Annotated in this window: 118 protein-coding genes, 1 tRNA gene and 1 pseudogene (2 of these 120 cut by a window edge); 56 read left to right on the top strand and 64 right to left on the bottom strand. The window is 43.4% G+C overall.

The window, feature by feature from the left end; translation table 11 throughout:
- Together AAFF35_RS11975 and AAFF35_RS11970 are read right to left on the bottom strand one after the other, a co-directional pair.
- Positions 1-909, bottom strand: the beginning of a protein-coding gene (locus tag AAFF35_RS11975; protein WP_342332741.1) for a RagB/SusD family nutrient uptake outer membrane protein. Its footprint begins 1068 nt before the window's first position; the window shows 909 of its 1977 coding nt (coding positions 1-909); its start codon is at positions 907-909; its stop codon lies beyond the left edge, outside the window.
- Positions 910-914: 5 nt separating this feature from the next.
- Entirely contained in the window at positions 915-4118 is a 3204-nt protein-coding gene (locus AAFF35_RS11970) for a TonB-dependent receptor (RefSeq protein ID WP_342332740.1), read from the bottom strand.
- A 516-nt stretch (positions 4119-4634) separates the two neighbouring features.
- Here AAFF35_RS11970 and AAFF35_RS11965 point away from each other — a divergent pair.
- A complete protein-coding gene (locus AAFF35_RS11965; RefSeq protein ID WP_342332739.1) occupies positions 4635-8681 on the top strand; it encodes a two-component regulator propeller domain-containing protein in 4047 nt (1348 codons plus the stop codon).
- A 21-nt stretch (positions 8682-8702) separates the two neighbouring features.
- Here AAFF35_RS11965 and AAFF35_RS11960 read toward each other — a convergent pair whose 3' ends face one another.
- The 4 genes from AAFF35_RS11960 to AAFF35_RS11945 are packed head-to-tail and all read right to left on the bottom strand — an operon-like array spanning position 8703 to position 16229.
- The gene (locus tag AAFF35_RS11960; protein WP_342332738.1) at positions 8703-11072 is read right to left on the bottom strand and encodes a BNR-4 repeat-containing protein; all 2370 of its coding nucleotides are present in this window, start codon (positions 11070-11072) and stop codon (positions 8703-8705) included.
- The gene (locus tag AAFF35_RS11955) at positions 11072-13228 is read right to left on the bottom strand and encodes a family 43 glycosylhydrolase (protein WP_342332737.1); all 2157 of its coding nucleotides are present in this window, start codon (positions 13226-13228) and stop codon (positions 11072-11074) included. The genes AAFF35_RS11960 and AAFF35_RS11955 overlap by 1 nt, the downstream gene beginning before the upstream one ends.
- A gap of 57 nt (positions 13229-13285) precedes the next feature.
- Positions 13286-15268 (bottom strand): alpha-L-arabinofuranosidase C-terminal domain-containing protein, encoded by a 1983-nt coding sequence (locus tag AAFF35_RS11950; RefSeq protein WP_342332736.1) that lies wholly within the window; start codon positions 15266-15268, stop codon positions 13286-13288.
- 1 nt (position 15269) lies between these two features.
- On the bottom strand, positions 15270-16229 hold the full coding sequence (locus tag AAFF35_RS11945; protein ID WP_342332735.1) for a glycoside hydrolase family 43 protein: 960 nt from the start codon (positions 16227-16229) through the stop codon (positions 15270-15272).
- A 189-nt stretch (positions 16230-16418) separates the two neighbouring features.
- On the opposite strand from AAFF35_RS11945, the gene AAFF35_RS11940 reads away from it, so the two are divergent.
- The 6 genes from AAFF35_RS11940 (at position 16419) to AAFF35_RS11915 (ending at position 24199) form a co-directional block, all read left to right on the top strand.
- Positions 16419-17129: an NUDIX domain-containing protein gene (locus AAFF35_RS11940; RefSeq protein WP_342332734.1), complete on the top strand. Its 711-nt coding sequence runs from the start codon at positions 16419-16421 to the stop codon at positions 17127-17129.
- Positions 17130-17211: 82 nt separating this feature from the next.
- Positions 17212-18921 carry a ribulokinase gene (locus tag AAFF35_RS11935; protein ID WP_342332733.1) on the top strand — a complete coding sequence of 570 codons (1710 nt, stop codon included), beginning with the start codon at positions 17212-17214 and terminating at the stop codon, positions 18919-18921.
- A complete protein-coding gene (locus AAFF35_RS11930) occupies positions 18908-19606 on the top strand; it encodes an L-ribulose-5-phosphate 4-epimerase (RefSeq protein WP_342332732.1) in 699 nt (232 codons plus the stop codon). Before AAFF35_RS11935 ends, AAFF35_RS11930 begins: the two co-directional genes overlap by 14 nt.
- Positions 19566-20951 (top strand): glycoside hydrolase family 27 protein, encoded by a 1386-nt coding sequence (locus tag AAFF35_RS11925; protein ID WP_342332731.1) that lies wholly within the window; start codon positions 19566-19568, stop codon positions 20949-20951. Before AAFF35_RS11930 ends, AAFF35_RS11925 begins: the two co-directional genes overlap by 41 nt.
- 36 nt (positions 20952-20987) lie before the next feature.
- Entirely contained in the window at positions 20988-22478 is a 1491-nt protein-coding gene (gene araA / locus AAFF35_RS11920) for an L-arabinose isomerase (protein ID WP_342332730.1), read from the top strand.
- A 35-nt stretch (positions 22479-22513) separates the two neighbouring features.
- Positions 22514-24199 (top strand): sodium/sugar symporter, encoded by a 1686-nt coding sequence (locus AAFF35_RS11915; protein WP_342332729.1) that lies wholly within the window; start codon positions 22514-22516, stop codon positions 24197-24199.
- 84 nt (positions 24200-24283) lie between these two features.
- On the opposite strand, the gene AAFF35_RS11910 is transcribed toward AAFF35_RS11915, so the two are convergent.
- Positions 24284-25459, bottom strand: coding sequence for an aldose epimerase family protein (locus tag AAFF35_RS11910; protein WP_342332728.1), 1176 nt, complete (start codon positions 25457-25459; stop codon positions 24284-24286).
- A 279-nt stretch (positions 25460-25738) separates the two neighbouring features.
- On the opposite strand from AAFF35_RS11910, the gene AAFF35_RS11905 reads away from it, so the two are divergent.
- Complete coding sequence (locus AAFF35_RS11905; RefSeq protein WP_342332727.1) at positions 25739-26854, top strand: hypothetical protein; 1116 nt, start codon at positions 25739-25741, stop codon at positions 26852-26854.
- Between the two features lie 98 nt (positions 26855-26952).
- Here the strand turns inward: AAFF35_RS11905 and AAFF35_RS11900 are convergent, their stop codons facing one another.
- The gene (locus tag AAFF35_RS11900; protein WP_342332726.1) at positions 26953-28431 is read right to left on the bottom strand and encodes a PLP-dependent aminotransferase family protein; all 1479 of its coding nucleotides are present in this window, start codon (positions 28429-28431) and stop codon (positions 26953-26955) included.
- A 77-nt stretch (positions 28432-28508) separates the two neighbouring features.
- Here AAFF35_RS11900 and AAFF35_RS11895 point away from each other — a divergent pair, with 77 nt between their 5' ends.
- Positions 28509-29114 (top strand): FMN-binding negative transcriptional regulator, encoded by a 606-nt coding sequence (locus AAFF35_RS11895; RefSeq protein ID WP_342332725.1) that lies wholly within the window; start codon positions 28509-28511, stop codon positions 29112-29114.
- A 21-nt stretch (positions 29115-29135) separates the two neighbouring features.
- Positions 29136-29654 carry a GNAT family N-acetyltransferase gene (locus AAFF35_RS11890; RefSeq protein ID WP_342332724.1) on the top strand — a complete coding sequence of 173 codons (519 nt, stop codon included), beginning with the start codon at positions 29136-29138 and terminating at the stop codon, positions 29652-29654.
- Here the strand turns inward: AAFF35_RS11890 and AAFF35_RS11885 are convergent.
- The 13 genes and pseudogenes from AAFF35_RS11885 to AAFF35_RS11825 form a co-directional block, all read right to left on the bottom strand.
- Positions 29649-31319, bottom strand: a complete 1671-nt coding sequence (locus AAFF35_RS11885) for an altronate dehydratase family protein (protein WP_342333361.1) — start codon at positions 31317-31319, stop codon at positions 29649-29651. The genes AAFF35_RS11890 and AAFF35_RS11885 overlap by 6 nt on opposite strands.
- 48 nt (positions 31320-31367) lie before the next feature.
- Positions 31368-32738: pseudogene (locus tag AAFF35_RS11880) on the bottom strand (tagaturonate reductase); the annotation flags it as partial.
- Between the two features lie 61 nt (positions 32739-32799).
- Positions 32800-33831 carry a pectate lyase gene (gene pelA / locus AAFF35_RS11875; RefSeq protein ID WP_342332723.1) on the bottom strand — a complete coding sequence of 344 codons (1032 nt, stop codon included), beginning with the start codon at positions 33829-33831 and terminating at the stop codon, positions 32800-32802.
- 10 nt (positions 33832-33841) lie between these two features.
- Positions 33842-35758 (bottom strand): DUF4350 domain-containing protein, encoded by a 1917-nt coding sequence (locus AAFF35_RS11870; RefSeq protein WP_342332722.1) that lies wholly within the window; start codon positions 35756-35758, stop codon positions 33842-33844.
- A gap of 36 nt (positions 35759-35794) precedes the next feature.
- On the bottom strand, positions 35795-37465 hold the full coding sequence (locus AAFF35_RS11865) for a glycoside hydrolase family 28 protein (RefSeq protein WP_342332721.1): 1671 nt from the start codon (positions 37463-37465) through the stop codon (positions 35795-35797).
- 158 nt (positions 37466-37623) lie between these two features.
- Positions 37624-39231 (bottom strand): glycoside hydrolase 43 family protein, encoded by a 1608-nt coding sequence (locus tag AAFF35_RS11860; RefSeq protein WP_342332720.1) that lies wholly within the window; start codon positions 39229-39231, stop codon positions 37624-37626.
- Between the two features lie 5 nt (positions 39232-39236).
- A complete protein-coding gene (locus tag AAFF35_RS11855) occupies positions 39237-40181 on the bottom strand; it encodes a pectinesterase family protein (protein ID WP_342332719.1) in 945 nt (314 codons plus the stop codon).
- On the bottom strand, positions 40178-41167 hold the full coding sequence (locus AAFF35_RS11850; RefSeq protein WP_342332718.1) for a pectinesterase family protein: 990 nt from the start codon (positions 41165-41167) through the stop codon (positions 40178-40180). Before AAFF35_RS11850 ends, AAFF35_RS11855 begins: the two co-directional genes overlap by 4 nt.
- Complete coding sequence (locus tag AAFF35_RS11845; RefSeq protein ID WP_342332717.1) at positions 41167-41703, bottom strand: rhamnogalacturonan acetylesterase; 537 nt, start codon at positions 41701-41703, stop codon at positions 41167-41169. Before AAFF35_RS11845 ends, AAFF35_RS11850 begins: the two co-directional genes overlap by 1 nt.
- 69 nt (positions 41704-41772) lie before the next feature.
- On the bottom strand, positions 41773-41961 hold the full coding sequence (locus tag AAFF35_RS11840; RefSeq protein WP_342332716.1) for a hypothetical protein: 189 nt from the start codon (positions 41959-41961) through the stop codon (positions 41773-41775).
- The gene (locus AAFF35_RS11835; protein ID WP_342332715.1) at positions 41958-42701 is read right to left on the bottom strand and encodes a rhamnogalacturonan acetylesterase; all 744 of its coding nucleotides are present in this window, start codon (positions 42699-42701) and stop codon (positions 41958-41960) included. Before AAFF35_RS11835 ends, AAFF35_RS11840 begins: the two co-directional genes overlap by 4 nt.
- A 10-nt stretch (positions 42702-42711) precedes the next feature.
- Positions 42712-44508 (bottom strand): RagB/SusD family nutrient uptake outer membrane protein, encoded by a 1797-nt coding sequence (locus tag AAFF35_RS11830; protein ID WP_342332714.1) that lies wholly within the window; start codon positions 44506-44508, stop codon positions 42712-42714.
- A 21-nt stretch (positions 44509-44529) separates the two neighbouring features.
- Positions 44530-47721, bottom strand: a complete 3192-nt coding sequence (locus tag AAFF35_RS11825) for a TonB-dependent receptor (RefSeq protein ID WP_342332713.1) — start codon at positions 47719-47721, stop codon at positions 44530-44532.
- A 198-nt stretch (positions 47722-47919) separates the two neighbouring features.
- Here AAFF35_RS11825 and AAFF35_RS11820 point away from each other — a divergent pair, with 198 nt between their 5' ends.
- Positions 47920-48936, top strand: a complete 1017-nt coding sequence (locus AAFF35_RS11820; protein WP_342332712.1) for a LacI family DNA-binding transcriptional regulator — start codon at positions 47920-47922, stop codon at positions 48934-48936.
- Between the two features lie 8 nt (positions 48937-48944).
- Here AAFF35_RS11820 and AAFF35_RS11815 read toward each other — a convergent pair whose 3' ends face one another.
- From AAFF35_RS11815 to AAFF35_RS11780, 8 genes are all read right to left on the bottom strand, one after another.
- The gene (locus AAFF35_RS11815; RefSeq protein WP_342332711.1) at positions 48945-49820 is read right to left on the bottom strand and encodes an alpha/beta hydrolase-fold protein; all 876 of its coding nucleotides are present in this window, start codon (positions 49818-49820) and stop codon (positions 48945-48947) included.
- Between the two features lie 94 nt (positions 49821-49914).
- Entirely contained in the window at positions 49915-50976 is a 1062-nt protein-coding gene (locus AAFF35_RS11810) for a helix-turn-helix domain-containing protein (protein ID WP_342332710.1), read from the bottom strand.
- Between the two features lie 118 nt (positions 50977-51094).
- The gene (locus AAFF35_RS11805; RefSeq protein WP_342332709.1) at positions 51095-52507 is read right to left on the bottom strand and encodes a hypothetical protein; all 1413 of its coding nucleotides are present in this window, start codon (positions 52505-52507) and stop codon (positions 51095-51097) included.
- A 26-nt stretch (positions 52508-52533) separates the two neighbouring features.
- Complete coding sequence (locus AAFF35_RS11800; RefSeq protein WP_342332708.1) at positions 52534-54132, bottom strand: RagB/SusD family nutrient uptake outer membrane protein; 1599 nt, start codon at positions 54130-54132, stop codon at positions 52534-52536.
- Positions 54133-54152: 20 nt separating this feature from the next.
- Entirely contained in the window at positions 54153-57257 is a 3105-nt protein-coding gene (locus tag AAFF35_RS11795) for a TonB-dependent receptor (protein ID WP_342332707.1), read from the bottom strand.
- A 108-nt stretch (positions 57258-57365) separates the two neighbouring features.
- Positions 57366-60221, bottom strand: coding sequence for a TIM-barrel domain-containing protein (locus AAFF35_RS11790; RefSeq protein ID WP_342332706.1), 2856 nt, complete (start codon positions 60219-60221; stop codon positions 57366-57368).
- A gap of 123 nt (positions 60222-60344) precedes the next feature.
- Positions 60345-64469, bottom strand: a complete 4125-nt coding sequence (locus AAFF35_RS11785) for a two-component regulator propeller domain-containing protein (RefSeq protein ID WP_342332705.1) — start codon at positions 64467-64469, stop codon at positions 60345-60347.
- A gap of 23 nt (positions 64470-64492) precedes the next feature.
- Positions 64493-65527 (bottom strand): LacI family DNA-binding transcriptional regulator, encoded by a 1035-nt coding sequence (locus AAFF35_RS11780; RefSeq protein WP_342332704.1) that lies wholly within the window; start codon positions 65525-65527, stop codon positions 64493-64495.
- A gap of 119 nt (positions 65528-65646) precedes the next feature.
- Here AAFF35_RS11780 and AAFF35_RS11775 point away from each other — a divergent pair, with 119 nt between their 5' ends.
- The 3 genes from AAFF35_RS11775 (at position 65647) to AAFF35_RS11765 (ending at position 70305) form a co-directional block, all read left to right on the top strand.
- Entirely contained in the window at positions 65647-67125 is a 1479-nt protein-coding gene (locus tag AAFF35_RS11775) for an FGGY family carbohydrate kinase (RefSeq protein ID WP_342332703.1), read from the top strand.
- A gap of 139 nt (positions 67126-67264) precedes the next feature.
- Positions 67265-68596, top strand: coding sequence for a xylose isomerase (xylA, locus tag AAFF35_RS11770; RefSeq protein WP_342332702.1), 1332 nt, complete (start codon positions 67265-67267; stop codon positions 68594-68596).
- Between the two features lie 20 nt (positions 68597-68616).
- Positions 68617-70305, top strand: a complete 1689-nt coding sequence (locus AAFF35_RS11765; RefSeq protein WP_342332700.1) for a sodium/sugar symporter — start codon at positions 68617-68619, stop codon at positions 70303-70305.
- 43 nt (positions 70306-70348) lie between these two features.
- On the opposite strand, the gene cobA is transcribed toward AAFF35_RS11765, so the two are convergent.
- Positions 70349-71083, bottom strand: a complete 735-nt coding sequence (cobA, locus tag AAFF35_RS11760) for a uroporphyrinogen-III C-methyltransferase (RefSeq protein WP_342332699.1) — start codon at positions 71081-71083, stop codon at positions 70349-70351.
- Positions 71084-71360: 277 nt separating this feature from the next.
- Between cobA and nirB the strand changes: the two genes are divergently transcribed.
- From nirB to AAFF35_RS11690, 14 genes are read left to right on the top strand one after another with little or no spacing between them, the layout of a single operon-like run.
- Positions 71361-73874, top strand: coding sequence for a nitrite reductase large subunit NirB (nirB, locus tag AAFF35_RS11755; protein WP_342332698.1), 2514 nt, complete (start codon positions 71361-71363; stop codon positions 73872-73874).
- Between the two features lie 16 nt (positions 73875-73890).
- On the top strand, positions 73891-74235 hold the full coding sequence (gene nirD, locus AAFF35_RS11750) for a nitrite reductase small subunit NirD (protein ID WP_342332697.1): 345 nt from the start codon (positions 73891-73893) through the stop codon (positions 74233-74235).
- A gap of 31 nt (positions 74236-74266) precedes the next feature.
- Positions 74267-75319 carry a HesA/MoeB/ThiF family protein gene (locus AAFF35_RS11745; protein ID WP_342332696.1) on the top strand — a complete coding sequence of 351 codons (1053 nt, stop codon included), beginning with the start codon at positions 74267-74269 and terminating at the stop codon, positions 75317-75319.
- Positions 75320-75330: 11 nt separating this feature from the next.
- On the top strand, positions 75331-76245 hold the full coding sequence (moaCB, locus tag AAFF35_RS11740; protein ID WP_342332695.1) for a bifunctional molybdenum cofactor biosynthesis protein MoaC/MoaB: 915 nt from the start codon (positions 75331-75333) through the stop codon (positions 76243-76245).
- Entirely contained in the window at positions 76242-77441 is a 1200-nt protein-coding gene (locus tag AAFF35_RS11735) for a molybdopterin molybdotransferase MoeA (protein ID WP_342332693.1), read from the top strand. Before moaCB ends, AAFF35_RS11735 begins: the two co-directional genes overlap by 4 nt.
- A gap of 51 nt (positions 77442-77492) precedes the next feature.
- Positions 77493-78803 (top strand): NarK family nitrate/nitrite MFS transporter, encoded by a 1311-nt coding sequence (locus AAFF35_RS11730; RefSeq protein ID WP_342332692.1) that lies wholly within the window; start codon positions 77493-77495, stop codon positions 78801-78803.
- Positions 78804-78812: 9 nt separating this feature from the next.
- Complete coding sequence (locus AAFF35_RS11725; RefSeq protein ID WP_342332690.1) at positions 78813-82328, top strand: molybdopterin-dependent oxidoreductase; 3516 nt, start codon at positions 78813-78815, stop codon at positions 82326-82328.
- 1 nt (position 82329) lies between these two features.
- Entirely contained in the window at positions 82330-83814 is a 1485-nt protein-coding gene (locus AAFF35_RS11720) for a rubredoxin (protein ID WP_342332689.1), read from the top strand.
- Between the two features lie 3 nt (positions 83815-83817).
- Complete coding sequence (locus tag AAFF35_RS11715) at positions 83818-84549, top strand: sulfite exporter TauE/SafE family protein (RefSeq protein WP_342332688.1); 732 nt, start codon at positions 83818-83820, stop codon at positions 84547-84549.
- Complete coding sequence (locus AAFF35_RS11710) at positions 84549-85511, top strand: radical SAM protein (RefSeq protein WP_342332687.1); 963 nt, start codon at positions 84549-84551, stop codon at positions 85509-85511. Before AAFF35_RS11715 ends, AAFF35_RS11710 begins: the two co-directional genes overlap by 1 nt.
- Before the next feature lie 4 nt (positions 85512-85515).
- A complete protein-coding gene (locus AAFF35_RS11705; RefSeq protein WP_342332685.1) occupies positions 85516-85749 on the top strand; it encodes a MoaD/ThiS family protein in 234 nt (77 codons plus the stop codon).
- Position 85750: 1 nt separating this feature from the next.
- On the top strand, positions 85751-86218 hold the full coding sequence (locus AAFF35_RS11700; protein ID WP_342332683.1) for a molybdenum cofactor biosynthesis protein MoaE: 468 nt from the start codon (positions 85751-85753) through the stop codon (positions 86216-86218).
- Positions 86215-86778, top strand: a complete 564-nt coding sequence (locus AAFF35_RS11695; protein WP_342332681.1) for a molybdenum cofactor guanylyltransferase — start codon at positions 86215-86217, stop codon at positions 86776-86778. The genes AAFF35_RS11700 and AAFF35_RS11695 overlap by 4 nt, the downstream gene beginning before the upstream one ends.
- Positions 86779-86787: 9 nt before the next feature.
- Positions 86788-87204, top strand: a complete 417-nt coding sequence (locus AAFF35_RS11690; RefSeq protein ID WP_342332679.1) for a hypothetical protein — start codon at positions 86788-86790, stop codon at positions 87202-87204.
- 5 nt (positions 87205-87209) lie between these two features.
- On the opposite strand, the gene AAFF35_RS11685 is transcribed toward AAFF35_RS11690, so the two are convergent.
- The 6 genes from AAFF35_RS11685 to AAFF35_RS11660 form a co-directional block, all read right to left on the bottom strand.
- A complete protein-coding gene (locus AAFF35_RS11685; RefSeq protein ID WP_342332678.1) occupies positions 87210-87896 on the bottom strand; it encodes a Crp/Fnr family transcriptional regulator in 687 nt (228 codons plus the stop codon).
- 98 nt (positions 87897-87994) lie between these two features.
- The gene (locus AAFF35_RS11680) at positions 87995-89254 is read right to left on the bottom strand and encodes a YdcF family protein (RefSeq protein ID WP_342332677.1); all 1260 of its coding nucleotides are present in this window, start codon (positions 89252-89254) and stop codon (positions 87995-87997) included.
- 81 nt (positions 89255-89335) lie between these two features.
- Positions 89336-90706: a RagB/SusD family nutrient uptake outer membrane protein gene (locus AAFF35_RS11675; protein ID WP_342332675.1), complete on the bottom strand. Its 1371-nt coding sequence runs from the start codon at positions 90704-90706 to the stop codon at positions 89336-89338.
- A gap of 100 nt (positions 90707-90806) precedes the next feature.
- Positions 90807-94100, bottom strand: a complete 3294-nt coding sequence (locus AAFF35_RS11670) for a TonB-dependent receptor (protein ID WP_342332674.1) — start codon at positions 94098-94100, stop codon at positions 90807-90809.
- 89 nt (positions 94101-94189) lie between these two features.
- Positions 94190-95212 (bottom strand): FecR family protein, encoded by a 1023-nt coding sequence (locus tag AAFF35_RS11665; protein ID WP_342332672.1) that lies wholly within the window; start codon positions 95210-95212, stop codon positions 94190-94192.
- 59 nt (positions 95213-95271) lie between these two features.
- Complete coding sequence (locus AAFF35_RS11660; protein ID WP_342332671.1) at positions 95272-95820, bottom strand: sigma-70 family RNA polymerase sigma factor; 549 nt, start codon at positions 95818-95820, stop codon at positions 95272-95274.
- Between the two features lie 199 nt (positions 95821-96019).
- On the opposite strand from AAFF35_RS11660, the gene AAFF35_RS11655 reads away from it, so the two are divergent.
- Positions 96020-96673, top strand: a complete 654-nt coding sequence (locus AAFF35_RS11655; protein ID WP_342332669.1) for a DUF1349 domain-containing protein — start codon at positions 96020-96022, stop codon at positions 96671-96673.
- Positions 96674-96853: 180 nt separating this feature from the next.
- Here the strand turns inward: AAFF35_RS11655 and AAFF35_RS11650 are convergent, their stop codons facing one another.
- Both AAFF35_RS11650 and AAFF35_RS11645 read right to left on the bottom strand, forming a co-directional pair.
- The gene (locus AAFF35_RS11650) at positions 96854-97693 is read right to left on the bottom strand and encodes a DUF6266 family protein (RefSeq protein WP_342332668.1); all 840 of its coding nucleotides are present in this window, start codon (positions 97691-97693) and stop codon (positions 96854-96856) included.
- 336 nt (positions 97694-98029) lie between these two features.
- Positions 98030-102688 carry a DUF3320 domain-containing protein gene (locus tag AAFF35_RS11645; RefSeq protein ID WP_342332666.1) on the bottom strand — a complete coding sequence of 1553 codons (4659 nt, stop codon included), beginning with the start codon at positions 102686-102688 and terminating at the stop codon, positions 98030-98032.
- A gap of 137 nt (positions 102689-102825) precedes the next feature.
- On the opposite strand from AAFF35_RS11645, the gene AAFF35_RS11640 reads away from it, so the two are divergent.
- The gene (locus AAFF35_RS11640; RefSeq protein WP_342332665.1) at positions 102826-103218 is read left to right on the top strand and encodes a DUF1801 domain-containing protein; all 393 of its coding nucleotides are present in this window, start codon (positions 102826-102828) and stop codon (positions 103216-103218) included.
- A gap of 172 nt (positions 103219-103390) precedes the next feature.
- Here the strand turns inward: AAFF35_RS11640 and AAFF35_RS11635 are convergent, their stop codons facing one another.
- The 10 genes from AAFF35_RS11635 to AAFF35_RS11590 form a co-directional block, all read right to left on the bottom strand.
- Positions 103391-103678 (bottom strand): hypothetical protein, encoded by a 288-nt coding sequence (locus AAFF35_RS11635; protein ID WP_342332664.1) that lies wholly within the window; start codon positions 103676-103678, stop codon positions 103391-103393.
- Positions 103679-103680: 2 nt separating this feature from the next.
- Positions 103681-107229: a DUF6443 domain-containing protein gene (locus AAFF35_RS11630; protein WP_342332663.1), complete on the bottom strand. Its 3549-nt coding sequence runs from the start codon at positions 107227-107229 to the stop codon at positions 103681-103683.
- 25 nt (positions 107230-107254) lie between these two features.
- The gene (locus AAFF35_RS11625; protein WP_342332662.1) at positions 107255-110614 is read right to left on the bottom strand and encodes a DUF5977 domain-containing protein; all 3360 of its coding nucleotides are present in this window, start codon (positions 110612-110614) and stop codon (positions 107255-107257) included.
- Positions 110615-111161: 547 nt separating this feature from the next.
- Positions 111162-111608 (bottom strand): hypothetical protein, encoded by a 447-nt coding sequence (locus AAFF35_RS11620; RefSeq protein ID WP_342332661.1) that lies wholly within the window; start codon positions 111606-111608, stop codon positions 111162-111164.
- A gap of 224 nt (positions 111609-111832) precedes the next feature.
- On the bottom strand, positions 111833-113431 hold the full coding sequence (locus AAFF35_RS11615; RefSeq protein WP_342332659.1) for a hypothetical protein: 1599 nt from the start codon (positions 113429-113431) through the stop codon (positions 111833-111835).
- A gap of 231 nt (positions 113432-113662) precedes the next feature.
- Positions 113663-114832, bottom strand: a complete 1170-nt coding sequence (locus tag AAFF35_RS11610; RefSeq protein WP_342332657.1) for a DUF1735 domain-containing protein — start codon at positions 114830-114832, stop codon at positions 113663-113665.
- A 35-nt stretch (positions 114833-114867) separates the two neighbouring features.
- Entirely contained in the window at positions 114868-116850 is a 1983-nt protein-coding gene (locus tag AAFF35_RS11605; protein ID WP_342332656.1) for a RagB/SusD family nutrient uptake outer membrane protein, read from the bottom strand.
- A gap of 30 nt (positions 116851-116880) precedes the next feature.
- Complete coding sequence (locus tag AAFF35_RS11600; RefSeq protein WP_342332655.1) at positions 116881-120300, bottom strand: TonB-dependent receptor; 3420 nt, start codon at positions 120298-120300, stop codon at positions 116881-116883.
- Positions 120301-120493: 193 nt separating this feature from the next.
- Positions 120494-121627, bottom strand: coding sequence for a FecR domain-containing protein (locus AAFF35_RS11595; protein WP_342332654.1), 1134 nt, complete (start codon positions 121625-121627; stop codon positions 120494-120496).
- An 82-nt stretch (positions 121628-121709) separates the two neighbouring features.
- Entirely contained in the window at positions 121710-122354 is a 645-nt protein-coding gene (locus AAFF35_RS11590) for an RNA polymerase sigma-70 factor (protein WP_342332653.1), read from the bottom strand.
- A 185-nt stretch (positions 122355-122539) separates the two neighbouring features.
- Here AAFF35_RS11590 and AAFF35_RS11585 point away from each other — a divergent pair, with 185 nt between their 5' ends.
- The 6 genes from AAFF35_RS11585 (at position 122540) to AAFF35_RS11560 (ending at position 130661) form a co-directional block, all read left to right on the top strand.
- Positions 122540-122959 carry a cupin domain-containing protein gene (locus AAFF35_RS11585; RefSeq protein ID WP_342332652.1) on the top strand — a complete coding sequence of 140 codons (420 nt, stop codon included), beginning with the start codon at positions 122540-122542 and terminating at the stop codon, positions 122957-122959.
- Between the two features lie 230 nt (positions 122960-123189).
- Positions 123190-124161 (top strand): hypothetical protein, encoded by a 972-nt coding sequence (locus tag AAFF35_RS11580; RefSeq protein WP_342332650.1) that lies wholly within the window; start codon positions 123190-123192, stop codon positions 124159-124161.
- A gap of 152 nt (positions 124162-124313) precedes the next feature.
- Positions 124314-127457 carry a SusC/RagA family TonB-linked outer membrane protein gene (locus AAFF35_RS11575; protein ID WP_342332649.1) on the top strand — a complete coding sequence of 1048 codons (3144 nt, stop codon included), beginning with the start codon at positions 124314-124316 and terminating at the stop codon, positions 127455-127457.
- 88 nt (positions 127458-127545) lie between these two features.
- The gene (locus AAFF35_RS11570) at positions 127546-129012 is read left to right on the top strand and encodes a RagB/SusD family nutrient uptake outer membrane protein (protein WP_342332648.1); all 1467 of its coding nucleotides are present in this window, start codon (positions 127546-127548) and stop codon (positions 129010-129012) included.
- A gap of 4 nt (positions 129013-129016) precedes the next feature.
- Positions 129017-129685 (top strand): hypothetical protein, encoded by a 669-nt coding sequence (locus AAFF35_RS11565; RefSeq protein WP_342332646.1) that lies wholly within the window; start codon positions 129017-129019, stop codon positions 129683-129685.
- 22 nt (positions 129686-129707) lie between these two features.
- The gene (locus tag AAFF35_RS11560) at positions 129708-130661 is read left to right on the top strand and encodes a hypothetical protein (RefSeq protein ID WP_342332645.1); all 954 of its coding nucleotides are present in this window, start codon (positions 129708-129710) and stop codon (positions 130659-130661) included.
- A 62-nt stretch (positions 130662-130723) separates the two neighbouring features.
- On the opposite strand, the gene AAFF35_RS11555 is transcribed toward AAFF35_RS11560, so the two are convergent.
- Together AAFF35_RS11555 and AAFF35_RS11550 are read right to left on the bottom strand one after the other, a co-directional pair.
- Positions 130724-132262 carry a peptidase M61 gene (locus tag AAFF35_RS11555; protein WP_342332643.1) on the bottom strand — a complete coding sequence of 513 codons (1539 nt, stop codon included), beginning with the start codon at positions 132260-132262 and terminating at the stop codon, positions 130724-130726.
- A 7-nt stretch (positions 132263-132269) separates the two neighbouring features.
- Positions 132270-134573 carry a prolyl oligopeptidase family serine peptidase gene (locus tag AAFF35_RS11550; RefSeq protein WP_342332641.1) on the bottom strand — a complete coding sequence of 768 codons (2304 nt, stop codon included), beginning with the start codon at positions 134571-134573 and terminating at the stop codon, positions 132270-132272.
- Positions 134574-134951: 378 nt separating this feature from the next.
- On the opposite strand from AAFF35_RS11550, the gene AAFF35_RS11545 reads away from it, so the two are divergent.
- From AAFF35_RS11545 to AAFF35_RS11530, 4 genes are all read left to right on the top strand, one after another.
- Complete coding sequence (locus AAFF35_RS11545; protein WP_342332640.1) at positions 134952-138011, top strand: beta-L-arabinofuranosidase domain-containing protein; 3060 nt, start codon at positions 134952-134954, stop codon at positions 138009-138011.
- A gap of 257 nt (positions 138012-138268) precedes the next feature.
- Positions 138269-138715, top strand: a complete 447-nt coding sequence (locus AAFF35_RS11540) for a hypothetical protein (RefSeq protein WP_342332639.1) — start codon at positions 138269-138271, stop codon at positions 138713-138715.
- Between the two features lie 13 nt (positions 138716-138728).
- Positions 138729-139247, top strand: a complete 519-nt coding sequence (locus AAFF35_RS11535) for an RNA polymerase sigma factor (protein ID WP_342332638.1) — start codon at positions 138729-138731, stop codon at positions 139245-139247.
- Entirely contained in the window at positions 139240-139842 is a 603-nt protein-coding gene (locus AAFF35_RS11530; RefSeq protein WP_342332637.1) for a hypothetical protein, read from the top strand. Before AAFF35_RS11535 ends, AAFF35_RS11530 begins: the two co-directional genes overlap by 8 nt.
- Before the next feature lie 69 nt (positions 139843-139911).
- Here AAFF35_RS11530 and AAFF35_RS11525 read toward each other — a convergent pair whose 3' ends face one another.
- The 7 genes from AAFF35_RS11525 to AAFF35_RS11495 form a co-directional block, all read right to left on the bottom strand.
- Positions 139912-140523 (bottom strand): 4'-phosphopantetheinyl transferase superfamily protein, encoded by a 612-nt coding sequence (locus tag AAFF35_RS11525; RefSeq protein ID WP_342332635.1) that lies wholly within the window; start codon positions 140521-140523, stop codon positions 139912-139914.
- Between the two features lie 182 nt (positions 140524-140705).
- The gene (locus AAFF35_RS11520; RefSeq protein ID WP_342332634.1) at positions 140706-141707 is read right to left on the bottom strand and encodes an acyltransferase domain-containing protein; all 1002 of its coding nucleotides are present in this window, start codon (positions 141705-141707) and stop codon (positions 140706-140708) included.
- Complete coding sequence (locus tag AAFF35_RS11515; protein ID WP_342332633.1) at positions 141671-142480, bottom strand: cupin-like domain-containing protein; 810 nt, start codon at positions 142478-142480, stop codon at positions 141671-141673. The genes AAFF35_RS11520 and AAFF35_RS11515 overlap by 37 nt, the downstream gene beginning before the upstream one ends.
- Positions 142481-142513: 33 nt before the next feature.
- Positions 142514-144811 carry an ACP S-malonyltransferase gene (fabD, locus tag AAFF35_RS11510; protein ID WP_342332632.1) on the bottom strand — a complete coding sequence of 766 codons (2298 nt, stop codon included), beginning with the start codon at positions 144809-144811 and terminating at the stop codon, positions 142514-142516.
- The gene (ectB, locus tag AAFF35_RS11505; protein ID WP_342332631.1) at positions 144808-146079 is read right to left on the bottom strand and encodes a diaminobutyrate--2-oxoglutarate transaminase; all 1272 of its coding nucleotides are present in this window, start codon (positions 146077-146079) and stop codon (positions 144808-144810) included. Before ectB ends, fabD begins: the two co-directional genes overlap by 4 nt.
- Before the next feature lie 4 nt (positions 146080-146083).
- Complete coding sequence (locus AAFF35_RS11500; protein ID WP_342332630.1) at positions 146084-156073, bottom strand: amino acid adenylation domain-containing protein; 9990 nt, start codon at positions 156071-156073, stop codon at positions 146084-146086.
- 16 nt (positions 156074-156089) lie between these two features.
- On the bottom strand, positions 156090-198032 hold the full coding sequence (locus AAFF35_RS11495) for an SDR family NAD(P)-dependent oxidoreductase (protein ID WP_342332629.1): 41943 nt from the start codon (positions 198030-198032) through the stop codon (positions 156090-156092).
- 292 nt (positions 198033-198324) lie between these two features.
- On the opposite strand from AAFF35_RS11495, the gene AAFF35_RS11490 reads away from it, so the two are divergent.
- From AAFF35_RS11490 to AAFF35_RS11480, 3 genes are all read left to right on the top strand, one after another.
- Positions 198325-199113: a hypothetical protein gene (locus AAFF35_RS11490; RefSeq protein WP_342332628.1), complete on the top strand. Its 789-nt coding sequence runs from the start codon at positions 198325-198327 to the stop codon at positions 199111-199113.
- Positions 199114-199130: 17 nt separating this feature from the next.
- A complete protein-coding gene (locus tag AAFF35_RS11485; RefSeq protein ID WP_342332627.1) occupies positions 199131-200033 on the top strand; it encodes a class I SAM-dependent methyltransferase in 903 nt (300 codons plus the stop codon).
- 74 nt (positions 200034-200107) lie between these two features.
- Positions 200108-201988: a patatin-like phospholipase family protein gene (locus AAFF35_RS11480; RefSeq protein WP_342332626.1), complete on the top strand. Its 1881-nt coding sequence runs from the start codon at positions 200108-200110 to the stop codon at positions 201986-201988.
- Between the two features lie 16 nt (positions 201989-202004).
- Here AAFF35_RS11480 and AAFF35_RS11475 read toward each other — a convergent pair whose 3' ends face one another.
- The 4 genes from AAFF35_RS11475 to AAFF35_RS11460 all read right to left on the bottom strand — a co-directional run bounded on the left by AAFF35_RS11475 (position 202005) and on the right by AAFF35_RS11460 (position 209010).
- On the bottom strand, positions 202005-205406 hold the full coding sequence (locus AAFF35_RS11475; protein ID WP_342332625.1) for an SbcC/MukB-like Walker B domain-containing protein: 3402 nt from the start codon (positions 205404-205406) through the stop codon (positions 202005-202007).
- The gene (locus AAFF35_RS11470; protein WP_342332624.1) at positions 205399-205971 is read right to left on the bottom strand and encodes a DUF4194 domain-containing protein; all 573 of its coding nucleotides are present in this window, start codon (positions 205969-205971) and stop codon (positions 205399-205401) included. Before AAFF35_RS11470 ends, AAFF35_RS11475 begins: the two co-directional genes overlap by 8 nt.
- Entirely contained in the window at positions 205968-207428 is a 1461-nt protein-coding gene (locus AAFF35_RS11465) for a DUF3375 domain-containing protein (protein ID WP_342332623.1), read from the bottom strand. Before AAFF35_RS11465 ends, AAFF35_RS11470 begins: the two co-directional genes overlap by 4 nt.
- A 736-nt stretch (positions 207429-208164) precedes the next feature.
- The gene (locus tag AAFF35_RS11460; RefSeq protein WP_342332622.1) at positions 208165-209010 is read right to left on the bottom strand and encodes a class I SAM-dependent methyltransferase; all 846 of its coding nucleotides are present in this window, start codon (positions 209008-209010) and stop codon (positions 208165-208167) included.
- A gap of 204 nt (positions 209011-209214) precedes the next feature.
- Here AAFF35_RS11460 and AAFF35_RS11455 point away from each other — a divergent pair, with 204 nt between their 5' ends.
- Complete coding sequence (locus tag AAFF35_RS11455) at positions 209215-209436, top strand: hypothetical protein (RefSeq protein ID WP_342332621.1); 222 nt, start codon at positions 209215-209217, stop codon at positions 209434-209436.
- Positions 209437-209538: 102 nt separating this feature from the next.
- On the opposite strand, the gene AAFF35_RS11450 is transcribed toward AAFF35_RS11455, so the two are convergent.
- Positions 209539-211272: a glycoside hydrolase domain-containing protein gene (locus AAFF35_RS11450; RefSeq protein ID WP_342332620.1), complete on the bottom strand. Its 1734-nt coding sequence runs from the start codon at positions 211270-211272 to the stop codon at positions 209539-209541.
- Positions 211273-211505: 233 nt separating this feature from the next.
- Here AAFF35_RS11450 and AAFF35_RS11445 point away from each other — a divergent pair, with 233 nt between their 5' ends.
- From AAFF35_RS11445 to AAFF35_RS11435, 3 genes are all read left to right on the top strand, one after another.
- The gene (locus tag AAFF35_RS11445; RefSeq protein WP_342332619.1) at positions 211506-212204 is read left to right on the top strand and encodes a DUF1826 domain-containing protein; all 699 of its coding nucleotides are present in this window, start codon (positions 211506-211508) and stop codon (positions 212202-212204) included.
- A 127-nt stretch (positions 212205-212331) separates the two neighbouring features.
- Positions 212332-212931, top strand: a complete 600-nt coding sequence (locus AAFF35_RS11440) for a hypothetical protein (RefSeq protein WP_342332618.1) — start codon at positions 212332-212334, stop codon at positions 212929-212931.
- Between the two features lie 114 nt (positions 212932-213045).
- Positions 213046-215817 (top strand): AAA domain-containing protein, encoded by a 2772-nt coding sequence (locus AAFF35_RS11435; protein ID WP_342332617.1) that lies wholly within the window; start codon positions 213046-213048, stop codon positions 215815-215817.
- A 31-nt stretch (positions 215818-215848) separates the two neighbouring features.
- Here the strand turns inward: AAFF35_RS11435 and AAFF35_RS11430 are convergent.
- Positions 215849-215921 (bottom strand) — tRNA-Ile (locus AAFF35_RS11430).
- A gap of 639 nt (positions 215922-216560) precedes the next feature.
- Here AAFF35_RS11430 and AAFF35_RS11425 point away from each other — a divergent pair.
- The 7 genes from AAFF35_RS11425 (at position 216561) to AAFF35_RS11395 (ending at position 226842) form a co-directional block, all read left to right on the top strand.
- Positions 216561-217160 (top strand): sigma-70 family RNA polymerase sigma factor, encoded by a 600-nt coding sequence (locus AAFF35_RS11425; RefSeq protein ID WP_342332616.1) that lies wholly within the window; start codon positions 216561-216563, stop codon positions 217158-217160.
- 95 nt (positions 217161-217255) lie between these two features.
- Complete coding sequence (locus tag AAFF35_RS11420; protein WP_342332614.1) at positions 217256-218446, top strand: FecR domain-containing protein; 1191 nt, start codon at positions 217256-217258, stop codon at positions 218444-218446.
- Between the two features lie 438 nt (positions 218447-218884).
- Positions 218885-221986 carry a SusC/RagA family TonB-linked outer membrane protein gene (locus AAFF35_RS11415; protein WP_342332612.1) on the top strand — a complete coding sequence of 1034 codons (3102 nt, stop codon included), beginning with the start codon at positions 218885-218887 and terminating at the stop codon, positions 221984-221986.
- Between the two features lie 24 nt (positions 221987-222010).
- Positions 222011-223444, top strand: coding sequence for a RagB/SusD family nutrient uptake outer membrane protein (locus AAFF35_RS11410; protein WP_342332610.1), 1434 nt, complete (start codon positions 222011-222013; stop codon positions 223442-223444).
- A gap of 13 nt (positions 223445-223457) precedes the next feature.
- Positions 223458-224195 carry a DUF4843 domain-containing protein gene (locus tag AAFF35_RS11405; protein WP_342332608.1) on the top strand — a complete coding sequence of 246 codons (738 nt, stop codon included), beginning with the start codon at positions 223458-223460 and terminating at the stop codon, positions 224193-224195.
- A 10-nt stretch (positions 224196-224205) separates the two neighbouring features.
- Positions 224206-225624 carry a PKD-like family lipoprotein gene (locus AAFF35_RS11400; RefSeq protein ID WP_342332606.1) on the top strand — a complete coding sequence of 473 codons (1419 nt, stop codon included), beginning with the start codon at positions 224206-224208 and terminating at the stop codon, positions 225622-225624.
- A gap of 42 nt (positions 225625-225666) precedes the next feature.
- A complete protein-coding gene (locus AAFF35_RS11395; protein WP_342332605.1) occupies positions 225667-226842 on the top strand; it encodes a TlpA disulfide reductase family protein in 1176 nt (391 codons plus the stop codon).
- A gap of 153 nt (positions 226843-226995) precedes the next feature.
- Here AAFF35_RS11395 and AAFF35_RS11390 read toward each other — a convergent pair whose 3' ends face one another.
- Complete coding sequence (locus AAFF35_RS11390) at positions 226996-228855, bottom strand: tetratricopeptide repeat-containing sensor histidine kinase (protein WP_342332604.1); 1860 nt, start codon at positions 228853-228855, stop codon at positions 226996-226998.
- 188 nt (positions 228856-229043) lie between these two features.
- Between AAFF35_RS11390 and AAFF35_RS11385 the strand changes: the two genes are divergently transcribed.
- Both AAFF35_RS11385 and AAFF35_RS11380 read left to right on the top strand, forming a co-directional pair.
- Complete coding sequence (locus AAFF35_RS11385; protein WP_342332603.1) at positions 229044-230015, top strand: aldo/keto reductase; 972 nt, start codon at positions 229044-229046, stop codon at positions 230013-230015.
- Positions 230016-230686 carry the 5' portion of an AraC family transcriptional regulator gene (locus tag AAFF35_RS11380; RefSeq protein WP_342332602.1) on the top strand. Its footprint extends 136 nt past the window's final position, so the window shows 671 of its 807 coding nt (coding positions 1-671); the start codon lies at positions 230016-230018; its stop codon lies off the right edge, out of view.

Genomic DNA, 230686 nt, shown 5'->3' with positions numbered 1-230686 from the left:
CGCTGCTTCAATCGCTGCTTTCGCTGCATCGGAGGCCAGCTTCCATTTATTGGCATCGTAACTGGTATTAAAAAGATTGATCCCATCCTGATCTTTGAAACCGGCATAATCGCTATTTCCGTTAAACAACGGGCTTGCCGCCATTAATAACACCTTAGCTTTAACCGCTAAAGCGATTGGTTTTGTGATGCGCCCCAGTTCCGAGCCACGGTCGCCGATGATCAGGGGTAAAGTTGTGGCAGCCGAATCTAAAAGACTGGTGATGTAAGTCACACCTTCATCAAAAGGCGCTCTTTTAACCCTGACATCATTTTCCGCCGCACTAATGTCAATGTTACTTTTTACCAATGGAATAGGACCATACATCCGCAACAGGTAAAAATGATAATAGGCTTTTAAAAACTGTACTTCTGCAATCCAGCGTTCCCGTTCATCTTGCCTGAGGTCCAACACCTTAGTCGGGTCCTTCACATTTGCTAAAAAGATATTGCAGTTGCGGATACCCGTAAATAGTCCGTAGAATCCGACTCCACTATTGTCTTGCGGACCTCCACCTCCCCTTCTGGAACTCCAGGCGTTGGAATAAGGATCAGCAGCATTCTGTGAACCTCTCGCAATCTGCCAGGCATTCGGACCAAATTCCCTCTGGTCATAGGGAATCCAGACCTCATCACCGGCCATATATCCAATATTATAGGTGGGATCTCCATCTTTTGGAAGGAAAGAATAACAGGTGTACAGGTATTTTTCGGCCTCATTGCGTAAAGTAAAGGCATTATCAATCGTCGGGATATTGTCCGGTATGATGTCCAGATATTTCTTGCAGGAGGAGAAAGCCGTCAGCAATAAAACGCTTATCATTAAATAGGAGCGTATTTTACTGGCTTTATTTAGGTTTAAATTATTCATGATTCTTAAAGTTCTACGTTGATACCAATGTTATATACCACCTGGATCGGATAGCCCAGGCCCTTTCCTCCCATTTCAGGATCCCATAATTTGAAACTACTGAGGGCGGCAAGATTGGAAGAGTTCACATACATCCGGAGACTGGATAATCCGAGTCTTTTTGCGGTCTTATCTTTCAAAGAATAGCCCAGTTCGACGGTCTTCAATCTTAAAAATGACCCATTGCGCATCCACCATGTAGAGGTTTTGTTGTTATTGGAAACCAGAGTCTGACTCAATCTTGGCCATAGGGAATAGATATCACGGTTTTCTTCCGACCAGTAACTTTCCTTGATCACATCTAACAAGCCATTCTGGTTTCCATTTCTGAAAACAAAAGGAGCGATTTTTTCGGAGTCGATAAAAAAGGAGGAACGGGCAGATCCCTGAAAAAATGCACTCAGATCGAAACCTTTAAACCCAACTGTTCCACCGAAACCATAAATGATTTCCGGCGATTCAGGAAGCCCCAGAGGAACCATATCTGCATCACTGATGACACCATCCTGATTTACATCACGGTATTTAATGTCTCCCCCACGGTAATCTATTCCTGCTACGGCACCAAACTGTTGCGGGGAATTCATTGCCTCCTGATCATCGGTGAAGAGGCGCTCTGCAATGTAACCGAAGCGTTGTGTAGAAGGGCGTCCTACGTGATATCTGTAGGCTTCCTTATCCGAAAATGCCGGTTCGTCATAGACTAATATTTTGTTTTTTGCATAAGTGAAGTTACCCCTGCCCTGAATGTACATGCCATCGCCAAAACTCTTATTATAATTTAAAGAGATGTCGGCACCCTCGCTCTGCATTTTGTTCGTATTGGCCCTTACCGGTGCCTGCAGGCCCATACTTGAAGGTAAAAAGGTACGCTCGGTCAGGATATTCGACCTGGTATTCCTGTAGATTTCAAGGGTGACGTCCAATGCATTTTTGATGTTAAAATCAAGTGCAAAATTGACCTGCTTGGACCGTTCCCAGGTGATCAGGTTATTGGCATATCTGGAGAGAGAAATTCCATTTCTATAGCCTTCCAAAAGCTCACCAAAGCGCGCGCCATAGGTGCCATCGTTCATGTTGACTTCAGACAGGTAAAAAAAACGGTCTTCCGTCTTTCCGATCTGGTCGTTACCCACCAATCCGTAGGTTGCCCTTAGCTTCATACTCGGTATAAATGATTTAAGCGGCTCAAAAAACTTTTCATTGGAAACCACGTACCCCAGACCGAATGAAGGGAAAAAGCCATATCTGTTGTTATCAGCAAAGCGTTCAGAACCGTTATAACCGAAGCTAAACTCGGCCAGGTAGCGGTTATCGTAACCATAAGTGGCCCTGCCCGAAACCCCAAGGTTCCTGGAAGGCAATGAGCGTTGTAAGGAACCTGCATTTCCCGAAAGGTAATTCCTCATGGTAGAGATCACCATCCCCGTAACCGCATGTTTTTCATTGAATGTCCGGTTGTAATTCAATGCTGTTTCTACATAAAAAGTAGAGTTGAGCTCTTTATCACCCTCGCCATAGCTTAAATATTCTGTACCTACCGGTACTAATGATCCAATCCCTCCATCGTTAAGCGGAGATAAAGTGAGCTGTCCGTCGGGCTGAACGTTCGGGGAATAATAGAAAGGACTATATTGTCTGCTGACATTAAAAAAAGAATACCTGCGTGCATAGGCCATCATTCTGGCACTCAAACCATTGGTAAAGAAGTTCAAATCCTGTTTCAGTTCCAGTTGCGTCTGGAGTGTGGATGCATTTCTGTCTTCATAACCCTTTACCATTTCTGCGTAAGGGTTAATGTAGGTTCCATCCCCAATGGTTCTGGCATTCCCAAACAAAGGGTGTTTGGTAAAAGGAGAATAGCTGGCAGGATATACTGCAGGAAACATCACGGGATTTGAGCCGATTGCCTGAGTGAAAATCTTCTCTCCCCCGTTGATGCGGTTGTTGTTCTCATCTCTTCCACCGACTGGTCCCCTATAATCATCAAACTGACCATATACTCTGATGATCGCCTCTGTAGTTGCAGTGATGTTTAAGTTGACATTGGACCTGATCGAGTAATTTTTCATTTTGATGTTGCTGTTGAAATTGTTCAGTTTATCAACTTTCAACACGCCATTGTCTACATTATAAGTACCGGCCACATAATAGCGTGCCTTTGCACTTCCTCCTGTTGCGCTGATGTTGTATCTGTTGTTTATCGTCCTGTCTTTAATCAACAGGTCAATCCAGTTATTATTTGGATACAGCAATTCATTTTCGCCGGCTGCAGTAGCATCAATTTTAGTCTGCAGATAGGGAAGTATGGCCAATGGGTTCCTGGTTAAGGAGGCTTCATTCGCCATTTTCATATAAGAAATATTGTCTGCAAACCGGAAGTTCCGGGCATTACCCGATAAAGAGGTTTCAGTTCTGAAGCTGAATTTCGTTCTTCCATCAACTCCTGATTTGGTGATGATGATAATCACCCCATTGGCACCACGGGCACCATAAACCGCAGAAGCAGTGGCATCCTTTAAAACATTGAATGAAGCAATGTCGTCGGGTTGTAAACGTGCCATGTCGTTGTTACTGGATTCAATACCATCAATCAGGATTAAGGGATCCTGTTTTCCTGCACCGAAACTTCCCAATCCGCGGATAAAGAAATTGGCGTTATCGCCCCCCGGCTCACCACTACGCTGGTAGGCCACCATACCTGCTACCCTACCGGCAAGCATGGTGGTCAGGTTACTGGTTGGCCCCTTTAGTTCTTTCGGATTAATGGAGATGATGGAACTGATGACACTCGCTTTCTTTTGAGTTCCAAATCCGACCACCGTGACTTCTTCTAAGGCACTGGCATCCGGTGACAAGGTGACTGAAATCGTGTAAATACCTTCCGAATTGGGTTTATAATCGGAAACGGCGACTGTTTTTGGTTTATAGCCTACAAAAGAAAATATTAATTTTGAGGTTTTAGGAACCTTTATGGAATATTGGCCGTCCTGATTCGTAGATACTCCGTTTTTTGAATCTGTATGCCTTACTGTTGCTGAAGGAATACCGCCGATACTGTCTCTTACAAAGCCCTTTACGGTTACTTCCGTTTGTGCAGATGCGGCAAAGGTAAAGGCCATAAGGAAACAGCAAAGACACCAGCTGTATTTGAGTAGCGTTTTATTCATGTTTGCTTTGTTTGATTTGGTGAGTTAATTTTCTGTTTGCATCCCGCAAGATTCTGAGCCTGGAACAGGGCTTTTCTAATTTGGAAGCATTTGGACTTCCATCGGTTCGTTTCATACTGGTTTGGTTGGTTTGTTAATTATTTATTTTGATTTAGGTATTGCCTATCCGAAGCAGCCATTTCCCAGAAAAAGGAGATCAGGCAAGCCTACATTAAACGTCAATATAACAGTTATTAAATCCGGCAAAAAAATATCGCCGGATGACCTGCGATGTCTTGGTTTATTTTATTTAAAAAAAGGGTATGTCGTCAACAGGAAAACCTGCGTAGTTGTGGTGTGGGTATTCATGGTTTTAATATTTGGTTGTATACAAATCTAACTACGGCAGCAGCATAAATATGGGGGGCATAATGGTAAAATGTAAGGGGTGAAATCGTTTTTAAGGCATATTTCAGGCAAAATTGATTAACTTGTGTCAGTTAATTCTAACCAAATCAGGGGGTACTAAACATTTTCATGAAGGGATATTTCTGTCTTGTTCTCATTCTTTTGAGCAATCTCTATTCGAGCGCCGTTAATCATCCGTATTTATATTATCTGGGAATTGAAAATGGGCTGTCAAACAACGCCGTCACCAGCATTTATCAGGACAAATATGGCTTTATGTGGTTCGGAACTTATGAGGGATTAAACCGGTATGATGGCTATCGGTTTCAAATATTCAGGAACAAGCTGAATGATCAAACCTCTTTAGTTGATAACCGTATTGTATGCATCCAGGAAGATGCCCATCACAACCTGATCATAGGCACAAAAAAGGGAGCTAACTTATATCATGTGGCGACCGGCAAGTTCAGCATGATCCGCTTTTCCCATCAAAAAGGATTCAGGGACATCTCTTATGCCATTAATGGATTGGTCAGAGACGAACAGGATCAGGTTTACATCGCAACCGATGGACAAGGGCTCCTGGAATATGGAAAGGACAAAGATATCGCGGTACAAATTCCCTATAAAAACGGGAAGGATCAAAGTAATTCCTATCATGTCAAATCTATAAAAATAGACCAACGTAAAAACATATGGCTCTACATTCAGGAATATGGTCTGTGTTTGTATCATCCGAAGACAAGAAAAATTACGCCCGTACAGAATCTTGCAATGGATGTACAATGTATGGCACCTGATGGTTTGGGGAATATCTGGATCGGCAATGAGTCCGGTCTTTATAAATATGAGCTTAGGACGAAAAAAATATATCCCTACAACCGGCAGAACGGTATTCAATTGAACAACGCTGTATTTGACTTATCTGTAGACAGGGCGCATAAACTATGGATCAGCACTGATGGTGGGGGAATCATTAGCTATGACATTCAGAAAGAAAAATCAACTCATTTTAAATCAGGTAAGGAACCTGGAATGTTAACCAGTAGTGCGGTAACTACCGTTTTTGAGGATAAAGACCAAAGGATCTGGATCGGCACACTGAGGGGCGGGATCAATATTATAGATAAACATAAAACCAGGTTTAACACCGTCAATTCCACACCATTTAAAGCCAACGGACTCATCAGCAACTTTATCCTGTCCTTTTGTGAAGATCCGCAAGGTAATGTATGGGTTGGTACAGACGGCGAAGGCTTAAGTTACTGGAACCGAAAGAACAATCAATTTACCAGCTATGCCCACAAGCCTTCTGACCCGAATTCGCTCAGCAATAACAATGTAGCCGGTATCGTGAGAGATGAAAAAAGCAATCTCTGGCTGGCTACTTATGGTGGAGGGGTGAACCGGTTCAATCCTGCCACAGGTAATTTCCAATACTATCCCTGCTTCAATACTGAAACCAGGATCATGGATAAAAATGCCTGGAGCATTTATCAGGATAAATCTAAGCGCATCTGGGTCGGGACCTGCACTGATGGAGGAACCTATCAGCTCAATACGGCAAACAATAAATTTGAGCTATTTGATGCCAGGCTTAAAAATGTGATTACCATTAATGAAGACAGACAAGGGGTATTGTGGATGGGTACTTTCTCCTCCCTGATCCGGGTAGACCTCAAAAACAAAAAGCATACTTTCTTTAACCTGAATACAGCAGTAAGAGCCATTTATGAAGACAAAAAAGGCCATTTCTGGATAGGCACTGAAGGTGGCGGTTTGTTGTTGTTTAACCGTAAGACAGGAGCCTATAAAACCTGGTCTCAAAAAGATGGCTTAAGCGGTAATGCAGTACTGAATATCCTGGAAGATGATGCCGGGAGCCTCTGGATCTCGACCTTTAGTGGATTGAGCCGGTTTACCCCCTTAAACGGACAGTTTAAAAATTTCCACGAAGTCGATGGACTCCAAAGCAATCAGTTTAATTACAATGCTGCGCTGAAACTCAGGTCAGGAGAGTTTTTATTTGGTGGCATTAAAGGATTTAACCTGTTTCACCCTGAGCAAATCAAACCACATTCGATTGAACCCAGGTTACTCATCACTGATCTGGGGACAAACAATATACCCTATGAGCAGGACGATAGCTTTGAGGACAAAAAAAGCATATTTGAGGTAGAGAAAATCACCTTGCCCTACGACAAATCCGTACTTTCTGTGGGTTTCGCTGCTTTGGAATACTCCTCCCCTAACAAAATTTCCTATGCCTATTACCTGGAAGGCTGGGACGATAACTGGAATGATCCCGGCATCAACAGAACCATCAATTACTCTAAATTACCGGAAGGCAGTTACCGGTTGAGAATCAAGTCGACCAATGCAGAAGGTAAATGGCTCCAAAATGAAAGGATATTGCTGATCGAAGTGATGCCTCCCTGGTGGAGGTCGTATTGGGCTTATATCTTTTACGCGATTGGCTTTGCCGGCTCTATCTATATTTACTTGAATTATCAAAAAAGACAAACTGCTTTGCAGTATCAGGTAGAACTGGCTCACCTGAAGGTAGAACAGGAGAAAGAGCTCAACGAGAAAAAGCTGGGATTTTTTACCAACGTATCGCATGAATTCCGGACTCCCCTCACCTTGATCATCAACCCGCTCAAAGATATTTTGAATCACCAAAGCCATGTAGATTCCAAAGACCTGACGGTAGTCTATAGAAATGCGAGAAGATTGCTGAGTTTAGTTGATCAGCTGCTGCTTTTCAGGAAATCTGATGCAGAAAACCTGAAGATCACAAAAACAGATCTCGTGGTATTTTGTAAAGAGGTTTATTTTTGCTTCAGTCAGCAGGCTAAATCAAGGAATATCCAGTTTAGTTTCTCCAGTACGGCAGCACATATTGACCTCTACATTGACCGGGAGAAAATTGAGATCTCCTTGTTCAACCTGATTTCCAATGCCTTTAAGTTCAGCCCTGATGGTAGTACCATCGGGATGTCCATAAAAGAAACGAAAGATGAGGTAGAGATCCACATCACAGATACAGGGAGCGGAATTTCGGATGAAGTTGGAAACAAGTTATTTAACCGATTCTATCAGGTGACGGAGAAAAACCAGGTTTCCAAACCAGGATTTGGGATCGGTCTTTACCTGGTCAACAAGTTTATCAATCAGCATTTTGGAAAAGTAAGCTATTCCAGTATACCGGGTAAAGGAACGGATTTCTTCCTTAAACTTCTAAAAGGAAAAGCTCATTTTCCGGGGCAGCAGATCCATGAACATACCGATGAAACCCCTGTATTTTTAGCCGAGTTAATAGCCGAGCATCATGATTTTCCGGCAAAGCCTCATTTGGCGGAAGTATCAAATGAGTTCAGTACCGACAAGCCGGGAATTCTCATTGTGGACGACAATGAAGAAATCCGTGCTTACATCAAACAGCTGTTTATTTCTGAGTACATCGTTTATGAAGCAGCAAGCGGGGAAGAAGGATTGGAAATGGTACGGGCGAACATGCCGGATATTGTGATTACCGATGTGGTGATGAAGGAACTGAGTGGCGTGGAACTCTGTACAAAGATTAAAGAAGACCCTCATTTAAGCCATATTCCTGTAATTTTGCTGACCTCCAGTTCCTCAGCAGAAATCAAACTGAAAGGGATTGAAGGGGGCGCGGATGACCACATTACCAAACCTTTTGACAAAGACATGCTCCTGGCGAGAGTGGCTAATCTTTTGAAAAGCAGAAGCACGTTACAAAACTATTTTTACAATGAGATCACCTTGCAATCCAATAATTCCAGGGTATCAAAAGAGAACAAAGAATTTTTAGAAAGATGTATTGCGATTACAGAAAAGCATTTGAATAATCCTGACTTCAGTATTAAAATATTGGCTGAGGAGGTGGGTATGAGTCATTCTGCCTTGTATAAAAAGGTCAAGACCATTTCCGGAAAGACCATTAATGAGTTCATCCGGTATATCAAATTAAGAAGGGCTGCTCAGCTGTTCATCAATTCTGAGCATAATGTAAATCAGGTTGCCTTTGAATCCGGCTTTAGTGACATTAAATACTTCAGGGAGCAGTTTCAAAAACTGTTTGGATTGCGGCCTTCTGAGTACCTGAAGAAATACCGCAAACCATTTACGAAAGGCTATAAGCTGAATACCTGATGTTCCATACACTGATCAGCCTCATTCCGGTTTCCATTCCAATACCTGAACCGGGCTGGGTTTGTTCCCGGCTTTTCCCTCTCCGTCTATTTGCTCCACGCGTTGCAGAAAGAGGTCCAGCCTGCCTTTGGCTCTCCATAATTCGGTATCATAGCTTGGCTCCCAGTCGCCGACCGGACTTTGGCTCAGGTCAGTAACGACCCAGTTGTACTGCTTCAGGTCACGGCAAATGGCAATAGAAACTTTATTTCCACGCTCCAGATCTCTGAAAATCAGTGCTACATTTAACAGCCCCTCACTTTTCCAGGCTACGACCTGTGGCCTGGATATGGGAATGCGCTTTGTTCCCACTCCACTAAGCGTGAAATCAGTTGTCCGAAAGTCCAGTGCATTTACCTGCCAGCTTTCCCCATCGTGATAGACCAGGTGGTATTGTGGCGCCGCTGAACTTTTATCTTTCCAATATCCGGCGATGTAGGGATTTCCGGCTTCGTCGGCAAACATGGAAGTCTGATTGATCAGCTCCGTTTTTTGAGGAATCATTGCTGCATATTCTGCATTTTTATGATGGATTGGGAGTTGATACGCCAGTCCGGCAGCATTTTCCCAGCTTAGTCCTCCATCTTTAGACCGCGCATAACAAAGGTCATGGTTACTGCTTACATCCGGACTTTCACGCCATACCCAAGACAGGTGTATGGTGCCCTTATCGTCAATTGCTGTTTGCCAATAGGCATTTCGTTTCCCTTCCCCATCAATCAGATTATCTTGTATCCGCTGCCATTTTTTTGTTCCGGGGTTGTAGCTGTTGATCATCAGGTTCCCGTTTCCAGATCCTCCATCCCGGTACATAAACAAGAGCGTTCCATTGGCCAGTTTATAAAATTCCGGATAACTGACCTTGTTTTCTTTTGTACCCAGCATGGCTTCCGGTGTTCCTAAAGTTAAAGAACCGGCGGTAATGCTTCTGACGTAATTGAGCCCGTTATTGTGCTGGCCCCATGCCACATGAAGGTAACCTTTGTCGTCCACCATAATGCTGATGGATTTATGTGCGTCTCCTGCATCGGCTTTATAGGCACTCCGCAAAACCTCCCATTCCTTTTTATTGATGTTTCGTTTGGCAACGACCAAGTATTGATCCGCATCATAATAGGCCGCGAATTGTGTGTCTTTAAAGGTAACCAGTGAGTTTTTCCGGAACACGACGGTGTTTACGGAATTGTTGGCCCATCCATTTTCTGCGATGGTACTGATCACCGGCTTTTTATTGAGGTACCTATAACATTCGGCACCTGCCAGTAAAAAGGCACCGACACCGAAATTGGCGGTAGAATTTGCATTTACAACCTGTCCTGGGATCGCTTTTTCTCCAATGGGCTGAATGTAGCCAATGCGTCCATCCTGCTGAAGTGCCACTTCAGACAAATATTTCCAGCCTTTCAATGCGGCATTCAGATAGGTTTTTTCTTTGAGGAAACCATTGTTGATGCCCCAGAATAAGCCATAAGTAAAAAAAGCCGTACCACTCGTTTCCGGTCCCGGCGCATGGTCTTTGTCCAACATGCTCCTGGTCCAGTATCCTTCCTGCTGCTGACTTTTTAAAATGGCTTTCGCCAGGATTTTATATTTCGAGAGGTATAAGTTATAATGCGGATCACTCGCAGGCAGGTCTTTCAGGACCTTTGCCAGGCCGGCAAAGACCCAGCCATTACCTCTTGCCCAGAAATCCTTTTTTTGATTTACGCTTTTGTGTTTGGGATATACATATTTGGCATCCCGGTAATACAATCCTGTTTTCTGATCGTACATGATGCCATTTGCATATTCAAAATATTCGTATAATTTTTCCAGGTAACGCTTATCTCCAGTTGTTTTGTACAATTTCGTCATGACCGGCATCACCATATATAAGCCATCGGCCCACCACCAATAATCATTTGCAGCGGTGCTCATCTGATATTCCATCACTTCTTTAGCTCTGGCTATTTTATAATTTTCGGGCTTTAAATGATACAGATCGATGTAAGTCTGAAAACAGATTTGCCAATCACCAAAAAGCACATAATCATCTTTTTCACCATATTGATATTTCCAGCTGGATTTATCAGCAGACCTGGCCCCCATCCATTGGTTATGACTCGCCCAGCGTTCTGAATACTTCCTGTAATTTTCCTCGCCGGTAATGGCAAACAGCTCCATGTTGCCCGTATGATACGCAGCCTCATCCCAGAATGCCCGGACTTCGGGTGTATGGCTGGATTGCCAATGGTTATTCACCTTTTTTAGCATTTCCAGCAGGGTTGCTTTGCTGTCTTTTTGTTGCGGTTGTTGTGCAGCGGCCTGCAAACCGAACAGGACCAGCAATAAAGCGGCGATGAGCATTCTCATTACTTGTTTATATAAACACCTTTCAATGTAGGTTGCACCACTTTAATATTTCCGTTTGCATCGAATTCCAGCTTATCAATACACACTTCCCTGTGATAGCCTGCAGATTGTCCCATCGCCAGTCCGGCAGGACGGGTGAAACGATGGTAAATGATATACCATTCGTCTTTCCCAGGTACCTGAATCACTGAATTATGTCCCGTTGCATAAATTCCCTGCTTTACATCTTTGGAAAGGATCAGGTTGTTTTCAGGCAAGCTAATTTTGCCCGTTGGTGTATCTGAATTTCCGTACCTGACGCCATAATCTGCATCTCTGGTATCGTTCTGAGACCATAAAAAATAGTATTTACCCTTCCGGTAAAATACTTCCGTTCCCTCTCTGTACGTTTCATCAGGAGTGATCACTTTAACAGAGGAGGAATCTATGGAGATCATGTCGTCATTTAATAATGCCACAGCCATATAGCCATTTCCCCAATATAGATAACTTTTACCGCTCTGCGGGTCTGTAAAAACATCAGGGTCTATTTCTTGCCCGTCTTTAATGCCTTGAGGTTTTCCGGCAATAAGGGCTTTTCCACTATCTTTAAAGGGTCCCGAAGGATCGTCCGCAACGGCAACGCCTATTTTCTGTGCAGCGGTAAAATAATAATAGTATTTATAACTGTCATTCCGTTTCTTCTCCGCGATGGTGGGCGCCCATGCGTTTCTCTTCGCCCAGCTCAGGTCCTTATTCAGGTCTAAGATTACACCTTCATCTTTCCAGTCGGCCAGATCTGAGGAAGAGAATGTTTTAAAATAGGTTCCGGACCAATCTGTAAAGCCATCGCTGGTAGGATACAAATGGTATTTTCCGGTTTTATGCGAATACAGGATTTCCGGATCAGCATAATAGCCATTTAAGACCGGATTCAAGTCTACAGACGCAGCAACCTCGTATACCTTTGGCTTTCTTCCAGGTACACTGATCTTTAGCTTTACCGGCCCTTTCGTAAAATCATAGGGAGCTTTGGGACTGATTTCCATGCCTGGAAAAATCACAAAACCGGGATCAAAAGATTTAAGGGAAGTCCCTTGTTTTACCGGCAGATAAAGTGTGGAAGAAGTGGTATCTGTAACCACATTATTCTTTTTGATCGCCGCCGACTGGAAAGAGCTGAGCACACTTTCAGCACTGTACCATTTTTTTAACAATGCCGTTGCTTCTGGTGTTGTAATCGGAAGCACTGTTCCATGACGGGGATGAAAGTTCATCTTCACCTCGTGGTCAACCACCGTAAATTTTTTCAGGTCTTTGGTTTTGGTAAACTGGTAGCGGCCCCTGGTGTACACATCATACATCAGAATATAACCTTCCCCGTTATTGAGTTTAAACACTCCCGCACCTTCTACCGGGTCTTTTGTCTGTTGTACATTGCCCTCACGCAATACATATCCTTCTTTTAAGTGATCCGAAACGGCTACACGAATTCCCAATCCCTCCCCTTCGGTCTTAAAGAACAAATGGTATTTTCCCTTGTCAAAAATGATGTCCCCATCAATGCAGGCACCATTTGTCGGGCTGAAGAAAAGTTGTTTAGGTTCAGTTTCCAGGTCCGTAAAGTCTTTATTCGCGTAGGCCCAATAAATCTTATCCGGCTCTGCACCGTGTTTCATCGACCAATAAACCATGTACTTGCCTGCTTTCTGATCGTATATCGTTTGAGGTGCCCATACCCTCAGCAAGTTTTCCTGACGGGGAAAACGTTTCTGAATATTAATGATACTTGAAGTCCAGTTGACCAGGTCGGTAGATTTTAACAGGACCATTGCCCGGTTCGAGTCCCAGCCTTTGGCCGATACCATATCGGTAACCACCATGTAGAAGCTTTTACCATCAGCTCCACGTAAGATATGAGGGTCACGTACCCCGCCGGTTGAACTGATTCCGGCAGAACTGATCACCGGCTGATCGTTATTCAAGGCCCTGTAAGTATAGCCGTCATTACTGATTGCGAAACGGATCGACTCCTCTAAACCGCTGTTGCCGGTGAAGTAGGTAAAAAGATAAGCCGTATTTTTTTGCTTTTGGGCCAGCACAGCGCCACTTGTCAGCAAAAGAACCATACAGCTCAGTAATAGTTTAGGGTTATATAAGTTGAACTTTATATTCATTCTGATTCATTTATGTCAGTCTTTATCCGTCTGTGTCAATTTATCCTTCGTCTACCTTTATTTGTAGCTAAGCTTTAGCATCATAAAAGAATTTGCCGGCATTTTCAGGATTGCATTTTTCCCCTTCAACTTCAGTATCGACTCTGCAGGAACAATATTGGAAGGTTTTTGTATAGAATTCTGGTCCAGAAGAGCTCCTTTAATTGTGGTTAACTTTCCTGCTCCGGCCATTTTCTTTATTCCTTCGAAAGTAAGTTGTTTCGTTCTTTCGGTTTCATTCGTATTGACCAGTTTAACAATGACTTCTTTCTTAATACTGTCGACCACCGCAGAAACATATAAACCATCCTGACCGGAAAGTGATTTACCATTTGCTAAGGCAGGTGAAACCTGTGTACCTCTGTTGGTAGAAAAAAGTTTTTGCACATAATAATTTGGCGTTCCATATATATTCATGTTATCTACCCAGATCAAATCCGGGGCCCATTGCCAACCCTCGGTATTCGCAAATAAAGGGGCGTAAGAGGCCATATTGACAACCGCTGCGTTGCGCTCCAGGCCGGTCATAAATGCCGCCTCTGCCAATGCTGCCTGCCAGATGTTTCTGTTGCTCCCTGTCGCGTCTCCTTTAATGTGAGCGGCATATTCTCCTGCAAAAATCTTTGCGCCCTGACGATCGTAATTGTCATAGCGTGCAGCATTTTTGAGGAACCATTCCGGAGCGCGATAATAGTGTTCATCTATAATGTCTGCTTTCATGTCGCGCAGTTCTTTATCCAGATAGCGGAATTCATCATTATCAGGGCCTGTTCCCGAACTGTAGATCAGGTTCATTGCCGGATATTTTGCTTTAATGGCCTGTTGAAAGGCTTTCGCCCTTTCAATATACTGAGGACCCCAGTTCTCATTACCTACACCCAGGTATTTCATATTAAATGGTTCCGCATGTCCCATCGATGCGCGAACTTTTCCCCATTCAGAAGAAACATCGCCATTAGCAAACTCGATCAGGTCCAGGGCATCCTGTATATAGGGATCCAGCTGATCTAAAGCAACTACCTCGGCGGTATTGAACTGACAGGCCATGCCACAGTTCAGGATCGGCAAAGCTTCTGCACCGATATCTTCGGCCAATTGAAAATACTCAAAAAATCCAAGTCCAAAAGTCTGAAAATAATCAGGGGACGGACGATGGTTAAACTCCACATTCCAGCGGTTCATGATCAATTGACGTTCTTCTATAGGTCCAATTGTTTTTTTCCATTGGTACCTGTTGGCCAGGTCAATTCCTTCGACAATACAACCGCCCGGAAAACGGATAAACCCTGGTTTCATATCTGCCAGCATCTGGATCATATCTCTGCGCATGCCCTTTTTGCGGCCCTTCCAGGTATCCGCAGGAAATAAAGAGATCATGTCCATATCCAGTACGCCATTTCCTTCAAACCAGATGTTCATTTTGGCTTTCGCTGCAGTGGCATCCGCTGTAAAGCTCAGTTCCTGGCTTTTCCATTCTCCTGAAGCATCGGCTGGTTTCATTGATCCTGCGGCCAATACCTTGTCTCCCTCGTCGAGCAGCTCCACATGCAGGGTGATGCCAGGGGTTATTTGTCTGTATAATAGCGAAAAGTCGTACTTCAGGCCTTTTTTTATACCCATTCCACCTTTGAAACCTTCATTGCTGATCCCTGCTTCTCCTTTTGCAGCTCCTTTGATGGTCGCCCTCAGGTACCTTGGATTTGCCAGGTTTGCGCCCTGCCTGTTCTGTACGAGCAGGTCGCCCTCTCCGATCTTTTTTCCTTTTACAGACCAGCCCATCAATGGTTTAAGAAATTCAAACGAGCGGTTCTTTACCATTTCGGCATAGATACCGCCGTCTGCCCCCATATTGATGTCTTCAAAAAACACCCCCCACATTGTAGGTGAGACTTTCCCTTCGGATTTAGCGGCATTGACTACAATAACTTCCGGTTGTTGTGCCCCAGCACTAAAAAATGTCCCGGCCAGCAGCAGGGCGATTAAGTTGCTTTTATATTTCATATTATTTTATGCCTTCAGTAGTCATGATGATTTTTTTCATACTTCCATCCTTATTATAGTATAGTCTGTCTATACAAACAGAACGCCTGTAACTGCCCCCATTGGGATTAATGGCGCCATTGTGGTAAATGAAATAATCTTTTCCTTTAAACTGGATGATGGATTGGTGGTTCGTATTGGAATTGCCAGCGATTTCATTTAAAATGCCTTTATAAACCCATGGTCCATTGATGTTTTTACTCATCGAATAGGCAATCTTTTCCGGAAATTCTACCGCGTAAGAAAGATAGTACCAGTCTTTGCGTTTATGGATCCATGGTGCTTCCGTGAATTTTGGCAGGCCAGGGATGGTATTTATAGGGCCATCAAATTCCAGCATGTTCTCTTTTAGTTTTGCATAATAGCAGGCCGTATTTCCCCAGAAAAGATAGGCTTGTCCGTCGTCGTCAATGAAGACAGAAGGATCAATGTCATCCCAGGTAATTTTGGTGGAAGTCGTCATTTCATTAGTGACCAAAGCTTTACCAATCGCATCTTTAAACGGGCCAAGGGGGCTATCTGCCACCGCAACCCCTATCGCCTTCCCTCCTTTCTGATGTTCTACAGCAACATACCAGTAAAATTTACCTTTACGTTCTATGACCTGTGAGGCCCAGGCATCCCCTTTTGACCATTCAAAAGCTTTTACATTCAGTGGAGAAGGGTGTGCTTTCCAGCTGAGCATATCTGCAGAGGAATAGACCAGCCATTCTTTCATTTCATAATAATTTTTCGAATCCGGTGCTTCATCATGTCCGGTGTACAGGTAAACACTGTCTTTATAGACCATTGCCGCAGGATCTACGGTAAACTTATCGGTGACAATCGGGTTGCCATCTTTTTTAATCGCCTGAGCATTGGAGAAATCAGGAGCAAGAATTGCTAAAATCAGCAGAGCTGGCTGGTACTTTAAAAAATTCATACTTGGTTCTGGTTCGTTGGTTATCGGGTTGCCTGATGACCTGATGGTGTCCAATCAGGAACCTGCCAGGCGATCATCCCTACCCCGGCTAATGTATGAATTATATATTAAACGTCAAATCAACGATTATTATTTTTGTAGCTTTGCCTTAAATTTTTATAAATTGCTTTTGCTAAATATAACTACTCTATGATTACCTATACTGAACAGACGCGCGTTCTGGTTGCAGTCGACTGCATCATCTTTGGCTTTGACGGCGAACAATTGAAAATATTACTTATCAAAAGAGGTTTCCAACCGGCAAAGGACCAATGGAGTCTGATGGGTGGTTTTGTGGAAGCCGATGAAAACTTATACGGTGCCGCGGAACGCATTCTCTTTCAACTGACCGGACTTAAAGATTTATATCTGGAACAGCTAAAGGCTTACGGAAATCCGGATAGAGATCCGATAGAGCGTACCATATCCGTTGCTTATTTTGCATTGATAGACATCAATAAATACAAAACACAGATCAGTGATCGCTATCATGCGGAATGGTTCCTGATCAACGATGCACCTTCACTCATCTTTGATCATGACATCATGGTTGAAGAAGCGAAAAAAAGAATTCGCTACAAAGCGGCCCTTCACCCTATTCTGTTTGAATTGTTACCGAAAAAATTCACCATTCCTCAATTACAGAATCTTTACGAACAGGTATACAATACCAAAATCGACAACCGGAATTTTATCCGGAAAGTGAATTCTACAGACCTGCTCATCAAACTCACTGAGAAAGATAAATCCAGTTCCAAACGGGGCGCTTTTTATTATACGCTTGATAAAAATAAATACAAAGCCAAGTTTCAGTCCTTCTTAAATTTCATCCCTAATCCCGAGCATCTGATCAGTATGTAATCCGGCCGATCTGAAAGAAATTTCATAATAATTTTCATTTGTCAAAAAAATAAACGTTAATTAGACGTTTATTGTAATGACCATGAAACTAACCAAATATGTCATCGGTATTGATTACGGTTCTGACTCTGTTCGCTCCGTAATTGTAAATGCCGAAAATGGAGCCGAGCTCTCCTCTTCCGTCTATTATTATAAAAGATGGCAAAAAAATCTGTATTGTGAACCTTCCTCAAATCAGTTCAGACAACACCCGCTGGACTATATCGAGGGACTCGAGCATACTGTCAAAGATTGTATTGCGAAAGCCGGTGGTGTTGCTATTGCAAACGCGATCAAAGGAATTTCTATAGATACGACAGGCTCCAGCCCTGTGGCCGTCGACAAATCCGGAACACCTCTGGCCCTTACTCCCGGCTTTGAAGAAAATCCAAATGCCATGTTTGTCCTTTGGAAAGACCATACCGGAATCAGAGAAGCCGCAGAAATCAACGAGCATGCCACTAAATTTGAGATCAATTACCTTCAATATGTAGGCGGCATTTATTCTTCCGAGTGGTTTTGGGCAAAGCTCCTTCATGTATTGAGGGCCGATGCTGCTGTTCGCGATGCGGCCTTTTCATGGGTAGAGCATTGCGACTGGATTCCATTCCTGCTGACCGGGGGAAATGATGTTTTGAAGATGAAAAGAAGTCGTTGCGCGGCAGGCCATAAAGCACTTTGGGCGGAGCAGTTTGAAGGCCTTCCACCGGAAGAGTTTTTCAGTCAGCTGGATCCCCTGTTATCAGGATTCAGGGAAAGGCTTTTCCAAGACACTTATACTTCAGATGAACCGGCAGGAACATTAAGCGAAGAATGGGCAGCCCGTCTGGGACTCTCCACAGAAGTGGTGGTTGGTGTAGGTGCATTTGATGCACATATGGGTGCTGTAGGTGGCCAAATCGCCCCTTATCACCTTTGTAAAATCATGGGTACCAGCACCTGTGACATTCTGATTGCTCCTTCGGCTGACCTGGATGGCAAGCTGGTACAGGGCATCTGCGGGCAAGTAAACGGCTCTGTTATTCCTGGAATGATGGGACTTGAAGCTGGCCAATCGGCCTTTGGAGATGTATATGCCTGGTTTAAAAACCTAATCAGCTGGCCATTAAATCAACTGCTTTTAGAATCCTCTCTGATTCACAAGGAAACTGCTATTGCGTTAAAAGAAGAACTCGAAGCGAAAATCATTTCCCGCTTAAGCGAACAAGCTCAGCTATTGACTGATAGCGATGATGCCGAATTGGCCATTGACTGGTTAAATGGCCGAAGAACTCCCGATGCCAATCAGGAACTCAAAGGCGCCATTACCGGTTTAAGTCTGGGAACTGATGCTCCCCGCATTTTCCGGGCCCTGGTTGCGGCAACCTGTTTTGGGGCAAAATGCATTGTTGAACGTTTCAGGGATCAGGGCGTACCCGTAGAAGGCATTATCGGCATAGGTGGAGTCGCTAAAAAATCACCTTACATCATGCAGATGATGGCTGATGTATTGGAAATGCCGATCAGAATTCACCGGTTTGAACATACCTGCGCATTAGGTGCAGCCATGTTTGCTGCAGTAGCGGCCGGGATTCACCCAAATATTGAAGCTGCAATGGAAGCCATGGGGACAGGATTTGAAGCAGAATATCAGCCAAATCAGGAAAACATAGCACGATACCGCAAGCAATACCAGGAATACCTGGCTCTTGGCAATTACCTGGAGCACGATCATCAAAAACAGATTAAACCGATGTATCATGAGCATTTATAAAATCATACGTGAAATGGCCTATGAGGCTAATATGGAACTACCAAAGTTAAACCTGGTGCTTTTTACTTTCGGAAATGTAAGTGCCGCCGACAGGGATGAGGGTGTTTTTGCCATTAAGCCAAGCGGCGTGCCCTACAAAGATCTTTCGCCAGATAAAATGGTGATCGTAGATTTTGACGGCAATACCGTGGAAGGATCACTCAGGCCATCTTCAGATACCAAAACCCATGCTGTTCTTTACAAACATTGGGATGGAATCAATGGCATTGTACATACCCATTCCACCTATGCGACCTCCTGGGCTCAGGCACAAATGGATGTACCTATTTTTGGGACCACTCATGCCGATCACCTGACGGTGGATATTCCCTGCGCACCGCCAATGGATGACGAGATGATCAAAGGAAATTACGAATATGAAACCGGTTTCCAGATCATCAACCACTTTAAGAAACTTGGCTATAGTCACCATGAAGTGGAAATGATCCTCGTTGGAAATCATGCTCCTTTTACCTGGGGGAAGACGGCAGAAAAAGCAGTTTATAATAGCGCCGTGCTGGAATCTGTAGCACAAATGGCGTTGCTGACCAATCAAATTAACCCGCAATCACCAAAACTGAAGGAAGCATTAATCAAGAAACATTTTGAACGTAAACATGGTCCGGACAGTTATTATGGGCAGTAAAAAAATAGTATGGGCAGCAGCGTTCCTGCTTGGAACGCTAACCACCGTAAAAGCACAGCAAAAAGATTTTCACGACTGGGCCAGGACGCCTCCAATGGGCTGGAACAGCTGGGATTGCTTTGGTCCTACTGTAGTAGAATCTGAAGTAAAAGCCAATGCAGATTATATGTCTAAAAATCTGAAAGCATTCGGATGGGAATATGTGGTCGTAGACATCCGCTGGTATGTAGGTAATGACAAAGCACATGGATACAATGAAAGCAACCCTGATTATGTTCTCGATGACTATGGCAGATTTCAACCCGCTGTAAACCGTTTTCCATCTGCTGCAGGTGGCAAAGGATTTAAGCCGCTGGCAGACTATATCCATAAAAAAGGACTGAAATTTGGCATCCACATCATGCGGGGCATTCCGGTCGAAGCGGTAAAACGCAACTTGCCCATCATGGGCAGTAAAGCTACCGCCAAAGACATTTACAGCACAGAGCTGCAATGCCTGTGGTTGCGGGATATGTATACCGTAGTGGCGGGCCGTGATGGCGCACAGGAATATTACAACTCTTTGTTTAAACTCTATGCTTCATGGGGCGTGGATTTTATTAAGGTGGATGACCTTTCCAGACCTTACCATACCGGAGAGGTGGAAATGATCCGTAAAGCAATCGCGTTGACGGGTAGAAAAATTGTATTGAGTACCTCACCCGGAGAAACACCAATCGCAAGCGCTCCTCATGTTCAGGAGCATGCCAATATGTGGCGTACTGTAGACGATTTCTGGGACAACTGGCCGATGCTAAAAGATCATTTTGATGTTTTTGAGCGCTGGAATAAATACCGCGCAGCAGGTGCCTGGCCGGATGGCGATATGCTTCCATTGGGGAAAATAGGGATTCGTGCAGAGCGTGGAAACCCAAGGATGACTGCCTTTACCAAAGATGAGCAATATACCTTGATGACGCTATGGACGATATTTCGCTCCCCATTGATGTTTGGTGGCGACCTGCCTGGAAATGACGCTTTTACCCTTTCCCTGCTGACGAACAGGGAGGTCCTCAATGTCCTGAACCACAGCACAAACAACCGGCAATTGTTTCGTAATGAACAGGGAATCTGTTGGGTGGCAGAGGACCGAAAAACCGGAGATCAATACCTCGCCCTTTTTAACCCGGGCGATGATGACCAGCCTGTTAAGATTTCTGTAAACCTGAAAGATCTTGGTTTTAGCAAGGCCTGTAAGGTCAGAGATCTTTGGAGCAAAACTGACAAAGGCACCGTTAAGGGGACCTTTACCGCCAACATCAATAAACACGGAGCTGGACTTTTCCGTCTCTCTGCAATTAAATAAATCAAGAAACCTATATAATAAGATAAGCTAAGAAATATGATCAATTTAAAAGAATTAGAAGTCTGGTTCATTACCGGTAGCCAGCACCTGTACGGAGAAGAAACATTGAAATTAGTAGCCGAGCACGCACAGCAGGTAGCGGGATCGCTGGATACCGCTCCACAGATCCCCGTTAAAGTCATTTATAAACCCATCGTAAAAACACCAGAGGAGATCTTTGAAACCTTACAACAGGCCAATGTTGCTGCAAATTGTATTGGCGTCATCACCTGGATGCATACCTTCTCCCCTGCTAAAATGTGGATCAGGGGATTGAATATTCTTCAGAAACCATTACTTCACCTGCATACCCAGTTTAACCGTGACATTCCATGGGATACCATCGATATGGATTTCATGAACCTGAACCAGAGTGCACATGGCGACCGGGAGTTTGGATTTATGGTGACCCGGATGCGCAAAGACCGAAAAGTAGTGGTAGGCCACTGGCAGGATCCCGAAGTATTGAAGGAAATTGATACCTGGACACGGGCAGCGGCCGGCTGGCACGATTGGCAAGGCGCTAAATTTGCGAGATTTGGCGACAACATGCGTTATGTAGCCGTTACTGATGGCGACAAAGTAGAGGCTGAACTGAAGTTTGGTTTTCAAGTCAACACTTACGGTATTGGCGACCTCGTTGCGGTGATCAACAGCATTCCTGAGGAATCCATTCAGGAGCTCCTGAAGGTATACGAATCCAGTTACATTATGACCGCCGACCTGCTCCCTGGTGGCGACAGACATCCTTCTGTCTATGAGGCGGCAAAAATAGAGCTTGGTCTGAAGAAATTCCTGGAAGATGGTAATTTTAAAGGCTTTAGCGATACATTTGAAGATTTACATGGTATGATTCAACTCCCTGGCATCGCCGCTCAGCGATTGATGGCTGAGGGATATGGATTTGCCGGAGAGGGCGACTGGAAAACCGCAGCATTGGTACGTGCCTGTAAGGTAATGGGTGCCGGATTACCTGGTGCCAATGCTTTTATGGAAGATTATACCTATCATTTTGATCCGGCCAATTCTATGGTACTGGGTTCCCATATGCTGGAAGTTGATGCTTCTCTGGCCAATGAAAAAGCGCGATTGGAAGTACATCCATTAGGCATTGGCGGCAAAGCGGATCCAGCCAGACTGATCTTCAGTGTTGCTGCAGGAAATGCACTCAATGCTTCTATTATCGATATGGGCAATCGATTCCGCTTACTTGTAAACGAAGTGGAAGCGGTAGCACCTGAACACCAATTGCCAAAGCTACCTGTCGCACAGGTGTTATGGAAACCACTCCCTGATATGAAAACCGGCTGTGCTGCCTGGATCTATGCCGGAGGTGCACACCATACCGCTTATAGTCAGAATCTGACCAGCGCGCATTTACTCGATTTTGCCAACATTGCTGGTATAGAATATATCAACATCGGTGCCGATACCAAGATCAACCAGTTTAGAAATGAACTGCAATGGAACGAAATCTTTTATAAATAAGCGGACACTTGTTCAACCTAACCAAATAGAGCCATATGAACAATAATTTAGTAGCTACAGATTATGTAGTTTTCATCATCTACTTTTTAGTCGTTTCCGGCTATGGGTATTATATTTACCGACAACGTAAAAAGAATGAGCATGATGCCAAAGCATTCTTTCTTGCGGAAGGAACACTGACCTGGTGGGCCATAGGTGCCTCTCTAATCGCCTCCAACATTTCTGCCGAGCAATTTATTGGCATGAGTGGCGAAGGTTTCTTTCTGGGCATTGCTGTGGCAGCTTACGAATGGATTGCCGCCATTGCACTGATTATCGTTGCGGTTTGGTTCATTCCTGTCTACCTCAAGAACAAGATCTATACCATGCCTCAGTTTCTGAAGACCAGGTACAACGAGTCTGTTGCCCTGATCATGGCGGTTTTCTGGTTGTTCTTATATGTATTTGTGAACCTGACTTCTATCCTTTACCTGGGTGCTGTGGCCATTAACGGACTTACGGGTGGAGATTACCTGCATGTGATCATGATCGGACTTGCTGTATTTGCACTGATCATTTCCTTAGGAGGTATGAAAGTAGTGGCTTATACTGACGTGATTCAGGTGGCTGTTCTGATCTTTGGAGGATTGGTAACCACCTATATCGCCTTAACGGTAGTAGGTGAGAAATTCGGTGTTGGCGCCAATGCCATTGCCGGATTCCAGGTTTTGATGGATCATGCTCCTGAGCACTTCAAGATGATCATTCCAAAACCGACAGCAGAATCGACACAAAATGAGATCAGTAAATACCTGACTTTCCCTGGACTCGCTTCTTATGTTGCGGGCATCTGGATCATCAACCTCAACTACTGGGGATGTAATCAATACATCACCCAGCGTGCATTGGGAGCGGATCTTAAAACCGCACGAACAGGGATTCTTTTTGCTGGTCTTTTAAAGCTGATGATGCCGTTAATCGTGATGTTGCCAGGTATTGCGGCTTATGTATTGTACAAAGGCGGACATTTACCTCAATTGATCGGTGGCAAAGACGGCGCCTATTCTGCGATACTTACCTTTTTACCGACCGGTCTTAAAGGGCTGTCTGTAGCGGCATTAACCGCAGCCATCGTGGCTTCACTTGCCGGAAAGGTAAACAGCATTTCGACCATCTTCACCCTGGACATCTACGCCAAGTATTTTAAGAAAGGTACAGAAGAAAAAAACCTCGTTCTTGTGGGTAGGTCAACCGTATTTGTGGGGATGATCCTGGCGGTACTCTTCACCTGGAATGACCTCCTTGGTATTGGTGGTGAAGGTGGCTTTACCTTTATCCAGAAATACACCGGTTTTATTAGTCCGGGTGTATTTGCCATGTTTATCCTGGGGATGTTCTGGAAAAGAACCACCGGTAGCGCAGCCATTGCGGGTGTACTGGCCGGATTTCTGTTCTCCGTTTTCTTCAATGAAATGGCACCAGGCCTGTTGGGCAATGATACCTTGCTGTATACCGCTTATCCGAATGGTAAAGGTGGTTTCGAGATTCCATTCCATATCTGTATGGGGCTCTCCTTCTTCTTTACGATGGCCATCATGATTTTGATGAGTCTGGCCGGACCTAAAGTAAATCCTAAAGCTTTCGAACTTGATAAATCCATGTTCAAAGTTGCCCCATCTACGATGGCGCTGATCGTGGTCACGCTGTTGCTCATTGCAGCGTTGTATGTGAAGTTCTGGTAGTTGAATTACTCCTGCGGGGAGCTACAAACAAAAAAAGGGAGATCCGGCTATTCGGATCTCCCTTTTTTTGTTTCTTTTAGTTCACTATTTCTTTACAGAGAACCGATAAATGGTTACTGTTTTGTATTCCTGTCCTGGCTTCAATGTTGTTGTCGGAAAAGCAGGTTGATTTGGTGCATCAGGAAAATGCTGTGTTTCCAGGCAAAATGCAGAACGGTGCGGGTAGCTGCTTTTTCCTTTTCCATCATGATCTGCTCCGGTTAGAAAATTACCACTGTAAAACTGAAGTCCGGGTTCCTCTGTTAGAATTTCCATTACAATACCTGTTTTCGGACTACTCACTGTAGCTACTTTCTGCAGACCTGCAGCTTTTCTTAACACGAAATTATGATCGTAACCTTTTCCATATTTCAATTGCTGATTGCTGTCGTTAATCCTGGCACCAATTAAAGTAGGTTTATTGAAATCAAATGGCGTACCTGCAAGTTTTTCTATTTTTCCAGTCGGAATTAAAGTTTCATCAACCGGCGTGTAAGTATCCGCATCAATACTCAACAAATGGTCGGTGATCGTCGAATCTCCTGCTCCATTGAGGTTAAAATAGGCATGATTGGTCAGGTTAACCACGGTATTTTTATCTGTAGTTGCAGTATAACTGATTTTAACCTCATTGTTATCCGTCAGCTCATAGCTTACCTTAACCTGCAGGTTTCCCGGATATCCTCCCTCTCCATCCTTAGAAACATAACTCAGCTCCAAGGTCTGATCATTGATTTTTTTAGCATCCCATACCTGCCCGTAAAAACCACTGGAACCACCATGCAAGGTATTTACACCATCATTCAATTCCAGCTGATAAGCTTTTCCATCTAAACTGAATTTCCCTTTTGCAATCCGGTTTCCATAGCGGCCGATTAAGGCACCGAAAAAAGGTTCTCCTTTTTTCTGATATGATTTCAGGCTGTCGTACCCCAACACCACGTCTTTGAAGCCGTTTTTACCATCAGGAACCCATAAAGACACGAGACGTCCTCCGTAATTGGTGATTACTGCTTTTGCATTATTCTTATTCACCAAAGTATAGAGGTTCACTGCTTTCCCTTTTACTTCCCCCTTAAAGGCTCCGGAATCGGGAACGGACAGGACTGATACAGCCGAGGTGTCGTTGACTGCGGCATTTTTATTTAAGGAACTGGTGCATCCGCTTAAAGCGCCAATAAAAATGAGGGCTAAGCAGGTTGGATAGAGTCTGTTGTTCATACGTTTATATCTATATTTGATCGTATCCCTAATGTAGAAAAAGAATATTAAATGTCAAAATAACATTTAATATCAGCACCTTAACATTGACCGGTTTTATACGATCTGGAATGCAATCGATCCCGGTTACGATTGCGTTAATATTTCCGGCTGACTCCTCTTTTTTTCGATTCCTGACTTTTAATTTAACCGGAACAGTTTCCATAAACCGCCGAACGAGCTGAAATTCGGTTTACTTAATTAACTAACCAAATCATTTAATCATCCTAAAAAATCAACATGAAAACAAACTATTTTCGTTCCTTGGCCATCGCGCTTGCCATGGCTTGTACCTTCCTGAGCTGCGAGAAGGGCCGCGGGCTAATTGCTGATGCGGAGCCTCAGGAAACGATATCCACCGCATCGGGAGTAATCACCGAAGCTACCTGTACCGCGCCGGGATGGGCCTCTCAAAATGGAGGAACTACAGGCGGCGGAGCCGCTACTCCTACCATTGTGAGTACTTACGCCGCTTTAAAGGCGGCTATAGAAAATACCAGTGTAAAAGTGGTGCAGGTTAATGGTACGATCACCATTCCTTCAGGAGGCCGAATTTCCTTACAGGACCAGACAGGGAAAACCATTTTTGGTTCCCCCGGAGCTAAATTGGTGTCGGCAGATCAAAGCAAGAACAACTCTGGTATCATCTACGTTAAGCGTTGCACTAATATCATCATCCGGAATCTTATTTTTGAAGGACCGGGTGCCTATGACGTTGACGGTTGGGACAACTGCACTTTAGATTCCTGCAGTAATGTATGGGTCGACCATTGCGAGTTCAGGGATGGTGTTGACGGTAATTTCGACATCAAAGCCGGCTCTAATTACATTACTGCTTCTTATTGTAAATTCAGCTATTTAAAGGCACCAAAACCGGATGGTCCCGGAGGCTCGGATGACCACCGTTTCTCAGACCTGATCGGATCGGGAGATAATGTGACCAGCGACAGAGGCCGTTTCCGCATTACCTTCGTCCGTTGCTGGTGGGCACAGGGCTGTGTGGCCAGAATGCCAAGGGTGAGATTTGGACAAGTACATATCCTAAACAGTTACTTTAACAGTACAGTAAGTAAATCCTGCATCCAGGCAGGATTTGAGGCAAACCTGCTGGTGCAGTCGAACGTTTTCGAAAATGTTAAGATTCCAATAGACCTGATGGCCAATAATTCCACCGCTGTTCAGGTGATCAATAATACGTTTACAAGTGTCACAGGAAACATTTCAGGTAATGGTGTTACTGCCTTTACACCGCCCTACTCCATCCCGGTGCTGAGCACTTCAAGCGCTAAAACTACGGTAATTGCCTCAAATGGTGCCGGAGCCACCTTATCCGGTAATATTTGTAATTCTTTATAAAACAGAAAAATAAGTATAACAGGAATGGCTCTGGTGGAATGGCTACAGGCTGGATCGTTTTTCGATCCGGCCTGTTTCCTGAACTTACAGAAAGATCATCAGATCAACCCTTTGAGAATTTCCACGCTCCTGATCAATTCTTCCTTTGAAGAAGAGGCAAAGCCCAAACGAATCGCATTGGTTTTATAGTCAGAATATTGGTGTGCTTTGCCATCGGATATGTGCAGTCCTTTGACATACGCTTTTTTTGCCAGGATTTCCAGGTTTACTGATGGATCAAATTCCGTCCAAACGGTCATCCCGCCTTCAGGAACGGTAAAATTTACGCCATTTTTCAGTTCAGTACTTAGCAATTCACAGAAAAGATCACGTCTTTCTTCATATACAGTCAACGCCTTCCTGAGGTAACGTTGTGTGGTGTTATCATTCAACAGTTCGGCCATTGCATGGTCTAAAATGTGGTCTCCCTGCCTATCCAACAGAATCCGAACCCTGGCAAGGTGCTGGATCACATTTTCTGAAGCCACCAGATATCCCATGCGAAAAGCCGGGGAAAAGCTTTTGCCGAATGATCCGCAGTAAATGACCATACCGTTTTCATCGGCACTGGCCAGTGGCAATAGCGGACGGTGTTTATAGTGAAAATCAAAATCGTAGTCATCTTCAAAAATGATGAATCCATATTCATTAGCGAGCCGCAATAATTCTAATCTACGGTCAATCCGGAGCGACACTGTAGTCGGATAATGGTGATGCGGTGTGACGTAAACCATCCTCACCTTTTGTTTCCTGCAGATTTCTTTCAGTTCATCTACAACGATCCCGTATTCATCTACTTTTATCCCGATATGTCTGGCTCTGGCGTGAATAAAATTATGTTCGGCTCTTTTCCAGCCCGGTATCCCCGAAACAATGACATCACCTGGATTAATCAGTGCAGTACAGACCAGGTTAATCCCCATTAAAGTTCCCCTCACAGAAAGAATGTTACCTGCCTTTGCTTTTAAACCCCGCGTTTCATTAAGATAGTCGGCTATCGCTTCTCTGTAATAACCAGGACCAGCAGAATTGCTGTAACTGCCAAATTTATCATATAATCCGCTTCGCGTTAACTGGGTACGGTAAGCCCGATAAAATTCCTTTAATGGCGCCAGTCTGGGATCCGGATAACCATCGTCTAAATGAAGTTCCGTAACAGGATTGTCGAAAGCCTTATCCAGGTAGTTCATCGATGGCATGCTAAAGCCAGCCTTTTTTAATGAAGCAGGTACAAGGCTCCCACCCAGGTTTTCGGGTTCGTGATCTACAATGTGTGAGGAGACGAACGTGCCATTGCCAACGAAGCTTTCCAGCCAGCCTTGTGTCTGCAATTCTTCATAGGCCTTAGCAACGGTAATCCTGTTAATTTTCAATAAGGCGGCAACGTCTCTTGAACCAGGCAATTTTTGTCCAGAGCGTAATTTTCCATTTTTGATGAAGGACAAAATTGCATCCGAAAGCTGCAAATAAAGAGACCTGCCGGAAGAGGAGATGAATGAGATTTCAGTGAAAAGCTGCAGAGAAATTGGACTATTCATTTTATTAATATTGGTCTACAAAGGTAATCCAATTATGGGGTATTTTTGAGGAAACAAAAGGAAGGAGCATTAGTTTTATGTACATACCGAATCAATTTCAGTTTAAGGACGAAGCGGAAAAAATTGCTTTCATGAAGCAATACAGTTTTGCAACGATCATTACCAATAAGGAGCATATTCCCATTGCCACCCAGTTACCATTTTATATAGATAACAATTCAGGTAAATTAGTTCTAAGTTCTCATTTTGCCATTGCCAATGAGCAGGCAAAATACATCGAAGCAAATACTTCTTTAGTCCTGTTCACAGCACCACATGCCTATATATCACCCAGTCATTATGATAAAAAAGAGAGCGTTCCAACCTGGGATTACATTTCAGTGCATGCCTATGGTAAAGCAAAAGTTCTTGAGGAGGAAAGTTCCAAAATCAAGGTTTTGGAAGAGATGATTAGCTTTTATGACCGGGATTACCTGGCACAATGGAACAGCCTTTCCGACAAATTTAAAAAAGGGATGATGAGGGGCATCGTAGCGTTTGAACTGGAAGTAACCGATTTGCAGGGACAGAAAAAATTAAGCCAGAATAAAACCGAAGCAGAGCGACAGCGGATTGTTGAACATCTGGAAAAAACGAACAATAGCGTTGAAAATGACCTGGCAACTTACATCCGAAAACTATAACTTAAGAAATCAAAGCCCATTATGGAATACATTAAAATCAGTAAAGCCTCGATCAGGGAGATCGAAACGATACAGCAAATCGGGAAAGAAACATTTTTTGAGACCTTTGCAGCAAGCAACACTGCGGCCGATATGAAAAAATACCTGGATGAAAATTTCAATCAGGAGAAACTGAGCGCAGAAATTGAGCAGCCGGATTCGCAGTTCTACATTGCATGGGAAGATCAGCGTGCCATCGGCTATCTTAAAGTAAATACAGGGCAGGCGCAGACCGAATTACAGGAGGAAAGCTCGCTCGAAATAGAGCGGATTTACGTCTTAAGTGCCTACCACGGTAAAAAAGTCGGACAACTCCTGTATGAAAAAGCGCAGGAAGTAGCCGGACTATTAAAAAAATCCTCCATCTGGCTGGGTGTTTGGGAAGAGAATCCAAGAGCCATAAAATTCTATACCAGGAATGGATTTGTTCCCTTCGGTCAACACCTCTTTAAAATGGGCGAGGATGAGCAGACCGACATCATGATGAGAAAGAGGCTATAAAGAAACGCCTCTTTTCCATGGGATAAAATCATCCTGATTGAGCAGTACCGATTTTGGAATCACTTCACCACTTGCGGCCCTGATGCAATATTCCAAAATATCAGCCCCCATTTCTTCAATGGTTTTCTCCCCTTCTATCACCGGACCGGTATTGATGTCGATGATATCCCCCATTCGTTTGGTCAGGGCATTATTGGTGGCTACCTTGATCACCGGGCATACCGGATTTCCTGTAGGCGTGCCTAATCCGGTCGTAAATAGGATTAAGGTTGCCCCACTGGCAGCCTTACCTGTTGTTGCCTCCACATCATTTCCTGGCGTACAGACCAGATTTAATCCGACTTTGGTGGCGGGTTCGGTATAATCCAGTACGTCTTCAACTGGCGAGGTCCCTCCTTTCTTTGCGGCACCATTGCTCTTAATAGCATCGGTAATCAATCCGTCTTTGATGTTTCCGGGAGATGGATTCATGTGGAAACCAGATCCTGCATGCTCCGCTGCCTCACTGTAAGCCCTCATCAAATGAATGAACTTCTTTGCGGCTCCTTCCTCTTTTGTGCGGTCGATCAGGTTTTGTTCGGCGCCGCATAACTCCGGAAATTCCGCCAATAAAACTGTTGCACCCAGGGTAACCAGCAAATCAGAAGTATAACCCACAGCCGGATTGGCAGAAATGCCACTAAACCCATCACTACCACCGCATTTCACACCAATATTCAGTTTGCTTAATGGTGCCGGCGAACGTTCTATCTTGTTCGCCTCTACCAAACCTTCAAAAGTCTTTCTGATGGCTTCAGCAATCATGTGCTCTTCGCTCTGCGACTGTTGTTGTTCAAAAATATACAAGGGCTTATCAAAGTCCGGATTTCTTTCCTGCAGGTCATTTCTGAAATCCTGTACCTGCAGGTTCTGACAGCCCAGACTTAAAACGGTCACACCAGCTACGTTGGGATGGTCCGCATAAGCAGCCAGTAATTTGCTCAATACCGCTGCATCCTGCCTGATTCCTCCGCATCCACCCTGATGATTCAAAAATTTAATCCCATCAATGTTTTTAAATGGTCTTTCGTTTCTATGCTCCTCAAAAGATGCCGGTGCGGTTAAGCTGGAAATGTCTGTACCATTTTTAAATGCCGCAATGAGCTCCTGCGCATAGGCTTTGTATTTCGCGGTAACCGCATATCCCAATTCGTTGTGTAATGTCTCCCGAATCACGTCCAGGTTGCGGTTTTCACAAAATACAGTGGGAATGAACAACCAGTAATTTGCCGTTCCTACCCTGCCATCAGCACGATGGTAACCATTAAAAGTACGGCCTTCAAATTTACTCACATCCGGAGCTGTCCAGCTGTAATTATAGGGACGGTATTGATACGGCGCTGCTGCATGTTTCAAATTATCGGTAGTCATCAACGCACCCGCCTGAAGCGAATACTGTACTTTACCTACTAAGGTCCCATACATCAGTACCTCGTCTCCGGCATTCATATCCGTCATGTAAAATTTATGCTTTGCCTGCACATCCTCCAGCAATAAATAAGAGGTACCCTGATATTCCACCTTTTCCCCTGCTTTCAAATCACAGAGTGCCACAAGGACATTATCCTTGGGATGTATTTTTAAAACCTGTGGTTTGTTCCGCTTTCCCAATCCTGCCAATGCCATGGCCATACCCTTTATTTCAATGTCCTCAAATTTGTTTTTAACTGCCGGAATAAATCCGGTTAATGCCATTAAGTCCATGCCCCAGAAACCGGTATCACTCAGTATATTCTGAACATAGTTTTCAGGATCCTGTATTATTTTATCAGCGAAATAAGCCGCCTGGTCATCATTAATGAGGTAACTGGCATTTTGATAAGTACCGTAGTATTTTCCTTCCTTTTGTAAATCTGCCTTCATGAACATCAGGTAAGCAGCAAAGCCAAAGGCAATATTTCCGGGAACATGATTGAACAATTGGTAATGATTTAAAAGCAATGGCAAAATGCGGATCTTCATTTTCATGGTATACTGAAAAGTAATGTTCAGCCACAAATGTGCTATTGAGGGATTTGCGAAACGGTCTTTCACCGTATCGGCAAAAGCGGTAGTTTGTGCTTCAGTTACCGGATAAGGTATTGCCGGAGCAATTTCTGTTGCCATTAAAACGTCGATGTACGTCTTAAGCTGTTCATTTTTCATGGCATTTGTAACGGTATCTATACCAGATAAAAATGCAATTCCGGAACTTAAAATATGTGTACCGTTTAACAGCCTTACTTTTAATTCCCTATATATTTCGATGTCTTCTGCAATGACCACTCCCGGATCAGCCTTCGCGAATGATAAAATTTCCGCCACTTTTTCATCCCCTTCAATCGCCCATAAACGATAAGGTTCTGTCATGGATAACAAATGATCTGTATAGCCCAGTTCTTCTTTCAGTGCCATCAGCATCGCTTCATCCGGCTTACCCGGCACAATTCTATCTACCAGTGAATTACAAAAACGATTATGCTCCTGCAACCAGGAAATAAATTCTTCCTCCAGCTCATTAAAACGGGCCAATTCCAATACAATTTGTCCCAGCTTTCTGCCATTATCAGGAATCAACTCTGTTGCAATGATTACCAGACCTGAATTTTCAGCTGCATTAAAAACCTGATATCTCCTGTACAATACTGCCAATACCTTTGCAGGAAAAGAAAGTGGCGGAGCCTGACCAATTCGCTCTTTTACCAATTGTATACCTGCTTCGGTTGTATTGGAAACGATCAGCTGCAGTGCTTCGGATCCGGCGATGTCCAGGACCTCCTCCCAGTTCCGATTAGCGGCGATGACTCTGCTGATGGCCGATGAAATGATGTTTTCCGATACCGGAACTCCCCCTTCAATACCACGAACGCAGAGTGTATATAGTGAATCCTGCTGATCAAATTCTTCGGTATTATTGCCTGTTGATTTTACGACCACCACACGTCCATTGAAAATCCCCTCGCGGTTGGCTTTATCAATAAAATAATCGGGAAGCCCCCGAAGTAAAACACCGGTTCCAAATTGTAATACCTTTTCAGGAAGTTCAAAGCTGGTTGCAGCAGGCATCTTTATCACCCCATTCGACAGGAGTTTTAAATTTTCTTGAGATAAGATCATTTTCAGTAAATTAAGGGTTGGCTTTTTGCCACTTAGGGAAATCTTTAAGGAGAAGGTTATTTGGCCAAATGCCATACCAGGCATAATTATTTCTTCGTTCGAAGCTGATATCGGCAACATTTGATTTTATAGAATGGTCTCTGTCACCAAAAATGGGTTGGTTGGTTTTGAAATCGTAAAACCTCGCCCAGATGACTGCAGTTGGATCTTCAATGAGCGCCCGGTCCTTTTTATCAGGTAATTCTGCAAATCTATAACCCGTAATTTTTGCTTGCTTAAACCAGTCGACTGCATTGGAAATTGATTTCTTTATCGCAGGTTCCGGGTTTTGGATCCGCATTAAAAACCTGACTACCCCAACCGATTCCGAAGTGCTCAAAGAGGCGGGTTCAAAATTCCTTGCCTTTGCAGGTTTAAATGTATTTTGATCGTATTGGGCAGCCCAAATGCCTGGTTTTCCATTTTGTATGACCTGCGTTTTTAAGATACAATCTATTCCCCTTTTAACCGCATCCTCCGCTTTGCCTGCGAAGGATTTATAGAGTACATCAAAATCATTGCTTTGTGTCGCAATATTTAACATGATGTTCAGCACATTTACCATGGCATCATCATTATAAGTGATTTCTGCTCTGTAAATACTTTGATCAGGATAATACTGGGGCCAGCCGCCATTGGCATACTGAGCTTTCAGGAGGTAAGTTACTCCTTTTTCTGCTGCCGCTAAATACGCTTTGTTAGCCGTTGTTTTATAGGCTTTCACCAGTGCATTGATCTCCCGGCTTGTGGCGCGATTGTCTATGGTTGCATGTTTTTCAGAAGTAGCTTTTATCCTGGCCATTAAAGCTTCATCAATCTGTGTTTCGTATTTGACGACACTGCCATCCCGAAGTTGTTTTGGCCACCCCCCATTGTCAAGTTGATAAACCAGCATTCTTTCTGCGATCAGGTCTTTCCTGACTTCGCTTTGAGCTGCATCCTGTGCGGCCGCACAGGAGCAGAAGCCGATACAGCTTAACGTATAAAATATAATTTTTTTCATTCCTCTCCTATTATAAACTCCCCAACCAGTTCAGCAGGTCTTGCGCTGCTTTGAAATTATCATATACTGCAGGTAATTTCCTCCCATCCAGATATTCATTGTACAACCATGGATCGCCGATCACATACACTGTTCCTTTGCCAAATCGGCTGACCGCCATGACATCCGCTCCGTCCTTGTCTTTCAAGATGGATGTTGCAGGCTCCGAAAGTTTTAAGCTGCTATATTCCTTGATGAACAGATTTTTTGCATTTTTAAACAGTTCATGACCTTCCGGAACCTCCAACTTAGCGGTTTCAAAGTTCCCTGGTACAGGCACTCTGCCTTTGCTGTCTCCGTTAAAAAATACCCCAAATTTCGAAGCGAGACCATTGAAATGTTTAAGCTCTGTATTGCCTGCATCATTGGCCATTAAAACCAGAGTTCCACCAGATTTTACCCAGTCGGCAATTGCTTTAATGTGCACCGTAGTTATAAAATTGGGACTTGGATTTTCTTTCTCGAAATCAGGATCAACAATGATATAAACCGAAGTTTCTTTTAAATTGGCAGTAGCTGGCGCGTCATACAGCGTTTTTGTCTGGAAACCTGCGTTATTAAACAGTCCTGCCCAGAACGAAAATCCGGTATTTCCCTGTTCTTCCCATTTGTAATGCCATGAAAGATCATTTCCAGTCTGGTCTTTTTTAACTTCATTGTTAAAATAGGAATCCAGCATCACGGTTTTACCAAGACCAGGTTTCGGCAGGACTGCAATTTCCATTTCATTAGCGGCCAGCAAAAATGCACCTACTCCTTTTGCATCATTGGTTACCACCTTTTCGCTTAAATAATAAGCGTAGCTTCCATCACGATAAGGTTTGCCACCTAAGCCGGAAACACTTACGGTTCTGGTCAGGTTTACCCGATTTTCATCTACCTTTTCAATAAAGGTATTTTGCATCCCTTCATATCCTTTTTTCGCTATAGAGAAATAAGTACCTGGCAGATAGCCCTTTCTTACTGCCTTGGCGAAAGTATAGACGAACATACCGGAGGCTGAGGATTCAAAATAATTCCCCTTCCCCTGAGGCAGGTCCAGAATGTCGTACCATAATCCCGTTTTCGGGCTTTGTACTTTTTGCACTGCAACGGCAAAACGATGAAGGATGGCCAACAATTCTTTACGTTTTGGATGGTTCTGCGGGAAATTATCCAGAACATCCACCAACGCCATTCCATACCAGCCCATTGCCCTTGCCCAGAAATGTGGCGAACGTCCCGTCGTTTTATCTGCCCATTGTTCTTTTTTCGATTCATCCCACCCGTGGTACATTAATCCTGTTTTGCGGTCTCTGGAATTCTTTTCCATCCAGATAAACTGATTCGCGATGTCGTCAAATGCCTTTTCATTTTTGATCATTGCGGCGTATTCTGCATAAAAGGGCTCCCCCATGTATAACCCATCCAGCCACATCTGATTCGGATAGATTTTTTTATGCCAAAACCCTCCTTCTTTGGTCCGTGGTTGCTGCTGTAACTGATCCCAGAGTGCAGTAGCTGCTTTAAAATATTTTTGCTGGCCAGTTACCCTGTATAAGGTCAATAGTGTGCGTCCGTTTTTAACATGGTCGATGTTAAAATCCGTAGGTTTATAATTAATGATGCTGCCATCTTTGGAAAGATAACGGTCCATATTGTTTTGCATCGCCTTGAAATAGCCCGCATCACCAGTTCTTTTCCAAATGCCTTCCAAACCTTCATACACTACGCCTAAATCATAAGACCATTTTTTGGGAGTTAAGCTTGGTGTCGTACCGGCTGTATCATTCCAAACCGATATGACAGTTGCCGCCATTTTTTCAGCCAGCTGATCCTGAGCCTTTACAGAAAAGGATAAGCCTAAAGTTAAGGCTGCTGCAAAATATTTAACGCTTGATTTTTTCATCAGTATATAATTTGATTTTTATCGGTCATCAGCATATTATTTATTGATCTGCAGTGATTTTTCGGTAGCACCAGCCAGAAATTCATTTTTAGATTTTGCTTTCGAAAGGTCTGTACCTGTTAAAGTGATTCCACTATTTCTATCTCCGCTGATACGGAACAGTAAATCAGCAGAGTTGTAACTGATATTCTTAAAATTGAGTTGATTTCCGTTTTGGATATTGATCAATGGATGGGCATCTGAGATGTACAGATTCACATTGCTTAAACTTATATTTTTTGCTTCCTGAATGTCTATTCCCTCTTTTGCCTTAATCGTCAGGTTTTCGAATTTGATATTGCTGATGCTCAATTCCGGAAGCCCTCTTACAAAAATCGCTTTCGCTGCGCCGTCACAAACTACATTTTTGATGTCAAAATTCCTGAAAACAGGTGTTTCTTCGGTTACCGGCAAAAGGACTACTTTGGGTGCTTCTCTTTTTTCGCCTTTCAAGGGTACCGGATCTACCGCGGCATAATACATGTCAAATAAAATCGCTTCCCCGATGATGTCCTTCATGTTGATGTTCTTGATGAAAATATTTTCCACTACTCCTCCTCTGCCTCTGGTTGTTTTAAAACGAAGGCCAATGTCTGTACCGATGAAGGAACAATCCGATACGAAGATGTTTTTTGCCCCACCGCTCATTTCGCTTCCAATTACAAATCCGCCATGTGCATGATAAACGGTACTGTTTCGGATAATAACATTTTCCGTAGGCATTCCACGCTTTCTCCCCGCGGCATCACGACCGGATTTTATGCAAATTCCATCGTCACCAACATCAAAAGTACTGCCCTCGATCAATACATTCTTACAAGACTCAATGTCTATACCGTCACCATTTTGGGCATACCATGGGTTTTTAGCATAAACATTTCTCACCGTCAGGTCTTCGCACATCAAGGGATGAATGTTCCAGGCGGGTGAATTCTGGAACGTTACTCCTTCCAGTAGAATCCGTTTACAGGAAGTAAAAACCAATAGATTTGGTCTTAGAAAATCTTTGATGGACTGATAAAACTCCGGTGTTTTATCCGGTGTGATCTCTCCAGGATTTTTCAATTTTGATCCCTTGAAATTCTTTTCAGATGGATGCCATATCTTTTTATCCTCCGATACGATTCCACCTGAAGAAATAAGCTTGTTCCATTGACTTTCCGTCAGCTTTTCTTTCTTAACCATTCTCCAGGCATCTCCGGCTCCATCTATAATTCCTAAACCTGTAATGGCAATATTTTGCTGATTTGTTGCCCACAAGGGCGACTGATTACGCATTTGAGGTAGACCTTCCCAATTGCTTGCCACCAAAGGGTACTGGTCGAAATCACTACTAAACTGCAAAATCGCATTGGCCTGAAGGTGTAAATTGACATTGCTTTTTAATTCGACCGGACCTGTCAGCCACATTCCTTTTGGTACCAGAACCACACCACCACCTTTTTGATGACAGGCGATGATTGCATCATTAATGGTTTTTGTATTTAAAGTTAAGCCGTCATTTTTTGCACCATATTTAACAATATTAAAAGTGTCTTTCTTAAAAGAAGTTTTGGCAATGACCGGAAGGTTATTAAAAGAATAAGGTGTTCCATTTTTAGATTGGGCATTTGCACAAAATGAGGTGCTTAGTAGAAATACAAAAATTGAAAATATAATCTTTTTCATGCTCGTCGATACTTTATATTGGTTTGTTTTAGCTGATGTATAATGGCAAGTCTACATAGTTTTAGTATAGGATAAAACCTTTTGACTGAAAATAACTACGCAATCGTTGCCATTCTATTTGCGGTTGAAATTGTCTGAATTTTTCATGGAGATCCCGGTTAATAAACCCTGAAATAATCGAAATCTGAATAGCCGGAATCATTGGTTTGCTCTGTCCTGACACAGAACAAACCGACTTTTGCGCCAATCCATTTCCCCTGTTCCGCTTCGAAAACATCATTTACCTTAATAAAGTCAGCGCCGTCTGTACTATAGCTAAACTGACATTTTGCGCCTTCGGTCACGATTACGCGAAAAAAGACCTCCTTTCCGTTCAGCTTAGTCAGAATTTGCTCCTTTTCTGTCGCCCCTTTCTGTGCGTTCTTACAAGTGGTATAGACAATATAAACCCCATCTTTTTTACTTTTCAGAGCAATATTTGCATAGCTCATTCCCATAATGATCAATCCTGTTTTTTCATCCTCAAGTTTTACGTTAGGGTTAAAGCTCAACTTTGTGCTCACCGTAAAGGTGCTGGCAGGAAACTTTTGCAGGAGTAAGTTTGGAACATCCCAATAATTTTTGGCGCTATCCGGCATTTTAACAGAAAACAGACGTAATGTTCCCTTTTCAACATTTCTGAACGACCAGGTTGCTCTTGGGTTGGCCTGCCACTGCCATTGTAAACTTAAATCTAATCCGTTAAACTCATCACTTTCCTGTGGTGTTATCCTGGTGGATTTTGGCGTATTCACTGGCTTACGATAAGTTAAAACAGGTTCACCAATGCCATCCCCATCCAGGTCTGTTCCCATCACCGGCCAGTTGTTCAGCCATTTCATCGGTTGCAGGTGAACAACACGGCCATAAGCTCCTTTGTCCTGGAAGTGCAAAAACCAGTCTTCCCCTGCAGGCGTATTTACCCAGGCTCCCTGATGTGGCCCATTAATTGTCGTTTTTCCCTGATCCATTACCACTTTCCTTTCGTATGGACCATAAATGTTTTTCGACCTCAAAACCAATTGCCATCCCGTAGATACGCCGCCTGCAGGTGCAAAAATGTAGTAGAATCCGTTTCTCTTATAAAATTTGGGGCCTTCAATCGTAGGATCCAGTTCATGTCCATCATAGACCAATTGCCCTTCATCAATTGTTTGATCTCCGGCAGCATTCATTCTTTTGACCACGATAATTGTCTTTATTCCCGCCCTGCTTCCTGCATAGGCATGAACCAGGTAAACTTTACCATCTTCATCCCAAAGCGGACAAGGGTCGATCAAACCTTTACCTGCTTCTACTAAGACCGGTTCAGACCAGGGTCCTTTAGGATCTGTAGCCTTGATCATATAGATTCCGAAATCCGGATCCGGGTAATAGATGTAAAATTCCTTTTGATGAAAACGGATTGCCGGTGCCCAAACGCCATTTCCATGCTGTGTTTTTGAGAAATGTTCAAATGGAGTTTGTCTTTTCAGGGCATGTCCGATGATTGTCCAGTTCACAAGGTCCTTAGAGTGTAAAACAGGCAGTCCCGGAACCGCATCAAAGCTGGAAGAGACCAGGTAATAGTTATCGCCGACGCGAATGGCATCGGGATCTGAATAATCCGCATCGATTACCGGGTTTTTATAACTTCCGTTCCCTAAATCAGGTAACCAGGTCTTAGAAATCTGGGCCTTCACCGAAACAGACCAGCAAATGATCAAAGTAAAGAGTAGTAGTTTCATAGGTGTTATTTCGGAATCCAGGCAGTGGTTCCTTTAAAAATGTTTGACCATGTATATTTTTCGGCTTCCCTTTTACTGAGCTGTTCAGACCAATCCACGCGGCGTTCTTTTACGAAACCCGGACCGTAAGAACCATACTCTGCGTAGAACGCGGTTTTATGGTTCTCATTTTGATTCCAGACCTGCCATCCTTCGGGCAAAATATGTGCGCCCATTTCGGTATTGATCCAAACTGTTTTTGCATAAGACCGCCATGGCCTGCCGAGGTATACTTTTTTAATCGCCGGTGCTGCAGTTAATCTGCAATTGAGAAACACAAATCCGAAAGGCTGTGCTTGCGTTGTGGAAGCTGCTGTGATGTAAGAATTCTTCTTGCTATGAATGACACAATTTTCAAAAATTGCCGTTGCAGCCCCGAAGATGAAGTCGGTGGTCCCCTCGATATAACAGTTGAGATAATATTGCCGGCTGGTATCTGCCGAAGGGAACAATGTATCCTGGTTACCTATAATTCTGCAATTTTTAATCTGTGCCCGATCCCCGCTGACCTGGAGGGCCACAGCCTGACCAACTGGTCCGGAGGCATTCTCGAACGTTAAGTTCTCGGCTGTAAAATCATTTCCTGCTACCCAAACCGTATGCGAATTATAGGTATTGATGCCATTCTTTCCGGAAAAATCATCATAAGTTATGATACACTGAGTTTGATCTTCACCGATTAAAGAAATCTTCGGTTTCTGTGCAGGGATGACTAATTTTTCTTTATACACTCCCTTCTTAATGTAAATGGTCACTGGAACTTCCGACCAATCTCTTACCGCATTGACCGCTTCCTGAATGGTTTTAAAATCACCTGTCCCATCCTGTGCCACCTTAAATGATTTTGGAAAAGGCTGTGCTATTGCCGCAAAGGCCACAAAAATCCACAATAAGATCAGGCTCATCTTCATGGTCTTTCAGTTTTAGTATGCTGAGGATTCCAACCTCTCAGCACTTTGATTAAACTATACTCCAGAACTTCAGCCTCATTTAACTGATGCGACCAGATTACCCTCTTCTTAGCATTAGCCCCTTTCCCCCTGCTTTTATATTCCGCATAAAAAGCGGTTTTCTCATTGCTTTCTTTGCCCCAATTGTTCCATCCTTCCGGCCGGATCATGCTCCCCAGATCGCAATTGATAAAAACTACTTTAGCGTAAGGGCGCCAGGGTCTTCCTAAATAAAACGAATTTTCGGGTGCCGTTCCGGTGATTTTACTGTTGTAAAAAACGTAGCCATACCGGGAAGTATCAGGCGATGAAGAGGCGGTAATGTAGCCTCCCTGTTTACAGAAGATCTCGCATTCGTTAAACACCGCAGTGGAGGCGCCAAAAATGAAATCTACCGTTCCTTCAATATAACATTTATCATAGTACTGCCGACTGCCATAACCATAGGTATACAACGTATCCTGAAAGCCCAACATCCTGCAATTGGTAAACTTAGCCTGATCTCCTGCAACAAATAATGCTACGGCCTGACCTACCGGACCCGCCGTATTTTGAAAAGTGATGTTCTCGGCGGAAAACCCATTGCCATAAATATAAGTGCCCGAAGATCCTGAAGTGCCCTTTTCTTCGCCGAATATGTTCTTCTTTTGTGCCCAGTCGTCGTAAGTCAAAATGGTTTTATCAACACTTTCGCCAATGATCTTAACCATATTTTTAGTAGCGCTGAGGTTTAATTTTTCTTTATAAATTCCATTTTTGATAAAGATCGTGGTGCTTACTTTTCTAAAATCGGGAACAGCATTGAAGGCTTCCTGAACGGTCCTGAAATTACCGGTACCATCTGCGGAAACCACAAAATCGTATCGGTTCAGGGGATGTTCTTCAGCACTGAGCCTAAGCGCGAAGCAAACAAAAACTAAGAGCAGAATGAGCTTAAGTCTATTCATTATAATTTGGTCATTTCGTTAAATACCAGCGTTGCAACGGTGATCGCCCCTTCTTTCTGAAAATGGGTATTGTCCTTTTGTCCCCCGGGATAAGCCGGATATTTTCCTTTTTCAAGATTCATAAAATATCGGCTGCTGACTTCCGCTTCGCCCTTAGCGGTAAATGCAGCGATAGAAAGCTGTGTCAGGTCGATCAATTTTACCTTTAATTCCATGGCTACTGCCCTAACCGCAGCCGGATATTCACCATGAGCATTACTCAGGCGGCCATCTTTCCAGGGATAATTTCTATTTACAGGAGTGATTAAAATTGGAATTGCTCCTTTTTCCCTGGTTTGATTGACATACAGTCTTAGGAATTCCTTATACCCTGTGATATTGACGTAGCGTTCCGGCTTGTTCAGTGCTGCATCATTATGCCCAAACTGAATCATGACGATGTCGTTTTTACGTAAAGCTTTATGAACTTCCGCCCATCGGCCTTCTTCAAAAAAGGTACGTGTACTTCTCCCACCTTTTGCCTTGTCCAGAATCAATACCGAGTCACTCTTGATCAGACGCTGAACTTTGACCAGGCTATCTCTTACAAAAAAGGGTTGAAAAACCTATCCCCAGCCATTTAAGGGGAATTTCTTTTCCAGGTAACCTGAATCCAAAGTATAGTCGGCAACGGTTGAATCGCCGATCAAAAAAATATGAACCGGTGCCCTTACCGTTTTAAAAGCCAGGAACCCAAAGAGGCATAGCACTGCAAAAAGATAAAAACGCAGGGGAATTTCTGTTGTCCTTTTCATTCTTTAAAATCCTGTTTTTTTTTCAGATAGCCAGCCAGCCCAGTCTTTGTTTCGAGGATTCCCTCCGCAACTAAAGCCGCCACTGCTTTTGCACCATCCGGACTTAAATGTGTATTGTCTTTTTTACCTTCCGGGTAATTCACATGACCGGCACTCACATGGTTAAATAATTTAACGGAAGCCTGTTCTCCCAATCCGGTCAGCAGTTTTTCCGTTTTTGCCTGCATATCGATTAAAGGGATGTGCAACGAATCGGCCAGTTTCCTGACTACATCAGGATATCCCGAATGTGTATCCATCAAAATACCATCTTTAAAATTACGACGGACAATAGGGGTCAGTAAAATTGGATATGCCTTTTTTGCCTGAGTATCCTGAACATATCTGATCAGGTTTAGTTTGTATTCGGCAAGGGAAGTTCCAATCCCTGGTTTATCAATTTTCTCATCATTATGTCCAAATTGAATCAATACATAGTCTTTTGCCTTTAATGCTGTTAAAACAGATGCCCATCTTTTTTCATTGATAAAAGACCTGGTACTTCTGCCATTCATCGCCCGGTTGTCTACTTTCAGGTTCGGTGTAAAAAAACGTCCCAACTCCATTCCCCAGCCTGTTTCAGGGAACACTTTCTTCTCTTTATCAGCAGCTGTCGAATCGCCAATAATATAAACCGTCCGATGTGTTGAAGGCATCATCGCAAAAAAAAGTGGCAGGATAACCCCAAGTACAATCTTCATGAGCAATGCCTTAAAGTCCCAGATTACTGTTGTTCAACAATCCATTTGAGGAATCCAGGAATACCTGCCAGATCGGCCAGCATTGTTGTCTGTTTGGATCTTTCTGAAAAAGGGCATCCCAATAGGCTACAACATCGTTGGAAGCAGACATGGTCCATACCTTATTAGAGGTATAACCCAAAGTAGCGCCTTTCGCATCTGTATCACCGAATTTCAAACCATAAATTTCGACTGTTTCTCCGTTGGCCAGTGTTTTATAATAGATCTTGGCTGGAAGATTAGCATATTTCCCTTCTCTGCGTTCCAGTTGTCTTAGTTTCTCCTTTGCCTCAGCCAATTTGGTACCCAATAAGTTCCAGCGGATCAAATCCCCTTTTCTGAGCATTTCTCCGGTAAATTCCAAAGCTCTTTCATTCACAATTGCCTCAAAGAAGGCTTGTTTTGAAGCCGTTGCCGTAGCCATAAAAGCAGCCACCTTTGTCCCCTGATTAGGAAAAGCGCGATCGCGGATCATTTTCAGATAAGGTGCTGCGGCAGCTGCACCATCCAATTCATTAATCGCTTCTGCAGCCATTAAAACGACATCTGCATAACGCATATACATCCAGTTTAAGCCGTCATCATTCGTTGAAGTTACCCTTCTCTTCATCCATTCATAACGATATTTACCAAAGTATAAACGGCCAAGTGCAGAGGGCACCTGGATCCCGCCTTTATCTCCGCTTCCGCCGTCCCATTCGTAAGGGACTACCGTTACATCTCTTCTGACATCGTCCACATCATATTCGTATAACATGATTGGATTGGGGCCATCCGCTCCTCCTTTATTCTGACCGGTATATTTATCCGTTTTCAGGTGTTTCACCCCCAGATCAAAAATTACCCTTCCCCTTCCTTCGCTAAAAGGAATTTCCCACATCGACTCTAAACCAGCCGCACCAACTTCTTCATTCAATTTCCTGAATACTTCTTCAAAGCCCAGGAGTTTAAGCCGATTACTGTTTATAATTTCCAGGCATTCATTTTTTGCAATGGCATACATCTTTTCCCTTGATAGCTCCGGATCTGCACTCAGGTTTATCGTTCCACTCAAACGTTGCGCATATCCTCCGGCAGCTAGAGCCAGACGGGCTCTTAACCCTTTTGCAAATGCTTTATTGATCCGCTCTACATTACTCGTCACTGAACTTTCATTTGGCCAGGGTAGATATTTCGTCGCCTCATCCAAATCCCCCAGCAACTGTTTGTAGATCACATCCCTGTCACTTCGTTCCAGATAAGTCGTTGCCGTAGTAATCGGTTCAAAACGTGCCGGCACATCTCCCCATCCTTTGATCAGATCGTTATACAATACGGCTCGTAGCGTTAAGATTTCTCCTAAAATCTGTGCCATTTGCGCATTGCTTTCTATTTTCCCATAGGTCCTGATGCCTTTGATTGCCAGATTTGCCCTTTCGATGCCTTCATAAAATTTAGCCCAGGCATTATTTTCCGTATTCATCTGGCCGTTGTTTACATTGGTATTGTAATTCGACAACTTCGATTTATCATCGTCCACTGCTTTCAGCGAATTGTTAACTTCTGTATCGTTATTAATTCCGTAAAAAACCAGGAAACGGCCCCGGTAAGAGTTGGTTTCGCCAAACGACTGGATGATGCCTGCAATCGCACCTTCTGCCAATCCGGGATTAGAGAAAATAACAGATTCATCGAGTGAAGATTTTGTAGGCGCATCCAGTGCTTTTTTGCAACTACTGATCACCGTAAGTCCGCCAAGCAGGAATAATGTATATATAATCTTTTTCATGTTCTTTAAATTAATGAGGTCCTAGAAATTAACATTCAAACCAAAAACAAAGGATTTGCTTTTCGGATAGGCAGAATAATCCACTCCCGGAGTCAGGCTTGTCTTTCTCCTGGTAGACACTTCCGGATCAAATCCGCTGTAATTGGTCCACAGCCACAAATTATAGCCAGAAGCATACAGCCTCAGTTTTTTCATTTTCAATTTATCAGCAATATTTTGTGGTAAAGTATAACCCAGTGTTAAAGTCGACAACCTTAAAAATGAGCCATCTTCTACCGCCCAGTCGCTCAATACAAACGTTTTCATATAAGGCGACCATAATGTTGTGTTTGCATTCATAGCAGTCAGTTCAGCAGGATCATTACTGATCGTGCCATCGGAACGAAGGTTGTTCCAGCGATTTCCAGTAGCCATTTCAGCAATCATATTTCTGGAATTGTATTTACTTGTAGAAGTATATTCTATTTTATTGGCATTATAGATGTCATTTCCGTAGCTCCAGTTAAAATAGGCACCGATATCAAAATTGTAGATTCTGGAGTTCACAGAAAACCCACCGGTATTTAAAGGGTTGGCATTCCCGATCACACTTCTGTCTGACAAGTCAATTTTTCCATCACCGGAAATGTCTTTTATTTTCATCGTACCAGGTCGAACCGTTCCGATAAATGAAGTCGCATCCACTACACCCGGTTTCAGCACCCAGTTGCCGGTTGTCGCATTGTAACTTTGAAAATCGGAAACTTCATATCTTCCATTGTTCTGGTAACCATAAATTCTACCAACGGAAGCTCCTTCTTCTACTAAGTAATCGACACCGATTTCTGTTGATGCCCAACCGGATGAACCGTTTAAGTTTTTAACAGATCCAAGGGAGACTACTTTATTTCTGTTAAAACTAATGTTTGCACTTACCGACAGGTCGAAATTGGTTTTTCTTATTGCATTCCAGTTCAAAGAGAACTCCAGTCCTTTATTTTGTGTTTCCCCAATGTTCCGGTATTGAAAATCATAACCCGTTCCGGCTACAGGAAACTGAATCAGCAAGTCTTTGGTATGGTTCAGATAGGCATCAATAGTACCCGTCAGTTTTGAGTTTAACAAAGAGAAATCAAGCCCTAAATTTCTGGTCACTGTGGTTTCCCATTTTAAATCCGGATTGGCCATTGTTTTTGACGCTGCCCAGTAATTGTCAAAGCCATTAACCCATGTCGTCACCGAGTTCTGAAAGGTCTGTGTCATTTGCCCCGAAGGGATATTGTTGTTTCCGGCAGTACCGTAACTCGCTCTCAGTTTTAAGTCAGACAACCAGGATTTGGTATCGCCCATAAAATTTTCCTGAGATATTCTCCATGCTGCTGAAACGGAGGGGAAATATCCCCAACGGTTTCCTTCAGAGAATTTCGACGAACCATCTGCCCTGAATGTTGCACTCAACAGGTATTTCCCTTCGTAATCATAATTTGCCCTGCCAAAGAACGACAGCAGTTTATCATCGGGAGAGAAGTTATTGTCGATCGAATTTGCATTTCCCTGGGTAGACAATACCCTGGCGTCCTGAAAAGTAAATGATTTTGGAAATCCATGAACTACATTCGTTAATACACCTTGCTCAGTTTTGATGAATTCCTGTCCTAATAAAGCATTTAAATTATGTCCTTTACCCAGGATTTTACTAAAATTATAATTTAAGGTATTGGTATTTCTAAAGCTGTTTCTATTGGTATTCGCGAAAATAATGGCCGGAAGATTCTGATTGGTTGCGGAAGGAACATTCCTTACATAATACGTAGTTGTACCATAAAAACGATCTTGGTCATTTCTATAAGCATCATAACCAACTTCTGAGCGCAGTCTTAAATTGTCAATGATTTCATAAGAAACTGCTCCGTTTATATTATACGTTTTACGGTGTATATACTGGTCATTATCAGAAATGGAAACCAGGGGATTATATAAATTGAACTCATCATCTGTTTCGGTAGTGGTTGTTAAACCAGGAACCGCAAAAGGAGGATAAAGCATGGCCGATTTCAGGCGGGAATCTGCAGAAGAAATTTCGTTCTGTTCATTCGCACCGCTTCCTTTGATTTTATTGTCTGCATAGCGAAATCCAAAATCCAGGGTCAGTTTCTGATACAATTTGTGATTCAGCTTAAAATTGACGTTTTGTCTCTCAAAATCTGAAAGCTGCATGATGGCCTTATCTTTAACAAAAGAATGACTGATGCTGTATTTCGTTTTTTCACCTCCTCCGCTGATGTTTAAATTCTGATTAAAAGTATTTCCGGTACGGCCGAAAACACGGTCCTGCCAATCGTCTGCAGGAGTACTTGCATATTGATTGATGTCTGCATAGGTACCAAAGTACTGGGTATAGTCAATTGGAGATTTGTCTAAAAGTGACCTTTCATATTGCCAGGTTGCATAGTCTAATGGAGACAATACATCCAGTTTATTGGCGATTTTTCTGATTCCTGTAAAGGCATTATAGCTGACGGTAGTTTTACCGTCTTTGCTGTTTTTAGTGGTCACCAATATAACTCCGTTTGCACCCCTTGAGCCGTATATAGCTGTAGAAGACGCATCTTTTAAGATGTCAATGGTTTCTATATCCTGCGGAGCAATATCTGCAATGGAGGATACCGGAAATCCATCAACAATATATAACGGAGAGTTGTCGCCGGTAATAGAACCACCTCCACGTACCCTCACCGTGAGCTCTGCATCCGGAGAACCTTCTGTTGAGGAGATATTGATTCCGGCAACCCTACCCTGGATGGCCTCCAAAGCGGAAGATACCGGTGCTGCTGCAATTACATCCGCAGCTACGGAAGAAACCGCACCCGTTAAATCCTTTTTCTTTACGGTTCCATAACCGATATTGATGACGACTTCATTCAAAGCAGAAACTTCTTCTTCTAAAAAGAAGTCCAGCCTGGTTTCCGTTCCAACTGTTTTCTCCAGGACCTTATAGCCGATATATCTGGCTTGCAGAACTACCGTTCCGTTTAGGGGAACATTGATTTTAAACTGCCCTTTTTCATCGGTACTGACTGTGGTTGTCGTACCTTTAAGGGTAACAGATACGCCAGGAATGGGACCTTTAGTCGTTTTATCTGTTACTTTTCCAGAAATCTGTCTTGTTTGTTGTGCTCGAGCTAACCCCATCATAAGGATCAGCATACTACAGAATAGTAAAACTCTTTTCATACATTAAGTAATATTTGGTTTTTTCGGTTAACTATTGCAGTCTTCCTTTAACAATTCTACATTGTTTTTTTTATAAACATTAAAGTATGGAGCACTAAATCTGTGCAATCGTTCCCGACAACGTTGCCAAAAGCCAGATCAAAAATTTATCTTTAGGTTTAAAAAAAAATAGTATCATTACGAAACTGATCTTTTTGTATGTTTGAGTCCACCACTTTAAAAGATATTGCCAAAGCCCTGGGGCTTTCTACCTCGACCGTTTCAAGGGCGTTGAGAGATACGCATGAAATCAGCGCTGCCACCAAAAAGATTGTTCTCGCTTATGCCAAAGAAATCAATTACCAGCCCAATCCTATTGCTTTAAGCTTAAAAGAACGCCGCAGTAAGTCTATTGGCGTAATCGTAAGCGAGGTGGCCAACAGCTATTTTTCGCAGGCAATCAATGGCATCGAATCTATTGCCTATGACCGTGGCTATCATGTTATTCTTTCACAAACACATGAATCTTTTGAACGGGAAGTCATTAACGTTCAACACCTGGCTTCCAGATCCGTGGATGGATTATTGGTTTCCCTTTCCTCACAAACTAAAAACCTGGATCACCTGACCTCATTGCATGCCCGGGGTTTGCCGATTGTATTCTTTGACCGCGTGGCGGATGAGATCAACACCCATAAAGTGATTGCCAATAATGAGAAAGGCGCGTTTGAAGCTACGGAACATTTAATTAAATCGGGATATAAGCGCATCGCTCATTTGACCAGTTCAGCTTATCTATCCATCACCATTGAACGCTTAGCGGGTTATAAAGCTGCATTGGAAGCCAATCATTTGACACTAAACCCGGATTATATCAAACATTGTCCCTTCGGTGGCATGGATTATGAAGAATTGGAGAATGCCATTAAGGAGCTCCTTGCACTCCCTGAGAAACCGGATGCGATTTTTGTCGCCGGCGATCGTCTGAGTACAGGCTGTCTGACGGTGTTTAAAAAGTTAAAGATCAAAGTTCCTGAAGAAATAGGCATTGCAGGATTTAGCAACTCAGATGTATTGGATTTATTTAACCCGTCGCTCACGTCGGTTCGACAGCCTGCTTTTGAAATCGGACAGGTGGCTACACAAATGCTGATCAAACTTATTGAAGCCAAATATCCGGTTGAAGAATTCGAGAAAAAGATTTTAAATACAGAATTGATCGTGAGGGAAAGTTAGCCCCGGTATCAGGGCTTCCTATTTCGGCTAAAAAAATCCCACATGAGCGCATTGATATTGATCTCAGTGGTTGTTTTTCCAAGCGGAAAGCCAATATTAAAAGGATCGCTTCCCGGCCAGGTATGTCCGCCGTTCTGAATGCTAACGAGCATTACCCCGGCCTCCGGATCAGTAACTTCAGTAATCAGTACCGAGGTGCCATCTTTTTTGTCCCGGTCAACTAATTTTTCTTTTTTCAGCTTTGAAGAAAGGCGGTTATGCGAAACCCAATAGTCGAAAGTCGACAATGCAGAACTGTAAGCACCTGCTTTTCCATGGTAGTTAACCACCTGGTCTGCTGTTCCTGACACCTGCATCACCGCAATTTTTTGGTCTGAACGTTTATAGTATTTTACGGAGTCCGGCAAGGGCCCTCCTATTGAAGCGATTGCAGCGAAGGTTTCCGGCATTTCGGTCGCGAGACGGTGGCAAAAGAATCCTCCTCTTGACAAGCCCGTAGCAAATACCGCTTTAGGATTAATGTGATGACGCCTCCTTAAAGTATCATTCAGGGCCTTAATGAAGCCAACATCGTCGGTCCCATTTAAATACGACATTTCAAATCCTACATTCCAATCCGCATGGATACCAGCGGGGTAAACCACAATAAAATTAAACTTATCGGCAGACTTATTCATTCCTGAATAGAACATTTGTTCTGTTGCCGTCATTCCTCCCCCATGAAAATTATAAAGGAGCGGGTATGTTTTTTTTGCATCGTAAGCCTTCGGAAGGTATACGATATATTTCCTTTTGTTCTGCTTAAATTTAAACGACTGCATTTGGGCAGTGGCTGTGCTTAAGGTCATAAGGGCAATGAATGCCATAAGAATCATCTTTTTCATTTTATGTTTTTGATGTAAAACAAGGTTAAAATGAAGGACAAATCTTCTTATATGATCATTTCGTCAGTCAAAATGGTCATTAAGCTGATATTTTTTACACAGCTGTTGTTTTATTTTTCTCCAGTTCTTTGCGAAAGGACGAGGGGGTACTTCCTGTTGCCTTCTTAAATGCACTATTAAAACTACTCAGACTGGAAAAGCCGGATTCGTAAGCAATAAAGGAAATGTTGTAATGCTGAAAACTTTGATCTGCAAACAAGGTGCAGGCATGAGAGATGCGGTATTGATTGATAAAATTGTTAAAATTTGATTGGTAACAAAAGTTAATCGCCATGGAAACCTTTTGGGTGCTGACTTTTAAACGTTTACTCAATATGGCCAGGCTAAGATCAGCATCTTTGTACAACTCTTCCTCTGTCACAAGCTTCTTTATATTTTCAAAAATCTCCTCTGTTTCTGTCTGACTCAGTGGTGTCGTCTGATATTTAGCGGTAGACTGAGCCTCGATGTATCCTCTTTTGATAAAGATCCAGGTCACCCCATAGGCAATTACAGCATACAATACCGGTCCAATAATGTAAGGGATCTTGTCTTCCATAATATTTAGCACATAAACGACCCAAATTGCGGTTAATGCATAACATAAAAGGGTTAGCCATTGTATTTCTGAAGTCTTCCCTGTTTCTTTTTTAATCCGATGTATGTAGCGGAAACCCATCAACAGATAAAAAAAATAATGACCATAATACAGACCAAACATCAGGACAAACACCCAGGTTGGTGTCGTTTTGATCCATTCCTTATCGATCATTAAAGCACCGGAAAATGCAGCCAAAAATGGCAGAAAATGTACCCCCATACCTTTCTTCAACTGAAATGATTTATTCAAAACGGAGCAGGTATATCCATAATAGAGCGGGCCAATGAGGAGCAAAGCTGCAAGTCCGGTAAATATCAGTTGTAAGTCAATATGGTTTGCAAATTCCAGAATAACGGATTTACCAATACGAAAAGTAAGTACAAACAACATCAGGCTGAGTATCCTGTTGGAAATGAGCTTGCCCTTTGAAGAGTTCCACAGGTAAATGCCCAGGAAAAATCCATGGAGCAGTCCGAATCCGCTAATTAAAACCAGGAATAGATTTGTAACTGACATATTAAAAGATATTCTCCCTAAATCTATAAATTTAGGAAGACACAAAAAACAAAAAAATCAGGAGCCGTCGATTAAAACAAGCTCCTGAAGGGTTTAAATTAATATATCGAGCGCATATTTATAGTATATAGTGGAAAGCGAACCATTCATCCTTTTCGACATTATAATCGGTACCGAACCAAATGCCTTTACTTTCTACCTTACCTGGAAAAGCTTTCACTACCTTAAAAGTGTTCTTAACCGGTGTAATAAAGCTTCCGGGAAACTGGATTAATAATTCACCGTTTAAAGTCACTTCGTTCGTCTGTTCATTAATCGTAAAAGTTCCTGAACTGACTACACCATGTTGATTTCTGGTATACTTCAATCCCCCTATACGACTAAACAATATCCAGGAATCTTTAGCAACTACATCCAGGGCATTGTTCCATCCCCAGTCCCGGCTATCGTTATGAGATTTGGTCCAGCCTTTACCTTTAGCGATCCAGTCGATGGGATTACCTTCTGCATCGATCTTCCAAAGTCTTCCGGCAGTACCAGTCCCGCTCAGCATGCTCAATAACTCTCCGGCCTTAAACGTCGGATCAAAACCTTCGTCAGGTCCGGTCACCGGTGGAACATAATTTTCCGAGAACGTCTTAGTCAGGAAGTTATAAACGATCATCGCAGGCCCTTCCCCATCTACATCTTTATCCCTCAACACCCCCAATTGCATTGTATTTTCGTCCAGCGACAAGATCTTGTAATTTGTCCAGTTGCTGATCCCTGTGATGCCATTTTTTGCAGGTTTATATCCTCTTAAGATCGTAGCATTGTTAATGGTCAGAATTTTTCCGGCAACATTTAAAAAATAAGTTCCGGTCTGACTGCCGATGTTTTCCATCGGCTTAACCGCTTTAAAAACTGCTGCTCCTTTTAAACTGAAAGTCATGGACCCATAATTACCCTGAGTCATATTATTTGGATAAGTATCCCCCAAACCCGCTTCCCAGACCCAGCAATCGCTGCCATAACAGCCGGTCTGCACTGCACCATCCTTCCATGGCCCTCCTGCTTTCAGCCAGCCAATATTGGTTCCATAAAAGTACATAGGTCCATTGAAGAATTTCGCTTCTGTATCCAATACCCATTCCATTTCCTTGCCAACGCCTCCCGTAAGTGCTGTCCATAGCGGATCATTCACATAGTTCAGGTTATCCTGCGTTACTTTCACAACCACTGAATCAAGTTTAACCACACGTCCACCTGTAGCAACGGAAAAGCGAACTACATAATCACCGGCAAAAGCAAACCTCACCGTATCGGTCATTTTTGTAGAGGTTCCGGTGCCGTAATCCCACATAGGCAAAGTACCGGGTGTCATATTTTTCAAGATCACGGTATTGCCACCTGCATCGGCTTTCAAATCCTGCAGGACTGAAAATTTGATTTCAGATTTATCGAGAACCTCTCCCATGCTGTGTTTATCCTTTTTACAGGAGAAAAGAAAAGGCAATAAGGAAATCATCAAAAGTTTTATATATCGTTTCATTGCTATTCGATTAAATGATAAAGCGGCTACCAACCCGCATTTTGTTTTAAGGTTCCGTTAGACAAAGTAATCTCGCTGTAAGGAATCTGTTGCAGTCCTTTGGTGAGGACGATGTTGCTTGCAGAGATCGTTTTAGTGACCGGCTGACCACCATTTAACAGCGTCGTGCTTTCTGCAATCTCTTGCGCTGCTTTATTAACACCCTGGCGAAGCAGGTCATAATAACGAATTCCTTCAAAAGCAAATTCCAGTCTGCGTTCTTTCATGATGTTCTCCTGGCTCACCATCAACGGCGTAAATGCCCCCTGATAAGCACGTTGCCGTACCTCGTTGAAATAGGTTTGTGCATTTGGGCTGCCCAGTTCTGCTGCCATCAACAGTACGTCAGCATAGCGGATAGACACATAATCCTGATATTGCCCAATGGAGAAATTTGGATTGCCATTGGCATTCGGTAAGGGTTTACCATCCAGACCAATCATCGGACTGTATTTCTTGATGTAATATCCCGTATATTCCCTTTGCTTATTCTGACTGACAAATGGAATCTTTTCATCGGCAATAGAAATGATGGAACCTGATTTTCGGGTATCACCGGCTGCATAGGCACTCCATAGCTTAGGATTCACGGTTTCTGCACCCCAGCCGCTGCCATAAGGGTAAAACGATTGATCCCTCAATCCCCCAAACACCATCCAATGGTTACCATCAGTATTTCCGTTGTAATCGCTGGTAAAGGTATATTTAATGGCAAAAACGGTTTCCTTATTGTCTTCACCGACATAGGCATCCAGCGAAGCTGCCGGCCATAGCTTTGCAAAATCAGGGACCAGGCCATAACCACCTGTGCTGATGACATGCTCTAAATAGCTCAGTGCTTTTGTTTTATCCACTACTCCAACCAGATCAGCCTTTGAATAATAGCCCGTATAGTACAGAAAAACCCGCCCCAATAACGCTTCAGCAGCATATTTAGTGACCCTGCCGTGATTACCAACTGCCTGCGCAGGATAGGCAACGGCAGCCATATTATCTGCTGCAAAGACCAAATCACTTGCAATTACTTTATAAACTTCATCAGGATTTGCCTGGGGAACATTTTCTGCTGAAGGTGCGGTTAATAAGGGAATATTCCCCCATAAACGAACCATATCAAATAACAGGTACGCACGCAAAAAGCGCGCTTCCGACTCATAGGTCTTTCTCAGTTGGGCATCAGTCCCCCATTGAATCTGATCCATTTTACTAATGAGCACATTGCAACGATACAATGCCTGATAGTATAAAATCCAGTTACGGCCGAAAAGATTCTGATCTGAAGGGGAACGTGATTTATCAAATTCATCCAGCATCTGATAACTGAAACCATCTGAATTCCCGGTGCCACCAAAGGTATTATCAGACATCACTTCTGCTGCGACAGGCAAAGCCACGCCATCAGACCAGATGATCTGCAGTCCGTCATAACACCCTACCAATGCATAAAGTGCGTCTTTCGGTGTTTTATAATAGTTGATATCTGTTGCAGTCGTCATGGGTTCCGCATCGAGAAAACCCTTTTTACAAGCGCCCATTGTCAAGAGAAACACTGCGCAGATGCTTAATTTTATAGTTATAGCTTTCATAATTTTCTATTCTTAGGAGGTTAAAATCTAAGGTTGGCACCAAACAGGAATGTCCTTGGTCTTGGATAGTAGCCGATGTCGATTCCGGAAGCAAATCCTTCTGTACCATAGCCGATCTCCGGATCCATACCATCATATTTAGTGAAAGTATAAACGTTTAATGCAGAGGCATATAACCGCAACTGCTTCAGGTAGCTCTTTTTCAGCACCTTTCCAAAATCATAACCGATGGTGACGTTACTGATCCTTAAATAATCACCTTTTTGCAGGTACAAATCAGAGAAAGAAGTCCAGTTCCTATTGTCATCGGTAACGCGGGGAATCGTATTTGAAGTCCCTTCTCCATGCCAGCGATCGAGAATTCTGCTGGTATAATTACCATATTGTCCGGATTGGTTACGATAAGATTGTACAATGTCATTTCCCGTAACGCCGGAAGCAACCATAGAGAAATCAAAGCCTTTGTAATCTGCAGTCAGGTTAATTCCAAAAGTATAATCCGGATTAGGTTTACCAATCATTCCACGATCCAGGTTATCGATTACCCCATCACCATTTTGATCTATATACTTCACATCACCAGGAGCTGCAGCAGGTTGGATCACTTTGCCATTAGGTGCTTTATAATTGACGACCTCGTCTACATTCTGGAAAATACCGGCTGTTTTTAAACCCCAGAAATACCCGATAGGAAATCCATTTTCAGCACGATAGAACTCCAGTGAATTGTCGTAAAGCTGGTTTGTTGCGCCATGAATGATGCCATCGGCTGTTGGGATCTTTCCAACCTCATTTTTATTATAGGCACCATTTATACCAATCGAATAATTGAATTCATTAATCCGGCCCTTATAAGAGACCGCCAGCTCTACTCCCGAATTCTTCACGTTCCCTCCGTTGATAAAAGGAGGCAATGCTCCTGCAGTAGCGAGGATCGGAGCTGAAATCAACCAGTCTTTGGTTGTTTTTTTATACCAGTCGAAATTCACATTCAGTTTTCCTTTGAGCAGGGTCGCATCAAAACCAAGGTCTGTCTGTTCGGAAGTTTCCCATTTCACGTTAGGGTTACCAAGTCTGCTCGGATAAGCCCCAGGGGTAAGCACACCTTCTTTATCTCCAAAAACATAGTTGACTTTATCAAAGGTAATGGGTGATAAATATTGGAAGGCCGAGATATTCTGATTGCCTACCTGCCCCCAGCTGGCGCGGAGTTTCAGGAAGTCGAGCCATCCTTTCTGCCCTTCAAGGAAGCTTTCGTTGGTTACGATCCATCCTGCGGAAACAGAGGGAAAATAGCCCCAGCGGTTTTGAGCAGCGAATCTGGAAGAACCATCCGCCCTGAAAGTCGCATTGATCAGGTATTTTTCTTTGTAATTGTAATTTAAACGGCCAAAATACGAAAGCCTCCGGTCTGCATCATAAGGTCCTCCCCCAATGGTGATCCCGGCGCTGTTCTTATTGAGTGCATTGCTCAGCCAGGCATGATCCAGGTCTTCAAATATCAAATTGGTATTGGTACCAAAGATATTGGAACCATCAGCACGATAAGCCGAACTTCCTGCCATGACTTCAAAAACATGATCCTTTTTAAGGTCAAACTTATAACTCAACAGGTTGTCCCACATCAAAGACTTGCCCTTATTCATCGACTGACTTGCGCTGGTTACGGTATTGTAGGCGTAAATGGAAAGGTTATAAATCGGTTTAAAGGAATTGCTTTCCCCGGCGCTATAGTCCATGCCCAGGCTCGTCCTGAACTTCAGGTTTTTGATGGGCTCTACTACCAGATAAATATCGCCCAGCAGTCTTTGGGTGTTGCGTCTGTTCTGGTTATTGAGTACCATTAAAGCATATGGGTTTGCCTCTCCATTATTCCAGGTCGACTTACTATTGTCAAAGAAATTGCCCTGATCATCGTAAACCGGAACAAATGGACTGGTATTGAATGCACCGCGTAAGGAGTTGTTGTACTGATTACCTACCCCAATCCCATTATTTTTTATGTCGGAATAAGTCAGATGCTGACCGATTTTAAGAATGTCCTTATAAAAATTATGCTCAGAATTGATTCTGAAACCATAGCGCTCATAGTTGGATAGTTTTTTTCCACCCACCACGCCTGCCTGTCCGGTATAGGAAAGCCCAAGAGAATAAACCGAAGTTTCAGAAGCTCCTGAAGCACCGAGCACATAATTTTGTGTCGGCGCATTTTTAACCAGCATTTCATCGATCCAGTTGGTTCCAGCTCCCAATGCGTCAATCTGGGCATTGCTAAAAATCGGTTGTTTCCCCCCATTGATTGCTGCTTCATTCATCATGGAGGCATATTGAGCAGAATTGAGCAGCTCCGCCTTTCTTGCTACGTCCTGAATACCAGCATACATATCAAAAGTGATCTGTGCCGCTTGTCCCCGTTTTCCTTGTCTGGTCGTCACCAGGACTACGCCATTGGCCGCCTGAGAACCATAGATCGCTGCCGAAGCGGCATCTTTCAGAATATCAACAGATTCGATATCTGCAGGGTTCAGGTAACTGATGTCGCCGGTAAGCACCCCGTCCACGACATATAGCGGTCCTGAATTGCCGACCGTTCCCAATCCACGGATGGTGACTTTCATCCCTTCGCCCGGTTGTCCGGAGGTGGAAGCAATCTGCACACCAGGTGTAAGTCCCTGTAGCCCCTGTAAAGCATTGGTACTACTTTGTTTTTGTAACGTCTCCCCTTTTACCTGGACCGTAGCCCCGGTAAGGAGTTTTTTCTGTTGTACGCCATAGCCCACCACGACCACCTCTGAAAGATTTTGCAAATCATCTTCGAGGTTGATGTCGATGACATTCGCCGCTGCTACTTTGACTTCCTTGCTGACAAATCCAATGGAACTGATTTGCAGCACATCGCCGGTTTCTGCGCTGATGCGGTAAATACCCTGGTTATTGGTACTTACACCACCACTTTTACCTTTTATTTTTACCACGGCTCCAGGAATGGGCAGCCCGTTCACTGCTCCGTTTACCTTTCCATTGATCTGGCGCTGCTGTGCCACTGCCTGCTGACCGAAAGTCAGCACAGAGAACAGCATCAACAAAAAGATGCTCTTCCATTTGAAAGTGAATTTCTTTTCCATGCTGTTCATTAAGATTGAGTAAATAATTGATTCATTTTATATTTGGTTAGTATTAGGTTTTGCTCGTTTTCCGCCAGCCAGGCAAAGCACATGGCCGGCGGGATTATTTTATTTAAGCTGAACAGACAGCTGTTTTCCGGTATAGGTCAGGTTGTAATCTGCTTTCTGATTGAAATCAAGTCCCTTTCCTTTTGTAGGACTGATCACTATAATTCTGAAGTTGCGTTGTGGCAACATGCCTTCAAAACTTCCTTTGCGATCAGACAATTCCAATGTTTTTGTGCTTTCTGTGTATTTAAGACTGATGGTAGAAAAGGCGCCTTTTTCATAATTGTAATTCCTGCCTTCATCTTCATAAAGAGAAAATGTCGCGTCCTTGCCTGTGTAAACAAATACAGTCAGCGTATCTGCAGGTTTCTCATCGGTGTATTGCAAAGCTGGTCCTGTAGGCAGGATACTGCCTTCTTTTACATATACCGGCATCCTTTCATAGGTAGTCGCCACCTGTAGCTCTTGTCCGCCTTTAAAGTACTTTCCACTGTACAGGTCGTACCAGCCCTGACCTTCCGGCAGGTATACTTTTCTGTATTTCTCTTTATATTTATAAACGGGATTGATGAGCAATGAAGGACCAAAGAGATAGGCATCGTTTAGGTTGGAAGCCTTTAGATCTTTAGGAAAATCCATCATCAAACCACGCATAATGGTATAATCCTGCTGAAAACTATTCCCTGCCAGTGCATAGATATAGGGCATCAGCCGATACCTCAGCTGATTGTAGTAAAGCATGCTTTTATAGGCCGGATGATTTTCAGGAGCGATGTTATAGATTTCGCGGAAGGGATACTGTCCATGCGCACGAAATAATGGTACGAAAGCACCAAATTGAAACCATCGGGTATTCAGCTCCCTCCATTCCTCAAGGTCAGCCCCCTTTGCGTTTTCATAGCGTTTTTCCACTGAAAAGCCACCAATATCCATCGTCCAGTAAGGCATTCCTGAAAGTGAAAAATTAACACCGGCACTAATCTGGCTTTTCATATCCTCCCATCTGGAAGCGATGTCGCCACTCCAGGCTGCAGCGGCATAACGTTGCAAACCCGCAAAAGCAGAACGGGTTAAGATAAATACACGGTCGGTTTTATTCTCTTCCCGCTGTCCCTCATATACCCCTTTTGCGTTGACCAATGGAAAAGCATTAAAATAGGTGGTCGAAGAACCTTCATAGGTGGGATTCATCAGTTCTTTCCTGATCTCAACCGGCAGGTTAGAGTGCATATCCGGTTCTGTTGCATCCATCCACCAGGCATCAATCCCTTTGCTGTACAGCCTTTTGTTCATCAAATCCCAGAATGCAGCTCTTGCTTTTGGATTAAAAGCATCATAAAAAGTATTGGAATATCCCTTTCCAATCCAATCACGGCGGCCATCTTCAATGTTTCGCTGATAAAGAAATCCTTTTTTATCAAAATCGTGGTAGATATCGAAACCCTTATTAAATTTGGGCCAGACTGAGATCATGAGTTTCACGTGCTGGTCATGCAAAGTTTTGATCATCTGCCCGGGACTGGCAAACCTTGCCGGATCAAACTGCTGACTGCCCCATTCCGGTTCTTTCCAGTAGGACCAATCCAACACAATATTGTCCAGCGGGATCTTACGATCGCGAAATTCTTTTACTGCTGAGAGGAGTTCATCCTGCGTCTTATAACGTTCCCGGCTTTGCCAGAAACCCATTGCCCATTTAGGCAAAAGCACTGCTTTTCCGGTAACGGTACGATAGCCGGAAATGACCTGATCTGCGTTTTCGCCTCCAATAAAGTAGTAATCAACGCCTGCACCGGATTCAGATTGCAAAGCAAAGGTATTTTTTAATGCTTCAGGAATTGGCGGCAAACAAGTTAAGCCGAGATAAGATTCTCCGCCATCCGGAATCCATTCCATCCTGAATCTGACCTTTTTATTTTTTTGAAGTCTGAGGTCGAGTGTTGCAGAGCCTGGATTCCAGGCCTGTCGCCAGTAATCGGCCACCAGTTCCTCATTAAACCAGACTTTAATATAGCCGGCATATTTTAATTGGAGCTGATACAAGCCTTCTAAGCCACTTTCGAGGTAACCTTCATAACTGACTACCGCTTCCTGCATTTTAATGCTGTCAGGAAACTTATGCTGATCTGTAAGCCAGTTTATGGAAAGCTCAGACACCGCATTGGTAAACAATATGTTTTTAGGGGATGTTCTTTTGGCATAGCTGGCCGTAATCCAGCCCTCTTTGTTTTCTTTTGAATAAAGTTTTAAAGCGGAAAGCGGCTGATAATCCCGGATATCGCCGGCACGTGTAATCGAATTATTGTCCCACAGGATCCCGTATCCCTTGTTAGAAATGACAAATGGCACCCCAATTTCCGTATTGTACTGGATGAGGTCTACCCTGCGTCCTCTATAGTTCATCATTCCCTGCTGATGTTGCCCCAAACCATAATAGGCTTCTTCTTCCTGTGCGTCAAACACTTGTGAAACGCGATAAGAAGGAGATCCGCTAAAGACCTGAGGCAATAATGCCGCTTCAGGAACAGCGCTCTGTTGCAGCAATAGCTTATTGGCTGCATCGCGATAGGTCAGCAGACCGGTCGTCCTGGCGACTTCAACACTTAGGGCATTCGTTTTTAGAATGATCCGGTTATCGTCTGCAACAGTGGTAAAGGCAACATTTCGATTCACCCTGTCTAAGGCCATCAGGCTCTTTTGCGGACTGAATTCGGACTTTTCGGTAGCAACCACGTGGATGACCTGATCTGATACAGGCTCCAACCGGATTTTTTTGATGCCGGTTAAAGAATTTGGAAGGTGAATTTCAATTCCAGAGCTGGTCTTGACATAACTTGCAGTTTCCTGTCCTTTAACATTGAGCTGTAGCAAGGCTGTGCCAATAAAGATTATGGCGATGACCCTAATTTTATACATTAGAAAGATTTACGGTTTATACTTGGTTAATTGAGATTAAAAGTATAGGAAACGAAATCAATCAAAGGGACTCAAATGATAACAAATAGGTGTCGAAATGTTAACAAAACGGGCTTTATCTGACTAAACAGGGCTTTCTCCGGATTTCTGCTGCGCGTAAACTGAAGGTAAGACACCAAATTCCTGTTTGAAATAGCGGCTAAAATGTTTGGGATTACTGAAGCCTGATTCATAGGCAATTTCCGAGATGCTGAGCTGAGATTTCAGCAAAAGTGCTTTTGATTTTTGGAGCCTGTAAAAACGGATATAGGCGATCGGAGATTTTCCGGTTAAGGGCAGGATCTTTTTGTATAGCCCCACCCTGCTCATGTTCAGATCTGAGCTGAGCTGATCCACAGAATAAGCCGCATTGGACAAGTTCTTTTCCAGTTGTCCGGCCAGCTGCCTCATGAACTTATCATCCATGGATTCTATTCTCGTTTCAGCAGGTTTAAATTCGACTTGTTTAAGAAAAGTCTTTTTAGCCAGCGCTTGCTGCTGAAGGATATTTTTAATGCGCGACAACAAGATTTCGAAGTTAAATGGTTTGGTAATGTAATCATTAGCACCAGTCTCTAAACCAACCAGTTGATGATCTTCATTACTTAAAGCAGTGAGCAAGATTACAGGCAGGTGAGCGGTACGTTTATCAGACCTGATTTTTTGACAAAGCTCCGTTCCATTCATTACCGGCATCGTCACATCGCTAACCACCAGATCCGGATGAACAGACAGGATTTTTTGCCATCCTTCTTTACCGTTCGATGCTTCCAGCACCTGATAATAGGTGCTGAGGTTGTCTTTCAGGTAAAACCGGAAATCCTCATTATCCTCTACCAGCACAATGATTTGTTTTTTGCTTTTCCAAACGAATTCCTGGTCCTTTGCCAAACTTTGCGCTGCCGTCGGTTCTTCGGATAATACGGATGAGTCAGCAAAGGAGTCCGCCCTGGTCTCAATCACTTCCTCAGACTCGGGAAGGGCTGCCAAAAGCAAGGAGACCTCAAATACAGAGCCTTCATTTAATACACTATCTACCTGAATGGTACCTCCATGTAATTTTACAAATTCTTTCGTAATAGACAGTCCAATGCCAGTACCCTGGTTAACTATAGACCCGGGCATATCGTTCTGAAAAAACCGTTCAAATATCCGTTCCTTTTTATCCGGTTCCATCCCAATCCCGGTATCTGTTACCCTTAGAATTAAACGGCACTGTCCCTGCTCCTGTGTGGTAACCATCAGCGTTACGGTTACCTTTCCTCCTTCAGGCGTAAACTTAAAAGCATTGGACAACAAATTGAAGACTATCCTTTCCACTTTGTCATGATCAAAGGCCACGATCAATCGCTTTTCCACAGTGTGAAAGAATAAAGTAATCTGCTTCTGTTCGGCGATGTCATTAAAGGCGAGACAAAGCTCCTGAATAAAAGAAATCACATTGCCGGCCTTCAGCTGAAGCCTGAGTTCCTGTACCTCCATTTTCCGAAAGTCGAGCAACTGGTTAACAAGGTTCAGCAGTCGCTTTGCATTGCGGTGTATGAGCTGTAATTCCTGTTTTTTTGATATGACATCCTGTCCGATTAATTTTTCTAAAGGAGTAATAATCAGAGATAATGGCGTCCTGAACTCATGGCTTACATTAGTAAGAAATTTAATCTTCATTAAATCCAGTTCATGCATCCGATGTGCCTGCTGACGCTCTTGTCTGAGCAGGAATTCTTTCTTTAAGCGTGCTATTCCACGGTGTCTGATGTATAGCAAAGTCCCCCCTATTAGCAGCACATATCCAGCATAGGCCAGCCATGTTCTCCAGAATGGAGGAAGAATAATGAGCTCGAGCGTAGCTTCGTTATTCACCCAATTTCCTGTAGCATCGGTAGACATCACTTTGAAGAAATAAGTCCCTGGGTCGATATTCGTATAGGTTGCCCGGCGACTGTTGGGCTGGGCTTCCTGCCAGTCCATATCAAAGCCTTCCAGTTTATACCGGTAACGAATTTTCTGAGGATTGAAATAATTGAGTGCAGCAAATTCAACTGCAAAGCCATTCTGGCTGTAATTCAGCTCAATAGCTGTTGTAGCAGTAATCGATTTATCCAAAATAATGCGTCCGCCGAAATCTTCCCCTATCCCCACACTTTTGTTGTCAATCTGTAAATCAGTAAATGCAATCCCTGGCTTACTATGGTCTGTTTTAATGTGACCAGGTTGAAAGAGGTTGAAGCCATTTGCGCCGCCAAACAGTAAATCCCCTGCCCGCGTTTTATACCCGGCATTTGCATTAAATGCAGTTCCCTGAAGACCGTCATGTTCATCATATTTATGAAAAGTATAAGAAAAATCATGAGGAAGCCGCGGCTTAACAATGACATTAAACAGTCCGTTTGCCGTGCTTACCCAGAGGTTTCTTTGATGATCTTCTACGATTTTTAAAGTCGCTTTTTCCGCAAGTCCGTCTTTGATATCGAAGTTCCGGAACTGTTTTGTAACTGGATTCAGCCTGCTCAAACCATCCCTTGTTGCCATCCAGATGAAACCATAACTGTCCTCCATCAAATCGTATACTACGTTATTAATTAAACTATTGGCATCACCTTCCTCATATTTATAATGAACAAAATTTCCATCTGTTTTCAATTGATCTACGCCATCAGAACTTCCGATCCAGAGGTTTCCTTTCCTATCTTCGATCAGACTCGAAAGGAAGTCAGAATGCACACTATTTTGCTCTCCCGCGCGCTTATGGTAAAAGATACCCGTATTCCGGTCCAGACGGTCCAGGCCACCACTTAATGTAGCCACCCATAAATTTCCTTTCCGGTCTTCCAGAATGTCCCATACCCGGTCGTCCGAAAGACTTTTCGGATTTTCAGGCTGGTGTTTATAATGTGTAAAAACCTTTCCGTCAAAACTATCCAGACCACCAAAGTAAGTCCCAATCCACAATCGCTTAGTCCGGTCAATATAAAGACTCACAATGATGTCATTACTAAGGCTGTTGGCATTATTCGCCTGATGCTGATATCGTTTAAACTGACCGGTTTTACGGTTAAAATAGAACAATCCACCTCCATTGGTACCGATCCATATATTTCCATGCTCGTCTTCTGCAAAACGGTTCACATCATCGTAGGTCAGGCCATTCGGATTGCTCGCCTGATGCTTGAAAAGAGGAAATTTAAGAATTTTCTCGTGGTAAAAACTAAGTCCCTTTTTAAAAGTCCCCACCCATATAATTCCCGAATCATCTTTATAAATACACAGAATACTATTCTGCCCGATGCTTTTGAGATCATCCTCTTTATGAAGAAGATACCTTATTTTAAAGTTCTTTTTGTCAAGCAGATTGATCCCGCCGTGGTCTGTAGCGATCCAGATTTGTCCATGCTCGTCCTGTATCATTCCATTGATCAGGTTACTGTTTAATACGTCCTTCCTTTTATCAATAAAACGGCGCTGCCCATTGACAGGGCTATAATAATCGATTCCACTCTGATTGTTCAGTGTATACATCCACAAGTCGGAATCCTGATCTACAAATAATTTAAATTCCTGAAAATCTACCGGATTCACTTTCTTAAACACCAGAATGCGCTGTTTTACTTTGGCTGTTTTTCTATCCAGCTGCGTAATGGTCTTATCGCGGTGAACCAGCCAGATGTTCCCCTTCCTGTCCTGTTGAATCGCGGTAACGAACGAAGCCTCAACTGAGCGGGTCCTTGCGGCAGACACCTCATACTTAAACACGCCCTGCTCCTTTGCATTGAACCAAAAATTACCATCTTCGTCTTTGAACACACCGGAAATGCCCTTTACAGGGATATTCAGCGATTTAAACCAGGCATCTACATTCCTGATAAAACGTTCCGTTTCGGGATCATAGATATTCGCCCCACTCCTCGTTTCCAGATACAACTTATTACCGGGAAGCTCATAGATATTGGTGATAAAGTTGTCGATAATAGACGTAGTATCTCTGGGATTATGTTTAAAAACCTTCATGACCTGTCCATCATAACGATTGAGGCCGCTAAGTGTTCCAAACCACATAAAGCCTTTACTGTCTTTCAGTATGGCATTCACCTGATTATGTGATAAGCCATTGGACAAATCCATGCGGGAAAACTGAACCGGTCCGGGTTGTGCTGAGCCTTTACCCGAAATGAACAATAAGATCAGTATAATCAATAACCCGCTCTGTCCCATTAAAATTTATATTTGGTATGTTTCTATTGCAATTTCCGCCTGGTAGAGTTCCTCACAATGAGCTTAGGCCTTACATTTACCGTTTTTATTTTATCTTCCGCACCGAAATTCTCTATTTCCTGAAAATATAGATTTCCTATTTTTCTGCCCATTTCCACACTAAACTGATCTACGGTAGTAATAGATGGGCTGGTAATTTCAGTGAATGGTTCATTAGAGTAACCGCAAATACCAAGTGTTTCAGGTATGCGGATTCCTTTGTTCCCGGCCGCTTCCAGTACCCCCAGCGCGGCAAAATCAGAAGTAGAGGCAAAAATTGCATCCGGAGGATTCGGCATATCCAGCAACCTGGCGGTAGCGGCAGCTCCCAGCTCTTTTGTCCATGCATTTGCATACATCAGCTCAGAAAGGATCGGGAAACCATGGTCTTCCAGCGCAGCGATATAACCTTCTTTACGTTCTCTAAAAATATGAAGTTCCTGGGGGCCCTCCAATAAAGCAATCCGACGATACCCCTGTTCTATCAGGTGTGTAACAGCTTCATAGGCTGCCTGCTTGTTATCATTCAATACCTTAAAAGTCTCTAACCCGGCTACTACCCGGTCAAACTGGATAAGCTGAATATTCCGGTCTAAGACCTGCTGAAGGTGATCCGGACTCCCCTTTTCTGCGGCAATAGAAATGACAATACAGCTGACATTCTGGTTCACCAGTGCATTTACCCCTTCCACCTCACGTGCATGGAGCTCATTAGACTGGCAAATCACCAGGTTATATCCTTTTTCAGAAGTAATCTCCTCCAGCCCTGCGATGACATTGGAAAAGAAATATTGATTGATCCGGGGTACAACTATGCCAATCGTTGGATTATTCCCTTTCCTCAGGTTAGATGCCATCGAATTTTGCTGATAGTTCATCTCCGCCGCTGTTTTCAAAATCAGGGCTTTGGTCTCTGCATTAATCTTATTGCTATCACTCAGTGCCCTTGACACCGAAGAGGCCGCTAAATTGAGCTTTTGGGCGATATCATATATCGTTGTTCTTTTCTGACGCTTCATACGTACAGTAAAATTACAAAAATAATTTAGGCAATCGATTGCAATTATAAAACATTCTCCTAAATTCGTTTTCTGATAACCAAATATTTACCCACTAAAGACCATAGCCACAATACGATATGTTATTACTAGGAATAGACATCGGCACTTCTTCTGTTAAGGTGGCCATTGTAGACTCAACTTCACAAAGGGCCATTATTACCGCACAATATCCGGAAGAAGAGAGCGCAATTCAGGCGCTGCAACCGGGATGGGCAGAGCAAAATCCGGAAATGTGGTGGGAACATACACAGCAGGCTTTCGGAATCTGCAAAATGAAAGGCATTTTTAATCCACTGGACATTTCAGCAATCGGCATTGCCTACCAAATGCACGGTTTAGTACTGGTAGATCAGGAGCAACAGCTCCTGCGGGATAGCATCATTTGGTGCGACAGCAGGGCCGTAACATTAGGAAACGTTGCTTTTGATGAATTGGGTCATGATTATTGCCTAAGTCATCTGCTCAATTCTCCGGGCAACTTTACCGCTTCAAAACTGGCCTGGGTAAAGCAAAACGAACCTGAGGTCTACGCAAAAATTCACAAGGTGATGCTTCCCGGCGATTTTATCGCGATGAAGCTGACTTCCAGCATCAGCACCAGCATCTCTGCCCTATCGGAAGGCGTGTTCTGGGATTTTAAAACAGACACCTTATCCGCCGCATTAATGAACCACTATGGTTTTGATCCGGAATTGATTCCGGAAATTAAACCTGTTTTTTCGGAGCATGGAACGGTAAGCATAAACGCTGCACAGCTGTTAGGCTTAAAAGTCGGAATCCCTGTCGCTTATAAAGCAGGGGATCAACCGAATAACGCACTCTCGCTGAATGTCCTGGAGCCAGGAGAAATAGCCGCAACAGCAGGTACATCCGGAGTAATTTACGGACTAAGTGATCAGCTGGCTTACGATCCGCAATCCAGGGTCAATACATTTGCCCACGTCAATTATACGCCAGAGCAGAAAAGGCTGGGCATCTTACTCTGCATCAATGGCACAGGAAGCATGAACCGCTGGACTAAAAACCTGCTGGCATCCGGTATATCCTATGCGGATATGAATGAATCAGCAAAACAGGTAGCCGTTGGCGCAGAAGGATTACGAGTATTGCCTTTTGGAAATGGCGCAGAACGCATGTTGGATAACAAGCTAATTGGTGGCCATTTTCAAAACATAGATTTCAACCTTCACAACCCTGCTCATATCTTCAGGGGCGTTCAGGAAGGAATAGCCTTTGCCTTCCGTTACGGACTAGACATCATGCGCAGCAACGGGCTTCGTCCAAATGTCATCCGTTGCGGAAAAGCGAACCTCTTTCTCAGCGAACTCTTTCTCGAAGCCTTTGTGAATAGTACCGGTGCACCTGTGGAATTGTATGAGAATGATGGCAGTGTGGGTGCTGCATTGGGGGCAGGAATTGGTGCAAAGACCTACGCCCATCCGGCCGAAGCTTTTAGCCTGATCAGGCCCATTCAATACATGGAACCAAGCCTAACCGCCAGCTATGAACCCATTTATCAGGATTGGCTTTCAGAGTTAAATACAAAAATAACATAATAGCCACTAAACAATGAATATCAATAACTTATATTTAAATTTAACTATAAAGAAAAAGTAAAAATAGTACAATAGCCCCCATTTTTCTAATATTTTCAAGCTTAAGACCACATTAAATCAACCAAAAAAAAGAACCAAAATGATTACAGTAACGACAGGAGAAAAGGAATTTTTCAAAGGAATTGGACCCATAAAATTTGAAGGATTAGCTTCAGATAACCCACTGGCATTTCGCTGGTATAATGAAAACAGAATGATCGCAGGAAAGACGATGAAGGAACACCTGCGTTTTGCCTGTGCCTACTGGCATTCTTTTGTCGGCACCGGCGGAGATCCCTTTGGCGAAGCCAGCATCATTCATCCATGGAATGAAAAATCCGATGCAGTAGCCCGCGCAAAAGACAAAATGGACGCGGCCTTTGAGTTCATCACCAAGATGAATCTCCCCTATTACTGCTTTCATGACGTGGATCTGGTAGATTACACCAACGACATCCCTGAGAATGAAAGACGGCTCCAGGCCATCGTGGAGTATGCCCGACAAAAACAGGAGGTAAGTGGCGTGAAACTACTTTGGGGAACGGCAAATTTGTTTTCTCACCGCCGATACATGAATGGTGCGGCAACAAATCCTGACTTTCATGTTTTGGCGCATGGCGCTGCACAGGTGAAATCAGCTTTAGATGCCACAATTACACTGGGTGGAGAGAATTACGTATTCTGGGGTGGTCGTGAGGGCTACATGAGCCTTTTGAACACCAATATGAAACGGGAACAGGAACACCTGGCAAAATTCTTACATGCCGCAAAAGACTATGCACGCAAACAGGGTTTCAAAGGAACTTTCTTTATTGAACCGAAGCCATGCGAACCTTCTAAACACCAATACGATTACGATTCAGCAACGGTAAGTAATTTCCTTCGTCAATACGGCTTACTGGAAGATTTCAAGTTAAACATTGAGGTGAACCATGCGACTCTTGCTGGTCACACCTTTCAACATGAGCTACAGGTTGCTGCCGATGCAGGCTTATTGGGCTCTATGGATGCCAACAGAGGTGATTATCAAAACGGATGGGATACCGATCAGTTTCCAAACAACATCAATGAGCTGACAGAAGCCATGCTGATTGTACTGGAGGCCAATGGTCTTCAAGGCGGGGGAATCAACTTTGACGCTAAGATCAGAAGAAACTCGACCGACCCTGCTGATTTGTTCTATGCGCATATCGGGGGGATGGATACTTTTGCCAGAGCACTGGTTACAGCAGATCAAATCCTACAGCAATCCGATTACAAAAAAATCAGAACCGACCGCTATGCATCATTTGACAAGGGTGCCGGTCAGGATTTTGAAAACGGGCTGATGGACCTGGAAGCTTTACGCAACTATGCAGTGGAAAAAGGAGAACCGCAAAGCATCAGCGGCCAGCAGGAACTGCTGGAAAACATCATTAACAGATTCATTTAAAATTACATAAACCAATTCACATGAACTCATTGAGTACATACGATTACATCGTTTTCCTCGTCTACTTCCTGATTGTTGCGGTCTATGGATTTGCCGTTTACCGCAAGAAACAAGCACACAAAGAGAACTCTAAAGATTTCTTTCTAGCAAAAGACTCACTGACCTGGTGGGCTATTGGAGCCTCTCTGATCGCCTCAAATATTTCAGCCGAGCAATTTATCGGAATGAGCGGCTCCGGGTTCACAATGGGCCTTGCAATCGCTACCTACGAATGGATGGCTGCCGCTACCTTAATTATTGTAGCGATCTTCTTCATTCCAGTATACCTGAAAAATAAAATCTATACGATGCCCCAGTTCCTGGGACAACGGTACAACAATACAGTAGCCATGATCATGGCTGTTTTCTGGCTATTGCTCTATGTGGTCGTCAACCTGACCTCGATCCTATACCTTGGCGCATTGGCGATCAACAGCATTTCCGGCATCAATACTACAGCCTGCATGTATGTGCTGGCGGTATTCGCAATCATCATCACCCTTGGTGGAATGAAGGTAATCGGCTATACTGATGTCATTCAGGTTTTCTTCCTCATCTTAGGAGGACTGGCCACGACCTACCTGGCATTGGAACTGGTAGCAACTCATTTTGGCAGCTCAGGGGTATTGAACGGATTGGCGATGGTTAAAGAAAAAGCCTCGGATCATTTCCATATGATCTTCCGCCAGGAAAACCCTCATTACATGGACCTTCCGGGCTTAACCGTACTTATTGGCGGGATGTGGATCGTAAACCTGAATTACTGGGGCTGTAACCAATACATCACACAAAGGGCTTTAGGTGCAGATTTAAAGACCGCCCGATCAGGATTGCTTTTTGCTGCCGGACTGAAATTGTTAATGCCGGTAATCGTGGTCCTTCCGGGAATTGCCGCCTATGTATTGTATAAAGAAGGCTATGGAGATTTTAAAACGGCCATGGTAAAAGACGGATCTTTAAATGCAGATTCCGCCTATCCGGTCTTGCTAAACCTACTTCCTTCAGGACTAAAAGGTCTTTCTTTTGCGGCACTGACCGCAGCGATCGTGGCTTCACTGGCCGGAAAAGCAAATAGTATTGCCACTATTTTCACACTGGACATCTACAACAAAGTCATCAACAAAGGAGCAAACGAACACCGACAGGTGGTAGTGGGCAGGATTACGGTGATTGTTGCGATGTTGCTGGCCATTGTCATCGCTCCTCAGCTTGGAATTGACAAAAAGGGAGGTTTTCAATTTATTCAGGAGTACACGGGATTTGTGTCGCCGGGCATCTTTGCGATGTTTATCCTGGGATTTTTCTGGAAAAGAACCACCTCTAACGCGGCACTTTTTGCCACCATCGGAGGATTTTTGCTTTCCGTAGGGTTTAAAGCACTTCCTAATTTCTGTAATCTGGAATGGCTAAGCAATTTTGGGTTCGCAAAATTGGCAGAACAAAAAGATGGCAGCATGTTGTACGAAATCCCTTTCCTTGATAGAATGGGCTTTGTATTCATCATCTGTGTGGTCAGCATGGTCATTATCAGCTTATTTGAAAACAGAAATGGAGTAAATCCTAAAGGACTGGAAGTTGACCGCAGTATGTTTAAAACCAACGCTGGTTTTGCTGCAGGCGCTTTGATCATTACAGGAGTGCTGATTGCACTTTACAGCATTTTCTGGTAGAAATGCAAATTCAAGGTTGCCGGTTACCCGGCAACCTTGAATTTTACGCAGCCCCCTTAATCCCAACCACTTCGCCAACGATAACGATGGCAGGATAAGTCAATCCACCCCTGGCGGCTGCCGCAGGCAAATCCTCAGCCCTGCATACCACCTTTTTCTGTTGCGGCAAAGAGGCGTGCTGTATGATTGCCGCAGGCATCCCCCCTAACCCCGCATCTTTGTAAACACCCGCGATCTCTGCAAGCTTCTTCATTCCCATATAAATTACAACAGTCGCCGCGCTGTTAATCGCACAACGCAGATCATTAGACAAACTGCCATCCTTCTTGGTACCGGTAATGATCCACATACTTTCACTAACCCCGCGATGCGTCAAAGGGATGCCACTAAATCCACTGGCCTGCATACTGCTGATTCCGGGTATATAATGAGCAGGAATACCATGTTTTTCAGCAAAGAGCACTTCTTCAAAGCCTCTTCCAAAAATAAAAGGATCCCCTCCCTTTAAACGAACCACCACCCGGTGTGTTTGTGTATATTCTTTAATCAACTCATGGATAACTTCCTGCGGAGTATAGTTTCCGTAAGGCTGTTTACCTACATAAACCATTTTACAGTCCTTCGGCGCGATTTCAAGCAGCTCTTTATTGATTAAATTGTCATAAAGTATCACTTCTGCTCTTTTCAATACGCGATATCCCTTCAAAGTAATCAATTCGGGGTCCCCAGGACCACCACCTATTACAAAAATCCCAAAATCACCTTCTTTTTCTAACATTAAACTAAAAATTTAGATAAAAAACTCACTATTCACCATAAATACTCATCAAAAATATATTATTTAATGATAAAAATCATATAATCACAATTTTATATTCATAAAATCATATATTTACACAACAAAAATCATATAAACAAAAATATCACGATAAATAACACCCGAAAACAAACAAAAAACACACAACAATAAGACAACACCAAATAAAATTTACGAAACAAGAGTAAAAAGAACCAAACAAATCAAATAATACACAAATAATACAAAAACAACAGGCATGAAACATAAAAAAGTAGTTGTAATTGGAAACGGAATGGTGGGATACAAGTTTTGTGAGAAAATAATAAGCAAATCCAGTGATTTTAGCTTGGTAATTTTCGGTGAGGAGCCGAGAAGAGCCTACGACAGGGTTCATTTAAGTGAATACTTCAATGGAACATCTGCAGATGACCTCTCTTTATGTACAGAAAACTGGTATTCGGAAAAAGGAATCACACTTTATTTGAATGATCCGGTAAAAGAAATCGACAGAACCGGCAAAACCATCCATTCCTCAAAGGGGCTTACCCTGGAATACGACTACCTCATCATTGCTACCGGCTCTGCCCCTTTTGTACCTGATATCCCAGGTATTGACAAGGAAGGTGTTTTTGTATACCGTACCATTGAAGATTTGGATCTGATAAAAAACTATGCCATACATGCCAAAACAGGCGCCGTTCTTGGCGGTGGCTTATTAGGGCTCGAAGCAGCAAAAGCCCTGATAGATTTAAATCTGAGCGAGACCAATGTGATCGAGTTTGCTCCCCGACTGATGCCAAGACAAATCGACGCTGCCGGCAGTGGGATGCTGCAAAACAAACTGACTGCATTAGGTCTGAACATCTATACCAATAAAGGAACAAGCAGTATTGAAGGTACTGACCGGATTACCGCCTTAAAATTTAATGATGGCAGCGAATTAAAAACAGATATGCTGGTGATCTCTGCCGGAATCAGACCCAGAGACGAACTGGCCAGGCTATCAGGCATCGAAGTAGGCACAAGAGGTGGCATTATCGTAAATGAGCATATGCAAACCAGCGATCCTTCAGTTTTTGCCATAGGCGAATGTGCCCTGTTTGACCATAATATCTACGGTTTAATTGCCCCTGGTTATGAAATGGCGGAAGTCGCAGCGGCAAAACTTTGCAATGACACTAAAACCTTTAAAGGATTTGACATGAGTACCAAGCTGAAGCTGATCGGAGTGGATGTAGCCAGCTTTGGAGATCCTTTTACCACAGAACCAGATGCCAGGACCATACTTTTTGAAGACAGCCACAAAGGCATTTACAAACGCATTAACATCAGCAATGACGGAAAATATCTGCTTGGCGGCATATTAATAGGAGAAGCAGAAGCTTATAACATGCTCCTGCAGACCGTAAACAATAAAATATTGCTTCCACCAAATCCTGAGGATCTGATCCTGGGCTCAAGGGGCGGCAGTTCAGCAACAGAAAATGCCGGACTGGCCGGACTTCCCGACGAGGCCCTGATCTGCAGTTGCGAAGGCATCAGCAAAGGATCGATTTGCAACGCAGTAACCGAACAAAACTGCGAATCAGTTGACGCCATAAAGAGTTGCACCAAAGCAGGAACAGGTTGCGGAGGCTGCATTCCGATGGTAAAAGACCTGATGCTCCATACCATGAAGCAAAATGGCAAATACGTTAGAAACGTCATCTGCGAGCATTTTCATTTAAGCAGACAAGAACTCTATGATCTTATAAAAATACATAACCTAAAAAGTTACGAGCAGGTGCTGGACAATCTGGGCAAAGGCGATGGCTGTGAAGTATGCAAGCCATTGGTATCATCGCTTTTAGCGAGTTTATGGAACGACATGATTCTCAAAAAAGGCAATGATACTGCCCAGGACAGCAACGACCGCTTTTTGGCAAATATCCAGAAAGGAGGCACTTACTCTGTCGTACCGCGTATCCCGGGAGGAGAGATTACGCCCGAAAAGCTAACCATTATAGGTCAGGTCGCTGAAAAGTATGGCCTCTACACCAAAATCACAGGCGGACAACGCATAGATATGTTCGGGGCACATCTGAGCGACCTCCCCCTGATCTGGGAAGAACTGATTGCCGCAGGTTTTGAAAGCGGTCATGCCTATGGCAAAGCCTTACGCACCGTAAAAAGTTGTGTCGGCAGCACCTGGTGCAGATTTGGCTTACACGATAGCGTAAGCTATGCGATCCGGATAGAAGAACGCTACAGAGGTCTGCGTGCACCTCACAAATTGAAATCAGCAGTCAGCGGTTGTATTCGCGAATGTGCAGAAGCACAAAGTAAAGATTTTGGAATCATTGCTACTGAAAAGGGCTGGAACCTCTATGTATGCGGTAACGGAGGAAGTAAACCTCAGCACGCTTTATTATTGGCTACAGACGTAGACAGTGATACCTGTATTAAATATATAGACCGTTTTTTGATGTTCTATATCCGTACGGCCGATCCTTTAACCCGGACTGCACCATGGCTGAACAAAATGGAAGGTGGTATGGAATACCTGCGAAATGTAGTCGTAAATGACAGCCTCGGTATGGCAGCGCAGTGGGAACTGGAAATGCAGGCGCTGGTAGACAGTTATCAGTGTGAATGGAAAACAGCAATTGAAGACCCGGAGATCCGAAAACGCTTTAACCACTTCGTGAACGCTCCTGAAGAAAAAGATCCAAGTGTAAGATTCGATGAAATGCGGGGCCAGAAAAAAGCAGCAGACTGGACATTGGCTTAATCCAAAAATAGAAATCATGATAGAAACAACAACAAACTGGTTTGCAGCCTGCCGCGTAGAGGATGCGGTAGAAAATGGCGGAGTATGTGTAAAATGCGGCGATGAGCAGATCGCATTATTCTATTTTACACGCCGCAATGAGTGGTATGCCACACAAAACCTTTGTCCGCACCGTCAACAAATGGCCCTCAGTCGCGGTATGATAGGCTCAGTAGGCGAAGATCCTAAAATCGCCTGCCCTTTTCATAAAAAAACATTCTCTCTGTCGACAGGAGAATGCCTTAGCGGGGACGAGTGCGCGATACAAACCTATCCTGTAAAAGTGGAGGATGGACTGGTCTACATCGGACTGAAGAATTAAGTAAAAACCGTAATCACAAATTTGCCTGAGCATGGATAAAAACTACTACAAAAGTCATTTAAAACTGGATTTCATTGCCCTCAAAGGGCAACAGAAACTAGCGCAGGTGAAAGTTCTTGTGATTGGTGCCGGAGGTTTGGGTTGCCCCTGTCTGACTGCCCTCTCCGCTTCGGGAATAGGCGATATCGGCCTGGCAGATGGAGATTTGATCAGCAATTCGAACCTTTCAAGGCAAACACTTTTCAATTACCCGGATACCGGGAGGCATAAAACGGCTGTAGCCATTGCTTCACTCAAATCCAGAAATCCTTACCTGCTTTATCATGAACATCGTTTTTTTGTAACCGAAGAAAATATTCTGCCGCTGGTCGGGGCTTACGACATTGTAGTCGATGCCACAGATAATTTTCAGGCCAGATATCTGATCAACGATGCCTGTGTAGTAAAAGACAAACCCCTGGTTTATGGCGCCATATTTCAAACAGAAGGACATCTAACCGTATTCAATTACCAGAGTTCCCCTACGCTTCGCTGTCTTTTTCCGGAACCGGATCAGGAAGAAGCGCTTCCCTCCTGCGCAGAAAGCGGTGCCTACATGATCACTACCAATATTATTGGAAGCATGATGGCCAATGAAGTCGTTAAAATTGCCTTAAATCAGGAAGAAGTACTCCGCGGAAAGCTGCTCAGTTTTGAAGCTTTAAGCAACACAATTACACGAACCACCTATTCAGCCGATCAGCAATCAAGAACTAAAAGCCATTCCAGATTTAAGCCAGCCCCAAAAGCCATTGAACTGACAGCAGCAGCCTTTACAGAAAAAACTCAGGGAACAGGTATAGAGCTGATTGATGTCCGGACAATAGCAGAAAGAAAAGCGCAGCATATCGGCGGTAAACACCTTCCATTACAGGAGCTTGAACAATTTGATTTAACAAAATACGATGCTGCCCAACACTTCTATTTCTATTGCCAAACTGGAATCAGAAGCTTACAGGCGGCAAAAAAACTAAGAGCCAAGGGCTACGAAAATGCCTTTAGCCTGAAAAATGGGATCAGCAATCTCCATGGCCAATTAATATAAACACCTCAACTATGCGCGACATCACCGGTAAACAGATCACATTGAGAACAGCAAAAGCGGTAGCGGTGATTTACTGTTCAGCAGAAACCCTGATGATCATTAAAAATAACCAACTCCCTAAGGGTAATCTTTTCGACGTAGCCAGAGCTGCCGGATTTTTAGGCGCCAAGCTGACCCCACAACTGCTTCCACATTGCCATCCGGTAACCATAGACAGCATGGACATCAGTTTTGAAATCAATGAAAGTCCAAGGTCGGGAATCACCATAAATGGGGAGGCCAAATCTATAGGAAGAACAGGAATCGAAATGGAAATACTGACCGCAGTATCCGTTGCAGCGCTGGAAATTTACGACATGCTCAAACCTGTGGACAGCACACTGGAGATAGGCGGCATTAAACTGCTGCAGAAAACAGGTGGGAAAAGTGACCGGAAAAAGTACTTCTCCACTCCTCCTGTCTGTGCAATTTTAGTATGCTCAGACTCCACATCTGCTGGAAAAAGAGAAGACAAAAGCGGAATCATGATCCGGCAAATGCTGGAACAGGTCAATGCAAATGTAAAAGCCTACGAAATCCTGCCGGACGACAAAGAGCTGATCCAAAAGCAATTGCTAAAATGGGTAGCCGAGGATGTACATTTTATATTTACCACCGGAGGTACTGGACTTGGTCCCCGCGACAATACCGTAACTGCTGTAACTGAAATTCTGGAACGGGATGCAGATGGAATTACCGAAGCCATGCGCAACTTCGGTCAAATGCGGACCCCAATGGCCATGATGAGCCGTGCAGTAGCCGGCTCCATTTCGCAAACCCTGATCCTCACCCTGCCTGGAAGCAGCAGTGGAGCCAGAGAATCCCTGGAAGCCGTATTACCGGGAATTTTCCATGCCCGAAAAATGATGAAGGGAGGTGGACATTGAGCCTGACAAGTTTTGAAGAAGCGATTTCCATCCTCTCTGCAATTTCCAGTTCCTTTGAAAGAGAAAACATCCACCTGGAAGAAGCGGATGGCCGGATCCTGGCAGAAAACATCTATGCAGACCGTGATTATCCCCCATTCAACCGGGCTGCGATGGATGGCTATGCCATCATGCAAAGCGATTGGAAAAAAGGCATCAGAACATACCAGATCACAGAGACCATATTTACCGGTCAGCCAGCCAAACGCCCACTGACTTCAGGCAGCTGTTATAAAATCATGACCGGTGCAGCTACGCCTGAAATGGCAAACATCATTATCAGAAGAGAAGATGCAGAAGAGTCCGACGTACAGGTAATTTTACATTCCGACGGCCTGAAAAATTATCAGAACATCGCCCGACAAGGCGAAGACAGCAGTAAAGGAAGCTTGCTTCTGGCCGCTCCGTTAAGGTGTAGCCCGCAGGTCATTGCTTTACTGGCAACTGTAGGCAAAGCTATATTGCAGGTTTACAAACTACCAAAAGTAGCCCTGATCACCACGGGTGATGAAATAGTGAGCCCCTCTGCCAGTATCAATCCTTTCCAGATTCGCAACAGCAATCAATATCTTCTAAAATCCTTGCTCAAGCAATGGAAAATCTGCCCGGTGCTATCTGCACATGTCAACGATGATAAAGAAAAGTTAACCAGCCTGTTAAGCGCTGCACTGGAAGCCAATCTGGTGATCATTAACGGAGCGGTTTCTGCCGGAGATGCCGACCATGTACCTGCTGTACTGCAAGAGCTGGGTGTTAAAACACTGTTTCATAAGGTGAGTATCCGCCCCGGCAAACCACTACTGGTGGGAAAAACACCATCAGGAACCGTAGTTTTTGCCCTTCCAGGGAACCCACTTTCCTGTCTCAGCACGTTTACCATTTTTGTAGAACATTATTTATACCGCTGCTTTGGCTACGAGGCCAGGCCCCAGCAAAGGCTTCCAATTTTGCAAAACAAAACAAAGAAACACCTTTTAACAGAATTTTTTCCTGTCGGCACTGACCACTCCGGCGGAATAAATTCAGTCCCTTTCAATGGATCCGGAGACGTCACTGCCGCTATCCATGCCCAGGGACTGGCCATGCAACCCGCAGATTCAAAACAACTTAACAAAGACGATTTAATCACCTTCTATCCATTTAACCATTATAAATAAAAAACAGAGCCATAAACCATCACATTTTAGAAACCTAAACCTAAACAAACCATGACTGCTGACTTTAAGCCACTAAGTAAACTCAACATTTTTTCAGCCAGAGGCATTCAAATGCGAACCTTTCACATCACATGGGTGACCTTCTTTTTCTGTTTCTTCGGTTGGTTTGGTGTTGCCCCATTAATGCCATTGATCCGCGAACAATTGCATTTAAGCAAGGATCAGATCGGCAACATCATCATTGCTTCTGTTTCTGCAACAATTATTGCCCGTTTAATCATTGGAAAACTTTGTGACACCCTGGGTCCACGCCTTTCCTATACCATTTTACTCGCCGTGGGTGCCATTCCCGTCATGTGTATCGGATTGAGTAACAGTTATGAAAGCTTTCTATTATTCAGGTTCATTATCGGAATTATCGGCGCTTCATTTGTCATCACTCAGTTCCATACCTCGATGATGTTTGCCCCAAATGTGGTGGGAACAGCCAATGCCGTAACCGGAGGCTGGGGTAACCTGGGTGGAGGAGTAACGAATCTCATCATGCCACTTATTGCGGCAGGTTTTGCTGGCCTTGGCTTTGTGAGTCAAGCCGACTCCTGGCGACTGGCCATGGTTGTTCCGGGTGTCATCCTGCTGATCATGGCTTTTATCTATTATAAATATACCAAAGACAGCCCTGCAGGCAATTTCAAAGACCTGGAACAAACCAATGTTAAAACTGCAAAAAAAGGTTCTTTTGTCAGCGCACTAAAAGATTACCGAACCTGGGTACTTGCCCTCGCCTACGCTGCCTGTTTCGGAATTGAGATTACAGTGGACAATGTAGCTGCTACCTTTTTTACCGATCAGTTTGGTGCCTCCATGATCATGGCCGGTGCCATGGCCAGCATATTTGGTGGCATGAACATCTTTGCCCGGGCATTGGGTGGTTACGTAAGTGATAAAGTAGGGAAATCTTATGGCTTACGCGGAAAAGGATTGTTACTGGGTGCGCTGCTGGTTCTTGAAGGAATTGGGATCAGTCTGTTTGCGCAATCACAAACCCTTGGCATGGCCATCGCCGCCATGTTATTTTTTGCACTTTTTCTTAAAATGGCCAACGGAGGAACTTACGGAATTGTGCCATTTATCAATAAAGAGTCCATTGGAACGGTAAGCGGCATTGTAGGTGCCGGCGGAAACATTGGGGCAATGCTGGTTGGCTTCCTGTTTAAATCAGAACACCTGACCTATGCAGACGCCTTTCATTATATCGGCATTGGGGTAGCCGTGATCGGACTGATGGTCTTTATCACAAAATTCCAGGTCAAAGGCTCCGCAAAGAGGGAAACCATCAAACCCGAACTGTTACAAGCTTAACCTCAACATATGCCAGCGCAGACAAATAAAGTATTTACCAGCACCTGTTGTTATTGCGGGGTGGGCTGTGGCGTGAAAGTAACGCTGGATAAAAACGATAACGTCACTGTTGAAGGCGATACTGATCACCCGGTAAACCGGGGTATGCTCTGTAGCAAAGGGCTCAATCTTCAATATACCGTAAATGACAAAAGTGACCGTTTGCTTTATCCGCAAATGCGCTATGGCAAAAGCATGCCTATGCAAAGGGTAAGCTGGGATGATGCGCTGACTCGTACCGCAGCAGTATTTAAGACTTTTATTGATAAATACGGCCCCGATTCTGTCGCTTTTTATGCTTCCGGTCAATGCCTTACCGAAGAATACTATGTCATTAATAAACTGATCAAAGGCTTTATTGGCAGCAACAATATAGATACCAATTCCCGCTTATGTATGAGCAGCGCCGTTACCGCCTACAAAATGGCCCTGGGAGAAGACAGTGTACCTGTTTGTTATGAAGACATTGAACTGGCCGATTGCTTTTTCGTAACCGGGGCCAATCCGGCATGGTGTCATCCCATCCTCTGGCGTCGGATCGAAGCCCATAAAGCAGCAAACCCTGAAGTCAAACTGATCATAGCCGACCCAAGGGTAACAGATTCCTGTGGACTCGCGGACCTTCACCTTCAACTCCATCCCGGCACTGATGTTACCCTGAATTATGCCATTGGAAGAGCGCTCATTGAAAAAGGAAATATAGACATCGATTTCATCAACCTGCATACAAGTGGTTTTGAGGACTATCGGAAAAGGGTGTTCGAAAGAACCTTAGCAGAAGCTGCGTTGATCTGCGGACTTACGCTGGCTGAAATAGAACTGGCGGCAAGTTATATTGCCGATGCCAAAGGATTTCTCAGCCTGTGGACAATGGGACTAAACCAAAGTTCCATAGGGGTAAATAAAAACCTGAGTCTGATTAACCTGAACCTGATTACAGGCCATATCGGAAAACCAGGCTCTGGTCCTTTTTCCCTAACCGGTCAGCCCAATGCCATGGGTGGTCGTGAAGTTGGCGGCCTGGCAAATCTATTGCCCGCACACCGGGACCTGAACAATGAAGCACATCGGCTGGAAGTACAAAAATTCTGGGGAGGCGGCACCATTTCCGATAAATCCGGATTAACCGCAACTGAAATGTTTGAAGCGTTAAATGACGGAAGACTGAAAGCCATATGGATCCTGTGCACCAATCCTTTAACCAGCCTGCCCAATGCAAGATTTGCAGAGCAGGCCTTAAAAAAGGCAAAATATCTGGTCGTACAGGAAATTACAGATAAGGCCGAAACCCTGGCCTATGCCGATGTGATTTTACCCGCAGCGGCATGGACAGAAAAGGAAGGCACCATGACCAATTCCGAAAGAAGAATCAGCCACCTGCAAAAAGTGATCAATCCCCCCGGAGAAGCTTTGCCCGATGCAGAGATCATCTGCCGCTTTGCTACAAAAATGGGCTACAAGGGTTTTGAGTACAAATCCATGGAAGACATCTACAAAGAACATGCAAAGCTCACCTACAGAACCAGCATCAATATCAGCGGATTAGATTACCAGCAGATTGACGACAGTAAGACCATACAATGGCCATACTACAAGAAAACAGGAAAAGGCACAAAACGACTTTTTACCAACCACCTGTTTCCTACCCCTTCAAAAAAAGCCATCCTGCACAGTCCTTCTGATGAGCTGAAAAGCGAACTACCTGATGAGGACTTCCCTTTCATTTTAACCACGGGAAGGGTCCGCGATCAATGGCATACCATGTCGAAAACCGGAAAAGTAAGCAAACTGAAGCAGCACATTAAACATGCCTTCCTCGAAATTCATCCTGCGGATGCCGTATTGCTCGATGTTGCAGATCAACAGGTCCTCGTGGTCAGGTCCAGACGCGGAGAAGTGCAGGTAAAAGCAAAAGTAACCGCAACGATAAAACAAGGTGTAGTCTTTCTTCCGATGCACTGGGGAAAAATTCTGGGTAGCGACCTGAACCGCGCCAACAACATTACCAGCACCATTATTGACCCGCTATCAAAAGAGCCGGATTTTAAATATTGTGCGGTGCACATAGAGAAATACAAAAAGGATTTTCAGCGGATTGTGGTTATTGGTGCCGGCGCGGGATCCCATGGCTTTGTCAGGTCCTATCGGGAAATCAACACCACAGATGAGATCACCGTCTTTAGTACGGAAAACCTCCCCTTTTACAACCGCGTCATGTTGCCCGACTATATCAGCGGAACACAGAAATGGGAACAACTCATCAAGATGAAGGACGAAGAGGAACCAGCGTACAACATCAGCCATTTAAGGGGCATTGGCATCGAAGCCATTAACCGGGAGAAAAAATATGTGAGAGACGTTACCGGTAGAAAAACGCCTTACGACGTTTTAGTCATGGCCACCGGAAGCCGGGCTACCCTGCCGAAAAACGCACCATCCTTGCCTGGTATTTTTACCATGCGCAACCGAAATGATGCTGATAATTTCAAAAAACATATCCCGAAAAATGCACATGTAGCCATTGTTGGCGGCGGATTACTCGGTCTGGAAATGGCGGCCTCCTTGAGAGAGACAGGGGTACAGATTACCATTATCCAGCGGGTATCCCGATTCCTGAACCGTCAGCTGGATCCATTGGGCAGTCAGCTGCTACACGAAGAAATGGTGGATCAGGGCTGTGACATCTATTACAATGATGAAGTACAGATTTACTATGGACGGTCAAAACTAACCGGAATTGAGTTAAAGAGTGGCAGGAGAATCAACTGCGATGCGGTTATACTGGCCATCGGTACGACCCCCAATATTGAACTCGCCAGGGAATGCGGACTGGATTGCAAACGTGGGGTACTGGTCAATGAGCGCCTGCAAACCAGCGATCCCTCGGTATACGCTATCGGAGAAATTGCAGAATTTGAAGGAACACTCTACGGAATCACCGCCGCTGCAGAACAACAGGCAGAAGTCGTGGCTAAATTCCATAATGGCGATATCAGTACCTATTATCAGGGGAGCCTGTTTATGAACATCATCAAGATCCATGGATTTGACCTTTGCAGCATCGGGTTATCCGAGTGTCCCGATCAGGTAAACTATGAAGAAATAGTATTTATCGACAAGGCCAAACGCTATTACAAAAAGTGCATCATCCATCAGGATAAGCTGGTGGGAACGATTTTAATCGGTGATAAGAGTGAATTCCTCGAATTCAGAGACCTGATTGCCAACAAAACGGAGCTGAGCGATAAAAGGCTGCAATTGCTGAGAAGCGGAAAAAAGAATGATCCGGTAAGCGGAAAACTGGTCTGCAGCTGCAATAATGTTGGTGTCGGAAACCTGCAAAAGAAAATCGCTTCCGGCTGCCTGGATCTCGGACAGCTTTGTGAAGCTACGGGTGCAGGGATGGGTTGCGGATCCTGTAAACCGGAAGTGAAGCTAATCCTTCAGGAAGCCTTACAAAAACAATTGCCAGAAAAAATAAGTTAACATGGAAAACACGGAAATTAAAAATCATCAGGTCAAAGTTAACCTTCCCGGAGGGATCGTCTCTGTTGGTGACCTTTCGGTGATACTGGAAACGCTGGAAAAATCAGGAGTAGAAAACGTCCGCTTCGGTACCCGGCAGCAGCTTTATTTTTCAGCAACATCCGATCAGCTGGAAGATATTGAACATGGTTTTCTCATTTCGGATACCGATTTTGAAACAGATGCAGACCGGCACCCAAATATCGTAAGTTCTTATGTAGCAGAAGATCTATTTAACAGTTCAAACTGGCTGCGCGAGGGGGTTTATAAGGACATCTTAGACACGTTTAGCTATACGCCCGGGCTCAAAATAAACCTGATTGATGACAGTCAGAACCTGATCCCTTTTTTCAGCGGAAATTTAAATTTTATCTCCTCAGATATTGGCAGTTACTGGCATTTATACATCCGCTTCCCTAAGACCAACATCATCTATTACTGGTCTTCCCTGGTTTATTCAGAAGATATCGCAGTATTGAGCGAAGCGATTGAAAATACCATATTAACCCAGAGAAGTTTATATTTTGATCAGCCGGAGATTGAGGGAAGACAACTTGAAACAACGGTGAGCGCTGGGGGTAGCTTTTTATTCCAGGAAGCTTCCTCGCCGCTCAGGCTGCCCGACTTCCAACTCCCCTATTATGAAGGCTTTAATAAATATAATGAAAAATATTGGCTAGGTATTTACCGGAGGAACGAACTGTTTCCCGTCGCCTTTTTGAAAGAACTCTGCAAAGTTTGCAATAAAACACGAATCGGCCAGATCCACACGACCCCCTGGAAATCAATCATTATCAAAGGAGTGGAACCTGCAGACCGGAAATTATGGAACGCCATACTGGATAAAAACCGGATGAACGTCCGCCATGCCTCCAACGAGCTGAACTGGCAGACAGAAGACCTTTGCGAAGAGGGATTAAGGTTAAAACACGAATTGGTAGCCGGTTTTAACGCCGCTGATCTGCGAACATTCAAGCTTTGCTTTGCCATTAAAATCAATCCAAAGAGCGGCCTTTTCGGTTCTGTGATCATTAAAAAGCAAACGCAGGAAGATCACAATGATGCCCGTTTTGACCTGTTGCATACCATCGACTTCAACCCCAATTCAAAGCATTACCATACCTATATAAAAGGGATCAGTAAAGCAGACCTGCTTCCTCAGCTAACCAGACTTTGCGAAGCCTACTATCAGCAACAAACCCTTGCTGCCGGAGAACAGGCAGAGCACTATTATGAAACCGACAGTCCTATTAAACCGGAACTCAGCTATGTTCATCAATGTAAACATTGCCTGAGCATTTATGATGAGGCCTGGGGCGAAGAAAGCCTCAATATTCCTGCGGGAACTCCTTTCTCCCGACTTCCGCAGGATTACCACTGCCCGCTCTGTGAGTCTGCCCGGACTGAATTTACCCCGATCATTAAAGAATCCCTAAATACATTTTAAATCATGGAACAAGACATCACCATCGCATTTGCTTTATACCTTGTAGGTTTTCTTTACGCTTCAGTTGGCCATGGAGGCGCAAGCGGCTACATTGCCATACTTTCTTTATTTACCATCCCGGTGAGTACCTATAAACCACTGATACTCGTCTTGAATATCCTGGTGGCTGGCATGGGATTTTATCATTTCTGGAAAGCAGGGTATTTCAGGTGGCAATTGTGCCGGTTATTTCTCATCACCTCAATTCCGGCAGCATTTATTGGTTCGAAATACTCGCTTGAAGGCAATATTTACCATTATTTATTGGGGTTGGCACTGGTGCTGCCTATCATTAAGCTCCTGGGCATAAAACCAAATGAAACCGAAAACCTTAAACCGGTAAAGCTACTGCCTGCCCTCCTGATCGGCACACTCATCGGTGGCCTTTCCGGAATGCTCAACATTGGCGGTGGCATATTCCTGAGCCCGGTACTCATTTTGCTGGGATGGGCAAATGTAAAGGAGGCAGCGGCCGCATCTGCCCTATTTATCGTATTCAATTCACTGAGTGGATTATTGGGAAGTTCTGCAGCTCTGATGATCACCCCTTCTGCCATTACCTGGTTTATCATGGCCGCTACCGGCGGAATTACCGGCGCATATTTTGGCAGTACCCGCTTTCAAAACATTACGGTACGGTATCTTTTGAGTGCCGTACTGACCATTGCCTCTGTTAAACTTTTATTTTTCATGTGATGGAACAGCTAAAAGACCATTTGGGAAGAACTTTTAAAACACTAAGAATCAGCCTGATCAACAACTGCAATATGGCTTGCACTTATTGTAGCTACAGCAACGAAGAGAACCAGAAAAATCATGCGGAAAGTAAGGGAAACGGGTTGACAGCAAAAGAGTTGATGAACCTGATTACTCAGCTACATGAACGCCTGAACTTTAGTACAATTCGTTTTACAGGAGGTGAACCCTTATTGTATAAAGAACTTCCTTACCTAATTAAAGGTGCCCGAAAGTTGGGCATTACCGATCTGAATCTGACCAGTAACGGAATCTTGCTTCAAAAACAGGTACCGGCATTAAAAGCTGCCGGATTAACCGCAATCAACGTTTCTCTGGACGCAACAGATCCGCATACTTTTTTCATGATGGGAAGAAGACATGGGCTTGACCAAACACTCAGAGGGATAGACGCAGCCTTAAATGCCGGCATTGCCGTAAAAATAAATTCGGTCATCATGAAGGGGCTGAACCACAATCAGGTGATTCCTTTATTAAAATACGCCGCTGATCAACAGATCATCATTCGGTTTTTAGAGATCATGGCGATGGGACATTTACACGGAAAGGCAGAGGAATACTTTTTCTCCCAATCTGAAATGCTCCAGCTGATCAGCACCCAATACAGATTTAGCCCTATCCCAAGAAAACAGGCCGCCACGGCCAATTACTGGCAAACGGAAGCGGGAAATATATTTGGCATCATTGCCAATGAAAGTCAGCCTTTCTGTACCGATTGCGACCGCCTGCGCCTGGATGTATATGGGAATATTTATGGCTGTCTGAGCAATGATCAACCCATCGCCATAAAAGGTGTTTCAGCTCCCGCCGAGCTCGATCTGCGATTAAGAGAAGCACTCGCACAAAAACAAAGTATAAAATTTACAGGAAGCAAGTTAAGCATGCTTCATATAGGAGGATAAAAGAATGAGAATACAGGTATTTGCCATATTAAAGGAATTTTTTAAAAAGGAGTTTGAGCTTAAAGCCAGCGTTCATACCATCGCAGATTTAAGGGCACAGCTCGCCCTGATCAATCCCGAAGCCGCAGCAGTGTTAAAACGCTGCAGGTTCGCTATACAGGACGAGATGGTAAGCGACCATTATCTCTTAACAGGAAATGAGCATATTCTTGTTATTCCACCTAGCAGCGGAGGGTAACATGGATTTCATCACAAAAAAAGAGATCGATCTGGTTGCATTGCTTCAGAAATCACATTGCCCGACAGCCGGAGCCGTGGTTTTATTTAGCGGTGAAGTCAGAAACCACAATATCGGTAAGGCCGTGAAGTACCTGGAATATGAAGCCCATGCCGGAATGGCTACAAAAATGATTGCAGAAATTCTACTTGCTGCAAGAAACCGCTGGAGCCTGAGTATTGCCTATGCCCAACACCGAATTGGAAAAGTAAAAGTGACCGAATCAGCAGTGGTGGTCATTACTGCTTCCGTCCACCGTGGGGAAGCCTATGCCAGCAATCGTTATATCATTGACCGCATTAAACATGAGGTCCCGATCTGGAAATGTGAACATTTTGCCGACGGCAGTAAGGAATGGGGAGGCAACTGTAATTGTCATACAGAAACCGGAGATCCGAATAAACACCTTTATGAATTTGAGGCCTTATGATCAGGGCGCTGGTATTATGCGGCGGAGAGAGTAAACGGATGGGTAAAGACAAAGGTCTCCTTGCGCTTGGATCAGGTAATTGGGCTACACATACCGTCTTTAAACTGGAACAGTTAAATATCCCGGTGAATGTCTCCATTAATCCTACACAGCTGGAAACTTATAGCCATTTCTTTTCTGCTGAGCAATTGATTATAGACGAGACCAGTGCCAAAGGACCGCTACAAGGTCTGCTCAGTGCAGGCCTTAAATACCCGAATGATGACCTCCTGCTTCTCGCTTGTGACATGATCGAAATGGATATAGAAACCTTAAAAGAGCTGCTGGAGCATACACTCACATTTCCATGCTACGACTATTATGTATATGCACAGGAAGATTTTATGGAACCTTTATGTGCCATCTACCCTTCTGCCACTTTAAAAAAACTCAACCAGCAACTGGAACAAGGTAATTTATCCGGTTTCTCCCTATACAAACTCATTAAAAAGGGCAATTACAAAACCCTTCCCATCAGTAATATTCAAACTTTCAATAATCACAATACCGCCACCATTTAAACTTTTCATATGACAAATCTTTACAAAAAATCAGTTTACCTCTTCTTTAGTCTTTGTGCGCTGACTTTAACCGCAAAATCACAAAACAATGGCAACTCCGTACAGACCAGGGCTACTCTTTTTGAGGGTGTAATTGTTGCAGGTTATGTAGACCAGGGGGCCTACCTCAATTGTACCGGACCGGCCATCAAATTCTCTAAAAAACCACTATCGGTATTGGTTGGATTATTACCCAGCTTACGCATTAAGAAAGACAAAGTCGCGACAGGTGCCCCACAAAATTCAATACTTACCCCCAATCTGGGTGTTGGTATTACGACCATTTACAATCATCTCGCCATTCAGGTTCCACTGTATTACAATGCTAAAACGAACAGCAAAGATGGAAAATGGAATGCGGGGATAGGGATAGGCTACAAGTTTTAAGTGGATTAAGATTCCTGAGTAAGGAATCTTAATTTTACTTCATCTACAATATGTATGTTCTTTCCCGACAAAGAGATCAGTTTTTCATTGACCAATTCAGTGGTCATCCGGAATACCGTTTCGTACGTTGCACCAGTGAACGCCGCAAGATCCTGCTTGCTCAATTCTATATTTAGCTGACCGGCCTCATTAAGACCAAACTGATCTTTTAATTGTAATAAGGCCACGGCAAGCCTGCTTTTTACAGACATCAAGGCCAGGTTACGCATTTTCTTTTCTGATTCCTGCAGTTCATCTGCATAGAATAGCATGAGGTTAAAGGCAAAATCATGGTTTACCTTTAAAGTAGCGATAAAAAATTCCAGGTCGATAAAACAAAGAGAGGTTTCTTCAAGTGCAGTAGCAGAAATAGGATAAACGGAGCTACTGGTCCCTAAACCACGATGACCAAAGATTTTACCCGAGTTGGCAAAGCGTACAATCAGTTCTTTCTCGCCCCAATGTTTATGCACTTTAACATTTCCATTTTGGACAAAGTACATCCCTGTTACCGGATCGCCTTCTCTGATGATCAGCTCTCCTTTTTTTGCAATAAAATTTTTACGGTTATTGTCGATTGCAGACTTCCATTCCTTCAGCACCATTCTGCACATCATGCAGGTTTCAAGATCACAGCATTTACCTTTTTTCATAAATTAAACAGCACCTGTTAAGTAGAGATTTCTAATATCCTAAAAGTTTTCGATTAGGATGTGCTATATCTTATTTATTACGGCAAAAATCGTCGTCTTTATGGATCCATAGGTTCATCAAAATCAATTTGTAATGACATCACATTTGGAAAAAACTCCAGTGCCGTGTCCGACAAACGTTTCCCTAACCGATAAGGTTCATATCCGAGTTCTTTGATGCAGCGCTGAGGCATCACCTCACTAATGTACCTGCTTTGAGAATTAACCGTAACGGTTAATGCCGCTTTATCCATGGGCATGCCGTATCTGAACATGATCCGGGCCGCATTGCGGAGGTTCGTCGTAGTGTGCCTGGCATGAGGCTCCATAATAATTACGCTTTCAGGAATTTGCAAGGTATTCATTAAGAACTTCTTCATTTCATAAGCCTCGCTGTACTTCGTTTTATAGGGATGAACCCTCCCACCTGAGACCATAATAAAGGGAGCCATTCCATTCTTGTATTGTTCTACCGCCAGCCGGCAGCGCAACATTCCACCCGCACTTAATTCTGTGTCATGCTCTTCAGGCCCTTCACCCGGCACCAATATCAGGCTGTATTTATATTTACCAAAGTTTGTCTTTTTTATAGCGCTGAGGCTTGCTTTGTTGACGGTATTCACCATCGGCTCATAATCTCCCGCATCATTCCGTTCGTTAATTTCCAGGGCAATCAGCGCAAACTGCATGGAGGGCTCAAAGAACAAACTATTGTTGGTGTTCAAGCTCAATAAAGCATTGGTATTCACCAGTTCCGGGTAGCTTTTATCCTTCACGTTAAATCCTATAGAATCTATTTTCGGATAGTTGGCTTTGGCACCTTCCACATAAACTTCAATCGTGTGGTTAATTGCTTTCGCATCCTGAGCCCAGGCTTTGGCCAGCATTTCTTCAGGTTTGAAATTACCATATAAGGCATAACAACCGGAAGGAATAACATCATTCTTCAGCAGGGCATTTAAAGCAGCACCTTGTTTAAAAATATGGCCTAATCGAAGACTTACCGTCGCAATTTCATCTTCAGTGAATTTAAAGGCAGCGGCGAAGCAAGCGATGTCGCTAGCACATTTCTTAAGGGCATCGGCTATTTTCAGGGTTCTGTTTTTAAACAATGTGCTCAGCTCAGGATCATTTTTAATCACTTGTTTTACCGCCTGATCCTGCTGCAATAAGCTAAGCAGATAGAAGTTCTTGTATTGAACAGGGTTAAATGTAGTTTTGAGCTGATATTGTGGGTTTGGCTGCTGTTGTACTTGTGCACAGACACTTAGACTGAAAAGACAGCCGCAGATTAAAAGGAAAAGGAATCTCATGTTCATTCGAATATGATTGTTTTTTAGAGGTGATCAAGCTATAAAAGACCGGCACCTTAAAAGGTACCGGTCAAATTCTAAGACTAATTAATTATAGCCAGCATTCTGATAGCCACTTTTATTATTAACATTGTCAATTTCAACCTGCGGAACCGGATAGATACTTCTAAAAGACGGGATGCCAGGAAAAATCACATTCATTTGGCTTGTTCTTACGATGTCAAACCAACGGTCCGCTTCCAGGGCCAGCTCCAATCGCCTTTCCAGATACACAGCAGTCCTGAATTCGCTCTGCGAAGTCAATATAGCCGGCGTTTTCGCAGAGGCAACAGCATTCAAACGCACCGCATTCAGCGCTTTAAATGCTTCAGTGTTTCCGTAAGAAGTTTCATTTAATGCTTCAGCATACATCAGTAAAACATCAGCACAGCGAATCACCGGAAAATCACTACTGGTTTCATTATTGACCTGTGGCGTATTAAATTTACCCGGCCTGCCTCCAGTTCCGGTTAAGGCAACTAAGGCCTTACGGTTATCGCTTGTTTCAAATAAGGCCTGAGGAATATTAATGATATTGGTATTGTTGTTATTTCTGTAGCGGTTATCCTGATTTACAAATTCTTTTACTCCACCTGATAAATATTGAACTGCAAAAATGATATCCTTGCTGGTTTTCATGTTATTGGGGAAAGTTTTAGTTTGCGGAACAGTATCCAATATTGCTCTTGCATAAATCGCTGTAACCACGGGTTTCAGCGTAGTCTCTACCAGATCGAATTTTTTCTGGTAAAGGTAAACCTTACCAAGTATCGCTGTCGCTGCATAACTCGTAGCCCTTCCGCGCTGGGCATCAGGCCATGATGTTGGAAGTTTTAAGGCCGCATCGGTTAAATCATCAATCACCTGCTGATAAACCTGCGCAGCTGTAGCACGGGTATTTTCCCTGGCCTCTTCTGTTTTTTGAACTTTAAGCACCAAAGGAACATTTCCCCAGATGCGGGTTAAATTAAAATAACTTAAGGCCCTGATAAACTTTGCCTGTCCGATAATTTGATTTTTAGCCGTCTCGCTCATACTAATTGCCGGCGCACGGTCTAAAATGATATTACAACGGTATATTGCCTTGTAATGCCCCATCCATGTGCCAGAAAGAATGCTATTGGCAGAAGTTTCAGAGAACACTTCGATCTGGTTGCGGACACCTGCTCCCGATCCTGGATCATTATCGATCAGGTTATCTCCCCTGAGCTCGCCCAATGTCAATAAATTATTTCCATAAAGACTGTCGGTCTGCAAAGCATCATAACAGCTGATCAGCCCTCCCTGTAATCCTTTTTCATCGTTATAAAAGGTATTCTCCGTATAGGAATCGAGCGGTTTTAAATCCAGGAACTTTTTGCATGATGTGGCGGTTATCATTAAACCACAAGTCAGGATTGATATGATATATGTTTTCATCTGTTTATATTTTTATTTAATGGTTATGAAGCTATCATGATCTTAACGTTCATTTCGTTAAGTGATCTGTAAGATCACGATGGTTTCATCTGTTTATATTTTATAAAGTGATATTAATGCCTATTGATGTTGTTTTAGCAGTTGGATATACGCCATAATCTTCTCCATTTGTAGTGGCATCAGCCCTGTTGGTCACTTCCGGATTATATCCCGTGTATTTGGTAAAAGTAAAAGGGTTCTGCATCGACACATATAACCTCACTTTAGTTAAGGATGCGCGCTTCACAAAGTTTGCAGGCAGTGTATAACCCAGCGCGATATTACGGATGCGTAAATATGATCCGTTTTCAACATGCCAGGTAGATGTGGTACCGTTACTTCCTTTGGCAGCACGGTTTGCCCTTACATCCTGGCCACTGCCTGGATTGCTTTCTGAAACCCAACGGTCCAGCGAGCTCAGCATATTGTTCATATTCCCTTCTTTATTTGCAAAATACCTGCGGGAAAGATTCAGGATTTTATTTCCATGAACGCCCTGCATAGAGACATTTAAATCGATGCCTTTGTACTCGGCAGAAGTCGCAAAGCCATACGTAAATTTAGGTAAGTAATTTCCTACGATTTCACGGTCTTTCGTCAAATCAATGATGCCATCGCCATCCACATCTTTAAACTTAAAATCACCTGGTTTAGAAGTATTCAGGTCATAGTTGCCTTGAGTATCTGTATAATGAGGATAGGCATCAACTTCCGCCTGATTTTTAAATACCCCTAAAACTACCGGCAAATAATAAGATCCGATAGGCTCTCCTACTCTTGTGATAAAATAAGCGTTAGCTACAGAACCTGTTTTGATGATATCGGCATTACCCGGTCCCAACTCCACTACCTTGTTTATATTTTTAGAGAAGTTTCCACTTGCGGTCCATTTCACTGCACCAAATTGCTGCTGTGTACCCAAATTAATATCGATCCCTTTATTGTTTACCTTGCCAATATTTTTCAATTCAGTTGAAAAACCTGTAGAGATAGGAACCGGAACATCCAATAAAAGGTTGTTGGTATTGCTATTGTAAACATCAACAGATAAAGTCAGCTGATTTTTGAAGAAAGCGGCATCAAAACCCAGGTTTAACTGTGCTGTTTTTTCCCATTGCAGGTTATCATTGGGTTGTGCAATTGGAGCGGCTCCGTTAATCACGCCAGGTGTAGTACCACCAAATACATAACCATAATTATTCATAGAACCCTGAGCCGCGTAATTTGGGATGTTAAAGTTACCTGTTAAACCATAACTGGCCCTTAGTTTCAGATCAGATATCGACTCTGATTTTTTAAGAAATTCTTCTTCAGATAACCTCCAGCCAACGGATGCAGAAGGGAAATACCCCCATTTGTTGTTCTTTCCAAATTTTGAGGAACCATCCGCCCTTACCGAACCAGTAAATAAATACTTTCCTTTATAGCTATACTGCAACCTTGCAATACCTGAAGCTAAGGCCCACTGTGTTCTGGTCGCGGTTCCATTCGTTACGATACCTGCTTTTATAAATTCTACCTGATCACTGATAAAGCCTTTGGAAGCAAAAGCATAATTCCCGCTTAAATCGTCTTTTTGCGTAGACCAGCCGATCAACGCATTCAGGTTATGGTCTCCTATAGTTTTCGTATAGTTTAAGGTTTGCTCCAACAACCAGTTGGTTTCTTTTATCGTGCGCGAAGAACCTGTTGCATCCGACAATGGATTTCCGGCGGTATTGGATTGCGGAAGGGTTGATGGCCTGAAAATATCTTCAGAACTATTAAACAGGTCAATACCAAGCTGAACTTTATATTTTAAATCCTTTAATACTTCTGCTTCGAGGAAGGCACTACCCGTCATTCTGGTTGCAGCGACATCATCCTTTTGAAGCATCGCCAATGCCACCGGGTTCCAGGCCTGTGTTTCTCCGTTACCGCTTGCAGTAGTATTGTTTGGCAAGGTGGTAATCGTGCCAGGGCTCCAGGAGTTTTGGGCAAAACTATAACTTCCATCAGTATTGTATACCGGGAAAATTGGCGAGTAATGCAGGGCCGAAGCCACAATACCACCACCGTTAGCATTGTAAGCACCGTTAGCGTTCACTTTTTTCTCATTGATAACAGAGGGGCTGAAATTAACGCCATATCTGACCACACCTTTTTTTCCTTCCAGGTTTAACCTGCCACTATAACGCTTGAAACCGCTATTTAAAACGATCCCATCCTGATCAAAATACTCCAGTGAACCATAATATTTTAAGAGCTCACTTCCGCCTGCAGCAGAGATGGAATGGTTTTGTATCGGTGCAGTTCTAAAAACCTGATCCTGCCAGTCGGTATTCGTTAAACCCTGCTGACCTTGTAAATAGGGCAAAACCTCCAATGGCATTACCGTATTGGTGTTGTTGGCGGTATTAAACAGACGGAGGCCATTGTTATCGTTCACACTAAAATTAACCACAGGCAATCCCTGGGCAACTTTCTTTCTATTGATCGACTCCATTGCATCTGTATACGAGTTATTTCTGGATTCTAACACCATTTGCGCATACTGGTAAGCATCCATCATCTCAATTTTGTGTGCCAACGACTGCCAGCCGGTATAACTGTTTACATTGATGGTTGAAATCCCGTTCTTACCTTGTTTCGTAGTAATCAAGACCACTCCGTTAGATCCTCTGGAACCGTAGATTGCGGCAGATGAGGCATCTTTTAACACCTCAATAGAGGCGATATCGTTTGTATTTAAGGTATTGATGTTATCATTGGAGATGGGTACTCCATCAATTACATACAGGGGATTTGAACCTGCAGTGATCGTACCGACCCCACGAACTTTAATTGCCAGTGCCCCTCCGGGAGTTCCCGACCCCTGGGACACCTGTACCCCGGCCATTTTCCCAACCATTGCCTCTGCGGCATTGCTAATGGGCTGGTTTTCGAGATCAGCGGCTTTAATGCTCGCAATAGAAGTCGTTACATCCTTCTTCTTCTGACTTCCATAACCTACAATCACCACGTCTGTCAAGGAGGTAGAAGTGGGATTCAACTGGATCAGCAAAGTGGCCTGTTCGCCCGCCTTGAGTACATAATTATCTATTGTTTTGGTGACATAACCAATAAATGAGGCACTGATGCTGTAAGGTACATTTGCAGAAAGCCCCTTGATCTGGAACTTGCCCTCGGAGTTGACCATGATCCCCTTCTTTTCATTGGTTTTAGTATTGAGTAAAAGTATGGAGGCACCCAGCAAAGGGAGCCCGGTTTCATCTTTTACAATCCCTGTGATCTCCGATGTTTGGGCCCAGGACTTTGCCGATACTGATAACATCAGCAGGCAAAAGAACAAATGTGTAGTAAATTTTCTAAGCATAGTTTATTTTTTTTGGTTGTTTTTTAGTCAAAAGGATCCCCTACCCACCTTCTGCTATGGGTTCAATTTGTTTTAATATGGTTCTGGATTTACTTTCTAATCAGGTAACCTTCGGTTGTTTTAGTTTGGCTAAGTTTGTTTAATTCGGCAATTTCTTCTAAAATAGAAGCTATGGATTGGGTTAGTTTTAAGCTACCTGTAAACGACATTTCGGCGATATCTGCACGATCGTAATTGATTTTAACATGGTAATGTTTTTCCAGTTTATGAAAAACATCCACCAAAGGTGCCTGTGTAAAGTTTAGCTCCCTGATCAGGTTTTCCTTTCTGGCTAAAATTCTGGAATCCGAAACCTTCACTTTATTGATCTGGCTATTGTATACCAGCTCTTTTCCCGGAAGGAGAACTTCATTAAACGAGGCGATGCGATGAACGGAATCTATATTTTTCACGAGGACCTTACCGGTATGCAACTGCACTTTAATAAATCTGCTTTTGCCTAAGGCAGTAATGGTAAAGGAGGTTCCCAAAGCAGTGGTAGAAATTCCTTTGGCATAGACTACAAAAGGATGTTCGCTGTCTTTAGCCACCTGAAAGAAACTCTTTCCATTTAAATACACTTCCCGCTTATTTTTTACGAAGGGAACAGCGTACCTTAACTCAGCGCCCGGAAAGATGTTGACGGTCGAACTATCCGGCAGGGTAAATGACTGGTTGTTGTCTGTATAATTTGTGATTGATTTCCAGCTGATGGCATTTGCATCATTAAGATTTGAAATTTTGTTTTCGGTCAGATTGGGCGCTGGCGGAGTATGCTTCCAGTTAAAGAGGGCCACTAAAAGTACGGCAAGGACAACTGCCGCCGCTGAGCTGATTTTAATCCATTTTAAACGATACACCTTAGCTAAGGTTTGTTTTTTTATCGCTTTAAACATCTCCTCAGTTTTTGCATGATCTATTCCGGCATCAATGGTTTCGTCCCAATCGGCTTTGGTTAACAAATGATCTGGCAAGTCGTCAATTTTACTTAAATACTCAGACACCTGAAGCCTTTCCTCGGGGCTACAAGTTCCTTTAAAATATCGATCTAATAACTCATCAGATACATTCATACTACTAATACGATTGAACCAGGGATAAACCCGTAACGGATAAAAAATATTTTTTAAAATTAACGCAGGTATTCCGCAAGGAGGAGGAACAATGGCAGATAAGCATATCCGTCAAGCTGTTTTACAGCAAGTGAGATGTGTTTTTCTACCGTTCTCGGCGAAATAGAAAGCTGTTCGGAAATCTCTTTATAAGAGTAACCCTGCAGGCGACTTAAAATAAAGACTTTTTTTCGTGTTGGAGGAAGGACACTTAATGCGACTTCTAATTGCTGATTGGTTTCAAATTTTTGATTCTGGTCAACCGCTTCTTCAGAAAGATTGTGGTAATAAAGTTTAAGGTTCCGCTCGTCATTACTCAGCTTTTTAAAATAATCGAGTAAGGTTGTTTTTGCAATCCGGAACAATTGTAAGTCGAGCTCATGTTCTTCAGAAAGGGTATGCTTAAAATTCCATAATTTGATAAAAGCCAGCTGAGTTAACTCCTGAGCGATATCTTCGGAGGCTGTCTTCTTTAAAAAGTAGGCATACACCTTTTTATGACATAGTGTAAAAACTATTTCAAAAGATACATGATCCCCTTCTTTTATATGATGGATATAGTTCAACATTTCTGCACAAAACTATTTGTTGCATATTAGCCAAAACTAAATATAGTGTTAATTCTGATTTAAATATGCGTTGTATTCTGATAACAGGAAAACACCCGGATAAATAATATTCATTTCAAATGGTTATTAATCAGTATTGGCGCGTCATGCACGACCATCTACATTTGCGGAGTAATATTTTATTAACTCAAAACAACAAATGAAAAAGATTATTTTAAGTGTGGTGATGTTCGCGATAGCGCAGGCAGGTTTTGCTCAGCGCCTGGAAAAGATGCAGTGGTTTAATGAACCCGAAAAGTGGGAAATTAAAGACAATGCCTTAAACATGTTTGTCACCCCTCAGAGCGATTACTGGAGGATTTCACACTATGGCTTTACTGTGGATGATGCGCCATTCTATTACAGTACCTATGGAGGCGAATTTGAAGTAAAGGTTAAGATCACCGGAAATTATAAAAACCGTTTCGATCAAATGGGATTAATGTTACGTACAGATCATGAGAATTATATCAAGGCAGGAATCGAATTTGTAGATGGAAAATACAATCTAAGTACTGTGGTTACACATAAGACGAGCGATTGGAGTGTAATCACACTGGACAAAGCACCTGCATTTATATGGATAAAAGCGGTAAGAAGGCTAGATGCAGTTGAAATATTTTATTCTTATGATGACAAAACCTATACCATGATGCGGAACGCATACTTACAAGATAACACACCAGTGATGGTTGGCTTTATGGCGGCTAGCCCTGATGGAGTTGGCTTTAATGCCAAATTTGAAGGTTTTGCGGTAAAGCAGTTGGCCGATCAGAGAAGGCTGGAGTGGTTGAAGAAAAATGCAAATCAATAAGAATTTCATGTATTGGACAAAAAGCGCTTTGCTGCTCAGTTTTGAGGAGCAAAGCCAATCGAGGCCGGAAGATAAATCAGGGAAGGATCAATTCCGAAATTCAGCGCACAGCAAGTTCCAGCCTTTAACATAGTAAAGGCGACATTTATCAAAAACATGTTGGGCGCTGATCGCTAACCTTTAACCAGGACCTCCCGGAAGGTGTGCTAATTGCTCCTTCAGAGACAGGTATTCTACTTTCAGATTCCGAAAAGCTTTGTCTTCGTCCTTCCGCGCAAATTCTATTTCTGTTTTCTGTGCTAAATATTTGGTAGCGACCTGATCAAACCTGGTTTTTAAGGTGATGTATCTTTCCTGGGCAGCTAGTTCTTCGGCACTTTTTAGGGTTCCATTTATGTTTCCCAGATAGATGCTGTTTGAAATCTGCTTTCCATCGGCCGATTTGAAGCAGGCATAGACCTCTATCGGCTGTTGAATCATTGATTCCTCTATGGGGATAAATACCTGACCGGAATCCCTTCTTGATGCATTCAGTAAGGATCTTCCTTTTTTTATCAAAGGATAATAGAGCTGAATCATGAGGATGTCATCACCGTCATGCCCGTTTGCATAGCTTTCCGGATTCCAGTTTAGGATCAATCCTGTTTCCGTTTTACTGATGCTGAAGTCCCTTGCTCCGGGAAGTTGCCCATAACTGAGTACCACTTTGCTGTAATCTACGCTGATATTGGGATATTCTCCCTGCAATGCCTGTTTTTTATTGTAAGAGACCGCAAGGTTGTGTGCATTTTTTACGGTTCCCCTCGCTTCCAGTTCAAAACTGTTGGTAATGAACTCCTTCATCTGTTTTATAAGAACCATTGTGACCTTCATGGCCTGATAATTGGCCAGTTGTTTAATGCTGGGCTCGCCTTGTTCACCGATCAGCCTGCAGACTGGCTGTCCTTTGAGCATGTAGTAAACCATGTTTCCGATTTTCCCATTGGGACAACCAAAAGCGCTTTTTGATAAGATTGCCATAATTTATAAGTTAATTGTGTAATTAAATATGCGTTTAATTTTTAGTTACAACAATAGTCGTCATATGTTTGTTTTAACAGAAAATACAGAAACTGCATATAGCCTTCCTATAGTCTATTCCATTTTGTAGAAACTAAAATAAATCTGAGCATTATGATGGCAGCCCTTGAATGGGCTGCAGGCCGGTTGAGGCCCTAGCAACTTCCTTATAAAACCGTTATAAAATCCGCATAATTGAAAAGCCTTTGCAAATTGTTTGGGGAATACAGATATACTAAAAGTACTTCAGGTATGAATCCTGATAAATACAATATGCCAATGACCAATGAATCAAATTTAAATCTCCTTAAGCAATTCCCCGTCTTTCTTTATTTTACCCATAGCTACATTATGCTCTAATACCAATAACAATTCGTTTTTAATCTCTTCGGTAACTCTGCTGAAACCAAATAACCTCGCAATTAAAGGAGCGGCCACTTCCGGCTGAATGGCCACAGACTCCTGCACCACCTTCTGCACTGCCTGGCTCATTTCTTCCGGAGCAATGTAAACCAGCTTTCTGGAAGTACTGCTTAAGCCCGATCTGTTGCGGATGATGGCAGTTTCCATTTCGGGATGCCAGAGAAAGTCGTCCTTCTTATTGATCAAACCGGAACTTACCGCATAAGTAGTCGCTGCTTCTAAGGTATAGCGTGCCCTGGAGCCGATCTTTGAAAGGCCTGCAGCCTCGGCAATTCTTCTGGCCATCTCCTCAAAATGTACCGGGCTTTCCTTTTCTACCACTTTTGCAATCCAATTGCCTATTTTATCAAAAGGCAACAAGTGCAACTCTTCAGTGTTCTTACCCAGTGACAACTTTGCCTGCTCATAGACTGGAATACTGAGGTCAATTTCTTCCGGCTCTTCTCTTAACAATGTGGCCGGTTCAATGCGGGTCTCCTCTTCCTCCTGATCATCAAGCGATGTTTGCACTTTTACTTTTTCTAAAAAATCCAGCAAACGCTGAAATTCCCGTTCAGGATTGCGATACCATTCTGTACTCCAGACCTGGTACATCTTCCAACCGATTCCCTGTAACACCTGCTTACGCAAGCGGTCACGGTCGCGGGCTGATTTAGATTGGCCATAGGACTCACCATCACAATCAATTCCCAGTAAATATCTTCCGGGATGCTCCGGATCAACTACTGCCAGGTCTAGATAAAACCCTTCAGATCCTACTTTATTCCGAACCGTATAACCTGCAGCTGTTAACCGGCCTGCGACCATTTGTTCGAATGGCCGTTCAGTAAGGATCGGTACATCCTGATCTACGGCAAACTTACCATGCTGCGCAAAATACAGGAAGCTCTTTAAAGCCCTGATGCCAAATTTGGTGGTTGTAGTGGTAACGATATCGTCGGAAGTAATGTTTGCGAACACCTCACAGCGGTATTTTGCTCTTGTGATCAATACATTCAATCTCCTCTCCCCACCTTCATTATTCAGCGGACCGAAACTCATCGGCACCTTTCCATCTTCAATTCTGCCGTAACCAATACTGATAAAGATCACATCCCGTTCATCTCCTTGTACATTCTCCAGGTTCTTCACAAAGAAAGGCTCCTCCGCATGACTCCTGAAAAAATGCTCCGATTCAGGATTCTTTCTGCGCTTTATCTCCAGCGCATTTTGTATGGCCTGCATTTGTGAAGTACTGAAAGCCACTACCCCAAGACTTTGCTTTGGATTTCGCAAGGCATGCTGAATAACGGCTTCTGCTACAGTTTCCGCTTCTATGGGGTTGCTCCTCGTTTTACCACGATCGTACACGGCATCCGGCAGGTGATGAAAAGCCAATCCCATCTGGGTTTTTGAACCCGGACTAGGGAAAATCACCAGTTTATTTTCGTAAAACTCCTGATTGGACAAGCTGATTAATGATTCATGGCGACTTCTATAATGCCAGCGCAACATGCGTTGCGGGGCACCCTGACTATCCGCCATTCCAAGAATACTCTGCATATCAGCAGTTACATTATCCTCGTCTTCCGTTTCTGTATTTAGCTTATCAAAGAAACTTGTTGGTGGTAATTGTTTGGTATCCCCTACTACCACGAGCTGTTTTCCACGCAATAGCGCACCCAATGCCTCAACCGGGCGCACCTGACTGGCCTCATCAAAAATCACCAGATCAAACTCAATATCTCCGGGAGGCAGAAAACTGGCAATCGACATCGGGCTCATCATGAACACCGGCTTAATGGCCTGAATGGCCAGACCTGCTTCCTGCATCAGCTTACGAATCGGCATATGCCTCGCCTTCCGGTTAAACTCTGTCCGCAACACACTCATTTGCCCGCCGCCTTCAGGTTTGGGCAGGGACTCAAAATGCGTCAGTGCCACACGCGCCCTATTGTAAACTAAGTTCAGTACATCCAGTTTTTTAAATTTCTCTATCGTCTCTTCATGCCCCGATCGCTCAAAACCGCGTAAAGGCGGTCTATCTGTCATGACCCTGGTAATCAGGTGTTCATACCATGTTTTTTGTAAGGAAACTTTTAAATAAGTCTGGGCTCCCCCCCATTCTGCGGCAAGTGTGGTCAGGTAAGCAAAGCCTTCCTGCTCAGTTGTCTCGACCAGGTTGTTCCACTGCACAGTGTGATGGAGTTCCACAAAACGATCAGACCAGCGTTGCAGCAAATCAAGTTGAGTATTGAAATTAAGGGCAGTCAATCGTCTATTTTCAGCAACAAGGTTACTGTCGAAATTCAGTTTTCCCAGGAGCGCATCAAAACTTTCCTGCTGTCTGGATGAAGCCGCGCTTAATTTACCGGCCAATTCAGATGTACGCAGGGAATTTTCATTTTTGCTCAGCACCTCCAGCATCGTAGCTGGATACACCATATTGGAAATATCACTGTGTACTTTAGAAAGAAACTGAAGGATCTCGTAGAGTTCCTTCCAGCGGGTTTTCAGCTTCTGCCATCTGGACCCGAACACTTTCTGCGCCAAGGCCTCATGCTCAGCCAAAGTAGTACTCAACCTGCTGGCTTCCAGAATATCATCGGTATACCTGATTTTGGTAGCCAGATCATCAGGTAACGGTATCAACGAAAAGGAAGCCAGTTCCTTCACACTTCTCTTATAATCGCCAATAAGGAATTTATACCATTTCCTTCCATGTATCAGCAGGTTTTGCCTGATTTGCAAAACATTCTGACTCCAGGCTTCCGGTAAGAGCACCTGGTCGTAAGAATGTTTTAGTATCGCAAGGCGATCTCCGGTTTCCAGCAGCTCCCTCAAGTCTTCATAGTTGGCAGTCCAGGCAATATCTTTTACTGCGATCTCCCTTAAGTCCGGGCTTTCGGCAACCACGTTCGCTGCAGCGATCAAACCATCAATCTCTGTGGAAATGACTGGTTCTTGCATGAGCAATGCAGCAGAAACTTCCTTTGCAGTATGGGCTAAATCTTTTGTGCTTTTAAGTGCAGTGTCTATCAAAGCCTGATAAGCTTCCTGCTCATGTGTGAGCAAGAGCTTAAGCTTGCTGCCATAAAATAATAAACTGGCCGGAACTCCGATTTCTTTCAACCTCGCCTCAATCTCTTCTGTCCTCTTTTCCGCTTTGCTCATACGGAGCATATCCCAGCTTTCAATATCAGTAACCGGCACATTAGCCAGTTTTATGTTTTTATATTGATCTGCAATTAGTTGCAGATAACCAATGACTTTTTGCCCTGATAATCCACTCTTTCCAATCTCCTGATTGATCGAATTACAATAACCGTTAAGTCTGCCGCGATAAGCATCCAGTTCCACCAACTCATTTTCTAAATGTGTTAAAGTGGGTTTCCCCAATTCCAGAACGCGTTTTAGTTCCGCGTGTAACTCTCTTTTATTGGCTTTATGACTGTGTAGTTCCAAACAGACTTCTCCCAGATGAATGGAATCGAGCCGGCGTTTCACGACCTCCAGAGCCGCCATCTTCTCTGCAACAAACAAGACTTTTTTACCATGGCCAACTGCGTTGGCAATCAGGTTGGTAATCGTCTGGGATTTCCCCGTTCCCGGAGGGCCCTGAATCACCAGGTTCCTTCCTTCATGAACAGCCAGCATCGCCAATACCTGCGAACTATCTGCATCAACCACATGAAACAGTTCATGGGATTTCGTCTCCTTATCCAGATTGTGTTCGGCATTGGCCGTTGGCTCAGGTTCTGTAAACCCCGCACCAAATAAAGAGCCAAGGATCGCATGATCATTGGGTTTACCATCTTCCGGCCATTTGCTGCTATCCAGATCATGGTAGATCATAAATTTACCAAAAGAGAAGAAACCAAGTTCAATTGCATCATGGTCTATGCTCCAGGCCGTATGGTGTTTTACTCTTGCAGCAATATCCTCCATGTAAGCCTTAATGTCAAAATCTTCCATCTCCCCTAAATCCGGAATGGTGATGTTAAAATCTGTCATCATTTTGGCTTGCAAAGAGAGATTGGCTCCAATGTCTCCACCTGTATACCTCAACCGGAAACGCTCGCTTGCACTGGACCTTTCCAGCGTTACGGGAAGCAAAACCAGGGGCGCCTGATGTGGTTCGGTCGTATTGCCCTGTTCATACCAGTTCAGCATGCCCAGCGACAAGTATAAAATATTAACACCTTGCTCCTCTATACTCGTACGGGCAAAGTAATAGGTATTGAGCATCTTAGTTTGAAGTTTCTGCTCTGTATCCTCCGTTTGCAGTCGCGTATCATTGTAGGTATCTTCCAGCTCCTCTTCACTAAGTGCAGGCATCTCTTCAGTATCATCGTCGTCTTTATCAGGTCTGCTTAGAAAAGTCATGGCTTTGTTCTGACGAACGATAATATCAAAAATTGAGCTTGATTTTTCTTGCACCACATGGATGCCTCTCGCCTTTTGTACCTTGTAATTAATTAGGGTATTGCGCATACCCAAATCCAGCAGCTCTTTTCTTGATGCTTCTAGTTTGGGAAGGATGGATTCCTGCATATATCGATTGTTATGGGTAGAAAATTCTAATATCTTCAAATATACTGGATATACCAATAAACGTGCCCATTCCGCTTTTGAAGATCAAGACATTTTTTATAATTTATTCCTATTTTAGTGGAAGATATCGAAATCTGATGAATAAGGATATACAGCATTATAATGACACTCAGTCGGCGATAGATTCTGAAATCTGTAACCTGCTATCCGCCGGAATTAACCTTCAACTCAAGGAGGAAGAAAGTAAGATCTGGCATGCACATCCGGTCTGGTTTATAGATGGTAATCCCATTGTTGGCTATAGTAAACTCAAAGCTGGTATCCGTTTGATGTTCTGGAGCGGTGCTGATTTTGAGGAAACTGAACTAAAGGTTGGCAGCGGTAAATTTAAGGACGCCTCCATTACCTACACGGAAATTGAACAGGTTAACCTGGAGCATCTGGCCCGCTGGATTGAAAAATCAAAGGTGATACAATGGGATTATAAAAATGTGGTAAAGAGAAAAGGAGTTTTAGTACGTTTAGCTTAAGCGGGGTATACTGATCGAATTTCTTCATATGTAGTGCATAGGATTTAAGCAGGAAGTATAAAAAACCCGGGATTGAAATATTTCAATCCCGGGTTTTTTATACTAACCAAATGATTACCAGGCTATCCAATCAATAGGTTAATATCATTCCTTAAAAAGCTTACTTAATAGACTAAAACGCTTGGGCGATAAACAGCGAAATAACAAACAAGCACACCACAATTCCTATATTTATGATTAGCAGCAACTTATCCTTTAAAAGGATTTGTTTTTTATAGAGAAGCCATAAAATGATTATTTGCAACAGAGCAAAAAATAATGATCCCCAAAAAGAGTATTTTTCGCTCGATTTACCCGATCCAAAAAATAGAAATTCCGCAAATACATCTACGATTGCTAAGGCAAAATATAATACAATATTTAGCCCGGATAAAAAAAGATATACAAAGAGTTTTTTCATAGCTATTCTTCCTGTAAGTCAATACCATAAGATTTCAACAAGCTAGCAAAATCACGAACGAATTGTTTTTTATCGCCTTTACTTTTCTGAAAAGCCTTCAAAAATGCGCCCACCTCTTTACCAAAACTACCATTTTTGTGTGGTTTTTTTAAAGACCAAGATCCCGTATTGGTTGTAAAAGCCGTATTATTCCCCATATCGTCACCAGATAGCCCGTCCCAGCTATGATCAATAGAAAATGAATTTGATCCAACTGGAGCTTCTATTGAATCTGATTGATGAGGGGCCAAATTTAATACAAATTCAATGACCTTATCTGGATTTTCAAATTGACCACGATTCTCTTTTATCAATTCTAAAAGCGCATCAGTATAACCTGCTCCAAATGCAGCCCCTCGGCTATGTGTATAAATTTGAATTTTTTCGATAATCTTATTGGTCTTAGGATCACGCTCCAGCTTTGCCAGTATTTCTTTAAAGTCTTTTTTTGCATCCATCTGACCACCTAAAAATCTGTCCATAGCTCCAAAAGCCCGATCATTGGTCACATAATGCTTTCCGTGTATCGCTTGTCTCCCTCTATTTCCATCAACCCAATGGATTTGTCCTCCAGGATTGGGCATTCCAGAACTAGCAATGGTCCTCAATAATTGCGCATCCCAATAAGACCTATTACCACGTTCACTGTCCCCTTCAGTATTACCGTTAATATAAATAGGTAGTTCCCCGTCTTTGTCAATAAAGTTTGCCGGACTATTTAGAGAATAAACATAGGGGGAAGACATTTCAAGTAATTCTGATTTGGGATCCACCACATTCCACCTTCCAATCGTGGGGTCGTAAAATCTTGCGCCATAGTCGTACTGTTCGCCCATTTCCTCCTGAATTTCCTTTCCATTATAAAGGTACTTATTATTTAGAGAGACTGTGTTTCCAGAAGACTTTCTTTTACCAAAAGCATAATAATCATCACTTTGAAGTCGCTCGACTGCTCCAGTTATCGGATGTTTGCGAAAACTATACCTTACATTCCCCAGTTGATCTGATAGATTGTACTCATAGCTAAATATACCGCCATTATTCCTGGCGATTCCTTCATCTGTATGAATGATATCAATAGTATTATCTACGTATTCAATTCCATTCACATAATTCCTAACCGCTCCATTACTCGACTTTTTAAGTCTATTTCCTACCGCGTTGTAGGTATAAATTAAATTTAGTCCGATTTTAGTAACCATAGCAGGCAAATTCAACACGTTATAACCGATATTAAGTTTATTTCTTCCATCCACTATCGCATTTCCATTCTCATCGTATTGATACAAACCGGTCTGAAGTGGACCACTACTGACTTGACTCAAGCGATTGCCATTATACTTATACTGGTTCGCTCCTTCCCCATCTCTATTCATAGTAGAGATATTTCCCATTACATCATATGTCAATGCTTCCGTCATTCTTATCCCCGTACTACTGGCATTCTTAAGCCTACTCAAAGCATCATAACCATAAGTAAAATTATTTAAGAAACTACTGCCAGTTCCCCATTTTTGATTTGCAACATTCCCATTGAATTGAGGAGAAGCACCATCATCATATAGTAGTTCCATACTAAATTGAGTAGAGATTTTTCTTTTCAACCATCCCCGTTCATTATAACCAAATGTAGTATTTTGGAGATAAGAATTTCCTTTGTCAGAGCTATGAAGGCTTTTCATGGATAACTGACCAATCTCATTATAGTCGAGTTTACTTAAAATAATCTCATCCCCATTGTTGATCTTTTCCATAGTCTTGTGTTTTCGCCCTACATGATCATATTCAAACTGGTTACTCACTACAGTTGTTTTCCCGTTCACGGTATGATTCCTTACACTTTCCTTCAATTCTCCGGCAAAATTGTAATTGTTGGAAACGACATCCGTTCCTCCCAAATGATTTTGGCTTTTCACCTGTAAAACTCTTCCCTCATCATCATAATAATTTACCCTCAACAACATCGTTTCAGTACCCAAAACAGCTGTTTTATTACCCGTCAGCACGCCTTGAGTCCGAATTCCGTCCACTTCATTTTTCCCCGTATCAGGAAGACCAAAATCATTACCTGGGAACTGGTAATGATCATAATAATTAATGCTGTGACAGGCGGCTATACTTGTTGGGAAAGCTTGATTACTATACCCATTCCCAGTTGTTATTTTTGTCTCGAAGAACTTGGTTTCTTCATTTATCAAAGTTTCCATCTGATATCTGGACCTTCTATTTACATCCGAATATAACCCTGTAATGATCACCCTCCCAAACACATCATACTTATTAAACAACCATTGTCCGCTGTTAGCCTGCACCGCATCCTGACTTAGCACCAATTGATCCAGATTGTTATAAACCAGACTTCCCCATCCCTTCCCCGGAACCTTCTTCTCGATCAGTCGCTTTCTTTCATCATATCTGTACTGATAACAAAAATCATTCTGAACTGCCTGCGATGGTAACGTGATTGCATCCGGATCTGCACCCGAAGGCAATATGAAACTCAGGTTACCTATATCATCATACACATAATAAGTTGAAAGGATTTCTACTCCTCCTGCATCATTCTTATTAAAAAGGCGTTTTAAAACGGTTCTCCCTTGTTTGTCTATATATGTTTCAACCGTCCCAGCTTTTCCATCTGCTTCCGTCCAATTTTCATTCTTATTGATGGTCAGTGCCAACTCATTTACCTTATAGTACCCCGTTCCTGAAAGCATTCGCTCATGCTCTTTGCCTATGCCTTCCACATATGCTGCAGTATATAGCCTTACAGCAAAACCCTTTGAGGCAGCAGCAATATCCATATTATTTACTCCATACACAAATCTTGTCGTATGCCCTGAAGTCAACTGCCAGGATGCACCAGCTTCGCCCTGCTCCAACGTCCTATTCAATGGCGAGCGTTCAAATTTTATTTCAGAAAAGGCAGCTCCTGGAATGGAAACTAACCCTGGTGCCCCCTGGAGAGTAGGACTATTATAAAAAGTCAATTGATCAGCCAATGCTGTGGTTTTATATCGGCCATCGCTTGATGAGCTGTCAGAAACATAGGAAAGATATTTTTTAACCTCTCTTCCAAAGGCATCATATTCTATGGGTTGTACAATATCCCTGAATGAAGGACTCCCCTGAATGGTGATGGCTTGTGATGGCCTTCCAAGACCATCGAAATATTGTACCGATTGATTTTCATCGGATACTTTTCGCAGACTGTCTATATTTCCATTATTAACATTAGCCATTTTAAACGTCCTGGTTAACATATAATTCTGGTTACTGCTAGGCCTGGAAGCAACATTTGGAAAGTTCAGAACAGGGGGAATCGTAAAGATTCGCACTGTACTTCCTGAAGGAATATGAAACCCAGCTATCAGGGTTACACTACCAGGTGCCTTAATTTCGTTCTCGCCACTATATTTTGACAGTACCAATGGTTTTTGAGCTGCTGCAGGATTAAATACCTCAACCATTAAAACCAACCCGAGTACAATTATTTTTTTAACATCTATCATTTTAAATTCAGTTAGTCTATCAGGGTTAGTCTATTGCGCAGGCATAATCGTTATAGTCAGAAAGGAGTCCACTCTTTGAGCCATCAGACCATTGGTATTCATATGTGCATTTATAACCATTTCCTGACCTTATAGAGTACAAATTGTATCTCGTACCTGTTTCACAATAACCATTAACTATCTTTTGACCTTCACCGGTACAGGTATTGATGCAAGTCCCATACTCATTAGCATTAGTCTGTCCCTTAGTGTTGAGCTCATTTGTTGCTAACTGATTGGCTGCAGCCTGACTTGCAGTAGCAGTATATTTTCCCGCAGGAACGGTGTAGGAAACACTAGTTCCAGTAAGCCCATTCGTACAAACCTTTGTAAACACTTTGCTCATCGCAACACTTTTATAAATTGTCGGAGCGACATAGGGACTCAATCCATAATTAAGTGTATAGTTTTTTATTATATTATTATGCTGATCTTTGATATTTTTTAGTCGTTGAAATCCATCATACTCATAATAGGAAGTTTGTCCTTTCTCATCTGTTATACTTGTTACTCCGACCAAAGGTTCGTAAGTATAAGTAGTAACCTGTGAACCAGTAAGATTCAACCTTAACTTATTCAACTCATTTCTTAATTCTAGGTCATTCTCGGGATTGTCGAGTACAGCCTGGCTTACATATTGCCTAGCCACATTGTAATCACCGTTTAGAATTTTAGCAACCGGAAACTGAGAACTGTATCCCCAGAGATAGGCCTCTTTAATCCCATTGATCCTTTGTTGCTCTAAAACATTACCACGCCCATCATATTCGTTAAAAGAGATCTTCGGCTTATAACGACTGTCTATTACACTCGCTGTTACAGTAACAGTCGCAGGGATGAAATTTGTGATGCCTTGTCGACTCTCCATTTTATAGACAACATTGGGGTAAGGTATTGTCTTTTTATAAGTAGTAAAAATAGAAGATACGGTTCTGAGGTTAGTTCCGTTAGCGTTAGATTTCTGAACATACTGCTCTACAACAGGATTGATAACGTTTTTATCTTTAAGGATTTGAATCCCTTTTGCAATATCATTATTGGCAGCTTCAGTACTGGCATAATCCATTGGATAAGTCATCTTAGAGACTATCTTTTCCCCATCACTTGTTGTCTCCGTGTTCGTTGATATTTGCCCAAGGGAATTAAACGTCCAGGCTTTTGTATTTACAAATACTCCAGAATCCGTATTAAAAGTAGAATCTGTCTGCAAAGATAACTGCTTAGCGCCACCGATGATGTCATATTCAGCATAATTAAAGAGTGAATTATGCCCGCCTATAGCAAAACTAAACACCGTCGGATATCGATTTTCTGCGGGAGAGGCTCTTGCAAAGCCACTCACTTTGAAACCATTAAACTGACTCGTAGCAGTTGCGCTATATTCGTAAGTCTCTTTTCGTGCAAGTTTCTCTCCGGTAGCTGTTGTTTCATAAAAGCGCTTCTCCTTTAAGCGAGGTGCGGTTCGGTAATCGTATGTCCTTACAAATGGAGCAGGATTCTGAACCTCCCGGGGATACCATCCTGCATTAAAGTAATTCTGATCGAAGTTGTAAACCGTTTTTCCGGTAACAGCAGCGTCTTTATTTATTTCAGTAACTTCATCATACCATCCATAATTTTGCATCACATAACTGTCAGCAATCTCTGGATCCGGGACAGAAGAATAAACAAGTTTTCTTACGGCCTCCATATACGTTCCGCCTGTTATGGCAACAAGTTCAGCCCGTTCGCTAATATTCATACCTATTTCTGAACCAGGCAACGTTTGTCCTTTTCCATAACCAGAATAGTTTTTTCCATATAGGTAACTCTTTGAAAGCAGTAGCTTTTCAGATTTATCATAAGACCGAATCTCTCGTATACGAATTCCACCGCTTTGAATCTTTCCATTCGCGTTAAACTGATTCGGCTCGAAAACATAATCTGTAAAACCACCAGTAGGATAAGTAATTTTTTTTAAACTATATGCGACGGAAGCCTGACTTTTATTTGCACCAAAATCATAAGCACTGTAGCGGTTAAAATTGCAGGGGTCTTCAGGAGATGTCATCCCAGAATTGATCGCACTGAAATTCACTTTAAGCTCAGGAAGATAAGAAGCATCATATCCCAGATCAGACCTCCCATCCCTTGCATAATAACCCCAAAAATCATAGTTCCGATAAATGGTAGTTCTGGAATCGTATTCAAATTTGTAAGTGAACGAATTTTTCAAATTCGCATCATAGATTTTTAAAGAATCTAAAAACTGACGATTGTTTCCACCTGAACTATAATAGAACAGAACTCTTTTCTTTAACTCTCCTGTTATAGTAGAAATATTCAAAGCATTGATCTTTTGATCCTGCGTTGCCCGCTCAAAAGTCACCTTTTCGTTAGGTGTGGTTATCTCCATCGTGTTATAGATATCATAATATCCAGGAGAACCTGTTACACTACTAGAGTACACCATTTGATCGGGATAGCAATCGTCCCGAGACTGTCTAGGAACACCATAGGTAAGAGAAAGCGAAGTCACTCCTGCCCCTCTTTGCTCATAAAATTTCCTATACTTAAAATATATCTGTTGATTAGATGGCAAGCTGATTTTAGTTAGAGGCCAAGCCGTCGTAACTAAACCACCTCTAACACCTGTAGTTTCGCAAAGATCTTCATTACTGTTTTCAACTTTCCCAAACTCATAAAAGACACCCCTGGTGTCCATAAAATCCATTGCGTTAATACATAGACTATTCGCTGGAAGCATCTTGGTGGTGTAATTGATTTTAGAGCCAAATTCTCCAGTCAATAAAGTGGTTGTCTTATTGGCCCTATCATCGATCAGGAACCTGCCTGAAGTATTATCGAGACCATAAGTAAATATATCATATTGACCATCCAGATCATCAAACGGGCCATCTAAAAATCTGTGGGATTCACTACTTTTATTGAACTTCGACAGATACCTTTCTCGCGTAAGCCTATCCATTTCGTAATACACTTTGTTATTGATTTCATGTTGGCTTGGCATTACAGTTTGTTCATCGGCAAAACCATAAGTTGTCCTAGTGATCCTATATCCTGGGCTTAGAGCCCACCCCACACCAACATCACCGTTCGCCTGTGCGAATTTGATTCCTGAGGCATGGTAAGAAAGTGCTATTGGGATTTTGACAGATCCCACCTGTATGTCATAAATCGGTATATTTATTTCGGGAGTCCCGCTTTGTAACGAGACGACATGATTAACATACTTATCAAACTCATTACTGCTGGGTGAAGGTGGCAAGACCCTTTTTAAATCTTGGGCATAGCTAACAGCGCCAAGAATCCATAACAGATATACAGACAACATTTTTCTTATCATAAACAACATTTACTAATTTTAAATTACAACAAACTCAATAACAGCGAAAAAATAAAAAGGCATACCAATACCCAGTAATATGTTAATAAAACACGCAGACATATTGACGAAAACAATTGAAAAATAAGTTCAAAAAAAACCTAAAAAGATCATAAAGAGCTGTTTAACAATAAGTTTTAAACTAAAAAGTTTAAAAAACCTCCGAGTTACCTCAAAAGTAAAAAAATATTTCAATAAAATAATATTACAACAAATTATTTAACAATTAGAATACATCACCTTAAACTTAGTGTGGAAATTGCTAAATTAGATTCATGAAATTGCAATGCTAGAATGGCATTCATCGCGATTGAGGTATTGATGCGTTTAACTTAAGTGGGTACATTGACGGGATTTCTTCACAAATTGTGTATACTATTCAAATAGGAAATATAATAAACAAGGATTGAAATACTCAATCCCGTTTTACAGTGCGGCTCAAATAATTCTTAGGCCATCTTAGCAATAGATTAAAGGAATCAGCGAATCAGAGCACACTATTGAGGACTTATTTATATCTGATAATATACAAATATTCGGGATCAATCCCTGCAAAATAATAGATCTCTTTCCTTTTTTTATTAAAAAATCTGATCCGATAAGTTTCGCCGTCAATATTAATGTGTTTATGATCTATTATCTTAGCAGTCTTAGCGAGGTCTATTTCATAGGCATCGTAAAAGACTGCTGTAACTTTGGAAAGTTCATTTTTTGTATGTTCTACATACCCCAAAGGATTCCAGATATCGACACCTATGAATTCGCCATTTTCGAGATACGCTTTAGTTTTTACCAAATATTTTCTCTTTTGAAATCTGATGATGCTATCATTTGGCATGAACGCATACGGTACAAATGTCTTAAGTGCTTTAAATTTGGCAACTATACTTAGTTCTTTTTGCGCTTTGCAAAATAAGCTGCAGAATATTAATGATACTATAGTCGCATTTCTCATGATATATTTTACTTCTTCCAGCCTCAATAATACGAGATGAGCAATCTTAAATGTAACACACAAAGAATATTGAGCTCATTTTATATTATAAATATTTACTTAAAGTATTCAAATATAACAAAACGGCAAACAAATAAACATAGTAGAACAGCCTGCATAGTACAACCAGCTTGCAATTAGCAATTTACGGAAATAAAAAAATAAACTTTTAAAGAAACAGAGAACTATGGCTTTTTCCTGGGCGCTTTTAAGAAATCACCCAACTTATTTAATGTTTCCATTGATCTGGCCGCTTTTTGTTTCTCTAGTTCTATAGCATCAAGTCTTTCCTGCTCTTTTTTTCTCGCAATTTCAGCCTTTTGCTGTTCCTGCCCGGCAAGTTGCTGCGCTCTGACCGCCCTGTCCATGAACCAGATCTCATCAAAATCACCGGTCTGTTCCACAATAACGTTGTTCTTTTTTACCATGTATATATATTTCGACCTGGAAGCGCTGTTTTGATATTGTGACAGAATGTCCTTCAGGTATTGCGTGTCCCTGGAATAAAGATACATCGTGAGGCTGTTGTTATCATTAACTGAAACCTTGTAATTGAAGATACATACTGCAACAGGAGCATTGGGAGCTTTAAAGTAAAATTTAAGCTTATCGGCAAGTGGATCAGCAACCCATTTTTTCAAGCCATCGTCATGCTTTATCCCATTTACATAATTGGCAGTGATCGTCTTTATCACCTGTTCCGGTGGCCCGGACTGATAAAGATTGGCCAGGTCATCGAATCCCGGTGTCTTTGTATTCTCCAATCTTGAAGGCATATCCTCCTCTAATGGCTTAATATCAAGCCATATAAATTTTGCACTGGAATAAACATTACAGCGTATATTTTTGAACTCATAATAGTCGGCACCGAGCTCAGGGTCGCTGCCAGTTTTTGCCCATTGCTGAATGCCAAGGGCTTTTTTTAGTTTGGAAAAGGTGATGGGATCCTTACAGGTCAGCTCCATCCTATTCATTTTCCGTAGTGCTGAAGTGGCGATCGTCACAAAAACGGAATTGCTGAATTGATAATTCCGACTGTAGCCCGACAACTCCCCCTCTATTGCAAAAGTCTGCTCATAGTCCTGATAAAGCAGGTTGACCCCTATTTTTTTCATGAATTCTACCACCGAATAACCTACATCTTCGGCATTGTCATGTACAATGATGTCCTGGGCATCGAACTGCCGCAGTTCTTTGGGTACATAGGCATAAAGACTGATCCGCTTCATGCTAAGCGCAAGTCCATTCTTACCCGTTTCGTCTCCGTCTTCATTCAGTGCTTTATAAGAAGAGGTCGTTGCGACCAGATTCCCATTCCTAAAGGTGGTATCGGACTCATTCAGGGCGATAACCGGCCAGGCAGTCAGGCCCAGCATTTTTTTTATCTCCTTAAAATATCTCCCATTGCCATTACTTTGTTCAAGGGAGATTTCAGTGATATAGTCATTCTTATCGGCAACAATCGATGCGTTAAGCCCTTTGTCGAAGATCAATCTTCTCGAAGTAGAAGCAATGCTATTGAGTTTCTTGCCCTTCGCATCATAGTCATAGGTCGTTGTTTCTTGTATATCTCTGAGCACGATCTGTAGCTTTTTGAGTTCATCATTAAAGATCTGTACCGCCCCATCAGGTGTCTGGCTAAAAAAATCTATTTTGCTGAGAGCGGGTTCCTTAGAAGCTTCCAGTTTTCCTTTAGGTTTCGCTACAGCCTTTTTGACTTGTGCATTTAAATGGTTGAAAAACATGGCGACCAGCAGGACGCTGATGAGAACGCGCTTTTTCATCTCTTTGGTTTTTACATGATGACCGACAAATATTCAGGTATTCGTTTACCCTATATAATTTAGCGATTATTTGATCAAATTCAAAAAAAGAAACAACAAAGGACCAATACCAGCGGTCCTGCAGGGCGCTTCAGCCATTACTGAAGCGCATAAAAGACATTTTCCTTCATCAGGGCTATTGCAGCAGGTATTACGATCTCTGTTTTATAGATAAACCATTCATACTTTGTCTTATTTTCCGTCAATAGGCAGCCAATAGGTATAGCCGGATTGTCTTACATGCTCCCAATTATGAGGTCCAGACGATGTATTGGCATCCCTGATGTTCAGGTTATCGTCAACAAAGGTTAAAACATCGGTATAATCCGCACCAATCACATTTTTGTAATGCAGGGTCAGTGTTTTTGTTTTTGGGTCGTAAGTATTGTCGGTACTGCTATTCTGAATCGTAGAATACCTAAAGGTTGTCATAGGAAATTTAGGATCCCCCGCTGCTATAGGTTCCATAGTGTAGGTGCCGTAGACCTGATTGTTCAGATAAAGCTTATTATACATCCAGCCTATGGAATGCATCCCGAATACTTCGAAGCTCCACACTCCTGTTCCCCAGATCATGAATTGCCCTTTATCCTTTGGATCTTTGCTTAACCGGGTAATATACTTATAGCTGTAGAGCAGCCCATTGACGGTATTCTCTCCGGCATTGCCCTGTAAACGCGCAGAATGATAGCGCCCCTCCGGAAGCTCCGGAATCGGAAATCCAGACCAGTTTACAATCTTATCCGTATCTACGATCAGATTTGCGACCATAAAATTATCATAAAGGCGGCTGAGGCTGCTTTCGTTAGCTTCTACAATTCTTAAGGGAAAAGCATACTTAGCGTAAACACCAATTTCAGCCCTTTTGATAGGGATAGAAAATATCAATGAACTCGAAGAGCTTCCTTTTTTTATGGTCACGATAAAGGCTTTGGAAAGCTCATCGCGAGGTGCATTGACGGTATATCGCGTAGCCGCCGGAATAGCATAAGCCGTATTGTTTTCCACATTAAAGTCTGACAGCGTTTCTTCGTCGAAAGCTACTTTTACCACAATATCCTTGTCGGCAGGCAATGAACCTCCAATTCCAATCTTAAATTTAACATCTACCAGACCGTCCTTAAGGTCTTCGATCAACTCCACATCATACTTGTCGTTAAGGATTTTCAAGGTATCATTAAAAGTGTAGGCTTCCAGCGAAGTGATTGTCCTTTCTGTTGCTGCAGTAGATTCTCCGCTAATAATATAGAGCTCTTTCTTATAAAACTCTTTGTTTTCATAATCCAGTTTACCACATGACAGGCAGCACAGCAGAGTCAAAGCAGAAAAGAGGAACAGGCATTTATTGGTTATACGTTCCATAATATTTTCATCATTAATATTGAATAATCTTGTTGCTACCATCCCGGATTTTGAATCAGTTTTCCCCAATGATTGGAAACATCTACGTATGGCAGAGGAAAGAAATAATTCTTCTTTTTAAAGGAATATCCATCAATAATTGTACGATCATAAAAACTGATGCCCGTAGCTCGGTAATTCATGCCATATACTGACCCACCTACCCCGGAAGGATTGCCCCAGGTATCTCTCTGTACATCCTCAGCATCTTTCCAACGTCGCATATCAAAGTAGCGTTTGCCTTCAAATGCCAATTCCACGAGACGCTCCCGCTTGATCCATTTACGAATCTCCTCCTTTGAACCTTGCAGGTAACCAGGAAGACCTCCGCGATACCGTACCTGATTGAGGTAAAGCAGGATATCGGGGTTACCAGGAGCGCTTTCATTAAGTGCTTCTGCATAGGCCAGGTAAATCTCAGCCAGGCGGTAGATGGGGTATTGTTTTTCAAAGGATCCTTCGATTCGCAAATCACCATCGTTGATATATTTGACAATCGAATAGCCGGTTCTTACAGAAGGCCTGTCGGTCTCGATATATCCATCGGCAGTCTCTGCCCGATAGTCCACATAATAATAAGGATCAGTTTTATCATCCTGCTTGAATCCCCGTCCATGGAAACCAATAGTCGCATAAAAACGTGCTTCCCGGTTCAGCACGCGATTGGGTACAGCCGGATAAACATTACCTTTTAAAAAATTGGTATGAATCGGCGAACTGGTATAACTCCCATCACCTAATATATACAATCCATCTGTTGCCCTCGATGTGGAAATATCCTTGTATAGTTTTTGGTTTTCTTCCTCTATGGTCTTTCCGTTGTTCATGAAGTAACTGTCCACGATTTTTTGCGTAGCGGCTACACGTCCCGTATACATGGCGTTAGAAGATTTGTGTCCCCGCGGCCAGCCCAGGGCAGTCAGATTAAAGTTTTGATTAGGTCTCGAAACCTGCCAGATCACCTCAGAATTCCAATAGTGATCCCCTCCGCTAAACAAGGCTTTAAAAGAACGGTATGGATCTATTCCTGCAGGGCCATTTGGCCAGGCGACATCATTGCCTGGAAAATCCCCCAGCGGTACGGTTTGGTAACCACTATTCGCAGGAAGGGTGAAAAGCTGATACTGGTTCAGATCAATGATTTCTTTATAAGCTGCCGCTGCCTTTACCCATTTAGTCTCATCATATCCGGTCCCAAAAAAGGGTTTGCCCTCCGAATCAAAGAAGGAGTTGTACTCTGCATTGCCATTTACCAGCGGACTCGCGGCCCATAAAAGTACCCTGGCTTTGGTAGCCATCGCCACTGCTTTAGAAGGACGGCCAAGATCTGAAGAAAGGACATCGGCTTGTTGAGGTAAATTCAGGGCGGCTGTTTCCAACTCTTTCACCAGAAAATCCACACATTCCTGAAGGCTGGCACGCTTTGTCGGATAATTCCCGCTGGCATAATCAACGGTCTTATCGACAATAACAAAGGGGCCGTAAATTTCCAGAAGCAGTGAATAATAGTACGCCCTCAAAAATCTAACATCCGCCTGATAAGATTCTACCTCTCCTTTTTTCAATAACTTATCATCAGCGAGGTTAGATTTTTCCAGAAAAAGATTACAGGTTCGAATGGCCTGGTAGAGTTTGGCCCAATAGTTCAGTTCCGAAGGTAAATTGTCTGAATTATACTTACTCTGCGAGAGTTGCAAAGCGAGATAAGTATCCAGTCCGGCATGTCCCTCGTCTCCGGCACCACTAAATGGCCAGCTGTAATGGATATCCGAAAAATTGGGAAGATGACCATAACATGCTGCCCAGGCCTGACGTATGTCTTTCCGGGATTTCCAGATGTCATTCAAATTATCCACTTCATGCAGGTATTCTTCTGCATCCAGATACTTCTTACAGGAAAGCAAGTTCACTGCCAGAAGCATCATGATCATAAGGCCGGTTGTTTTTATTCCTAAGTATTTCATTGCGCTTTGTTTCATGTTGATAGTTATAGATTAACAGGTCTGTGGTTACAGTTTAAACTTGACATCCAGCCCCAGTGAATAGGTACGTTTGAGTGGGTAGGCGTAGGAAGAAGTTTGTTCAGGGTTCCAATCCTTAAAATTGGAAAACGTAGCCAGGTTATCCCCTCTGCCATAAATGTAAATGCTCTTAAAAGGGAACTTTGAATTGGAAGGAATCCAATTGTAACCTACCTCCATATCTGCAAGGCGTACATAGGTCGCTTCCCTTACCCAGAAAGTCGACTTCTGAGCGTTATTCGTATTGTCAGAACCTACTGCCAGACGGGGATAGATCGCATTGGGGTTTTCTGTTGCCTGTGTACCTGAATAAGAAGCCGGAGTCCAGTGGTCATTATAGGCCGCATTATAAATCGCGCCCTTACTTCCATTCGCATTAAAAGGAATGCGGCCCCCACTGATCGTGCGGAATAAATCAGCTTTACCAATTAAACGTGTGGCAAACGTCCAGTTTTTGTAACTGATATCAATCGCTAAAGAATAGGTCCATTTAGGGATGGAACTTCCCAGCCAGATCCGATCTTCAGGTGTAATGATCCCATCACCATTGATATCCTTGTATTTGATGTCCCCCGGGAGGACCTTGTTCCAGGTCTGCACAGGACTGTTGTCGATATCTTGCTGATCTTTGAACAACCCTAAGGCGATATAATCGAGATCCCTGCCCCAGTCCAGGCCTATACCACTCTGGTATGGCATTTTAGGATCCAGCTCCCCATTCTCTACAATGGTATTCACGTTATAGGTGAGAATTCCCCTGAGGTAATTGATTCGGAAATCTCCATATTTCTTGGTATAGACCACATCCATGTCAAAACCTTTGGAATACATTTTACCCAGGTTTCCCTGAGGCACAGCAGGTAGACCTAATGTTGCCGGAAGACGGTTCAGATTGATCAGCTGGGCTTCCCTTGTATTCCTAAAGACGTCCAGCACCAATTTAAATTGGTTGAACAAGCCCATTTCTATCCCCAGATTCAATTTCTTGTTTTTCTCCCAGGTCAGTCCAAGCTGCTCGAGTTTTGATTCACCGATTCCGGGAATAATCTCACCACTATAGGCGGTACCTCCAAAACCAAAGGTATAGCCATCACGTGCTGCTGTGGAAGCCAGATAACCAAACCGGGATGCCCCTCCAGTAGCGCCAACTACACCATATGAACCTCTTAACTTCAGCTGATTGACTACCGTCCTGATTCCGGCCCAGAATTTTTCTTCCGAGACCATCCATCCTGCTCCAACAGACGGAAAGGAAGACCAGCGTTTATCCGGAGTAAACATCTGAGATCCTGAAGCTCCGAAATTAATATCGGCAAAATATCTGTTTTTATATCCCCCTGTAATCCGGCCTGCTATAGACTGCTCCCGCACCGGAAGCGCATTGATCAATAAGTCAGTTCCTGTCCCGCCCGGTACATCGGCCATAGACTCCCGCTGTTTGTACAGAACAAGGGCCGTAGTGGAAAAGTCTTTGCCAAAATCATGCGCGTAATTCAAACTTCCCTGGACTTCCACCACCCGGTTTCCACTCGGCGGACTAGACATAAATTTCATTTTATCGTCCAGGTTAGGCGTCGTATTGATCGTCACCAGATTGCCCTGCTCATCCCTTCCCGTCCCCATATAGCTATTGGCAAAATCGGGCCGGTGCCGCTGATAGTTTTTGATGTACTGATGGTTATAATCGTTAATTTTTGAAAAGGAAGCGATCCCGTTGAAAAACAAACCTTTGAGTGCGAAATCAAGCTTTTGCGTTAGGTTCAGATTCGTTGACATCACATTTGAGTAGTTCCGGAGAAAGCCGGTCTTATTCAATAAGGAGAAGGGATTGACTGCCCCGTCTGATTCTTCCGGAGCAGTCCCGTTTGAATATTGTGTCGGGAAAAGTGTAGGATTGATTTCGTTAATGATGTCCAGGATGTTTCCAGTCCCCTGTCCGGGTTCAGTGGTCGTATTGTACCTTCCGTCAAAACCCAGGCCCAATGTCGTCGTAGGGCTAATGTCGGCCCTTAGGTTGGACCTGAAATTGAACTGGTTGTACTTCGCATTAGAGTTATAAGACTGGAGGTTTCCACGGAACATCCCATCTTCGGTATAATACCCTCCGGACATATAATAGGTGACCACATTGCCCCCTCCGCCAATATTAAAATTTCCCTTATGCGCCAGGTTGTTGGGCTTAATCAAGGCATCATACCAATCCACATTTGGATAAAAATCCATATCCTTGTCCCCGAATTTTGCAATGATCTCCTCAGAATAAGGAGCATTCTTTCCACGGACCACAAATGCTTCATTTCTCATCTTCGCATATTGTACCGCATCAATCCAATCTGGTTTGTAAGTTGCATTATTGACTGAGGACGACAAGGACATATTGACACTGGGTTTCTCTGAGATCTTTCCGGTCTTGGTGGTGATTACTATGATCCCATTGGCCCCTTCAAGTCCGTATACGGCTGTTGCTGAGGCATCCTTAAGGATGGAAAAGCTCTCGATATCGTTTGGATCTACATCGTCAATATTCCTTCTCAGGCCATCGATGAGAATTAAAGGCTCCGAACTTCCCCTTACAGAATTAATCCCCCGTATGATGAAATTCGCACCATCTTTTCCAGGCTGACCTGAGCCCTGACTAAAGGAGACACCGGCGACTCTTCCGGCCAGTTGATTGGTGAGTGAACGTCCCGGTCCAATGAGCTCTTTCGGATCGACAGTAACAATGGCGCCTACCACGCTGACTTTCTTTTGTACGCCATGCGCCACTACGACCACTTCATCTAGTTCACCGTCCCCCTTTTTCATCACAATCTTCAGCTGCCTGAGGTCGTAGTCAGTGATCGTATCGATTGCTACAGTTACCTCCTTAAATCCTACCGAGGAAAAAACGAGGATAGATTTTTCAGGAACATTGCTCATGCTAAATAAGCCCTCAGCGTTGGTCACCGTTCCGAAAAGAGCATTTGCTTTTATCCGCACGGAGATCCCGGGGAGAGGCGCTCCGATTTCATCTGTCACCTTACCCGAAATCTGAGCTTCGGGTACCGCTTTCCGGATTGGCTTCACTGGTTTGGCGAGTGCTGCCGGAACTGGCTTAATCACAATAGTTCCATCATGAATCTGATAGCTGAGCCCCTGATTTGCCAGCAATTTATCCAGGGCGGAGGCCAGTGGTTCTCCTTTCAGCGAAATATTGACCGGATTGGTATGTTTAAGTGTCTCCTCTTTATAAATAAACCGATAACTGGTGGTTTTCTGAATGGCCGAAAAAGCGCTTTCAAGTGTCGCGTTTTTCAAGTCAAGATTGACGGTCTGAGCGACACTTTTTGTGGAAGTGATCAAGATGGTTAAGCCTATAAGAAAGACCGTCAATTTCCTGACGGACAAGGCACTAAGGATTCTATCCATATCTGTTAGACTGGTTTATGGTTAATAATAGTTTGGTTTGAAAAATGCTTAAGGTAGAAGATCAGGGGTCCGGCCGAACCATTGATCTGTTAACCAGGAATATCAGGTAGCCTCAGGTTGCAAAAGTTCTCTCCATATCTTTTAGAGTGATTTATAGTTTATATTGGTTTGGTTTTAAAAATATAATCTTAGCTTATTTCACGATGAGCTTATTCTTTTCAATGATAAATTGGTGTCCTGTAAGGTCTGATAAAGCCTTACAAACGACTGTAATAGACTCACTTCTTCGAATTCCTCCGTGGTAATGATCACTGGTCGGTTTTACCTGCAGGTCAATATCAACTTTGTACCATCTTGATACTTCAGCAAGAATATCGGTCAGGCTTTTGCTGGTAAAATAGAAATATCCATCCTTCCAGGAGAGTGCTTCGTCCAGGTTGGCTACCTTAACCTGAATATCACCCTGCCCGCTAATGGTTTCATATCCTGCATTGATGATTTTGTGTTGCTTGTTCTCCGTAACTTTAATACGACCTTCTGTCAGGATGGTTTTTACATTTTGACCCTGCAGATGTGTATTGATGTTGAAGGCCGTCCCTAAAGCTTCCACTTCAGTACTGTTCACCTTAACTTTAAAGGGATGGGAAGGGTCTTTTGCCACTTCGAAATAAGCCTCTCCTTTTACCGTTACATTTCTTTCTTTTCCGGTAAATGCGGATGGGAACTCGAGTTCCGACTCTGCGTTAAGCCATACTTTAGTTCCATCGGCCAGCTGAATATGATAGGTCCCTCCTCTCGGAACTTCCAGCTTGTGGATATTTACTTCCGTAGTTGCGCTGGCCGAGTAATCGAGATAACTATTATGGACATTGAGAGAGGTCTTACCGTCGGCTATGGTTTGGGAAGAGTGCTCATCAAGCTTGACCTTAGTTCCATCCGACAGGGTCAAAACAGCCATGTTCTTGCCAGGTAGGATTTCGGCTGTAGTTTTGCTTTCCATTCCATATCGGAATAACAGTCCTCCAATGGCGGCGATCAACAATATAGACGCGGCTATTGCCCGCCATTTCTTTCCTGTACTCTTTTTGGATTCTTTCTCTTTTAACTTATTCAAAACAGCTGCCCACTCCGCATTTTTATCTATGGAACGATAGTAGTCCAGGCGCGCATTGACTTCTTCCATTTTTACGCCACGATCATTTAACCAATCTGCCAGCTCGGGAAAATCGGTCTGCATATCTTTCAGTTCCTGAAGTTCAGCTTCAGAGATCTGTTTTTGTGCAAAAAGGGAAATAAGTTTAGCTGCTCTAAAATGTCTCGAATCCATGTAATATTTGGTTTATATTCCTTCTGCTGTTCCCATCCTATTATCTAAGACACGCAGCCTGAAGAAAAGGATGACAAAGGTTTTAAAAAAAGAAAGGAAAAATAGTTTTGACGGTTTTGTAGATCGGAATCAACCGCTGTCTCAAGAGCTTAAGTGCCCTCTGTTTATGTGTTTTAACCGTATTTATAGAGAGGTTCACTTCTTCTGCAATCTCCTGATTCGACTTCTCTTCGATATAGGATAATTTAAAAACACGCTGACAGACTTCCGGAAGGGAATCAACTGCCTTATGTAAATGGCCTACAAGCTCCGCATAGATTAATGCGTCCAGTAACAGTTTCTCGTCCTGCTCCTTGAAATCATTAACCTCCAGATATTTACCTGCCACCCCTTCTCTGCGAAGGTAATTTAGAGAAGCGTTTTTTACGGTTGCATACAGATAGCTCTTTTGAGCATTTTCATTGTCCTGAAACAGGTAGTTTTTTTCTAACAGCTTGACAAATGTATCCTGCACAATGTCGCGCGCTGCTTCGTCACACTTTACAATTCTCCAGGAGAACGCTACGAGTGATATATAGTATTGTTCAAACAATACCTGAATCTGATCGCTTCTAAACGATGGCGTCACTTGTTTTGAATCTTTAGGAAAGAATTCATTTATTGGTCGGTTGTTTTGTTGGTGGTTTAGGTCGGTATTACCAAAACAATGATATAAAATTAAATTCATTTATCAAAAGTCCAAAATATTGAAAATTTCGGTCAGTGGTTCTGATTAATTGGACTCCAATAGTTTCGCCTCTACTTATGCCTGCTTCATAGCCAACTTTGTCCATTTCAACTGATTATTGATCATCCTAAGATCATTATAGTTGTAGGTTTGACTAAGAAATCAAACAATTTAAATTAAAAACAATGGAAAAGAATAGAAATTACTTACTGACTGCAATCGTTATTTTTAGTCTTGCCTTATCCTTCAGCTCAAGAGCGGCCAGAGCGCAGCAGCCTGGAATAAAGCGCACAGCACTTCAAACACAAGATCTTAGCATCCCTGGACACGAAGCCATTCAGGTAAGGATAGATTTTGAAAAAGGGGCTTCATTCGGAAAACATTCCCATCCGGGCGAAGAGCTGATCTATGTTCTTGAGGGGGTGTTCGAATATGAGATTGAGGGTAAGCCCCCGGTAACACTTAAAGCCGGAGAGGTCCTCTTTATCCCCGCAGGTAAAATTCATGCTGCGAGGAACGTCGGCAGTAATAAAGCAGTTGAGCTTGCCACTTACATTGTGGAAAAAGGGAAACCGATCCTCAAAATGGTCAGCAGTATGCCTTAGCATTTTCTATCAACTCAAGCGAGATGCAAAAAGCTTTAATTCATCCTACTCTTTCCTTTTATATGGATAATAATCAATCTCTTAGAGATACAAACCAATACTGCGCTTTATTCAAGCCACAAAACAGACTTTTCTAAAAATGTAACTACCAGAATGATGAAGCCGATGAATTACGTAATTGCAAAACTATTTGATTTAACGAGAAAAGGCGACACCTTTGAGAAAAAAAAATGATCACACATACAGATAGTTTCCAAAAACACCTGAACATTATCAGCCGGCTGCTTATGACGATAGATAAGCAGCCAGCAACGACCTATATCACCAGCAGCTTATCTGACTACAAATTGTCAAAGAAAGACCTGAACGATTGGTATTCCGAAAATTTCGAGTCCCTGCCTTTGTATACTTCAGACAAGAGTGATGAAGTGACTATACTGAGTTCGTTCATGCATTATCATCGTCAATATCATGGGAACGAAGACTTTACTGATACCCGGGGCCTGCGCATCAGAGAATTAGAGGATCTCGAACGGGACAGCATCTTACTTGATATCGACGAATATATCAATGAATGGATCGACAATGTTTTTTACGGTTTTGCCCGCATCATTAAGAAATTACGAAAAGAGCCTGTTTTCGCCTGCATCCCAAACGACCTTTTAGTGATTAAAAACCTGCTCAAATTTTATAAGGAAGTTCGGGAAGCTGAGGATATCCAACTGAATTTTTTCCATCACATCTCGCTGCCCAAGCGCGTTGCGGACGTAATGACAGACATGTTGATCTTACTGCTGTCTGATAAAGTAGAATTGATCACCCTTGAACCAACACTGGAACAGCCCTCACAAAATCCAGGATCAACGTTAACTGAGGCTAGTAATGATATATTTAAAATTAACTGGCTCGCCCCACAGCAGGAGTTTGCAGAACTGATCCATCAACTGACTGAAAAGGGCTACCTGTCTCTACCTGATATGAGCATGGCCTCTCAAGCCCGGCATCTCGCCAGGATGTTTGATTTTAGTGCAACCCAAAGGAAACAAAATCCTGATGTGGCGAATAATCTATTGGCAGTACTCAAACCAGTGCAGGATAAAAATCTTAAAACAACGACTTACTCTTACCTAAAGCCAACTTATAAAATGAAGTTTGACAGTATCCCCCATCGGCCTCATAAAAAGAAACCTAAAGCGCGGTAGATTAAAAATTCTGGGTTATCACAAATAATTACTATTGGTTATCAGGCAGTTAAAAAACGATAGAAACCGGGTAAAATCATCACGGAGAAAGCTGATGCACTAGCCTAATTTTATCTGAGTCAACAAAACCATTAACCAAACCAACTATTATTATGAACCCAACTTTTACATTTTTTTTTAAAAGATGTTTCGGGCTATTCGCATTTCTGCTGATTCCCTGGCTCGTCTTTGCGCAAACGAAGATTACCGGTAAAGTAACCGATGCCGCGAATGCTCCAATTCCAGGTGTTACTGTAAGACAAAAAGGAACATCCGCAGCCACATCAACTGACGAAAACGGAAAGTTCAGCATTACCCTAAGAAAAGAAGGATCTTCGTCGCTGATTTTCAGCATTGTCGGATACACCGGACAGGAAGTCTCCACAGATGGAAAAACAACCATCAACCTTCAGTTAAAAGAAGATTCCAAAGGACTGAACGAAGTTGTTTTGATCGGTTACCAGAATGTCGAACGCAGAAAGACAGCGGGCGCTATCGCCTCTGTAAAGGGGAAAGACTTTGAAAACACCCCCTACTCTACATTTGACGCCATGCTACAGGGCCGTGTGGCTGGTCTGAATGTCTTAAGCACCTCTGGTGAACCTGGCGGAAATACCATTGTCAACATCCGTGGGGCCAGCAGCGTTACCCTAAACCAGAACGTTGCTCCTTTATATGTGATCGATGGGGTGATCTATGATGTGAATGACATTGGTTCTGCTTATGGAAGCAGTCCGCTTCAGGCCATCAATCCCAATGACATTGAATCGGTAGACATCTTAAAGGATGCCTCGGCATCTGCGGTATATGGGGCCAGGGCCGCCAACGGCGTCATCATTGTGAAAACAAAACGCCCCTTGATCGGAGCCCCGCCACAGATCCGTGTAGCCAGCTATTTTGGTGTCGCAAACAAACCGGCATTAAAGCCTATACAGACCGGAACTGCCGAAAGAAGACTTAAAATGGGATTATTGTATGCCGGAAACGGAACTTATGCAGGTCTGGGTGATCTGAGCATGATGTTAACCGATAGTCTAAATGCGGCTTTTAACAACAACACAGACTGGCAGGGACTGTTTCTGCAATCGGGTCTGATCAGCAACGTGGATGCCAGCATCGCCAATGCAACGGAAGGTAGTTCCTATCGTTTCTCCTTTAACCGTTACAGTGAAGAAGGTGTCATGAAAGGTTATGACATACAACGCGTGACCCCAAGTTTGTTTCTGCAGGTAAATCCGACAAAGTCCCTTCAGATACAGACCAATTTATTTGTCGGCCTTACCAAAGCCAGGCATGGTCAGGGTGATCAGAACAAATATCCATTTACCACCTGGGGCTTCCCTTCTTCTTTCTGGAAAATCGGACAGGATGAACAGGAATTGTATACCGGCAGATATGACCAGCTGAGGGACGATGACAAAACCACAAGCATCAATGGGAATACCTTCGCCCAGTATACCATCATTCCGGGTTTAAATTTCAAAAGTACTATCTCTTATAACATCAGTAACAATACAAGGAGTTATTTTAAACCTAATCTACTGAGTCGAAGTGGCATGAATGAAGCCTACAGCTATGTTTATCAGGGAAACAGATGGGAACTGGAAAACACGATCAACTATGCCAAATCTCTGGAAAGCGGACACAACTTCAACCTGGTCTTACTGCAGGGTATGGAGAAAAACATCAACAACAATAGCTATAGCAGCAGTGTAGGCAATACAGATGCCGTAAAAACTGTAAACGGGATTGCTTCCGGTCCGAACCTGTATACCAGTAACGAAATTCAGGAGAGGTCACGCTTGTCCTGGATGGGAAGTTTTGTGTATGATTATAAAGGTAAGTATCTTTTTCAGGCCGTATACCGGGCAGATGCCTCCTCTAGATATAGCTCCGACAGCCGCTGGGGCTCCTTCCCTTCTGCCTCTCTGGGATGGAACGTCGCTGAAGAAGAATTCTTTAAACCTTTAAAAAGTACACTTTCTTATTTTAAACTAAGGGCCAGTTATGGCATTACGGGTAATGATCCGGGTGCCTATTATGCGCAATACCAATCGCTCATTACGGATGGCTCATATCCCTTTTCCGTACTCGATAACGGGCAATATGGTACCCAAACCACTTACAACGGCACCCAGGTGGTTTATCCCAATTATTACAGCCCCGCTTCATCTACTACCATCAGCTGGGAAAGAAGCCCGCAGTTCAATGCAGGAATAGATCTGGGTTTGTTCAACGACCGCATCAGCGTAACGGCAGACTATTACATCAGAGATTCAAAAGATAAGGTATTTGATATCCCACTGCCACTCACGACCGGCTTCAGTAAAGCCTCCAACAACTATGTGGACCTGAGAAATACGGGTGTGGAACTCAGTATCAATTCCCGAAATCTTAGCCCGGAATCTAAGTTTCAATGGAACACCAATTTTAACATCGCTTACAACAAAAACTACATCACCAAACTCCCCAATGGAGGGCGGGACTTCACCTTTGGTGATCCCTGGATGCAGCAAACCCTTAGCCTCGGAGAACCCCTGTTTACTTACAAGGTCTGGCAGGTAAATGGAATTTACGCGAACACATCCGATGTACCAATTGATCCACTTACCGGAAAACGCATTACCCAGTGGGTAGGTGGCAACCAATTTAGTGCAGGTGATCCTGCAAGGGTAGACCAGAATGGGGATTACATCATCGATTACAATGACAATGTTTCTGTGGGAAATCCCAATCCTGACATTACCGGGGGCCTGACCAACTCCTTCAGCTATAAAGGTTTTAGCCTGGATGTGCTGCTGACCTTTATTTCGGGAAGGAAATTGCGCAATGGTTATTTATCGGACAAATTTCAGGATGCAGGAACAGATAGGCCCTATCAGTTATGGGGACCAAGGTCCGGGCCAGCTTCGAACTTTAATATTGATGATTTCTGGAGCCAACCGGGTGACATTGCTAAATACCCTGGATTAATCACCAACAGCGTCGATAAATGGCATATCGGCCAGAGTATGTTTATCGAAGATGCCAGTTTTATCCGCATTAAAAATATACGCCTCGGGTACCGGTTACCGGAAAAAATCAGCCGTAAAGCAGGTATGCGCATGGTCAGGTTATATGGGGTGCTGGATAACGTAAAAATCTGGTCCAACTCATCTGTTCCTGATCCGGAGGCTGTACGAGTCGATGGATACTCCAGTGGAAACGATTATCCGATCCCTAAGAAATACACCTTTGGCCTGGAACTGACCTTTTAACTTTTATCATTAGAGAAACATCGCTCATGATCGCTTCATAGTATGCTTATGACAGCCTCATAACCGATAAAAATCAAATACTATACAGATGAAAAAACTATCCATTTATATCGCTGTGCTCCTGATCCTGACCAGCGCATCTTCCTGTAAAAAATTCCTTGACCTGAAACCAGTCAGTGTATCTACTGATGAAACCTTCTGGAAGAATGAAAGTGATGCCAACAGTTCTGTGGCAGGTGGCTATGCTTTGTTACGCAAATCACTTACGGCATCGGGCGGACTTGCTTTTTATGCATACGGAGACCTGCCAGCAGATGAATACACCACCGGTGAATACCGCTTTGCAGACGTAGCCAACATGAACTGGTCTATTTCGGTACCTGCCGCTGAAACCGGCGACCGGATGATGTTACTGAGAAGATATGACACTTTTTACAGCGCCATTAACCAGGCAAACCGCTGTATCGAAAAGATCCCGAACATACCGACTTCAGATTTTACTTCTGCGGAAGTTAAAAACAACCTCATCGGAGAAGCATATTTCCTGAGAGCCTTTGAATATTTTTTCATGGCAAGGGTCTGGGGTGATGTTCCGCTGCTGACCAGTACCGGCAATCCTATTGAACAGGTTGACCTGCCGCGAACACCACAGGAAAAGGTGCTGGAACAATGTATTAAAGATGTGAACACCGCAATAAGTTTATTGAGCTGGAATTATACCTCCGCAAATAATCGGGCGGTAAGAGCCAATAAGGGTGCAGCTTATGCCCTTCTGGCACACATCTATGCCTGGAAAGGAGATTATGCCAATTGCAACATCGCCGCCAATGCCGTAATTGACCAAAACTTTTACACAATGCTGAACAGGGAAGATTTTCTTAACATCTTCAAAGGAAAATCCACCGAAGGTATTTTTGAAATTTCACAGAGCGAAGCAAATGAAGGTGTACTGGAAGGAATTTCCACCTATACCTTAAAAACACCCTACTTAACAACCCGGACAGGAAACGCCATCTTCACGCTGAATCAGCTCACCCTGACAGAATTGTATAACAACAATATGGACGACCTGCGGTTCAGCAAAAGCTTTGCCCTGCTCAGTACCACAGACCCGATCTGCATCAAATATGCCAACATCACCTACAATTCAGGACAAAATGTAGTTACCGCCGTTGCGCACAATAACCTGATTATATTCCGGTTGGCAGACATCCTGTTGCTGAAAGCGGAAGCTTTAGCCGCACAAAGCCAATTTGGTCCTGCAAGGACCATCCTGGATGACATCAGGAGCAAAGCGGGTTTGACAGCATGGACTGGTACGGACGCAGAACTGTTCGATGGCATCATTGCAGAACGTGGCAGGGAGCTCTTCCTGGAGGGGCATCGCTATTATGACCTGATCCGCCTGGCCCGTAAAACCGGCCTGTCAAAATTTGGTGCAAAAATGGCCATGGCGGAGATTACCGCCGGAAAGAACTACTGGCCTTTTGATCCGGCATTGATAAATATCAATAAAAAATTAACTCAAACCCCATTCTGGAGTTCTAAAATGTAAAACCATGAAAAATATAATTTTATACATTTTTATAGCTGCCCTGACGATGGGTGGTTTAGCCAGTTGCAAGAAAAGCAGTTACCTGACGGATGGAGGCTTAAGCAGTCCGAAAAGTCCGTTGAGCACTTATGAATACCTGAAACAACATCCTCATAAACTCTTTGACACCCTGATTATGGTCATCGATCATTACCAGATGAAAGATGAAGTGAATGCTGCAGCAACGTTTTTTGCCCCTACCAATTATTCTATTAACAGGTACATCAAAATAAAAAAGGATTCAATCCTTAAGATCAATGAGAACGGAAACTATACGCTCAACGATATGTACAACGACATCACCGCCGATTCGCTCCGCATATATTGTGTAAAATCAAGGGTGGAAATGACCACTACCCCTGAAGTAGCTACACTGGCTGGCAACAATGCCAATACACAGGTTGCCATACAACGCATCCTGCAACCAAAACCAACTGATGCATGGTCGTCCGTTCCCATTTATTACCTCTTTTTCATTAAAGTCAATAATGGCCTCGATGTCCCTGGTATTACCCTGCCGGATAACAGCCCCGACAGAGATGTCAGCACCCACTGTCAGACCACCGGCATCGAACCCTCCAGCGGTGGGATCCTCAATGTATTGAGCAATCAGCATACGTTTATTCGCTTCTAATTTCGACTAAGCAACAAAAATTATGAGAAAAAATTATATAAAAATATTCCTTACCAGTGCAATGCTGCTTGTCGCAGCATATGGCTGTAAGAAAGCAGAGAAAGGCTTCATCAGCGACTTCATGTACTATTCACCAAATCCGCTGATTGCAACGCAGGGAAATGTCACGACCTCAAAATCCATTGAACTGGATGGCTCTACAGGGCCTGTCCATGCCAAATTACTGGCCGTTAGAAACAAAGCCACTGGTGCAGCTGTACCGGAAATGCTCAGGTCCTATATGATCCGGCAGTTTACCGCCGAAATCACAACCGCAGATTCAACAGAGGAACTGGTCAACAAAAAGATAGTCATGAAACCTTCCGTTCCACTTACTATTGGCGAGATTGGCGGACGTATCGCCTTGTCGCAGGCCACAGAAAATGTACCAATAGGGCTTTATGTAATAGATGTGGAGGTAAAAAATGAAAAAGGCACCAGAACAATAACAAATGCCTGTACTATAGACCTGCAGGTTAAAAGTCATTTTAGAACGCCTGTAGGACCATTTTTCACTACGTCTGATGTGGCTGCGGAAACCGGATTTTCTTCCCAAGCCCCATTGCCATTGAACATTACCTATGACAAAAACGGTCCCAATAAAATTATCTTCAAATTCCTGGATAAAAATGGGGTTGCCTTTGACCCGTCGCAGGGAGAAGTGACCACCAGAGGAGACCGGGGCCACTTCGCACAGATGAATCCATATTTTCCACTCGTAAAAACAAACAGCAGTTTGGAATGGGGATTTCTGGTCCTTCCTAATGGTTTTCCGATTAAAGAAGGGAATAATGGAAAAGGCAATTACTACCGCATTCCTGGCAGGTTTACCGTTGAAAACAGAAATGTAAACCCGGTATTCTTTGAATTCATGGTTTATTCACCCGGGACATTTACCCTTACGGTGCAAATCCCTACGATCACAAGAAAGCCATAGTTTTAGCGTAAAAAAACCGGATGACCAATTGATCATCCGGTTTTTTTATACATACTTAAAATCTAAAGTCTAAAAAAATCAGCTCCTTTATTTAAATGGATCTGGTAATTCCGTTTTAAAAAGCCATCAGTACCCAATCCCTGATCAGGCAAGGGACTCAAGTCAATAGTAAAACCTCCGGTATCTAAGTATTTTTGATAATCAATCCGATCTACACTGGAAGCATAATTAAACAATTCCGAAAGCGATGTGCCGGCTATTTCCTCACAAATGTGTTTAAATTCATCATCGGTAAAACCCCGCTTTTTATCCAGGTAAAAATCTTTATATAACCTGCGCATTACATCGTCCAGTGACTTTGATGAATTGGAGGCCTGCCTGATCTTCAGATCCAGTAAAAAAGCCAGCGCACAACCTTTATCATAATAAGAAATGGTAGTTTTGGATGCATTTTCATTCCTGTTAAAAAATTGGATCCAGGTATCAAAACTGGATTCGGTTGCCGACTGCACCAAACTTCCTGGAACATTCTCATAGTTTCGGATCACCGCACTGATCGCATCCAGAAATTCTTCTTTACTCAATAAGCCGGCCCTATACAACACGATATACTCGTAATATACTGTAAAACCTTCCGACACCCATAACATCCTGGTCAGGTTCTCTTTATCGTAATTGAAAGGACCTAAAGCCAGTGGCCTGATGGCCTTAATGTTGTACAGGTGAAAATACTCATGGGCAAGAAAAGACAGCCATCCGTTATAAGCCGCTTTCGTTTCCATCATATACCCGGGGGAAGAGAAAACAGCTGTAGAATTGCGATGTTCCAATCCCCCCTGTCCCGGCCCCATAATGATAAAAGTATAATGCTGATAAGGGATTTCAACCATGATATCAGTCGCTGCGGTCACTATCTTTTTTAAGTCCGCCACCAGACGCGCAGTATCAAAAGCCTTTGTATTAGCAATCGCCAGCGTATGCCTGATCCCTTTTACGTTAAAAGTCATTGTTTCCTGGTTTCCAATATAGATTGGGCTATCGTAGAGCGTATCAAAATCCTCCGCCCGATAAGTATTCAACTTGCCGGTCAGCTCATCCAGTCCAGTAGAAACCTTAGTCCACTTATTATCAAATTTCAATGCGATCTCTGCAGGTTCATCAAGCTCGCCGTCGATATGCATAAAAACGCCTGCCGGAGAAATATACGCATGACTTTCATCCAGAAAAGGATCGGCAACGGAAGCGGTATTTGCAAAAACATCATACGAAACGATCAGCTCCTCTGCCCGCCCGGTTTTTACCTCCCAGTTGTTTTTATCGACCTTCTTCCAATTCAGCTCCTTTCCTCCCGCAGTCCTTACCCGGAACTTAACGACGTTCTTTGCAAAATTCATCATCCAATAGTAACCAGGAGTCCAGGCCGGCAGTTTAAAATTCAACTTATCTTTTTGAAAACCAACGCAACGCATTTCCACCTGATAGTAATGAGATTGTGGGTTTTCTATAGCTACCGTAAATTGAATCCCCTTATTCTTCGCGAAAACGGTAAAAGACCAGGCCATCATAACGGCCATGGCAAACCAAATTTTTATCTTAGTCATGTACGCATTATTTGGCAGGCCCGGCAGTTACATTTCGTAAGGGCGGTTCTGCATGAAGTAAATGTTTGACAAAAAAATCTCTTTTACGGCGACGGCCATAACTGCCACCATCACTATGTCCCATTCCAGGGACACATAGAAAATCAAAATCCTTATTCGCCTTAATTAAGGCATCGGCCATTCTGAAGGTGGATTCAGGAGGAACATTTTCGTCTGCCTCCCCAACAATCAGTAGTAGGTTTCCTTGTAGCTTTGCTGCATTGGTAACATTCGATTGCTGTTCATAATGAGCAGCCACCGGATAACCCATCCATTGCTCGTTCCACCATTGTTTATCCACGCGGTTATCATGACATCCGCAGGCAGAAACAGCAGCCTTGTAAAATTCGGGATGAAACAGTAGCGCACCTGTTGAATTTTGTCCACCTGCAGATGTACCATAAATGCCTACACGGCTAATGTCGGCATTGGGATATTTTTTGGCCATGGCCTGCATCCATAAAATGCGGTCCGGAAAGCCGGCATCGGCCAGATTTTTCCAGCATATGTCATGAAAAGCCTTAGAGCGGTTTGCCGTTCCCATTCCGTCCATCTGTACTACGATAAAACCCAGCTCAGCCATGCTTTGCAGCTCACTGTACGGTGTAAAGCTTTTAGGCACAAAACTATCCTGTGGACCCGCATAAATGTATTCGATCACCGGATAGGTTTTTGAACTATCCATTTTTGAAGGCCGGCAGATGATTCCCCAGATGTCCGTCTGACCATCTCTTGCTTTTGCCACAAACACTTCCGGCAACCGAAGTCCTGCCTCGCTGAAAGCCTTGGTATCTCCCCGCTCCATTTCCAGGATAGTTTTTCCGTCCGAAGTTCTTTTCAACAGTGTTACAGGGGCTACGTTCACCTCCGAATAAGTATCTATAAAAAACGTTCTGTCGGGAGCATACGATAGCCGATGGGTCCCTTTTTCCGGACTAAGTTCCAGTTGGTGCTTTCCATCAAATCCCACCCTGTAATAATGGATAAAATAGGGATCTTCCGCTGCATTTTTCCCACTGGCACTATACCAGATCTCTCTTTTGGCGACGTCAATGCTATCCACATCCCGTACGACCCAATTTCCTCTGGTTACCTGCTGCTGCTTCCCGGTAATGGTGTTGACCAGGTAGATATGTCGGTAACCTGCCTGTTCACTGGTCCAGATCATTTCATTACTTTCCGGCAGGTAATGGGTGTATATCCGGTTTTCATAAATAAAGGTGTTTGTCTGCTCATCTATGATATTTTTTGTTTTCCCGGTTTGCGTATCTACTTCTATTACACGAAAACGCTGGTGCCCGCGATCTACCTGCTCATAGGTAAAATAACGGTTGTCACCAAGCCTCCATTGCAATGGCTGCGGGCCAAAGAAATCAATTGGTGCTGTATCTACCTTAATGCGCTTTTTTGTAGCTACATTAAAAATAAAAGGTTCATAACTGGTAAAAGCATCACCAGGTTGGGCATACTCATGGGATTTCAGCTGACCACGGCTGGTGCCGGGAACTGAGCTAAGAACGTAATAAACCTCTTTAATTTTCTTCGGATAAATTTTGTGGCCAATGATCGTCTTGCTGTCCGGCGACCAGCTGAACTCGCCATAAGGACCATCTTCAGTTCCGTCCTGCGTAAGCTGAAACTCCTGTCCGGTCTTTTTGTCTTTCAGAAAAACATTTCCCGACTTCAGCGACAAACTTGTTTTCCCATCCGGCGAAAACAAAACGGAACGCAGGCCCTCCCATCTCGACCGTGTTCGCTGTAAATCAGCTTTAGGATTATAGGCCAGGCCGGTAGTATCCTTCGTTTCTTTCAATCCATAGCTTTTAAGATCAGTCTCCAGCCATTGATTACCGGTTTTAAGTACAAGCTTGCTTCCTGAATTCCGGAAAAACATATCACTGATCCTTAAACGGGCAGCAGACATCGGCTTTCCTTGCAACTGCTCCAAAGCTGCTGCAAGCCGGCTATGGTCAAATGCCTGGCGGCGCTTGCCTGCAGTGGCATCCACGTAGACATATTCCCAATTCTTGCCGTCCAGATTTTTTCTGTACCAGAAGCTCTTTTTATCCGGATTCCAATGCGGTGTAATATCTGTATTAACTGCAATTTTTCTTGCTGCAGTATCCATAAGGCTGGCTTGTTGATATGTGTTGGTCATTTCTCCCGCTGTAGGACTAAATGGGGCCAGTTCTCTTTTTTGGGCATGCACCGATAGGTTCATTCCGCAAATCATGCTGAAAGTACCGATGCTCAGGTAATGTTTTATTTTCATGTGATAACTTGAATCAGTCAAATATTTTCAAAGTTAAAGCAGGAAGAAACTTAATTATGATCTGATATTAACCGATTCAACCCGCATTTACACCTGTTAAGGCTTCTTAAAAAAAGCTTTACCACTACCTGACCATACCTCTAAGACCAATTGCCTCAAAGGTTCAAGGCCCTCAGAAAGATTAAACCATTATCTATCTTTAATTTTAACAAAGGATACCTGTTAATATCATGGGATTGTTAGCTAAAATAGACTTATAGAAACCTATGGATTCTTCCTAGTTTTATCATCTCCTCTTATCCCGGTATTTCCTGGCAAAAAACAGGATTTTACAGATAGGTATATAAGGTTATTGATGAAAATGATTTAAATATGAAAATGTACAAAGTATTCTTGCGTGCCATCTTGTTTGTTGCTGTTTTGACCCAGGGTATGAACGCCGCTCAGGCGCAAAATGGAGACCAGATATTAGACGGGATCGGTGAAACCGGAATGATTGCCCGCTATGTGCTTGACGGAGATGTTAAAGACTGGTCCCGAAATAATTTGCATGCCAAATTTCAAGGTGCCGAGGTCAAATTTATCAATGACAGTCGGTTTGGAAAAGTATTGTCCCTCTCCGGAAATAGCAATTCCTTTGTTACGATCCCGGGCGAAGCACTAACAGATATAGAATCGCTCAGCATATCAGGATGGATAAACTTGCGTTCAAAGCAACCTGGCCAGCGCTTTTTTGATTTCGGAAAGGACGTCAACAAACATTTTTTTACAGCTCCCGTTGGTACCAGTACCCGGGAAGGTAATCAGGCATCAATAACAACAGGAAAAGGCAATCATAACGAAGCGGTTTCTCCTGCGATAGAATTGAATAGATGGGTACATCTTGCCATAGTAATAGACGTTCCATCAAAATCGATAACGGCTTATGTAGATGGTAAACCGGTGGCTGAAGCTAAGACCATTCCCATGGAGCTAACAGCCATATTCGGTCAGCATCCAGGAGAAAAATTGCTCTATATCGGAAAATCGCTCTTGCCGGGAGACCCCTATCTGAATGCCATGATACATGATTTTCGCATTTACCGTGTTCCCTTAAGCAGAAGACAGGTGGCCGGAATTTATAACAATTCTCAAAGTGGTGCCAATCAAAGTTCGGTAAATACTACCGGGAAGCCTGAAGATGATCTTCCACATTTTTCTAAAACTGAAGCACAACTTTATAACCGTTATTTGATACAGGTATCTGATGTAGAATTAGAAACAATGGTAGGCAATTTGCCACGGTTACCTGCTTACGTACAGGGAACTTACGAGAAAGGAAGGACAGGCCCAAAAGTGCGTGTGCTCTGGCCTTCTCCTACCGACAACACCACTGTGCTTAAGCCTGGAAGCTATACCATTACCGGGCGTGTTGCGGGAACAGATTTTCAACCAAAAGCGTTTGTCACCATAAAGGAGTCAAAAAAATCAACTACACCAGTTTCAAAGCTGCAGGCATTTGACCTGGACCAGGTTGCGCTGAAAACTGATGCCCATGGCCATGAAACCAAATTTGTTGAAAACCGCGATAAGTTTATCAGAACATTAGCTACCACAGATCCAAACTCCTTTCTCTATATGTTCCGCCATGCCTTTGGCCGGAAACAACCTGAAGGAGCACAGCCTTTGGGGGTATGGGATAGTCAGGATACGAAACTAAGGGGCCATGCCACCGGTCACTACCTTACGGCAATTGCACAAGCCTATGCCGGCACCGGGTATGATAAGGTACTTCAGGCCAATTTCTCCAAAAAAATGGAGTATATGATTGACGCCCTTTACGAGCTGTCACAATTATCCGGAAAACCAAAAAAAACAGGTGATACCTATGTGTATGATCCAAGGGCCGTACCGCATGGTCCCGGCAAATCAGATTTTGATTCGGATCTTACTGATGCGGGCATCCGCACCGATTATTGGAACTGGGGAAAAGGATTCCTCAGCGCTTACCCTCCCGACCAGTTTATCATGTTAGAAAACGGAGCCAAGTACGGCGGACAGAAGAACCAGGTTTGGGCACCGTATTATACCTTGCATAAAATTTTAGCTGGTTTAATGGATATATATGAAGTAAGCGGCAACAAAAAAGCACTTGAAATCGCTACCGGTATGAGTGATTGGGTATATGCCCGCCTGAGTCAGCTGCCAACAGAAACGAGAATAAGAATGTGGAATACCTATATTGCCGGTGAATTTGGAGGCATGAATGAGGTAATGGCCCGTCTGTATAGGATTACTGGTCAACCGAATTACCTGAAAACCGCCCAATTATTTGATAACATCAAAGTGTTTTTTGGCGATACGGCACACACACAGGGCCTGGCCAAAAATGTAGATAATTTCCGTGGATTGCATGCCAACCAACATATCCCTCAAATTGTAGGAAGTATTGAAATGTACAGTGTCTCCAAAAATCCGGAATATTATAAAATTGCCGATAATTTCTGGTATAAAACCATCAACGATTATATGTACAGCATTGGTGGCGTTGCAGGTGCACGTAATCCCGCCAACGCAGAATGTTTCATCAGCCAACCTGCAACATTATATGAAAATGGCTTTTCTGAAGGAGGACAGAACGAAACCTGCGCTACTTATAATATGCTAAAATTGACAAGTGACCTGTTTCTCTTCGATCAGCGGGCAGAGTTAATGGACTATTACGAGCGTGGATTGTACAACCATATCCTGGCTTCCGTAGCTGAGAATAGTCCTGCAAACACCTATCACGTACCACTCAGACCGGGATCGATCAAACAATTTGGCAATGCGGATATGACTGGTTTTACCTGTTGCAACGGTACAGCAATAGAAAGCAGTACCAAGCTTCAAAATTCAATTTACTTTAAAAGTAAGGACAACCAGGCGCTTTACGTCAATCTATACATACCCTCAACGCTAAAATGGGCAGAACGAAACGTGACGGTGGAACAGGCCACAAATTTCCCAAAAGAAGACCAAACCCGTCTGACCATTAAGGGAAATGGAAAATTTGATGTCAACGTGCGTGTACCAGGCTGGGCTACCAAAGGATTTTTTGTGACGATCAATGGGGTAGCACAAAAGCTTCAGGCTGAACCGGGCAGTTATTTAAAATTAAGCCGCAAATGGAAAGATGGTGATGTCATCGAATTAAAAATGCCTTTCCAGTTTCACCTGGATCCAGTTATGGACCAGCAGAACATCGCCAGTCTGTTTTACGGACCAATATTACTGGCCGCTCAGGAGCCGGAAGCAAGAAAAGAATGGCGCAAAGTAACGCTGGATTCGGAAGATATAGGCAAATCAATTAAAGGTGATCCAAAGCAGTTAGAATTCAGAATTGATGATGTGGTTTTTAAACCATTTTATCAAACATACGGACGTCATTCTGTTTACCTGGATGTGACGTTAAAATAGACATTAAGGCCCCCTTAGCTTTTGCTGAGGTACAAACAATAAGCCACTGTAATCAATGATTTACAGTGGCTTATTTTATTTGCAATTCTTTATACTTTGCCCTAATGAGATTGGCTGACAGATTAAGTATATCTTCGGTTTGTTTAACGCTAAATGCTGACTGGCGATGAGAGATAGAATTATTGTTTTCTAAAATATCATTTTTTCTTGTAAGAAATCCCCAATGACCTGTACTAAATACTAAAAACCAATTCACAATGAAAAATGCCATATTAACTATCATCTTATTTTCCTTATCCATCCTTTCAGGACTTGCAAAAACATCTTTCGAAACAGCTTTTCAAGTAAAAATTATTGGCAAAGGTCAACCAATGCTTTTCATTCCAGATGCAACCTGTAGTGGCGATGAATGGAACGCTACTGAACCGCTCAACCAACCACCTTACCTCCCGATTTTTGCTTCATTAATTGACCGCCAAGAGATTGAAGCTATTAAAATCCCTGTAATGGTTCTTGCGGCCTTCCAGTCAATGCCGCAAAACCCGGGCTTTACCAGCGAATATGTGAGGGATATTTTTACGCAACAATACAGTCAATGCAAAACTTGTAAAATCTCAATCAGTCCATCTGCAAAACACTTTATAAATTACGATGCTCCAGAATGGTTATGGTCTGAAATTGACACTTTTATTGGTAAGTCTTAACTCTAAATAAATCATGCTGGACAATAGCAAGGAGCAACAAGATTTTTTCACCAAAATTGTAAAAGAAAATCAGGCTAGCATTTACAGGATTTGTCGCGCCTATCTATATGACGTTTCTTATGCTGAAGACCTCTACCAGGAGATACTTTACCAAATATGGAAGAGCATAAAGAGCTTTAAAGGCAATTCTAAAGCTAGTACCTGGATCTACAGGATTGCGGTCAATACCGCAATTGGTTTTAATTTGAAAAATAGCCGGCATGAGCATCAGCCCATTTTGGATTCATTGCAAATGCCGGATATAGATTCTATTTCCGAAAAGGAAGAACAGGAAAAGCAATTAATTGACCTACGCTATAGCATCAGTCAACTGGCAGCACAGGACCGCCTGATCATATCTCTGGTTTTGGAAAAAAAAAGCTATAAGGAAATCGCAGAGATAACAGGAGCAAGTATGTCCAACACTGGCGTACGAATAAATCGAATTAAAGATCGCCTTCTTCAACTAATGAATAAAAAAAAACATGAATAGCTTCGAAGACATACAAAATAACTGGCTCTCGCAACAAGTGATCGAAGAGTTGAAAATTACGGACATTCAGTCTGCGCAAAACAAGTGGCAAAAGCATCAGCATAAACTTTGGATATCAAACGTAGTTATGAGTATCTGCTTCCTCCTGACTTTTAGCGTGATCGGGTGGATTTATTTAAGTTTTCAAAATAAATATCGCTGGCCGTTCGACCTAAGTATTGCAGCTATTTCTAGTTTAATGATCCTGGCCTTAATTGTTGCCTGGAAAAGTTATAGCTTTAAAACACAAGATCTTGGGGTATCAAGTATCGAATATCTGCAGCACCAGGTAAAAAAACTAGAATGGCAACGCAAAACGTTAACCATCTATATTTGGATTTACAATCTTCTACTCTGGCTTGCAATAACAATGTATATCATCGAGATCACAAGACGGGGGACACTATTGTTTACCCTGACCGCTATAGGTGTTAATACCCTTTATGTTGTTGGCTTTAGCCTCTGGAGCAAATATTACAAGAACAAAAAGAAAATTCAGGCGATAGACACGATGCTTGCCGAATTGAAGCAGGGAATTGAAGATATATCCCTATAACACTAAGACTATAATAATCAACAATTCAAATAGTTCTTTTATTATCTTTGGTGCTTATAAAATAAAAATCTATTCAGATGGCGCGGAAGGCATTCCGGCAACTTCTTTAAAAGCAAGCCAGAAATCATTTAAATCACAGGAAGTCTGCTTTGGAAGGACAATGGAACAAATATAATCGCCATGCCTGCAGGAAATCGCCTTATATTGTGCGCAATGGATAAATTCACTGGTATAGCAATGACCGGATTTTTCGAGCGACTGGATTTCCAGCACTTTAAAATCAATCATAAAACCAGTTTTTAAGACTTTGGACAGGGCCTCCTTTATGGTCCATACCGTTACACAACCGATCAGAGAATCCGGCTCAGTATGAGCAATTAACCGGAGCTCTCCAGCAGTCAGCTGACTTTCGAAGGCCTCCGCCTGAGCAACGTCAATTTTTTCAATATCGACAGCCAAAGGATGATCTTCCGGAAATGCCAGTGCAAGCCCCAGGTCATCACAATGCGTAATGCTAACCTGAACATTCGACAAGAGCTTACTTTTTACCACAGGAAACTGAAAAATACCGGAATCAATAAATATGGCATCCATCCCCACTCCTTCCTCCAGCCTTGAAATGGCATGTTTTGCAGCTACCCTGCCAAGTAAATAACTGGCTCGGCGCCGATCAAATCTCAAAGAATCAAGATAAGCCCGTTCATTCGGATGAAGAACCTTAAAATATTGACTTAAACCTGGTAAATTTTCTTTTATAATACAAAATCCAGCTCTAAAAGTCCGATCAGTTCTGTTTAACAAGAGAAGGCCATCACTCATTTCAATTTGTTGCTAAGTCGGCTAAATATATAAAACAAAAGAAGCTAATCCGGGATTAAATTTAAAATCCGGGCAAGTTTGTCCAGCTGCTCCACTTCTCTTTTGTAGGGTGTCATGATGGGAATACTCTTCGATGCCGATGAAAGAGGCAGATTATACTTGACAAAAGTAGCCAGCGTTCCTGAAGGACCGAGGTCAATGTACAGAAAAGGACCATCCATCTGCTCCATATAATTAACGGCCTTTGGAAAATCAATATAGCCCCTTGCAATGTCTGAAAAATAGCTCTGGGGCATGGAACTGAGGCCTTCGCCTTTTAAACCTGAAATAAAACAAGGCCCGGGATCCGGAAATGCGCCAAGATGAGCAAGCGAATAGTCAAAGGTCTTGCAGCCCATTTCAATGAGCGGAGAATGAAAAGGATATTTAACAGGAAGTTGTACATATTGAATTCTCTGCTGATCCAGTCCCGATAGAAATGAATCCAGATGTAAAGACGAACCGGAAACGGTAAAATGCCCGTCAAAATTATCCGTTGCCAGAAAAAGACCATGCCTATCCAGCAAAGCTTTCGAAATTTTGTCTTTTGCACAGATAATGGACAACATGACACCGGTATCGTTACTTCTGCTGATTGATTTTGCCTGCTCAATCGCCATCTCCAGAGCGTTATCGGCAGTCCATATTCCCGCCACTACACCGGCAGCAAACTCTCCAAGACTGTTCCCCAAGACATAGTCGCAGGTAATATCCAGTTCCTTCATCAATTCGTACATCGCAAGTTCAACCGCAACGATCGCCGGATGGGTGACCAGTATATCATCAAAAACAGCAGTTCCGCTATGGTACAACTCATCGATTAAATTCCTGTTCAACTGTTGCTGAACAATCGCATGACTGTGCTCCATACTCGTCCGGAAAACGGGATGATGGTCAAAGAGTTTCTGCCCCATACACCGGATCTGGCTCCCCTGACCGGAAAATAGAAATGCGATTTTAAATTCGTTGATCATATTCCTTTCGCCTTCCGGTAAGCGTAGGTCCACAAAGAAGTATAGAGCTGAGGCAAAAACTTAAACAGTAATTTTGACTCATTCCTCCACCAGAAATTAACGTTGGTATTCAGACTATCCTTGGCATGTACCTCATGCCACCAGCAAGTGGGCAGGTACAGCAACTCTCCGCAATTCAATTCTACTTCACTAAACTCATTGAGCTGCTCCTGAACCTCCCTGTCGGAAGCATTCTCCCGCAGGTTCCGGATATTACCATACGAAGAAGTGTGCCCCTGAAAGGTAGAAACCTTTTTAGCATGATATTTTTTCCAGCCCGGCGGAGCAATATAAAATACTTTCTTCCCGGAAAGCTGAAAATTAAAATTGTCATAAACATCATAATGTAAACCACTGGGGTCTCCTCCAAAATTGACCCAGAAATTGATTTCTTCTAAAACTGAATAAGACACCACATCCGGTGCAAATTGTTCAAATACAGATTTCCCGATATCCTGCCCAAGATTTCTGATATCGGAGGCTACATTATAGGTATAATCGGGACTCTTTTTATAAGCATCCATATTTTTAACAATTGCCGAATAACTAGTTTTCAGATAAGTCGCATTGTTTCTGGTCGCTGCGGGATCTGTCTTATGGTACCTCAGTAAGGTAAGGGGGAAACTTTCCAGCCTTTCCAGAAACTCGTCTCTCTTTGTTTCCCAATTGCTCTCGGGCAACAAAACAAACGGAGTATTCTTTTTTAGGTGTTCTTTAATCTGAAGCTGTGCTGTTTTACGGAGCCTGGGGATAGGTTGATTGTTCATGATTTTAGAATTTTGAAATGTTTTATAAAGGCGCTAAGATTTAAAGGATTGATACATGTTCTCCAGGAGGCTGGCCGACTCCTCCATCATTTTCACCCCGATTTCGTCTACATGACGGTTCCGCCAGCTTTCCAGTGTTGTTCCTTTTACCCACTGGTTAAAAGCACCAAGCGCCGGACCACAATGGACCTGGAAATTAACCTGCTGATCTTTATTTCCCGCAAGGGAAAGCCGCATGCTGTAGCCAAAGTACCAGCGGAAAACCAGTGCCATTTTATGTCTTGGATTTTGTTCCGCTTTTTGTATTTCGGAATGTTCCCCCTTATTTTTAAAATAGGTAATGGTTTCTTCCCAGATTTCAGGAATCGGCTTTTTGAAATAATTCCGCTCCAGTTGCTCTACCGTTTTCTCAGGAATCTCATGTAATGCATTATACTGTGTATAAAGCGCATATAACTTATTTGCCCTTGCAGGAAACAACACTCCTTTTTTAAGTACCTGAACCTTAGAACCGATTTCAAACATATCTCCGGCAGGTGCATAAGCCGTATCCTGGACATTGATCTCTTGCAGGAGGTCTTTTACATAATCGCTCATATCGGCCTCCACGGTACATTGATTAATCGATCCGGTAAGTACAAAATCTGCGCCCATCACAAAGGCACAGGCAATGGCCTGAGGCGTTCCGATCCCTCCTGCAAGACCAATATTTATTGGTCTCTGGTATTGATATTCCTTTTGAATATCTGTGCGCAGTCTTTGAATGCTGGGCAAAAGCACCAGGGCAACCCCACCATCGGTATGTCCACCCGAGTCTGCTTCGACACAAATGTCATAGCTCATCGGAACCGTTTTCGAAAGCTCAGCCTGCTCTGCGCTGATCAGTCCTTCCCGAAGCAGTTTATTGACGATCTTCTCCGGAGCAGGCCGCATAAATTCTTCTGCGACCTCCGGCCGCGAGATCTTACCCAATATTTTATGCCTGCAAATGGTCTCTTTATTTTCTCCCTGCTGCAAACCGGATAAACGATAATAGACCAAAGATTCCGTCATTTGCATATAAGCGGCAGCTTCAATGTGTTTCACCCCTAACCTTAAATAGAGCTTTACCGTTTCCATTTCAAAGGAAGGATCGGTGATGCTGTGCAGTAAATTCAGCCCAAATGCCTGGCCTTCTGTAAGCTCATTCTGGATATGCTGTATATCCGCTTCAATTTTTTCAAGTGATAATCCACCGGTCCCAAGGTAGCCAAGCATATTGGCTTTCCCCATCTTTACGACGAGTTCTCTTGAGGCAATGCCCCGGTACATCGCACCTGTCACATAAGCATATTTAATCTGATAATCTTCCCGGAATAGTTTACTCCCCAGTTTCATCGGCAGACTTCTGCCGGATTTTGGCACTGAATTTTCATTTTCAGTTTTCAGCTGTCCGTTCTTTACCGCAGTTCCGTTTCGTTCAACGGCAATGGCATTACTTTGCCCTAAAATAGGACTGCACTTTTCCCGGATCTCATGAACCATTTTTGAAAGAATGCTGCTGCCGATTTCCTGGTAATCAACCACTCCCTTTCCCATTAGAAAACGGATGCTGTTGGTCCACAGCACCGGACTCGCAATCTGTGTGCTCAGTAACCTCACTGTCTGCTCTTTTTCATAAGGAATGCCCAATGCATTTGAAATTACAGGAATGGTCGGAGCGGAGAATTCAAACCCTTTTAAAAAACCTTCAAAATCTACCGCAGCCGGGGCCATATATCTGGAATGAAAGGCCGCGCTGACCTGCAGAGGAATAATTCTGATCCCTTTACCTTCAAATTCAGCAACTACCTTTTTAATGGCCTCCTGTTTCCCGGCAATGACGATTTGCGAAGGGGTATTAAAATTGGCGATATCTATGCCTTCATAATCCGGAGTACTCAGCATTTTTTTCAATTCGGTCATTTCAACGCCAACAACTGCCGCCATGCCGCCGCCAGAAGCTTCAGCCATCAGCTCTCCCCGCTTCCTGACCAGCTTTAAGCCGGTAATAAAATCGAAGACCCCTGCCGCGAGTAAGGCATTGTACTCCCCAAGGCTATGGCCAACAAAGTACGAAGCAGAACTGTTTTCTTTGACCGCAGCATAACCAAAGGCGTTGACCACGTACAAAGCTGGTTGCGTAAACTGGGTTTGCGACAATTGTTTATGCGGATCGGCGACACAAAGTTCCTGCAAGTCATACCCCAACAAGTCTGAAGCTTGCTGTGTCTCAGTTTTGTAACGGTTAAATAAATCCCTCCCCATACCTCTATACTGGGAGCCCTGACCGGGAAACATAATTGCTTTCATAGGTATACTGGCTTTTTATTTCTCATCAATTCAACAATACTGCTATTCAGGATCTCCAGACCTTTCTCCAGGCTCTCTGCGGATATCGTAAGCGGCGGAAACAATTTGAGCACCTGATCCTCAGCCCCGCAGGTTTCAATCACAAGGCCGTTTTTAAAACAAGCTTTGGAAACTTCAACAGCCATGGCTTTGTCTTTAAATTCAAGCCCGATCATAAAACCCCGCCCCCTTATACTCAGCTCCCCCGGATATTCCTCCTTTATTTCATGAAGAAAACTCACAATGGCTTTGGATTCTCTTTTTACTTTTTGGCTGAGCTGATCATCTTTCCAATATTTTTCAATGGCGACTGCAGCGGTGAGGAATGCATAGTTATTCCCCCGGAATGTACCGGTATGCTGCCCGGGCTTCCAGGCATCAATTTCCGGCTTGATCAGCAACAGCGACATCGGCAAACCGCATCCACTGATCGATTTAGACAAGACCACCATATCCGGCTGTATGTCTGCAAATTCAAAAGAGAAGAAATCACCGGTCCTGCCACAGCCGCTCTGAATGTCATCAATGATCATCAGGATCCCATGTCTGCTGGTCATTTCCCGCATGTTTCGCAGCCATTGCTGTGTGGCAATGTTAATTCCACCTTCTCCCTGTATGGTTTCTAAAATGATGGCTGCCGGCTTGCTTAAACCACTGCCCTTGTCGCTTAATAGTTTATCCAGCAGCACTGAGGTATCAATATCAGGGCCCAGATAACCCGAAAAAGGGTGGAATGTAGTCGATTGCGAGAGGTCATCTTCAAGGCCCTCCCTGTAATAGGCATTCGCGGTTAACCTCAATGCCCCCTTAGAGTGTCCGTGGTAGGCGTTCGTAAAAGAAATGATCTGATTTCTCCCTTTCACGATCTGTGCTAGTTTTACAGCTGCCTCCACCGCATTCGCACCCGTTGGTCCGGTAAACTGTATTTTATAATCCAGTCCCCTCGGCTTCAGAATATAACGGATAAAATTATCTATAAAACTTTCTTTGGCAACCGTGGCCATATCCAGCGAATGGACAATTCCATTTCGACTAATGTAATCGATCAGCGCCTGTTTCATGTCCTCGTCATTATGCCCATAATTCAGTGCACCGGCACCTGAGAAAAAGTCAACATACCGGTTATTGGCTTCATCATATAAATAAGCACCAGATGAAGTGCTAAAAGTTGCAGGAAAGTTCCTGCTGTAACTTCTAACTTGTGATTCGTGTTCTTCTATTGTTTTCAAAGCGTTAAGAGGTTAAATAGGGTTTAAATTCTGTTTGAGTCAGGGTAATCCAACGCCTGCAATGTGGCTCCTTTACCATACTAAAATGCGTACCGGTCGCTTTAACAGTCCTGATGTCCTGATAATATCTGCTCCAATCCTTATCTCCATCCAGCTGCTCTGCGCCCTCATGGGCCAGAATGCTGATGACAGGATAGGGTAACTTTTCTTCAGGTTTATAGTGTATGCTCATGCTGGCGACACAGGTCTGATACAAGCGTTGTAAATAGGCGGAAGAGATGTCAATCCCTCTTTTTTCCAGCTGGGCCATCAATGCTGCAGGGCGGTCGTTTTCCCTTTCCTGTAGTAATCCATGAATGAGCGCTTCTTTTCCAATGATGACCTCATTGCTGATCTGCTCCACTCCTTTTAGAAAATCCATTTCGATATCTGCCTGACTAAACCTGTTGTCGAGCAAATCAGTATATCCGTCAATTAAAAAGACATTGGCAATTTTGAGGTCAGGGCTAAACTGAAGCTGTTTCAGCAATTCATAAACAACCAGACAACCGTAACTATGAGCAACGAGGTTGATTTCCTGCTGATCAGCAATGCTACGGATCAACATCAGCTGTGCTGCGGCGATCTCAGGAATACTGTTGAGAGGCTGTTCATCTTCAAACAACCCCTTCATCTGTAACCCATAAACATTTCCATTTCCGGGTAATGCCCCGGCCAGTTCAAAATAACCATCAGCAATGCCTGGCATACCAGGAATCACAAATGAAACAATGGCATTGTCCTCTCCTTTTCTTAATTCAATCAGGTGTTGATCAATTGCGGGATTGCCGCTCAGCATTTTTACACCATCCATACCTGAGCGACTTAACACACTAGAAAACAGGAATATGGTTGGATATCTGAATAAAAACTGTAATTCAAGGTGATCCAATTCAAATGCTTTCTTAATCATACCGTTCAACCGGACACTCAGTAAAGAATGACCACCCAACGCAAAGAAATCATCATGGATGCCAATCTCAGCAGCTTCCTTTTTTAAAACTTTTGCCCAGATCTCAACCAACCTTGCTTCTGTCTCATTCCTTGCTCCTTCATAAAACCCGCAATTTATCGCTGCAGTTTCCGCCCTGTTGGTAAGATCTTTTTTGTCTATTTTCCCATTGGCGGTTAGCGGTAATTTTTCAAGCCTCACAAAAACAGCAGGAATCATATAAGCTGGCAACCTGTTTTCCAGATCTGATTTCAAAGCAGATGGTTCCAGATGTTCCGGGCTGACAAAATAAGCGATCAGATATTTATCTCCTGATTTGTTCTCCTTTACCACAACAGCTGCGGCAGTTACCGAAGGATTTCCCTGCAGGGTATTTTCAATTTCGCCCAGTTCAATTCTATATCCACGGATTTTCACCTGGTCATCCTGCCTTCCCAGACATTCGATATTTCCATCCGGCAGCCAGCGTCCAATATCTCCTGTCCTGTACAGGCGTTTTCTCCGCTTTACCTCCTCCGTATGGATCGCGTGTTCATCATCCGGTACCGAACGGAACTTTTCGCTGACTTCGCTGAAAAACGGATCATCCATAAACTTCTGCTCCGTCAATACTTCATTGTTCAGGTAACCCCGTCCTACACCAATTCCGGCAACACAAATTTCACCTGGTACCCCCACAGGACAAAGGGTCATGTGTTCATCAACAATATATATACGCATGTTCTGAACCGGGAAACCAATCGGGATCGTTTGGGTATAAGGCATGGTATCGGTAAAAAAGAGGGTCACGTCATCCGCAGCTTCAGCGGGCCCGTAGGCATTTACTACTTTTATTCCCGGAAAACTCTGGAGCCAACGCTTCAGAAGACTGGAATGAAAAGTCTCTCCGGTTACCAGAAGGTATTGGAGGTTGGCGAAATGAGTCCCCCCATTTTCTTCAATAATGTCGAGCAAACTATTTAAATAAGCAGGTACCAGCTGTAATATCGACACCTGACAATCATTCACCCGCTGCAGAAACACGGCCGGATCTAGGATTTCTTCCTTACCTAGAACTAAGGTTGTTCCACCTGTCATCAAAGCAGTCAGGGATTGCCATACCGATATGTCAAATGAAAAAGAGGCATTTTGAACGATCACACTATCCGAGGTAAGTTCCAATTGACTGATCATGGCATACAAATGGTTTAACATCCCCTCATGTGTGATCATGGTTCCTTTTGGCCTTCCTGTTGAACCTGAAGTAAAGATCACATAGGCCAGGCTTTCCGAAGTATTGAGTTTCTCCGGATTTTCTTCGCTGTTGCTGTCCGCGACCAAAGCAAACAAATCCAGTTCCTGCTGGTCGACCAGCACTTTACACTGACTCTGCTCTACCATATACCTGATCCGGTCTTCCGGATATTCAAAATCAATCGGAATATAAGCCGCGCCGGATTTTAAAACAGCCAGTATCGTCACAATCACCGCTTCACTGCGTTTCAGCTTGATCCCGATAAAGTCGTCGGGTTTAATGTGATAAGTGTTCCTTAAATAATTTGCCAGCTGATTTGAACGTTCGTTTAATGTTTTATAAGTCAGTTGCTCTCCTTCAAATACCAAAGCAATATGATCCGGGCTCTTCAGCACCTGCTCTTCGAAGAGATCGATAAATGTCTTTGCCTCCGGATAAGGTTCAAAAGTATCGTTCCATTCCACAAGCAGTTGCTTTCTTTCTACCGCAGTCAGCAAGTCAATAGATGACAACAATCCTTCCGGATGCCTCAGGACCTGATCTATTACATGCTCCAGGTATTTAAAAAACCTTTCTGCAGTTTCGCTGTCATAATAAAATTCGTCGTATTTGATGCCTATGGTAAAGACTTCTGAAACTTTACAATTGAACGCGAGCGGATAATGATCTTCTTCCAGCGCCTCGAGATTTTTAAATGAAGAAGATAGGTCTGTGATCGCGGATTCATTTACGGGGAAATTTTCATAAGCATACAAAACCTGAAACAGCTGCTCATTATTGCTCAATTGTGCATACTGATGAATCAAAGATAAAGGGGTATGTTCGTATTCCAGTTTCTCCTGTAGTGAGTTCTGATTGCGGTGTAAAAAGTCAATTGCACTTTCATCGGCATTGATGTTAAAATACCCTGGTGTGGTATTGATGAGCAAACCAACCATATCCGACAAATCTATTCCCGACAATGTCCGACCTGAGCTGACATCTCCCAGCAGTATATTTTTTTCGCCGGAAAGCTTACACAACATCAAGGCCAGACAGCTTTGGATCAAACTATTCAAAGTAATGTGTTCCTTCCTCGAAAATACTTTTAACCGTTTGGTTAATTCTTCAGAAACAAGAAAAGACAATTCCTTAAAAGACTGCCGGCTTTGCGGCATGTTGCTTTCCGACAGGCCAGACAATGGCAATACTGCCCTGGTGCTAATGTCAGATAAATATCCGGACCAGAATTGTTCGGCTTTACCGGAATCCATTTGCTGAAGTGCCTCAATGTATTTATAATAAGGAAGACTGGTAGCTAAAGCAAGCTGTTTTGCATTCTTTAACGCAATATAAGCCGACAGTAAAGCTCCGGAGAAAATGCCATTCGACCAACCGTCTAATATCATGTGATGGCGGGTTAAGATCAGTTTACTTTCCTGTTCTGAGTATTTAACCACCGCCACTTTCAGCAGCTGGTCCTTACTTAAATCCCAGCGTTGTGACCGGATGCCTTTCACCAATACCTCCAGCTGCTGGTCCCGGTCAGCATCACTTAATGTATATTTCTCAATTTCCAGCGTCCTTGTTTTATATACGACCTGAACCGGAGCAACCAATCCTTCATGATAAAATGAAGTTCTTAAGACATCATATTCATTGGTAACTTTCTCCAGAGCTGCCTCAAGCGCATTCAGATCGATCTCTTCCGATAAAGTCAGGATCATCTGACTTTTGTAGATCATCGAATCTGGAGATAACATGGTTTCAAACAGGATGCCTTCCTGTAAGGCAGAAAGCGGATAGATATGAACGATCTCCTGCTGCCGCTCTTTGCCATGGGATTCGGATAAGAACCTGTCCAGTTCTCCCTGATCCCAGTTTAATAGCGGAAAATCTGAAGGAGTAAAACCAAAACTGGAAGGGTTGGCACAATGTGCGATTACGGCAGTCAGCTGCTGTTCAAATAAAGTGGCGAATTGTTCCAGCATCAATCCGTTTTTCAATGCATACGCTGTCTTAAACTCGAAAGTCAAGCCTTCTTTGGTCACCATTCCGTTCACGAGGATATCCTCACTCCTGTTCTCCGGTGCCACCATATTTCCAAAGGACTCTTCTGCAAGGGCCAATAATCCGGTAGCTTCAGGAGGTAAACTAAGATCCCCGAGGTAGTTGAACATCAACTCCGGCACCGCAGCGTCATGTAATCCGTTCTCTCTTTTTAAGTATTTTAAGATGCCATAACCAATGCCTTTGTTTGGAATTGCCCTCAATATCGTTTTTACCGTTTTGATATAAGATGGCAGGTCTTTACTTGCAGGAGCATCAATCAAAACCGGAAAGATGCTGGTAAACCAACCGGTAGTGCGACTGATATCGACATCTTCAAATAACTCTTCCCTCCCATGTCCTTCCATATATACCGGCATCAATTCTCTTCCCGACCATTCCCGATAAGACAAATACAGTGCAGAGATAATGAGGTCATTGATTTGAGTACGATAGGCCTGATTGCATACCGTGATGAGTTGCTGATATAGCGATGTATTGATCCGGGCAAATATCCGATTCGCTTTTTCAAGCGGTTTCTGAACATCGAGCAGTTTAGGTAAAGACCCGCTGGCAGCTGCCTGTTTCAGCCAATAGCCTTGCTCTTTCTTAATTTCGTCTTCAAAAGCATACCTGGAAAGTGATGCCGACCAATACTGATAGGAAGTAGTTTTGGCTGGCAAAACCGCTTCCGATGTGCTCAACAGTGTCAAAAGATCGGAGATCAGAATCCGCCAGGAAATACCATCGATCACGAGATGGTGGATAGTAATCAGCAGCCTGTGATTAGACTGCTCCTCAGCCAATAACAGGTGCCCTGCGCGGATGAGCGGTCCTTCTGCGATATCGAGACTCGCCTGTAAACGCCCGCTCACATTTTCAATAGCGGTATCCAATACATCAGTGCTAACAGCGCTCAGGTCATAGCTTTCCAGAAAGTCCGGCGACAATGCATCTGCACTAAATTGCTGATGCCAGTGCGCTCCCTCTTTTTTGAAGCGAAGCTGAAAAGCATCGTGCTGTGCACAGATCTTCGAAAAAGCGAATTTTAGCTGTTCGGTACTGATCTTCTTATCTATTTCTAAAAGTACAGCATGATTGAAATGACTGACCTTCGGATGATTCAGTGAAAAATAATACTGCTGAACCGGGGTTAACCCAACTGCTCCGGTCAAGATTTCCGGCTCTTCATGGATCTGTTTCACCAGACTGTGAGGAGCAAGTTTTTCTATCGTCTGGTAGTCAAAAAGCTGTCTGGTTGTCAAATGAATGTTCATTTGATTGGCTTTACTGATCACCTGTATGCTTTTAATGGAATCGCCTCCAAGTTCAAAGAAATTGTCGGAAACGCCTATTTTATCCAGTCCAAGGACCTCTTTCCAGATCCTGACTAGGTTTTTCTCCACATCATTGCCCGGTGCCCGATATTCCTGATCTCCTCCATATATGATGTCTTGTTGTTCCAGTACCTTACGGTTTACCTTTCCGTTCAGGGTTAGCGGAATTTGTGCGATTGGAATAAACAGCGATGGGACCATGTAATCCGGCAGGGATTTCTGAAGGAAAATTTTCAATGCAGCAGGTTGCAGATTTTCTGTCTGAACAGGTACATAATAGGCCAGTAATTGTTTGCCCTCCCCTTGCTCCTTTACAATCACTACTGCATTTTGTATGGATTCGTGGGCGGACAAGGCATTTTCTATTTCTCCAAGTTCAATCCGGTGTCCTCGTAATTTGATCTGATTGTCAATCCTGCCCAGGCATTCAATTTCCCCTTCAGGCAGCCACCTCGCCAGATCACCGGTCCGGTACAAAAGTTTACCACTGTCAAAGGGATTGTCGATAAACTTTTCGTCGGTTAATGATTTCCTGTTCAGGTAACCTGTCGTTACACCATCACCTCCTATGCACAACTCTCCGGTCACCCCAATTGGCACCAGTTCATTTTCCGGACTGAGGATATAAATTTGTGTATTGGCAATAGGTCCGCCAATCGTAATCTGCTCATCAGGTCCCAAAGCTTTTACGGTAGACCAGATGGTGGTTTCTGTAGGTCCGTACATGTTGAAAATCCTGCTCAGACCACAATTAAAAATATCGGCAGCCATCGACGGGCTTAAAGCCTCCCCGCCAACCAGTAACTTTTTCAACTGCCCTATGGCAATCTGACCTCCGGGATGCGTGACCAGCTCCTGAGCAAATGAAGGCGTACATTGCAGGTGAGTAACGCTTTGTTGTCTGATATTTTCTTCGGGAACCCAGGGTTTGTTCAGCTTCTTTTGTAAAAAACGCTGATGCAGTGCCGATTGTCTCAGCAATTGCTGAAGTTTAACCAGATTTGGCAAATTAGACATGATGGTATCGTTGTCAATGCCATAATCCACCAGGCAGGCAATTTCGTCGACTCCGATTTCAGTAAATTCCCAAACCCGGGACATACACGATTCCGGGGTCCCGAATAAACCGCTTGTTAGAAAATACCGCTCGAAACCCATTTCAACAATGGCTTCCAGATCTTTCTCCATGTCTAAGCCCGCCTGTTTCGCCAAAGGTTTTATTAAATCCACAGAATGACGTAAATAGTTTTTGAAAGGCTCCCGAACCACCTCTTTAGTCAGCTGCAGATCTTCAGAAACAAAACTATGCAGCATTAAAGCCACTTTACCATGATTTGCATCGAAACCATGCTCCGTTAAGGAACGGCGATAAAGTTTAATTTTCTCTCCCAGCTCTTCTTTATTCTGGCCAAGCAAATGGGTTAACAGGTTCGCTCCTATAGAACCGGCATAAATGAAAGTCTCCGGATTCCCGGCCGCAGTGATCCATACCGGTAGTGATTGCTGTACCGGTTTAGGGTGGATCTGCACCTTAAAATCATGTCCTGTACCATTTTTACGAATGTATGCAGCGCCCTCCCATAAATTCTTTACCTCCACCAGTTTCTCGCGCATCTTCTGATGACGTTGCTCATAGTCTTCCGGCGAAAATATAAAATCGTTTGGATGCCAGCCGGAAGCAAAAGACAGCTCAACACGGCCTTCAGAAAGGTGATCAACCATCGCCCATTCTTCTGCAACCCTCACCGGATCGTGTAGAGGAAGTACCACGCTTCCGGCCCGGATCTTTATTTTTTTGGTCAATACGGCCACAGCAGCAGCGGCGACGGAGGGATTGGGAAACTGATCACCAAAAGTATGAAAATGACGTTCCGGAATCCAGACACCGGACAAACCATGCTGATCGGCAAATCGCGCCGCATTGCATAACAATTCATATTTATTGCAATGGGTAACCTCTTCCTGTGCCGCGAAAAAGAAGAGACTGAAATCCATATTTGCCTTCTCCGTTTTATAAACCGGCCGGTCTGGCTGAATGACCACTTTACTTCCCTTGCAGATCGTCCAGAAGAGTTCCAGTACAGAAATGTCAAAGCTGATGCTGGTTACCGCCAGCCAGACTTCCTGACTTTCTTCATTTCCAACCTTCAAATCCATCCCTTTAAAGAAATTCATCACATTCCGATGCCTTACGCCAACGCCCTTTGGTTTGCCTGTAGATCCTGAAGTATAGATCACATAGGCAAGAGATTCCGTGCTTTGTTTTGTCGCAGGGCGATTCGGAACAGGGTCTGTTAATTCATTGGCCTCTTGCACGATCAGTTCACTTTGCCAGGTGTCTTCGTCCAGACACAAAGGCAAATAACTGCCTCCAGCCGGAAAAAGTTCCAGCACTTCCGTTGCTGCAAGTAAAAAACCTGCCCCTGAATCATCCAGTATATATTGTAAACGGTCTATAGGATAGCTGAAATCCAATGGCACATAGGCACTGCCGGCTTTCAAAATTCCCAACAAACCAATCATCATCTCCAACGAGCGGTCTACACATATGGCCACCAGGGCGTTGTCCTTTACCCCTTTACTGCTGAGGTACCGGGCCAGCTGATCTGCTTTCCGGTTCAGCTCAAAATAGCTGAGTTCCTCCCCTTCATATACGAGGGCAACCTTTTCCGGGCTTTGTAAGACCTGTTTTTCAAACAATTCATGAATGAGTACATCATTCAGATAACCAACATCGGTATTGTTCCATTCTGAAAATAATTGATGACTTTCTGCTTCAGGTACAAGGTCATAGTCTTTAATTTCCTTTTTAAAATCTTTCTGAACTTCGGTCAGCAGTTTTTTGAAATAGCCCAGATGGCGTTTGATCGTCAGTTCCTGAAACAAATGCCTGTTATATTTTAAATTGATCCGGAGCTCTTTTCTGAAGTCGCAGACCTCAATCAGGTAATCTTCTTCACTTTCCTGGAACAAATCAGTCAGCATCTCTGCCTGTTCATAAATCCCTTCTTTTTTATCAAGCATCGCATCAAAGAAATTCTGATACAGGTAACCCGCCCGAAGTACAGATCCGTTTTCATGTGCTTTACCTAAGCCGAATTCCGAAACGAGTTTTGGAAAAGGATAGGCGGCGTGATCAATACCATGAACAAACTGAAGTTTTACTTCGTTTACAAAATCATTAAAGAAAGCTTTAGCTGAAACCCGGTTCCTGACGATCATCATGTTGATGAAATAGCCAATCCCCTGTTCATGTTCCTTCTTAGGACGTCCGGCGGTTGGTGTGGTCACAATAATATCTTCATCGCCGGTTATTTTATTCAGAAATACATTGTATACGCTCAACAGCAATACCGACAAATTGACTTTCAACTCCCTCGCCAGGATCTTTAATTTGTCCAATGCTGCTGCATCCAGAATGAGTGTTTCTGAAGCCATTTCTTTGGAGTCCTGATCCTTTGAAAACAGCTGATCAAAAGGCAGAGATAATACCGGTAATTGCCCGCTCAGTTTCTCTTTCCAGAACAAATGATTTTCATTTGCCTTTTCACTGTTCAGGTAAGCTTGTTCCCAGTTCACATAATCAAAAAAAGCAAGGTCTTCCGCTTGATCGCTACATTTCTCCCCTTTCATCAGGTATTCGATCTTTTCGAGAAATGACCTGACAAAAAAGATACTCGATGTTCCGTCAAACACGATGTGATGAATCACAAAGAGCAGGGATGTGCTTTGCTTAACAGCATCAACACCGGCATATAACCGCAACAGGCAATCATTTTTAAGGTCGAATGGTTTTCGCTGTAATGACAACCATCCTTCCTGATGCACTTTCTCGCTTCCCTCTCTGTTATAAATCAAAGGCACAGTTGCCCGTCCATTTTCACATTGATAAAGCTCGGCGCTTTCCTGATCGTTAAAAAAGTTCATCCTCAAAATGGGATGTGTAGTCAGCATCAGTGCCAATGCTTCCGAAAGAATAGATTCGGGAACATCCAGATTTAGCGTAAAAGCAACAGGAATATTATAGGCAGTATGATCCGGATCAAAGTGCTGGATAAAAAACAAACCTTTTTGCCCCTCCGATAATGGGTAACGAATTTCCGGCTCAGGGGCCTGGACTTGTCCGGATTCTTCACTTGCTGTCCTTGCCTTTTGCAGCAATGCATTTTCAAGGAGGTTAAATAAAGCCCCGAAATCGTCGGCGACAAACATCTGGCCCATTTTGATATCCAGACCGAAAGTTTCATTAAACTCCCTCACAAACTGGATCATTTGTACCGAGTCAAAATCATAATCGAAAGGCAGTAACGACCGGTCTATTTCTTCCAGTTTCATCTGAAAGATCTCCGACACGATCGAAGATAATTGTGTCTTATATTGCTGTATTATATCTTTTTCCATCATAAGATTCTCGCTTATACTATTTTATTAAAGATCCCGCTTCTACCGGAGCATCAGCCACCGGATTTTTGTATTCCTCCAGGATAACATGGGCATTCATTCCTCCAACGGCATAACTGTTCAACCCGGCCCTTCTTGGATAAACACCATTGCTCCAATAGCCTGGTTCAGATTTCAGGATCATCGAATGCCCCGGATCAAGTTCCTTATTCACAATATCCAATCCTGAAATTCCGGGTATGGTCTTATTCCGGAATGCCATGATCACCTTAATAATGGATACAATTCCTGAAGCAAGTTCCGGATGCCCTACTGTCGGCTTCACACTTCCGATGTTCCACTTCTTTTCTGGATTGGAACTCAACTCCTTATAAGCTTCATTAATAGCTCCCAACTCAATGGCATCAGCCATTCGGTTAGCTACGCCATGAGCCTCGATATAATCAATGGTATCCGAATTTACTCCTGCCTTACGGATACAAGCCTTGATCACTTCCTTCATTCCTTTTGCACTCGGCGTTTCCAATGAAAAGCCGCGACCTCCGTGATAAACGGCACTTCCCCTCACCAGGGCCAGAATTTTGTCTCCATCTAACCTGGCCTTTTTTAATGGCTTAATGATCAAAACACCTGCACCTTCACTTTTAACAAAGCCGGTCCCCTCATCGCCAAAACTTCTGGTCACCTGCCCGTTGCTCAGTAAACCGGTTAACTTACCCAGCGCATTTTCCTGAAGTGCAAGTCTGGAGATCACATTGACACCGCCTACAATTGCCTGTTCACACTCACCGGTATAAATACTTTGAATTGCGCGGTGTAAGGCGACATATCCGCTCGTACAAGCCGTATCAACAACCTCACTAGGTCCTTTCAGGTTCAGCTGGAAGGAAACCTTGTTCGGGATGATGTAAGAAATGTCTTTATCAACATTTATATTTCCCAATTCATCAGCTTCAGGAAGCAATTGCTGTGATCCGATAAATACACCTGTTCGTTTAGCTGAAAGGTCTTTCAGCGCAATCCCACTCTCTTCAATCGCCTGCCCCAGAACACCAAATATCAATTTTTGCTGGCGGCCCATGGCAGAAAACTCTTCAGGTGTCAGACCAACCTTACGGATATACGATTCCTGAAAAACCTCGGTAATAGCGCCATAATGAAATGAAGTACCTTTTGATTTAACTTCAACCGTCCTGTCCATTACATTGCCCGACATGATTTGCTCCCAAAGCTGCTCCGAATCCACAGCACCGGAAAAAATACCTCCAAGTGCGACAATCGCAATGGCTTCTTCTCCTTCCGGCTCTGCCGCTTTCTCCTCTGCCTGATCGTCCTCATCATCCGAACGAATCATTCTTTTCGAAATCAAATCATCCCCATAACATCCATGGATATATTCACTCAATTCTTTTATGCTTGGGTAATTAAAAATATCGGTCGACTTTAACAGGATGTTCAACGCGTCATTGATGTTCTTGGTCAGGGTAGTTCCCAGGATGGAATCAAATCCATATTCCGAGAATGGCCTGTCTTCTTCAAAGGCTTCTATTGGTAGTTTCACCGTTTCCGACGCAATACGTATCAATTCTGCCGATAAACTATCCAGCCCCGACTTGCTTATTTTTAATGTGCCTGGTATTGCCGGAGTTTGCCCGTTTAGCGACTGACCTGCAATGGATTGCTCCGGCTGTAAGGATGCTGTGATCGATTCCAGGGCTCTGGGAATTGTAATTACTCCATCGCTCCCGGCAATAATGATCTGTTGTGGCAATGCGACACCCTCAGGATATATTTTCGTTTGTTCAAAACCCTGTTCCGCCAGAACTGCCGTCCAACCCACTGCCGACAAACCCGGACTGCCTTCCAGACGAACTTCAGGATCTTCATACAGCCACCAACCATCCAATAGTCCAAAAGTGAGGGTGCTGTAAAGATCCGTACGGGCGATTTCATTTAGCATCAACAAACCTCCTTTTTTCAATACGGCCTTGATATTGCGCAGTGCAACGCTGATATTTTTGGTGGCATGCACCACATTGGTTCCCAGAACAACATCAAATGAGCCTGTTTCAATTGCCTGAACTGCAGGCGATTGCTCAATATCAAACAAAGCCGTCTGAAGATAAGGTGCCTGAGATTTGTAGTTCCGTTCTGCATGTAATAGGAAACTTCTGGAAATATCGGTATACACATAGACGATCGAAGCTTCGTATCCTGCTAATTTCCTGAACAACATCTCACTGGTCCCTCCTGTTCCGGCACCGATTTCCATGATCCGGAGCTTATCCCCTTCTTTTTTCTTTCCGATGGCGGCGATGATGCTCTCTGCAACCTGCGCAGTCAATAATTCATTGAAATAATCTGCAGTATGATTACCGGTATATATTCCTTTTACATAGGCAAGGCTTCCATCCGGAAAAATAACATCCATCGCCCTCGCTTTTCCTGTAAATATTTCTTTCAGTAAAGAGAGGCAACGCAACAACAGATCAAGGTGTGCCTTATAAATCGGTTGTTCTGTTGAAAGTTCCTCAATCGCATAGGTCAGGTCAAAACCAGTCAGTTCTTCTTTTAGGTCTGCCGATAGTACGATACCATCTCTATCTATTTTGAGGTGTGTCATTTCTTCCAGCCAACCCAACATCGACTGGAATAACCGTCCGTATTTATCGCTGATTCCCAGTACGGTTCGCAGTTTATGAATCAACAGGTCGCGATCCCCAATCTGTAAGTCCGTGTTGCTTTCTTTCTGAACCTCCACCTTAAAATCAACACCTTCGAGGCCCAGTTCATACAACACTTGCAAAAAGCCTTTAACACAAATCTGAAACATCCTTGATTCATAGGGCTCTGCATGCTGGTATTCAGGAACCGGAACTTCCTGTAACCGAAGAGCTGTAGGCTCAGCTTTTATAATTTGCTGATGACTTAACAGGCTACCAATTTTTGAACTGCTCTGTTTTGACAGTTTTAATACGATGGCCTGCTCCTGTCCATTAGCGATCAATGTTTCCAGCACCTGCATCCCTTCTGCTATAGAAATACTCTCTATGCCTAGTATCAGCATCCGCTGCCGGTATTCTGCTGAGCTGACTACCCCAACTTCGCCCCAATACCCCCAGTTGATCACATGGGTCCGGATGCCCAGACGCTGGGAAACCTCCTGCGCATAACTGTCTTTGTACATACAACCGGATGAATAATTCCCCTGTCCGGGGGCATTCCATTGCGATTGCGCAGAAGAATAAAAACAGATAAAGTCCAGGTCTTCTTCTTTAAAAGCATTGACAAGGTGATGACTTGCCGTAGCTTTAGGATCAAAAGAACTGCGGTAATCTGCTTCGGTCATGTTTGCCATGAGTTTATCATTCAGTACCAATGCCGAATGGAACAGGCCATGAATTACTTCATGATTTCCTTTAATCTCCCGGAATGCAGCGGCCACACTTTCCTTTTTAGTCGCATCACACTGGATATATACCGGACGCGGACCTGTTTTGGAAATCTCTTCCTGTGAAGCAAAGATCTTGTCGTCGGCTACGCTTCTGCCTAGCCAGATGACTGTGGCGCCATATTTTTCAGCCAGATAAGCTGTAGTTACTTTTCCGATTCCTCCAGCGCCGCCAAGAATGACATAGATTCCCCCTTTCCGGAACCTGCTTTCCTTATCCGGATCCAGCTGTAAAGGCGACAATACCCGACGGTACAAATGACCAGCACGGTAAGCCTGGAGTATATCCTGAACATCGTAAGGTGTACTGAACAAGCGCCTGAAATCCTCCTGTTCCAGGGCTTCGGTTTCCAGATCGGTTACCCGTACCTGCCAGTTTTCATATTCCCGGGCCAGTGAGCCCAGCAATCCTGGAATCCCGCTTCCGCTTACAGAGACCTGATCCCCGGAAACCGCTTTTTGCGTATTACAGGTAAACAGTTCCAGGTAAAGTTCAGCTTCAGGATCTGCCAGGTCTAACAATGTTTTAATGCTGCCGAATATGTTTAATTCATGTTGACCATATTTTACATTAGCTTCGGCATACAGGTCACCATCTACAGCATTCACTATCGGTTTTTCGGAATCTGATCCAATTGCCTCCCTATCCAGTCCGCCAGTAAAATAAAGATGATCGCCACTGTTTATCGAACCTCCCAAATCAGAAAGGTTTGTCAATACTTCCACCTCTACACCTTCAGATTCCAACCAATTTGCTAAACCTGCAGCAAACGGACCCTGTGAACCGCCAGTGATGATCAGATAACGACCAGAATTGCGAGTTACCTTTTCCAAGCCGGTAGCTTTTATAGCGCTCAGGGATTTTCGTTCCCATAAAGGCATATATAAGATATCTGCAGAAGATCCGGAACCTGTGGCTGCCCCATTCATTGATTTAACCTGCTGATCCGGAATCCAATAACGTTCACGTGCAAAAGGATAAGTCGGCAAACTGATCTTTTGCGGCCTTTTGCCCGGATAGAGCAATAGCCAATCTATACCAACGCCTTTTACCCATAGCTGTGCCAATGCCGCAACCTCCCGTCCAGATATCGCCGCATGAATATAAGCTTCGCCTGCCCTGCCTTCCAGCACAAAACTGCCTGAATCTCTTTTGATATTACCGGTATAAAAATCACCAGGTTTTTCCTCGAGATAAGTATTTAATTTTGTGGTTAGCTCCTGGAGATCTCCTGCTGTCAATGCCAGCCTTTCTTCCATGGCTTCTCTGCCTGTCTGTAAAGTGTAAGCAATGGAATGCAGTTGTTCATCCGGATGGGATCGCAGGTGATCTGCCAGGTTTTTTACCTGATCTTTCAGCCTCGCTACATTCCTGGCCGACAACAATATAATTACCGGACCACTTCCAGTGTCGTAAACCTGCTTTTCCAACGGGTATTCTTCCAGAATAAGGTGTGCATTGCTGCCACCAAAACCGAAACTGCTTACCCCCGCGATTCTTGTTTTATGATTTTCAACTGCCCATTCACTTGTATCTTTTTGCAGGCTAAATGGCGTCCCATCCAACTGCAGATAGGCATTTGGTGTTTTTAAGTGCGGATTTCCGGGTAAGATCCGATGCTTTAAAGACAACAATACTTTAACAACTCCAGCGATGCCGGCAGCAGCCTCCAAATGACCGATATTTGTTTTTACACTACCAATACTACAATGTGGAACAGCTGGAAAATCCAGTCCCCGCTCTTTATAGAGCGCTTTAAAAGCAAGTTTGAGTGCTTCTGTTTCGATCGGATCTCCCAAAGGAGTCCCGGTTCCATGTGCTTCTATATAACTGACATCCCGCGGATCTACATTTGCCGAACGATAGGCCTTTATTAACAGTTCCTTCTGTGCTGCTGGATTAGGGGATGTTAACGAATTGGCTTTTCCTCCATGATTGACGGAAGTTCCGCGGATCACACCATAAATACGATCCCCGTCTGCTTCGGCCTCTTTTAATGATTTCAAAACCAGCATGCCCACACCTTCACCTCTCACGTAACCATTTGCAGCCTGATCAAAGGTTCTGCACCTCCCATCTTCGCTCAACATTCCAGCCTGACTTAAAGGCAGCAGTGTTTCCGGAATGATGTCTAAACTTCCGCCACCAGCAATGACAATCCTGCAATTCCCGGAACGAATGTTTTCTACCGCCCTGTGAATCGCAACGAGTGAACTCGAACAAGCCGTGTCTACCGGCTCACTCGGCCCTGTTAAATTAAAGAGGTAAGATATGCGGTTGGTAAGGATGGAATGAGAAAGCCCTGTAATGGACTGTGCCTCCTGACTTAAACCATGACGCTGAACCAACGAAGAATAATCATTAAAATAGGAACCGATAAAAACACCGGTGTCTGATCCGGAAAGGTCCTTCACATTAATTCCTGCATCTTCCAGGGCATGATAAACGGTTTCAATTGCGATCCGGTGCTGAGGGTCCATCAATTCAGCCTCCATCGGCGATATATTGAAAAACAACGGATCAAATTTGTCTATATCATCAATAAATCCACCCCATTTTGCTTTCGTTTTATGTTTGTCTTGCTTAGGGTCTCCATAAAATGCTTTCCAGTCCCATCGCTCTGCAGGTATTTCTACGATCAGGTCCTTGTTCACTTTGAGGTGCTCCCAAAAAACCGCGAGATCCGGAGAACCGGGAAAACGCCCGCTCATTCCGATGATTGCAACGGAAGCATTTTCCTGACGCGTTTCATCTTGCCCTCTATCGGCAACAGCAGGCTTGCTATTCTGCGTAAACCGACGATCCTGATTCAGACGGGATTTCAATAAGGCCACTGAATGCGGTCCGTTTTCAGGTTTCTCTATCAAATTGGTACGATTTCCTGCTCCCGGACCACCATGTTTTTGTATTAAACTGCCTACATGTTCCTCCAATAAAAATTGGGTAAAACGTCCGGCAGTCGGATAGTGATAAAATGAAGTAGGCAATAACGCCAAATCATAATATTCATTTAACTGATGACAAAATCTGGTGATCAAAATAGAATCAAATCCATAATCCCCTAATTCATCGTCAATTTTTATATGATTTTCTTCGACTTTCAATACCTCTCCGACAAGCGCAATGATTTTATCCTCTACCTTTTTCTGTAGTCCTGCCGGAATGTTTTTTTCAGATCCGGAACCAACTGCATCATTTATTTTACCTGCAACCTGCTGCCCATAGAATTTCTCTTTTAATCCGTAAATCACAACACCCTGTTCTGAGGCTGCTGAAAGCAGGTTTTCAAATGCAATAATCCCCACTGACGATGGCATAGGGAACATTCCCCATTTACTTCGCAGGTATTCCAATTGATCCGCAGCGATCTGCATTCCTCCTTTTTCCCAGTAGGGCCAGTTGATACTCAGGGTATGTCCCTGTCTCAAACCAGCTGCTTTTTGTTCGTTTCGATATCTGGCATAATTGTCCAGATAGGCATTTGCTGAAGCATAGTCAGCCTGTCCGATATTTCCCATTACTGCGGATAAAGAAGAAAACAGCACCATAAAATCCAATGGTTCAGCACTGCTGGCCTCGTCCAGATGTTCGATACCAGCTATTTTACAGGCCAGTACCTCATCGATCTGCTCCTTTGTTTTATGCACAATCAGAACGTCCTGAATCACACCTGCGCTATGAATAATCCCGTTAACGGAAGCGTGTTTCTCCCGGATCTTCGACATCAAAGCTGCTACAGCTGCTTTTTTACTGAGGTCACAGGAATGGTATTCCCAGTTTGGAATATCCGATAAGGCATCCGCATTTTCTTTACTGAGCTCTCTTCTCCCCGTAAAAATCAAACGGGTATTTCTGAAACCTGCAATGTACCGGCCGAATACTTTTCCGATTTCCCCTAAACCACCGGTGATCAGGTAAACTCCTCCTTCTTTAATCACTGGCTGCTGCACCTGATTCCCAAAGTCATGGGACTTGAACTGCTTTGTTTCTCTTTTTCCATACTGATAACGGATTTCAGTATCGGTAACTGAAGTCTCCCGCTCTCCCTCCAATATCCTCAGCAGCTCTTCACTCAGGTTAATCTCAAGTCCATCCACCCCAATAATTTTTCCCTTAATTCCCGGGCTCTCCTGCATCGCGGTCTTTAACAAACCGGCAACAAAGGCGTATTCTAAATAATCTTCGTTTTTATATACAATCAGGAGATTTACCTTTGATTTCTGCTGTATTTTATCTTTGATCTTTTGAAAAACAGCATTGAAATAAGCGGTTTTAGTTCCTGCAGGAATGAACGAGACTTCTGCTTCAAGCCCTTCGGAAAGCTGATCAGCAAGGTTGGCCGAGCCTCCCGCCAACAACACCTGAAGCTCTGAAGAATGTCCATCTGTATTAATCAGCTCCTGCACCTTCCAGCTATAATCATACAAATGAACCGCCGGAACTGATTTCTGTTCTGTTGAAATCTGATGTTCCTGGAACCCCGCTACTGGTACCTTTTCTTTCGAACCTGAATCCAGATCTGTGACGGGCAAGATCACAAAATCTTCCATTCGTAAAGCCACTTCCCCTTGTTCATTAATAAGGTCGATATCATACGAAATGATGGTGTTTCCACTGGTATTATTTTCACGCTTCCGCGCATAAGCCCACATCCTGCCACTGAGTTCCCCATAAATACTCACCGCATTTACAAAAAATGGCAGCGATAAAGCACCTTTTTCAATCACTGGCATCAACACTGCGCAGGTTTGCAATGCACACTCCAGTATCCCAGGGCTCAGTACATAACCTTTCTCCAGAGGAAGTACGATTTTAGACAATGCCTCATCTTCGCTGTGGTACAGTTTTTCGATGCCCTTAAATGCAGGCCCGTACTCCAGTCCTTGTTCTTTAAAGTACTGGTAATATGCTTCTCCCTCCTTCACCTCGGTTAAACGGATGGTTATCAATTCCAGATCGTATGGCTCCGGAAAGGACAATGGCCGGCTGCTTAAAATACCCTGACAGTACAACGTCTCCTCCGGGTCAGTTGTATATACGTCATATCCGGCAGTATGCAGCTCAGATCCGGCTTCTTCAGTGGAAGGATACAAACGGATGTTCAAGGCCACTGCTTCACTACCTGTTTTTAAAGGGTTCTGCCAGGAAATTTCCTTGAGCTGGGTCACCCTTTGTCCCAGACTTCTTGCTCCTGCCTCCCTGGCCATTTCCAGATAGGTTAGCCCAGGCATGGCTTTTTCACCGGCCATCCGGTAATCTTTTAAAAAGCTTTCCTGCCCGGTAAAAATACTGAGGTATTTCTGCGTACTAAGATCCGACTCATTGCAGTGCAACAGTGGATGTAATTTTCCGGTTTGAGGATCGGATAGGCTTAACGACTGATTAGGAATCCAGTAACGTTCGCGTGCAAAAGGATAGGTAGGCAAACTGACCTTCCGTGGTTTTAGCCCCGGATAAAGCAATGACCAGTCCACATTTACACCTTTCACCCACAGCTGTGCGAGCGATCCGGTTTCCTGTTCAGCAATAGCTGCTCTGATATAAGCCTGACCTGCCTTGCCTTCCAGAATAAATCCGTTTCCGTCTTTTTTGGCATTGCCGGTATAAAAATCACCGGTTTTTCCTTCCAGATAACCATTCAGCTTCCGCTTCAATTCATTCAGATCACTTGCAGTCATTGCCAACCGCTCCTCCATCGGCTCCCTGCCGGTTTGCAGTGTATAAGCCATTGGATATAACGACACATCCGGATGACGCTCCAGATAATCAGCGAGGTTTTTTACCTGCTCTTTTAACCTACCGCTATTCCTTGCCGATAACAGAATCACAACGACTGCACCAGGCGCAACATATTCTTTCTGCTCTGATCTGTATTCCTGCAGAATAAGGTGCGCATTACTGCCACCAAAACCAAAACTGCTGATCCCGGCGATGCGAAGTTTATCGTTTTCAGTCGCCCATTCCCGGGTTTCTTTCTGCAAATGGAATGGGGTATCTTTTAATTTTAAATACTCGTTTGGTGTTTTTAAATGTGGATTTCCCGGTAATATCCGATGCTTTAAGGCAAACAACACCTTAACCACTCCCGCAATACCTGCAGCTGCCTCCAGGTGGCCGATATTTGTTTTCACACTGCCAATACTGCAATGAGGAACCGCAGGGAAATCCAGGCCTCTGTCTTTATAAAGTGCCTTGAATGCCTGCTTCAACCCTTCGGTTTCTATCGGATCCCCAAGAGGCGTTCCTGTACCATGAGCTTCAATGTAACTGACATCCCGGGGATCTATATTGGCGGAACGGTAAGCTTTTAACAGCAATTCCCGCTGTGCCGAAGGGTTCGGAGAAGTCAATGAATTGGCTTTCCCGCCATGATTTACTGCTGTTCCCCGGATTACCCCGTAAATATGATCTCCATCAGCTTCGGCTTTGTCCAATGATTTTAAGATCAGGATGCCCACGCCTTCACCTCTTACATAACCGTTTGCTCCCTGGTCAAAAGTGCGGCACCTTCCCTCTTCACTTAACATCCCGGCCTGGCTAAACGACAGGGTAAGTTCAGGAGATAACATGGCATTAACCCCACCGGCAATCGCCATATCACAATGTCCGTTTCTGATGTTTTCTACTGCTTTGTGGATCGCGATCAAAGAACTTGAACAAGCCGTATCTATCGGTTCACTCGGCCCGTGGATGTCCAACAAATAAGAAATGCGGTTCACCAGCACAGAATGCGCAGCTCCTGTAGAAAATAACGCATCGCCCGACAGATCGGATTTTTTATTGATCAAAACGGAATAATCCAAACTAGACACCCCGATAAAAGTTCCCGTATTCGTACCTTTCAACGCATTCACAGCAAGCCCCGCATCTTCCAATGCGGTATATACTGCTTCCAAAGTGATCCGCTGCTGAGGATCCATTAACTCAGCCTCGGCCGGTGAAATATTGAAAAACAGCGGATCAAACTTATCTATATCTGCGATAAATCCACCCCATTTTGCCTTGGTTTTATTCTTATTCTGAGCAGCACTACCATAGTAATCTTCCCAGTTCCAGCGGTCGGATGGAATTTCAGTAATCAGGTCCAGGTTATCTTTCAAATTCTGCCAGAAGATTTCGGGCTGTGCTGAACCAGGAAACCTTCCGCTAAGACCGATAACCGCTACGCCATCGGTTTTAGGAGCAGACGATAAAGGCGCATTTGGAAAGTCGAATGTGCTGCTGATAGCTCGCTGAAATTCCTTTTCATCGAATTTCAGATAAAGCGATATTTCCTTTGGATACTCCTCCAGCAAACATTCCGCTAGTTTTCTTATCGTATCATATTGAAAAAGAAGCGTTGGATATAATTCGATTTCCAGCTTAGCCGAGAAACCGGTCGTCATTCCAATCAATTGTGTAGAGCTGAGTCCCAATTCCATGAAACTTTCATCGAATGAGATTTCATCAGAAGGCACCTGTAATACGCCTGCAATTTCCTGCTGAAGCAGTTTTCGGATCTCAGCTTCTGCCAACGGTTTCCTGTCAACCTCCTGACTAACCGGCTTTTTTGCCTGCGCAAGTACTACTGCCGGATGCGCTTCTGTTACCCTTGCAGTTATCTCTCCTTTTACAATCTCTTGTCCCAGCCAGTAATGGTTGCCAGATAATCTTTCTACCGGCAATGCGGTCCTTTGTGGGAAATGATTGTTTTGTGCTGCTTCGATCAGCATGTGACAATTCGTTCCACCAAATCCAAAGCTGGATATGGCAGCAATGGCATGCGCTGTTTCCCACTTTTTCAGGGAGGTATTCGGATAAAATGGTGATTCCTGGAATTTAAACCTTGGATGAGGATTTTCACAATGCAATGTAGGCACGAGCAGACGATGTTGCATCTGCAAAAGGATCTTGATCAGGCCGGTTACCCCGGCCGCAGTCATATTGTGCCCCAGATTACTTTTTACAGCGCCAATAGCGCAATATTGCTTATTTCCGGAATAGGAAGCATAGACTTCTGCAGCGGCCTGCACTTCTATAGGATCGCCAAGTAACGTGCCTGTTCCATGAGCTTCATAATAACTGATTTTCTCCGCTGAAATTCCGGCCCTCGTCAACGCATTTTCAATCACACGCTTTTGTCCTTCTTTATTTGGAACGGTCAGCCCCATGGTATGGCCATCGTTGTTGACATCCGAACCGATGATGACCCCGAAGATCTGGTCCCCGTCTGCTTTCGCCTGATTATATTCCTTCATCATCACAAGTCCCCCGCCCTCTGCCAGTACAAACCCGTTTGCCCGTTCGTCAAAAACATAACTTTTGCCATCTCTGGACAATACTTCAGCCTGACTGAAACCGATATGGGAAAAAGGATCTGTCATAATAGAAATTCCTCCTGCTATGGCCATCTTTATTTTTCCTGATAAAATATCATCACAGGCATCATGAATCGCAACCAGAGCGCTTGAACAGGCCGTATCAATCACTTTACTTACGCCTTTCAAATTGTAAAAGTCAGAAACACGCGCTGCAGTCATATTGCTGATGCTGTTGACGACCGTATGCTTGTAACTTGCCTTCGGCATCAGATGGTAATGATTGCGGATGTAATTGTTGTCTTTAGCTCCAAGGTAGACACCGGTATGGCTGTTTGCCAACTCTTCCTTATGATATCCTGCATGCGACAACAGCTCCCGGCTCAATTCCAGAATAATCCTTTGCTGAGGATCCATTGAGATGGCATCATCATCACTGATTTTAAAATATTTCGCATCGAATAACCCCGGATTTTTTAAGAATCCTCCTTTTGTCGTATAGGTCTTATCCGGCGCTGCCACTTCAGAATAGTGTTTCAAAATATCCCACCTGTTCGCCGGGGTTTCTGTAATCGCATCTTTTCCGGATTTTAGATTTTCCCAGAATTCAGATAGGTCATCTGCCTGAGGAAGTCTGCAGGACATCCCTATAATGGCTACTTTTCCGCTGTTTTTCGCATGATTATTGACAAAGCGCTGATCAGCAAAACGGTTGGGCAAAGGCATTTGCGTGCTGTCCTTAACCTCATTATTCCTCGTGTCATTCTGCTCAACCGCAACCGGCTTCAATACCATTTCTGTTTCCATATAGCCTGCCAGCGCATTGATCGTTGGATAATTGATCAGGGATGTTGGGTCCATAACGATTTCATATTGGGATTCCAGCGTGTGAAGAATTTTCATGATCAGGATAGAATCCATACCATATTCCGAAAAATCAACATCTGCTTCCAGGTCTGTGACCTTAAGTTTTAACTGTTTCGCTATGATCTCCTTAAGAGATGCGATCAGCTCAGACTGGTCCGGGCCCTCGACATTCTTCACTTCTAAAGGTTTTTCAGCAGGATTTTTCTTTGTTCCGACCAGTTTTTCATAGAATTTTTCTTTTAACCCATAAATTACTGCAACCTGATCTGAGCCCCCTGAAAGTAAGGCTTCAAATGCAGCGATCCCTTCCTTTGATGGCATTGGCAGCATTCCCCATTTACTTCGCAGGTATTCCAATTTATGCGCATCGATCTGCATTCCTCCATTCTCCCAGTAAGGCCAGTTGATGCTCAAGGTATGTCCCTGTCTCAAGCCCGCTGCTTTTTGTTCATTGCGATACCGGGCATAATGGTCCAGATAGGCATTTGCCGAAGCATAGTCAGCCTGTCCGATATTCCCCGTGACTCCGGATAAAGAAGAAAACAGCACCATAAAATCCAATGGTTCTGCACTGCTGGCCTCGTCCAGATGTTCGACGCCGGCCATTTTGCAAGCCAACACCTCATCGATCTGCTCCTTGGTTTTATGAACAATCAGGCCGTCATGAATCACGCCCGCACTGTGAATGATCCCGTTAACTGAACCATGCTTCTCCCGGATTTTTAACATCAATGCCGCTACAGAGGCTTTCTTGCCGACATCACAGCAATGGTACTCCCAGTTTGGAATATCGGATAAAGCCTCCTCTTTTTCCTTACTCAGCTCCTGCCTTCCGGTAAAAATCAAACGGGTATTTTTGAAGCCTGCAATGTACCTGCCGAACAGCTTTCCGATTTCGCCCAAACCACCGGTAATCAGGTAAACACCTCCTTCTTTAATCACTGGCTGCTGAATCTGCTGGTCAATATCATAGGACTGAAACTGTCTCGTTTCTCTTTTACCGTTCTGATAACGGATCTCTGTGTCGCTAAGCGAGATGCCCCTCTCTCTTTCCAGGATCCTCAGCAGTTCTTCACTTAAGTTAAGCTCAAGTCCGTCCACTCCAATGATTTTACCCTTTATTCCCGGACTTTCCTGCATTGCGGTCTTTAACAAACCAGCAACAAAGGCGTATTCCAGATAATCTTCGTTTTTATATACAATCAGCAGGTTTACCTTTGATTTCTGCTGTATCCTATCTTTGATCTTTTGGAAAACAGCATTAAAATAGCTTGTTTTATTTCCTGCAGCAATGAACGAGACCTCTGCTTCAAGGCCCTCAGAAAGCTGATCGGCAAGATTCGCTGATCCTCCGGCCAATAATACCTGAAGCTCCGGAACATCCCCCTCTGCAGGAATCAGCTCCTGTTCTTTCCAGCTGTAATCATACAAATGAAGCGCAGGAACAGATGGCCGATCTAATGAAACCTGACGCTGGCCCCTGACTGGTAAGGTAACAAAACCCTCCATTCGTAAAGCCACTTCACCTTCGTCATTCATGAGATCGATATCGTAGGAAATCGCCGAATTTCCACTTCTATTGCTATTGCTTTTCCGTACATATGCCCACATTGGAGTACTGAGTTCCCCATAGAGGTTTACAGCCTTTACAAAAAACGGCAGAGCTAAAGCATCGCTTTCTGCTCCCGGAATCAAACCTGCGCAGGTTTGCAAGGCACTGTCCAGTATTCCCGGGCTCAGCACATAACCTTTCTCCAGCGGAAGCACTATTTTAGACAATGCTTCTTCCTCACTATAGTACAGTTTTTCAATGCCCTTAAAAGCAGGACCATATTCCAGTCCCTTTTCTTTAAAATATTGATAGTAGGTTTCAGCATCTTTTACTCCAGCCAAACGTTTGGTTATTGAATTCAGATCATAAGTTTCGGGAACGGGCAACTGTCGACTGCCCATGGTGCCACTACAATGCAACACTTCGGAATCCCCGGTTGTATAGATTTTATATCCTGCCTCTTCAGCCGATGGATGCAGCAGGATGGTCACTTCTTCCGCTTTATGTTTTACTGTTAAAGGGCTTAACCAGGTCACATTTTTCAACTGGGTGATCTGTTGACGAAGGCTTCGTTCCCCCGCTTCCCTGGCCATTTCCAGATAAGCAACCCCAGGCAATACTTTTTCTCCGGCGACCTTATGATCTTTTAAAAAATGTTCTTCACCAGTATAAACACTAACATATTTTTGCTCCATAAAGTCCGATTCATTGCGGTGTAACAGAGGGTGTAGCTTTCCTGCAACATGACCGGAAGCTTTAACTGAAGAAACCGAATCATCTGGTACCCAATACCGTTCCCTTGCGAAAGGGTAAGTAGGCAAACCGATCTTTTCCGGCTTCCTGTCCGCTCCCTGATACAACAAAGACCAGTCAATCTGAATTCCTTTCACCCAAATCTGCGCCAATGATCCGGCTTCCTGTGCGGAGATGGCTTCCCTGATATAGGCTTCACCTGCCCTGCCTTCCAGAACAAAACCGCCCTGGTCTTTTTTGATGTTACCCGTATAAAAGTCGCCGGTAGCTCCTTCCAGATAAGCAGTCAGTTTAGCTTTCAGTTCATCCAGGTCAACGGCCGTCGTGGCCAGCCGCTCTTCCATTGCTTCCCTGCCGGTTTGTAAGGTATAGGCAATGGAATACAAGTTCAGACCGGAATGTGATGCCAGGTAGTCAGACAGGTTTTGCACCTGATCCTTCAACCTTGCCCCATTCTTTGCCGATAGTAAAATGACTGCGGGTCCTTTACCGGTATAAGCCTGATGCTCTTCAGGAAGGTATTCTTCCACAATGAGGTGTGCATTGCTGCCTCCTGCACCAAAACTGCTGATCCCTGCGATACGGAGCTTGCCATTTTCCGGCAACCAGGCTTCCAGCTCCTGCTGTACCCGGAACGGACTGACTTTGAAATCTATATTCGGATTCAATACCGAAGAATGTAAGGAAGGTACCAGCTGCTGATGTCTGAATTGCAATAACACTTTGCTAAGACCGGATATCCCTGCGGCAGACTCGCCATGCCCGATATTAGATTTCACAGAACCGATGCTGCAATATGCGGTCTTTTTTGAAGGAAAAACCTGGCTCAGACCTGCAATTTCGATCGGATCCCCCAGACTTGTACCCGTGCCATGGGCTTCAATATAACTGATATCGCTGGCTTGTATTCCCGCCCTTGAGATGGCTTCTTTGATCACTGCAGACTGCGCGCGAAGGTTCGGCACTGTAAATCCGCTGCTTCGGCCTCCATGGTTCAGGGCAGTGCCTTTGATGACCCCATAAATCCGGTCGCCATCTGCTTTAGCCTTGCTCAGTTTTTTTAACAGTACCACACCCACACCTTCACCAGGCACATAACCGTCCCCGCCTTCTCCAAAACTCCCACATGTCCCCTTCGAAGATAAAAACATCGAATTGGACAGCCAGGTGTATTTGCTTGGATGTAAGCTCAGGTTTACTCCTCCGGCAAGTGCCATCGTACTTTCGCCCCTATGGATACTCTCACAAGCCAGATGAATGGCCGTCAGTGAAGAAGAACATTGGGTATCGATCCCGATACTGGGACCCCGGAAACCTAAATGATAAGACACCGTATTGGCAGCCATTGATACAAAACTGCTTGGCATAAAGCCTCCTTCAGTCCCTCCGACACGATATAGCTGGTAATCTGTCCAGAAAACACCTGCAAAAACACCTACTTTTTCCGTGTCTGATAATTTCTTCGCCGTATAACCGGCATCTTCCACTGTTTTCCAGCTCTCTTCCAGGAATAAACGGGCCTGGGGATCCATATTTTCTGCTCCTGCAGGAGGAATATTGAAAAACAAAGGATCAAACTTATCTGCATCTGCGATGAAGCCGCCCCATTTGCTATAGCTCGTTCCTGTCTTTCCTTTTTCCGGGTCAAAATAGAGACTGGAGTCCCAACGCTCTTTCGGAATTTCAACAATGCTGTTCTTACCCTGACTCAGGTTTTTCCAGAATTCATCCAGGTCTTTTGCCCCCGGATAACGGCCGCTAACCCCAATGATCGCAATCGGATCACTCAAAGCGGCTGATTTACAATTCAATAAATTACCTGAACCCAATCCAACAGGAGGTACTATTTCAGATAAATGCTGTGCTGCAGCCTTTTGCTGAGAACCAGAAACTCCTGACGATGCCAATAATGTAGCCTGACGATCAGCCGGTAGATCAACCGATATAAAATGTACCTCGTCATTCTCCTGCAAATAATCACTCAGTTCAGCAATGGTCTGATATTCGAACAACAGAGAAGGATAAAAATCATGGCCACATTTCTGTTCCAGATCCCTAACCAGTTCCATGGTTTGTTTTGAGTCCAGGCCAAGGTCATAAAAGCCCCGGTCTTCTTCTATTTCTGCAGCCGGACGATGGAGCCTGGCCGACAGTAATTCTCTTAAATAAACACGGATCGCCTGCCCGGCCTGATCTCCATGCTCAGGAAAATCATGGTTAACTGCTGTGGTCGTTGTTCCTGCAGAAACCAAAGACGAAGCAGCCGCTATTGCCGGCCCCTGCAGTTCTTCTTGAACGCCATCCTCCAAAGGTGTAATCAACTGTCTGATCAGCTCCGGGTGACGGATACGTTTACTGGTCAGGTTCCTAAAACCGCCAAGGTAAACCCCCTCTTCGTTATATAACAAAATATCATTTTTAACTACTTCCGGTAAGGTTGCGGTATCAGCAACCTGTTTCCTGCTGTATACAAAAAGTCTGGAAGGAAGTGCCTGCTGCAATTCAAACTGATCAATTGAAAAAGGGATATAAGGCACCTTTCCGGAAAATACACCTGTACCTTCAGAAAGACCAAAGGAACTTCCGGCAAAAGTTGCACCATCCAAAAACGGCGGCGGCGCCAGAAATTGTGTGCGATAATGTTCTGCCTGCTCGCTCAGATGCAATACCATCAGTTCCTCTTCTCCCCGTTGATAAAGCTTACCCCTGGTTTGCATAAAATCCCCATGCCAGATGTTCATTGTCCTTGCCATGGCATAAACAGAAGACATTTCAAATACGCTATCGCTGTTTGCTATAAACCCTGCAATATCGAACCTTTCAAAAGTTGTTTTCTGCAAGTGCTCCAGAAGACATGCCATGTGCTGCTCCCATTCTCCGTAAACATCCCCCTGCTTATTGATCCGGCAGGAATAGATACCAGCCTCATAAAGACTCTCTTTTCCTACCCTGTAGCGAATTTCCACCAGGCGGTTAAAAGATTCTGTTGTAGCCAGAGGTGAGGTGAAAAGTACCTTCTTTAACATCAGCTCTTCCCCGAACAGCTCTTTTGCCGTCCGCAACAGCATATCCAGATAGGTTACCCCAGGTACAATGCGTACTTCATGTACCCGATGGTCCCGAAGGATATAATTTTCATGATCAAAGGTCAACCGAACAATCCATTCTGGAGCATTCCCGAAGGTTTTAGACTGCAGGTATTGCTCAAAGACCATCTCGCCGAAGGCCGTATCGCTCTGTGTGGTTCTTCCCTCCATCATCGGTTGTTTCTCTGTAACTGCGCTTTTATACTGATGCCGTTCTTCCTGTGACAGCCGTTCTTCCGGCCAATAGCGGCTCCGGTTATAGACAATCCCAGATCCTGAAAAAGGTGTCTTAACTGCATTATACGCAGGAATTCCTGCATTGCTCAGCAAAACATGGGCATTGTTCCCGCCAAGACCGAAAGCACTGACCCCGGCCCGCCGAATCCCCTTCAGTCCAACCCAGTCCTGCAACTGAAGAACCGGATACACCGCTGATTTCCCAAAGTCAAAACGTGGGTTTGGCCGCTCACAATGAAGTGTAGCCGGAATCTGACCGGCACTGATCGACAGCAAAGTCTTGATCACACCGGCAATTCCCGAAGCACTCAGTAAATGTCCGATATTGCTTTTTACACTGCCCACACCACAAATCCCCGCTTTTCCGGCACTGTATTTCTCCAGCACCCTGGTGATCCCTTTTAATTCAATCGGATCGCCAATCAGGGTGCCCGTTCCATGGGTTTCTATATAGCTGATGGTAGATCCGTCTATTCCTGCATCCTTAATCGCCTCTTCAATCAAAGATTGCTGGGCGACCGGATTGGGCGTCGTGATCCCCATGGTATTTCCATCATTGTTTACCGATGTCCCTTCAATTACGCCGTAAATCTTATCTCCGGCTGCAAGGGCACTATCCAGACGCCTCAGCATCAACACCCCGCAACCTTCCCCTATGCCTGTTCCGTTTGCATCCTGATCAAATGTTTTACTTTTCCCATCAGGAGAAAGTACTTCGGCATTGCTCATCAAAATAAAGGGCCTTTCGTCCAGCAGGATGTCCACACCTCCGGCCAGCGCAAAATCAGCCTGACCTGAACGCAATGCTTTTACAGCAAGGTCTATAGCGGTCAGCGAGCTGCTGCAGGCCGTATCCACCACCATATTCGGACCATGAAGGTTATAAATATGCGCCAAATGGGCGGTAATGAAATTCTGTCCGATACCCGCCAGCATGTCTTTGTGAACCTCACTGATCTTTTCCTGGAAGCTGCCTGAGCGGCTGCCTGCATAAACGCCCACACGTTTACCCCAGATATCGGACTTGCGGTAACCTGCATCAGCCATTGCCTCTGCACTTACTTCAAGCCATTGCCTTTCCAGCGGATCGATCATAGCTGCCAGATCCGGACTGATCCCAAAATATCCAGGATCAAAACCAGTGATATCTTCCAGAAAACCACCCCATTTACTTACACTTTTTCCGCGTTGTTTCCCTCCTGCAGCATAATATAGGGAGGTGTCCCACCTTTCTGAAGGTACTTCACGGATGCTATCCCGCCCCTGTTTAAGGTTCTCCCAGAAAGCGGCGAGGTCCGGTGCATCAGGAAAATGACAAGCCATCCCGATTACGGCGATAGGAATATGATTTCCATTCAATCCCGCAACCTGATCCTTCGATATCACCTGTTTTTCTAAAACAAACTGATTTATCGACCCCGAATCATTCAGCAATCTTACCTCATTCTTTGATGCCCCGGTGGGATTTGCACGGTTATGCGCGGTCTTGTGCGTGGATAAAACAGATGACAATACAACAGAATAATGTTCCTGCAAATATTCACTCAGCATGCCTATACTCGGATATTCCAGAATCACCGTTGGAGAAATACTCACCCCCGGCATTTGTTGTTCCAGTCTTTTCACCAGTTGAGCAAGGATGACCGAATCCACTCCATATTCCTGAAAAACTATATCTTCTTCCAGCTTATTAGCCGGTATTTTCAATTCTATGCTGACCTGATCAGTCAGCCATTCTATAAGAACAGCCAGCGGAACCAGACCTGAATCCTCCAACCCTATTTTGCCTTTTTTATCGGTTCCACTTTCTTTAACGTCCGTATTTTCTCTTTCCCTTACCTGGATGTCGTGTTTCTCCGGTACCATGAACAGCTGCCTGGCATTAAATCTCTTTACATCACACAGCCCCGCGAAAAATTCAGGAGCCTTTACAGCGCCGCTAAGTACTGCATCCAGCACTTTCAGCCCCTGCTGGTCAGTCAGCGATAAAAAGCCAAGCGAACCGTATACCCCTCCGCTGATTTCACCCATCCCGCTTTCTTTCCAGCTTCCCCATTGGATGCTCGTATAATTTTTCCCCTGCAAACGCTGATAGGCAGCAAAGCTGTCCATATAACTGTTCGCCATCGCATAATCACTCTGACCGGCACCAAGTACCGGCACAAATGCAGAAACAGAGGAAAACAACACCCGGAAATCAGGGGCATGACCTTCCAGCACCTCATGAAGGTGCTGCAATCCAATCGTTTTCGGCACCTGAAGCTGCGCGATGGCAGCAATATCTTTTCTGATAAATGCAGGGTTTTCATCATCCGCATAACCTGCACAATGCAGCAGCCCTTTTACAGGCCCCCAGCTTGTCCTGACCTCTTCCAATGCGGAAAACAATCCTGCTTTATCGCTTAATGGCGTATTCAGCAGGATCAGCGATGCCCCAAGACTTTCCAGATACAGGATGTCCCGGATCTTTTTCCCTGTTGCCGTGGATGCCGTCTTCTCCTGTTCCCAAAGTGTTCTTTCCGGCAGGGCTTCACGTCCCAGCAGGATCAGCTGTCTGATCCCCCGGTGCTCCACCAGATGCCGCGCACAGGTCATTCCAAGACCACGCATGCCACCAGTAATCAGGACAGGGCCATACAGCACGCCTGTTTCCCGTTTTTCTACTGCGATTTCTTTTGCTACTGGTTGCTCCCAGTTCCCCTGATGATAACGTAAGCGGCTGTGTATACTTTTAGCCCGGTAGGCTTCAGCGATGACGCGGATGCGTTCCGTGGCATCCAGTGAGCGATCTATTTCCAGATGCAGGCTTTCCAAATGACGGTATTCTGCCTGCAACATCCGGTACAAGCCAAAACGCTCCGCACCATAAACATTGACACCGTCACCTGAACCATCACTAACGATCATTAGTTTTAATCTGCCACCGGAATGACCGGCGATCAGCTGCTGCAACAATGCCAGCCAGTCCTCATATACCGGACCTGCAGCACTCCATCCACCCAGGTCGATCAGTCCGGAAATCTCTTTCCCGCATCCGGCAAGCACTTTTCCTTCCGCCAGGTCACAGATCACAGCATTGCCAATCTGCTCAGCTAAACCGGATGCCAGTTCATTGACTCCAGTATCGGCCAGCAACAAGGTGTTTCCAGGTAACTCATCCCCCTCAGTTAATACTGCAGGTTCCCAGCTCCGGCTAAACATCATCAATTTCTCTTCCTTCACCACAGTTGCCCTTTCCAGGCCTGTTGTTCGTTCGGCTGCAGTGATCCAATATCGCTCCCTCGCAAAGGGATAACCGGGTAAACTGAGTTTAACCGGCCGTTGTTCTCCATATAGGGTCTCCCAATCAACCGTTACACCTGAAACCCATAGCTGCGCTATCTCAGTCTCAGACTGCCCGATGAGATCAGACTGATCAGTCTGATTTTTTTTGACACTTCCTATAAAAAACATCCCTGTGTTACCCGTCAAAAAGTTTGTCAACTCAGTAATCAGATCCGTAATCTTGTCTACGGTTACGGCAAATCGCTCTTCCATTGCTTCCCTGCCAATCTGCAAAGTATAAGCAACATCATATAAACTAACCTCCGGACTTGAAAGCAGGTGTTTTTTTAAATCGCCTGCATACTGATAAAGCCTTTCCCGGTTCCTTGCAGAAAGCACGATAGTCGCTCCTCTATCCGAAGTATATGATGGCTTATTTTTAGGTAAATATTCTTCTATAACCAGATGCGCATTGGTTCCACTAAAACCAAAACTACTTACCGCAGCACGTCTTGGATGCTCAGCATCAGACGCCCAGACTTCAAGCTTGTCCTGAATTTTAAATGGACTGTCTGATAAATCTATTAATGGGTTGGTATTTTCATAATTAATTGTGGGCGGTATCATTTGATTTTTCAGGGAAAGTAAAATCTTGATGACTCCGGCAGATCCGGCGGCCATTAACGTATGACCGATATTTGTTTTTACACTTCCAAGTCCACAATATTGCTTTTTAGCAGTAAATGCGCGGAATGACGCGGTCAGTGCGTCAAACTCGATCGGATCTCCCAGACTCGTGCCCGTACCATGAGCTTCTACATAACTGATGGTTTCAGGATGAATGTTAAACTGACGGTAAACTTCTTTTTCCAATTCCCGCTGCGACAATTCGCTCGGTGCTGTAATCCCATTCGTTGCCCCGTCCTGATTGATCAGACTACCTTTGATCAGACCATAGATCTGGTCATTATCCCGCTCCGCATCTTCCAGTCGTTTCAAAATCAGCACTCCAACCCCTTCTCCGGGAACAAATCCGTTTGCGCGGTTATCGAAAGTAAAACATTCCCCATCTGCAGATAACATACCGGCTCTGTTCGCAAGCAGGTAGAATTCAGGAGTATTCATGATCGTAATCCCTCCGGTGATGATCAGGTCAGTATCCCCTTTTTGCAGGCTCTTACATCCCATATCAATCGCTACCAAAGAACTTGAACATGCCGTATCTATCGCTATTGCAGGACCTTTCAGGTTCAAAAAATAAGATATCCGGGAGGCCAGAACTGAACTCGAATTGCTCCAGAATGCAGATGCAGCTTTCGTATCCAGAATGTTTAAATAATCGCTTGCACCAGCGCCAACATAAACACCACACCTGCTCGCAGCCAATAGCTCAGGTCGGATCGCTGCATCTTCTATCGCCTTCCAGCAATGCTCCAGAAACAGACGTTGCTGAGGATCCATGACCTCTGCCTCTGCTCCGGAAATTCTAAAAAACATAGGATCAAACTTATCTATATCTCTTAAAAAGCTTCCTTTTTTACAGGACAGTTTGCTCATTTCCTCCTTTTCCCTTCCCCCTTCATAACGCGCTGTATCCCACCTGGAATCCGGAACGTCTTCAATCAGACTCCTCCCTTTTACCAAAGCATCCCAAAATTCTTCCGTGTTACCAGCAGCACCAAATTGTCCGCTCAGGCCAACAATGGCAATGTCACCTGTCTTTGCAGGCTCCTGAACAACTGGTTTATCTTTAATTTCAGATACAAACCTGGGGCGTGGTACTGCATCCGGGATCACCGCCTTAACCGAAGCCGTTACAGGCTTGAACTCATCTGAAGGAACGGTACTAACAGGCAGCTTTATTTCTTTTCCGTACCTCTCGTGTATGTATTGGCTTAGCTCCTTTATGTTGGGATAATTAAAAATATCTGTGGACTTTAACGTGATGTTCAGGGCTTCATTGATGTTCTTCATCAACGTCGTTCCCAATATGGAATCAAACCCATATTCTGTAAACGGGACATCTGCTTCGAAATCCGCTTCAGGTAACTTAATCGTTTCTGAAGCAATACTGGTCACTTTTAGCTCCAATCGATCCCTGAGCGACTTGCCTGGATTTAACGAATCTGGCGCTGCCAGAGACTGTTCTATCTGTTGTAGCCCTCTTATTGGCTGTTCTGCCTGCGATTGGACAGCTGGTTTCCTCTCCTTTACAACAGCAGCAGACAGTCTAATCCACCCATCGCTCTCCGCAATGATGACCTGTTGAGGCAATACTGCTCCCTCAGGGTATATTTTCGTATGTTCAAAACCCTGTTCCGCCAGAACTGCGGTCCAGCCTGCTCCTGACAACCCCGGACTACCTTCCAGACGGAGCTCCCGATCTTCGGATAACCACCATCCATCCAACAATCCAAAAGTAAGGGTCGTATAAAGATCTGTACGGGCAATTTCGTTCAGCATCAGCAAACCTCCCTCTTTCAATACCGCTTTGATATTATTCAGGGTTTTGCCAATATTTTTGGTGGCGTGCACCACATTGGTTCCCAAAACAAGATCAAATGAACCTATTTCGATTCCCTGAAGCTCAGGAGAGTCCTCAATATTAAATAAAGCCGTTTGAAGATAGGGTGCCTGAGTTTTGTAATTCCGTTCAGCATGTAACAGGAAACTCCTGGAAATATCCGTATAGACATAAACAATCGAAGCTTCATATCCAGCTAATTTCCTGAACAACATTTCACTGGTCCCTCCGGTTCCGGCACCGATTTCCATGATCCGGAACTTATCCCCGTCTTTTTTCTCTCCGATAGCGCTGATGATGCTTGCTGCCACCTGTGCAGTCAGTAATTCATTAAAGTAATCCGCTCTGTAATTGCCTTTGTATATGCCTTCCACATAAGCCAGGCTTCCCTCCGGAAAAATCACATCTGTAGCCCGCAATTCTCCCGTAAGTATTTTTTTAAGGGAGGATAAACAACGGGACAATAGCTCCAGATGAACCCGATGACCGGTATGCGCTGCACTAAGCTGTTCAATCGCCCCGGTCATATTGAAACCAGGCAAGGCTTCTTTTATTCCTGTCGATATCACAATCCTGTTTTTTTCTATTTCTATATGCCCCAATGTTCCCAATGCATTTAACATTGAGTGTAATAACCGCTCGTATTTATCACTGATACCCAATGCTGTACTCAGCTCTGTGATCAGCAGACTGTGGTCGTCAATCCACCTGGTACCAGCCCAGTCATCATAACTTGCTTCAGCGGTCCTGCCAGATCCCTTGATCTCTTTCCAATCCTCAGTCTTAAGACCGGCTTTTTCAAGTCCCATTTCCTGCAGCGTTTGAAGCAGGCTTTTAATACAAATCTGAAACATTTGTGATTCATAGGCTCCTTCATGCACATATGATGGAATTAAAATCTCCTGTACCTGAAGATTTGTATGTGCTGCTGCTTTTAGAACTTCCTTATCGTTCAGTAAACTATTGGTCTTTGACACCGTTTCTGCGGACAGTTTCAAGACTACTGCCTGTTCCTGTCCATTAGCGATCACGGTTTCCAGTACCTGCATCCCTTCAGTGATAGAAATACTCTCTATGCCTAGTATCAGCATCCGCTGCCGGTATTCTGCTGAGCTGACTACTCCAACTTCGCCCCAATACCCCCAGTTGATCACATGTGTCCGGATGCCCAGACGTTGGGAAACCTCCTGCGCATAACTGTCTTTGTACATACAACCGGATGAATAATTACCCTGTCCGGGCGCATTCCATTGCGATTGCGCAGAAGAATAAAAACAGATAAAGTCCAGGTTTTCTCCTTTAAAAGCATTGACAAGGTGATGACTGGCAATAGCTTTAGGATCAAAAGAACTGCGGTAATCTGCTTCGGTCATGTTTGCAATGAGTTTATCATTCAGTACCAATGCCGAATGGAACAGGCCATGAATTACTTCATGATTTTCTTTAATCTCCCGGAATGCAGCGGCCACACTTTCCTTTTTAGTCGCATCACACTGGATATATACCGGACGCGGACCTGTTTTGGAAATTTCTTCCTGTGAAGCAAAGATCTTGTCGTCGGCTACGCTTCTGCCTAGCCAGATGACTGTGGCGCCATATTTTTCAGCCAGATAAGCTGTAGTTACTTTTCCGATTCCTCCAGCGCCGCCAAGAATGACATAGGTTCCACCTTTCCGGAACCTGCTTTCCTTATCCGGATCCAGCTGTAAAGGCAACAATACCCGACGGTACAAATGACCAGCACGGTAAGCCTGAAGTATATCCTGAACATCGTAAGGTGTACTGAACAAGCGCATGAAATCCTCCTGTTCCAGGGCTTCGGTTTCCAGATCGGTTACCCGTACCTGCCATTTTTCATATTCCCGCGCCAGTGAGCCCAGCAATCCTGGAATCCCGCTTCCGCTTACAGAGACCTGATCCCCGGAAACCACTTTTTGCGTATTACAGGTAAACAGTTCCAAATAAAGCTCAGCTTCCGGATCTGCCAGGTCTAACAATGTTTTCATGCTGTTGAACATCTCCAGTTCATGCTGCCCATATTTTACATTAGCTTCGGCCTCCTGACCAGCATCCGATATAGACTTTCCGGAATCTGATCCGATTACCTCGCTATCCAGTCCGCCAGTAAAATAAAGATGATCACCACTGTTTATCGAACCTTCCAAATCAGAAAGGCTTGTCAATATTTTTACCTTAGCACCTCCGGATTCCAGCCAGGCCGTTAAACCTGCAACAAACAGACCCGGCGAACCACCAGTGATGATCAAATGCCGGTTAGCAGCCAAAGACAGCTCAACGGATCCTGCCCCCTTTATTTCCGGAACAGCTTTACGCTCCCATAAAGGCTTATATAACATCCCCGCAGCAGCCACACCGGGAACAGCGACCATCACCAGCTCTTCCATTTCTATAACCACTTCTCCATGGTCATTGATCAGGTCAATATCATAAGCTACGGCTTTGCCATTAGGTCTGCTACCTCCGCTTTTTCTTACATACGCCCACATCCCAACTGTCAGTTCAGCATAAATGTTTACAGCTTTTACATAAAATGGCAAGGCAAGTGCCGTGTTTTCTACCCCAAAAGCCAGACCTGATACGGTTTGCAATGCGCTGTCCAGTATCCCCGGACTAAGCACATAATCTTTTTCCAGTGGAAGTACGATCTTCGACAAAGCTTCTTCCTCATTATAATACAATCTTTCAATACCCTGAAATGCCGGACCATATCCCAATCCTTTATCTTTAAAATATTGGTAACACGCTTCCTTTTCCTTCACCTTATGGAACCGCAGCATCATCGATGCCAGGTCATAAGGTTCCGGCGACAAAAGTTCTTCGGTTTCCAATATCCCCTGACTATGCAAGGACTCCCCTGTTCCCATTGTGTAAACTTCAAATCCGACTTCTTCAGCGGATGGGAACAGCCTTATGCTGACCTCTTCAGGTTTCCCGTTTACTTTCAGGGGACTCAGCCAGCTGACCTCCCTTAAGCGGGTCACTTTCTGGTCAAGACTTCTTTCCCCTGCAGTTCTCGCCATTTCCAGATAAGCCACTCCCGGCAAGATTTTTTCTTCTGCAACCTGATGATCTTTCAAAAAGCTTTCTTCACCGGTATAAGTGCTCACATATTTCTGCTCCCTGAGGTTTGATTCGTTGCGGTGTAACAGTGGATGCAATTTACCAGCCCCATGGTGTAACGACGTCTGATCCGGGATCCAATAACGTTCACGTGCAAAGGGATAAGTGGGCAGGCTGATCTTTTGCGGCCTTATGCCGTCATAGAGTAGCGACCAGTCAATAGGAAATCCTTTTACCCAAAGCTGTCCCAGTATTTTATACGATTTGCTTTTAATCGCAGTCTCTATAAAGCTTTTACCGGCTTCACCCTCCAATAGAAAACTAAGGTCATTTTTCCTTTCGCTTCCGGTTAAATATCCGGCTGTTTCCCCCTTGAGGTAATCTTTCAGCTGTAGGATCAGTTCTTCTTTATTCTCTGCCAGAAAGGCCAGGCGTTCTTCCATAGCAGTCCTGCCTGTTTGTAAAGTATAGGCGATATCGTAGAAAGCAGCGTCTGAATGGGACTCCAGAAAGCTCATTAAATCTGTGACACGATCTTTTAACCTTGCCACATTTCTTGCCGAGAGGATAAAAATGGCAGGCAGCTGGCTATGGTATACCTCCCGTACTCCGGGTAAATATTCTTCAACCACCACATGCGCATTGACGCCTCCAAGTCCAAAACTGCTGACGCCTGCGATCCTCGCTTTATTGTTTTCAGTTGTCCAGGCCTTTGTTTCTTTTTGCAAAGAAAACGGACTTCCTTCCAGTCGCAGGTATTCATTGGGTGTTTCCAATTGTGGATTACCTGCTAAGGTCTGATGTTTAAGACAGAGCAAAACTTTAATCATGCCTGCTATTCCCGCAGCGGCTTCCAAATGGCCAATATTTGTTTTTACACTGCCAATACTACAATGTGGAACAACCGGAGAATCCAGTCCCCGGTCTTTATATAATTCCTTAAAGGCCAGCTTTAAACCCTCGGTTTCAATCGGATCCCCTAGCGGTGTCCCGGTACCATGTGCTTCTATATAACTCAGCTCCCGCGGATCTATACTCGCCGAACGATAAGCCTTCAACAACAGTTCTTTTTGCGCCAAAGGGTTAGGAGAGGTTAGCGAATTTGCCCTTCCTCCATGGTTTTCTGCTGTTGCAGAGATTAATCCATAAATACGGTCTCCATCAGCCTCTGCTTTCTCCAGAGATTTTAAGATCAGAATCCCTACTCCTTCCCCCCTTACATAGCCCGCCGCCGTCTGGTCAAAAGTTTTGCACCTGCCAACTTCATTTAACATCCCTGCCTCCGTAAATGATAAGGTCAGTTCAGGCGATAACATGGCATTCACCCCTCCGGCAATTGCCACATCGCAATGCCCATTTCTGATATTTTCAACCGCTTTATGGATGGCAACCAACGAACTTGAACAAGCCGTATCTATGGGCTCACTCGGCCCGTGTACATCCAGCAGATAAGAAATCCGGTTTACCAATACTGAAAAAGCAGTGCCTATCGGCGATTGCGCATGACTGGCTAAACCAGGTTGCTGATGTATCAGCGTTGCATAATCTGAGCTCGAGACCCCAATAAATACACCTGCATTGGAACCTTTAAGTGCATCGAATGCAATCCCCGCATCTTCAAGCGCATGATAAACGGCCTCCAGGGCAATTCTTTGCTGAGGGTCCATGAGTTCTGCTTCTTTGGGCGAAATATTGAAATGCAGCGCATCAAACTTGTCTATATCTGTGATAAAACCACCCCACCTGCCGGCCGACTTCTGGAGGGCTCCGGAGGTATTCCAGTCCCACCTGTCTGCAGGAATTTCAGTGATCAGATCTCTGTTATTCTTAAGATTTTCCCAAAAAGCAGCTATATTTTCCGAACCTGGAAAGCGACCGCTTATGCCAACAACAGCAATTGGCGCCCTCGCATTTTTATTGATGCCAATGCCTTTGTTACCGGTCTTTGGCTGTGCAATAAAGGGCTGTGGAACTCCAAACCTGTTGATGCGCTGATTTGCAACAGATGACATGGTTTCATGAGCAGGAACAGGTAGTTCAGCTTCAGCTCCTGACAGTTCATGTTTAGCCCGGACATTTTCAGGAAATTCTCTGGTTAAAAAACCAGATAGTTCATCTACAGTCGGGTAGTTGTAGAATATAGTTGGTAATAATTTCAAGCCGTAAAAAGCATTCAGCTCATTAGAAAAACGGGTCAGCAAAATAGAATCAAAACCATAATCCCCGATTTTTTCAGTGCTGTTGATTTCCCGGATATCCAGCTTCAGTAATGCGGAGATCAGTTCAAGCAGTTTGCCGGTTGCCTTTCTTTGTAAATCATAGGCATTTAGTTCAAAGGACTGATCATTTTGAGATAGTACCTGTCCTGCCCTTTTTTGTATAAAAAGTCCATCTCCTGTTCCATAACTAACGATAACCCTGCTATTGGCGCTATTGAGTACCGCCTCGAATAACCTGAGGCCTTCTGAAGCAGGCATTGGCAACATTCCCCACAGAAGCTCCAGATGCTGCTGCGTATCTTTATCCACCTGCATTCCTCCATCCTGCCATAGCGGCCAGCTGATACTGATCGTTTTACCCCTTCTCTCTCCTTTTACAACCTGCTCATTACGGAACCCGCTAAACTCGTCCAGGTAAGCATTGGCAGCGGCATAATCTGCCTGACCAATATTGCCGGCAATCCCTGCGATGGAGGAGAAAAAGACCATAAAATCCAATGCCTCGTCCTTTGTAGCTTCATCCAGATTTTTTGCCACGGCGATTTTAGAAGAGAAAACTTCTTCAATTTCTGGTATAGTTTTATTCACGATTAAACCGTCGCGTATTACACCCGCACTGTGAATGATCCCGTCTAGTTTTCCATATTTTTCTTTAACTACAGTAATTAAAGACAGGACTTCGGCCTTATTGCCCGAATCACAGCTGTAATAGCTGACATTTGCCATTTCCGAAATGGATGCCTTTACCTTTTCGGTTAACTGGCTTCTTCCAGTCAGAATGAGCTTTGTATTTTTTGTTTTGCTAAGGTGCTCAGCGAAAATTCTTCCCAGTCCGCCTGCACCTCCTGTAATCAGGTACACCCCTCCTTCTTTGATGTGGACCGTATTTGTGGTGGTTTCAAGTGCTGAGATTGACTGAAACACTTTAACCTGCCTTTCTCCTGCTATATAACGCAACTCTGCTTCACCGCTCTCTTTTTCTGCTTCAAGCAGATCTGAAATCGCTTCTACATCTCTCACAGAGAGGTTTTCTACACCAATAACTTTAGCCGTAACATTTGGATTTTCAAGCGTTGCTGTTTTCAACAGGCCTGATATAAAGCCATAATCCAGGTAATCGTTATTTTGACAAACAACCATCACATGTACCGGACTATTCCCAGGGAGCTGCAGTTGCAGCTGTTCCATCACCATACAAAAGTATACAGCCTCTGTGGCCTGTGGAATCGCCTGTACTTCAACTTCCAATCTTTCTTTTAATTTGTCGGCCAGATCAGCAGTTCCACCGGCCAATAGGACCAAATAATTCTGGTCCCGCTGTTTTGTACTACTGGCCAACGGAGCAGCCTCCCAATCCTGACTGAACAAACGGCTTGCTATATCAACTCCAATCTCATTAGACTCTTTTGAGAAACCAGCTGCAGGCAGTGCGACAAAGTCCTTTAGATTCAAAAGCAATGCTCCTTTATCATCCAACAGATCAATATCATAGCTACTAACCTGATCATTTTCATTACCCTCTGCTGTTTTCCTCACATAACACCACATCGCCGACTGCAGGTCTTGATAAATATTGACCTCCCTCACACTAAAAGGAAGGAGCAATTGCAATGCTCCTTTAGCCAGGTTTAAACCTGCGCAGGTTTGTAAAGCACAATCAAATACGGCAGGAGAAAGTATATAATCCTTTCTTTTCGGTAAACTGATCATAGCCAGCGCCTCTGTATCGTTATAATACAGCATTTTCAAACCCTGAAAACCCGCCCCGTAATCCAGACCTGTCGCGCGGAACAATTCGTAACAGGCTTCTCCTGTTCTTTTATTTTTTAACCGGTCCTGAATCAACTGCAGGTCCAATCGCTGAGCTTCCTCTGGTATCTCTAACCCAAAGTACCCATGACTATGAACTTCTTTATTTGTTCCCAAACTGTCTTTTGTATACACCTCGTAGGCGAGTTCATCAGCAACCTGAAAAACCCCGGTATAAACGGTCTCTGATTTACCATTTACTTTTAATGGGCTTAGAAAGAATACATCCTTTAACCGGCTGATCCTTTGTTCCGTTGAACGGGCACCTGCTTCCCTGGCCATTTCCAGATAAGCAACCCCAGGCAATATTTTTTCTCCGGCGACCTTATGGTCCTTTAAAAAATGTTCTTCACCAGTATAAACACTAACATATTTTTGAGCTGTAAGGGTTGATTCGTTTCGGTGTAACAAAGGGTGCAACTTCCCGGCTGTATGACCAGAAGATTTGACTGAAGAAACCGAATCATCCGGCAACCAATACCGTTCTCTTGCGAAAGGGTAAGTAGGCAAGCCGATCTTTTCCGGCTTCCTGTCCGCTCCCTGATACAACAAGGACCAGTCTACCTCAGCTCCTTTTACCCAAAGTTGCCCAAGCGATGCCGCTTCCTTGTCAGCTATGGCTGCATGGATATAAGCCTCAATGGCTTCGCCTTCCAGAACAAAACCATCCTGGTCTTTTTTGATGTTACCCGTGTAAAAGTCGCCGGTAGCTCCTTCCAGATAAGCAGTCAGTTTAGCCTTCAGTTCATCCAGGTCAATGGCCGTCATGGCCAGCCGCTCTTCCATTGCTTCCCTGCCGGTTTGTAAGGTATAGGCAATGGAATACAAGTTCAGACCGGAATGTGATGCCAGGTAGTCAGACAGGTTTTGCACCTGATCCTTCAACCTTGCCCCATTCTTTGCCGATAGTAAAATGACTGCGGGTCCTTTACCGGTATAAGCCTGATGCAGTTCAGGAAGGTATTCTTCCACAATGAGGTGTGCATTGCTGCCTCCTGCACCAAAACTGCTGATCCCTGCGATGCGGAGCTTGCCATTTTCCGGTAACCAGGCTTCCAGCTCCTGCTGTACCCGGAACGGACTGACTTTAAAATCTATATTCGGATTCAATACCGAAGAATGTAAGGAAGGTACCAGCTGCTGATGTCTGAATTGCAATAACACTTTGCTCAGCCCGGATATCCCTGCCGCAGACTCGCCATGCCCGATATTCGATTTCACAGAACCGATGCTGCAATATGCGGTCTTTTCTGAAGGAAAGACCTGACTCAGTCCTGCAATTTCGATCGGATCCCCCAGACTTGTCCCCGTACCATGGGCTTCAATATAACTGATGTCGCCGGCTTGTATTCCCGCCCTTGAGATGGCTTCTTTGATCACTGCAGATTGTGCACGAAGGTTCGGCACCGTAAATCCGCTGCTCCGGCCTCCATGGTTCACAGCAGTGCCTTTGATGACCCCATAAATCCGGTCGCCATCTGCTTTAGCCCTGCTCAGCCTTTTTAACAGCACTACCCCCACACCCTCGCCCGGTACATAACCGTCTCCGCCTTCTCCAAAACTTTCGCAGGTACCCTTGGAGGATAAAAACATCGAATTGGACAGCCAGGTGTATTTGCTTGGATGTAAGCTCAGGCTTACTCCTCCGGCAAGTGCCACCGTACTTTCGCCCCTGTGGATACTCTCACAAGCCAGATGAATGGCCGTCAGTGAAGAAGAACACTGGGTATCGATCCCGATACTGGGACCCCGGAAACCTAAATGATAAGACACCGTATTGGCAGCCATTGATACAAAACTGCTTGGCATAAAGGCCCCTTCAGTCCCTCCGGCACGATATAGCTGGTAATCTGTCCAGAAAACACCTGCAAAAACGCCCACTTTTTCCGTGTCTGATAATTTCTTTGCCGTATAACCCGCATCTTCCACCGTTTTCCAGCTCTCTTGTAAGAACAAACGGGCCTGGGGATCCATATTTTCGGCTCCTATAGGAGGAATATTGAAAAATAAAGGATCAAACTTATCTGCATCTGCGATGAAGCCGCCCCATTTGCTATAGCTCGTTCCTGCCTTTCCTTTTTCCGGGTCAAAATAGAGACTGGAATCCCAACGCTCTTCCGGGATTTCGACAATGCTGTTCTTACCCTGACTCAGATTTTCCCAGAATTCATCCAGGTCTTTTGCCCCCGGATAACGGCCGCTGACTCCAATGACCGCAATCGGATCATCACCATACGACCCTTTATCTATCGCTTTAAAAGAGTCATTCAAAGCAACTGATTTATAGCTCAGTAAATCACCTGGTAAATTACCTGAATCCAATCCAACCGGAGGTATTACTTCAGTTAAATGTTTTGGTACTACCTCTTGCTGAAAGCCTGCCTCCGCTGACAATGCCGATGAGGTATCCGGATGATCAACGGATATAAAATGCGCCTGATCATTCTGCTCTAAATAAGCACTCAGTTCCGCAATGGTCTGATACTCGAACAACAGTGAAGGATAAAAATCATGACCACATTTATGTTCGAGATCTTTAACCAGTTCCATGGTTTGTTTTGAGTCCAGGCCAAGGTCATAAAACCCCCGGTCTTCTTCTATTTCTGCAGCCGGACGATGGAGCCTGGCCGACAATAATTCTCTTAAATAAACACGGATCGTCTGCGCAGTCTTTCTACTGTTTTCCCGAATCCCGCTGTCGCTGGTCAGAGGATATGCAGGGATTACATTTTCCCTGGGTACGATCAGTTGTCTGATCAGTTCCGGATGACGGATGCGTTTGCTCGTCAGGTTCGTAAAACCGCCAAGATAAACCCCATCTTCGTTGTACAACAGGATATTGTTTTTGATCACTTCGGGAGGATACGAAGCACTGACCTGCTGTTTTCTGCTATACACAAAAAGTGTGGAAGGAAGTGCCTGCTGCAATTCAAACTGATCAATTGAAAAAGGGATATAAGGTACCTTTCCGGAAAGTAAGCCCGTACCGTCGGATAAGCAATAGGAGCTTCCGGCAAAGGTTGCGCCATCTAAAAATGGCGGCGGGGCCAGAAGCTGTGTCCGGTAATGTTCGGCCTGTTCGCTCAGATGCAATACCATCAGTTCCTCTTCTCCCCGTTGGTAAAGTTTACCCCTGGTTTGCATAAAATTCCCATGCCAGATCTCTACTGTCCTTGCCAGGGCATATACAGAAGACATCTCAAATACAGCCTCACTGTTCGCGATAAACCCTGCGATATCCAGTTCCGGATGTAAAACACCTGCTGCATCGTCCAGACGGCATTCCATGTGCTGTTCCCATTCTCCATAAACATCCCCCTGCTTATTGATCCGGCAGGAATGAATACCAGCCTCATAGAGGCTATCTTTTCCTACTTTATACCGGATTTCGACCAGGCGGTTAAAAGATTCGGTGGTAGTCAGAGGTGAGGTAAAAAGCACCTTATTTAACATCAGCTCTTCCCCGAACAACTCTTTTGCCGTCCGCAATAGCATATCCAGATAGGTTACCCCAGGCACAATACGCACTTCATGTACCCGATGGTCCCGTAAAATATAATTCTCATGATGAAATTCCGAACGAACAACCCATTCCTGAAACTGCCTGAAGGTTTTGGTCTGCAGGTATTGCTCAAAGGCAATATCGCCGGCTGTGGTTCTTCCCTCCATCACCGGTTGTTTCTCTGCAATTGCGCTTTTATACTGATGCCGTTCTTCCTGTAACAGTTGTTCTTCCGGCCAGTAACGGCTACGGTTATAGACAATACCAGATCCTGAAAAAGGTGCCTTAACTGCATTAGACGCAGGAATTCCTGCATTGCTCAGTAAAACATGGGCATTGTTCCCGCCAAGACCGAAAGCACTGACCCCGGCCCGCCGAATCCCCTTCAGTCCAACCCAGTCCTGCAACTGAAGAACCGGATACACCGCTGATTTCCCAAAGTCAAAACGTGGGTTTGGCCGCTCACAATGAAGTGTAGCCGGAATCTGACCGGCACTGATCGACAACAGGGTCTTGATCACACCGGCAATTCCCGAAGCACTCAGTAAATGTCCGATATTGCTTTTTACACTACCCACACCACAAATCCCCGATTTTCCGGCACTGTATTTCTCCAGCACCCTGGTGATCCCTTTTAACTCAATCGGATCGCCAATCAGGGTACCTGTTCCATGGGTTTCTATATAGCTGATGGTAGATCCGTCTATTCCTGCATCCTTAATCGCCTCTTCAATCAAAGATTGCTGGGCGACCGGATTGGGCGTCGTGATCCCCATGGTATTTCCATCATTGTTTACCGATGTCCCTTCAATTACGCCGTAAATCTTATCTCCGGCTGCAAGGGCACTATCCAGACGCCTCAGCATCAACACCCCGCAACCTTCTCCCAATCCTGTTCCATTTGCATCCTGATCAAATGTTTTACTTCTCCCATCGGGAGAAAGTACTTCGGCATTGCTCAGTAAAACATATAATTTTTCGTCCAGCAGAATGTCCACACCTCCGGCCAGTGCTAAATCAGCCTGACCTGAACGCAATGCTTTTACAGCAAGGTCTATAGCGGTCAGCGAGCTGCTGCAAGCCGTATCCACCACCATATTCGGACCATGAAGGTTATAAATATGCGCCAGGTGGGCGGTAATGAAATTCTGTCCGATACCCGCCAGCATGTCTTTGTGAACCTCGCTGATCTTTTCCTGGAAGCTGCCTGAGCGGCTGCCTGCATAAACGCCCACACGTTTACCCCAGATATCGGACTTGCGGTAACCTGCATCGGCCATTGCCTCTGCACTTACTTCAAGCCATTGCCTTTCCAGCGGATCAATCAGACCTGCCAGATCCGGACTGATCCCAAAATACTCAGGATCAAAACCAGTGATATCTTCCAGAAAACCACCCCATTTACTCACACTTTTTCCGCGTTGTTTCCCTCCTGCAGCATAATATCGGGAGGTGTCCCACCTTTCTGAAGGTACTTCACGGATGCTGTCCCGCCCCTGTTTAAGGTTCTCCCAAAAAGCGGCGAGATCCGGTGCATCAGGAAAATGACAAGCCATCCCGATCACAGCGATGGGAACATGCTCGTAATTCCCGTTCAACCCTGTTGTTTTACGCTGATTTATCCCAGGGTAACTGCCCTGATATTCCTGCAAGACTGAGGACAATTCCTGCTGATAATGTTCCTGTAAATAGTCACTCAGCATGCTGATGTTTGGATATTCCAGAATCACCGTTGGAGAAATACTCACATCCGGGATTTGTTGTTCCAGTCTTTTTACCAGTTGAGCAAGGATCACCGAATCCACTCCATATTCCTGAAAAGCTATATCTTCTTCCAGCTTATTAGCCGGTATTTTCAATTCTATGCTGACCTGATCAGTCAGCCATTCGCTCAGAACAGTCAGCGGAACCAGACCTGAGGCGCCCGTATTTTCTCTTTCCCTGACCTGGATGTTGTGTTTCTCTGGCACCATGAACAGCTGCCTGGCATTAAATCTATTTACATCACACAGCCCCGCGAAAAATTCAGGAGCCTTTACAGCGCCGCTAAGTACTGCATCCAGCACTTTCAGCCCCTGCTGGTCAGTCAGCGATAAAAAGCCAAGCGAACCGTATACCCCTCCGCTGATTTCACCCATCCCGCTTTCTTTCCAGCTTCCCCATTGGATGCTCGTATAATTTTTTCCCTGCAAACGCTGATAGGCAGCAAAGCTGTCCATATAACTGTTCGCCATCGCATAATCACTCTGACCGGCACCAAGCACCGGCACAAATGCAGAAACAGAGGAAAACAACACCCGGAAATCAGGGGCATGACCCTCCAGCACCTCATGAAGGTGCTGCAATCCAATCGTTTTCGGTACCTGAAGCTGCGCGATGGCAGCAATACCTTTTCTGATAAATGCAGGATTTTCATCATCCGCATAACCTGCACAATGCAGCAGCCCTTTTACAGGCCCCCAGCTTGTCCTGACCTCTTCCAATGCGGAAAACAATCCTGCTTTATCGCTCAATGGCGTATTCAGCAGGATCAGCGATGCCCCAAGACTTTCCAGATACAGGATGTCCCGGATCTTTTTCCCTGTTGCCGTAGATGCCGCTTTCTCCTGTTCCCAAAGTGTTCTTTCCGGCATGGCTTCACGTCCCAGCAGGATCAGCTGTCTGATCCCCCGGTGCTCCACCAGATGCCGCGCGCAGGTCATTCCAAGACCGCGCATACCACCGGTAATCAGGACAGGGCCATACAGCACCCCTGTTTCCTGTTTTTCTACTGCGATTTCTTCTGCTACTGGTTGCTCCCAGTTCCCCTGATGATAACGTAAGCGGCTGTGTATACTTTTAGCCCGGTAGGCTTCAGCGATGACGCGGATGCGTTCCGCGGCATCCAGTGAGGGATCTATTTCCAGATGCAGGCTTTCCACATGACGGTACTCTGCCTGCAACATCCGGTACAAGCCAAAACGCTCCGCACCGTAAACGTTGACACCGTCACCTGAACCATCACTAACGATCATTAGTTTTAATCTGCCACCGGAATGACCGGCGATCAGCTGCTGCAACAATGCCAGCCAGTCCTCATATACCGGACCTGCAGCACTCCATCCACCCAGGTCGATCAGTCCGGAAATCTCTTCCCCGGATTCGGCAAGCACTTTTCCTTCCGCCAGGTCACAGATCACAGCATTGCCAATCTGCTCAGCTAAACCGGATGCCAGTTCATTGACTCCAGTATCGGCCAGCAACAAGGTGTTTCCAGGTAACTCATCCCCCTCAGTTAATACTGCAGGTTCCCAGCTCCGGCTAAACATCATCAATTTCTCTTCCTTCACCACAGTTGCCCTTTCCAGGCCTGTTGTTCGTTCGGCTGCAGTGATCCAATATCGCTCCCTCGCAAAGGGGTAACTGGGTAAACTGAGTTTAACCGGCCGTTGTTCTCCATATAGGGTCTCCCAATCAACCGCGACACCTGAAACCCATAATCCTGCAATTCCATTCTTAGACAACACGGCCAGATCAGACCGGCTAAAGCTCAGCTGCTGCTGAAAATGATTTATTTTATCTAACCTGACCGTTCCCCTGTAAATAGCTGCAGGTCTTCCTTTCAGGTATTCATTCAGTTGAAAAACAAGCCCGGAAATCTCTTCAAAAACCACACAGATCCTTTCCTTCATCGCTTCCCGGCATTCCAGAAGCGTATAACAAAGGCCGGCCGGATCTACATCCGGATTTTTTCCTAGGTAGCCCAGCATCTTTTCGACGTAAGCATTTAACCGCCCGGCATCCATTGCCGACAATACAAAAAGAAAAGGGCCTTCAATATTACCTGTCGGACGCTCTTTTTCCCTAAACGATTCCAGGATGACATGTCCGTTGGCACCACCAATTCCAAAACTGCTGATCCCCGCGCGAAGCCTTTCAGCTTCAACACCCCAGGAACGCAGTTCATGATGGATATAAAACGGCGTATTTTCTAATTCTATTTTTTGATTTAAGTTTTTAAAATTTATAGTTGCCGGCAATTGACAATGCTGCATCGAGACCAGCACTTTCAACATGCCTGCTATTCCAGCTGCTGCTTCCAGATGCCCCACATTTGTTTTTATAGAGCCCAGACCACACCAGGGAACTATTTGACTGCTAAGGCCGGATTTGAATCCCGGTTCCTTATGAAGCAGCGAATTAAATGCCGTAATCAGCCCCGACACTTCTATCGGATCACCCAGACTCGTTCCAGTGCCATGAGCTTCAATATAACTGATCGTCCTGGCAGATAGATTGGATCGTCTGCAGGCATCTTCAAGAAGTTTAGCCTGTTTTTCAGGATTCGGAACAGTCAGCCCCCCCGACTGTCCTCCATGATTCACTGCGCTCCCCTTAATCAGGCCTGCGATATGATCCCCGTCAATCAGGGCTTTTGACAATGGCTTCAACATCATTACCACCGCCCCTTCTGCTCTTACATAGCCATTAGCTCGCTCATCAAAAGTATGACAAGCGCCATCTTTACTCAACATATTTGACTGGTGATAAGACAAACTCCGGGACGGATGACAAATCAAATGAATCCCGCCTACTATTGCCTGATCACATCTACCTGATTTAATGGAATTAACGGCCTCATCTACCGCTACAAGAGAAGACGAACATGCCGTATCGATGGTCATACTCGGCCCCTCAAATCCGTAAAAATAGGATAACCTGTTTGCCAGCATGGCTGTTGAAGTCCCCGTGCCGGTTAAAGTGCTTTGAACATTTTGTTCCCGCAGCAGCAATTCATAATCACTGCCACTCGCACCAATGAACACCCCCGTATTACTTCCTTTCAATGCCGCCGCTTTATATCCTGCATTTTCCAGCAACTCCCAGGTCAGCTCTAAAAGAAACCGCTGCTGAGGATCGATCAATTCCGCTTCTTTTGGGGAAATCCTGAAAAATAAAGTATCAAATTCTTCGATATTTTTCAGATAACCGCCTTTATCGATTCCCTTATGTGTCCCATTTAAATCTACCCATGCAGGCCAGTTCAGCCTACCCTCCGGCATATTAGTAATGGCAGATGATCCTGTCGACAGCATTTCCCAAAGCGCTTCAACAGTATCTGCGCCGGGAAGCCTGAAACTAAATCCGACTATAGCAACATCTTCAGTTTCCTGCGCAGCTTGTTCCCTCACTTTTTCCCTATTCTCCACTTCTGTTTCTTTTGAAAAAGACTGTTCTTCGGTTCCCGGTCCTTCATTTAAACGAACGCCTAATTCATCAGCCACCTTTTCCAGCACAAGCGTTAATGTATTTTGCTCAAAAAAGAAAGAGCTCGGCAGCTGTAAACTATATTTATCTTTCAAAAACAAGCCAAAACCCATCAGGTCACCGGAATCAAGTCCCATTTCCATTAATGGACGGTTTGCATCTATCTGTTCCTCCTCTGGTATTAAGTTTTGAACAAAACCGCTGAGGGCATCTGCAAGTTCAGCAAAGCTGATGTTCCATCCTGTCTCAGCAGCTGAAATACCAGCTGATCCTTTAAAAGGAGTTCTGGTTTTCAGGTCATATTCTACCAAAATCCCATTCCCTAAATTTTCAGTATCTCCACTACGATAGCCCTTCACCACAGCTATAATTTTTGCACCATGTACCTGATGAAAACGCAGCACAGCATCGGTATAATAACCGAACTGATCGGTTTGCTTGATATAATCCGCATAACTTTCAGTGGTATTCCCCACAAAATCTCTTGTTCTTGTAATTGCATAGACCTTTTCTACGTCTGTCATCAGTGTGGCACGCTGCAGCATAAACTCCAGCAACTGATCTCCCAGAGCCCGGCTTTGTTCTTTCGGGAATATGTTAATGGAGAGCAGCTGCATAAATTTCCCTTTGGCCTCGTGTAATTCGCCTACCTGATCAACAGTAGTTTCCAGCAATGCCTTCTCAGCTGCAGTACGCTGTGAGTAGATGACACCCTTTACCCCCTCCTGATCTGCAATCACAAACTGTCCTTCCGGAAACACAGTTAACCTTCTTTGGATCTCCTTTCTGGTTAAACACATTTTTTTTGCCCAACAGGCGTTTTCCAACTGCATTAAAACCGCTATGTCCTTTCCGGTAGCGTGACGGATCTGAAAATCCTTCATTTTATAATGCAGGGAGCGAACCTCATTCACAAATGCATGTTTCTCCCGCTGCTCCGGTGCTGAAGCCGGAAACAACCCAGATTTTGCTGCATTAAACATAAACGATGCCGCATCCAGAGGATAAAATCCCGAGAGTCCGTACATCAGTTCCAATGCCGCTGAATTCTTATCCTGTATAAACTTCCGGTCAGCATCCGGTTGAGTCAGCTGGTTCTCCGACAAGATTAAACCATGCGGACCAATGATCTTTAACCATTGTTCGAAATAACGCGGAAAATCGCGATGGATCCCGGTATATAAATCCCGGCCCGGCTGCACCTGATGTTGAGACAGACTGATATGTAGAATTCCCGATGCATCGACCGACTTTTCCTCCAGGATTTGCAACAAATCTTCCGGACCTTTCTCCGGATTGTAATTGATCAGCACATGAGGAATATCCGCTAACGTTTGTGCAGCTGTATCCAGCTCTTCCTGGCTCCCCCTTATTCCGATGAGCTGTAAGGGATAACGCGTCAACTCAGCCCCTCTTTTGGTTTTGGCACGAACCAGTTGAAAAATATGCTGCAGCACTGCAACATCTCCAGCATTCCATACAGCAATGTAACGGGGCTGATCTTTCAGTTCCCCTGTGTTAAACAAATCTGTAATCAGATCGTCAATCTGAAGAAGTTCATCGTTTTGATAAAAGCCTGCCGAATTTTCACCGAACAGGCATTTTTGTTCCTTTCCAGCGATCCAGCCCAACTGTTGGATCAGCCCTGTTACCGGTTCCCGCAATTGCGGATGAAACCATTCCGGATCAAAACCATTAGCCGCGCTTGTATACCGGGTTGCCATGCGTTGCATCACCGGAAATAAAATAATTCCTTCGAACAAGACCCTGTAAAGCAGGTCTCCCGCATCCCAGCCCGATTTTAGTGCATTAAAACTCTTTAAGAATAATTCAATCCTGGCCGGATCAGCATCAGGGCTTACAAAATCAGGCAAAACCAGATCTTTGGCCCCAGAGGGAATTGCGCCCTCATTGGTATGGATGGTAAATTGGTATTTTCCGTTCCGCTTTTTCACCAGCCATCCCAATGTCAGGAGGAGGTGAATAAAAATATCCGGACATTCAGTTTTTGGGTTCGTTTTCTGAAGAAAATCTTCGAACGACCATTCGTTTTTTTTGCGAGAATTAAACATACCGCAACCTTCTATCTGGAAAAGGAATTGCACCAATATCCGATAGCTAGTGGAGGTATATAACCATTGATTCATGTTTTGAGAGTTACGTTAATCAATAAACAATAAGGGGGAAGAAACGTCAGCAACCCTCTGGTTGCTAATGCAATATAGCCAACTTTTTTCTCAATTAAAATACTTGATAAATTAATAATAATATACCGACCTTTACTTTTAACGTTTCTTTTTAGTTCAAATTTGAAGCCCAGGTATCTTTAATTTTCATAGATTAACAGAATAAAAACGCTCTCTTATGCCTGATATTGAAAAAGTATATGACGGACTGACGTCAAAAAATAAATTCCTGAATACGCTCTACGGAATCATCAACCGGCTAATAAAAGTGAATGATATGAATGACATTTGCTGGCGTTACCGAGATACAAAGCGGACTGATTTTGTAGATAAAGTATTTGAAGAAAGAGGAATCAAATTGATTTATGATCAGGACAGATTGAGTCAGCTTCAGCAAACAGCACCTTTTGTGATTGTCGCCAATCATCCCCATGGAATTGTAGACGGATTATTACTGGTCAAATTATTTGACCGCAGCCGGCAGCAATTCAAAATTGTGGTCAACAGCTATCTTTCGCCGATTAAAAGTCTCACAGACAACTTCCTGCTTGTAGATATTTTTGATGATTCTACAGATTACGCTTTCAAGTTCAGGGCTTGTAAAAACATACTGGAAAATATCGGACAGGGGAATACCGTCGCCTTTTTTCCAGCTGCCGACATCTCCAGATTCTCCTTCAGGAAATTCAGGATTGAAGACACTCCATGGAGCAGTACTTTCAGCAAAATCATATCCAAACAAAAACCACCCATATTACCCATATACATTTCCGGCAGAAATAGCAGCCTGTTCTACCTGTTGGTCGGCTTGTATCCCCCATTGGGCAAAGCAACCCTTATCCGTGAATTTTTCCTGAAGCGTGATTTTAGTGTCCATGTCAGATTCGGGGAATTGATTTCAAAAGATGAACTCCATCAGAAAGACCTGGGCCAATACCTCAGGAACAAAGTTTATAATTTACGCTAAAAACATAATCCCCTATTATGAACCAAAACACTTTAAATTCACTGGCCGCTAAATTAGACAGCCAATATCAGCGAATTCTGGAAGCAGATGATGAAAACATGAGGGTACAGATCGTGCAAAAGATCTACGATGAAGAGTTAAGCCTTGCCGATCAGCATACGGCAAACAACCTCAGCCTCATTAAAGACCAGTTTCTGGAAATTAATGATACCGCAACTGCAGTTCAATACCTGATTCAATGGGCCAATGCAAAAGAGCTGGCACATGAAAATTCAAAAAGAAGGGAAAATGAAGATCAGTTTGACCAGAAGTACGGAACGCTGACCAGCACCATTTTTGAGCAATATGAATTGCCGGAAGACATTAACCTCGAACGCTTTGTCAACGCCTACCGTTATTCACCAAGTCCGGTGAACATTGTAAGGGAAGCGATGCATCTTTTGAAAGAACACCGCATCGACTATAACAAATACACGTTTGTCGACATCGGTTCGGGACTTGGCAGGAACCTGCTGATCGCTTCCGAATACCCCTTTCAAAAAATCACAGGAATAGAAATCTCTTCTTATTTAACAGAAATCGCTAAAGGCAACCTGGACAAGTACAATTCCCCGACTCAAAAATGTAAAGATATCCGGCTGGAATGTACAGATATCCTGGCGTATTCCTTTCCAAAAGAAAATATGATCCTTTATTTTTGGGAACCTTTTACTGCAGATGTATCCGGACCTTTTATGCAAAGTCTGTCGCAATTTATCAGGGAAACCGGACTGACCATACACCTCATTTTTCTCGGTGCTGTTTTTCCTGCCATTGAAACATCTGACCTGTTCAAAATTACTGAGGCAAAGAAAATTGCCGATTCTGTTGGTGTAGATTGGGCCCTCAGCCTCTACTCAACAAACCATAACTCACTGTAAATCATATTAATCTATTTTTTTTATCAATAATTATTTATATTACCACATTAACGCTTACTCAAACTTCTTAAACAATGACGAACGACGCGCTCATTACATTAAATCCTTTCCAAAACATTGGAATGGCTTTCTCAGGTGGCGGTTTCCGCGCTGCAGCTTATGCGCTGGGCACATTAAGCTACCTGGATTACCTGAAAATTGACGATAAACCTCTGACAGAAAGAATCAGCTTCATGTCTTCAGCCTCGGGAGGGACAATTACTTCCATGCTTTTCGCCGCAGGACTGCATCAAAACGTGCCATTTACCGATTTTTATCGCAAGTTGTACCATGACCTCAATGGAGAGGCTGTCGTGGAGCTGGCATTGGCTACGCTGAACGACGAAAGTCAATGGCAGGAAGGTGCTGATGCAAAACAGCGGAACCTGATCAATTCTTTTGCAAAGGCATATGATCAGGTCTTTTTCAAACAGCAAACCATGTCCGTATTTTTTGAAAAAACCTATAGAAAAAAGATGGAGGTCTGCTTCAACAGTACCGAGTTTTACCGCGGGCTGAGTTTCCGTTTCCAGACGGATGGTACAGACAACCAGCACCAGGTGATCGGCAATAACTACCTATGGTTTGACAACAAACAGATGGAAACCTTTAAAAAGATCAAACTCGGAGACGTTCTGGCTGCTTCTTCCTGTTTTCCAATAGGATTTGAACCCGTTGTTTACCCCTCAGATTTCAGTTATTCGGACTCGCCGGAAAAGACACTTAGCTCTGCAGCTTTAAAAACCTCGCTTTACTATGAAAACTACAATGAAAAAAGCTTTCCGCTCTCCTTTGAACCGGAGGGTGGCCTAACAGCAGAAGAGCAGAAGGACAGTCATATCAGCTCCTTCGCACTGATGGATGGAGGAATCACGGATAACCAGGGGCTCTACAGCCTCATGCTGGCAGATAAAAAGCGACAGCGCAGGGTGAACCCGGACCCATTTGACCTGATGATCGTTACAGATGTAATGAGTTACTTTATGCACGCCTATGAAAGCCCGGTGGTAGAACAAAAGAAGGGCTGGCGGGAACAAAACCTGAATTACTTCCTCACCAAATTTAAAAAAACAGCTAAAAACATTAAGCGCAGTCCCCTGCTGTTCGGACTTGCTTTTATTGTATTTGCTGCATTGGGATGGATTTTTAAACCTTCCGGTCTCCGTTTAGCCGCAGTGATCCTAGCGAGCGTATCCGCCACGTTAGCAATCCTGACGAGCCTTGTGGTCTACTCCTCTACGGGCAAAAAACTGATCAGCAACCTGATTGCTTTTGATGTAAAGGAATTCCTCTATATCAAACTCGGCCTCCAAAAGATTTTCTCGAAAATCATTACAGATAAACTGGCAGGTTACCTTCAGTTCACCAGGTTGAACATACTCGAACAAATGATCAAAGCAAGGTTAACTTCAGGAATGACGATGGTATCAGAAGTGAACCTGAAACAGGTGAGGCGGTTGATTTACCAGATGTTTTATGATGACACTCAATGGGACAACAGACGGGTACCTAACTTCAGTTATGAACTGAGCACCTATAATATGGCGGCGAGAAACAATCGGTTTAACAATAAAAACCGTTTAAAATGGGTTCCCACTCCTGCCGATAAACAGCTCCTGCTGGAAGGGCTGGAAAAGATCCACCCTATTGCTGATGTCACCCGTGCAGCCGATACCACACTCTGGTATGATGCCATTCAGAAAAAAGACGAGGTCCTTAAACAGACTGTGACTACCGGACAATTCAGCATCTGCGTCAATCTGCTGGAATATGTCATTTCCCTGGAAAGGAAAAACATCTCCTTCAATCCTACATATAGCGCTGAACTCGCCGGTATAAAAAACAAGCTGGAACGTGATTTTCTACAATTTAAAGAAAATCCTTATTTCCTTTTCGATCAACTTGCAGGGGATTAACACCCCCTGCAAATTGCTAGTTTGCCTCAAATTGCTCACGTTCCTCCAAAAACTGTTCTATAGGCATGTCATATAGCCAGGAGCTCCGCTCATTTCTACGTTCAGTAAAGTGAACATAGGAAATGTCGTTCTCTACGATATGTATATTGTCACTTGGCGTGACCACCAGAAGCTGGAGGTGCAATTGTTTACACAAAGTGATCAGGTATCTTGCTTTATCCTCGTCCTGGGCTTTAAATGCTTCATCGATCGCGATAAACCGGAAAGAATTGGTTTGCAGACCGCCTTTGGTTAAGCCAAACTGATAAGCAATGGCCGATCCCAATATGGTGTAAGTTAATTGTGCCTTTTCACCTCCGGACAACTGCCCCATATTTTCATAGGTCTTAAACTTCGTCCCTGTTTCCTTATAGAACTCTTCCGCTTTATAGGAAAACCAGCCCCTCACATCCATCACCTTTTTACGCCACTCTTCTTTTTCAAGTCTGCGGATCAAAGGCTCAATATGCTGTTCAAAATGCATGCGCTTTACATCTGTCAGACCTTCAGCCGCTTTAACATTCGGGATGGCCTTTTGTAACAAGTTCCTAAACTCTTTAACATCTTCACTCAGTTTTGAAGGCACCACCAGCTGTATATAAGTATTAGGATTGGTCTTGAAGTCGATACCACTCAAAGCTTCGTTTAACACGTTTATATTTTCTTTAATGGCATCAGACCAGTTTTCAAAAAACATTCTGAAATCTGCAATCTTATTGGTAATGGTTTCCTGTAAATACTCGTCAAATTTTTTCTCGTGCCGCGGAAGGTTATCCTCTTGCAACCGCCTTAAAAACGTATTGTATTCGGTAATGAACTCCAGATTTGAAGCATCAGGCAGCATACTTACATCGGCACGCCAATCTTTAAACTTCTGTGTGATTTCCTCCGAAGGCTGCTTAAATGCATTGATTTTGATGACAATGACATGCTCTTTGCTGTTTCTTTCCTTTTCCAAACGGGTGGTTTCATTTCGGATATGCTCTCTGAAAGTTGCGTTTGCAGTGGTAAAGTTTGCATAGTCAATCTCTTTAAGCTGAGGGTGCGCAGCTTCAAATGTGGCAACATCAATTTGTTTATCGCGAAACATATCCAATGTGGTCTTATGCCCATCCAATTCAAGTTGTAAGTCTTCCAGCTTATCTTCCTGCTTATATTTTTGTTTATTTTTAACTTCCAGTGCCTGCCCGTTTGCAGCAAGCAATCCCTTCACCACGGTAAGCTGATCTTTTAAAACACGATTTTTATCGTTAGCCTTCTCCAGGCTTTGTTTCATCGTGGCTTTCTGTTGGATCTCCGTTGCAAACACTGCCCAGTTGATGTCATCGAAAGTCTGGTACAAGGATAAAAATGAAGACAATTTCTCCTTCTTTAAATCAATATCCGAAAGCCCATTAGCCAATCTTTTGAGGAGTTCCAGATTCTTTTGCTGTTGTACCTGGAGCAGTTCCAGCTCCTTTTTAAGTAGTCCGATCTTTTCTTTATTGTCCCAGCCCAAAACAAAATTTTCCCGTTTGGATACATGGGCCCTGTCATCTTTCTCGTGTTTTCCTTTAACCCCCTTGATCAAGCCTTCTCTGGTCAGCGCTTTTTCAGAAAAATGGTTAAATTCTTCCAGACTTTCCGCACAGGCATAATCGAATTGCCCGGTAACCATCTCTTCCAACCATTCCGCGTAATTGCCTGAGGTTTTAAATTCAAGCTTATTTACCAACAGGTTATCGTCCTGCAACCGATGACGCATGCTGCCGATGGAGGTATGACCTTGGAAACGCTGATAGGTAATGCGGCCCCGCAGATTGGTGCTATTTACATAAGCATTCACCTGTTTATAATATTTTTCAGGTACCACAATCCGCAATGCAAAATTATGAAGCACCTTTTCGATGGCCAGCTCCCACTGACTGTCTTCCTCACGCACCCTGATCAGCTCACCGATAAAAGGCAATTCATCCGCTGTGGCACCAATGTGTGCCAGTATATCTTCACGGATATCTGCTTCACGCCCCGAGATGTTATTTTTACTCTTCTGAAGAGATTGTACCCTTGCCACCAATCCTTCAACCTCGGTTTTAAGTTCATCTTCTTCGTTGCGGGCACTGCGCATTAAATCATCTTCCACCAGTCGCTGAGTGTCACAATCTTTCTTCTTTTGTTCGGCCAGCAGCCTTGATTCTTCAAAGGCAGAACGGTCTGGATCTTTGGGTAAATCAAGGCCCAAAGCCAGGCCATTATAGCTGTCCGCACGAAATTTACTGCGGTCACGATCGCGCTCTAACCTGGTTATCTCTTCCACAAGTTTTTCAAGTTGTATTTCTACTTCGTCATTTGCAATCGCTATGGCCAGATCCCGTTCCTGAATTTTTAAATCCTCCTCCTTAACTTTCAGTGCAGCAATTTCATCATTCAATACTGCCATCTTTAACTTCAGCGTTTCCAATTCAATGGCGGTAAGTTCAGCTCCCTTTGCAGTAAACCAATACACTGCGATTTCCCGGTCTGATTCAAGAACTTTTAGCTTTTTAGCCGTTTCCTCGAGCTGAACCGCCAGTTCATGAATAGGAATCAATTGAGCAATCTGCTCTTTAGCCTTTTCAATATTTACCTTGGCATCCATCAGCGTCATGAAGTTATCTTTCAGCTGTAAAAATTCATATTCAGCATCCAGTTGTTCCAGCATATTTACCCTGATAAAATCATCTAGATCGTCTAAAACCTTAACGCCTACTACCTGGTTAAATAAACTCGATGCTTTTACAGAACGCATGCCCAGCAATTGCGCCATGCGTTCCCCATATTTAACCGGCCCATCCTGAAACTCAATCCGCTTTTTTTGAATTCCGGTATTGTATAATTTTTCAAGACGTTTTTTCCAATTCCCTTTTCCGTCAAAAGGCGTAAAGTTCTTTTCAATTTCAAGCGGTATCCGGGCGATTCCAAAAGAACGCTTCAACTCGTTATTGCTAAACCAACGCAATTGGAATAAGGTGACTACCTGTCCGTCGGTATTTTCGAAACAAGCCAGTAAAACCGAATATGCAGTATGATCCCGCAATTTCTGAGTGGTGGTACTGTGCTCCCCTTCTCTTTGTATATTGCCATAATGACCGTAAACATAACTTTCTTCATTCCGGTCGCCCTTCTTTTCTGCTCCCGACGACTGGTTATAAAACCGATCATTTTTAACAGGAACGAGCAAAGTCAGCAAGGCATCAATAAAAGTACTTTTTCCGGATGCATTTGCCCCGGTAAGCAAGGAATTGTTTCCTTTCGGTGAAATCCGGAAGATCTGGTCATCAAAAGTACCCCAGTTGTATACTTCCATATATTGAAGCCTGAACCCTGCTTTGTCCGAACTTGTGCTAAACAAACTATACATACTCCTCCAGCTTCAATTTAAAATCTTTTAATATATCTATGGTCACTTTATCTTTTATTACACGTTGAATCTGATACAAAGGATTGGCTTCTTGTTTTACGATTTTCAGGTATCCAAATTCCGTTAGCTTTTTAATACTGCTATCCATTTCCTGCAGCAGCTTAACCCGATTGTATTTTTCGGGTAAAAACAGTTCCACCTCTTCCAGTATACCGCTATGGCTGATCAACTTTTCAGTCGTCTGTATCTGGACCGGATTGTTGTCAAACTCTTCCAGCAACTGTCTCAATACCACCAATACAATAGAAGTTTCAAAACCTATTTGCCTGCGGCTCACCAGTCCCAGTGTATTTCCTTCTTCGTCTTCAAACTGAGTAACGAAGGCCAATCCCTCGTCTTTCCTCATGATCAGCTCGAGTCCTATCACATTTACATACTCCTGAATCTCTTCCTGGTAGTACAACAACTCTTCCCACACAGCTGCACTACTGTACACTGTCCCATGTTTCAGCAATTTCACTACTGCTTTCGAATATGGTTTCAGGTGATTGTTCAAATTACTCATTTCGTTAATATTACTTCTGGTATATGAATGGACTTGAGGCTTTTACGGTCAAACACGATCCGTTCCACCTTGTCCTTGTTAATGGTATGTTTAAAATCTTTACTCACCGATAAATAACCAAACAATTGCGGCAGGCCATCATCAATTCCGCCACTTAGCTCAATCACTTCAGCCAGACTTACCTGTGGTTTATCTGCCAAAACCTGCTTTATCCGGCTTCTGATTGCCTCCCGGTCCACACGTTTTTTTCCAAAAAGCCGGACCAGGTTTTCGGCCTGAAGAAAATCTGTATCTGCTCGTTTAGGTTTGTTTTTATACGTAACTTCTTCGGTTTGATCAAAAGTCAGTTTGCGTTCAAATGGCAGGTTGATCGTTGGCTCGGTTTCGAGCATAAAACCCACATCCGGTTTCTTCCTTTTCTTTCCGATTTCAATCAACATTGTCTTGATCTCGTGAATCAGGTTACGGGTGACATGCACTTTGGAGTGCTCACTCTCTCTGATGATACGGCCCAGCTTCTCCGCCATCTTATCATTGGCCTTATACACCTTCTGCCCGGAAGAATGTAAGAATTTCTTCATGTCTTTCAGGAAGAAATCCTTTACCGGGATTTCCTTATCCTCCATCCTGTTGAACAGCGATTTACTCAGGTTACCCCATTCCTCCTGCAAGTCAGGATTAAGCAAAAAAGACCAGAATGCGTAAAAACTTTTACCTTGCTGACTCTCCTTCAGCTCATCTAGTGCATCGAAGGTAAATTCAAGTATATGGTCTTTTGTCAGGTTTCCTTCTGAATGCTTTAAGTAAATATGACGGGTAATTTCCCTGAAATTGTCTTCTACTTCCTTAAAATCTGAAAGCAGTTCCTTTGCAGATTGGGTCAATTGGTTAAAACGTGGTATAATCTCAAAATTCTCATATACTTTTACGCCATCGCCACTGCGCAGTGCATTGATCTGCTGATCAATTTCAGCTTTCTTTTGTTCAAGCAACTCCACACGCTTTTGCAGGTCATCATCCGTAAATTCAACCAAATCCCGTAACTGACTAAAAAGATCCTTAAACCTCGATTCAGCACCTACAAACTCTTTCTTTTCTAAACTCGTCAGCCAATCGATAGTTTTACTGGCATGGGCCGACATTTCGTAAAACACCTCTCCTTTGTCGTCCTGATAATTCGTCAAAAAACCACTATCAGTCCACTTTCTAATGTATTTCCTGGCCTTTACCTCGTAGGTATCAAACGCCTCCAACTCAATATCCTCGTCCTGTTCGATTTGTTTAAAATCAAGATAATCAGTCAATTTATTGTGGATTTGGTCAGATGACACCACCGTTTGCCCCGTTATAAAAGTTTCAATTAAAAAGACAATGAGAATTTCCCTGTTGCGAAGTCTTAAAATATCGACACTGGGTGAGGTATTTAAAACTTCTAATATTTTGTCACTATTTATCATAATGTGCTAAATTCTTTAAAAAATTATCTTCAAAAACTAAATAGTTTCCAAAGAAAAACGCAGTATTCATCACCTCTCCCACTTTAAGGTAAATTACTTGTATTTAGAGGTCATTGAGGCGAAATTTTATGCTTGATTTTTACGGATGCACAAATTTATCCAAGTCCTAACCGAAGTATAAAAATGACCAAAACACTCTCCACAGGACACAAACAAGGCAATCCACTGTAATCATTGATTTACAGCAACTTACTTTATATTTAACCTTTTATGCTTTGTGGCAATTCTGCATACTTACTTTCCAATGAAGCAAGTGGCAACTATTGATTATCATTCAGTTATGAAGATGGGGATGGAACCAGAGCCCAGAAATCACCATTTAAAATTCACCAATAACACCCTGATTAAAAATAAGTTAAAACATCAAACATGTAAAATAGATCATCTTAAAATTGCCCCCTAATTACATTGTTTTTATAAAAATCAAATATACGAAATTTGATTTGAACCCACACTTGTGACACATGGCATTTCACTAAGAAATAATAATTAACTAATAATGTATTAAATCGCAAAATATGAAATCATATAAACAATTTTCAAGAATTAAAAATATTCAATTCTACCCTATTATTAGCAGTCAGCGCTATAATGGTTACCTCTTGGAACCGCTTTTCAGGCATTTGCAGATTCATCAATATAATATCACAAGCATATTATTTACAGCAACAGAAGATCAGATGTTAAAAACAAGCATTTCCAACACCCCTTCACCTTGCTGAGGAAATAATAAATTATTCCCATTCAACTGAAATTCCACATCTTTCATCCCATCTACCCGGAGTTCAGTCGCTCCAAAACCATCCAGAATTACGGTCATTTCTTTCCTGGCATTCAGGTTCACTTTAGTCTTTATGAACTTTTCAAACATATCTATAATCGTATGGTGAAGAGATAGGACATCTTCAGGAATATCAATATCACCAAGGCTATAATCCATAATTACTACGTTGTGCTTACCCTCAGATTCAAACTGTTGCATTAGTTTAACAAATTCCTGATTATGGATATAGTGAACAACTCCTTCAAGAACAACAATAGTAGGTTTTTCAGGCTGATATCCTTTTAGTAACAACATCTCCATAAGTAAGTCGGTATCCGTTAAATTACATTGAATAAAATGAGGTTGATCAGTCTTTGGAATCAAATCCGAATAAATTGCTGCTTTAATCAGGATAGAGTCACTCCCATCTACCTCGAAAATATTGCTAATCCGATCTGTCTGGTGTTCCAATAGAAAAATTGATAGCGGATCCAGTCCGGCTCCAAGTATGCATATCTGTTGTTCATCGTTTGAAAGCAGTTGTTCCAAAAGTACTTTTCTTATATAATTTCTTCGTAAGCAAATCACATTACTAATTACAGTAGTAACTGCATTCATCTGCTCACTGACTGCCATTACCTCGCTGAAGTCTATATGTTCGAGATACCTTTTTTCCAACTCAGAAGTGTATACGGACTTCGATTGTTGTAGTACCAAAGCAGAGGTAAGGGGAACATTTGTTTTAATATAATCATTCATACAAAATAGGGTTTTAGATCGCAATGAAGATACATAACATATCATCACCACAACTCCATCTTATTGAATATCAAAGCAAATGAACAACTTGAATGAATTAAATTTAGTTAACTAAGGGTATATTGGTACCAAGGCCTGGTAAACCACAGACAGTCCCAGAAAAGCCTTCGACAGTGTATGAACCTCAGTAAAATTCCCTTAATTATGAAAAATTTAGAATTAAAAGGCCTTGGTATTCAGGAAATGAACGATACCGAAATGAAACAAGTTCAAGGCAGTCTTGGTGTTCATGTCACTATTATTGATGAATCCTTTGGTGTTAAAGTACTTGAAATCGGTGCAAACGATTTTGATTTTGGTGTTGATGTTAAACCCATCACTAACACTATTAAGCCCATCATACGAGACGTTTTTAATGTGTTTTAGAGATTATTAATGAATCCCGTTAACCTCCTGAAATTGTTCTTTTAAAAATTGCCATGCCCATAAAGTTTAAGTTTAACTACAAGAGAAGGCATTCTGAATGAGTTATTGATTAAGAAGCGGTTTTACCTTCCCCAGCATTTCCTCAGCAGTGGTACCGGACAATGATTTAATATCGAAAATTTCCAAAGCCTTATTTAGCTCATTTAGCTGTTCGGTCTGCTTATTTCTCGTATAAAGTGACTTTAAATAGTTGATTTTTTCAAAATCCTGAGCCCCTTCAATTAGTTTTTCAAATCTCATAGAACTAAATGGTCCGGGGTAAACCTGATAGGTATCTCCGGCTGGCCATGCCGTAAAGCGACTATCTGACACAGGATTTTTAGTCCAGCTATTATAAGCCCAACGCAAATAACCATCCATACTTTTATTTGCCGTGTACCAGCCTATCCAGACTCCTTCTGCCGGAGAGGAGAAAGTAAACCCATTTGGATAAGGCTCAGTACAACAGGTATACCAGGTACTTACTTTACCCAGTTGTTTACGCTTTTCCAAAGTGGCCAATGGAAAATCCCATTTTGAAGCGATGCAGTACGTGTCAATATCTTGTTCTATTTCGGGATGATACTCTCCTGCCAATGCAATCTTCCAGTTCTTATCGGTCTCTTTTAATAATTTTATGACCGATTTCATGGCGTCCATCGGTCTTTCGTCCATTGCAATATAAGTTTTGCTGAACCAACCTTTTTGTTTCAGATGTTGTGCGAAATCAATAAGCATCGTTTTCCAGAAAGTGTTATAAGCCGGTGTACCGATAGCGTCTGTAAAAACAGCCTCTTTTTGAGAATTTTCGTCATAATAGCTGAAAGCGATTTTCCAAGGCACCATACTGTAACAGTTGATGCGTTCGGTAATGCCACAGTCCATCACAAAGGTTATATATTTATCAAATAAACTATAATCGTATTTCCAGCTTCCATCCTTTTTCTTAGTCCATTTAATCAGGCTTGGATAATCGTCGTAGGTTTGATGTCCCCAGGGCTCATCTACGATACTTGCGGTAATGGTTTTTTGGCCAGCATCAGCCAGCATCTGATAGTAATCTTTCATCAATGAAAAATGTTCAGCGCCCCATAGAGGTGTATGGTGCGTACGTGCTATAGCTGCCGGATGTTGCCACAGATCCAGATCATATTTCCATTTGTCAGGACCAGGAAGAGTTTTGTCCAATACCTGAACAATGATAGGTAATGAGTAATCCTTATCTCCTTTTATCTTAATTGTGCCTTTATAATCTCCGGGGATTGTGTTAGCCGGAACTTTGATACTTAGCCAAATTGGTTGGGTACTGTTTTTCGCCAGCATTGTAGATGTAGTTTTTGTATCAATCATATCCGCCACATACGAAGAATCGAAATCCTGTGCTTTCCGATAGCCGCAGCCATTTTTGAATTCATCGGTGATGACATACGTTAAAAAACCAACCGTAATGTTTTCTTTTTTAATGAAGTTGCCTTGTTTGTCTTTCAGCTCGTAAACCTGGAAACTGATCTCGTTTTCATTTTTGTTTGCCCAGGCCAGCAGTTGTGTATGTATTTTTTCGCCTTTCCAGGCTTTTGCTTCCCACCTCATTTCTACACTCAATTTGGGTGGTAATTCTCTTGCAAAACGTGTATTGGAAGAAGCAAAACTTACATTTAATCCATCGGGCACTTTAGCCCATTGATTGTCAATAGTTTGCGAACTTAGCATAGGCTTCTTTTGCAAAGCCAAACTTGCGTCCTGTGCCTTAACACTTAAATATAAAAAGGATAGACCAATAAAAAACAGATGCTTCATAACGCTAAGTTAGCCATTTAGAGAAGAAGGCAGAATGGCTATTGCATCAAGTCTGTTACGCAAGCGTTTGCTTTAATGTAACAATATAGTTTCGAATTGGATTCTTTTAATGACATCGTTTTTATGGCTATAGCGCTGAAGAAATTCTATAAAAAAAGAAAGTTTAGCATGATCTACAAACCTATTCCTTATTCTTGCAAAGAATTAAGCGGCTAAATTATTCATTCTAAAATATGAAAATTAAATCTTCCAACAACCATCAAACTGGAGCGGTTTCTACTTTTTATGACCTTGTAAATACCAATTTTCAAGGTGCTGTGAATGCCATTTGCTGGTCCAGAGATTTAGCTGGAGATTTTAAAGAAATCGTGTCTAAACTTCAATTAAAAGAGAACATTACAGAAGTTTCCATTGAAGACCTTTTAGCGCTTCAGTTATCAGAAAAAGGCAATTTAGCAAGGGAAACTATCTTAACCGATTTGCAGTTATTAGCAGATTTCGGAGCATCACCTTCACTCAACTTACTTAAAAGCTACGAACGGGATGAAGAGCTAGACTTCATTTCAACAGATGTATATTCTTATCATGTAGATCGTTCGACCATTGGAACGGATACATTTCTATGCACCTATTATGGTGCTGCAAGTGACATCTTACCCAATAATCAGGTTGAACAAAAAATATTGATTCCTGAAATCCGGGAAAAGCTCCAAGAATTACATAACGGTTCAGAAGCAGAATTTGAAGCCTTTTTGAAGGAATATTATTTTGACCTGCATTATCAACCGAAACCCAATGCCCAGCCAATAAATTTAGGGTTAGGGCACCTTTGGAAATTAGCAGTAGATCATCCTGAACAAAAAGTGCTGCCATGCGTTCATCGGGCACCTGCAGAAAATGACGGTGAATATCGATTGCTTCTGATTTGTTAAATGATGATTATATATACAGGGTTTTCCCCTTCCGATACAAAAAAACAAGAATATCGGATTATAAATAAGCTACAAAGATATCGGATTACTTTGTTTTTATAATAAACATCTTGTATTTTGGTCATTGATGAATACCTATCGCTTCCGTTTTAATAATAGTAAAAAAACCTCCACTATTCTGTTTTGGTTTTTTACCGCGCTGCTAACTATTCCATTAACGATCAGCATTTTTCTAACGCATTCGGACCCACTTTTCCCACCCTGGCTATTGCTGATCTTCTTACCTTTAATGTTAGTGGCGATTTACAGGCTGTTTAAAGCGGCCTCCGAAAGGCAGTCGACAGAAACTGTTTCACTAAGTAAAGACGGCTTTACCAGCCTCTGTTTCGGTGCTATTTTATTTTCGGAAATACACTCCATTCAGGTTCCTGTAAGGGAAATCGGGCTATTGGGGGGACTGCAGCTCGACCATTATAAAAAAACAGATGATGATACTCCTCACCTGGAATTTTCGATCACCAGCCGGGATGGAAAAACGTTAAACTGGGTATTGAATGAGTGGGGCGGGCTTTACAACTCAAAAGAAGACTTTTCAATTTTCTTTAACTTCCTCACAGCGCTGACTGATCAGCTGTATCAACTTTATCACGCTAATGAACCATATGACAGCTATTTAAAAATTCTTGACGAAAAAGGTTCCTGGTATAACTATAAAACCAGCCGTTAAAACAGGCAGGAAATAATTTACCCGCTTTTATTAGCTATCATTTTTATATCTCAGGCTTTTCCTAAGGATTAATTTAGTAATTTCGAAGTTATATATTTATAACAAAAGAAGTTAATGGATCATCCGTTCATCGTATACTTAAAAAACAACACCTCCCTGAAATTTGAATATAAAAGAAATATTTCAACGGTTGTTCGTATTGACAACGGGTATCGCATCACATTTAATAATGGGAGCAGCTATAATTATGGAGCTGACAAAGTGCAATACCATCCGCTTGTATCGAGACGAGAAGATGTATGCATATATGAGAATGGTAAATTAAATGAGAAATATAATACTGTTGATAATTATGGTCGTTATTTGATTTTTCGAAATGGAGACCGTTGCTCTTCTCCAATTGAAAACAATGCCAATATTCAAATCTTTGATATAAAAAGAAATATTGGTCAGACGGAATCAGTAATCAATTATTTTAAAGAGATCCTAAAAGAAAGTGGTGGAGTATCATTTGACATTCCATCAGAGGAGACAGATAGTAAAAATCCGAATCAAATAAGTACTGAAATATTACTCAAGGCTCTGGATGGTATGGGTGGTATACCAGAATTAAGGTCGGCACTATCCAACTACATTGAAGGAATCAACCCTGCTCTTAACATTCCAAAAGAGACATTAATCTATCCTTTCGGCTGCAACGCAAGTCAGAAACTAGCGGTTGAGACTACGCTTAGAAATAGCATAAGCATAGTAGAAGGTCCTCCGGGAACAGGAAAGACCCAAACAATCCTAAATATTATAGCCAATCTTATTGTACAGAACAAAACTGTTGCAATTGTTTCAAACAATAATACTGCGGTATTCAATGTGCGGGAAAAGTTAGAGAAATATGGCTATGAAATGGTTGTGGCATCACTTGGAAATAACGACAACAAGACCTCATTCTTCGAAAATATTAAAGCGCAAACGATAGATCAGGATTTTAAAATTCCGGAAGAGCGATTGACAGAAGCAATGAATGAGGTTCGGGATTTGGATTCCATACTCATGAAATGCTTTCAATCCCGGAATGAATTAGCCACCTTAAAAACGAAGTTGTCTGATGCTGAATTAGAGTTTAACCATATAAAAGCAGAACAACCACTTCAGCAGAACATAAAGTTTGCGCTCGACAAGAAATTTTACCGCAAATGGAATTTCAGAAAAGCTTTGAATTTGAAAAAATTGCTGTCGGCAATTAACCTTGAAAACAAGTTATCTATCATAAACAAGTTGAGATTTGTGCTGCAATATGGTTTATTTGACCTCACCAGTATTAATCGGCACAGTGAAGAGTTACCCGTTTATGTTAACCACAAATTCTATGAATTATACATAGCAAAAATAAAGAACGAAATCCTGGATATTGAAAACTGGTTGGCAGCTAACAATGAAGACGCTAATCTTAAAAGTTTTATTGAAACCTCTAAAGAGGTATTCAATGCTGTTTTATATGAAAAATACAGCCGATTAGACAAAAAAACATTTACGGCTAAAGATTACCGTAATCAGTTTGATGATTTCACAAAGCATTATCCCGTTGTTTTAAGCTCTACGCTCTCGCTACACACGAGCATTCCCAAAGAACACCTGTTTGACTATCTGATTATAGATGAATCTTCACAGGTAGATATTATAAAGTCTGCCGTATGTTTTTCATGTTGCCGAAATGTAGTTGTTGTTGGAGATAGTATGCAGCTTACCCATATTGTTGACAAACAGAGTAAAGCAGCAGCAGAGCACTTTCGGGTTAAGTACAACATTTCTCCCGCATATGACTATGTTAAACAGAATATTTTGAACTCGCTGAAAGGCTTATATCGGGATAACGTTAAATCGGTGCTGCTAAAAGAACATTACAGATGTCATCCTACGATCATTGGATTCTGTAATAAAAAGTACTACAATAATCAGCTGGTGATTATGACTTGTACGGATCATCATCCATTTAGAATCATTGAGACAAATATATCGGGTGGACAGACTAATTACAATCAGAGACAGATAGACGAAACAGATTTCTATATCCGTGAGCACTATTCTGCGGACTATACAAAAGTTGGAGTTATTGCGCCATATAGAAACCATGCAGATATACTGCAAAAACAGCTGCCATCCGGAGCAGAAGCCGATACGATACATAAGTTCCAGGGACGGGAAAAAGAGGTGATCATATTTAATACGGTTAAAAACAAAATAGGAACATTTATTGATAACCCCAACCTGGTAAATGTTGCCGTATCAAGAGCCATTAAAGAATTTATTGTAGTAAAACCGGCATCGATGAATCTTCCTCACGGAACTAATATCGGTGATCTGATACGCTATATCTGTTATACCACCGACCCGGCTGAAACGATGATCAAAGGCAGCATCCGCTCTGTTTTTGATCTTCTGTATAAAGAGTACAATAAGGCCTTTAAACAGTTTCTTTTATCGAACAAGAATGTCAAAGGATCTCCTGCGGAGCTTATTATCCATCAGCTGTTGAACGAGAAGATATTGTTAAACAACACGCAATTCTCCTCAATTGATATGGTCAGAGAATATAAACTTCTAGACCTTGTTCGGGGTTCCCAACTCTTCTCTGAAGAGGAAATCAGGTTCATAAAAAATAATTCAAGAATTGATTTTCTGCTGTACAACAAAATTGATAAAACTCCAGTATTAGCTATTGAGGTGGACGGGGTTTCATTCCATAACAATAAATTGCAACAGGAAAGAGACAGCAGGAAGAATCATATTTTGAAAACTATCGGACTGCCATTGCTTAGATTATCAACCGATGGACACGATGAGGAAACAAGAATTATTGAAAGTTTAAGTGTTGCAATGGGGTTGTCTTGATTAACCTACCATTGCAACACAGGAAAATAGGTGGAAATAAAAGGACTCGAACCTTTAACCGGTACCGTATAAGGGTACTGCTCTAACCATTGAGCTATATTTCCGTTTATCATAAAAAACTATGTTTTCCTGCATGGACTCGAACCACAATCTTCTGAACCAAAATCAGACGTGCTGCCATTGCACCACAGGAAAATAGATCGGGAAATCATTCTTGTTTAAACAAAAAGTCCCCTTAGGTTATCTAAGAGGACTCTTTGTTTTAAATATTTTTATTCAATACATAGCTATCCCCTCCGATAAATCGGTTGTGGTATAAAGCTTTGTATTGATGTCGTTTTCATGTTATTATTTATTTATGTTTTGTTATATAGACTCGAAACACTTCATTCTAAAAATTCTCCTTTAAAACAAAGAATCCCCTCAGGTTTTCTAAGGGGATTCTTTGTTTTAAATATTTTTTATTCAATACATAGCTATCCCCTCCGATAAATCGGCTGTGGTATAAAGCTTTGTATTGAGATCATGTTCATGCTGCAATGATACACAAATTTCCTGATAATCAAAATTATTTTTCAGAGGACTCAAAAAAGACTTAAATTCAATAAGAAGCCTGAGTGGAAGAAATATATATACACTTGCAGGATATGGGGTGTGCAGTTGGGTAAAGGGAGGAGTCCAGTAGCCTTTCCAGAAATTATGATTACTTTGTCTTCTTTTGTTAATGTATCTTTGTAAGACGAATGGTCAACACTAATCAAACTGACGAGAAGTCTTTATTGCTTCAATTGAAAAGCGGTGATGCGCGTGCGTTTGAAATGCTTTACAACAATTACAAATTTCGGATCGCCGGAAATTTGTTCAAACTTCTCAAATCTGAGGATCTGGTAAAAGAAATATTGCAAGAGCTTTTTTTCAAAATATGGGAAGTACGCGCACAGATTGATCCCGAAAAGTCTTTTAAATCTTATCTTTTTCGCATCGCAGAGAACCTGGTACATGATTATTTTCGGAAAGCGGCAAAAGATAAACGTTTATTGACTAAAATGGTGGCTTCAAGTTCAGAGCTGTACCTTCATATTGAAGAAGATATGCTGAATAAAGAAGAAGCCAAAAAAATGCAACAGGCCATAGACCTGATGCCTCCTCAGCGTAAAATGGTTTTTACACTCTGCAAATTAGAGGGTAAATCTTACAAAGAAGTAGAGGAGATTATGGGGATTAACGCCAAAACCATCAGTAGCCATATGCTGCAGGCCAATAGATTTCTCCGAACCTATTTTAAGGATTCCTCCACACTTACCATTTCTGTAGTTTTAGGTGTTTTATTCAAAGGTTTTTGATCCTGATCGTTACTTTTCGAAAGTAATTGTTATTTTTTTGTTAACTGACTAAGGATTTTTTTGCTTAGCTCCGTATTAGCTGTAAAAATTGAACCTTGGAATCATCTGATCAACTTTATATCCTCTTCAAAAAATACCTGGACAATACCTGTAGCTTTGAAGAAACACAGCGTTTGATGAATTACTTTGAGCTTGATGAAGATCAGGAACTATTGAGAGACATCATCGTAGACGTTTTAGAAATTCAGGACGAAAGTTATGAAGCTAATGTTGCCATTGCCGAAGTACTGGCAAAGGTTGACCGCGACTTGTTCATTCAGATTCAGACAGCAGCAGCTATACCTGCCGGTAAAAATAAAACCGTTAAACTCTGGTTAAAAATCGCCGCTGTTGCTGCTGCTCTGGCTATAGTATGTACGGGAGTTTATTTCTTCAATTACAAATCAGGAAAGCTTCCGGCCCCTGCCGTAGTCTCGGTAAAGGATGTAAATCCGGGTGATTTTGGCGCCACACTTACCCTCGCAAATGGCAGGAAGATCAGTTTAGCAAATGCTTCCAAGGGAGAAATTGGAAGGGAATCGGGAATGGTCATCACCAAATCCGCTGATGGCAGACTGGTGTACGAAATCAATGAAAATGTTTCTGACCCGAACGCCTCCAATACCTTATCTACCGCCCGGGGAGAAACGTATCAGGTACGTTTACCTGACGGTTCAGTCGTTTATTTAAACGCGGCTTCGAGCCTGACCTACACCCCTTCTCTGATTGAAAATGGAAAACGCGTGGTTAAACTTACCGGTGAAGGATATTTTGAAATAGCGAAGGATAAGCAACACCCATTTATTGTGAAGACAGACAGGCAGGAAGTGGAAGTATTGGGCACACATTTTAACATCAGCAGTTATGCCGATGACGAAGTAGAAAAAACCACCTTGCTGGAAGGAAGTGTGAAATTGTCTGCAGCAGGTAGTTCCAGAATATTAAAACCAGGGCAACAGGCCAGGCTTTCAGGCGATAAAATACAAATCAATGAAATAGATACAGACCTGGCTGTTGCCTGGAAAAACAATGAATTTGTAGTCCAAAGTGAGCGCATTGAAACCATCATGAAAATGATCGGACGATGGTATAATGTGGAGGTCATTTACATTGGTGAAAAAACCAGGCAGCGGTTTAGTGGCAGCGTATCAAGGTTTGATAAAATGTCAAAAGTACTTGAGATTGTGGAATCAACCGGAGAAGCTCATTTTGAAGTCAAAGGAAGAACAGTATACGTATCAAAATAATCAACCAACCTATTAATTAACAGAATATTAACCTTAAACCAAACCACATGAAAAGAAAACTACACTAGCTAAAGATATGTTCAACGAAACCAAGCCCTGACTAGACATCAGGACCTGGTAAAAGTTTGGATTATCTGATTAAAATCAAAATTATAACCGCAGTCCTCCCTACGGTCCAACGCAAAAGAGGCTGCTCAACCAAACCGACCACTAATGTATCAAAATTCAAAGAAATTTGGTATGCCTAAACGGCTGTACCTAAAATTATTGCTAACTATGCGCTTAACCATCGTAATTATAATAGCATGCCTTATGCAGGTAAGTGCGTCGAGCCTTGCCCAAAAAGTGACCTTAAACCAGTCAAATGTTTCGCTTAGAGCTGTCTTTAAGGAGCTTAGGAGACAGACAGGTTACAACTTTTTTTACTCAGACAATTTGTTGGAAAATTCATCACCAGTCAGCATTCAGGTGGAAAATTCTGATTTATCAGCTGTGCTTAAACAGGTTTTTGCCGGGCAAAACCTGGATTTCATTATTACAGAAAAGACTGTGGTTATCAAAGCGGGTACCCAGACCTATCAGGAAATCATTTCCGGCTTTGTAGGTGACGACAAAGACCGTAAGCCCATCCCGGGCGTTACAGTATCAATTAAGGGAACAAAGTCGGTCGTCCAGACGGATAAAAATGGAAAATTTACCATTAGCATTCCAAGGGATGCTAAATCTCTGGAATTCAGATTCATTGGTTATAAGACGGTTGATGTGCCGATCTCAGCGAACTCAGTCTATACCATTTACATGGTTGAGGATCAGCGCTCACTGAACGAGACAGTGATTACGGGGATGGTCGACAGGAAGGTCAGTACCTATACCGGTGCTGCTAAAACCATGACTGCTGCCGAACTTAAGGCCGTGAGTCCGGTAAATCTGTTTACCGGTATCGCCGCACTTGATCCTTCTTTCAGGATGATTCCCAACAACAAGATAGGAGGAAATATCAACGCACTTCCGGAAGTGACCATGCGTGGGCAGACCTCCTACCCGACCCTTGGTTCAGAACTTGTTGGAAACCCCAATACCCCATTATTCATTCTTGATGGATTTCAGGTTTCATTACAGGCGATCGTAGACTTAGACATGAATCAAATTGCCTCGGTAACTTTATTAAAGGATGCTTCGGCTACGGCAATGTACGGTTCCCGTGGAGGTAATGGTGTTATGGTGGTTACCACGATCCTGCCACCAAGAGGAAAAGTAGAGGTTTCTATAAGCAACAATTTCACGTTATCTTCTCCCGACCTTTCTGTTTACCACATGCTGAATTCAACAGAAAAACTGGATTTTGAAAGGCGTGTCGGATTTACCGACAGCTATAGAGGTCAGTATATTAATTCCGAAAGGTATAAAGCGGTGTTGAGCGGTGTGAATACCGACTGGAAATCTATTCCTGTTCAAACAGGCATCAACAATAGAACCAACCTGTCTTTACGCGGAGGTGACCAGTCGCTGACCTTTAACCTTACCTTTAGTGGAAATCTGTTACAGGGCGTAATGAAAGAACAGGACAGGAAAAATTATTCCGGAAGTTTTACGCTGAGTTATAAAACGGATAAATTAACATTCCAAAATAATACCATAGCCACGCAGGTGATTTCCAATGATTCACCTTATGGAGAATTTAGTCAGTATCTGGATTTGAATCCCTACTGGAAACCTTACGATGAAAATGGGAATGTAAATAAATACCTGGAAAATATCAATACAGGCTTCGGCGCAACAGGGGTAAGCTCTGTTAAATTAAATCCATTGATGGATGTTACCTACAACACCATTAACAACAGAAATAAGAATTTCAATTTAAGAAACAACACTACTGTGCGTTATGATGTCAATAAATCTTTATGGTTTAATGGCGCCCTGGGAATCACAAAGGTGAATGGAACGGTAGACAATTTCTATTCGGCTCTGGACAGCCGGTTTGATGGCGTCTCCGATTTAAGTGCAAGGGGTAGCTACACTGTCGACAACAGCACCTCCTTTAGCATGGACGGAACAGGATCAGTAAATTACAACAGGAATTTTGGAATGCACGGTGTTACGGTATATGCAGGCTTCAGGCTCGCCAGTACACGCTTTAATTCCTATTCCGTATCTACACAGGGTTTTCCTTTTGACCGTTTAGATAACCTCCTGTTTGCTGCTCAATATGCAGACAGCAGACCTACAGGGGCAGAAAGTACAATAAACAATCTTTCTTATACCGGAAGTGCCAATTACTCTTATGACAACCGGTACTTTACCGATTTCACCTATACCAGGGACGGCTCTTCGGCCTATGGAGAAAATAATAAATTTGGTAATTTCTGGTCTGCAGGTTTAGGATGGAACATCAACAACGAAAAATTCCTGAAGGATAGCGAAAAAGTCAACCTGTTGAGAATTCGTGGAAGCTACGGTTCTACCGGTACCTCTGTACAGAACCCTTATGCAGCGCAATTCAGGTATAACCTCGGCACAACGACTGGTTATTTTGGCGAAGTAGGTGCCTTTCCTGGTGGACTTGGGAATCCGAATTTGAGCTGGCAACAGGTATTGAAGTCGAATGTTGGTCTTGCTTCCTCCTTTTTTGATAACCGTTTGACTTTCAACGCGGAGGTGTATAATGAAGTCACCCAGAATGCCCTGACTACAGTTTCACTGGCGCCCAGTACAGGTTTTGCTTCTTACACCGAAAACTTAGGTAAAATCCAGAACAGAGGATTGCAACTCGATTTGGGTTATACCATATTTTCCCAACCTCGCAAAGGCTTAAAGTGGAATGTATCTGTCAATGCAGCGACTAATAAATCCGTATTAAAAGAATTGTCTGACAAACTTAAATCCTTCAATGCCGCACTAAATACCAATAACCCCGAACAGACTGTGGAGAATGCCCAGTTTATTGAAGGTAAGTCAACTACGGCCATTTATGCCGTACAATCACTGGGTATTGATCCCATTACCGGTCAGGAAGTATATCGTAAATTAGATGGTACCCCTACTTTTGTCTGGGACGTGAATGATAAGGTTTATGTTGGCGATAGCCGTCCAACCTGGACTGGTGCTGTCAATTCAAATTTCATGTATGCAGGTTTCACGTTAAACTTTAGCATCAATTATAACTACGGCGCTGATCTGTATAACAGTACCTTGTTAAACCGGGTGGAAGCTGTTGATGCTAAAAATAACGTAGACCGGAGAGCATACCAACTGGGATGGACCGGACCTGGAAGTTTGAGTCCATACCGGAGAATTACTTCCTCACCGACACCAACAAAACTTACCTCAAGGTTTGTTCAGCGTGACAACAACATTCAGCTCAGCTCAGTTAATTTGAGCTATCAGTTCAAAACACCCTTCGTTAAAAAATTAGGCTTGCAGAACCTGACCCTTAGTGGAACAACGAATAACCTGGCCAACTTCAGCACCATTGAAATTGAACGTGGTACAGATAATCCGTTTGCAAGGGAATACACATTTGGCCTGAGTGCAAGATTTTAATTCAAAAAACAAATTCATATCCCAATGAAAAGAACAACATTAATCATAGGAATTCTGGCAATAAGTGCCACGCTTTCCAGTTGTAAAAAATTTTTGGATGTAACACCAAAAACAAGTTTATCTGAAGATCAGTTATTTACTTCAGAACCTGGTTTTCAACAGGCTTTATCAGGCGTTTATGGCCAGCTGTCCAGTAAAAACCTTTACGGAGATAACCTTTCTATGGGTTTCATTTCTGCGCTGGCACAAAATTACTCAACAATTAATTCCCAGTCGGAGGTTAAACTACAGGAGACACAAGCCCTGAACTATACTTCAACAGAAGTGGCCGGATATACCAATGCCATCTGGTTTACCAGCTACAGTTCAATTGCCGCAGCGAATAAGATCATTATAAATACAGAAACAAGACGGTCTGTGCTGACGAATAATTCGTATGCACAGCTCCGTGGCGAGGCTTTAGCCTTAAGGGCATTTTTACATTTTGATTTATTGCGGATGTTCGGGCCTGAATATACTGCGGGTGCCAATCTAAAGGCTATTCCTTACAAAAAGGACGTCAACGAAAATGCAAATAAACCGTCAACAACTGCTGATGTCGTTAAATTCGCCCTGGCAGACCTGAAAGAAGCCGAAGATTTGTTATTGCCGGTTGATCCGATTGTGACCAGTGATTTGCGGACCAGGCGGAATAAACTGAATTACTATGGCGTAAAAGCACTGGAAGCAAGAATCAGATTGTACAGTGGCGATAAAGCCGGTGCTGCTGCTGCTGCAAATGTAGTGATCAACTCGACGAAATATAAGTTTGTAACGCAGTCAGAGGCAAGTGCGATATCTGCGGGATTGGTGGTACGTGACCGCTTGTATTTCAATGAGCAGGTATTTATGATCAGGGTTAGGGATATATTGCCTACCGTACAACGTTATTTCAGGTTTAGAGGCGCTGTAGAACAAACCCTAACGCGAACCGACGCTAACTTTTCCAGGCTTTATGAAACCGCAGCCGGAGGCACCACAGACATCAGATACGTATATCGCCTTGAGTCTGATGCAGGAAGCACATTTCCCTCTAAATTCTGGCAGGCCTCTACTGCTACAACTGCGATTAACGACAACTTACGGGATCAGTATGTACCAGGTATACGCCTCGCAGAAATGTACTATATCCTGGCTGAAACAGCGGCAACTCCGGCCATCGGCGTTGAATATCTAAATACAGTACGCCAAAACAGGGGACTTGACATTCTGGCAAATACCATTACAGCCAGCACACTCAGTTCGGAGATCACTAAGGAGTACCAAAAGGAATTTTATGCGGAAGGGCAGTTGTTCTTTTATTATAAGCGCATTAAGTCACGACTCATGCAATTCCGTAACATCAGTATGACACCAAAGGATTATGTACTCCCAATTCCAGATGCTGAACTTCAATTTAATCCGAATTATGCTAACTAATCAAACCGATATTATGAAATACTTATTATGTGTTATGATCATAGTCTGCCTTTTTTCCTGCAAGAAAGAGGTAGTCGAGAGCTATCAGGGAAAGAATGGCATTAGTTTCTTTGCCTATACTTACCAACTTTTACATACCACTGGAATCAGAAGTTACTCTTTTGCCTTGCAAGCTACTGAAAAACAAAGGGACACCCTATTTATACCCTTGCGCATTACCGGGAAGCTGTCCGATCAGCCGCGTACGGTACTGCTAAAAGCAGTTGAAGGAACGAATGCCACTGCAGGAGTGGATTTTGAGCTGAAAGAAGTAGTCATTCCAGCCGGAGTCTCCACATTTAATTATCCCCTTATACTGATCAACTCTGTTGGTATGGCAAGCAATGTGTATAGAATTGTATTGGAACCGGCAGAAACCAAGGACTTTACTTTGGGTACTTTTGGCGCGACACCCGCTACAACCGCGAATCTGCAGACTGAAGAAAATTTCAGATATCTGAAGATTGATGTAACCAGCCAGTATATCGAACCTGCTTACTGGCCAGAACTCTCGTCAGATTTTGGGGAGTTTAGCGCTGTAAAATACAAGTTCATGGTGAAAACACTGGGTATCACAGATTATTCTTACGAAAAGATAGGGCTTGACGGTCAATTGAACTTTCCTGTTACGCTAAGAATCGCACTGGCCGCTTATGAAGCTGCAAATGGTCCATTATTAGATGAGAACGGTCAACAAATTTCCTTCCCTTAATTTTAATATTATGTATTTAAAATATTTTTTAAAGCTCAGCCTGATTGTTGTAGTCATGCTAACATTTGCGTGCAGCAAGGACAATCAATCATTTAAATATCAGGAAATTAACGATATTAAGATTAAGGATGCCACTACCAGTTTTACGGTAGCTCAATTGGATTCGCTGGTCATCACGCCAACATTGGTAGAAACAATGCCTGAAGGAGATTCATTTACCTACAGCTGGACCCTTGATTCAACAGTCATTGCCCAATCTAAAAACTTACGTATCAAAGTAACCTTAAGTCCAGGTACTTATCCGATGACTTACAGGGTGACGAGTAGCAGAAATGGCATTTATACGCTTCAGCGTTATATCATTACCGTAAACGGGCTCTATCCAGACGGATGGTATGTAGTCAATAGCGAGGATGGAAAAGGCAAGGTTTCTTTGATCCGGACGGATGATGTGATTTTTGACAACCCCATGGAAGTCGCCAACAATAAAACCTATCCAGGAAAACCATTAAGCTTATATAATTTCGGGAAAGGTGGTTTCTTCTATTACTTTACCGATCAAAATGCGTATCGGTTTAATAGTAACGACTGGTTGGAACTTGGCGATAAAAGTTCCGTACTTCCAAATTTGGCGACATCACTTCCGTTCAAAACCACACCAGTATTTTCAATGAACACCTCAAAATTTTCACAGTTCATTGTTGCAGACCGCAGCTTGTACGTTGGCATTTCCGGTACGACTTCGCAAAACGTTACCCCTTTCACCGAACGCATTCCCGGCAATTATGATTTATTCCCTGGTGTTTTCCCCGCCAATTTTAACCTGAGCTATTTTTATGACAACACCACAATGTCCTTTATGCAGATGGGAAACTTCTCAAGAATCCTGGAACGTTCACGTGAAACCCCAACGATGTCTTTCGATATGGCGAACGTCGGTAAAAAAATGATTGCCTATGACCGCGGCGTAACCATCTTAGGCGATGAGGGAATTGAATGGTACTGCATTATGGAAGATAATGCCGGTCGCTACTTGCTGTCCCTGACCGGTGATGCTGACAACACCTATCCCGGGATTAATCAAAAAATGCTGAATAGTCCGGAAATCGGCAGTGCAAATAACTTTGCAACTTCATCGATTCTAAAACAACTTTATTATACTGTTGGCAACAAGGTTTATCTATACGACATCCTTGCGAATTCGTCACGCCTGATTTACACTTTCCCTTCGGGATACGTGATCAAAGACATTGAAATGCAGCGCAGCACCAGTAAACAACTGGTAATTGGTGTGAATACCGGTGCAGCGGGTGAGGTCTATTATTTCGACATTAATGGCTTGGGACAATTTAGCAATAACACCTTCGCTAAAAAATTCACCGGCTTCGGTGAAATCATACAACTTGCCCCTGCCAGACAAAACCTGTAGACTATACAACGAATTTAAAGAATCACTTAATATCTAGTCAAAATGAAAAAAATATTTATGCTCATTACTATCCTATTTTCAGTATCATCAGCATACAGCCAGCAGGGCGAACCGCCCTATAAAGCAAGTCTTGATTCTTTGAAGATCTTCATCGATCCTTTAAAAAAGGAAGAAATTCTTACACGCCTGATGAAAACCCATCAGCATGACAGTTTTGACCAGTACATCGCTACACTGGTAGATAATTTTGTGATGGCAAAAAACTCGGAAAAGGCTTTATTCCATTTTAATCAGATTGCACAAACCGCACGCATCATGTATGTTGGATCGGTTGCGACGGGAATTATGGCTTACGATCTGAAAGCCGCAGAAACATTGATTGATCAAGAATTGGCAAATCCGACGAATGTTCAGGAAGACCGGCTGTTCCTGTTAAATCTGTACAGTCAGGTGATGGATAAGAAAGGTGACCATAACCAGGCTTTTGCTGCTATAAAGGAGTGCTATGAGCAGGCACCAAGAAAAAGTGCAGGATTGACCGCACAATATTATTATTTGATGAGTAAAACAGGCAGATACCAGGAGGCATTTCCAGAGCTGGAAAAAGCAGCATCGGCAGGTTTAGTTGATGATAATTTTAAGGAAGAACTGAAAAATGCCTATTCAAAAATAAATCCGGGAAAAGATGCAGACGCTTACCTAACCACTTTAACACATCAGTTTGAAGAAAAGTATAAGGCGGAATTAACAGCTAAGATGATCGCCGAGCAGGCGCCAAATTTTAAAGTTAAAGACCTTAACGGTAAAGAAGTGTCATTGTCAGATTTTAAGGGTAAAACGATTGTTCTGGACTTTTGGGCCACCTGGTGCGGGCCTTGTAAAAAATCTCTTCCGGGGATGCAACTGATGGTCAACAAATACAAGAATGACCCGAATGTAAAGTTTCTGTTTATTCACACCTGGGAAACTGTTCCAGACCCTAAATCGGATGCGGTGAACTACCTATTAACGCATAACCTGGATCTGCCCTTATATATGGATGTTAGAAATCCGGAGACAAAAAAGAATCCTGCGGTATCTTCATTTGGTGTAGATGGAATCCCTGCAAAATTTGTAATTGACGGGAACGGGAAAATACGTTTTAAAACAAGTGGATTTGCCTGGCCAAATGAGGCTGCAGTGAAGGAGCTTTCTGCCATGATAGAGTTGTCCCGCTAAACAATAGCCATAACAGGAAGTTTCCTGTTATGGCTATTCAGTTTCAAGCCCCTTATCTTTATTAAACTTTCTTTTTTCTGTCATATATTCAGAGGGATATTTTGTTTTATTTACCTTAGAAATTAAAAATGGATATTGAATGTTTGAAATGAATTATACCGTTGATGAAATGGCGTAGGAGAATACCGCTCCATTTGGTGTCGCATTCTTAGCCCAGATTCTCCCGCCAAGCTTTTGAATAAAATCCTTACACATAGAAAGTGCGATTCCAGCTCCGTGTTGAGTCGAAGAGCCAAAATTACCGGACACTGAAAATAGCTTACTGATCGTTAGTTCATCCATCCCCTGCCCCTGGTCGGTAACCGACACCGTAATCGAATCACCATCCTCCATACTGTTAATTACAATCGTACTGCCTACAGGGGAGAATTTAATGGCATTTGACAGTAAATTACGATTCACAAACTGCAACATTTCCTTGTCAGATGTTGCGGTGATGTGCATTGGTATCTGATTAGACAAGGTTATCCTTTTGGCGTCCAGCTGTTGCTTCATGATCTCTGCTGATTCGCAGAACAGGTCATAAAGCACCAGTATTTCCGGATTATATTGATAACCGGACAATTGTTGCTTGATCCACTGTAATATGCTGTCAAATGAATCCAGCATATCCGAAGCTTGTCTTTCTATGTCGCCATAGAACTCTTCCATTTCTGACTTTGTAAACTCAGGATTGTCCTTCATTAGGCTGGCAATACTTATGGTAGAGATCAGTGGCGTCCTGAAATCATGCGCCAGAATAGAGAAGAGTTTGTTTTTGAATTCATCATTTACCTGCAAGGTTTTATTTTGTTCCAGCACCGTCAGGTTTAACTGTTCCAGTTCACGTTGATGTTTACGTGAAATCTGGTATAACCGGTAAATAAAAAGGAGTAAAAATATACCAACTACACAAATGACAATTAACATCAAGATCTTAGTTTTGCTGTTCTTATTGACAAGATTTAAAAATGTATTGTCAGTTTGTATGGTACTGTACTTGATGTAATCCCCTACAAATTTTTTAAGCTTCTCATTCTCTTCAGCCATTACACTTTCCAGCAGCTTTTGAACGCTGATCATTTGATCCTTATTACCTGATAACGCGGTATAGTGTAAGATGTCCTTTAATATCGGGATTAGCTCCAGGACATAATCCTTTTTTTTAGCCAATTGATAACTGAGCCAGGCATAATGCAATGCACTATCCGGCTGATTCTTGTAAAACCTGGTGTAGGAACTCAGTAAATAAATTTCCTGATCATCAAGCTCATATTTCCGCGCCTCCGATAACGTAGTTCCAAGCAGTGCTAGTGCTGCTGTATTACGGCCTTTTTTGAGCAGCAGGTCGAATTCCAATTCTTTTACTGCAATCAGTACCCGGTAGTCTTTATAAATACCGGCAATCTCACGGGTTTTGTCAATATAGTACGCAAGACTATCATCTGAAAGATCCGGATTACTCATGCAGTAATTGGCATATACAAGGCTCATAATACTGTCTCTCCTTCCTGTTCGCATCACTTGTCGAAAAAGCTCAAGCCCCTTTTTAGCGTCATTCAGACTCAGATATACGTTACCCATGTTCATCGTTACCTGACTCACATTTGGCGTATCCTTTTGCGCTTTGTAAGCAGATAAAGCATGTGTGTAGAGTTGAAGTGATTCCTGGTACATTCCCCTGATATAAAGCACCGAGGCGATTACATTATCTGCATCTGCTTTTCCTTTGGGATACTCCATCCTGCTGGCCAGTTCTTTAGCCATCATGCCAAAATAAAGGCTGCTATCAATATCCTTCATATGATAAAGCATTCCCAGGCGGTTTATCGAATTGATATAACGAATACTGTCTTTAACATAAGGCAATTTCTGCCGCTCTGCGCGGATCAGATTGGACTGTCCTTGTACTGTGCCATAGCAAAATGGCAAAATCAGTAAAAAATAACCTATCAGTTTTTTTGATCGGGACATGGCTTAAATGCAAATAGTTTAAACTAAGTTATTATTTAATTAGAACAAAAACTGTTAAAAGTAAGCCTAAAATCTGTTCATTTCATTTATTTACAAACAGTGTTTTTAATTTTATCATGAGCTACCAGGATAATTAATTTGAGCCGTATAGATAAGCTCAATAATGATCGAAAGCTGATCTTTGTATCATGACAACGATTAAAAAAATACAATTGGGCCAAAACGGCCCGCTCGTGTCCAAACTAGGTTTGGGCTGTATGCGCATGTCTTCCGTATGGGGAGGTTCAACGCCAGATGAAACTGAAAGCATAGCCACCATACAGTCGGCACTTGACAATGGCATCAATTTTTTAAATACCGGCGACTTCTATGGTGCAGGACACAATGAATTATTAGTCGGCAAAGCCATTAAAGGCCGCAGGGACGATGCTTTCATCAGCGTTAAATTTGGGGCTTTCTTTCATAATGGCCAATGGCTGGGCCTGGATCTGCGCCCTGTGGCCATCAAGAATTTCATCAATTATTCGCTTACCCGTTTAGGCATTGAAACCATAGACCTGTACCAGCCCTGCCGGATGGATGGCAGCGTACCTGTAGAAGATATTATAGGCACGGTAGCCGACCTGATCAAAGAAGGTAAAGTCCGCTACATCGGTGTTTCTGAGATCACAGCTGATCAACTGCGTGAAGCAAACCAGATTCATCCGATCAGTGCACTGGAAATTGGCTATTCACTGGCAGACCGACAAATAGAAAGCGAATTATTGCCGGCAGCTAAAGAAATGGGTATCGCAGTAGCCGCCTTTGCCAACACTGCCGAAGGTTTGTTAACGGGCGATATGAAAGCGCCGCTTGCAGCCGATGATCATCACCTGCACTTCTCTCGTTTTCAAGGCGATAACCTCATCAAAAACCTGGAAAAAGTGGAAATATTGAAAGCCTTAGCGAAGGATAAACAAGTTACACCTACACAAATCGCCATCGCCTGGGTAAATGCGCAAGGCGACCATATCATGCCATTGGTAAGCATGAGCCGCCGTTCAAGGTTACCGGAAAATATCGCTGCCATGAGCATTGAATTTACAACCTCTGAAATAGAATTATTAAATACTACTTTTGCACCGGGCGCCATCTTAGGCGGCACTTATTTACAAAGATAAATGACCAATCCAGCTGAAATACTTCCCGGCGTGATCTTCTATTCCTATCTCTCCGCAGAACGGAAAGATAAAGTATGCTTCTGGAACCATCATACGCTGGTATTGATGGTTTCCGGGCAACTTCATTTAGAAACGGCCGACCAGCGCCTGGAGCTCAAAGCAGGCGAAATGCTGCTGGTAGGTAAAAATCAGCTGGGTACACTAACTAAAACACCTCTTCCCGGACAAGCCTATGAAAGTATCGTTATTTGCCTTCAGGAAGATCTGTTGCGCAAAATAGCACTGGAAGAACAGATCGACACCAGTCCTAAATATGTCGGCCCATCAAACGTGCCCGTTCCCTCCGATCCATTTCTTCTTGGCTATTTTCAATCCATTATTCCTTACGCACAGGCCACAGCAGGAACGCTCACAGAAGATATGGGTATCCTCAAAGTCAAAGAAGGCGTTAAACTATTATTACATAGCCTGCCGCAATTGAGGTCATATTTATTCGATTTTGCAGAACCTCATAAAATTGATCTGGAGCGCTTTATGATGACCAATTTTCATTTTAACGTTCCGATTGAAAGATTTGCGCGGCTCACCGGACGCAGCCTGGCAGGTTTTAAACGCGACTTTGCAAAAACGTTTGGCGTACCGCCCCGTCAATGGCTGTTAGATAAACGCCT

The sequence above is a fragment of the Pedobacter sp. FW305-3-2-15-E-R2A2 genome, assembly GCF_038446955.1.
Classification (GTDB): domain Bacteria; phylum Bacteroidota; class Bacteroidia; order Sphingobacteriales; family Sphingobacteriaceae; genus Pedobacter.
The sequence above is the reverse complement of the archived record's forward strand: the minus strand, read 5'-3'. Positions and strand labels throughout refer to the sequence as shown.

Coding starts and splice junctions, on each gene's coding strand:
- AAFF35_RS11445 (WP_342332619.1), top strand. CDS start 211,506: ATGAAAATTAAATCTTCCAACAACCATCAAACTGGAGCGGTTTCTACT.
- AAFF35_RS11575 (WP_342332649.1), top strand. CDS start 124,314: ATGAACCCAACTTTTACATTTTTTTTTAAAAGATGTTTCGGGCTATTC.
- AAFF35_RS11820 (WP_342332712.1), top strand. CDS start 47,920: ATGTTTGAGTCCACCACTTTAAAAGATATTGCCAAAGCCCTGGGGCTT.
- AAFF35_RS11950 (WP_342332736.1), bottom strand. CDS start 15,268: ATGAAATATAAAAGCAACTTAATCGCCCTGCTGCTGGCCGGGACATTT.
- araA (WP_342332730.1), top strand. CDS start 20,988: ATGATCAATTTAAAAGAATTAGAAGTCTGGTTCATTACCGGTAGCCAG.
- fabD (WP_342332632.1), bottom strand. CDS start 144,811: ATGAAAGCAATTATGTTTCCCGGTCAGGGCTCCCAGTATAGAGGTATG.
- AAFF35_RS11655 (WP_342332669.1), top strand. CDS start 96,020: ATGAAAAAGATTATTTTAAGTGTGGTGATGTTCGCGATAGCGCAGGCA.
- AAFF35_RS11495 (WP_342332629.1), bottom strand. CDS start 198,032: ATGTTTAATTCTCGCAAAAAAAACGAATGGTCGTTCGAAGATTTTCTT.
- AAFF35_RS11745 (WP_342332696.1), top strand. CDS start 74,267: ATGGATAAAAACTACTACAAAAGTCATTTAAAACTGGATTTCATTGCC.
- AAFF35_RS11590 (WP_342332653.1), bottom strand. CDS start 122,354: ATGAATTTAATTTTATATCATTGTTTTGGTAATACCGACCTAAACCAC.
- AAFF35_RS11435 (WP_342332617.1), top strand. CDS start 213,046: ATGGATCATCCGTTCATCGTATACTTAAAAAACAACACCTCCCTGAAA.
- AAFF35_RS11405 (WP_342332608.1), top strand. CDS start 223,458: ATGAAATACTTATTATGTGTTATGATCATAGTCTGCCTTTTTTCCTGC.
- AAFF35_RS11545 (WP_342332640.1), top strand. CDS start 134,952: ATGTACAAAGTATTCTTGCGTGCCATCTTGTTTGTTGCTGTTTTGACC.
- AAFF35_RS11565 (WP_342332646.1), top strand. CDS start 129,017: ATGAAAAATATAATTTTATACATTTTTATAGCTGCCCTGACGATGGGT.
- AAFF35_RS11705 (WP_342332685.1), top strand. CDS start 85,516: ATGAGAATACAGGTATTTGCCATATTAAAGGAATTTTTTAAAAAGGAG.
- AAFF35_RS11910 (WP_342332728.1), bottom strand. CDS start 25,459: ATGAACAACAGACTCTATCCAACCTGCTTAGCCCTCATTTTTATTGGC.
- AAFF35_RS11720 (WP_342332689.1), top strand. CDS start 82,330: ATGGAAAACACGGAAATTAAAAATCATCAGGTCAAAGTTAACCTTCCC.
- AAFF35_RS11775 (WP_342332703.1), top strand. CDS start 65,647: ATGTTATTACTAGGAATAGACATCGGCACTTCTTCTGTTAAGGTGGCC.
- AAFF35_RS11795 (WP_342332707.1), bottom strand. CDS start 57,257: ATGGAAAAGAAATTCACTTTCAAATGGAAGAGCATCTTTTTGTTGATG.
- AAFF35_RS11945 (WP_342332735.1), bottom strand. CDS start 16,229: ATGAATTTTTTAAAGTACCAGCCAGCTCTGCTGATTTTAGCAATTCTT.
- AAFF35_RS11815 (WP_342332711.1), bottom strand. CDS start 49,820: ATGAAAAAGATGATTCTTATGGCATTCATTGCCCTTATGACCTTAAGC.
- AAFF35_RS11685 (WP_342332678.1), bottom strand. CDS start 87,896: ATGAAAAAAGGTAAATGCTGTGATCTTGAAACCTGCATGATGTGCAGA.
- AAFF35_RS11450 (WP_342332620.1), bottom strand. CDS start 211,272: ATGAAGCATCTGTTTTTTATTGGTCTATCCTTTTTATATTTAAGTGTT.
- AAFF35_RS11905 (WP_342332727.1), top strand. CDS start 25,739: ATGAAAACAAACTATTTTCGTTCCTTGGCCATCGCGCTTGCCATGGCT.
- AAFF35_RS11395 (WP_342332605.1), top strand. CDS start 225,667: ATGAAAAAAATATTTATGCTCATTACTATCCTATTTTCAGTATCATCA.
- AAFF35_RS11605 (WP_342332656.1), bottom strand. CDS start 116,850: ATGAAACAAAGCGCAATGAAATACTTAGGAATAAAAACAACCGGCCTT.
- xylA (WP_342332702.1), top strand. CDS start 67,265: ATGATTACAGTAACGACAGGAGAAAAGGAATTTTTCAAAGGAATTGGA.
- AAFF35_RS11500 (WP_342332630.1), bottom strand. CDS start 156,073: ATGATGGAAAAAGATATAATACAGCAATATAAGACACAATTATCTTCG.
- AAFF35_RS11675 (WP_342332675.1), bottom strand. CDS start 90,706: ATGAAAACATATATCATATCAATCCTGACTTGTGGTTTAATGATAACC.
- AAFF35_RS11425 (WP_342332616.1), top strand. CDS start 216,561: ATGGTCAACACTAATCAAACTGACGAGAAGTCTTTATTGCTTCAATTG.
- AAFF35_RS11385 (WP_342332603.1), top strand. CDS start 229,044: ATGACAACGATTAAAAAAATACAATTGGGCCAAAACGGCCCGCTCGTG.
- AAFF35_RS11580 (WP_342332650.1), top strand. CDS start 123,190: ATGATCACACATACAGATAGTTTCCAAAAACACCTGAACATTATCAGC.
- moaCB (WP_342332695.1), top strand. CDS start 75,331: ATGCGCGACATCACCGGTAAACAGATCACATTGAGAACAGCAAAAGCG.
- AAFF35_RS11550 (WP_342332641.1), bottom strand. CDS start 134,573: ATGAAAATAAAACATTACCTGAGCATCGGTACTTTCAGCATGATTTGC.
- AAFF35_RS11680 (WP_342332677.1), bottom strand. CDS start 89,254: ATGAACATGAGATTCCTTTTCCTTTTAATCTGCGGCTGTCTTTTCAGT.
- AAFF35_RS11730 (WP_342332692.1), top strand. CDS start 77,493: ATGACTGCTGACTTTAAGCCACTAAGTAAACTCAACATTTTTTCAGCC.
- AAFF35_RS11455 (WP_342332621.1), top strand. CDS start 209,215: ATGAAAAATTTAGAATTAAAAGGCCTTGGTATTCAGGAAATGAACGAT.
- AAFF35_RS11540 (WP_342332639.1), top strand. CDS start 138,269: ATGAAAAATGCCATATTAACTATCATCTTATTTTCCTTATCCATCCTT.
- AAFF35_RS11585 (WP_342332652.1), top strand. CDS start 122,540: ATGGAAAAGAATAGAAATTACTTACTGACTGCAATCGTTATTTTTAGT.
- AAFF35_RS11695 (WP_342332681.1), top strand. CDS start 86,215: ATGATCAGGGCGCTGGTATTATGCGGCGGAGAGAGTAAACGGATGGGT.
- AAFF35_RS11535 (WP_342332638.1), top strand. CDS start 138,729: ATGCTGGACAATAGCAAGGAGCAACAAGATTTTTTCACCAAAATTGTA.
- AAFF35_RS11610 (WP_342332657.1), bottom strand. CDS start 114,832: ATGGAACGTATAACCAATAAATGCCTGTTCCTCTTTTCTGCTTTGACT.
- AAFF35_RS11595 (WP_342332654.1), bottom strand. CDS start 121,627: ATGGATTCGAGACATTTTAGAGCAGCTAAACTTATTTCCCTTTTTGCA.
- AAFF35_RS11555 (WP_342332643.1), bottom strand. CDS start 132,262: ATGACTAAGATAAAAATTTGGTTTGCCATGGCCGTTATGATGGCCTGG.
- AAFF35_RS11410 (WP_342332610.1), top strand. CDS start 222,011: ATGAAAAGAACAACATTAATCATAGGAATTCTGGCAATAAGTGCCACG.
- AAFF35_RS11855 (WP_342332719.1), bottom strand. CDS start 40,181: ATGAAGATGAGCCTGATCTTATTGTGGATTTTTGTGGCCTTTGCGGCA.
- AAFF35_RS11480 (WP_342332626.1), top strand. CDS start 200,108: ATGACGAACGACGCGCTCATTACATTAAATCCTTTCCAAAACATTGGA.
- AAFF35_RS11890 (WP_342332724.1), top strand. CDS start 29,136: ATGGAATACATTAAAATCAGTAAAGCCTCGATCAGGGAGATCGAAACG.
- AAFF35_RS11860 (WP_342332720.1), bottom strand. CDS start 39,231: ATGAAACTACTACTCTTTACTTTGATCATTTGCTGGTCTGTTTCGGTG.
- AAFF35_RS11830 (WP_342332714.1), bottom strand. CDS start 44,508: ATGAAAAAGATTATATATACATTATTCCTGCTTGGCGGACTTACGGTG.
- AAFF35_RS11835 (WP_342332715.1), bottom strand. CDS start 42,701: ATGAAGATTGTACTTGGGGTTATCCTGCCACTTTTTTTTGCGATGATG.
- AAFF35_RS11665 (WP_342332672.1), bottom strand. CDS start 95,212: ATGAATGTATCTGATGAGTTATTAGATCGATATTTTAAAGGAACTTGT.
- AAFF35_RS11560 (WP_342332645.1), top strand. CDS start 129,708: ATGAGAAAAAATTATATAAAAATATTCCTTACCAGTGCAATGCTGCTT.
- AAFF35_RS11800 (WP_342332708.1), bottom strand. CDS start 54,132: ATGAAAGCTATAACTATAAAATTAAGCATCTGCGCAGTGTTTCTCTTG.
- AAFF35_RS11955 (WP_342332737.1), bottom strand. CDS start 13,228: ATGAATATAAAGTTCAACTTATATAACCCTAAACTATTACTGAGCTGT.
- AAFF35_RS11630 (WP_342332663.1), bottom strand. CDS start 107,229: ATGATAGATGTTAAAAAAATAATTGTACTCGGGTTGGTTTTAATGGTT.
- AAFF35_RS11915 (WP_342332729.1), top strand. CDS start 22,514: ATGAACAATAATTTAGTAGCTACAGATTATGTAGTTTTCATCATCTAC.
- AAFF35_RS11725 (WP_342332690.1), top strand. CDS start 78,813: ATGCCAGCGCAGACAAATAAAGTATTTACCAGCACCTGTTGTTATTGC.
- pelA (WP_342332723.1), bottom strand. CDS start 33,831: ATGAAAAAAATTATATTTTATACGTTAAGCTGTATCGGCTTCTGCTCC.
- AAFF35_RS11825 (WP_342332713.1), bottom strand. CDS start 47,721: ATGAAAAGAGTTTTACTATTCTGTAGTATGCTGATCCTTATGATGGGG.
- AAFF35_RS11645 (WP_342332666.1), bottom strand. CDS start 102,688: ATGCAGGAATCCATCCTTCCCAAACTAGAAGCATCAAGAAAAGAGCTG.
- AAFF35_RS11390 (WP_342332604.1), bottom strand. CDS start 228,855: ATGTCCCGATCAAAAAAACTGATAGGTTATTTTTTACTGATTTTGCCA.
- AAFF35_RS11475 (WP_342332625.1), bottom strand. CDS start 205,406: ATGTATAGTTTGTTTAGCACAAGTTCGGACAAAGCAGGGTTCAGGCTT.
- AAFF35_RS11810 (WP_342332710.1), bottom strand. CDS start 50,976: ATGTCAGTTACAAATCTATTCCTGGTTTTAATTAGCGGATTCGGACTG.
- AAFF35_RS11710 (WP_342332687.1), top strand. CDS start 84,549: ATGGAACAGCTAAAAGACCATTTGGGAAGAACTTTTAAAACACTAAGA.
- AAFF35_RS11940 (WP_342332734.1), top strand. CDS start 16,419: ATGATTACCTATACTGAACAGACGCGCGTTCTGGTTGCAGTCGACTGC.
- AAFF35_RS11715 (WP_342332688.1), top strand. CDS start 83,818: ATGGAACAAGACATCACCATCGCATTTGCTTTATACCTTGTAGGTTTT.
- AAFF35_RS11840 (WP_342332716.1), bottom strand. CDS start 41,961: ATGAAAAGGACAACAGAAATTCCCCTGCGTTTTTATCTTTTTGCAGTG.
- AAFF35_RS11650 (WP_342332668.1), bottom strand. CDS start 97,693: ATGGCAATCTTATCAAAAAGCGCTTTTGGTTGTCCCAATGGGAAAATC.
- AAFF35_RS11660 (WP_342332671.1), bottom strand. CDS start 95,820: ATGTTGAACTATATCCATCATATAAAAGAAGGGGATCATGTATCTTTT.
- AAFF35_RS11470 (WP_342332624.1), bottom strand. CDS start 205,971: ATGAGTAATTTGAACAATCACCTGAAACCATATTCGAAAGCAGTAGTG.
- cobA (WP_342332699.1), bottom strand. CDS start 71,083: ATGTTAGAAAAAGAAGGTGATTTTGGGATTTTTGTAATAGGTGGTGGT.
- AAFF35_RS11765 (WP_342332700.1), top strand. CDS start 68,617: ATGAACTCATTGAGTACATACGATTACATCGTTTTCCTCGTCTACTTC.
- AAFF35_RS11625 (WP_342332662.1), bottom strand. CDS start 110,614: ATGATAAGAAAAATGTTGTCTGTATATCTGTTATGGATTCTTGGCGCT.
- AAFF35_RS11850 (WP_342332718.1), bottom strand. CDS start 41,167: ATGAATAGACTTAAGCTCATTCTGCTCTTAGTTTTTGTTTGCTTCGCG.
- AAFF35_RS11785 (WP_342332705.1), bottom strand. CDS start 64,469: ATGGGACAGAGCGGGTTATTGATTATACTGATCTTATTGTTCATTTCG.
- AAFF35_RS11600 (WP_342332655.1), bottom strand. CDS start 120,300: ATGGATAGAATCCTTAGTGCCTTGTCCGTCAGGAAATTGACGGTCTTT.
- AAFF35_RS11460 (WP_342332622.1), bottom strand. CDS start 209,010: ATGAATGATTATATTAAAACAAATGTTCCCCTTACCTCTGCTTTGGTA.
- AAFF35_RS11440 (WP_342332618.1), top strand. CDS start 212,332: ATGAATACCTATCGCTTCCGTTTTAATAATAGTAAAAAAACCTCCACT.
- AAFF35_RS11490 (WP_342332628.1), top strand. CDS start 198,325: ATGCCTGATATTGAAAAAGTATATGACGGACTGACGTCAAAAAATAAA.
- AAFF35_RS11935 (WP_342332733.1), top strand. CDS start 17,212: ATGAAACTAACCAAATATGTCATCGGTATTGATTACGGTTCTGACTCT.
- AAFF35_RS11930 (WP_342332732.1), top strand. CDS start 18,908: ATGAGCATTTATAAAATCATACGTGAAATGGCCTATGAGGCTAATATG.
- AAFF35_RS11900 (WP_342332726.1), bottom strand. CDS start 28,431: ATGAATAGTCCAATTTCTCTGCAGCTTTTCACTGAAATCTCATTCATC.
- AAFF35_RS11485 (WP_342332627.1), top strand. CDS start 199,131: ATGAACCAAAACACTTTAAATTCACTGGCCGCTAAATTAGACAGCCAA.
- AAFF35_RS11515 (WP_342332633.1), bottom strand. CDS start 142,480: ATGAACAATCAACCTATCCCCAGGCTCCGTAAAACAGCACAGCTTCAG.
- AAFF35_RS11965 (WP_342332739.1), top strand. CDS start 4,635: ATGAAGGGATATTTCTGTCTTGTTCTCATTCTTTTGAGCAATCTCTAT.
- nirB (WP_342332698.1), top strand. CDS start 71,361: ATGAAACATAAAAAAGTAGTTGTAATTGGAAACGGAATGGTGGGATAC.
- nirD (WP_342332697.1), top strand. CDS start 73,891: ATGATAGAAACAACAACAAACTGGTTTGCAGCCTGCCGCGTAGAGGAT.
- AAFF35_RS11530 (WP_342332637.1), top strand. CDS start 139,240: ATGAATAGCTTCGAAGACATACAAAATAACTGGCTCTCGCAACAAGTG.
- AAFF35_RS11805 (WP_342332709.1), bottom strand. CDS start 52,507: ATGAAACGATATATAAAACTTTTGATGATTTCCTTATTGCCTTTTCTT.
- AAFF35_RS11570 (WP_342332648.1), top strand. CDS start 127,546: ATGAAAAAACTATCCATTTATATCGCTGTGCTCCTGATCCTGACCAGC.
- AAFF35_RS11960 (WP_342332738.1), bottom strand. CDS start 11,072: ATGAGAATGCTCATCGCCGCTTTATTGCTGGTCCTGTTCGGTTTGCAG.
- AAFF35_RS11465 (WP_342332623.1), bottom strand. CDS start 207,428: ATGATAAATAGTGACAAAATATTAGAAGTTTTAAATACCTCACCCAGT.
- AAFF35_RS11895 (WP_342332725.1), top strand. CDS start 28,509: ATGTACATACCGAATCAATTTCAGTTTAAGGACGAAGCGGAAAAAATT.
- AAFF35_RS11790 (WP_342332706.1), bottom strand. CDS start 60,221: ATGTATAAAATTAGGGTCATCGCCATAATCTTTATTGGCACAGCCTTG.
- AAFF35_RS11690 (WP_342332679.1), top strand. CDS start 86,788: ATGACAAATCTTTACAAAAAATCAGTTTACCTCTTCTTTAGTCTTTGT.
- AAFF35_RS11700 (WP_342332683.1), top strand. CDS start 85,751: ATGGATTTCATCACAAAAAAAGAGATCGATCTGGTTGCATTGCTTCAG.
- AAFF35_RS11670 (WP_342332674.1), bottom strand. CDS start 94,100: ATGCTTAGAAAATTTACTACACATTTGTTCTTTTGCCTGCTGATGTTA.
- AAFF35_RS11870 (WP_342332722.1), bottom strand. CDS start 35,758: ATGAAAAAATCAAGCGTTAAATATTTTGCAGCAGCCTTAACTTTAGGC.
- AAFF35_RS11865 (WP_342332721.1), bottom strand. CDS start 37,465: ATGAAAAAGATTATATTTTCAATTTTTGTATTTCTACTAAGCACCTCA.
- AAFF35_RS11615 (WP_342332659.1), bottom strand. CDS start 113,431: ATGAAAAAGCGCGTTCTCATCAGCGTCCTGCTGGTCGCCATGTTTTTC.
- AAFF35_RS11640 (WP_342332665.1), top strand. CDS start 102,826: ATGAATAAGGATATACAGCATTATAATGACACTCAGTCGGCGATAGAT.
- AAFF35_RS11885 (WP_342333361.1), bottom strand. CDS start 31,319: ATGGCATTGGCAGGATTGGGAAAGCGGAACAAACCACAGGTTTTAAAA.
- AAFF35_RS11400 (WP_342332606.1), top strand. CDS start 224,206: ATGTATTTAAAATATTTTTTAAAGCTCAGCCTGATTGTTGTAGTCATG.
- AAFF35_RS11970 (WP_342332740.1), bottom strand. CDS start 4,118: ATGAATAAAACGCTACTCAAATACAGCTGGTGTCTTTGCTGTTTCCTT.
- AAFF35_RS11635 (WP_342332664.1), bottom strand. CDS start 103,678: ATGAAAAAACTCTTTGTATATCTTTTTTTATCCGGGCTAAATATTGTA.
- AAFF35_RS11780 (WP_342332704.1), bottom strand. CDS start 65,527: ATGAAGCGTCAGAAAAGAACAACGATATATGATATCGCCCAAAAGCTC.
- AAFF35_RS11620 (WP_342332661.1), bottom strand. CDS start 111,608: ATGAGAAATGCGACTATAGTATCATTAATATTCTGCAGCTTATTTTGC.